Origin of the sequence: Pseudomonas sp. IT-P395 (assembly GCF_949767675.1) — a bacterium.
Classification (GTDB): domain Bacteria; phylum Pseudomonadota; class Gammaproteobacteria; order Pseudomonadales; family Pseudomonadaceae; genus Aquipseudomonas.
This window is the reverse complement of record NZ_CATKPW010000061.1, coordinates 113,920-286,797: the sequence shown is the minus strand read 5'-3', so window position 1 is coordinate 286,797 and position 172,878 is coordinate 113,920. Positions and strand designations below refer to the sequence as shown.

Below are 172,878 nucleotides of genomic sequence, written 5' to 3'. Positions count from 1 at the left end.
ACGTGGACTGGCCGTGCCGGTGACGGTGACGCTGGTATCAAAGGTAATCCCGCCGGGCGCGATTGTGCCTTTGGAGTCGGTGATGTTGCTGATGGCGGGGGTCACGGTTTGCGCGACGGTAAAGCTGCGCACCGCCGACTCCGGTTGTACACCGTAGAGTGCTTTGGCCTTGATAGGGTGAGCGACCGGGCTTAGTCCACTGATCACTCTGCTCCAGCCGCCATTGGCATCGACTGGCACGACTGGCGTTAGCGCCGTGTTGCCGTCATAGAGCTGCACGGTCTGGCCTTGACTGGCCGTGCCGGTGACGGTGACGCTGGTATCAAAGGTAATTCCGCCGGGCGCGATTGTGCCTTTGGAGTCGGTGATGTTGCTGATGGCGGGGGTCACGGTTTGCGCGACGGTAAAGCTGCGCACTGCCGACTCCGGTTGGGCACCGTAGAGTGCTTTGGCCTTGATAGGGTGCGCGACCGGGCTTAGTCCACTGATCACTCTGCTCCAGCCGCCATTGGCATCGACTGGCACGACTGGCGTCAGCGCCGTGTTGCCGTCGTAGAGCTGCACGGTCTGGCCTTGACTGGCCGTGCCGGTGACGGTGACGCTGGTATCAAAAGTAATCCCGCCGGGCGCGATTGTGCCTTTGGAGTCGGTGATGTTGCTGATAGCGGGGGTCACGGTTTGCGCGACGGTAAAGCTGCGCACCGCCGACTCCGGTTGTGCACCGTAGAGTGCTTTGGCCTTGATAGGGTGCGCGACTGGACTCAGTCCGCTGATCAATCTGCTCCAGTTGCCATCGGCGTCGACCGGCACGTCCGGTGTCAGCGCGGTGTTGCCGTCGTAGAGCTGCACGGTCTGGTCTTGACTGGCCGTGCCGGTGACGGTGACGCTGGTATCAAAGGTAATCCCGCCGGGCGCGATTGTGCCTTTGGAGTCGGTGATGTCGGTGAGGGTGGGCGATATCCACCCAGCCACCCGTAAATCTAATGCAGCAGAGTATTCATTCCGCTGCGTGGCGGTCCGCCACAATGTATAGAGCACCCTAACGCTATTTCCGATGTTGGCCGTCACGAATTTTACGTCCACCGGAAAACGCACAGGTTGACCTTCGGTCACGGTGGTAATGGGCAGCCAGTCACTGGTGCTGGCGAATGGGTTGGGACTGCGCCAGTAATAAGTAAGAACATCCCCCTTCAGGGGCTTCGCCTCGCTGATCCACACATGCACTCTCTCGAACACCTTGGACGGATCCAGCACATCCCCCGGCGGATCGGCCTCTTCCACTTCGGGGGCCGGCAGTGTCGCGCGGATCTTCCCGACCTTGGCCAGCAACCGCTCGGACTCTCTGATGGCGAGGAGGCCAGGTGCATCGTTCGCGACCACGTAAGAAAGGTCGAGCGTGCCGTTATCAAGCACACTGATGTGCTCGGCGTTGATGTCGAACGTGACCAGGCCTTCCTTGGCTTCGTTGTCGCTGACTATATGGGAAACCTCATGCAGATAGGCGTCGCCGTTGGACTTGATGCCGTTCCATCTCAGGCAGATCAGGTCGCCATTTTTCATCGCGTAGCGCACGTCGACCGTGGCGTAAGGCTGGTCCGGTTCGAGGGTATCGCCGAGCAGTTCGCGGATGCTCGGCTCGGGGAGCATGTTGACGTCGCCTTCTACCCCGGCAAGAGCGCGCCGGGAAGAGATCGGGTCGCCCCCGTCCTTTTTGTAGAGAATATAAGACGCATCGGCGCGCCCTTGGGCGATAGCCCTGATCAACTCATAGGGCACTTCGATTTCCAGCACTGAAGGGACGTTATCGATGTCGCGGGTTTCGCTGCAGATGAGCGGTTCCGCGTTATACGGCGGCGTGCCGATAAAGGTCATTTTCACGCTGTCGCCCACGCCGAAGTACTGGCTGCTGACATGGATCTGAATCGTCACCGGCTGCTTGTTCAAATCCCTGATAGTAATCACGCCGTTGAGGGCTTCCCTGATGATCGGTGCCTCCAGTCGCCAGCCGCCCGCGTCCACGTCGATGTAGGTGCGTTGAGAGTGGCGGTCGGCCCAATTCCCGACTTCGTCAATGATGTCGTATTTGACTACCAGTCTGAGACCGTCGCCGGCGCCGAGAATGGCGTCCTGATCAATCAGGATTTCGATCGGCTGCTGGCCTTCGGCTTGCTCCGGCGTGATGCGGTGCGCAGGAATCAGGTATTCGCCCAGCTGTAAACGCACCTTGTCGTTGCGTGTGCAATACACATAATGAGGGATGGTGGCCAGTACCCCTTTTTTGGCCCATTCGGCGTCTATCACGCCTTGTTCGACCAGTTCGGGTGGCAGTTGCACGATGTTCAGTTCTGAATGGCCGTCCTCGTCATTCGGATGCCTGTCAAAGTTACCCGGCTTGTATAGCTTGACCCATATCCGCAAGGCCACCGAGGGCGGATCGGCTTCGGTCTCGCCTTTGCGTGTCAGCACATAGTGGCAGTTTTCAAGCCACCCCGACTCGACAGGCGTCGGCAGATAAAAGAACACCCGCTGGTTGACTTCGTCGGCCTCCACGAATCGTTCGCGCACTCTCGTGCCGTTGCAATAAATCTCGAGTTTGTCACCCTCGCTCATGGTAGGCAGATAAGGATTGATGACGCACAGCACGCCGTCGGGGTCATCGGTGGCGATCTGGATGTTGATCCCGCCATCGCCATCTTGCACCGGCTCGACCATCCCCGGAATCAGCAGGGGACGCAGCACCGTCAGTGGGTTGTTGCCTCCCGTCAGGGGAGGGAAGCGGAAACGCTTGTGAGAAGGCATCAGGCAAGTCCTCTTGAAGAGCATTCAGGCGCTTTTTGATGACGACCGGTGCGGACAAACTCAGTGCGAGTCGAGGTGGATTCAGGCTTGGGGTCGTTGACAAACACGGCAATGCACTCCGGTCGGGTGATGGAGTGATTGAACCTGTATTGATGGGTTAGCGCACCTGTCAGATCTGACAGGTGCGCACTGAAAATCGACGAACGGCTTAAGAGGGGTGGCACGAATTTCTGGCGGTGAATTGCGAGAAAATGCACCCGCGCCAGCAGGATGTCAGTCGACCTTCACGCTGAAGGTTCTGGCGCTTTCATCAACAAGCCCATAGGTAGTGCGAGATGTACTCCCTGAACTCGTTGAGTTCAGACAAACACGATTTCATACGGCAAGCGCATCCGCTCCAGGATCACCGGCGGCAGCATCGGCGCAATGCCGATCGCCGGTTCGCCGTTGAGCTGGCTGGCGTAGGCGTGGGTGGCGTGGCTCTTGCGCGCGACGGTCCAGGTGTCGAGGCGCAGTTTGCGCGCGCGCTCCCAAGGGATCAGTTGCTGGTCGCGTTCGGGCCAGTGCCAGGCCCAGACCGGTACATCATGGAAGATCGCACCGGCCTGTTCAGCCGCTTGCGCACTGGCCCGGCCCACCGCTTCGTGGTCGTCGTTGCCATCGCCGCGCCAGGTGCTGAACACCACGTCGCCGGGGCGCAGGTAGCGGCCGATGAACTCGGTCACTTGCGCCTGCTGGTCGCACAGGGCGTTATCGGTGAAGCCGCCACGCACCCATTTCAGGCTGTGCATTGGCAGGCCGAGGCGGCGCAGGGCTTCGACGCTTTCCTGTGGGCGAAATACGCTCAGGCGTTTTTCCGACCACTGCCGCGAGCCGGGGTGGCTGGCACTGCCGTCAGTGATCGAGAGCAGTTGCAGCGGATGACCGAGGCTGGACAGTAATTGCAGCAGTCCGCCGCAGGTGACCACTTCATCGCCGGGATGCGGCGCGATGACCACGGCGCGGGCACCATCGGGCACCAGGCTGCGAGTATTGATGACGGGAATGTTGTCCAGTTGTGCGGCGCTGTTCCATATTTGCGCCGGCAGGCTGCTGTCGCTGAGGGATAACGTTTTCATGGTCTGACGTCCTTGTGTTGTCTCGCCCTCAGTCGTGTGCGTGGCAGTGATTGCCAGACGCCACCGACCCGTGAAGGCTGGTTGAATGCCGTGCGACGCTCCGAACCCTGGATTGCCGCGCAGCAGAGTATTGCTCATGAAGCCAGATCCGTCGCGTCACAGATCAATCTGATCCGCTTTTTTTTGCTCCATCTGTGCCAGATTTCGCAGATAGTCACCAAAGCCACCACGAGCACGGCTGTCGAACCGCGCGCTGGTGAGCACTTGCGGGCGATGACTCCAGGCGATGTTGGCACCGTCCCGTTCCAGCTCCCGTACCAACTGCACATCTTCATCGCAGGCCAACGGTTTAAAGCCTCCGGCCCAGCGATAGGCGTCGGCGCTGATGCCCAGATTCGCGCCGTGAATGTGCCGATGGCCATCACAGGCCCGGTAATGCCGGTGATAGCGGATTTGCGCCGCGGCATCGAACGACTCGTGCCAGCGTTCGACGGTGACGGTACCGCATACCGCGTCGGCCCCCAAGCCCAGCTGGGCGACCAGCCAGTCGTCGGCGACCCGACTGTCGGCGTCCGAGCAGGAGATCCAGCGAGCGCCGCGTTCCAGCAACAGCTGTGCGCCGGCCGCCCGGGCCTGGCCGACATTGCGTGCATCGATGTGCAGGCTCAGCACCGGATAGCGGCTGACAATCTGCGCCGAGCGGTCGGTGCAGCTGTCGAGTACCACCAACACTTCAACCTTTTCGCCCGCCAGCAAACCGTGGCGGCTAGCGCGCATGGCCGCGTTCAGGCATTCGTCGAGCAAGTCTTCCTCGTTGTGCGCCGGGATCAGAATGCCGATCATCGCAATCCCTCCAGTGCCGCCACCGAGCGCGGCTCGCGGCTCCACACCTCAAGGATAAAATCCGCTTCCTGATGCAGCGCCACTCGCGGCAGATGCAATTTTTCGTGGATCAGGTCATGAACCTGCCGCGCGTTCAGCGGGCAGCCATCGATGGGCGGACGCCAGTGACAGGCGAGGAACTGGCCGTCGGCAGTCAGGCAATCACTGGCCCGACGGATCACTTCTGTCAGATCTTCGCCATCGAGGTAGTAGCCGATCTCGCTAAATACGATCAGGTCGAATTTTTCCTCCGGCCAGTCGCCGGGAAGACGGTTTTGCCGCACTTCGGCATGATCGAACAGACTCAAACGCGTGCGCGCCAAGGTCACCGCCGCACTGGCGGTGTCGCAGCACAGCAGGCGATCACAGCGGCTGGCCAGTTCGGCGCTCAACTCGCCGTTGGCGCAGCCCGGTTCGAAGATTGCCCGGTAGTGCGGACGCGGCAGGGCAGCGAGAGTGATCGCGCGTTTGCGCTGCTCGTACCAGCGCTCACGGAACGCCCACGGGTCGTCATTGCCGGCAAACAGGCCATCGAAGTAGCGATCTTCGACACTCATAGAAACACCACTTCGAAGGGCTGTAGGAGGCGATCGAGCACATACGGCGCGAGCACCGGACCGAGTCCGGCGTCAGGATCGCCCTCCAGTTGACTGGCGAAGGCATGTACCGCGTGGCGCTTGCGCGCAACTTGCGCCGGCGTCAGGAGAATCTTGCGTGCGCGTTGCCACGGGACAAAGGCGTCTTCCGGGGTTGCCCAGTGCCAGGTCCACACCGGCAATTCATGGCAACTAGCACCGACGCGGCGGGCAGCTTCGGCACTGGCGCGGCCGACGGCTTCGTGGTCGCAATGACCGTCTTCACTCCACGTGGTGAACAGCACGTCATCGGGGCGCAGATGACGCTCGATGAAATTGACCAACTCTGCTTCCTGAGCGGCCACCTGGGTGTCGCTGAAGCCACCGCGCAGCCACTTCACGCGATGCATCGGCAAACCGAGGCGGCGTAACGCTTCGGCAGACTCCTGCGGGCGCACCACGCTCAGACGTTCGACCGGCCAACGACTGGAACCGGGGTGACTGGCGCTGCCGTCGGTGACTGAAATCAGCTGCAGAGGCCGTCCAGCAGCCGCGAGCAATTGCAGCAAACCGCCACAACCCAGCACTTCGTCGTCCGGGTGCGGCGCGATAATCACCGCCCGTGCGCCGGGTGGCACCAGACTGAGGATGTCGATGCTGTCCAGTTCCGCCAGATGCCGCGAAGCCTGCCATTGATGCAGGCTCGTACCCTGACCGACAATCGGATTGGTTTTCATAGCGCCCATGCCTCCGCGGATTGCCCGGCAACCATTTTCCCGAGCGCAGCCAGATCACGTTCGGCGTGACTCTGACGCAGGAACACCGGCAGGTCGGCGCTGAGCCGGGCAAAGTGCCGATCCTTGCAAAACGGCCCGGCGCCGAGGGCGCGACCGACCTCTCGCTGCACCTGTTCCGCCGACTGCTCGACCACCGCGCGGGCACGACGGGCGAGCAGTTCGGCGTTGTCCTCGGGGTGTGCATCGATGTGCAGGGCGCTGAAACGCAGGACATCGGCGGCCGCCTGCAAGGCACTGTCGACCGCGCCGAGATGGGCGAGGGCGTGCGGCTCCGGGCGTTGCTCACACTGTGCGCGCAACGCTTCGGCAATTTGCCTTGCGGCGCCGTACCAGCACGCCGCAATACCGATCCCGCCTTGCCAGAAACCCGGTCGTTGCAGATAGTCGCCGGGATTGCCGATGGCCTGTGCTTCGGCGCCGTCGAACAGCACCTCCACGCTGCCAGTGGCGGCCATGCCCACGGCTTGCCAGCCTTGCTCGGTGACGGTCACGCCCGGTTGGTCGAGGGCGACGGCCACCAGTTGTTGCTGGTCATCGGCATCCCACGCGGTGAGCAAGGCGTGGCTGAGCACGGCGGCCCCGGAGCACCACGCCTTGCGCCCGTGCAGCGCGACCATGTGCCCGGCCGGGCTGACCTTGACCCGCGCCTGCGGCGGTTCCGCCGCCCACATGCCCCACGTACTGCCCGGTGTCGGCGAACCGCCCAATTGCTCGATGATCGCCAGTGCGTCGGTATGGCCTTCGAACAGTTTGCACAAACCGAGGTCATGCCCAGCGACCTCAGCCAGACACTGAAAACGTTCCAGCGTGCGGCCACTGCCCGGCAACGGCAAACGATCCAGCCCGGCCTCGACCAGCGCCCGCAGACAATTGCCGAGCGCTACGGTGTGCGGATAATCCGCCGGACGCCGGGCGAGATAACGGTGCAGGTCCATATCAGTCTTCTTCATCACGTTGCAGTTCGAACAGCAGCAGCGAGCGCCCGGTGACCGAGTATTCGTGGCCGAAATCGAAGCGTTCCTGACCGCGAATCGACGGCTGATTGGTGTCGATCATGCAAGTCCAGAAGCTGCCTTCCGGCACTTCCGGCAAGGTGAAATTAACGATGTCGTGGTGGGCGTTGACCACCAGCAGCAGCGTCGCATCCGCACCCTTGCGGCGAATCCCGGTTTCCTGCGCGCGGCCGTCGAGCAACATGCCCAGGCAGCGGTTGTGCGCATCGTGCCAATGCTCGGTGGTCATCTCGGTGGCGTCGGGTGCCAGCCAGGTGACGTCCTTGACGCCGATGTCCTCGTTGTACTCACCAACCAGAAAGCGGCCGCGACGCAGGATCGGATAAGCCAGACGCAACTTGATCAGGCGCTTGACGAATTTCAGCAACGCCTTGCCGTCCTCGCTCAGGTCCCAGTTGACCCAACCGATCTCGCTGTCCTGGCAATAAGCGTTGTTGTTGCCGTCCTGGGTACGGGCGAATTCATCACCGGCGACGATCATCGGCGTGCCTTGAGCGAGCAGCAGGGTGGCGAAGAAATTGCGCATCTGCCGATGGCGCAGGGCATTGATTTCGGGATCGTCGGTCGGGCCTTCTACGCCATGGTTCCACGACAGGTTGTTGTTGCTGCCGTCCTGATTGTTTTCGTCGTTGGCTTCGTTGTGCTTGTCGTTGTACGACACCAGGTCGTTGAGGGTGAAGCCGTCGTGGGCGGTGATGAAATTCACCGACGAGTACGGCCGCCGTCCGCGCTGGTTGAACATCTCGCCGGAGGCGGTCATGCGACTGGCGAAGTCGGCAACCTGGCCGTCGTCACCTTTCCAGAACGCGCGCACGGTGTCGCGGAACTTGTCGTTCCATTCGACCCAGCCCGGCGGGAAGTTGCCCACCTGATAGCCGCCGGGGCCGCAGTCCCACGGCTCGGCGATCATTTTCACCTGACGCAGCACCGGGTCCTGACGGCAAGCGACGAGGAAGCTGTGACGCTCGTCGAAACCATCGTGATAGCGGCCGAGAATAGTCGCCAAGTCGAAACGGAAGCCGTCGACGTGCATCTCGCTGGCCCAGTAACGCAGCGAGTCGGTGACCATTTGCAGCACGCACGGATGGCTCAGGTCCAGCGTGTTGCCGGTGCCGGAATCGTTGATATAGAAGCGCTTGTCGTCCGGCATCAAACGGTAGTACGAGGCGTTGTCGATGCCGCGCATCGACAGGGTCGGACCTTGTTCGTTGCCCTCGGCGGTGTGGTTGTAGACCACATCGAGAATCACTTCGAGATTGGCTTCGTGCAGGTGCGCAACCATCTCCTTGAACTCGGCGATCTTGCCGCTGGCCAGATAACGCGGGTCCGGGGCGAAGAAGGCGATGCTGTTGTAGCCCCAGTAGTTGGTCATGCCTTTGTGCAGTAGATGCTGGTCATTGACGAAGGCGTGAATCGGCAGCAACTCGACGGTGGACACGCCGAGCTTGCGAATATGTTCGAGCACATCGTCGACCATCAGCCCGGCGAAGGTGCCGCGTACGTTCTCCGGCACCGAAGGGTGACGCATGCTGATGCCGCGCACGTGGGTTTCGTAAATGATGGTTTTGTCCCACGGCACGCTGACGCGATGGTCGTTGCCCCAGGTGTGCGCCGGGTCGATGACTTTGCACTTGGGCACGAACGGCGCGCTGTCGCGCTCATCGAAACTGAGGTCGGCGTCAGGGTGGCCGATGGTGTAGCCGAACAGCGCTTCCGACCATTTCAGTTCGCCGACCAATTGCTTGGCGTACGGGTCGATGAGCAGTTTGTTGTGGTTGAAACGATGACCGTTGGCCGGGTCGTAAGGGCCGTAAACGCGGTAGCCGTAAATCAGCCCCGGGTGCGCATCGGGCAGGTAGCCGTGGTAGATCTCGTCGGTGTATTCCGGCAGTTCGATGCGTTCGAGTTCGACTTCGCCGGCATCGTCGAAGATGCACAGTTCGACCTTGGTGGCGTTGGCGGAAAACAGAGCAAAGTTCACCCCCAGACCATCCCAGGTCGCACCGAGCGGGAAGGGCAGGCCTTCACGGATTCTCGACGGCTCGGCGTGCGCGGTGGGTTCGGCATTCTTTGGACGGGTCATGATTGCTCCTGCAAAACGGGTAATTTCTGGGCTTACACATCCCCCTGTAGGAGTGAGCCTGCTCGCCATAGCGGTCTATCAGGCGACATCGATGCTGAATGTCAGATCGCTATGGCGAGCAGGCTCACTCCTACAGGGGATTGGTGGGTTTCTTGAGGACGAGCGCGTCCTCGGTGGCGAGCGAACCCGCCACACGGTCATTCAGTTCAATCGTCGTTAAAGCGTCAGATCGCCGAAGGCTTCTTCGGCGCCCGAGGCTTTTTCTCAGCGGGCTTTTCACCCGGGGGAATCACTTTTGCAGCGCTGGCCGGTTTGGCTTTGGCCGCAGGTTTTGGCTTGGCGGCTGGGGCCTTGGTCTCACTAGTCTTGCCCGCGGCTTTGCTGCCAGCGGCTTTTGGCGGTTTCTTCGGCGCCAGCGCTTCGGCTTCAGCGAGTTTGCGCGCCATTTCCCAATGGCGCTCCTCGTGCCCTTCAGGCTTGCCTTCCGATTCCCAGATTTGATAGGCGAATTCGCGAATGCGTTTATCGTCGGTACTCATCGCAATGCTCCTGAACTGAACTCATGCTTGTGTTAAGTGTTGGATAAAGAGATTGACCGGGACATCCCCCAGCGCGTCGCTGATATTCAGCTCCCTGTTTTTTGTGACTGCGCTGCTTGAAAAAAGTCCCTTCAGGTTTGTTTCAGAGGCGGCGAACGGTAGAACCACCCGCGTGTCGCCCCAGCGCAGCGCATCGACTTGAGGTACAGCACCGTTTTCCAGCAGCTTTGCGCAACGGATCGGCACGATCACGATGGCCTGCTTGCCCTCGTACTCACGGGCAAACGCGAGCACGTTGTGCGCCTGACTGCCGAGCACTTCCAGGGCCTGGTAGTTGCCACGGCGGAACAGCTCGGCATGCTCGGCACGCAGGTTCAACACCTGGGCGATCAAGGCTTGCTTGATGCGCCCGTCACGCCAGTTCGCCAACAACTCCACAGGTGGCAATGGCTCCTGCAAGGCGTGTTTACGAGCGGCATAATCCACCGGCCGGCGATTGTCCGGATCGACCAGGCTGAAGTCCCAGAACTCATTACCCTGATACAAATCCGGCACCCCCGGCACGGTCATGCGCAGCAAGGTTTGCGCCAAGCCATTGAGGGCGCCGGCAGCGGCGATGCTGTTGACGGTCTTGCTTAGTGCGGCGCGCAGCAGCTCGCCTTCTTCACCGGTGAGGAGTTTTTCGGTGAATGCCTGCGCGGCGTTTTCATAGGCTTCGTTAGGCGCACTCCAACTGCTTTGCAACTTGGCTTCACGCAGGGCTTTCTGTTGCCATTGCCAGATGCGTTTGGCGTAATCGGCGAACCCGGCCTGATCGTCATCGCGCAGTTGCAGCGGCCAACTGCCCAGTAACGCTTGATAGAGGATCAGCTCATCGCCGCTCGACGGCATCTGATCGTCAACGCGCACCGGGCGGGCGAGGGCGCGCCACAGTTCGATCTGCTCGGCGTACCAGTGGCTGCGCTCACTGAGCACGGCCAGACGCGCGCGGGTGTCTTCGCCGCGTTTGTGATCGTGGGTCGCGGTGGCCAGCAAGTTGTCGGGGAACTCGTCCAGCCGTTGCTGATTGACCGCATGAAAGTCGCTGAGCGGGGCGCTGAACTGCTCGGTGTTGTAGCCGACGTCATTGCGTGACAGCAGCACCGCCGAGCGATACAGCGCGGTGTCCTCAACGGCTTTGGCCGCCGCCGGTGAGGTCAGTTGCTGAAAACGCACACAGGCATGTTTGAGGATCTTGCGTGAACGCCCGCGCGGTTTGCGCCGCCATGGCGTGCCACCTAGCCAAGCGGCAACGCAGTCGAGCACCGGCCAATCGGCTTCGCTCAGCGTTTGCCGGGCCCCGTCCATGGCCTGCTGGAAAAACACCTCGTCCTGCTCGGAGCGACCCATGGCGCTGATGTACGTGCGATACACCGGGAAATGCACGATCAGCGCCTGCAACACCCGGCGGATCGCACCCAGCGTCAAATCGCGTGTCATCAGGTCATCGCGGGCGACCTGCAGCAGAGCCTGGGCGACGCTTTCGCAATCACTGGCCAGCGAACCGTTGAGGATCTGCTGACGCGCCAGTTGCGCTTCTTCGATGAATGCGGCCGGGCGTTCGGTGCGCCGTTGCCAGAGATCACCGAGCACGTATTCGCCATCCGGATCATGTTGCAGCAGCGACAACTGGTTCATGAATTCATAACCGGTGGTGCCGTCCACCGCCCAGTCGCGGTGCAGGGTTTCGCCGGCGCCAAGGATCTTCTCGACGTAGATCGGCAAATGCCTGCCCGGTGCCAGCAGATCAACCCGGCGGCGCAGTTTGCGGCAGTAACCACGCGGATCGGCGAGGCCGTCGATGTGGTCGATGCGCAAACCGTCGACCAAGCCTTCGGCGATCAACTGGAAGATTTTGCCGTGGGTGGCTTCGAATACCGCCGGACGTTCGACGCGCAAACCGCCGAGTTGGTTGATATCGAAAAAGCGCCGCCAGTTGATGTCATCCGCCGCCGTGCGCCAGCTCGCCAGGCGATAGCTTTGGCGTTCCAGCAACTGATGCAGTTTGTCGAAGCCTTCTTCGCTGCTCGAATCGTAATGCTTCAGGTTGTTCTGGATCGCTTCGAGGATCTGCGGATCAATCGCCAACTGGCGCAATTCTTCTTTCAGCGGAATCGCCAGCGAATGGGCATCGGTCTGATAGCTGAGGGAACTGAAGCGATCGGCCAGCGCCTTCAACGTTTCCTCGGACCTGAGCAATTCACCGTAATCGTTCGGGCAGATCGGGAAGTGATGGTCGTAATGCTCGACATGGAAACTGCCTGTCTGCGCATTGAACTGCAGTTTCAGCGTGCCTTCCTGCAAGGCCACACCGTAATCGCTGCCAAGAAACGGTAGCAGCAATTGGCCTTCCATCAACGGGTCCGGCGAGTGCCATTGAATGTCGAAGAACTCGCCGTAAGGGCTCAGTCGCCCCCATTCCAGCAGGTCGAGCCACCACGGGTTGTCGTTGCCACCGACGGCCATGTGGTTGGAGACGATGTCGAGGATCAGGCCCATGTTGTGTTCACGCAGGGCGCCGACCAAGCGCCGTAACGCCGGCTCGCCGCCGAGTTCCGGGTTGACCTGCGTCGGGTCGACCACGTCGTAGCCGTGCATCGAGCCGGCCCGCGCCGCGAGCAGCGGGGAGGCATAAATATGGCTGATGCCGAGCCGGGCGAAGTACGGCACCAGTGGCACGGCTTGTTCAAGGGTAAAACCCTTATGAAATTGCAGGCGCAGTGTTGCGCGCAGGGGCTGGATAAGCGCTTGATTCATTGGTCACGCTCGGCAGCCTGAAGACGCGCGCACGCGAGTAGTTCCAGACGTCGCGCCGCATCCGCGCCATCGAGCAGCGCCTCACTGGTGCCGGGCAAGCGCCGTGACCAGTTTGGATGGGTGTCGATGGTGCCCGGCAGATTCGCTTGTTCGTTGATGCCTAGCGCATCTTCCAGCGGCAACAGCACCAGAGGGGCACGGGTGTGTCCGAGGAAACGCACCGCGGCATCGACCACTTGATCGGCCTCGTGGGATTCCTCGCGAAAATTCTGCGGGTCCTGACTCAAGGCGCTGCGCAAACCTTCGCGTTCACGCTGGCGGTGCTGGCGCCATTCGATTTCACCGTTGGCATCGACAAACCCCAAGCGCGCATTCCAGTCGATATCGCGGCCATGCCACCAGCCGTTGAGCGTCGGCAGGTCGTGGGTGCTGGTGGTGGCCAATGCGTTGTCCGGCCAGTCGAGAATCGGCTTGAAGTAAGTGTTGTCCTGCTCGAACAGCAGCACGCGCATGCCGAGCATCGAGCGGGCGATAAGTTTTTCACGCAAGCCATCGGGCACGGTACCGAGGTCTTCACCCAGGACAATCGCTTGATGGCGATGGGATTCAAGGGTCAGTAATCGCAGCAAGTCGTCGACCGGGTAATACAGATAGGCGCCATCGGCAGGTACTGCGCCGTTGGGGATCACCCACAAGCGTTGCAGGCCCATGACATGGTCAATGCGCAGGCCGCCGGCGTGGGCGAAGTTGGCGCGCAGCATGTCGATGAAGGCGCGAAAACCATTGCGGATCAGGCCCTCGGGGGAGAACGCGGAAATGCCCCAACCCTGGCCCGAGCGATTGAGAATGTCCGGCGGTGCGCCCACGGTCAGCGAGGCGAGCAGTTCATCCTGAAAACTCCAGGCCTGACTGCCAGCACCGTCGGCGCCCACCGCCAGATCGGCGATCAGGCCAATGCCCATGCCGGCGCTGCGGGCGGCGGTTTGCGCACGTTCCAGGCAACGGTGGATCAGCCATTGGCAAAAAGCGAAATAGCCAATGCGTTCGGCGTATTCTTCGGCAAACGCTTCGAGCGCTGCACCGCGTGGGTCGTGCCAGTGTTCTGGCCATTGCCGCCAGTCGAGGTTTTCGCCACGGGCGGCGCGCATTTCCTGAATAGCTTCGAAACGGCAGTGATTTTCCAGTGCTTCGCCACCGGCGTGGCGGAAACTGGCGAAGTCCGGGTGCAGCGGGTGGTCACCAGCGATGAAACCTTCGTACAACGCTTGCAAGAGTTTTTGCTTGGCGTCGGCGGCGCTCGGCCAGTCGATCAGTGTCAGGTCTTCCAGTTGCGCGAACTGCTCGGCCAGGCCGGCCGCGTCGATCGCATCACGCAAGGCGCGCTCACCAAGAATGGTCCCGGGTGCCGCGTACAGAGAATTGAGGAACAACCGACTGGATGGCGAATAAGGGCTGTAGCGTCCGGTATCGGCGCTGAACATGGCGTGCAGCGGGCTGATCGCCAGGGCATCGGCGCCGCGCTCACCGGCCACGCGGACCAGATCTTCCAGTGCTTGGGTATCGCCGAAACCGCCGTCGCCGGCGCGGCGCAAGGCATACAGTTGCGCACTCAGGCCCCAGACGCGGGGAATCGGATTATCCACCGCATCGCCGACGCTGAAGCAGCGCTCCGGGGCCACGGCCAGGGTGAAATACTGATCGCTGATGTGCACCTGTTGATAGCCGACCGGGATCAGTCCCGGCAGTATCGCTTCAGAGTCGAGTTTCAGGTTCAGCCGCGAGCCGTCTTCAAGGTGGATTTCACACGGCGTCTCCGGCGCGAAGTACCGCGCCAGATCCACGCCGACCCCGACATCGGCGGTCAACAGCGGCGGCAGGTGGCGGTCTTGTTGAACGGCTTGCAGTTCCAACAGGCTGGCGTCGATTTCCTGCGCCGTGCTGGCCGGGTGGCCGAGGCCGATCAGGACATTGCGCAGCACCGCCGGGGCGACTTTTTGCGGGCGGCCGTTGGCGTCGATCCAGTCGACGGCAAGGCCGGCTCGGCTGGCAAGAATTTCCAGTTGCGCATCGCTCATAGGCGCTCTCCATCCAGAGGTTGCAAAGGGGTTGCGGCCGTGAGGCTGACAAGCGCGCAATACGCGGGCAGTTCGCCCGATTCCGACAGATCGGCGGTGGATGGCTGCTGAAACAACCACACGGCCTCGGTCTGTGGAGGGTTGACCACTGGCGTGTCGCTGAGGTTCAGGTCAATTCGCAGCTCGCTGCCATTGCCCAGCCGCCAGCGTGCGCTGACCGCGCCGTAACCGAGCATATGGGCGCCGAGGGCCTGAGTGCCGGACAGATGGGGAATGATGTATTGATGGCGAAATTGCAGGAGCTTTTGGTACAGCGCGAGGGTTTCCTGCTGTTTTGCGCTGCCGTTGCCGATCAACCTTGGCTGTGAGGCGTGGAAAGTTTTTTCGCCATTCGGATCGGGAATCTGCTCACGTTTGTGCGGGTCGGCAAAGGCGCTGAATGCGGCAAATTCATTGCGCCGGCCCTCACGCACCAACTCGGCCAGTTCGCCGTGGTGACTGGTGAAAAACAGGAATGGCTGCTCGGCGGCAAACTCATCGCCCATGAACATCAGCGGAATCATCGGCGACAGCAGCAACAACACGGTCGCTGCCTGCAAGGCGCGCGGATCGGCCAGATGATGCAGGCGTTCGCCGAACGCGCGGTTGCCGATCTGGTCGTGGTTTTGCAGGAACAGCACAAACGCCGTGGACGGCAGGTGTTCGCTAGGCTCGCCGCGCGGCTCGCCATGGCGGGTGATGTGTCCCTGAAAGACAAACCCCTGACTCAGGCAGCGCACCAATTGTTCGGTGGGTTGCGCGGCGTAATCGGCGTAATAGGCGTCGGTTTCGCCGGTGAGCAGGACGTGCAAGGCGTTATGACCGTCGTCATTCCACTGCGCGTCGTAGTCGTATTCGAGCAGGCTCGACTGGTTGAGTTCGTTTTCCACAGTTAGCCAGACATGCCGGCTCGGGTCGATCTGCGCGCGGATACGCTGGGCCATCTCGGTGAGGAAGTCCGGGTCTTCGATGGCATGCACCGCGTCCAGGCGCAAACCGTCGAAGCGGTATTCGAGCAACCACATCAAGGCGTTTTCGATGAAAAACTCGCGCACTTCGTCGCGACGAAAATCGATCGCCGCGCCCCACGGAGTGTGTTTGTCTTCGCGGAAAAAGCCTTTGGCGTAACGATGCAGGTAATTGCCGTCGGGGCCGAAGTGGTTGTAAACCACGTCGAGAATCACCGCCAGACCATGACCGTGGGCGCTGTCGATCAGGTGTTTGAGTTGTTCCGGCGTGCCGTAGGAGGCTTGCGGGGCGTAGGGCAAAACACCGTCGTAGCCCCAATTGCGTTCGCCGGGGAATTGCGCCAGCGGCATCAGTTCGATGGCGGTGATGCCCAAGCCTGCAAGCCGCGCCAGATGTTGTTCGACTTCAGCGAAACCCCCGAGCGCACCGACGTGCAACTCGTAGATCACCGCTTCGCTCCATGGCCGACCGTGCCAGGCCGTGTGTCGCCATTGATAGGCCAGCGGATCGACCACCACACTGTGGCGGTCAAGGTCGCCGTCCTGTGCCCTGGAGGCCGGGTCGGGCACCTCCAGTTCGCCGTCGATGTTATAGCGGTAGCGGGTGCCCGCCGGACAGCGGGCCTTGATCACAAACCAGCCGTCTACCTGAGGCAGCATCGGCAGCGACTGGCCGCTTTCAAGTTCGACACTCACGTAAAACGCATCCGGCGCCCATAGCGCAAATTGCGTGTGTTCGGCGTCCAGCATGATCGCGCCGTGGGGCCAGGTTTCAGTAGACCGTAACGGCATCGTGGTGAACCTCCCTGGTTATTTGTGGTGAGCTTTACCCAGCGCCTTGGCGACCAGTTGTTCGTAGAGTTCGGCGTACGGTTCGACCGCTTTGCACCAGTTGAACGGCGCAGCCATCGCCCGGCAACGCATGGCATTGAGCAGTTCGGGGAAGGCGAACACCTTGAACGCGCGGCTCAGGGCTTCCTGATAGCTTTCAGCGGTGGATTCGTCGAAGAGAAAACCGGTGACGCCGTTTTCAATGGTGTCGGCCAACCCGCCGGTATTGCGTGCGACCGGCAGCGAGCCGAAGCGCTGGGCATACATCTGGCTCAAACCGCAAGGCTCGTAACGCGAAGGCATCAGCAGGAAATCGCTGCCGGCAAACATGCGTCGGGCGTCGGTTTCGTTGAAGCCGATGCGCACGCCGATCTGGCCTGGGAAGCGCAGGGCCAGTTCGCGCATGGCTTGTTCTTCTTCAGGTTCGCCCCGACCGATAATGGCGATCTGGCCACCGTTTTTTACGATGTACTCGGATACCGCGATCGTCAGGTCCAGACCTTTTTGATAGACCAGTCGCGACACCACGGCGAACAGCGGGCCTTCTGAGTCATTCAATTCAAATAATTCACGCACATGCGCAGCGTTGACCGCTTTACCTTCCCAGTCACCAATGGCAAACGGCGCGAACAGGTGCGGATCGGTGGCGGCGTCCCAGCTCTCGTCGATGCCGTTGGGGATGCCGCTAAGTAAACCTTGCTGGGTCTTGGCGGCGAGAAAGCCGTCGAGGCCGCAGCCGAAATCCGGGGTGGTGATTTCTTGCGCGTAAGTGGCGCTGACCGTGGTGATATGGCTCGAATACGCCATGCCGGCCTTGAGGAATGACATCTTGCCGTAGAATTCCATGCCTTCCTGTTGCAGGGCATGGGTGGGAATACCCAGCTCGGGGCAGGAGCCGAGGCTGGTCACGCCTTGATAGGCGAGGTTGTGAATGGTGAACAGGGTCGGCGTGCGCTGCCCGCGCCAGTGCATATAGGCCGGGGCGAGACCGGCCGGCCAGTCATGGGCATGCACCAGATCCGGGCACCAGTGAATTTGTGCAAGGTTGGCGGCGATGTCGGCAGCAGCCAGACCCAAACGGGCGAAACGAATGTGGTTGTCTGGCCAGTCGCGGCCGTTGTTGGCGCCGTAGGGCGAGCCTTCGCGCTCGTACAATTCGGGGCAGATCAACACGTAGATCACCAGACCGTCCGGCATGTCCATGCGGCCGATCTTGCACGGTGGTAGCGCGGCATGGCCGCCAAGTTCGCCGATGATGTGGATCGGGTTCTCGCTGTGCATCACTTGCGGGTAGCCGGGGATCAACACCCGCACATCGTGCAGATGAGCCATGGCGCGGGGCAGGGCGGCAGACACGTCACCCAGGCCGCCGGTCTTGACCAGATCGGCAATTTCCGAGGTAACAAACAACACTTTTTTCTTGTTGGGGTTCTGGCTCGCTACTGGAGTCAGCGTTTTGGTGCCGGGGACGTTGATCTGTCGGCTGCCGGGAACACTGACGGTGCTCGATTCACCAACCGCCTGCTGAGCACGCTCTCCCTGAATATCCAATGCCGCACTGATCATATGAATCTCCCGTCTCGTTGATCTGATTCTTGTCTTGAACAAGCGATGTCCATGGCCAAGTCCTGTGGCCGGGCGCAAACGCGCCACGCATCGGTGAGCAAACGCTACCCAACACGCGCAAGCAGAATGGGTGATTGGGCCGTTGCAAGGATTGCACCAGTCGCTTTGGCCCTGTCTTTCTGATGACCCGTCGCCGCGCGCAAAAGTTTCGACTTTTTTTCGGCAATGTGACTGGTCGGTTTTACCCCGCGAAAGTCAGTCTAGGCCAGATCCTAGAGCGGGCCAGAGCAAATGGGTAAATTGTTCGACAATCGGTTGGCTGTCAGCACCAACCTTGCTTTTGAGGAGCAAACGCACCGACGAAGTGCAGGTTTTTCTGCGAGGGAGGGCCAAAACGGTGACTGGACGGTCACGATTTTGTGCTAGCGGGAAGGGCGGTTGCACTGTTGTGGTGCGGGCAGTTTGTTGATCGGCTGACACAGACAACACCTGTAGGAGCTGCCGAAGGCTGCGATCTTTTGATTTTGCGTTTAAAAGCGAAGATCAAAAGATCGCAGCCTTCGGCAGCTCCTACAGTGGGGGTCAATTTAACGCACGAATTGGATTACCAGCCGCCCATCCCTGAATATCCTCGATCATCTGCGAAAAGAACTGTTCATAGTTCTGCCGACTGACATACCCCACATGCGGAGTCGCCAAGACATTGTCGAGTGTGCGAAACGGGTGCATGTCCGGCAACGGCTCGTGTTCGAACACATCCAGCGCTGCCCCGGCGATGTGCTGTTTCTGCAAGGCCTTGATCAGCGCCGCTTCATCGACAATCGGCCCGCGCGCGGTGTTGACCAGCAGCGCCGTCGGCTTCATCCAGCCCAGCGCCTGCGCATCGACCAGCCCGCGACTGCGCTCGCTGAGCACCAGATGCACCGACAACACATCGGCCTGCTCGAACAGTTCCTGCTTGTTCACGTAGGTCACGCCAACCTGCTGCGCCCGTTCGGCTGTGAGGTTTTCGCTCCAGGCGATGACCCGCATGCCGAACACCTGACCGAACTGCGCAACGCGCTGGCCAATACTGCCGAGACCGAGAATGCCGAGGGTCTTGCCATGCAGATCGCCGCCCAGTCCTTGCTGCCAATGACCGGCGCGCAGGGCATTCGCCTCATTCACCAGATTGCGCGTGGCCGCCATGATCAGCGCCCAGGTCAACTCCGGGGCGGCGTGCTTGTAACTGTCGGTGCCGCAGACCTTGATCCCCAGCCTGGCGGCCGCTTGCATATCCAGCGCTGCGTTGCGCATGCCGCCGGTGACCAGCAACTTGAGATTGGGCAAACGCTTGAGCAAGTCTTCGTCGAACCGCGTGCGCTCGCGCATCACGCAAATCACCTGGTAGCGGCCCAGCCGTTCGGCCAGTGTGGCGTTGTCGGCCGGGTAATCGTGTTCAAAGGTCACTTCACCGAGGCTATCGAGCACTGACCAGTCGACCACGTCGCGGGCCACGTCCTGCCAGTCATCGATCACTGCAATCTGTACCGCCATCAGCCTTACCTCATCAACGCACGGGATTGGATGTATTCAGCCAGTCGAGCAGGGCCTTGTGGAACTGCGCCGGTTCTTCCATTTGTGGCGCGTGGCCCATGCCGGGAAACTCCACCAGCGTCGACTGCGGGATCAGCTTGGCAACCTGTTTGCCAAGCACTTCATAGTGGCCGATTTTCGCCTTCACCTCAGGCGGTGCGAGGTCCTTGCCGATGGCTGTGGTGTCTGAGGTGCCGATCAGCAGCAGGGTCGGCATCTTCAAGTCCTTGAACTCGTAGTACACCGGCTGGGTGAAAATCATGTCGTAAATCAGCGCCGAGTTCCACGCCACTTGCGTCTTGCCCGGGCCTTTGCTCAGGCCGGCGAGCATGTCTACCCAGCGGTCGAATTCCGGTTTCCAGCGGCCGTCGTAATAGGTGGTGCGCTCATAGTCGCGAATGCCCTGGGCGCTGACTTTCAGCTCGCGCTGATACCACTGATCCACGGTGCGATAGGGCACGCCGAGGGCCTTCCAGTCTTCCAGACCGATCGGGTTGACCAGTGCCAGTTGCTCGACCTGCTCGGGAAACAGCAAGGCGTAACGGGTGGCGAGCATGCCGCCGGTGGAGTGGCCGAGCAGGGTGGCTTTTTGAATGCCCAGCGCTTTGAGCAACTGCTGAGTGTTGGTCGCCAGTTGCTGGAAGCTGTACTGATAATTGTCGGGTTTGCTCGAGGTGCAGAAGCCGATCTGATCCGGCGCGATCACCCGGTAACCGGACTCGCTCAAGGCCTTGATCGAACTGTCCCAGGTGGCTGCGCAAAAATTCTTGCCATGCATCAGCACCACGGTGCGGCCATTGGCCTTGCCGTGAGCGGCGACGTCCATGTAACCCATCTGCAGGGATTTACCCTGGGACTGAAAGGCAAAGTGTTTAAGCGTGTAAGGGTATTCGAAGCCTTGCAGCTCCGGGCCATAGGCCGGGCCTTCCGGCGCGGCTTCGCTTGGCGTTGCGGCCTGTGCCGACAGGGGCAGGGCGGCGCAAAGAAACAGGCCGGGTAGCCAACGGGAAAACATGACAGACATAAGGTCAAACTCCGTTTGAAATCGGCCGATGCTGGAATGACTGGATTATGCCGACGTTAAACCAGGCAATCACCGCGCCTGATCGTTCAACCCAGCCAGCCCAGCGTCAGCAAGGCCAGCACACCATAGCGTGCAGCTTTGGCCAGGGTAACGATCAATAAAAACCGCCCGAGCGGTTCACGCATGACGCCGGCAATCAGTGTCAGCGGATCGCCAACGATCGGCAACCAGCTCAGCAGCAACGACCAGTGGCCGTAACGCTCATAGTGTTTGCGCGCCCGGGCCATGTGCGCGGGGCTGACCGGAAACCAGCGCCGATCCCGAAAGCGCTCGATGCCACGGCCCAGCCACCAGTTGACCAGCGAACCGAGTACGTTGCCCAGCGTCGCCACGGCGAGCAGACCCCACAGCCAGTAGCGTTCGCTGACGATCAAACCGACCAGCAATGCCTCGGACTGCAGCGGCAACAGGGTCGCTGCACCGAACGCGGCAAAGAACAGCCCGAAGTAGGCGGCGCCGATCAATGGGCCGGGTAGTCCGCCACGACGACGTCAGCGCCATTCTTCTTCAGGCCGATAACCTGATAAGCATCGCTCATGCCGTCCATTTCCATGCCCGGCGAACCCATCGGCATACCCGGTGCGGCGACGCCGAGCAGGTCGTCACGCTTGCTCAGGGCCAGCACTTGTTCTGCCGGCACATGACCCTCGACGAATTTGCCGTTGATGATTGCGGTGTGGCACGACGCCAGGCGCGGCGGTACGCCATGTTGTTGCTTGAAGCTGCTCATGTCGCTTTCGACGTGGTCTTCGACCTTGAAACCGTTGGCTTCGAGGTGGCTGATCCATTTTTTGCAGCAGCCGCAATTGGCGTCACGATGGACTTCGATGGGGATCAGATCGGCGGCTTGCGCCAGGGAGGAAATGAACAGGGCGCTCAGGGCGACCAGACGCAGGTGGGTACGCATAGCGGATTCTCGGCTCGGGTGACGATCAGAAAAGAACGCATTTTGACCGGTTTTTGCCGCCTGGCATCAACGCAATGTTTCCAGTTGTTGCGAGACGGGCTGGCAGGATGATCGTAGATCAAGGCTGACAGGTTGCTGAGCGCGAGATGACAAAGTTGTCAGGTGGCAATTGTGTGAACACCGTCGAACCTTGTGGGAGCGAGCCTGTTCACGAAGGCAGTGTGTCAGGCACTGGATGCAGTGACTGAAAGGACGCTTTCGCGAGCAGGCTCGCTCCCACAGGGGTTATCTGGTTTGCAGAAATTCCTGCATGAATCAGCGGACTTTGAAGCGCCCCATGATCGCGCTCACCCGGCTGTTGGCTTCGAGTAACTGATGGGTATTCAGTTCGCTGGCTTTGCCGCTCTGCACCAGCTCATCGACCATGTGACGGATCTGCACCATGCTGCGGTTGATCTCTTCGGTCACGGCGCTTTGCTGCTCGGCGGCAGTGGCGATCTGGGTGCTGAGGCTGTTGATGTGGCTGACCGAACCGGCCATTTCATCCAGACCGGAATTGACCCTTGCAGTGGCGTCGGCAGCCGACTGGCAACTGGCCTGGGTGTTTTCCATGGCGCTGACCGACGAGCTCACGCCTTGCGTCAGACGCGTCAACATCTCGTTGATTTCCGAAGTGCTCGCCTGCGTGCGTGCGGCGAGGGCGCGGACTTCATCGGCAACCACGGCAAACCCACGGCCCTGTTCACCGGCGCGCGCTGCTTCGATTGCGGCGTTGAGCGCCAACAGGTTGGTCTGCCCGGCAATCGCACCGATCACCCCGAGGATTTCAGTGATGCGCTGAGCGTCCTGCTGCATGTTTTCGACTTTGTGTGTGGCACTGGCCACTTCATCGATCAGCGCCACGACGCTGTTGGTCGCTTCGCCCACGACCACGCGGGAACGGTCGGCGTTTTCGTTGGCGCGCTGGGTGAACGCGGCAGTTTCGGCGGCATTCTGCGCAACGCTTTCTGCTGTCGAACTCATCTCGGTGATGGCGGTAACGGTCTGATCGGTTTCCGAGGCATGACGCAGCAGGATCTGGCTGGTGTGCGCCGAGGTGCGTTGCAGGTTGTCGAGGCTCGATGCCATGGCGCCGGTGGCTTGGGTAACTTCGCCGATCATGTTTTGCAGGTAGGCAATAAAGGTGTTGACCGAGTGACCGATGGCGCCGAGTTCATCTTCAGCGCGAATGGTAATGCGCCGGGTCAGGTCGGCATCGCCGCTGGAGAGCAAATCGATGTTGGCTTTCAACGCTTTCATGCGCTGCACCAATTGGCGAATCGCGTAGACCTGCAGCAGCACCAGCAGAATCACCAGCGGAATCTGCAACAGGCTCAGGGTGCTGAGGACGTCATCACGCTGGGCCGTGAGCATTTTCGTTGGCAGGGCGGTGGCGAGGAACCACGGCGTGCCTTCAATCGGGCGCATGAAGAAGGTGCTGGCTTCGCCGTTGTTATCGAACTCGATGCGCTGCGCTTGATCGCGGTTCTGCAACGCGGCTTTGACCTGGCTGGCGAAGGTCGACGTGCCGGCCAGTTCGCTGATGTTCTTCAGCACGATCGGGCCACTGATGCGCGAGCTGTTACTGATGATCTTGCCGTCGGCCTCAATGATCAGCATTTCGGCGTTGAGGTCTTTTTCCTTGCGCGCCACTAGATCGTTGAAGAAGCCGAGGGTGACGTCAATGGTCGACACGCCCCACGCGCTACCGTTTTTCTGGATGGCCATGGCGCAGTTGGTGCGCGGCTCGGCGCTGGCGTCATCCTTGTAAGCCGCCGCCCAGGCGCATTGGCCACGCGGTGTGGCCATGCCGCCCTTGTACCAGCTCTGGTCGTAATAGTTGGGGGCTGCGTCACTGTTCCAGAATGTATTCACCGCCAGTTTGCCCGAGGCATCGCGGTGCCAGAACGTGCTGAATTTGTTGCGCCCGGCTTCACGTTGCCCCGGCAAAGGCCAGATCCCGCCGCCGAATACTTTCAGCTCTGCGTACTGATCGACCAGACCTGGCAGCACTGTGTCGATGGCGGCGCTGTCGAGCAGCGGGATGGTTTGGGTGATGCTGCGCTGTTGCGCCTGCACTTTGTTCAACTCGCCCTGAATCTGCTCGGCGACTTCGGCAATGCGGTTGAGGACGACTTGTTCTTCTGTATGACGCAGCTTGGGGGCGACGAGTTGGCTGATGCCGACCACGGTCAACACCGACAACAGCAGGATGAACAGAACCAGAAACAGCGTGTAGCGAGCCTGAATAGTGCGGAATGCGGGCATGGAGACCGGTCCTTGAGCAGCGTTTCTTATTAGGGGCAGGGATAAAACAGTGCGGGTATTCACAGCGTATCGTCGTTGCGACGGGAAGCTTTAGGTACTTGCGTCCTAAAAAACCTGGGCGCCGATGACTGGTCGGTATCGGGTTCGATACACAAGCGCTGGTCATCGCCTGCGACTGGTTGAAAAAGCCATTTTCATTTCATTGTGATGACAGCTCTGGGTCAGGGTTTGCGGCGCGTTGCGCTTTTGTATCGAGAATGTACGATAATTGTAAAAAAGTGCAGAAAGAGGTTGGTGCCATCAGTTCGCCCGCCGATACTCGCGCCCATTAATGCCGTTCAACACGGATATTTTTTATGTTCATTTCACAGGGAGTCTTCTCATGACGATCGGTATTGTCGGCGGCTGGGAGAGCAAAGCAGGCGTTATGGTTCGTAACACCGGCGCGAAAAAACAAGTGGCCCAGAGCATCAAAGTGCAGCAGATGCTGACCAAGGTCGGCACCAATCCCACCGCGCTGAATACCGCTGAAATGGACAAGCAGGGCATGCGCAAGGCCATCAAGGGCTTTGATCCTGCGAATGTTTCGGTAAAACAATTGGGAAATCTGAGCGAGATGCTGCGCAGCCGCGGGCTGATCTCAGAGATCACTTCGTTTACCTTGAAGAACGCCGGTGACAAGTTCGACCGTTTTGGCGTGACCAAAGATATCGATGCCAAATTCAACGCCCTGGAGTATTTCGCGACCCAGCTCGACGCCATTCAGAACAATGGCCTCAATGGCAACGCTTACGGCCAGAGTCTGATTCCAGAGTTCAAGAAAGCGATCTATGTTCTGCAGAACCTCAAGACCTACGGTGAAGGCAACGCCGCGAAACCGGTCGATGAAGGTGTCAAAGCCAAAGCTTGAGGCTGACCGTTTAGCCCGCTCAGCGCTTGAACGGGCTGGTTGATGTGCAAGAACCCGGCAACGCCTCGCTTCAGCGTGCTGCGACGTGTTGTTGAGCCTGATTATGCAGTCGTTGCAGGTGTGGGCAGCGCAGCTCCAGCGATCGGGCGCAATAGCCCCGATGAAACAACGCCAACCATCCAGCGCCCCGTTCATTCGGGGCAATCCCGGTAAAGACGAAGCCCATTGCCGAGAGGCTGTCCACGGCGCTGGCGAAACCGGTTGCCAGCCTGAGTCTGATCGAGACCATCCAGTGTTCAGGCAGTCGTCGTAGCTGTTGAAGCAAGCCGGCGTCGAGTTTCTTCAGCACCACGTCATAACGCCCGAAAGCGTGTTCGATCTGCATCGGCGGCCCCACCCAGGGTGCTTCTTTTTCCTGCACCCCGTGTACCTCGCACAAATGCTCCATGAATTCGCGACAGCTTTGTGGCCACGGCAATGCCGGGAGCGGGCGGCGGTAGCCATCGATAGGGGTGTAGCCGATGACAATCGACTCCGGCAGTGCTTCGCCAAACGGCGAGGGCACATAGTCGAGCAATAACCCACTGCTGCAAAAGCCGAGCCGGTCAGCCATGCGTTGGGTATAGGCGTGCTGCGTCACCTGTTTGATGGTTACACCATGGCAACCCAGCGCCTGCGCATGGATCAACAATCGAATGCCCAACTGGGTGGCGATGTTCTGCCCGCGGGTCGACGGATGGACCACGCTCAACGCCAGTTCTGCCGTATGCGATCCCGCGTTTCTGCACAACGTGGCGTGGCCGAGGATTTTTTTTCCGGATTCCGCCACCAGTGAATGCCATCTCCCATCGCCATGGTTCTGGTTGATCATCAACGGCAAATACACGTGTGGCTGTACGTAATGGTCGCCATAGATTTCCCGGAACAAACGGCTGACGGCTCCGGCATCGGAGCGGCGATAGCTGCGCAGCGTCACGTTGTCCATGGGCGTTGCTCCGGACGTGGGGCGGCGTAGTCGCGAAGGTCGACGACGCGTTGGCGTTTGCCGGAGCGCGGATGACGAGCGAGCTCATCGGCTGTGCAATAGGCGACCTGCAGCTCAAGCTGGCCATCAGCGCAGAGTTGTGCGATCAGCGGATAACGCTCGATCAAGGCGTTGTGCAAGGCTGTGCTGGCCTGAGTCGTTTCGGGTTTCAACACCTCGGGCACCCATTTCAGACACACGATATCGACGTTTGCCGATTGGCTGATCACCAGTTGCCAGTCGTCGCTGACCGTGTTGCGCTGAATGATTGTGTCGATGTCGTCGATCAGCAGGGTCAGGCTGCTGACCCGTACGCGCTGACTGCTCATGCTGCGACCCATCAAGGCAAACTTGCGCATGCTCGCCGTGGCCGGTTCTCGCCAGCAGGCGAGATCACCCACGGGGTAACGGATCAATGGCATAAGCCGGCGGGTGAGGTTGGTGATCAGCAGGCGTCCGGTGCGATCGCATTCTTCAATCACTTCACCGGTGTGTTCATCGATAATTTCCAGCACGCTGTGGCTGGCGAGCATGCGGTGTTCGCCCAAGGCACAATCGCGGCTTGTGGCGCCGATGAACCCCGCGTCGACACTGGCGTAGCCGATGGAAGCGATCCGTGCGTTGGGGAACACTCGGTGCAACATCTGCAATTGCCCGGCGAACAGGCTCTCGCCGCCGTAAAGCACGCTTTCGACCTCGGCCAGAGTTTGCCCCTGGCGCTCCAGCACGCTGGCGAACGTCAGCAATTGCGCAGGCACGCCGGCCAGCACATTGATTCGGTGCTGGCGGATAGAGTCAGTCAGCAGTGTAAAGTCGACGTCGCCGGTGAAGGGGTATTCGGTAATACCTGACGTTTCGTGTGCCAACGCGTCGTGGATAAAGATGAAACTGGCATACAGATCGCCGACAAAAAACAGATTTGCAACCCGGTCTCCCGGATTGAGTTGGCTCGCCAGATGGCGACCGAAGTCGCGCACAAGTGTCTGCCACTCCTCACGGGTGAATACCGAAAGTTTACCCGCGCTGGTGGTTCCACCGGTCTTGAACACGAGTGCGCGTTCAACCGTTGAAGTCAGTACTGGCCATTGATCGAGGTTATTGCTGCTGGCCCAGTATTGTTGCGGATCAATCGGCGGAAGTTGATCCAGTGTGCTGATCTGCGGCGCAAGGTCTTGCCAATGTCTGGCGTAATACGTTGAATGTTCGCGGGCGAAGGCGAGCAACTTGCTCAGTTCAAGTGTTGTGTTCATGGGGGGCTCTTTAATTGTTCTGGTCATGGACGAAGTTGGACTTTCAGCGGCGAGCGTCGACCACTGCCGGTATCTTTCCGCTATGCCTGTTTCTGTCGAACTGTTGCGTCTCGCAGGTTTGCGTTTGCACCGTGAGCAGCCCGGCTCGCACAAGGCTCGTCAGCGTCGCGTAGCCTTCCAGTCGGAGGAGGATGTCGGCGGGGGCAGCGGGGCTGCGAACCAGCAGGCGTTCGAGGCCGTCAGGGGCGTGATCGAGGTGCAACTGAAACGGTGCTTGCAGGTGTCTGCCGAGTTCGTTCAGGCAGATGAAATCGCTACCGATACGCAGCAGCCTGCCGTGCCGTTGCAGCAGCTCGAACCGCGGGGAACTCAGCCCGCACGCGCAATCGCCGGGCAACCAGCGCCCTGTGTCGCCGACCTCATAACGCTGTACCTGCTGACCTTCGCGGGCTTTGGAAGTGAACAGTAAACGGCCGATTTCATTGCCAACGACAGGCACGTCCTCCTCCAGCGCGACGATTTCCAGATGCTGGATCGCGTCCATCAGATGAAACACGCCATCACCGGTCGCGGCGCAGGCATGTCCGCAGGGGCCGGCATCGACACTGCCGTACACCGCCGAGCGGATGCTGGCAACGCCACAGCGCTGCAACAGTTCGCGGCACTGCTCACTGATGTGTTCACCGCCGAGAAAGACTTTTTCGATGGCGCCATAACGGCTCAGACGCTGCTGTTCGTTGAGGAACAAGCGATGCAGGGAGCTGGGCATGCCGATCAGTACGGTGACCTGTTGTTCGATGATGACTTGTGCAATATCGCCGTAGTCATCGTCGGCGGGAGCACCCATTGGCAGGTGGCTGGCCCCCAGTGTTTCCAGCACTTTGGCAAAACTGAAGAAGCCGCCGTACAAACCGCCACTGAAGAACAGGTTCATCACCTTGTCGCGGCTCGGATCGAGACCCGCCGCAAACAACCCGTCGGCCGTTGCGCGTATTTGCCGTTGAAAATCGCGGTAGCTATATCCCGCCAGCGCCGGTGTGCCGCTGCTGCCGCCAGAGCGGAAAAACAGTTGCGCCGCTGCTGTCGTCGGCCGCGCGATAAACGCTGCTTTGTCGGTGATCGCCAGGCCCGCCAGCGTCGGCTTGCAAGCTGGACGGTCGAGGGTCATGTGGGTGGGCAACTGCGTCGGTGCGACGCTGACCGACACCCGCCGGCTCAGACGTTGCAGTGCATAGACGCCGTCGTGGGGTTCGCCATCGTAGCCATCATGGATTGCATCAATGGGCGCAATTCGGCTGACGCCGGCGGCAATCAATGTTCGCGACAATGCACCGATCTGCGCTTCGTCGCACATCAGTGCGCAGCTCTGTAAAACGTTGCGCCAAGGCAGCAGGTTTTGCGTCAGTCGCGCACGCGGCAGGGGTTTGAGCAACACCGTGCGAAACAGCGGCGAGGGCGCAAGCAACTGATCATGGCTCCAGATCACTCGCCATCCCGGTGCGCTCCAGACCTGCGCCGTCACTGCGGAAAAACTCTGGCTCAGACGTGTCATCAGGGTGCGGGTGGTGATTTCGCTGGCTTCTTGAACCGTCGGGATCAGTGCCGGCCATTGTCCGGCGCGGCGCTCGAACGCCTTGGCCAATTCGTTGCCGATTACTTGTAGAACAGCGGGGTCGTCGCTATCGACCAACAACCATTGCGGGCTGGAGCAGGCTTGCTGATCCAGTCGACAGACCTCATCGACCAGCGCGTCCAGTGCCTGTGGCGAGGCCGCTTGCGGCGTCAGGTAGGCAAAACTGATGCGGTGCCCCCAGTCGATCCAGCGACATCCGGGCGGCAACTGTTGGCGGATCGCCTGCAGCGCCGCTTCGCCACCCCACGCCGAAACGCCGTTGGCCATTTTGCACAAACGGCCGATCTGCGCGGTCGCCACCGGTAACACCGCGACGTAATGGCGCAACTCACCGCTGGCGTCGCATTGCACCAGCGTGTGCAACAGGCGCGCCGTCAGGCCTTGGTCACTGCTGCTGGGCCGTAGCCAGTTGATGTTGCCGGCCAAGAGACTTTCAATCAGCGCGCAGCACGCCAGCAGCGGCGCGTTGGCTGGCGTGACGTGGACCACCAGTCCCAGCGGACTCCAGCGCTCAAAGCGCGAATGCTGATAATCGACACGTCGCAGCGATTCAGCCTGATCGCCCAGTTCACGTTCAAGCTTGTGTTGCAGGGCGTGCGGCTGACAGAAGTCGATCAGCACCTGGCGTTGTTCATCGTGCAGCGGCAGCTCGGGGCTGTGCAATTGCCCTGCAAAATGTGCGGCGGCAGTCAGTACGGTGGCGCTGTCCAGCGGTGTACTCAGTCGTTGCGGCAATGTCTGCTGCAACAGCGCCAGTGCGTTATCGAGGTCGACATCTGCGTGCAGTTCTCCGTTGATCAGGTACATGTCAGTGTCCCCCCAGCAATTCGGACGCGGCCATCGCACAGCTTCTACCGGCCGTGGTGCCTGCGCGACCCTGCAGTTCGAACCAGTCACTGGCGAGGCCGCAATCACAACTCGACCCGGGATGCAGCGTCGCCAGATCGCTCATCACCACCGCGTGCGCCGGGCTGGACGAGATGTAGGGCGAGACGAATCCCAGCAAGCCCTGCTGACCGTAAGGCTGGATGGAAAAGTCCTGCGGATTGCGCACGTAAGCCTTGGCGTAAACGGGGACATGAAAATGATGCCGGGCACATTCGATGTAGGGCACCGCATGTTCGACCGCGCCGTAACCGTCGCGGCACCGCGACACTTCGATGCCCAGTTGCCGGGCGATGCGCCCATACAGTTGTTGTTTTGGAACTTCCTCGCTGGATCGGGTTTTCCAGCCACCGCCGAAAAACACCAGTGAAGTACTCGGCAGTTTCAGCGCAGGCACGCCGGAGGCCTGCATCTGCTGCAAGGTCTGCCAAAGAAACGCCGGGAAGCCGAAAATGCGCACGGGCAGGCCTTCTTCGGCGAACGCTTGCAGGGCCGCGATGACCCCGAACACATCGAACTGGTGGCCATCGCCGTTGCAGCGCAAGGCGTAGACAACGCGGTTGACGGGCGCAAAGCGGCAGAGGAATTGGTCGGTGTAGGACGTCCCCAGGGTGATCGCGCCCCGCGGTTCGTAGCTCAGCAGCAGGTAATTGCACGGCGTATCCGCTGAATGCCAACCGTAATGACTAAAGATTCGTTCAACCATGAACTGCGCGGCCGACAGACTGCGCGGGTCATAGCGCATGCGGCTTTTTTGGCCGCTGGTGCCGGACGATGTCAGTTCCAGGGCATGCTCCCCGGTGGGGCTGAGTAACAGTTGCTCCTTGAAAAAATTGGCCAGAATCGGCGGTAGCCGGGACCAGTCATCGAGGCTGTCCAGATCCTTCACATCGAGGCCGTTGGCGTTCAGCCAATGTTCGTAGCCGGGCGTGTGCTGGCAATGAAAACGACTGATCTCGGTCATGGCCTGATCAAACAGGCCTGCTGGCACGGAATCCGGGCAATAGGGGTGTGGCAATGCGCAAAGCGCATCGCTGGCGGGGAAGTGATTCATTCAATAGTCCGTTATTGAGCAGTGGAGGAGTCGGGAGGTGTGCGTTGCAACAAACCGTGCACCAGGGGCAGGCACATCAGGCCGCTGAGGGCGGCGCAGAGTGCGAAGAGGTCGAGGCGGGCGCCACCGCCGATGCCGGCAATCAGTGAGCCGCCGAGCCCCATCACAGCAATCGAAATCATGCCGGCCAGCGCCGAAACCAACCCCTTGCTGTCGTCGCTGGCAAACAGCGCCAGCCGATACAGCGCAGCGTTGCTCATTCCCAGCCCGACCGCGTACAGCGCCAGACTGGCAACCACTGCGCCGAGTCCGGCACCTGACAGCGCGCAGGCAATCAACGCCACAAGGCCGAGACAAAAAGGCCAGAGCGCCAACCGGATCAACCGGGATAAAGAATGCGTAACCAGCAAGCGGTCGAGGATCAGATTGCCAGTGATGACGGCGGAAAAAACCGGAATCTGCCACAAGGCATATTCCAGCGGCATCAGCTCGAGCAGCTGCATCAGCAGCAACGGTGCCAGGCCGATCCAGGCGATCAGCGGCAGGCTCATGAGGCCCAGTGCGAGACTGGCAGCGAGGAAGCGACGATTGCTCAAGAGAGCTCGGTAGCGTTGACCGGTCTGGCGCCAGGAAAAAGGCACGGCGGCTTGTACTTGCCCATCGCTGCGAGTGACCCCGACCGTTTCCGGCATGCAGACGAAAAGCCCCAGCCAGACCATTGATGCGGCAAAACCCAGGCCCAGAAACAGCTCGCGCCAGGACAGCCATTGCAGCAAGACAATACCCAGTAGCGGCCCCAGCAGCGGTGAAAGCAGGGCGATATTGCCGAGCAGCGCCATCAAACGCACCGCATCGGCCTCGCAGAATACTTCCTGAAGGGCGGGATAACTGACCGCGACCACGAAACCCAGTCCCATGCCTTGCAACAGTCGCAGCAGATTGAAGGTTTCAATGCGCTGGGTGGCAAATGCACTTGCGCAGGCGATTGCAAACAATGCGCAGCCGATCAACAGTACCCGCCGCCGGCCCCATTGATCGGACAGCGGCCCAATCAGCCATTGCAGGCAGACTCCGCCAATCAGATACAGATTGAACGCATGGGGAACATGTCTGACGTCGGCCTGAAGTTCTGTTGTCACGGCCAACATGGCTGGCATGATCAAGTCACTTGCCATATACGTCAGAAGTTCAAAAGCGCTCAGCGCCAAACAAAACCCTAGTACTTGTCGCGGCCCGATTCTTATAAGTGTTCTCTGCATAAACGTCCCTGTTAGAGAGTAGAAGAAAGTTGCCAGAGACTAGTTGCAGAGGCGGGTGTGACCTATTCTTTTGCTGCGACATTAGATTTCAAATGCTTGCAACTTGTTTAGCCAGTCCGCTTTGCGTATCAGGTGAGTTTCAACTGCGCGGCAGCCGCCGTCGGCAAAAACAGAAAAGCCCGCAACAGGGCGGGCTTTGTTTGAAGTTGATCGGGCTTGTTGAGTTCCTGCCTCAATCTGTTCATGGGCAAGCGGGCAGGGCGAACAATCCTGTTCTAGCGATGTTGGTAATAACCAGGGCCACCCTGGTAATAACGGTGGTGATCGTCATGCCAGCCGCCGTGGGGGAAGATGATGCAGCCACTCAGGGTCAGCAGGGCAAGAACGGGAATCAGCCAGGTGATTCGACGCAGCATTTTGAAAATTCCTCATGGTTACGCCGTCATGAAGCCAAAACTCTTCATCGGCTGTAACATGAGACCCCGATTGCAGCGGCGCATCCCCGTAGAACGGTATGTGCATGGCATGCAAGCGGATACAAACCGGATACATTTCACCGTTTCAGGAAGCCGCAATGACCCACAAGCAACGCTTGATTTATTCGATTCTGATCGCCTTGTCGGTCCTGGCGATCATGCTCGGCCTGTCCTGGCTGCAAAACCAAGGAATGATTTCGGAGAAGACGTTCCAGTTCGTCGCCATCGGTGTGGCGGTGATCGTGGTGGTGATCAACGGTGTCATGCGCCGCAAGGTCAAGCCTTGACGGCGTTTGCCGCACGCATCAATCGTTGTTGAGGACTGCCGCAGCCTGTGGATGCAGGCTGTAGCTCTTGTCTTCATTGAAGGTGATCACCCCTTCGGCGCATAGACGCTTGAGCACTTCGCGCACACTGAGAAAGGACAGCGGGATATCCAGATCCAGCAATTGGCTGTGGACGCCGCGCACACCCAGACGCCGCTCGCTTTGTGCGGCGACCAGCAGGGCATCAATGACTTTCAGACGAATCAGGCTGGTGCGCAGCCCGAAACTTTTCAGCAGCAAACGGATGCGTTCGTTGCCGTGACGCTCGACGCGTTGCCCGAAATCGCTCGCGTGTGGGCTCATGGAAGCTCCTTTGGGGGCCTGGCTACCGTCCGTTGGTAGTTGCGAGTTGTACATGCGATTACTCCTTTTCAGAGCCTGATCGGGAAAGGTTTTTTTGCGCTCTTTAAACAAGACGTATCAGCACGACAAATCATGAAAGAAAAGATGTAGAAAATTTGTTGGGGGTTTGTCTTTTTCTTGTGATTCTGGCTTGAGATCGCTTTGGGCTTGGCGGCCTTTGGGCCGACCAGGCTCTTGGGGTTTTGGGTGAATATCCGTTGTTTTGGGTGTTGCGGCTGGCGGTTTCGCTCTTACAGCGAGTCCCTTTGGCAAACGCCCCAAAGGAACCAAAGGTCTGGGCCCCGGCGTTCGGCCCTCGCCGTGGCTCGGGTGCCTTCGTTGCGGGATCTATCCGGGGGCATCGCCTACGGTTTGCTTCGCTGCACCTCCTCTCGATGTATTCGACTTCGTCGAACGGTCGCTGCGCTCCCACCCCCGGATAAATCCCTCCACTCAGCCTGCCGAAGGGGCCAGCACGGCAAGATCAAGAGCTGCAGCCGAGCTAACGCTCATCCTGTTGAGTGGTGAGAAGCGGGGTGGGTGGGGCTTTTGATTTGCTTGCGAATTTGAGTGCGGCTCGGTATTTCATGTCGGCGTACCTCTACCAATCACCTCGGTCAGTTCCCTCTCCCTCTGGGAGATAGCTAGGGTGAGGGGTTTTTGATCTGCTTCTGGGTTCGAGTCCGGCTCGGTATTTCATGTCGGCGTACTTCTACCAATCATCTCGGTCAGTTCCCTCTCCCTCTGGGCGGTCCGACGTTTCGGGAGGGCTAGGGTGAGGGGCTTTTGATTGTGCTTTCGGGGATTACGCGGCGAGCCTAAATTTTTTTCTTCGGCTTCGTTTCTTCGACAGGCTCATTGCGCGTGGACGCGTGGGTGTTTCCAGGGCGGGTCCGCGTCAGCGTCAGATCCGCTCTTTGGCATGTCGATCAGGAGCGAGCGTGATAATTTCCAGACAGTTAACCGGACTGACTTTGGCCGGCGTGGTTTTTGGCTTGAGTGGTTCGGCCCATGCGTTCAGCCCGGCCACGGACGTCAGCGCCGATATTCGCCGCACTGCTTTTGGCGTGCCGCATATCCGCGCGCAAGACGAGCGCGGGCTGGGTTTTGGCATTGGCTATGCCTATGCCCAGGACAATCTGTGCCTGCTGGCCAACGAGATCGTGACGGTCAATGGCCAGCGTTCCCGTTACTTCGGTCCGGATCAGTTCACCGTCGAGCAACGCGAAAACCGCGTCAGCGACGTGTTTTTTACCTGGCTCAATACGCCTGAAGCAGTCAAGGCTTTCTGGCAGGCGCAACCTGCGCAGGTGCGTGAACTGGTTGAGGGCTACGCCGCCGGCTACAACCGTTATCTGGCCGAGCGCCGTCCGCAAGGCTTGCCGCAACAGTGTCAGGGTGAGTGGGTGCGAGAGATTGCACCGGAAGATCTGGTGAAGCTGACCCGCCGTCTGTTGGTCGAGGGCGGTGTCGGCCAGTTCGCCGAGGCCCTGGCCGGTGCTACACCGCCGCATGCGAGCGCCGCAATCGAACAAAACGTGCAGGCCTATCAGTTGGCTGACGCACGTCAGCAGCGCTTCGCCCTGGACCGTGGCAGTAACGCTGTCGCAGTGGGCAGTGAACGCTCGGTCAATGGCCGCGGGATGTTGCTGGCTAACCCGCACTTTCCTTGGGTCGGCGGCATGCGCTTCTATCAGATGCACCTGACCATTCCCGGCAAACTCGACGTCATGGGCGCAGCATTGCCGGGCTTGCCGATGATCAATATCGGCTTCAATCAGCACCTGGCCTGGACGCACACGGTCGATTCATCGAAACACTTCACCTTGTATCGTTTGCAACTCGATCCGAAGGATTCCACACGCTATCTGCTCGATGGCAAATCCCTGCCGTTGAACAAGCAGACCGTCACCGTGCAGGTGAAACAGGCCGACGGGCAGGTGGTTCCGGTCTCGCGTGATGTCTACAGCTCGCAATTCGGGCCGATTGTGCAATGGCCGGGCAAGCTCGACTGGGACAATCAGTTCGCTTATAGCCTGCGCGACGCCAACCTCGACAATGATCGGGTGTTGAACCAGTGGTACACGATGAATCAGGCGAAGACGCTGCAAGAACTGCAGGATTCGGTGCACAAGATTCAGGGGATTCCGTGGGTCAACACCCTGGCCGTCGATGACAAAGGCCAGACGCTGTACATGAACCTGTCGGTGGTGCCGAACGTCAACGCCGAGAAACTGGCCAAGTGCAGCGACCCGCGTATCGGCACACAAATGATCGTGCTGGACGGCTCCAACAGTGCCTGCGCGTGGGACATCGACCCGCAAGCGGCGCAGAAAGGCATTTATGCCTCCAGCCAACTGCCGCAACTGCTGCGCAAGGACTTTGTCCAGCACTCCAATGACTCGGCATGGCTGGCCAATCCGGCGCAGCCGCTCACCGGTTTCTCGCCGTTGATCAGTCAGGATGGCCAGCCGCTGGGCTTGCGCGCCCGGTTTGCTCTGGATCGTTTGAGCACACTGAGCAAGAAAGGGCCGTTGGCAGTGAAGGATCTGCAGCAAATGGTGATGGACGATCAGGTGTATCTGGCAACGCAGGTGGTGCCGGATCTGTTGAAGTTCTGTGCCGCTGACCTCGGTGCCGACGCTCAGGCCCTCAAACCGGTTTGCGTCAGCCTCAAGGCCTGGGATGGCCGCGCCAATCTTGATTCGGGCGTGGGCCTGGTGCACTTCCAGAACATCATGCAGGCATTGCAGGCTTCGCCGGATGTCTGGCGCGTGGCGTTCGATCCCAAGGATGCGCAACACACTCCGCGTGGCCTGGCAGTCGAGCAGCCAGCGGTGGCCAAGGCGTTGCGTGCGGCCATGTTGGCGTCGGTCGAATCGAGTACAAAAATGGGCCTCACGCCGCAAACCCGCTGGGGTGATATCCAGGTGGTCAGCAGTGGCGGGCAACAGACGCCGATTCACGGCGGGCCGGCTGTTCTCGGGATCTACAACGCCATCCAGAGCGTGCCCCGTGAGGACGGCAAACTCGAAGTGGTCAGTGGCACCAGCTACCTGCAAGTCGTGACCTTTGACGACAAAGGCCCGCACGCCCAAGGGCTACTGGCGTTCTCGCTGTCCAGCGATCCGGCATCTAAGTATTCGCGGGATCAGACCGAGGCGTTCTCGAAGAAGCAGTGGAGTGTGCTGCCGTTCACCGAACAGCAGATTCAGGCTGATCCGCAGTATCAGGTGCAGACTGTTCGCGCGACGTTGGACAAGGCGGGGAAAGTCGCCGCTCAATAAGTACAAGCGTTCATTGCATCGAGCCTGAAGGCCGCATCCTGCAAGGGGTGCGGCCTTCAGCTTTTTGGTGGCTGTTGCGGAATCGAGTTGATCACCGGGTTACCTTCCTTGTTACGGCTCAGGTAGACCGGCAGCACCTTGGGCAGGCTGTTGGCGAGGTTGTTCAGCTCTTTGATGTTGTAGATGCCACCCACGCGAATCGAACCGGTGCTGTTATCAGCCAGTTCGAGTGGATTGCTCAGATAACGGTTGATCAGTGGCAGTGCTTCGCTCAGCGCCAGGTTATCCAGCACCAGTTTGCCATTGCGCCACGCCAGTGACGTGTCGCTGGCGTAGGTCTGGCTGATCTGTGGCATGTAGTCGCCTTGTTTGTAACGTGCTTGCATCGACGGGCCAAGGCGCAAGCCATCGCCCGGTAATGAACGATTGCTGGTGACCAGCACCGAACCTTCGATCAGGTTCACGCGCACTTGATCCTGATACATCCAGACGTTGAACCGTGTTCCCGTGACTCGAATCTTGCCTTCGCCTGCGCGGACGACAAACGGGTGGGCCATGTCGTGACTGACCGTAAAGAACGCTTCACCTTTTTTCAGGGTGACCCGGCGTTCGTCCTTGTAATTGCTGAAGGTCAGGTCGGTGTTCAGGTTCAGTTCGATCTGGCTGCCATCACTCAGCGTGACCTGCCGGACATTATCGGTGGCGGCGAAATGTTCATAGCTGTCGGGCAGCCAGCCGAGGTTCCAGCCAGTGTAAGCGGCCAGTGGCAGGGCGAGTGCACAGACACCGGCGGCAACAGCGAATTGACGCCATGCGCGCGAAGGTCGAGGCGCTGGCACGAATGACGCCGATTCCGGGCGAGGCAAGTGTTCAGCCACGTCCCAGATTTCCAGCATGGCTTCATATTCGAAGGCATGCAGTGGATGTGCGTCGTGCCATTGCTTGAATGCGAGACGCTCTCCGTCTGTGCAGTCGGCGGCGTGCACACGCATGCACCAATGCGCGGCGGCATCGGTGATCGCATCGTATTCGGCTTCCGAGAGGGTGTCTTGGGTCATTGACTCGTCCTGATTTCGCACATTCTAACCTTGTCGGCAAGTTGCCGAGAACATTCGTCATGGCATTTACCCATCAAAGTGGAACTTATTTTTCGCTCCGGCACCCAAAAAGCAGGACGCTAATGAACACTATCCATAAATGGAGTGAAAAAATGATCAAAAAGACAATCGCAGCGTTGATTGCCACCGCCAGTTTGCTCAGCGCTGGCGCAGCGTTGGCCGATCGGCCGGGCGCTGGCTGGATCACCATCGAAAAAGCCATCGAGATCGTCAAGACCAAGGCCGGTTATGTCGAGGTCTATGAGATCGAGGCCGACAACAACGGCTACTGGAAAGGCGAGGGGCGCAAGGCTGATGGCGTTGTCTACGAGTTCCGTATCGACGGGGCGTCGGGCAATGTGTTGCGTGATCAGAAGGATTAACCAACCCGAATGCAACGTGTGAAAATGCGCCGGCTTCTAGCCGGCGTATTTTTTTGTTCCAGTCGTCAAGGCGAAGCAGATGAGGATCCTGTCTGACTTGAAGTTGGCGCCGGTAAAGGTATGGGGACCGGAAGCGGGTCCAGTTCCCGGCCCATTTCGCTGATGAGCAACGCGATCGAGTCGGCGTTGGCCAGCATCACATCAACGCGTGCTTCATCAGAAACCGCACTGCGAAAGGCTTTACGTGCATCTGCGAGGTTTTGGGTTTTTGTCAGACTGAGAATTTTTTTGTACTCATTGGCGCGCTCCGGCAACTGATCCAGACCCACCCACACACCCTTCGTACTCTTCTCTGCGAACAACTGCGAAAATGGGGTGGAACGGGAAAAGGACTTACGCAGCCGATCAATATCAGCTTTGAGAAGTAGCCCGTTTGCGGTTGATGTATCGATAAGTTGGGGAAATGGCCCCATCGCATCTACGGATTCGAAATCGTCGCTGTCGCAGACTAAATGCGAAAGTTCATGGATCAGCGTGATCGCGCGAGCATGAGAGTCAATATTGAACCTGGGCGGCAGAAAAGCGGTGTAGGCATGCAGCCCCGGATTAAAAAAGAGTTCGGTGAAGTGGACGACCTTTCGTTTGTCTTCCTTGAAAACAAATGCAACCGTATCGTCGCCATACCGCGCATTCAGGCCCGCGAAAAAGCGTTCCGTATAGAGCAAGTCATCTTTTGGATCAGTTAACTCACGGCAAAGGGGAATGATCACCTGTTCGATTTTTCTGAGTAGCCTGGGTGTGATTTGCGAAACTTCGAAAAAGTGTTTGAGTAATGTTTCAACTCGAGTGCCACCCAGGTTGTCGCGATTTATGACGAAGTTGTGCAGGCAATTCAGCGCATAGTCTCTCGCCCGAGCGACAGCTTGCTGAATCACGAAGGCTCTGGCGGGATAGCGGCGGTTGATTTGTGCCATCCCTTTGGCCTGGATGTGCATCATTATTGAGCGGCTGCGCTCGATGTCGGTTTGCACGCTGTTGCGTTGTTTTGACCGGCAACGACGAGCCGACTTGTCGGCGCCGGCAATTACAAGTCTCGAGTTCTTCTGTTCAAGCGCCGGCCCTTGCCCGCCGTCCTTTACCTGCAAATACCAGGTTTTTTCAGACTGGATCACCGGATAGACCTTGCCGGCAATCGCCGCATATTTTTGTGCCGTCGACGAATCCCTATAAACAAGTTTATTGTCCTCAAGCTTCAGCTTCTCGAGAGCGGTGGTGGTTTCAAAGCGTTGCAGATTAATGCGAGAGGCCGTAACGGGTGCGACTTTTGCCCAGCGAGCGGCGGCTTTTACCGTTGTCGTCGCGCCGCTTGCGGCAGCCGTCGATCCAGGCGCCTGCGTTTCAGTGGCAAATTCGGCTGTTTCCTCTTCCACCTCTGTTTCCCAGGATAAACGACCCAGACTGAACAGGGAGATCGCTCCTGCAATGAAGCTTTTCAGGGCGTTCGCCCAATGGTGCTCCTGCAGGTCTTCGGCAGACTCTTTGAAGTCCTTGTAACTCTTCCAGAGAAAAAACAAAGAAGCGAGTTTCCCCGGCAACAGATGGGGGACCAGACGGACACCGTGGCTGAATAGAGACTTCGCCGCTTCCCAGTCGGATTGCGCATTGATCTGCGGCTGGCAACTGAGCAACTGCGGCAACAGGCTGAGCGTGTCCTTGTGCAATCGCTCCACTAGATTGCCGTTAATGGCAGTGCTTTGCAGCTTGATTTCAGTCGGTTTGCCGATCGTTGTTTTCAATAGATTCCTGAAGCCTGCCTGTTGCCCTGAGGGCAAACGTCGAATGATCAGATCCTGGAAGTGCCCCGGTGTATTCAACGCATCAATCAACTGCGCTTCATTATCGAATTCGCGAAAAACGTATTTGGAGTAAGGCGCGTAGAGCACCCGTGGACCTGTTTGTCCTGCACCCGGCCCGATCACATAAAGTCCGAGGGCCTCGACAAAAGCGGCGCCCGTGGTTTTGTTCAATAACAGCGGGCAGACAATGGCGTGGGCGTCCTTGACTGTGGCACGCGCCACCCCGTCCGGCATGTCCAGAACCTGGCAAATGTAGTCGTAGCCGCTTTCTGACAGCTGTTGCTGCAACTTCAGCGAGTGCGCGTGCTGCATCAACTGCCAGGGCAATTGACGTAAAAAACGCGCTTTGCTGGTGCGTGCCGAGGCACTGTCAGTTGACAGCGCTTGCGTCACTTTCTGCGTGTAGGTGGTGGTGATATCGAGGGATTGCAGCAGTTGCTGCACGGCAGTCTGATTGAGGTGCTTCGGTAACGCGGTGGCTGTGTTCGAGGCGACCTTGAACCCGGTGCCCTGCACGATGTTGTAGTGATGCAAGGCAAAATCGAGAAGATTGCACGCAGGGCCGGCCAGCGTCAGATTCGGTGTGATCTGGATCTCCTGGGGTTTGAGTCCATTGTTCGGGAATCTGGCGTCGAGCAGGGTCTTCAGCGTCTGCTCGACATAGGTAGCTAACGCAGGGACGCCCTCGAGAAAATCCTTGCCATCGATAAAGCTGCGCCGCAGTTCATCCAGCAGGGCGAGTTGCGTGCGTTGTTCGGTGACCGGGGCCATGCGTAACCAGTCTGGATAGTCGAGCCGACGGACGATGGCCCGCGCGAGTTCAATGGCCCGGCGCAAGTTGCTATCGATGACGGTGTTTTTCATCTGACTCAGGAAATTAGCGAGTGTGTCCTTGTCCTTGATGCAAACGCGTAATAGCTCGCAATGGTCGAGGAAATGTTCAATGGCCGACTGCATGCGATCGTTCAACACATCGCCTTCAATCAGCTGGAAGGTACCCAGAGTGTATGGCTGATCGAGTTGGCGTTGCTTCGGTGGCAGGTTTTCCAGCAGCGTCTGATTCTGGTTGTTGTCGTCGAGCCGTCGTTGCATTTGCTTTTGCGCAATGGCGATGTCGTCGAACGATTCCAGGCCCATGGCGGGGGTCCACAGGATGGCACGCCCGGAATGCTTGACATCCATGCCTCCGCGTTCGGTCAGGAGTACGCAGTGGGCGAGCGACATCACTTCACTTTGGCCCGTGCGGGTGAGGGTGAGCGACCATGCATCCGGCCGGAAGCCATTGAGGGACTGGCGATCCATGCGTGTTGCATGTTTTGCGTCGAACACGGTTTCGACTAGTGTTCGCTCGGCCGGCAGCCAGGACCCGCTGAGGTTTCTCATCTGTGCCTCTCCACGCACGCCGTCCTCGAAAGCCTGCGCCAGTTTCCATCGAATATCTTCGAGAAAGGTGCGTTGTTCAGTGCTGCTCGTGGTCGGCTGATTTTTGAAGTGGCTGGTGAGATTATCCAGGGTGCGTTCCAGCTTTGTCGCCAATTGCCCAGCCTTGTCGGCCTGCACGAGTGAGGAGGGTGGTGCGCTGGAAAACAGCGGGCGGGTGCTCCAGCGTTCGTTGACGTCAAGCTTGAGCAGACGCTCGTGAATCAGTGCGCGGACATCCAGCGCCTTGTCGAAAAGCGCATGGATGTCAGTCGTGTGCTCGCTTTGGCGAAAGAGTTGCAAGACGTATTCAACGTTCTGGCGCTGTTTGGTGAGGATTGCCTCAAACAGCGTCGCAATGATCTCGCCGCCGATGTTTTCACCGGACACCTGGGCGTTGGTGAAACCAAGATAGCGATTGCGCTCCTCCATACTCATGAGGCCGTACAGCTCGTCCTCATGTCCGGCGGCATTGAGTTTGGCGGTCAACGTCTGTTTCAGATCGGCGTAGTCGGTGAGAACCTGAAAGCCTTGCGTGGGGGTGTAGAGATAGGCCTTGTCATGGTTGATCATCAGCGAGCCGGCCAACTCGACATAGGTGCTCTCCTCGCGCAAGCACACGGTTTCGAAGGTGGGTCGCTGGAGAGCGACATTCGGTTCCCGAATCAAGCAGTGCAATGCGTCGAACTCAGCGGCAGAGAGGATTTCCGTTTCGCGCTTGATCATCAAATCCGCACGCACCTGATCCTGCAGTGTCTGGCTGAAGAATGCGCGTCTGGGCGAGCCCTCGAATGAGGCGGCATTCCAGTAGGCCTCGAGTTGCCGAAACAACAGCATGGTCAGTTTTCCCGCCGCGGATTTGATCGCTTCTGCCCACGCGATCTGGTCAGCAGGCCGGGTTGCGCGGGCGGGATGGGAAAATTCAGCTGTCTGACCACGCGGCCAGCCATGACGGCGGAAGTACAGCAGTAGCGCTTCACTCAGCGATAGCGAATCGACCCATTGCCTGACATCCCCGGAGAGTGGGGCGGTGTCAGCGAAAAAACTGACCCGGGTGCGCGACTGCTGCAAACCGGCAAAGTGAGGTTCGAGCAGTTCATCGAGAATCTTTTCCAGCAGGGTGGTCAGCGAAGGCAGGCGTTTGAGTTCATCCAGCTGGTCGCGCCCGCAGGTCTCCTGAGATTGGCTGATCGCGGCTTTTTGATCGTCAAATACATCGCCTTCGATCGTTTCACGGGTCAGGGTAAAGCTGCGTTTCTCCACCAATTCCTTGCGCAGCGACACGGTGAGAAAGGCAAGCAGATCATCCTTTTCGTCAGCGTTGTCGAGGCGCGTTTGCAAGGCTTCGGTCAGCACCTTGTGATCGCTGTATTTTTTCAGGCCATCGTAGGGGGTATAGAGAAACACGCCCTTGTCATCCGGCCCGGCGCTGAGAATAAAACTGCCGGCCAGCGGCACAGCCAATTGCTTGTCGGCGTTTAACAGAATGCGTTCGGCCAGCATCGGCGGGGTTTGTTCGCTGCGCAGCGCATGGGTTGCCAGTTGCACATGAGCGAGCCAAGAGAAATCTTTGCTGTTCAGACCGTGGGCCAGACGGAAGCCCTCATGCAGGCCTGGGGATTTAAGAATGTCGGGGAACAATAAAGGTGCAGTGGGGCTAGACATCATTGAGCTCTGAATGCAGGCGCCTTGGGCGGGGGCTCAAGAATAGGTACGCAGTTCAGCGCGCAGGCGGTACATAGTTACCGCACGCGCCGAGCTGAAATGTGCAGGGAAGGGCGTCAATCACTCCCGAATGATCGAAGGGTTGACAGCCGACAGCTCCGCCGTGGTTAATCGACGAGCAAGTCGTCCGTACGCTGTTGTTCCCTCCAATAATCATTCTGGAGCTTCAGATGTCTGCGCCACACGATCATGTGTCCTCTGCTGTCGCGTCCTCGTTATCTCTCGAAGCGCTGACGCAACTGCTTGAAACGATTTTCCTGCGCCACGGCACCTCCGCCGACGTCGCGCAAGTGCTGGCCGCCAACTGCGCCGGGGCCGAGCGCGACGGCGCTCACAGCCATGGCGTGTTTCGCATTCCCGGTTATGTCTCGACGTTGGCCAGCGGCTGGGTCAACGGGCACGCGGTGCCGCACGTCGAAGATGTCGCCTCGGGATTTGTCCGTGTCGATGCCGGCAACGGTTTCGCCCAACCGGCACTGGCTGCCGCCCGGCCGCTGCTGGTGGAGAAGGCGCGAAACGCCGGGATTGCCGTGTTGGCGATTCGCAACTCTCACCACTTCGCCGCACTGTGGCCGGATGTCGAACCTTTCGCCGATGAAGGTCTGGTGGCGCTCAGTGTGGTCAACAGCATGACCTGCGTGGTGCCCCATGGCGCCGACCGGCCACTGTTCGGCACCAACCCGATTGCGTTCGCCGCGCCACGGGCCGGCGCCGCGCCGATTGTCTTCGACCTGGCCACCAGCGCGATCGCCCATGGCGACGTGCAGATCGCTGCGCGCAAAGGTGAGCGGCTGCCGGCCGGGATGGGCGTGGACAGCCTCGGTCAGCCGACTCAGGATCCCAAGGCGATTCTTGAGGGCGGGGCGTTGTTGCCGTTCGGTGGTCATAAGGGGTCGGCGCTGTCGATGATGGTCGAGTTGCTGGCCGCAGCGCTGACCGGGGGGAATTTTTCCTTCGAGTTCGACTGGTCCAATCATCCCGGGGCGAAAACGCCGTGGACCGGGCAGTTGCTGATTGTCATCGACCCGAGCAAAGCCGCCGGGCAGGGTTTTGCCGAACGCAGTGGCGAACTGGTGCGCCAGATGCACAGTGTCGGGCTCAAGCGTTTGCCGGGGGATCGTCGGCATTGGCAACGCAGTAAGTCGTTGGCTGAGGGCATTGTGCTGGACGCGCAGACGCTGGCGCAGTTGCGCGAACTGGCGGGGGTGTGAGCAAAGAGCAAAGGCCCCTCACCCTAGCCCTCTCCCGGGGGGAGAGGGGACTGAACGAGGTGAATGGGCGAGGTACGCCGACGTGGAATACCGAGCTGAATTCAGGATCTGAACAGAAAAAAACCGGCAGGCAGAAAAAAGGCGAACCCAGTGGGTTCGCCTTTTTCGTGCGCGTTTGACTCAGCGACGGCCGAGCAGCAAGCCGACCACCAGGCCGAAACCGGCGGAGATCGCCACGGTCTGCCACGGGTGGCCGCCGATGTAGCTTTCGGTGGCATCGACCGCTGGTTTGGTGCGATCACGCACGCTCGACACGGAATCCAGCGCCTGTTGCAGTTTCAGGGCGATTTGTCCGCGCAGCGTTTCCGCTTCTTCGCCGACCAGTGAGGCGCTGCTCTTGAGCAGTTTGTCGGACTCTTGAATCAGAGCCTGAAGTTCGCTGAAGGCCTGATCCTTGATTTGGTCTTCGGCGGCTTGCACGGCGGATTTGCGGGCCATTGGGTGACTCCTTGCAGTTGAATGGACAGTGATCAATGGAGTGTGGCGCTTGCTGAAAAGTTGCACTGAATTTAGGTCAGAAATAAAAACCTGCGCGGGAGATTTCCGTCGAGCGTGTAAGATGTCGCCATTTTACGCAGCAGGATAATTCCCCATGAGTTTCAATCTGGCCGACAAATCCCTTGCAGAGCGCGCTGCGCTGGAAGACGAGAAATCCCGTCTGTTCGAACTCTGGCAGAACAATCTGGGCAAAGCCAAAGGCGAAGCCGCGCGTTTGTTCGGCGAGCGCGGCAAGCGCAAAGGCAAATGGGCCGAGTGGGTCCGCGCGGAACTGGACGGCATGTCGCCGCCGGAGTTCGCCAACATGGTACGCAGTGAAGTCAATCGCCTGATGGCCGCCAACAAGTAACGCTTCAACTGAACGTCGTGGCAATCGCTTCACGCACTTTGACCACCACCGGATCGATCTGCGTGCTGGTGCGCCAGCCCAGTTCGATCGGATAACGCGGCAACTTCAGCGGGCAGGGCAGCAGCGCCAGACCGCTGAGTGCGGCGATGCTCTCGGCGGCATGCGTCGGAATCGTCGCCACCGCCCGGCTGCCCTTGAGCAGATACGGCAGCGCGGCGAAATGTGTGGTCGATGCGCACACTCGCCGGCTCAGTCCCAGCGCCGCCAACCCCTCATCGGTAATCCCGATAAACCCGCCGGACGACACCAGAATGTGCTCGCGGGCAACGAACGTCTCAAGATCAATCTGTTGCTGGCCGCGCGCAAGGCTCGCCGGATCGACCAGGCACGCATATCCACCTTCGCCCAATACCTGACGGCTGAGCAAGCGCTCGGCAAAGCCACCGGCAGTAATCGCCAGATCGATGCTGCGTTCCATCAGCGCGCGGGCGACGATCTGACTATGAGTCTGTCGAAAGATCACCCGCAGCTTCGGTGCGATGCGGGCGATTTCTTCGATCAGGCGGCGACCGTAGGCGATCTCGAAGTCATCCGACAGCCCCACCGTGACCGAGCGGCCATCGTATAGATTGGCCGCCGGGTCGACCATCGCCAGACTTTGTCGGCATTTGTTCAGCGCGTCGCTGACCACCGGTTTCAATTGATTGGCTTTGAGCGTCGGGGCCAGCCCACGCCCGGTGCGCACGAACAATTGATCGCCGTAAACCTCACGCAACCGGCGCAACGCCGCGCTGACGGCCGATTGCGTGACGCCCAGACGCAACGCCGCGCGGCTGGCGCTGGATTCTTCATGCAAGGCTTCAAAGACTTTCAGCAGATTGAGGTCGACCGTGGCGATATTCATTTGGCTCATATCATTAAGCAGCAATTGGGGCTTTATTCATGATCGCGTGGCGCCGCAGAATCGGCAACCACTGAACCTGAAGGAGTCCCCGTAATGGCCAAATCGATTGTTGCCGCGCTGCAAATCGGCGCATTGCCCGACGGCAAAGCTGCCACTCTGGAACAGATTTTGAGTTGGGAAGGCGCGATCAGCGAATCCGGCGCGGCGCTGGTAGTGATGCCGGAAGCGCTGCTGGGCGGTTATCCGAAAGGCGAGGGTTTCGGCACACAATTGGGTTATCGCCTGCCTGAGGGGCGTGAAGCCTACTCCCGTTATTTTGCCAATGCGATCGATGTGCCGGGGGCCGAGACGCAAGCGCTGGCCGGTCTGTCGGCGCGCACCGGGGCCAATCTGGTGATCGGCGTGATTGAACGCTCTGGCAGCACGCTGTATTGCACCGCGCTGTATTTCGACCCGCAGGACGGCCTCGTCGGAAAACACCGCAAACTGATGCCAACCGGCACCGAACGGTTGATCTGGGGCAAGGGCGACGGCTCGACGTTGCCGGTGTTCGACACCCAGGTGGGCAAGCTCGGCGCCGTGGTGTGCTGGGAAAACATGATGCCGCTGCTGCGCACGGCGATGTACGCCAAAGGCATTGAAGTGTGGTGTGCACCGACCGTGGACGAGCGTGAAATGTGGCAGGTCAGCATGCGTCACATCGCCCATGAAGGCCGCTGCTTTGTGGTCAGTGCGTGCCAGGTGCAGGCATCGCCTCAGGCGTTGGGTGTCGAGATTGCCAACTGGCCGGCGGATCGACCGTTGATTGCCGGCGGCAGCGTGATTGTCGGACCGATGGGCGACGTGCTGGCGGGGCCATTGCGCGGGGAGGCGGGCTTGCTCACGGCTGAAATCGACACCGATGAACTGGTGCGTGCGCGCTATGACTACGATGTGGTCGGCCACTATTCGCGGCCGGATGTGTTTGAGCTGTCAGTAGATGAACGCGCCAAACCCGGGGTGCGATTCAACACATAACCCACTGGCTGACACAAAACCTGTAGGAGTGAGCCTGCTCGCGATAGCAATCTGTCAGTTAACGATTATGGTATCTGGCAGACCGCTATCGCGAGCAGGCTCACTCCTACAATGGATCGGTGGTGTGTCTGGAAATCAGTGGCGTTGCTGCCATTCTTCGCGGGTGATTTCCCACAGCTCCCGAGGGAAACGCCCACCGACGAAATCGTCTTCATCGGTCCGAATCAAACGCATTCCCGCGCGCTCCGAGATTCTGCGTGAGCCGATGTTCGGCGCCGCTTTCGGCACGCGCATCAGCGGGCGTTGAAGCGCGTTGAACCAGTAATCGGTCACCACCGCACAGGCTTCAGTCATCAAGCCTTGACCTTGCCACGCCGGCGCCAGCCAGAAGCCGCGATGGTTGTCCGCCTGATCCATCAGGCTGATATTGCCGATCAACTGTTCGGGTGCGGCCTTGAGGCGAATCGTCCAATGCCACTCCTTGCCTGCCGCCACCGCTGGCAAGGCAATGTTGCGCAGATAGGCGAGGGCACCGTCCTCCGGATACGGCCATGGCACGGCCGCGTTCAGATAACGCACCACGTCCCAATGCGGAAATTCGCGCTGCACGGCTTCGGCATCGGCCAGTTGCAATGGGCGCAGGATCAGTCGTTCGGTGTACAGCGTCGGTATGTCTTCCATAAACCTGCAGCCTCCATGCGTGTCTTTCAGGAACGCAGCAGGCTAGCGCATTTTTACCAGTTAGCGGCAGTGGCCTTGGGCAGGCTGAGCTTGCCGCTGTCGACAAAGCGCATGGTGCCAAACAGACCGCCGGCAAGCTTGCCGCGCAGCACATAGGGCAGGTTATCGAGGGTTTGCGTCTGGCTCAGGCCAAGAGTCTGGCGCAGCACCGAGAACGCCGAGATGCTGACGGGGACTGTGACGATGGTTTCGGAAAAACGCGGGATCGAACCGCTCTGATCGCTCACGCCGGAGGCCAGCGAATGGCCGTTGACCTCCAGATCCAGCGCAATGCCGTTGTAGTCGATGGCCGTCTCATTGGGGTTCTGTACGCGAATCTTGATGGCGAAACGCACTTCCAGATCCTGGCTCGGCAACGGTTCGAGGCCGACCACGTTGATGTTCACCGGATCACGGTTGGGGAAAAGCGCACAGGCGCTGAGGGACAGCAGAAGCAGTGACAGCATGACGGCTTGGAAACGGCGCATAAACGGTCTCTCAACAAAAAAGGGCTGAACCGTCACCGGCTCAGCCCTCTCTATCAAAGGCCAGACGTTAGCGGTTCAAATGTGCGACAGCCGCCACCGGGGCAGGTTCACCTTTGGCCGGCATGTCCGGGTTTTCCATGACCTGAAGGATAGAAGCTTCCGGGTCGAAATCGTCTTCTTCCAGCTCGATGAATTCTTCTGGCAGAAAGATGTTCAGCACGATAGCGCACAACGCACCGACGGTGATCGGCGATTCGAAGATGTTGCGCAGCGCTTGCGGCAGTTCGCGCAACACTTCCGGCACAGCGGCGATGCCCAGGCCCATGCCCAGCGAAATCGCCACGATCAGCATGTTGCGCCGATGCAGGCCCGCCTCGGCAAGGATCTTGATGCCGGCCACCGCGACGGTGCCGAACATCACCAGTTCGGCGCCACCCAGTACCGGTTTCGGCATCAGTTGCAGCACCGCGCCGATCATCGGGAACAGCCCCAGCAGCACCAGCAAACCGGCGATGAAGAAGGCGACGTAGCGGCTGGCCACACCGGTGAGTTGAATCACGCCGTTGTTTTGCGCGAAGGTCACCATCGGCATGCTGTTGAACACCGCCGCCATGGCCGAGTTGAGGCCGTCGGCGAGCAGGCCGGACTTGATTCGGCGGATGTACAGCGGGCCTTTGACCGGTTGCCGCGAGATCATCGAGTTGGCGGTCAGATCACCGGCAGCTTCCAGCGGCGACACGAGGAAAATCACCGCCACCGGCACGAACGCCACCCAGTCAAAGTTGAAACCGTACTTGAACGGCACCGGTACGCTGACCAGCGGCACCTCGGGCATCGAGGCGAAATCCACCGTGCCCATCAGCCACGCAACCACATAGCCCAGCGTCAGGCCGATAACGATCGCGCCCAGGCGCAGAAACGGCACGTCGACGCGGTTCAGCACGACGATGGTGCCGATCACCAGCGCTGCCAGAAAGATATGGCTGGCCGCCCCCAGATCCGGCGCGCCGAAACCGCCGGCAATGTCGGTCATGGCCACTTTGATCAGCGACAGGCCCATCAGCGTGATGATGGTGCCGGTGACCACCGGGGTGATCAGCATGCGCAGTTTGCCGATGAACTGGCTCAGCACCACTTCGATGAAGGCTGCGAAAAAGCACACGCCGAAGATCGTCGAGAGAATTTCATCGGTGCCACCACCGCGCGCCTTGACCATGAACCCGGCACTGAGAATCACGCTGATAAAGGAAAAACTGGTGCCTTGCAGGCACAACAATCCCGAACCGACCGGGCCGAAGCGCTTGGCCTGGACGAAGGTGCCGAGGCCGGAAACGAACAGCGCCATGCTGATCAGGTAGGGGATTTCACTGTGCAGACCGAGGGCGCCGCCCATGATCAAAGTCGGAGTGATGATGCCGACGAAGCTCGCCAGCACGTGTTGCAGCGCGGCAAACACGGTGGCAGTCAGGTGCGGGCGGTCGTTGAGACCATAGATCAGGTCGTTGTTGCGCGGGGCTTTTTCAGAGGCGGTCATGGTGTTTTGCGCGCCGCGAGGCGGGGCCGGGTCAGAAAATGGAGGCGCAGGATGCCGGAAGAGGGCGGCGAGGGCAACGAGCAATAACTGCCTGAAAGGTCAGGTTTTATTGGCCGCTAGCGGTAGACGGCTGTGTAGGAGCTGTCGAGTGAAACGAGGCTGCGATCTTTTAAGATCAAAAGATCGCAGCCTGCGGCAGCTCCTACAGCGAGATGTATCAGGAGAAGGCTGCGAGCAGATCTTCTTCAAACGCCTTTTGCGCATCCCCCGGCACCTGTGCCCGATGCCGGGCCAGATGAAACGCCACCTCGAAACTCAACTCGCCCTCGCGGATTGGCCGCAGCAGGCCCTTGGCTTGCCAACTGCGCGCATAGTGATCCGGCAGATAGCCGACATGGTTACCCGACAGAATAAAGGTCAGCGTACCTTCAACCTGCTCCGACCGCGCCGAGCAGACCTTGCCCTGAAACGGTTCGTCACTGCGCAAAAACCGATAGGGGTGATCGACTCGGTCACAGGCCTGCAAGGCTGCATCACTCGGCGCTGCATCGGTAAACAACGGATGGCCGGCAGCACAGTACAAATGCTGGGTTTCGCTAAACAACTGGCGATAGTCGAAGGCACTTTGCACTTGCGAAAAATAACCGATCGCCAGATCCAGTCGCTGTTGCAACAGCAGGCGTTCCATTTCGCCGGGCATGGCACTGATCAATTCGATGCGTACAGATTCATCACGCTCGCGAAAGCGGCGGATCGCCACCGCCACCCGCTGCAACACCGACTGATCGACCGACTCGGAGATCCCCAAGCGCACTTCGCCGATCAAACGCCCGGCGACGCCGTTGGATTGATGGCGGAAGGTTTCAATCGATTCAAACAACGTGCGCACAGCAATCAGCAACTGCTCGCCCTTGGGCGTGACGCTGAAACCGCCCTTGCCGCGACTGCAAAGACGATAGCCGAGACGGGTTTCCAGTTTGGCCATTTGCTGACTGATGCTTGACTGACTCAGGCCCAGATCACCTTGAGCCGCGCTGAAACCACCGCACTCGACCACCCGCACAAACAGGCGCAACAGTTGCAAATCGACGTCGTGCAGTTGACCCAACATCACATTACTCCGGAATAAAGTCAGGATAATTATTCGGCTATTTTTCTAATGTATCGGACCGCGCATCCTGCAACCACTTCCTCCGGTCAGGTGTTCGTCATGGCTCCCGTGTTCAAGCTGTGTTTCCCCGCGCTGCTGTTGTCCGTGGCTCTTCAGGCGCAGGCCGAGGACAAAACGCTAAATCTCTACAGCTGGGCCGATTACGTGCCACCGCACACCCTGCAACGGTTCGAGCAGGAAACCGGTATCCATGTGCGTTACGACACCTTCGACACCTCCGAGGTGCTGGAGACCAAGTTGCTCACCGGTGGTAGCGGCTATGACGTGGTGGTGCCGTCGTCCAGCGTTCTGGCGCGAGGACTCGCGGCGGGTGCGCTGAAAGAAATCCCCCACGACGGCCTCAAGGGCTACGCCAATCTTGATCCGGACCTGCTGGAAAAAATGTCCGCCGTCGACCCCGGCAATCGCTACGGCGTGCCGTACACCTGGGGCACCTTGGGTCTGGGGATGAACGTTGAGGCGGTGAAGCAGCGCTTGCCCGATGTGCCGCTCAACAGCCTCGATCTGCTGTTCAAACCCGAGAACGCCAGCAAGCTGAAAGACTGCGGCATCGCGATCCTCGATTCGCCGCAGGAGGTCATTGGTCTGGCCCTGCATTACCTGGGTAAAGATCCCTACAGCACGGACAAGAACGATCTGGCCGCCGCCGAAGCGTTGTTGCACAAACTCCAACCGTCGGTGCTCTACGTCGCCACTGGCCGGCAGATCAATGACCTGGCCAGCGGCAACGTGTGCCTTGCGCTGACCTACAACGGCGACGCAAGCATGGCCGCTGATCAGGCACACAAGGCCAATAAACCCTTCGAAGTGGCGTATCGCATTCCCAAAGAAGGCACGCTGGTGTGGCAAGACAATCTGGCCATCCCCAAAGACGCGCCGCACCCCGAAGCCGCGCGGGCGTTCATCGAATTCATGCTGCGGCCGGACTCGGTGGCCGAGCTGACCAACACGCTGTTTTTTGCCACCGCCAACCAGGCCGCTACGCCGCTGGTGGATGAAGCCGTGCGCAACGATCCCGACATCTACCCACCCAGCGAGGTGCGCGCGCGGCTGTATGCCGATCGCAGCATGAGCCTCAAGGACATGCGTCAGCGCACGCGTCTGTGGACCACTTTCCGTAGCCATCAATAACAACAGGAGCACCACGATGGATGTGCCCATGCAAAACGATCAGGCCCTGACCCGTGACAGCCTTTATGGCACCGCCGCCGAAAGCACCTACGCCGGCATCACCAGTTTCATGCGCCGGCGTTACAGCCGCGACCTGCGCGGCGTCGATGTCGCGGTCAGCGGCGTGCCGTTCGACACGGCCACCAGCAACCGCCCCGGCGCACGTTTCGGGCCACGGGGGATTCGCGCGGCTTCCACCGGGATTGCCTGGGAGCGCCACTGGCCGTGGACGTTTGACCCGTTCGATCATCTGGCGGTGATTGATTACGGCGACTGCAATTTCGATTACGGATCGCCACACACCGTCCCGGAAAGCATCGAAGCCCACGCCGAACAGATTCTCAACGCCGGCAGCGCCATGCTCACATTTGGTGGTGATCACTTCATCAGCTATCCGCTGCTCAAGGCCCATGCGCGCAAGCACGGCACGCTGTCGCTGATTCATTTCGATGCGCACAGCGACACCTGGCCGGATGAAGAGGGTAAACGCGTCGATCACGGCACCATGTTCTGGCACGCGGCGCGCGAAGGTCTGGTCGACCCGGCACGTTCGGTGCAGATCGGTTTGCGCACGACCAATGACGATCACATGGGTTTTCAGGTGCTGGACGCCCGGCAGGTGCATCGCCGTGGCTGCGAAGCGATTGTCGAAGCGATCCGCGCCCGGGTTGGCGATAACCCGGTGTACCTGACGTTCGACATTGATTGCCTGGATCCGGCGTTCGCTCCCGGCACCGGGACGCCAGTCTGCGGCGGTTTGAGCACCGTGCAAGCGCTGGAAATTCTCGGTGGTTTGCGCGGGATCAATCTGGTCGGCATGGACGTGGTGGAAGTTGCCCCGGCTTACGATCACGCCGACGTTACCTCACTGGCCGCCGCGACATTGGCCATGGAAATGCTCTGCCTCTACGCCGCCCGACACAAAGTCGATCTCTAAACCCGCCGGCAATGATCGTTCCCACGCTCTGCGTGGGAATGCAGCCTGGGACGCTCCGCGTCCCCTCCACGGCCGAACGCGGAGCGTCCGTTGAGGCATTCCCACGCGGGAGCGTGGGAACGATTATCCCGTGGAGACGCGAGCCGGTTCAGGCCACCGGGATGATCGGCAGGTCCAACGTTTGCGGGCCGGTAAAGCGCGGTGTGGCACTGGCGATCGTCTCGTGCGGGACACCGGCCGGCACGCTGCTGCTGTCTTGCAGCCGAGCCATGTGCTGTTCGCTCAGTTGCACCTCGAGTGCGCCGAGGGTGGCGTCGAGCTGTTCGCGGGTGCGCGAGCCGAGGATCGGAATCAGCGCGGTAGTCGAGCGTCGGGCTTTTTCGCGAAGCCAGGCGATGGCGACATGGGTTGGGCTGGCGTCGATTTCTTTGGCGACGGCCAGCAACGTATCGAGCAGGGCGGTTTCGCGGGCGCTTTTTTCCGCATGCACCAACATGCCGAGTTTGCTCGCACGGTTGTTGTCATCGCCGCCGCGATACTTGCCCGTGAGGAACCCGCCGGCCAACGGAGACCACAGCGTCGCTGCGAGTCCCAGCGCTTCAGCCATCGGCAACAGTTCGCGCTCGGCAGTGCGCTCGGCGAGGCTGTACTCAACCTGAATCGCTGCAATCGGTGCGAAGCCACGCAGTTCCGCCAGTACATCGGCGCGGGAAACGCGCCATGCCGGGAAGTTCGACAGGCCGGCATAGTGAATCTTGCCGGCGCGCACCAGGTCATCAAAACCACGCAGGATTTCTTCCATGGGCGTCACGCCATCGGTCACGTGGGCCCAGAACAGATCGATGTGATCGGTGTTCAGACGCTTGAGGCTTTCCTCAACCGCGCGAACCATGTTTTTCCGGCTGTTGCCGGTGTGGGAAATGCCGTCGGCCGGAGTCGTGCCCATGCTGTATTTGGTGGCAATCACCAGGCGATCACGCTCCGGGGCGATGAATTCACTGAGCATCGATTCCGACTGTCCGCCCTGATAACCATTGGCGGTATCAATGAAATTGCCGCCGGCATCGAGGAAGCCATCAAAGATACGCTTGGCTTCGTCACGTTCGGCGCCGTGACCCCAGCCGGTGCCAAAATTGCCGGCGCCCAGTGCCAATTCAGAAACACGCAGGCCGGTTTTGCGACCAAAAACCTTGTAATGCATGGCGATGCCCTCGATAGAAAATTGTCTGCTTGAAACATTATGCTCGAAATATTTGGCCAATATGATGTTGATAATATTCAGTGTCAAGACGTTTGCCGCTCAGCGGTCATGCCCGCCATTAGCGTCTTCCGGCTCCTGCCATTTTCTGACACCAGCCTCTGCTAAGCTGCGACCACTTTCCCAGTTGAGCCTGACCATCGTGTCGCGTACCACTCGTCTTTTGACTTTGCTGCAAGTGCTGCGCGGCAAAAAGCGCCCGGTGACGGCGGCAACGCTGGCCGCCGAGCTGGAAGTGTCCGAGCGCACGCTCTATCGCGATATTGCTGAGCTGACCGCCCTCGGCGCGCCGATCCATGGTGAAGCCGGGATCGGTTATGTGCTGCGCAGCGGCCTGTTTTTGCCGCCGCTGATGCTCAACGCCGACGAGACCGAAGCCATCGTCCTCGGCTTGCGTTATGTCGATCAGCGCGGTGATGAAGTTCTCGGCAAAGCAGCGGCGGATGCGCTGGCGAAAATTGCCGCAGTGCTCGATCCGCAAGCGCAGGAAGCGCTGCGTAATCCCACCGTGATGCCGGGCCCGCCGGGTTATGGTTTTCCACAAAACGCCGTGCCGTTGAACGTGTTCCGCCACGCTATCCGCGATCAGGCCAAACTGCACATCGATTACGCCGACGCGCAACAGGTGCCCAGTCAGCGGCTGATCTGGCCCTTGGCGCTGGGCTTCCTCAATGAGGTGCGGATCATCGTCGCGTGGTGCGAATTGCGCAGCGCCTACCGCACTTTTCGCACCGACCGCATCAGCGCCGCTAGCCGCCAGGGCGACAGTTATCCGGGGCGGCGCAGCGACCTGTTACGCACCTGGCGCGAGCAGATGCAGCTGGACGAAAGTGGGCGCTTCACTCCTGACAAAAACTGACGCAGCGCTGATTTAGGATGGTCGCAGAACCAAACAAAAAAGGAGCTGCAACCATGTCACATCCTGTCTCTACACTGGCCCCGGCGATCGCTGCGTATATCGATGCGGCCAACGCACGCGACACCTCGCGGGTCGGCAGTTTTTTTGCCGAGGATGCCAACGTGTTCGACGAGGGCCAGCATCAGGTCGGCCCGCAAGCCATCGCGCAATGGATGCAAGACACCGGGCAACGCTATCAGCCGCGGGTCGAAGTGCTCGACGTCCAGCAGCGCACCGGCAAGGTACTGGTGCACGGGCTGATTTCCGGGACATTCCCCGGCAGCCCGGCCCAGTTGCGCTATACGTTTCGCTTGAACGAACAGGGCAAAATCGCCCGCCTGGATATTTCCCTGTAAGCATCGTGGCATACTGCCGCGCATGACTTTCGACACTCCCCTCAGCGCCTGGCAACACGCCGTTCAACACAAGGGCTTTGTCCAGGACGAAGCCCAGGAACACGCGGTCTGGGCGCTGCAAAAATGCCATGAAGCCCTGCACGCCGGTGCCCGTTCGGTCACCGGCGTTTACTTGTGGGGGCCGGTCGGGCGCGGCAAGACCTGGCTGATGGATCAGTTCTATCAGAGCCTGCGCGTACCGGCGCGACGCCAACACTTTCATCACTTCATGGGCTGGGTGCATCAGCGCTCGTTCCAGTTGACCGGGATTGCCGATCCGTTGCGCGCGCTGGCCAAAGAGCTGGCGGCGGAGGTGCGGGTGCTGTGCTTCGATGAGCTGTTCGTCAACGACATCGGCGACGCGATCATTCTCGGTCGGCTGTTTCAGGTGATGTTCGACGAAGGCGTGGTCATCGTTTGCACCTCCAATCTGCCGCCGGATGATCTGTACGCCGATGGCTTCAACCGCGATCGCTTCGTACCGGCAATTGCCGCGATCAAGGCGCATATGCAGGTGGTGGCGGTGAATGGCGCCGAGGATCACCGCTTGCATCCAGGGGCCGGCCTGCAACGCTACTTTGTGATCACGTCGCCGGTCAGCGCGCTGGACGAAGTCTTTCAGGCGTTGACCGCCGGACAGCCAGCCAGCACCGAACCCGTGTCGGTCGGTCATCGTCAGTTGAACGTCGTGCAGGCCAGCGAATCGGTGTTGTGGTGTCGCTATGCGGATCTTTGCGAGCAGCCGTTCGCCGCCATGGATTTCATCGCGCTGTGCGATCGCTACACGGCTATTCTGTTGAGCGAGGTGCCGAACCTCAGCGCACAGAAACGTGAAGGGCGCATCGCGCGCGGCACCGAAGATGGCGCGCAGCGGGTGGTGGCCGGTGATCGCGAGCTGCCGCAATTGTCGGTTCACGATGACGGTGTGCGGCGTTTCATCGCGCTGGTCGACGAGTGCTATGACCGTAAAGTGCCGCTGTACATCGAGGCGCAAGTACCAATGGACGCGCTGTACACCGAGGGTTATCTGGAATTCCCGTTCCGCCGCACTCTCAGTCGCTTGCAGGAAATGCAACTGCAGCGCTTTGCCGAAACGTGAGTGAAGAGGGCGCCGACATGAGCCAACCGCTTTCCCATCATTTGCTGACCATGGCCTACCAGAATGCTTGGGCCAATCATCGTCTGGCCAAGGCCTGGTGCCAGCTCGGTGCGGCAGATCTGGCCGCCCCCAGGGCGAGTTTCTTCCCGAGCATTCGTCTGACTCTCAATCACATCCTCACCTGCGACTGGTTCTACGTCGATGCACTGGAACGCGAGCTGCGCGGGGCTGAGCCGCATCCCGACTGCTATGTGTTTTTCAATGCGGACGAGCCATTTACCGACGGCCCGCAACTGCGCGATGAGCAGGCGCATGTTGATCGACGGCTGATTGCCTATTGCGAGCAACTGCGCGATGACGATCTGGCCCGGATTGTCACCATTGCCCGCGACACGCCGCAGCACGACAGCCGTTTGCGCATGCTGTCGCACCTGTTTGAACACCAGATTCATCACCGAGGCCAGGTGCATGCGATGCTCAGCGACACAGTGGTCAAGCCGCCGCAACTGGATGAGTTTTTCTGTGCCGGCGAGAGCGGCCTGCGCGCCGAAGACTTCGCCGAACTGGGCTGGACTGAAGAGTTGATCTGGGGCCGCGATCGGACGATCTTTTGATCTTTTGCATTTGCGGGTTGCCCGCTCGATCACCCCCGCGCTAAGGTCAGACAGCCTTTCAGTGCGCACTTTGCGCGCCGGGGCTTTTGTGTGTTCGGGGATGGAAATGGATTCCGCAGAGATTCTTGTGCTTCAAGCCAGCTACAGCAATCCAACGCACGCCGAGGCCATCGGTATCGTGCTCAATCATTACGCAGAAGACCCGATGGGCGGCGGTCATTCGCTCGACCCTGACCTGTTGCGTCGGCTCCCCGAAGAGCTGGCCCGACGCCCGCATGCGTTCAGCGTGCTGGCCTTTGTCGGGGGCGAGCCGGCGGGGCTGGTGAACTGCTTTGAAGGGTTCTCCACGTTTGCCTGCAAACCGTTGGTCAATGTCCATGACGTGGCGGTGGTGGGCAAATTCCGCGGCCTCGGTCTGAGTCAGAAAATGCTGCAGAAAGTCGAGGAGATCTCTCGCCAGCGCGGTTGCTGCAAAATCACCCTTGAAGTGCTGGAGGGCAACGCTGTGGCCCAGGGGTCTTACCGCAAGTTCGGCTTCGCGCCGGGCATGTTCGACCCGGATCATGGGCAGATGCTGTTCTGGATCAAAAACCTCCAAGCCTAGAAGCCCCTAACCCTAACCCTAACCCTAACCCTAACCCTAACCCTCCCGAAACGTCGGACCGCCCAGAGGGCGAGGGGACTGACCGAGGTGTTTGGGCAAGGTACGCCGACCTGAAACATCGAGCCAAACGTAGGTTTTGAAAAGCATGAAAATCGGCTCCCTTTCCCCCTCGCCCCTTTGGGGAGAGGGCTGGGGTGAGGGGGGATCTTGCTGACCCAACCCAATCTGCGAACTCGCGACAGCATAAGGTCGAACACCCCGCTCAATGCCCATAAAAAAAGGCGCCCCAATCAGGGCGCCAAACTGTCTTCTTCCGGGCCAGAGCGGAGCCACGGAAGGTCCATCGGTTGCTCGGTCAATCTCAGTCGCGATAGGACTCGGTCACTTGCGCCGTCTGGTCGGCGGGAACGCGAATTTCTTTCGCGTTGGCGTCGCTCTGCTGCGCGCTCTGGGCGTGGTGAACCGGGAAGTTATCGTAGTAATAACGCATACGCTCAGCGCCGCCCTCGGCAAAGACGCTGGCAGAACCCAGGGCAAACAGCCCGGCAAGGATTACGGTAGTGATTTTCATGGTGCCTCCTACTGAACAAGTGGGAGCCGTTCGTCCATGAAGCAGATCTCGGAAGAGAGTCTGGGTGGCGTGAATTAACACCGGGTTAACGCCCGTTCAGTGTAGGTTTTGCAGCATGTTGCGGGGCGGTATCAGACAGACGCGGCGCACATCAAGCGTAGGTGCGCTGCGCCCGATAGGCGGGGGTCAGAGCTTCCAGTCGAGACTCAGGGTGACGGTGCGCGGGTCACCCCAGTACACACCGTTATAGAAGCCGACGTTGTCGTAATACTTCTTGTCGAACAGGTTGTTGACGTTCAGCGACGCCGACAGGTGTCGATCAAACGCATAGCGCGACATCAGGTTGACCACGGTGTAGGCGCTCTGGTTGATGCGTGCCTCCTGAGTGTCGCCGCCGACCGGTCGGCTCGACGTGCCATACACATCGCTCTGCCAGTTCACCGCACCGCCTACGGTCAGCGCCTGCCATTCGCCCGGTAAACGGTACGCGGTGGAGACGCGCAGCAGATTCATCGGCTCACTGGTGTTGGTGCGCTCGCTGTCGCCGTCGACCGAGTGGGTATAGGTGTAACCGGCGGTCATGTTCCAGCCCTGAAGGATTTCCCCGGACACTTCAGCTTCAAAGCCGTTGACCTTGTTGCCCTTGCCGCCGGATTTGTAGAACTGCTCACGGGTCACCGGATCCGCCGGTACCGAGTTATCGAGTTCGGCGACGTTGTCCTGCTTGCTCCAGAACAGCGCCGTGGACAGGTTCAGGCGTTCCTCGAGCAAACTGCCCTTGACGCCCACTTCATAGTTTTTGCCGACAACGGGGTCGATGTATTTGCGGTTCTTGTCGCGGTTGCCCTGGGGTTTGAAGATGTCGGTGTAACTCACGTATGCCGTGTACTCCGGGGTCAAGTCGTACAGCAGGCCGGCGTAAGGCGTCCAGACGTCGTTCTGTTTCTGGCTGGTGTAATCGACCTTGGTCAGTTGCCGGCTGGCGTCGTAACGGTTGCTGGTGCTGGACGCTTCCCAGCTGCCGTATCGGCTGCCGAGCACGGCGTGCAGATCATCAGCCAGGCTCAGGCGCGTGGCGATGTAGCCGGCTTTCTGCCGGGTATCGTCCTTGGAGCCGGTGAGGTCGGTGACGGTGTCGCTGAATTTGGCGATATCACCCATGTACTTCCAGTCGCGGATTTTTCCGTAATCGCTGGGTTGTGCGCCGGCAATGGTGTACGGCGAGTTCGAGCGGCGTTCGGCCTCGCCATAGCCGAACATCATTTCGTGCTCACGGCCGAGCAGCGAGTAGGGGCCGGAGACATTGAAGTCATACGCCTGCATTTTCTGCGTGCCGATCATGTGCGAGGTGTAAGCGAGCATGCCGCTGCGGTCGGCCTCGGGGAAACCGCCACCGCCGTAATACACCTTGCCGTCGCTCGCGCTGTCGCGGTGGGTGTACGCAGCTTTCAGGCGCCAGCCGCCGGCCAGTTGCTGATCGAGGGTGGCAAACGCGGTTTTGTCCTGCAGCGGCCAGGAACTCCACGACGTCGCCATGTTGGTCGAGCGCCCCAGACCGGCCTTGCTGCCATCGGCATTCCAGTAGGGCACGGTGCCCCAGGACGAGCCTTGCACATGTTTGTTCTGATAGTCGTAACCGACCGCCAGCACGGTAGAGTCGGTCAGGTCGGCTTCGAGCACGCCATAACCGACCTCCCGCTGTAGCGCGTATTTGTCTTTGATCGACTGGTTGTCGCGATAGGCCAACACCGTGCGCCCGCGCAAGCGTCCGTCGAACGCCAGCGGCCCGCCGACATCGACGTAGCTGTAATAATTGTCATAGCTGCCACCACTGACCCCGGCCAGCGCCTGCCACTGCGCGGTCGGACGCTTGCGCACCATGTTGATCGTCGCCGACGGATCACCCGCACCCGTGGTCAGCCCGGTGGCACCGCGCACCACCTCGATACGGTCGTAAATGATGGTGTCGGAGTCGGACTTCATGCGATCGAAGGTGTTGAGCATCCCGTCAATCTGGAAGTTGTTGATCGCATAACCACGCGATGAATAGCTGACCCGATCCGAATCCAGATGCTGCACCACCACACCGGTGGTCTGGCGCATGGCCTCGGACAATGTACCGAGCTTGAAATCATCCATCTGCTGCCGGGTGATCACCGACACCGATTGCGGGGTTTCCTTGATCGACAGGTTCAGGCGCGTCGCCGTGCTCATGGCGCCGGTGGTATAGGACTCGGTGTTCTCGGTGGTGGTGCCCAGGCCTTGCGCACTGACATTCGTCGCGGCCAGTTCAAGCGCTGCGTCAGTGGGCTGCGGCGGTTTTTCGGCATCGGTTTCAGCCAGCAAATCAGCGCTGAACGCAGCGCTGCACAGGCCAAGGGTGAGGGTCATGGAACGGGTAATGGGCGCGAACATCGCAGCCGACTCCTTGTCTTCGAGGGAAAAATTTCGTTTGTTCAGAGACGAAGGGTGGGGCCGGGATTTAGTATCAAACGAGAAATATTGTTATTTGAAAAGTGTTTCAGAGGTTTGACTCGACCTCGCTGAAAAAGCACATGATCGCAGCCTTCGGCAGCTCCTGCACCGATCTCAGTAGGAGCTGCCGAAGGCTGCGATCATTTGATCTTGCCGTTATCAGACGCGCAAACGAATCTGCCGGCCCAACACATCCATCACGTCACAGCCATCACGCAGCAACATCGCCGCCGCATGGGCCAGTTGCTGCACATCAGCACCTTTGGCGGACGAGATATCCAGGCTGGCCAGACTTTCCATCATCTGCGTTACTGCGAGAAAACGACTGGCCGCGCTGCTGTGCAAGACATCCAGCGGGGCTTCAGTCGAGATCAATAAAACCGGGATGCGGTCCTCGTTGTGAGTCATCGAAATGTGCGAACTCATGCTTCACCTCCGGCCTGCGCGGCATGCAAACCGGCGACGGAAGCCAGCACCAGTGCGCGGCCGGTGCTGAGCATTTGCTGACTGGCCCAGTGCAGTGAACCGCTGTGTTCCGGGCGGGTAGCGGTGGGGGCTTGGTGGGCGAGGGCTTCGGCACAGTTTAGGTAAACGGAGGCGTGTTCGAGGGCGTCGAGGAGGGGGATGTCGGGTTGGACGGTGAAGAGGTGGTGGGCGACGTGGTCGCAGGGGGCGAAGGGTGTGGATTTTGTGGTTGGATCGGTCATCGGTGTAGCTCCTTAGTCATCAAGAGCTGCCACCAGATCGCCGTCAAACGAATGGGTGGCAACTGTGTGCAGGTTGACGGACCGGTCTAAGGTACCCGGCGCACCCGAAAGTGCCCCGCACACAGTCACCATTTAGCTTTGTTTCGAGCACGCGAGCGCGCCAGCAAAGTTGGAGAACAATGCACACCTTAAAACCGCCGAGCCGTCAAACCCGATCACGAATGAGTCGTGACAGGGCGCGAGGATAGGGAGTGAGGGCAGGGCAGTCAACAGCTGCATATTCCCGGAGTTTGCCGATATTCCTTGCAGGCGCAAAGCTACACGCGGTGACAATCTGCCAGTTTCTTCCGGCGCTAAAGATCGCAGCCTGCGGGAGCTTCCTAAACTAAATTGTTTAGGAGTTTTCGCAGGCTACGATCGTTGATCAAAGGTTTAGATGCTGTGGTCTAGCCTCGTTTACTTCTCCATTGTTGGGCTAGTTAAACCATTTTAATTCACCAATATAAACAATCGGAATGGGTGATAATTCGTCCTCGGTCCAGATTTCGAAAAAATTGAACCGCCTGCCTGTTGGTGCCTCGTAATTAAATGGCTCATAGGAGACTGTGTACGGAAGACTGAGTTCCTCTATGAGTATTTCTCGATCATAGAAGCGAATTTTGTGGCTGGACGATTTTACAGTATTAAGAGTTATTGTAATATTGGTGACAGAGTCTTCTGCTAACTTGAATCTTGTCCTGCACATTTTATAAATACCCAATCCCATTACAGGCGGGGAGGTAGACCGTATATGAATGAAAGTTCCTTGAATATACTCGATGATAGGGGTGATTTCCAACCCACTTTTAAATTTTGTAACCACGTTTAAGGGAAGCTTTCTTGCAGGTTCATCATCCCAGTTTTCAAATCCTCCCACTTGGGAATTGCGTATTGTCAATTTCGACTCTGGAAAACTGACCGCATTACTTGCATTGGATAACTTGTCATAGTTCAACTTGAACGAAATTTTTAACTCAGTCTCATCCTTAAGTTCCCGTAACCAGGCAACCTGTGCTGCCATCACTAACCCCTCTGCCTGTTGATGCGCCTCACCTGCGCGGAACACCTCTACTACGGGGTTACCGTTCTTGTCAGTTCCGTTGTAACTAAGCCAGATGCACTGGCCCACAGCCTGCAACATCCATTTTTCAATCCGCAGTTGCGCACCTTCCTCCAGCCGTGTCACATCCAGCTCATCGCCCACCGCACCATCAATGCTTGGCGTCGGTAAGTTCTTGTCACCATCAGCAATCGGCAACACAGTCAGGATTAACTCGTCCGAGTCTTGCGGCACACCATTGCGAATGACGGTGTAAATCACCTTGACCGTTTTACCCAAGTTGAATGCAACCAGCGAATTGGGCAGGGGGATCTCCATATCCTGCTGCGCGGTCACATTTACCGGACCCTCCGTTTTGCTGCCCTCTCCCGGCGTACCTGTCCACGTCACGCTCACCTGAGTACCGATCATGTCCGGATAAGCCCGGACAACAGCAGTCAATGTGTCTTTGGCGGCGATGGGTTGCAGAATGTTATTGGGGGCCTCTTTGATCTCGGGATCTTTAAGATCGAGTGCCACCCCGATCCGCAGTTTCAACTCCCGCGAATGCCCCAGCGTTTCTCCCCCTCGCTCAATCTTGTAATCCGCCGTCACCGTGCCGTTACGATTGGCAGTCACGTATGCCTTGCCCACCGTGAACTTCACCGGTTTGCCTACTGTGGCCGGGATCATGTCCAGATAATCGCTGGTGCTGCCGCCGCTGGCCGAGCCGCGCCAGTAGTAGGTCACACGGTCTTTGTCCTGGGTGCCGAGGAAGGGCATGACCAGTGTTGCGCCGGTCGGCGGCACCTTGTCCGGATCCAGCACGTCATTGGCGTCTGCTCCTTCGACTTCCGGGCGATCAAAGGTCGGCATTGGCACGCCTACCTGCATCATGAACGGCAGCGATTCGCGCACGCTGAGCAGCAGGTTGTCTCTGTTGGTGACGACGTAGTAAACCTTGACGCTCAAGCCATCGAAACGCTGAATTTCGGTTTTGCTTACGTTACGCAGAACGGGCTCGCCTTCCGCTACGTTGCCGACCTGGCGCGGATCCTCGTAGTAAACGGTATCGCCGCCAGGCGCCTGCGCTTCCCAGATCACGTTCAGCAGATCACTGCCGTTGCGACCGACGTACCACGGCGCACTCACCGTCGCCCACGTCGTGTCGACTGGCAACGTCCCGTCCGGTGCCTCGACGACGCTAGGCGCGGCCAGTCGGCTGATATCGCCCACGACGCTGACGCCGGTGTTTTTCGAGGGACGGTCGGACTCATTCTCGCGGCGCCGGACAAAACCCACCGACGCACTGCCCTTGGCGATGGCGCGTACGGCTTCGTTGGGGATGATAAAGTCGAGCTGAAAGGGCACGAACTCCACGGTTTTCGATAACGGGCCGACGATGATTTGCGGGCCTTGCGCGGGGGTGCCGGTCCAGGTCAGGACGACTTCATCGTTCACGGCAAAGTCTTTAGCCGTCGTGTACACGCGAACGATGACGTCGTCGTCACCCAGTGTTTCAAGGTCCACGCGATCGGTCGGCTGGCCTTTGACCAGCACCAGTGGCGAGTCCAGTCGATCACCGTTCATGTCCACCAGCACCGACTGCAGGGCTGACCATGGCGCGCGCTCGTCCGGGTAGTTGCCGCAGCGGTCGACGACCTGAAACGCCACCGCCACCGCGGAGCCATCGCCGGCGGCCTTGATCAGGTCGTAATCGAAAGTGATGTAGATGGGGTTTTTCACCGGATCCGCCGCTTGTTCCGGGGTGACCAGATGCATCACTTGCTGGCTGCCCCAGCGGGCGTGGATGCGGTCGTAGCGGGTCAGGTGGCGGTAGAGAACGATGCGCATCGTCACCACGTCGGTTTCCGAAAATTTCTGGTCGACTTCATAGCGGTCGAGGGAAAAATTCAGGTCGGAGTGGCCGTCATCACCGGGGATGTCGTCATATCCGCCGGGGCGGGTCAGTTTGACCAGCAGCTTCAAGCGGGGTCTGGATTCTTCGCCGGGATGGTTCTTGCCGGAAATCTTGTAGTAAACGTTGGTGGCGTCACCGTCGAGCACAGAATCCTTGGTCAGGGTGAAGATCACATCGCGATTGAGTTCGGAAGCATGTTGAATGGTCTTGCTCCACACCTCCTGCGTAGCGTTGTTCCAAAAAACATCGACCCGGTCGCCGATCTCCATGGAGAGCCAGGCAGGCACAGTGCCTTGCAAGCCGTTTTCCACCGCACGAATGGGGATGCCGCCATCGTAGTCTTCCGCTGGGGCGAGCGGGTTCAGGGCGGGGAAGTAGAGGGGCTTCAGGGCATCCGGTGTTGGGTTGGACATGGTGGCGAGCTCCGTTCGGTGAGGTAACGGCGTGATTGAAAGCGCATTGCTGGGGTTGCGCACCTGTCAGATCTGACAGGTGCGGGCTGGAATCCGACGGATGGTAATGTTGGGAGAGGTCGAGTCGAACTGAAAAAACCTTAGAGATTGATCGTTCCCACGCACAGCAAAGGAATGCAGCCCGGGACGCTCCGCGTCCATCCCAAAGCCGAACGCGGAGCGTCCGTTGAGGCATTCCCTCGCGGGAGCGTGGGAACGATCATAGAGGCCCGCTACTGCGGCACATCCAGATTATCCATCACCCGATTCACCGCAAGCTCACCGAGCATGATCAACTGCGCGATCCCCAAAGCACACAAGCCGGCGGATTCTGGCGTAGCTGTAGGCAATGGCGCAGGATGTGTAGCCTCAAAGACGTGTCTGCAGGTGTCTTTTAATCAGCGGAGTTTAAAAGGCATAGGATCGGGCAACCGGCTGGGTGCAAACATGGTTTGTCCCTGTAAACCCAGTGTGTGACCGACACTCACACAATTGAATCATTCCATGAAGGTTGACGTGTTGAGTCAGAAGCCCAGCGGGTACTGGATTACGACATAGATCCGGTCGATATCATCACCTGCCTGCGCCTCGTTGGCCCGGTGCGAGACATGCGATACCTGCACCGACAGATCCTTTGCCGCGCCCGACTGCACGACGTACTTCAAATCGATATCGCGCTCCCAATGCTTGCCGCCATCGCCTTGCTGCGGCTGGTAGTTTCCGCCGTCAGGGTCGAACGGATTGTAGGAGCCGCCCTTTGGCGCGTGGGTGCCGTCGATGTGGCTGCCGCTGACGTAGCGGGTCATGAAGTTCAGGCCGGGGATGCCGAAGGCGCCGAGGTCGAGGTCGTAGCGCGCCTGCCAGGAGCGTTCGTTGGCGCCGTTGAAATCGGCGTATTTGATCGAGTTGGCGAGGTAGATCGAGTCGCCACCGACGAAGTCGAACGGCGTGTCGCCATTGATCCGTTGCCAGCCGAGCATCACCGCGTGGGGGCCGAAGGTGTATTTGCCGGACAGGCTGAACGCGGTGTTGTCGATCGCGCCGGCCAGTGCTCGACCGGTATCGCGGGTGTGGTAGAGGTTGGCGTCGAGAAGTACGCCCGATTGCTTGAAGTGCAGATTGCCGTAGTACTGGTGCCATGTGTCGCTGAGTTCCGAGGCATACAACGCACCGCCTACTGGACTGTCGGTGAACAGATCGGCGCCGAGAAAGCTGATCCCACCGGCCTCGGTATTGGCGCCATAGCCGTAGAAATCGCCTTTGCCGGATGAGCTGTCCTGATTCTTGAACGCGGTGAAATGCCCGGCCACCAGATTAAGGTGATCGAACTCGGCGCTGTTGAGCAGAAAACCGGTGGCGTACTCCGGTTGCAAGCGTTTGTCGGAAGTGTCGAACACCGGGGTTTCGACGGTCATTTCACCGAAGGCGAGGGTGGTGCGCGAGGTTTTCAGCTTGAGTGCGCCGCCCGCGCTGGAGTAGTCATTTTCGCTGCGACCTTCGCTGTCGACCGGCAGCAGACCGGTCCCGGAATGCCCTTTGCCACCGTCCAGTTTCAGCCCGGCGAAGGCGTGGGCATCGATGCCGAAACCGATCGTTCCAGGTGTGAAACCGGATGAGAAAGTGCCGATAACGCCTTGAGCCCATTCTTGTTTGTAGTTTTTGCCGGAGGGTGAGGGCGAGCGATAGTCGTTGCTCAGGTAGAAGTTACGGGTGAGCACTTCGCTTTTGGCATCGTCGAAAAAACCGCTGGCGTGGGCGGTTGAGTTCAGACCGCAGAGCAGCGCGAGGAGGGTGAGGCGTGAAGAGGCGCGGTCGATCATGGTCGGTGGCCAGCGGCAATGAAGATGGCATGAATGATCGAGGGATTGCGGGGAGGGGGATTGAGCGGATGTGCTGAATTGCTGTGGCTGTCAGGTCATGAGGTTGTGAATGCGCTGACGCCATCGCTGGCAAGCCAGCTCCCACAGGGATCTATGGTGTACCCACCGATCTTGGCATCACACAAAAAATGTGGGAGCGAGCTTGCTCCTACAGGGATTTGGGTCGAATGTGGATTTTGTGACTGGAGCTGAAATCTGTGGGAGCTGGCTTGCCAGCGATGGCGGCGTGTCAGTCAAGTTTATCCAGGCTGACACACCGCTATCGCGAGCAGGCTCGCTCCTACAGTTTTAAGCGCGTTACGCAAGCGGCGGCGTACGTGGCGGGATCTGGCGTTTGCTGCCGGTCGATTCAAACGCTGCAGCCAGGCGCAGCAGGTTCGAGTCGTCGTAGGCGCGGCCGGCGAAGGTCAGACCGACCGGCATGCCGATGTCGGCCATCACGCCCATCGGCACGGTCACGGTCGGTACGCCGAGGTGGCGGATTGCAAGGTTGCCGTTGGCCACCCAGATACCGTTGCTCCAGGCAATGTCGGCCGACTCAGGGTTTACATCGGCGTCCGCCGGGCCGACATCAGCAACCGTCGGGAACAGCACGGCGTCGAGGCCCAGTGTGTCCATCCAGTCTTCGAGGTCGATGCGCCGAGTCTGTTCGAGACCGCGCAGGCCGTCGGGTACGGTGGGGATTTCATTCCACGGCGTGATGCCGCGCTCGGCCATGCGCACGTATTCGTCCATGCCGGCAGCCAGATCGCCTTCACGGTTGGGCAGGGTGCCCGGGTCGTGCGGGAAGATTTTCGGCCCGTCGACGTCGACCAGACAATTGAGTTTCGGGTCGCCGTTGGCTTGCAGGAAGTCGTCGAACGCCCAAGCGGTCAGATCCCATAACTCATGGTGAAGGAACTCTTTCGAGACCAGGCCACGGGTGAACACGGTTGGCGCGCCGGGCCGATCGCCTTCGCAGTTGGAGACCAGCGGGAAATCGGTTTCGATGACTTCGGCACCGGCAGCTTCGAGTGCCTGACGCGCCTGCTTCCACAAGTCGATCACCGACTCACGGGTAGTGATGCGCTGGCCGGTCGGGCCACCGATGCCCGGTGCTTCGCTGGTGCCGGCTTCAGGGTCGGCATTGATGAACATGCGCGGTACCGCGAAACGTTTGCCGGCCAGCGCTTTGGCGTCGGCGGCCAGATCGGCGTAAGCGGCGGGGCGCACCTCGCTGACGCTGGGGATCGGCACCCACGGTTGCAGGCGCCAGAGGTCGCCACGGGTGTCTGGGTCTTCGGCGACGACTATGTCGAGGACTTCGAGCAGGTCGGCCATGGTCCGCGCGTAAGGCACGACCACGTCCATGGTCGGCGTCAGCGGCCAGTTGCCGCGCACCGAGATCACCCCGCGCGACGGCGTGTAGGCGCACAAGCCATTGTTCGACGCCGGGCCACGCCCGCTCGACCAGGTTTCTTCCGCCAGACCGAATGCAGCGAAACTCGCAGCAGTGGCGGTGCCGGCACCGTTCGACGAGCCGGAGGCAAACGGCGCGGTCAGGTAATCGGCGTTGTAAGGACTTTCAGCGCGACCGTAGACGCCGCGTTGCATGCCGCCATTGGCCATCGGTGGCATGTTGGTCTTGCCCAGGCAAATTGCCCCGGCCGCGCGCAGGCGTTCGATGGTAAAGGCATCGCGATAGGCGACCAGATCGGCGAAGGCCGGGCTGCCGGACGCGGCGGTCAGGCCCTTGACCAGATAGCTGTCCTTGGCGGTGTAAGGAATGCCGTCCAGCGGGCCGAGGGTTTCGCCTTTGGCGCGACGGGCATCGGAGGCCTGTGCTTCGTTCAACGCTTCAGGGTTGCGCACGACTACGGCATTCAACGCCGTTGCTGTGTCGGCACCGTCGTAGGCGTCGATACGGGCCAGATAGGCCTGGACCAGCTCGACTGCGGTGGTCTGCCCGGACTCAAGGGCGGCACGCAGTTGGGCAATGGAAACCTCGGTGACTTCGATCATGCGCTCACCGCTGTTTGAATTTGGGTGTTTATCCTGGAATGGGTGTTCATATCGGTTCTCGTTGCACAGCTATAAGCGACAAGGTTAAGACTGGCGCCTATTTAACACCAAGCAGCGTGCGGAGTAATCGGCGGGATTGATCTCTTGCCTGTTTTCAACCCGACCGACGCCATCGCGAGCAGGCTCACTCCTACAGGGGGCTGCGGGGTATGCAGAATTCGTGTCTGCTGTAGATCCATGTGGGAGCTGGCTTGCCAGCGATGGGGCCAGCCCATTCGATAATGAAGTGTCTGAACTATCGCCATCGCTGGCAAGCCAGCTCCCACAGGGATTTGTTGCGTTCCCAGAAGACAGGTACGTCCTCAGACGATCACAGCACCCCGTACTCCCGCGCCGTCCGATCCACCGCAATCCGCGTCTTGTCGATCAGCTCATCCAGCTCCGCACGCGTGGCGACCAGCGCCGGCGCCATGATCATCCGCCCCAATGTCGACCGAATGATCACCCCCTCCTCAAAACCAATCGTACGGCAACGCCAGGCGATATCGTTTTCATTGGCAAAACGCTTGCGCGTCGCTTTGTCCTCAGCGAATTGCAACGCCGCCACCAGACCAACCCCCTGAATCTCACCCACCAACGGGTGATTGCCAAACACTTCGCGCAGGCAGTTTTGCAGGTACGGGCCGGTGTCGGTTTTCACCTGAGTCACCACGCCTTCATCACGCAAGGCCTTGAGGTTGGCAATCGCCACGGCGGCCGCGACCGGGTGGCCGGAGTAGGTCAGGCCGTGGGCAAACACGCCGCCTTTCTCGACCAATGCTTCGGCCATGCGCCGCGACAGAATCAGGCCACCCATGGGGATGTAGCCGGAGGTCAGGCCTTTGGCGATCGACAGGGTGTCGGGCTCAAACCCGAATGTCTGATGCGCGAACCATTCACCGGTGCGGCCGAAACCGCCAATCACTTCGTCCGCACACAGCAACACGTCATATTGGCGGCAGATACGCTGGATCTCCGGCCAGTACGTCGCCGGCGGAATGATCATGCCGCCCGCACCCTGAAACGGTTCGGCGACGAACGCCGCCACCTTGTCGGCGCCCAGTTCGAGAATCTTCTCTTCCAGTTGCCGCGCCGCGCGCAAGCCAAATTCTTCCGGGCTGAGGTTGCCTTCATGGGCGAACCAGTAAGGCTCATCGATGTGCGCGACATCGGGAATGCTGCCGCCCATTTCGTGCATGAATTTCATCCCGCCCAGCGCCGTCGCAGCCAGGGTCGAGCCGTGGTAGCCATTCCAGCGGCCGATCATGATTTTCTTCTCGGGTTGGCCCATCACCTGCCAGAACTTGCGCACGGTGCGGATCAGCACTTCGTTGGCTTCGGAGCCGGAGTTGGTGTAGATCGCGTGGCTGTAGTGCTTGGGCAGCAGGCTGAAGAGCAGTTCGGAGAGCTCGATCACCGCCGGGTGAGTGGTGTGGAAGAACATGTTGTAGTAGGGCAGTTGTTCCAGCTGCGCGGTGGCGGCAGCGGCGAGATCCTTGCGCCCGTAACCGAGGTTGGTGCACCACAGGCCGGACATGCCGTCCAGGTAACGCTTGCCGTCGTTGTCCCACAACGCCAGCCGATCACCGCTGACCATCACCCTCGGGCCTTCCTCGTTGAGGGCCTTCTGATCGACGAACGCGTGGATGTGGTGAGCGGCGTCAGCGGCTTGGTAATCGCGGGTACTGCGGGTCGAATCGAATTCGGCGGACATGGCGGATCTCCAGAGCAAAGGGCAAGTGAGTGCGTTCGTCGCAGCGCTGCACGGACAAAGTTTTGTCATCTAAAAATATTTTTGTAAAGAAAATATTTGTCGGTGAAAAAATATCTCCGTAGGCTGAGAGCCATTGGCAAGGATCATCAGAGGCAACATGAGCGGACTCAGAGAGCGGCAGAAGGAACAGCGCCGGCAGGTGATTGCCGAGGCGGCGCTTGAGCTGTTCAAAAGCAATGGCTTTGCGGCGACCACGCTGGAGCAGATCGCGGTCCAGGCGGGCGTTTCCGCACCCACAGTGGTGAATTATTTCGGCGGCAAGCAGGAGATTCTGCTGGCCTTGCTCAAGCAACCCGACGAGCAAGCCATGCGCGAGGCGCGGGCCAATCTGGACGAGGACAGCGATCCCCTGGAGTCGCTGTGCGAGTTCGAAGGGTTGATGACCGATTACCAGCTACAGGCAATGCCGGCTTCGTTGTGGCGGGAACTGGCGCCGTTTCTACTGACCGGTGAGCTGGCCGAGGCGATGAGTCCATGGAACGCGGCCGTGATCGAAGAGACCAAAGCGCTGCTTTTGCATTTCCAGCAAGCGGGAAAAGTGCGCGAATCGATCGATCTTGACGTGGTGGCAACCCTGTTCAACCAATACGCGAACATGGCGTTCATTCGGTTGGCAACGCAGGAAATCCCGGACAGGGCCGCGCATGCCTTGCACATGCGCGGGGTTTTGAACCTGTTGTGTCACGGCATGCTGGAGCGCTGAGCGCCCCGATCAAAATCGCCACGTCACGCCACCGCCAACAATGTGCAGCGCGCTATTGGGATAACTCCCCGACAGCGTCTGCCCATTGCGTTTGGTCTGTTGCACATCCATGTCGCCCAGCCAGACCAGCGTGTAATTGAGGTTGAGGTCGGTGTCTTCGGCCAGTTTGTAGCTCAGCCCGGTCGCCAGCCGCCAGGTCTCGTTCATCGGGTTGTCGACGGTGCGATCCTTGTCCTTCACGGCGGAGCTGTCGTAACCCACGCCCATGTTCCAGCGCAGTTTCGGGCTGATCTGGTTCTGTGCGCCGATCGACAGGTGCCAGGTGTCCTGATACTTGCGGTCGACCGAACGTGAAACGTCGCCTGCCGCCGTATCCACCGACACGCCGATGTCGGCAAAGTCGCTCCAGTCCTGCCAGTTCACCGAACTCAACAGCGTCCACTGTTCGTTCAACTGATGGGCAATACTCAGGGTCGCGGTCTGCGGGATGTTCATGTCGATTTCCAGGTCGTCGACGTCCAGCCGAGACAGCGCCAGATTGAGCAGCGGATTGCGAATGCCATGCACGGAAGGTGAGTCCTTGAACTCAAGTTTGACCTTGCTGGTGTAAGCCAGGCCGACAGTGGTGCGTTCATTTAACTGATAGCGCAGGCCGAGGTTGATCCCGGTGCCGATGTCGGTGTCCTTGTACTGCAACTTGCCATCCTCCTGAAACGGTGTGCCCGGCAGGAAGGCGTTATTGTCGATGGCCATTTTTGTGTAGTAGTAGCCATAGACCAGACGCGGTCCGATGCCCATCGAAAGATCGTCGGTGATCTTGTAGGCGAAGGTCGGCTGCATCGAAATGCCGATCAATGTCGATTCCTGGCTGAAGTAGCGGCCGGCCCAGTCATCGTCGTATTTCACGCTCAGGCCGAAGTTGCCGTACATACCGAAGCCGATACTGGCGCGATCATTGAGCTCATGGCTGATAAAGAAACTGGTGCCCGGCAGGAGCGGCAGCGGATTGCCGCCCTCGTTGCCGGAAAAGTCGTTGTCACTGTCGCGATCAAAACCAAGGCCGCCGAATATGGCCTGGCCGGTCAGGCTGATTTGCGTGCCTTTGAGTGCAGCAATGCCGGCCGGGTTACTCATCAACACGCTCGGGTCAGTGGCCAACGCCGCCGAGCCGGCATTCGCCAGTCCCGCGCCTTCCTGACCCGCTTCATACAGATCAATACCGCCCGCCAGTGCCTGACCGCCAGTGCCTGCCAGCGCAAGAATGATCAGTGAGTGCGTCGACTTCATGGCGAATTCCTTATCAATGCAGATCAGCCTTCAGGTTTAGTCGCGATTTGGCGTGCGCACCAGTCGAGACGATGAGCCGGATGTGAACTAGGCTCACAGCGGTTCATCGATGGCCCACTCAGGAGCGCCGACATGGAAGACAAACCGCTGATCACCTTTCACAGTTCCAGAGCACTGCTGGACGTACTGATACGCGCGGGTCTGATCACCATTCTGGTGTTGTTCTGCTACGACATCTTTCATCCGTTTCTGAATGTCATGCTGTGGGCGCTGATCCTCGCGATCACCCTGTATCCACTCAATCAGAAGCTCGGCGCAAAGCTAGGCAACCGCTACGGTTGGGCGGCGATCTTGCTGGTGCTGCTGGGGTTGCTGATTTTAATGGTGCCGCTGAGCCTGCTCGGGGCTTCCGTTGCCGATTCGGTGAAAGTCGGCATGCACACGATGGAGGCAGGCCAGTTCGAGATCCCGCCACCACCGGCCAGCGTCGAGAACTGGCCGCTGATCGGTGCGCCGGTTTACGGCATCTGGCAACACGCATCGCAAGACTTGAGCTGGGCGTTCAAGGAGCTGGCACCGCACCTGTCCAACTGGGGCAAAGTGTTATTGCATCAAGCCGCTGGCGTCGGTGCCGGGATCGTGGTGTTTGTGATTGCGCTGATCATCGCCGGATTGGTCATGACCCACGGCGAGCGCGGGCATCGCACGGCAGTGGCCATCACCACACGCATTTCCGGTCCGGTGCGTGGCCCGCAAATCGCCGAACTGTGCACGGCAACCATCCGCGCCGTGGCGCAGGGCGTAGTCGGCATCGCGTTTATTCAGATGCTGCTGGTCGGCGTGGCGCTGGTGGTCATGGGTGTACCGGCGGCCGGTATTCTCGCCTTGATGGTGTTGCTGTTGGGCATCACCCAATTGCCGGTGCTGCTGATCACGCTGCCCATCGTGATTTATGTCTTCGCGCAGGACGGGGTCAGCGCCAGCACGATTATCTTTGCGGTGTGGATGGCGATTGCCGGGCTTTCCGACAATGTGCTCAAGCCGATGTTGCTGGGACGCGGCGTTGCGGTGCCGATGCCGGTGGTGCTGATCGGTGCGCTCGGGGGCATGGTCACCAGCGGTATTATTGGTCTGTTCATCGGCCCGGTGATTTTGGCGGTCGGTTATGAGTTGTTCATCGGCTGGGTGTATCAACCGGCCGATGTCACCGAGCTTCTGGAGAGCCAGCGCAAAGAAAATCTGCCATGACATTCTCTGCTCTCGCTGACGCATTGGCGTCCCCCCACACTGAGGTCTAGGCTGGTCAGTCAGTCGCCCATGCGGCGCAACGCCCACGCAGGGACAGGAGCGCAACCGATGAAATCCCCAGCCAGTATTGTCTGCCTGATGTTCACGCTGGTGCTCGCGCCGGGAGCCCGCGCTGAAGACCCGTCGGCTGCGCCCGCTGCCGAGGCCACGGACGATGCGCCGTTGATCAATCCGCAAGTGGTCGACAAGTTGATCGACATGGGCAATTACCTGCGCAGCCTGCCGAAATTTCAGGTCGATGCCCAAGTCTCGCGCGACACGGTTCTGGAGTCCGGGCAGAAGATCAAGACCGAGTCCGCCAACACCCTGAAAGTGGTCGGCCATGATCGCCTGTATGCGAAAAGCGAAGGCGATGTGCGCACTCGCGAGTTCTTCTATAACGGCAAGAAGCTCACCCAGTATTCGCCGTACCTGAAGTACTACACCACCGTTGATGCGCCGGCCACCGTCGCGGAAACCCTGCACAAGGTCGAGAGCTACTACGGTGTGCAGGTGCCGATGGAGGACCTGTTTCTGTTCGGCAGTGATCAGGCGCAGATCGATGCCTTGAAAGCCGCACTGTACGTAGGGCCGTCGGTCATCAAGGGCCAGCTCTGCGACCATTTGGCGTTTCGCCAGGAAGGTATTGACTGGCAGTTGTGGCTGACCCGCTCCGACAAACCCTTGCCGTGCAAACTGGTGATCACCACCACCGACGATAAGAGCTTCCCCGAGTACAGCGCGGTATATCAGTGGAACCTCAAGCCGACCATTCCGGACACGCAATTCACCTTCAAACCGGGCAAAGGCGATGTGGCGATTGCGTTTAAAAAAGCCAGCGATCAGGGAGGGCAGTGACATGAACAAGTCGATGACGTGGAGTCTGTTGTTATCGCTGGCCGCCGCCACGCTGCTGACCGCAGGATATGTCACCGAAGCCGATGCCCGGGGGCAACGCGCTCAGGGCCATGCCCGCGCCAACGTCAACCGCGCGCCGGCGCCGAACGCGCAACGGGCGCAGCGGATCAATGCGCCGCAACGCGCCAATCACGTGAATGCCGGTAATCGGGTCAATTCGGGCAATCGGGTCAACGCCGGCAACAACGTCGGCAATCGCAGGTACGTCAACAACGGCAACCGCAACGTCAACATCGACAACAGTCGCGATGTCGATATTGATGTCGACGGCCATGGCCGTTATGGCTACGACGATCACTACCATCCGGTAGCGACGGCGGCGGCAGTGACAGCTACCGTGGCGGTCACGGCAGCGGTGGTGGGAGCGATCTTTACCCCGGCGCAAATGCCCAGCAGTTGTGTGCAGGTGATTCGCTACAACGTCGCCTACATGCAGTGCGGCTCGACCTGGTACCAGCCGCAGTATCAGGGCAGTGATGTGACGTATGTGGTGGTCAACGCGCCGTGATCAGGCTTTCGGCACCCACGGTTGCATTTGCGCGAGCATGCCACGACCGCCACGGCGCAAGCCGGTGGCCAGGGTCAGCCACGACAGGTCGGTGCTAATGACGTGTGCAGCCGGGCTCCTTGAATGACGAGCGACCAGATTCAAGGCTAGCTGATAAACAAGGGATGAGCGCCGCGGCGCCCGTGCTGCAGATGGCACAAACCCGGCCAGTGCCGGGTTTGCGGTGGTTGCGCGGAATCAGTTAATCCGCGGGTGCTGCTGCACCAGTTCCTTGCGCTTGGCTTCGAGTGCGGCGATCTCGGCGTCGATGTCTTCGATTTTCTGCTCGATGTTGTCGTGGTGTTCTTGCAGCAGTTCCTTCGCTTCTTCAAGGTCGGAGGCGGCCGGCGCAGCGCCACGCAACGGCTTGTTGGCGGTTTCCTTCATCGTCACGCCGGTAGCCAGACCGACCACGGCGATGACCATCAGGTAATACGCCGGCATGTACAGATCGTTGGTGCTCTCGACCAGCCAGGCGACCACGGTCGGCGTCAGACCGGCAATCAGCACTGAAACGTTGAAGGCCGCTGCCAGCGCGCTGTAGCGAATGTGCGTGGGGAACATCGCCGGTAGGGTCGAGGCCATGACGCCGATAAAGAAGTTCAGCAGCACGGCCAGCATCAGCAGGCCGGCGAAGATCAGCCCGATCTTGCCGCTGTTGATCAACATAAACGCCGGGATCGCCAGAATGAACAGGCCGATGCTGCCGACAACGATGAAGGGTTTGCGGCCAATCTTGTCGCTGATAAAGCCAATTGCCGGCTGCACGAAGAGCATGCCGACCATGATCGCGATGATGATCAACACGCCCCGGTTTTCGCTGTAGTGCAGGTTGTGCGACAGGTAACTCGGCATGTAGGTGAGCAGCATGTAGTAAGTAACGTTGGTCACCGCCACCACGCCGATGCAGGTCATCAGGCTGCGCCAGTGCTTGGTCGCGACCTCCTTGAACGAGACTTTCGGGCCGCCGGCGAGGCCTTCGCGATCGCCTTGCTCAAGCTTTTCGACGTGCTGCTGGAATGCCGGGGTTTCTTCCAGGGCGTGACGCAGGTAGAGGCCGATCATGCCCAGCGGCAGGGCTAGGAAGAACGGCAGGCGCCAGCCCCATTCCTCGAACTTGGCTTCGCCCAGCGTCGTCGAGATCAACACCACCACGCCGGCACCGAGGACGAAACCGGCAATCGAGCCGAAATCCAGCCAGCTGCCGAGGAAGCCGCGTTTGCGGTCTGGTGCATATTCAGCGACGAAGATTGAGGCGCCGGTGTATTCGCCACCGACCGAGAAGCCCTGAGCCATTTTCGCCAGCAACAGCAGGATCGGTGCCCAGATGCCGATCGAGGCATAGGACGGAATCAGGCCGATGGCAAAGGTGCTCAGCGACATGATCACGATGGTCGCGGCGAGGACTTTCTGTCGTCCGTACTTGTCGCCCAGAGCGCCAAAGAACAAGCCACCCAGCGGCCGGATCAGGAAGGGCACGGAGAAGGTCGCCAGCGCGGCAATCATTTGCGTGCCGGGGTCGGCGCCGGGGAAGAACACTTTGCCGAGCACATAGGCGACGAAGCCATAGACACCAAAGTCGAACCATTCCATGGCATTGCCCAGTGCGGCGGCGGTGATCGCCTTGCGCATCTTGGCGTCGTCGACAATGGTGATGTCGTTCAGGCCGATCGGCTTGACGGTTTTCTTGCGTGATTTCATCCGGGTCTTCTCTTTGCTGATCCATCGTGCCGCGTAGATGCCATCTTTTTGATGGCGCGTACTCTTTGGCTCAGATACATGAGGACACGAAATAATTCACTGCTCGGCGCTTTTTTTCCTGACGCACCTGTGTAGGAGCTGCCGAAGGCTGCGATTGATCGTTCCCACGCTCTGCGTGGGAATGCAGCCGGGGACGCTCCGCGTCCCAACAAGATCGCAGCCTTCGGCAGCGCCTACAGGGGAAATGTGTTTATCGGCGGATGGCCGTATACGATTGCCGCAGGTCGCTGGCCCAGCCATCCAGCACCACTTTGACGTCGTCGGCAGTCAGCACCTGTTTGTCGTTCTCCAGCGGCACACCAGTGCCTTTGCGTATAACTTCGGCAATCACTTCGCCGGTCGAACCGTCCTCGAACGACACCTCGGTAGCGACCTGACTGTCCTGATCACGGATACCGGTCGCCGTGCTTACGCCCGCAGCAACGAGGGTGACGGGCAGCCACTCATAAAAGCGCAAACCCTGAGTGCTGGTCGCCACTTGGGTGATGGCGGGGCGCACCACCAGCGTATTCGGCCCCGGTTGATTGACCAGATGCATGACCTTGCCCAACTCCAGCCTGAGCGCGGCGTCGTAGTAGTCGGTGACCCCAGACAATGTGCTCAGCGGAATCCGCAGAGTCGGCTCGGCGCTCGGGTAAAATTGACTCGGCGCCAGATAAACCTGCGTGTATCGACCCCGGGCGAGGGCCGGGCTGACCCACGCCAATACAGCCTGACCGGACGGTGACTGGCGCTCGCTCAACACGCTGTAGTCATGCAGAAAACCGCTGTGTTCGACCTTGTTACTGCTGCAGGCCGACAGGCTCAGGGTGGTGGCGAGGGCCAGCGACAGTGAATGCGTGCGGGTCATTAACGGGTTTCCTTGCGAGGTTGCGTGGCGATGCTGTCCGAGCATTCGATGTGCAACTGGCCGTGGCTCATGATCCATTGGATCAAGTCGGCGGCGGCAATGCTGTGGACGTATTCGACCCAGTGCGCATTGGTCGGGCTGAATTGCTCGAAGTAGCGGCGCAAGACGATCCTGCTCTGATCGCTGGACACGCTCAGGCACGACTCCTGAAACACGATCGGCGTATCAGGGCCGAGCGCGGCGGTGCGCTGGCTGAGGATCAAGGGACGATTGCTGTTGTGCCCCCCGGCGCAATGGTTGTCGTTCAATAGCTTCATGCGAACCCCCTGGATTGGAATGGCCGCAGAATGCCCGCGAGGTTTTGCCAGAGAATGTCCGCTTGTTGTCTGGCGGGTAGAAATGTTGCTCGATTGAAATAAATGACCCGGGCGGCGAAATGGCTTTAGATTGGCTTTTTTTGGTGCATGGATTCTGTAACTGTGAGCAGACTGCTGTTCGTCGACGATGACGTGGAAATTCTCGCGCTGCTGAAGAAGTTCTTCGTGCAGCACGCCTATGAAGTCGACGTGGCGCCGCACGGCGAGGCCATGTGGGCGGCGATCGCGCAGAACCGTCCGGACACGATCATTCTTGACCTGATGATGCCCGGCGAAAGCGGCCTGAGCCTGTGCCAAAAGGTGCGCGCGCAGCTGGGCATTCCGATCATCATGCTCACGGCCATGGCCGAGCTGAGCGATCGCATTGTCGGTCTGGAGTTGGGCGCCGACGATTACCTGACCAAACCGTTCGCCCCGCAGGAATTGCTCGCTCGCATACGTGCCTTGCAGCGCCGCGCTGGCGAACAGCGCAGCCCGGTCGAGCCTTCACGCCCGGTGATCGGTTTCGCCGGTTGGCATCTGGACATCACCTGTCGCGAATTGCGCTCGCCGGAAAACGTGATGATTCCGCTGTCCGGCGGCGAGTTCGATTTACTCGTGGTCTTCCTCGATCACCCGCAGCGCATTCTCACCCGCGAACAGTTGATCGACCTGACCCACGGCCACGGCCATGACGCCTTTGATCGCAGCATCGATGTGCAAGTCAGTCGCCTGCGCCGCAAGATCGAACCGGACAGCAAGCGCCCGGACCTGATTCGTACGGTGCGCAACGGCGGTTATCTGTTCACCGCCAAGGTCAGCCGCTGATGATCCGCCGACTGTTGCGCGGCGACACCCTGCGCCGGCACATCGCCCTGACCATCGTGGCGGCGATGGTCGCGTCACTGGCGTTGAATGCGCTGTTCGTGCAAGTCGCCGGCATCTGGGCGCGGCCACCGATTGAACGCACCGGCCTGCTGGAACAGATTGCCGCGACCTCGCGGGTGATCGAAGCGGCCCCGGCCAACCTGCGCCCGCAACTGGCCGCCGCCGCGAGCAGCGCCATGCTGCACGTGTCGTGGCAAGCACAGCGCGCGGACTTCGACCTGCCCAATGACGGCCTTCGCCTGCCAGCGAGCAGGGTGCCGGTGCTGCAGCAACTGCTGGGCAATGATCGAAAAATCGAGGTGTTCAGCCCAGGCGACTGGCCGAACGGCAGTCCCCAGGCGCATTACGCCGCCGTCGTGCAATTGGTCGATGGCAGTTGGTTGTCATTTATCCCGCCGGAGCGCAGTTGGGGTCTGGAGTTTGGCGTGCGTATCGTGATCGTCATCGCGTTGGGACTGATTGCCACATTGCTCGTCGCCTGGGTCGCCACCCGGCAACTGGCCAATCCGTTGCAGCGTTTCACGCGTGCCGCCAGACGCTTCGGCACTGACCTGCGCGCACCGCCGATCAAACTCGAAGGCCCCGACGAAATTCGTCAGGCGATCATCGCCTTCAACACCATGCAGGCACAGATCCAGCACTTCATCGCCGAGCGCACGCACATGCTCGCGTCAATTTCCCACGACCTGCGCGCACCGCTGACACGCATGCGTTTGCGCAGTGAATTCATGGAAGACCTCGATCATCAGGGCAAATTGATTCGCGACGTTGAAGAGATGCAGTCGATGATCAACGCCGCGCTGGCGTTCTTCCGCGAAGACACGCACCGCGAGCAGACCACGGCATTCGATCTGTCGGAGCTGCTGCAAACCATCGTCGACGACTACCGCGATCAGCACATCAATGTCGATTTCGATGGCCCGGCGCATCTGGTGTACGAAGGGCGACCGCTGGGGATCAAACGGGTGATCGTCAATCTGCTGGAGAATGCGCTGAAGTATGCGCAGCGTCCGGGCATTGCATTGAAGTGTGATGAGTATTCGATCTGTATCGAGGTCAGCGACGAAGGCCCCGGTATCCCCGAAGCGGCGTTGGAGCAGGTGTTCGATCCGTTCTTTCGCCTGGAGGCTTCGCGCAACCGCGACACCGGAGGCGTAGGCTTGGGGCTGTCGGCGGCGCGGGCGATTGTGCGCGAGCAGGGCGGAGAACTGACGTTGAGCAACCGTAGCGGCCAAGGATTGCTGGCGCGGGTTGAGTTGCCGCGTAACGGATAGTTGCTGGCGTGAAATTTATTCTGTAGATTTTCATGAAATTATAAAAAGATAATTTCATGAGGTCGCGCATGTTTCAGCAATCCAGCCAGCACGTCGACAGCTATTACGCCCATAGTTGCGCGGATATTCTGAGCAACCGCGCTGTGCTGGAAGGCCAGCATGACGCTGACGTGGTGATCATCGGTGCCGGTTTCAGTGGCTTGCACACGGCGTTGCGTCTGGCGTTGGCCGGCAAACGCGTGGTGGTGCTCGAAGCCAGTCGCGTGGCGTGGGCCGCGTCGGGGCGTAACGGCGGGCAGGCGATTCTTGGTTGGTCGTGTGATATGCCGCCGCTGGAAGCTGCGCTGGGCCATGAACGGGCCAGACGGCTTTGGGATGGCATGCGCTGGGCCGCCGGGGAATTACGCGACTTGCCCGGGCGGCATGGTTTCGATTGCGACTATCGTCCCGGGCATTTGTGGACGTCGGTGATGCCACGGCGGGTCAGTCTGCTCAGCGAATGGCAACACGAGGCCAGCCACAAATGGGGCCACGATGGGTTGCAGTTCATTCCCCGTGAACAACTGCCGGAATGGGTGGCCACCGATCGCTATCAGGCCGGGCTTTACGACCCTGAGGGCGCGCACCTCAATCCACTGAAACTGGCGCTGGGCCTGGCGGACGCTATCGAGCGAGCCGGCGGGCGTATCCATGAACAAAGCAAAGCGTTGAGTTATCAGGAGCAGCGCGACGGTTTCCGCGTCAACACCGAGCGCGGTGCGGTGCGCGCCGATGTGCTGGTGCTGGCGTGCAACGCTTACCTCGATGAACTCGACCCGCAACTGTCCAGTTGCATTCTGCCGGTGGGCACCTACCAAGTGGCCACCGCACCACTGACATCCGAGCAGGCCACCGCGCTGTTGCCGCGCAATGTCTGCGTGACCGACAACCAGTTCGTCCTCGATTACTTCAGGCGCACGCCGGATAACCGTTTGTTGTTCGGTGGCAGCTGCACTTATCTCGGTGGCATGCCCAAGGACATCGCGGCAGCGACCCGACCGTTTCTTGAGCGGGTATTCCCGCAGCTCAAGGGCGTCGGCATCGAGTTTGCCTGGGGTGGGCATATCGACCTGACGATGAACCGCACACCCGATGTCGGCGGCGCGGGCAATCGATATTGGCTGCAAGGCTACTCGGGCCACGGTGTTCTGCCGACATTGGCCGCCGCGCGTGCGGTGTCCGATGCGATTCTCGGTGATGCCGATGAACTGGCGTTGTACCAGGGCCTGAGTAATGGCCGTTTCCCCGGTGGCAAACATTTCGCGGCACCGCTGGAGGCGATTGGCAAAGCCTGGTATCGCCTGCGCGACAGTATTTGATGAGACCTTTTTCGGAATCCATGGCATGAACAAGCAAGAAGAAATCGCCGCGCTGGCGATCCTCATCCACGACCTGCGCAAGCACAAGAAATGGACCCTGAAGGAACTGGCCGACAAGATCGGCCGTTCGGTGGGTTTCCTCTCGCAGGTCGAGCGCGGCTTGTCGCGGCCAACCGTGGCGGATCTCACCGCGATCAGTGAAACCTTCGGCGTGCCGACCACTTACTTCTACAGCCTGCCCAAGCCTAAAGAGTTGCCGTGGGTCACGCGCCCGGACGAGCGCCGCACGTTGTATTACGCCAACGGCATCACCGACATTCTGGTGTCGCCGCAGATCCGCGCCTCGTTCTCCATGCTCGAAAGCCATCTGGAAGCCGGCGCGAGCAGCGGCGACCGCCACTTGACTGACAGCTCGGAGCAGGGCGGTTACGTCCTCGAAGGCGAGCTGACGCTGTGGCTGGGCGACGACGAAGAACCCGTCACATTGAAGGCCGGCGACAGCTTTCAATTCGACAGTCATACCCGTTGCCGTTACGGCAACCTCACCGAGCAGCTGACTCGCGTGCTCTGGGTCTACACCTGATAACCACAAAGGATGAACACGATGGACGCTGTCTGCGCTGACCTGCTCGCCGAAGTACGGGCGTTTCGCCAACGCTACCCAGAGGTGCGTTATGTCGACCTGATTTGCCTGGACATTCCGGGGCACTTTTATGGCAAACGCTATCCGGTCGACATGCTCGAAAAAGTCGCGGCGGGCAGTGTGCTGAAACTGCCGCAGAACTGCGTATTGCTTGGCGTACAGGGTGGCTTGTTCCCGATCGGCGATTACTGCTTCAACGATGGCGACCCGGATGCCGTGCGCCGTCTGGTGCCGGGCACACTGAAACCGGTGACATGGGAAGCGCAGCCGCTGGGGCAGATGCTGATCACGTCGGACGGCACCGAAAAACCGATCGAGTTCGAACCCCGTGAAGTCCTCGCGCAAGTGCTCAAGCGCCTGGCGCGCAAAGGCATTCACCCGGTTGTGGCGTTCGAACTGGAGTTCTACCTGTTCGACAAAAAGCTGCGCGAAGGCTTGCCGCAATTCCCCCGCGACGACCTGACTGACGACGCCGATGATCAACCGAACCTGCACATCGAACGCCTCTCACGCTTCGCGCCGGTGCTGGATGAAATGGTCGAAGCCACACGGGCGCAGGGCATCGACGCCACGGTGATTACCGCTGAGCTTGGTCCCGGTCAATTTGAAATCAACTTCGGCCATCTCGACGACGGCTTGCGTGCGGCGGATTGGGCGGCCTTGTTCTGCCGCAGCACGCGCGGGGTTGCGCTTAAACACGGCTACCGCGCCAGTTTCATGGCCAAGCCGTACTTGCAGCATCCGGGCAGTGGCACGCATGTGCATGTCAGTTTGTACGACGCAGCCGGGAATAATCTGTTGGCGGCCAATGAACAGCAGCCGCTACGCCATGCGATCGCCGGTTGTCTGGAATTGCTGCCGCACAGCATGCCGATCTTCGCCCCGAACCAGAACTCGTTGCGCCGATTGGGCGGCACGGTGAACACCGCGACCAAAGCCAGTTGGGGCTTTGAGGATCGCGATGCGTGCCTGCGCATTCCGGAGTCGGACGCGAAGAACCTGCGGGTTGAATATCGCTTGGCGGGCGCGGATGCCAATCCATATCTGGTGCTGGCGGCAATTCTGGTGGGATTGGAGCATGGGTTGGAGTCCGGCAAAGAACCGATTGCGCCGCTGAATGAAGATCGCAGCAGCGGGATTGATTTTCCCAAGGAAATGTTTGAAGCCGTGCGTGCGATGCAGCATCAGCCGCAGTTGCGTGAGGGCTTGGGCGCTGAGTTTGTGGATGTATATTGCGAGAACAAGCGCCAGGATCATCTGGCGTTCATGCAGGAAATCAGTGCGCGGGAGTATCGCTGGTATTTGTGAAGCGGCAGGGCTCAAGAGCCATAGCTCTTCAGCCCTGAAAAAAGAAGTAGAGCCATCGGGATGCTTTCACGCAGGACGCCGAATCCGGCTGGCGTCTCTGGAGGGCGGGCACCCGAACTGACGGCTGTACTCTCGGCTGAATTGCGATGGGCTTTCGTAGCCCACTCGATAACAGGCACTCGCCACATCCAGGCCTTCACCCAGCATCAGGCGGCGGGCTTCCTGTAGGCGAAGTTGCTTTTGATATTGCAGCGGACTCATCGCGGTTACAGCCTTGAAGCGATGATGCAGCGTCGAGCTGCCCAGATTGGCGACCCGGGCAAGCTCTTCGATGCGCAAGGGTTGGGTGTAATGGTTATTCAACCAGTCGATTGCCCGCGTGACGCGTCGTGTTTGCGAATCACCCAGGGCTAGCTCGTACAGCCGACGTCCGTGCACGCCTCGCAGGAGGCGGTAGTACAACTCTCGAAGAGCGAGCGGCGCCAGCATGCCGATGTCTTTCGGTGTTTCCAGCAGCCGTACCAGCCGCAGCATTGTTTCGAGCAGGGGCACATCGACTTTCTCAAGAAAAAGACCCAGCTCCGGTTCGTCGGGGACGCCCGTCGCAGGCGCATCGGCGATGACCTGGGCGATATCCGTGGCCTCGAAATCAAAACGGATACACAGGTAGGGCGCCGCCGGGCTGGCGACCAGCACGCGCCCGGCAACCGGGAGCGTCACCGAGACCACCAGGTAACTCAGCGGGTCGTACAGGTATTGGTCGTCGCCCAGGCCGATTTCCTTTTGTCCTTGGACGATCAGGCACAGTGCCGGCTTGTGCACGGTATGGATAAGCTCCGAAGGCGAGTCGAAACGGATGACATGCAGGGACGCAATGGCGGTCTCATAGATCCCGGGCGTGGTAAAGCGTTGCGTCAGCAGGCGAACCAGTTCGTCACGGTAGATGGCCGTGTTTTGCAGGATGAAAGCATCGCTCTGTTCCATTTCAAGGCTCTCACAAGTGTTCATGAGCGTCGGCCCGCAATTGTCCAGGCAGACGATATTCACCCGACGTCATAAAAGTACTCATTGCCGATAGAGGATCATGCCGGCGTGATACAGCACGTCGTCATGAAAATGCCCGTCAGCGGTGAAGCCGGTGTCGTCCCAGTACTGGATGTAGTCACCGACGATTTCGTAGCGGCCTTGCCAGGCACTGTTATTTTTACCACGGGCCTCGTCGTAACGCCCAGTGGTCAGAAGCTCGTGACGGATGAAGCCATCAGCGGTGACCCACATGCCTGCGTAACGATGATCAGGTTTGGCTTGTGTGGCATTTTTCATCTGCTTTTCTCCTCAGTCCTCATTGAATCCGAGCGGCCTGCCTTGGCCTGTGCTGCATCCATTGCGTGCTTTCAGATTACGTAGCCGAGCGCAGCGGTGTCAGGACAAAACTGCCGCAGATTTGCCTGATCCTCTCGGGCTTGCCGGCGGTTCCTCCAGGCAGTGGCTCACCCGGCCGTGACAGTCATGCCGCCGTCAGCCATGACCACCGAACCGACCATGAAGCTGGCACGGTCGGAGGCGATGAACGCGACCACTTCGGCGATTTCTTCTGGTTGTGCGGCGCGGCCGATTGGCGCGGCTTCGCCATGTTGGGCAAGAAATGCAGGGCCATCGTCGACCACATGGTTGAGGATGTTGGTCACCACATCCCCGACGCCGACCGCATTAACGCGGATGCCGTGGCCAATGACCTCAAGCGCCAGCGTGCGCGTCAGTTGCGCGAGTGCGCCTTTGGAGGCGGTGTAGGCGGCAATGGTGGGGAAGGCGAAGTAGGAGGCGTAGGACGCGATGTTGACGATCGAGCCGGATTTATTGGGCATCATCGCTTTGACCGCTTCGCGGCTGTGCAGGAATGCCGCCGTAGCATTGACCGCCTGAATGCGTTCCCAGTCCTCGCGAGTCATGTCGATGACCAGCTTGTTGATGATGATGCCGGCGTTATTGACCAGGATGTCCAGCCGACCGAAGTGCTCGACAGCCAACGCGACCGCGCGCTCGGCGGCGCCGTCCTGAGTGATGTCGGCCACCAGTGGTACCAGACCAGGGCGGGCCAGCGCTGCCACCTCGGGGTTTATATCTTCGGCAATCACTTTGGCGCCGCGGTCATGCAGCAGCAGTGCGATGGCTTTGCCAATACCGCTGGCCGCGCCAGTGACCAGGGCGACTTTACCTGCCACTTCGTTCGGGGTGCAGTTGTTGATAGCGGTCATGATGTTCTCCAGCGTTGTGATCCAGTAGGGGGATAAGCCGTGTCTTTCAACGGCGACGGGCCTACTGTCTCGCAGCGCGGCGAAGTCGGCTTTCGCGGGATTGCCCACGCTGTCGGGGTTTTGCGCCGAAGATCAATGAGGACGGTTCGCCGCTCGGTTCAGCTCGCGGAAAAAGCCCGATATCATCAATCCGGCCTCCCTTATGAAAAGGACCTGTTCATGGCAACTAACGGGCGAACGTCCCAGGCGCCACTGTCGACATCCCGCCAGGACTTGCGCATCACTGGGGAGTCGATGCGTGAATATCTGCCAGGCGATGCGCAGACGCTTCCACCGCGCCTGGAAATCAAGGACGTTGTGATTCAGCTGTTCACCCATCGCAGCGTCATCGAGCCCATTCTCGTGCCTGCGGTGGTGGAACCGCTGCTCGTGTTGGTACTGGCGGGGGCGGCGAGGGTGGAGGAACGTATGCCGGGTGGGGAGTGGGAGGCGATAGAGGTCAGTGCCGGCGATTTTTTCCTGACCAGTTCTGAAGAACCCTATGAAATGCGCTGGCAGACGCACGGCGGCGATACTTTCGAAGTCATGCATCTTTATCTGGGGTTGCCGCTGATCGAGCAAGCGTCACGGGAGCTGTTGGGTGAGCATGCCGGGGCTGTTCGATTTCGCGATGTTTCCGGTGCACGGGACGCGCGCGTCGCGTATGTCATGGAGCAGCTGCGCACCGAACTGGTCGTGGAGCGCTCGCCCAGTGCGCTGTTCGTTCGGTCTCTGGCACAGGCGCTGGCCGTACATCTGCTGCGCAGCTATCTCGCTGAAAACCAGGCCGGGCGTCGGTTCAACGCCTTGCAAGCCTATAAGCTGCGCAAAGTCACTGACGCCATGAGTGCGGATCTGAGCGCTGAGTTCAGCCTGGCAAAGCTGGCCAGGCTTGCCGAATTGAGCGAGTACCACTTCAGCCGCCTGTTCAAGCGTGCGACGGGGCTATCGCCGTCGCAGTACTTCATTCGCTTGCGCATGGTTCGTGCACGGCACTTGTTGCTGGAGACCCGGCTTAGCGTTATCGACGTCGGGCTGGAGGTTGGCTACTCCAGCCCCAGTCACTTTTCCCAAGTATTTCGTCGCGAAGTGGGCGTAACGCCCAGCGAGTTCCGTGGTGCTTGAGTGCCGGTTCGCCACAAAATTTGCGGGTGATGCACACAGACACGAATAGGCAAAAGTTGCGCAGGTTTTGGCACGCGCCGGGCTGTCCGGTGCCTTTAATCTTTTCGACGTACCCCGCAGCAACGCCCGTGTCTTCAGCGGTCGATGCTGAACTTCAACACAGACAGCAGGAGCTACGGATATGTCGAACATTCAAAACAAAGTCGTCCTGATCACCGGTGCAAGCAGTGGTATTGGCGAAGCGGCGGCCAGATTGATCGCCGCCAAGGGTGCCCACGTGGTACTCGGCGCCCGCCGTACCGAGCGTCTGGACAAACTGGTCGCCGAGATCCACGCCGAAGGTGGGTCGGCAAGCGCCTGCGCACTGGACGTGACGGATCTGCAATCCATGCACGCCTTCGTGACATTCGCCAAGACGCAACATGGCAAGGTCGATGTGATCATCAACAATGCAGGCGTGATGCCCCTGTCGCCTTTGACTTCGTTGAAGGTCGATGAGTGGAACCAGATGCTCGATGTCAACGTTCGCGGCGTGCTGCACGGTATCGCCGCCGTCTTGCCGGACATGGAGGCGCAAGGTTTCGGCCAGGTCATCAATATCTCGTCGATTGGCGGTCTCGCGGTATCTCCGACGGCCGCGGTGTACTGCGCGACCAAATTTGCGGTCAGGGCGATCTCGGATGGCCTGCGTCAGGAAACGGACAAGATCCGCGTCACCGTGGTGTGCCCGGGGGTCGTCGAGTCCGAACTGGCCGATACGATTTCCGATGAAGTTGCCCGCGAGGAAATGAAAGCCTTTCGGCGAGTAGCGCTCAACGCCGACGCGATTGCGCGAGCGCTCGCCTATGCCATCGACCAGCCCGACGATGTCGATGTGAGTGAAATTGTGGTTCGTCCGACGGCCAGCCCACACTGATTAATCCTGACAGCAAGGTGCGTATAGGTTCGAAGGTGGTCGTTGATTAACGGCCGCTTCCGGACCCGTTGCTGTCGGGGTGATGGGGCGCCAAATCGTAGCGGATACGAAAATGAGTTGCGGTGTCATTTTCATCAGCTTTGCCAGTTGTGTTTTTTTCTGGCCGCTGGCTGTTGATACGCGCTTTTCCACCTTGGGCAATTCCCGCAATTGACAGCGGATGAACTACGCTCCAGAAACAACCCCGCAGATCGAAGAAGCGGTGCGCAAGGTCGAGACGACCAAAGTGATGGAGGGAACCAGCAGGCCGTTCTTCGGGATCCGGCATCCCTGATCGTCACCCTCGGAGTGCGCTCCGTGAAAATCCGACAGCCGCTGTTTACGCTCGTCTTGCTTGTTGCCGGTTGTGCGACCGTCAATGTTTCTCATGAACCCAGTCAGGCAATGCCAGCGCGCGATTCGGCGTTTGGCCGTTCTATCCAGGCCCAGGCCGCTCCTCATCAGGGCCGATCGGGCTTTCGTTTGTTATCCGAGAGCGCCGAGGCTTTTGCGGCCCGCGCCGAGCTGATTCGCAACGCGCAAAGCAGCCTCGACTTGCAGTACTACATCGTCCACGACGGCATCAGCACGCGAATACTGGTGAGCGAACTGCTGAACGCCGCCGACCGTGGCGTGCGCGTGAGGATTTTGCTCGATGACACCACCAGCGATGACCTCGACCGGATTATCGCGACGCTCGCTGCGCACCCGCGGATTCAAGTTCGCGTGTTCAACCCGCTGCACCTGCACCTGGGCCGCAGCACCGTCGTAACGCGGACGATGGGCCGGCTGTTCGACCTGTCGCAGCAACACCGACGCATGCACAACAAACTGTGGGTGGTAGACAACTGCGTAGCCATCGTTGGTGGGCGCAATCTGGGCGATGAGTATTTTGATGCGCAGCCCGACAAGAACTTCCGAGACATCGACCTGCTCAGTGTCGGCCCGGTTGCAGAGCATCTGGGGCATAGTTTTGACCAGTATTGGAACAGTGCTCTGAGCAAGCCCATCGAGCAGTTTCTCTCGATCAGACCGTCGATCACGGATCTGAAAAACAGCCGCACCCGGCTGGATGAATCCCTGGAGGAAACGCGCAAGCAGAATCATGCGCTTTACCAGCAACTGATGACTTACACCACGCATCCACGCCTGCAGGTCTGGCGGCAGGAACTGATCTGGGCCTGGAACACAGCGATGTGGGATGCACCGAGCAAGGTCTTGGCGAAGGGTGAACCCGCTCCGCACTTGCTGTTGGCCACCCAGTTGGCACCCGAGCTGAACGGGGTTACCCAGGAACTGATCATGATCTCGGCCTACATGGTGCCGGGCCAACCGGGAGTGGTGTACTTGACCGACCGTGCCGACGCCGGCGTGTCGATCAGCTTGCTGACCAACTCACTGGAGGCCACCGATGTGCCCGCCGCGCATGGTGCTTACGCGCCTTATCGGCAAACCTTGCTGGAGCATGGTGTGCAGTTGTTCGAGTTGCGACGTCAGGCCGGTGACAATGGCGGCAGCGGCGGCGGACCACGTCTGTTTCACAGCGGATCCTCCAATAGTTCCGACTCCAGCCTGCACAGCAAGGCGATGATTTTCGACCAGCAGAAAGCGTTTATCGGTTCGTTCAATTTCGACTCGCGCTCACTCTTGTGGAACACCGAAGTCGGGGTGCTGGTCGATAATCCGCAACTCGCCGGAAGGGTGCGTGAACTGGCCCTGGAAGGTATGGCGCCGGCGCTCAGTTACCACACCGTGCTGGAAAACAATCAGATGGTCTGGGTCACTGAGGATGACGGCAAACAGCATACGTTGACCAAGGAACCGGGAAGTTGGTGGCGGCATTTCAATGCGTGGCTGAGCAGCACGATCGGGTTGGAGCGGATGTTATAGAGGCTATGCCCACTGTGCTCCGTGGCAGTGGCTGGCGGTTATTCTGATGCGTTTACTGTCAGAAAGAGGGTAGGGGGATGAGCAACATAATGCGGCTTTTCAGTCTGTTGCTAGTGGTTGCGGGCAGCGGCCTTATTGCCATCGTTCCGGAGGCGCTGAGTCAAACCACCCCTCAAGCCGCCCAAGAGATAAAGGCCTTGCTGGACTTTGTCGAACACAGCCCGTGTCAGTTTGTGCGCAACGGACTTGAATACCCAGGACCCCGTGCTCGGGCGCATCTGCAGCAGAAGCTGGATTATCTGGAAGGCAAAAACAGGGTGAGCAGTGCGGAAGATTTCATCGATGTCGCCGCCACCAAAAGCAGTCTGAGTGGCCGTGCCTATGAGGTGCGGTGCCAAGAGAGCGTAGAGCCGGCGGGCACCTGGTTGAAGAGGGAATTGCAGAGGCAGCGGCACCTGCAGTGATCTTGTCTGCCGTCCAATAACAGCCCGAGTGAAGGATTCCGGCATGACTTAACGCATGAACCGGCTATCGACCCTGTAGGCAATGATGGCAATATGGCCACTTCAGGAGAAATAGCATCCGGCGCGAGGTGAAGCCGGATGTCATGCATTCAGGGATGAGGAATATGGTTTCGATTCAGGTGGATGGTGAGGACAAGACTGCAAAGATCAGCGACTGGGCGATTCGCTGGAGCGACAAGGACGAATTTCTGCAACTGACCTGTCACTACCCCTCCAGCAAAAAATACACCCGTCCTCTCAGCAATTGCCTTGTTTCGCCCACCCGCGAGTTGACCAATGCCTTGCTGCACAAGCGCGGCAGCACCAAGCCCATTGCCAACGCTACGATTTACGGCGAGCGCTATGCCGTCGTGCACTACCCGGGCAGCAAAAAGCCCTATGTCTACAAAATGGACGGCATCGGCTTTACCGCTCCGACAGCGATGAAGGACACGGCGGTCTTCCGCTATCTCACTACCGTGGCGAAAGCCCGACAGAATCACGCCAAGTCGCAGGGTGATCGTGACATTGCCGACAATGTGCTGCGCCAGCTCGAAAAACTGCCTGCCCTCGCGGGCACTGCCTTGCAAGCCTACTGTACGGGACGCAACGGCACGCTGGTGCCGGGGCAGGGGCTCATCTATCCGTTCGGGGTGAACGAGAGTCAGCTTAAGGCAGTCGAGCAAGCGTTCAGCGCGCAAATCAGCGTGATCGAAGGCCCGCCAGGGACCGGCAAGACCCAGACGATCCTCAACATCCTCGCCAATATTCTGTTACGCGGGCAGACAGTCGCGGTGTTGTCCAACAACAATGCTGCCGTGGAAAACGTCTACGAAAAGCTGGAGAAATACGGCTTGGGCCACCTGGTCGCCAAGCTTGGCAACCAGGACAAACGCAAGGCCTTTTTCGCCGAGTTGCCTGCATGGCCTTCAAGCCCGCCCGAGCCGGCACCGTCGCTGGATGAGATCCAGACGTTGCTGGCCCGCTTGAAGCGGCACCTGCAAGACCACAACAGGGCGGCGCAACTGCAAATCGAGCTGGACGAGTTGGTCATCGAACGGCGCTACCTGCAGCAGTGGCAGGCAGAAAGCGATGTGCAGGCCACGGGCTCGCTCGACAAATACGGCCTGACACCACGCAAGACTGCGGACCTCATGGCCTACCTGGCTTACCTGGGCGAGCAGCGCATTCATCTCAAAGACCGTGTCGAGCTACTGTTCAAATTCAGGATCTTTCGCACCAGACCATTCGCCGACGGCGAGGCGCGCATGGCCGTTTTCCATGCACTGCAAATGCATTACTACGACAAGTCGCTACGAGACAAGGAGGCGCAGTTGCGTGCGTGCCGTGATTCGTTGGCGCGCGCGAATTTCACGGCCCTGCTCAAAGAACTGATAGCCGCATCGATGCAGCGTCTCAAACGCCATCTGCAACTTCAGGTGCCGCCGTCGGACAGCTTTGATGTCAAAACCTACTGCGAGCGTTTCGATACCTTTATGCAGCGTTTCCCTGTTCTGGGCAGCGGCACGCACTCCATCGTCAATTCGATCGCGCCGGGAGCGGTCCTCGACTACGTGATCATCGACGAAGCCTCGTTGCAGGACATCGTGCCGGGTATCCTGCCACTGGGCTGCGCCAAGAATCTGATCGTCGTGGGTGACAACCGCCAGTTGCCGCATATCCCCGTGAAACTGGGGCTACAAGCGCCCGCCGAGGCCTACGATTGCGAGCGCTACAGCTTGCTGGACTCGTGCATTGCCGTGTTCCAGGACGCGCTGCCCAGAACCCTGCTGAAAGAACATTACCGCTGCCACCCCCGGATCATTCAGTTCTGCAACCAGCAGTTTTACGACAATGCACTGGTGCCGATGACCGAGGACAACGGCGAAGAGCCCCTGCGCCTAGTGGTGACCGCCAAAGGCAACCATGCCAGGAAGAACACCAACCTTCGGGAACTGGACTCTCTGCTGAAGGTGCTTGAAGAGGAGGGGCAACCCGTCGGTGTGGACGGCGAAGGGCGCGGTTACATTGCCCCGTTCCGGGCACAAGTCAACCTGTCCGGCACGCACTTGCCGTCGGATTTCGTCAAGGACACCGTGCACAAGTTTCAGGGGCGTGAGTGCGACGAGATCGTGTTCTCCACCGTGCTCGATAAGAAGCGCTACAACCAGGCGCGAACACGCCTGGATTTTGTTGACGACCCCCGCATGATCAACGTGGCCGTTTCGCGAGCCAAACATCGCTTCACCCTGGTGACCGGCGATGAAGTATTCACGGACAACAATGGCCACATCGCGGCGTTGATCCGCTACATCAGCTATTACGCGCAGGATGAACAGATCGTACGTGCGCCGGTGGTGTCGGCATTCGACTTGCTGTACCGCGAGTACGACCAGTCCCTCGCGCGCCTGGACGCCCGTCTGCGGCCCGAAGATTCACGCTACAAGTCCGAACAGATCGCGGCCCAGTTGCTGCGCGACGCGCTGTCCGCCCCGGCGTGCCAGGCACTGAAGTACCACACACAGATCCAACTGGATAAGCTTGCATCGCCGGCTGGCCTCGACTGGACGGAGGCCCAGCGGGCGTTCATGCGGCGCGCCAGTTGCGATTTCGTGATCTATTTCAAAGTGGGCAAGCAACCGATAGGCGTGATCGAAGTCGACGGCGGGTACCACGACCAACCTGTGCAGGCTGCTCGGGACGCCATGAAAAATGAGATTCTGGCTAGATGTGGCATTCCCATCCTGCGGTTGCGGACAGTTGAGAGTGATATTCAGCGCAGAATTGGCGACTTTATCGGGCAGTGGGGCAGTCCTCTGCATGGCGCATAAGCACTGGGGCAAAGGTCGTCAACTCTGATGGTCTGGCCCAATGTTTTCTTGATGTGGTCTGTTCCTGAAATTTCCTCTGAAACCTCAAAAATCGATAACTCAAAACTGCAGCTCATCACACATTCTTTGCAAGAACTCGTCGCCGGCTGCGCACTCGGAAAGCAGGTGATACCCTGACCAGATGTCCCAACCTGCAGCAAGCGTCAGATCTGCGCGCTCGAAGTCGGGACAAATTGTTTCGTCCAGGCCTACAACGACTTCGCCAACACGTCGAAAGCCCCAGACATTAACCAGTTTGCTTTCCAGCGCCTTCCAGTCAGCATCCGACAACTCACCGAACTCGATGAGTAAATGGCCATTTGCAGCTTGCAGGACAATCATAGGTTCGCGCCGGGGAAGGGGTATAAGGTCGATGGGGGGCTAGCATTCAAGTAACTGCACAACGTTAGCAAGGAACATACATGTTGGTCATAGGCATTGATCGGGATAGCGTGCATGCAGGGGATGATCTGGACAGTCACAGGACAACAATCGGGCTTGATTCGACTCTGACACTGCGCGCATTGTTCGAAGCGATCCAAGGTATGGGTTACTTGCCTGCCATCAGTGGAGGCGAGGCGACGTGGATTATTTGTTCGTCGGGCAAACACATAGGTGTTTTAGCTCAGCAATGGCCTGAACCCCAATTGACGATCCCCGCCGAAAGCATTCTGAGTCAGTATTTTGCAGATTCCGAACCTCGCCTACTGTTCAGATATTGGTGCCAGGCAGACCCTGCCTATGTCTTTTCACAGATACATGCTGGACATGAACCACCGCCCCGATTTTAGGACTGGCAAGATGTTTTCTGCTCATCAAGAAGCTGCGTCGGCGGTATTTCTCGAGCGACTGCTTTCGGCAGTTGATTCAGCCCTTCAACGACATCGGTTTTTCCCCACCCGGAGGCAAGCCAAATAGCCTCCGCACCCCGTTAAGAAACGCTCCATAAGGTCGACCCAGCACCAGCATCATCACCGCCGCACCCAGCGTGCCGCGTACTAGCCCTTCTCCCGATGCACCACTGAAGGCAATGATCGCTGCATAGATCGGCACCTGAAAACTGACCAGAGCAATACTGTCCCATATCAATCTCGACACCCGACCCTGACCTGCGCGCGTCATCACCCAATCGCGCCAGACACCGTAAGGTCGTGCGACCGGAATCATCAGCGCCGCGCCCAGAAGGCGCGCGTGCAGGACCTGATCCCACGTCATGCCGGCAATCAAACGTTCATTGATGATCCCGGTGGTGGTGAAAAACAGGATCAGCGCTGTGGTGTCTGCGATAAATGCAGTCCGACGCGTTGGCTGTTGCAGGCGTTGCGGCACCTCAATTCTCCTTTCATGGCTTCAGCTTTCTTCAGTTAAACGCCGGCGCTTCATCGTGATGTGACAGCGGCTGCACCGCGAGGTGCGGAGATTCGCCGAAGTACTCGATCAGCAGTTCGGTGAGCACGCGGATCTTGCGCGCGGGATGCGGGCCTGGCGCGCGGAGGAGGTAGGCTCCGGCAGGGGGCGGTGGATGGTTGGTCATGATCGGCACGAGTGCACCCGTGGCGATGTGCTCGTGGGTGAGGCAATCGGGCAAGTAGGCGACGCCGAGACCGGCAACTGCGGCCGCAGCGAGCGCAGTGCCATTGTCAGCCTTGTAGCGTCCTTGCGGGCGAACCGTGATGACCTTGTCAGCCGCCATGAATTGCCAGGCTTCGGTGCCTTGCATGAGAGCCTGATGGGCTTGCAGTTCGTCCGGGGTTTCGGGGGCGCCGTGGGCTTTGATGTAGTCCGGGCTTGCGACGAGCTTGGTGTAGACCGGGCCGATACGCCTTGCGATCAAGTTGGAGTCCTGCAGATATCCCACGCGAATGGCGCAATCGTAGCCCTCGGTAATCAGGTCAACGAAGCGATCGCTGTAGCAGGTTTGCATGTGCAATTGCGGGTGACGGCGTGCCATTTCCGCCAGCACCGGGGCAAAGTGCGTCGGCCCGAACGACAATGGCACTGCTACTCGCAGGCGGCCACGCAGGGCGCCAGCGGGCAGGATGGTTTCCCTGGCGATATCGATTTCGCTGCAGACTCGGGCGGCGTAATCGCGGAACGTCGCGCCGGCCTCGGTGAGCGATGCGCCGCGCGTCGAGCGTGCCAGCAGTTGCACGCCCAGTTCTGCTTCAAGCCGGGCCAGCCGGCGGCTGACGATTGATTTCGAGACCCCGAGCCGCAGCGCAGCCTGTGAAATACCTCCGGCATCCGCTACTTCGACGAAGGTTTGCAGTTCTTCGATATCCATTTTCGCGTTCCCCTTGGCGCGACACAGTTCGCCTCGGGATGCTACTACTGCCGCGAATAGGGGAACAGCACAATGGGTTTTCCAGGCACGGCGTCACTCGCGTGCGTTCTGGAATCACAAACCGCACGGGCTCCGGCCGATTCACCCACGTGCGTTACCCAGACAAAAGGACCTGCAAATGGCAAGCGAAGCAATCCGCAACCCCCACACCGATCAACTGCTGACGCCCGAGAATTCAGCGTTGATCATCATCGACTATCAACCGGTTCAGGTGTCTTCGATCCGCTCGATGCCTCGCGATGAACTGGTCTTCAACATCACCAGCGTTGCGAAGGCGGCGGTCAACTACAACCTGCCGATCATCCACTCGACCGTGAATGTCGCGACCGGGCGCAACAAACCGCCGATTCAAGAGTTGCAGGCGGTGCTCGGCCATCTGCCCACCTATGACCGCACGTCGATCAACAGTTGGGAGGACACCGAGTTCAAGCAGGCAGTCAAAGCGCTCGGGCGCAAGAAACTGATCATGACCGCGCTGTGGACTGAAGCCTGTCTGACCTTCCCGGTGCTCGACGCGATCCAGGAAGGCTATGAGGTTTATGTGCCGATCGATGCGGTGGGCGGCACGTCGCTGGCCGCGCACGAGGCGGCGTTGCGCAGAATGGAACAGGCAGGTGCGAAGCTGATCAGCCGGGTGCAGATGTACTGCGAACTGCAGCGCGACTGGGCGCGAGAGGTGACTGTGCCGGGCTTTATGGGCGTGTTCGAAAACTTCGACGGATTCAATGCTGAAAAGGCGCTGCAAGAGGCTGGCAACAAGGCCTGAGTAACGGGCCGTTGTTAAAGGTGGCGCTGGCAATCGCCGGCGCTGCCTTCATTTGGCCTGTTTCGAACGCCTGAAAATAATCTGAACCGCTGTAGGACCTGCTCGCCTAATGATTAGCTTGTGGTCAATCGCACAGGCGATGTGCCAATTCCGGCACACTCCGAGAGGTGGTCAACGTGGCTAAAGACGAAAAGAAAAGCAAAGACAAAGCTGACGCTTCGAAAGCCAGCAAGGATTTGAAGGACAAAAAGTCGTCACCTGCGAAGAAATCAGCAGCGGCTTCGGCGCTTTCGAAGTCCTCCGACAAGGACAAGAAAGACAAGAAGAAAGACGCCGAGCCGAAGAAATCTGCCAAGAAAGCCGATAGCAAGCCTGAGAAGGCCAAAGATTCGAAGAAGGCTGACAAGCCGGCTAAAAAGAAAAAGTGATCTTGAATACAATAAAAAACCCGGCATTCGAACCGGGTTTTTTATTGCCTGCTATTCGGGGTATCAGAGCGCCGCTTTCACCTGCAAACCAAACACCAGTGCATTGTCGATGTCCTGCCCGGAGAACGCGCCCGGCTCGATGATGTACTGCACATTCGGTCGCAGGGTCAGCCAAGGCGTGGCCTGATAACCGTAGCCGAGTTCGATCAATTGCTCGGCGCTGTCCAGGTTCGGGAACGCCGTGCCGTTGTTCAATGCGGCGTCCTGCAGCACGTCGCGGCTGCGCGGGTTAGGCACGGCGCGTCCGTAACCCAGCGCGACGGTGTCACGCGGGCGACCTTCGAACGGTTTGTACAAAACCACGCCGGTGCCGTACCACTTGCTGAACGGCGAAGCCGCTTCGCTGGCCGCCGAGTATTGGCCGAATGCATGCAGGCTGCGGCCTTCGGAAGTTGGCGAGTTCCAGACCGCCTGATCGATCAGCAGGTAATGACCGCCACGGCCGGAGACTTCGTCGTCGCTGCCGATGCGCTTTACGTCGGAGCTGTCGTAGTAGTAGCCGAGCTTGTATTCGCCGGGCAGGGTGCCTGCGTGTTTGTACACCAACTCGATCGGCACCACGGTGCCGGTGGTGTGTTTTGGCCCAAGGTGCCAGGCGCGACTGGAGTTGCCGTTACTTTCCGGATCGACGTTGAACGCGGCCACGCGCAGTTGCCACGAGGACGACAGGTCGTATTTCACCCGCACACCGAGGTGGGCGTTGGGGTAGTTGGTCCAGCCGCTACCGCCGGACATGTTCAGCGGATGGCCGCAGAAACCGGCGTTCATGAAGTTGCACAGAATGCCGCTGTCGAGGCCACCGAGGTCGTTGCCCATGGCCATGTAACCGAGCTTCACGTTGAGCGCCGGGGTAAACAGGCTGCGCTCGTAGCTCAATTCGGTGAGGCGCGTGTACAGGCCGCCGTAGTTTTCCTGAATCGGCAGACGGTTGCCGACGAGATCTTCCGAAGCGCTGTTGCCGCGACGGTCGTTGATAGTCAACTGGACCTTGCCGGCATTGTCGACGCCGTACAGTTTGCTCAGATCGAACTGCACGCCGAGCTTGATGTTCTGCGAGTAACGCGCCGAGCGGTGCAGGCCGCCGTCGGCGTTGTAAGCCATTTCACCGCTGTAATCGCCGGTGAACTTGATGCCTTGTTCATCCATCTGGTGACGCAAGCCACCCCAGTCACCGGTGAGAGTGCTGCGGGTCAACAGATCGGAATCGTTGTCGGCCAGCGCGGGGAGGGTAGTGGTGCACGCGACGCCCAGCAACAGGCCTTTGAACAGGTCGGAACGCGAAAAACGAACAGCCGATAGCATGTAAATCTTCCTGCAGAAAACTTGAGCAATAGGGGGGAAAGCAGCGCGGCACCCGAAGGTGCCGCGCTTAAAGCAAGCGTCCGCGTTTAACGTGGACGCAGTGGTTTACGGCAGGGCGTAAGCCATCACGTAGTCGCCGCGATCGGTCGACTGACGCGCACCACCGGCGGTGATGACGATGTATTGCTTGCCGGTTTTCGGCGAAACATAGGTCATCGGGCCGCCCTGACTGCCGACCGGCAGACGTGCTTTCCAGACTTCTTCACCGTTGCCGCTGTTGAACGCACGCAGGTAGAAGTCCTGAGTGCCGGCGATGAAGATCAAACCACCTTGGGTCGACAGGGTGCCGCCGAGGGTTGGCAGACCGATCTTGATCGGCAGGTGCATGCGGATGCCCAGTGGACCGGTGTCTTCAACAGTGCCGACCGGAACCTGCCAAGCAACTTTCTGGGTCTTCATGTCAATGGCAGTCAGCGTGCCGAACGGCGGCGCCTGGCAAGGAATGCCGGCTACCGACAGGAAGCGGTTTTTGTTCACGGCGTAAGGCGTGCCTTTCAGCGGTACGGCGCCCATGCCGGTGTTCAGTGCTTCGCCACCGCCAGCGGCCTGGCCTTTGTTTTGCGACGGGATCATCTGAATCCACAGGCCCAGACGCATGTCGTTGACGAAGATGAAACCGTGCACCGGGTCAGTGGAAATGCTGCCCCAGTTCATGCCACCCAGCGAACCCGGGAAGCTCAGCGATTTATCGGTACCCGGTGCGGTGTACAGACCGTCGTAACGCATGCCTTTGAAGTCGATGCGGCAGAGCAACTGATCGTACGGAGTGGCGCCCCACATGTCCGATTCGGTCAGGTGCTGAGCACCGATTTCTGGCATGCCTACCGATTTCGGCTGAGTAGGCGAGTACGGTTCGTTCGGGATGTTCGCCGCTTTGACCGGCACTTCTTTCACGTCGGTCAGCGGTTTGCCGGTTGCACGGTCGAGCACGTAAATCTGCCCGGCCTTGGTGCCAATGACCAGCGCCGGAATGCTTTTGCCGTCTTTGGTGAAGTCGATCAGGCTCGGCTGCATCGGCAGGTCGAAGTCCCAGAGGTCGTTGTGCACGGTCTGGAATACCCAGCGTTCAGCGCCAGTCGTGGCGTCCAGCGCGAGGATCGAAGCGCCGTAGGTGTGATCGAGTTTGCTGCGCTCGACACCATAGATGTCGGTCGACGAGCTGCCCATCGGCAGGAAAACGGTGTTGGTTGCCGGATCATAGGACATCGGCGCCCAGCTGTTCGGCGTGCTGCGCACATAAGTGCTGCCGTCGGCCGGTGCGTTTTTATCCTGCGGATTGCCCGGGTCGAACGCCCAACGCATGGCGCCGGTCATCACGTCGAAACCACGGATCACGCCGCCGGGCATGTCGGTTTGCACGTTGTCAGCTACGCGACCGCCAACTACCACAGTGGTACCGGCCATCAGCGGCGCGGACGACAGCTGATAGTAGCTGTCCGGGACATCACCCAGGCCAGCCTTCAGATCTACCTGACCGTTGTTGCCGAAACCCTGGCAGAACTCGCCAGTGTCAGCATCGACCGCGATCAAACGGGCATCGATGGTGTTGGTCAGCAGACGACGCTGGCAGTTGGCGGCCGGCGCAGGCTTGGCTTCGATGATCGACGAGTTGCTCGGCTGAGCAATCGCTTTGGTGGCGTCGAAATAGGCCATGCCACGGCAACGCTGCCAGACTTTCGACTGAGCGTTGATCGCGTTCTTCCACAGCTCTTTACCGGTGTCGGCATCGAGGGCAATCAGGTTGTTGTGCGGGGTGCAGATGAACACCTTGTTGCCGACCTGGAGCGGGGTGAGCTGGTCTTCGGCGCCGTTGCCATCGCTCTCGGCGACGTCACCGGTGTGGTAGGTCCACGCGACTTTCAGCTTGTCGACGTTGCTGCGGTTGATCTGGTCCAGCGCAGCGAAGCGGCTACCGCCTTCGGTATTACCGTAGTGCGCCCAGTCCTTTTGCGCCTTGTCCGGCTCGACCGGAGTCAGGCCCGGGCCAGTGCCGGTTGCCGCCACGGTTGGATGGGCGACAAACATATTGCCGGCCGCTACAACCACGCCGACCGCCAGCACCGCAGCCACAGCGTAAGCGCCGCGACCGGCAACACCACCGTTGGCACGCTTGAGCAGCGGATAAACCAGCGCCACGACCAGGCCGATCACACTGAACATGAACAGGCGCGAGAACACCGGCCAGAACACCAGCCCGGCATCGCTCACCGCCCAGATCGCAGTTCCGACCAGGAACGCGGCAAACAGCCACGCGCCGGCAGGCTTGAAGCGCGCGATCAGCAGACCGGAAACGGCCATGACCAAGCCACCCACCAGGAAGTACCACGAGCCTCCCAGGCTGACCAACTTCACGCCGCCCGCAGCCAGCGCCAAGCCGAGCAGGGCGATGACGACGCCCAGCCCGATCAGAATGAATTTTGATATGCCCGAGAGGCGTTGACTCTGCTTCACGTTGAGTGTCCCGTTGAAATGAGGCGCGCATTATATAGTTAGGTAACTACCTAGTTAAATCACAAATTTCAACGTGAAGCGTAGTTCGAGGTTTCGGCTCGCGCCTGCAGAGGACTCAGATGTGGAAATGTCTGTCGAAATGCGCACAAGAATCGCTGTTCTGTCAGATTGATTGTGATTTGTGACAGATATCGGATGCCGCGCCCTCAGGCGTAATTCATTTGCGCGGGGTTGTAAATGCGACGAATAACCGCCAGGTAGCCCGACCCAGAGCGGTCAATGGATGCGCTGAGCTATATGGATATGCTTTTTTAATCTTGGAATTCGCCACGGTTTACCGCTCAACTTGCGCCTTTTTGATAGGTGGCTATTTATGTCCGAGCGATGTGAGGTGGTGGTTCTGGGCTTGGGAGCGATGGGCGCAGCAACGGTTTATCAGCTGGCGAAAGCGGGGGTGAACGTTGTCGGTATTGATCGTCATCACCCGCCGCACAACCTCGGTTCCAGCCATGGCGATACTCGAATCACCCGGCTTTCGGTCGGCGAGGGCGCGCAATATGTGCCGATCGTGCGCAATTCTCATCGCATCTGGCGTGAGCTGGAGGCCCTGACCGGGGAATCGCTGTTCGAGCAATCGGGGTTGCTGGTGCTGACGTCGAGCGCCGAATTCGATCCTGAAGATCAGACCGACTTCACCCTGCGCACCATCGGCCTGGCGCAAACCTACGGCATCGAGCACGAAGTCCTGTCCGCCGAACAGATTCGCCAGCGCTTCCCACAATTCGCCAACGTGCACGACTCGGCCATCGGCTATTTCGAACCGGGTGGCGGCTTCGTGCGCCCGGAGCGCTGCATCGATGTGCAGCTCAAACTGGCCGAGCAACACGGTGCGACGCTTTATAAAGGCGAGACCGTTACGGCGATCAGCTCAAACGAAGCAGAGGTCACGGTCTCGACCAACCAGCGCACGCTACGCGCCGACAAACTGGTGATCAGCGCAGGCAACTGGAACGACGAATGGCTCGGTGAGCCGTATGAGAATTTGCTCAGCGTTTACCGACAAAAGCTGTTCTGGTTCGAGCTGGAAGAGAACGCCGGACTGGTCGGCCACTCACCGACGTTCATCTTCACCCACGGTCGCGGTGACGACAAAATCAACTACGGCTTTCCCGCGCTAACCGGCGAAAGCAGCATGAAAATCGCCACCGCGCAGTACCACACCTCAACGTCAGCGCAGGCCATCGATCGCACGGTTTCAGCGGCCGAAGCGCAGGACATGTACGAGCACCAGGTACACGATCGCATCGCCGGCGTGACCTCGACAGTGCTCAAGTCGGCGGTCTGCGCCTACACCGTGACGCCAGACCGGCATTTCATCATCGACGAGCATCCGTCGCTGCAACACACCCTGTTCGTCTCTGCGTGCTCCGGGCACGGCTTCAAACATTCCGCCGCGCTCGGCGAAGCATTTGCCCAGTGGTGCATGCGCGGCTCGAGCGACCTGGATCTGTCCTCTTTCTCCCTAAAACGCTTCGAAGGAAAACTATCGTGAAACGCTTCGCGCTCTCCGTAGCACTGCTGGTCGCCGCCATGGGCAATGCCTCTGCCGAAACCCTGAAAATCGCCGTGGTGCCTGTGCCCCACGCCGAGATTCTCGAGTTCTTGAAGCCGGAGCTGGCCAAGGAAGGGGTGACGCTGGATGTCAAAGTCTTCTCTGACTACATCCAGCCCGACCGGCAGACGGATGAAGGCTTGCTCGACGCCAATTACTTCCAGAGCAAACCGTATTACGAAGCCTACAAAAAAGACCGCCCGAGCAGCGATCAAGTGCCGATCGTCGCCGTGCACATCGAACCGTTCGGTGCCTACTCGAAGAAGATCAAAAACATCAGCGAACTCAAGGACGGCGCGACCATTGCCATTCCCAACGACCCGACCAACTCCGGTCGGGCGCTGCTGCTGATCGCCAAACAAGGCCTGATCACCCTGAAGGATCCTGACAACATCATGGCCACGCGCCTGGATATCGTCAGCAATCCCAAGCATCTGAAGTTCCAGGAGCTCGAAGCGGCTATGCTGCCGCGGGTGTTGAATCAGGTCGACATGGCGTTGATCAACGCCAACTACGCGCTGGAAGCCAAACTGGTGCCGCACAAAGACGCGCTGTTTATCGAAAGTTCGGAATCGCCGTACGCCAATTACCTGTACGTGCGTCGCGACAAGGCCAACGCGCCGGCGGTGCAGAAACTCGGCGCATTGCTTAACTCACCGCAAGTGAAGCAGTTCATTCTTGAGCGTTATCACGGTGATGTGGTGCCGGCGTTCTGACGCCGTCGGGAGCCGCCAGACATGCTGACGGCTCCCGACATCCTCAAGCGATCTCTTCAAACCTGCGCACATCGCCCAAGGAATCACGCTGCATCGACTGCAGGTTTTTTTCGATGGTTTCACACAGCGCTTCCATCTGAATCTGGTGCTCGCTGTGGCGAAACGGACTTTGCAGGTCGGTGCCGATGCGTTCGATGGCCAGCAGCATAAAACCGACCACGGTCGAGGCCAACGGCGTGAACCAGCCCAAAGACTCCACCAGCCCGACGGGCACGATCAGGCAGAACAGCGAAATAAACAGCCGTGGAAAATACACATAAGGGTAGGGCAGCGGCGTATTGGCAATCCGCTCCATGCCACCCTGGCTGTTGGACAGGTCCACCAGCGTCGATTCCAGCCGCGCCAGGCGAATGCTGTCCAGACGTCCGGCCTTGTATTCCCGAGCGAGCAAAGTCGCGGAACCGGTGAGGATGTCATTGGCAAAGTTGTTGGTGGTGCCGCTGCGGGCAAACTCATCGGCGGGAATAAACGCGCGGACTTCCTCAGGGCAAGGCTGGCCTTGCAGATGCGCGGCGAGGCAATTCACATAAGCGACGTGGCGGCGCAACAGGGTCGACTTGACCGGATTGACCTCGCCATCGGGATCATCCAGCAGCGTCAGCACCTGGCGGGCGAAGCTGCGTGAATTGTTGATCATCGACCCCCACAACGTGCGTGCTTCCCACCAACGGTTGTAAGCGCTGCTGTTGCGGAAACTGATCAGCACGATCAATGCCGAACCCAATAAGGTCAGGGGCATCAATGGCAGGTTCAGCTTGGCGTTGAGGAACAGCATGAAGTCGACGGTGACGGCGATGTCCCAGAGCAGCAGCCAGAACAACGCCCAGCCGACATAACCCAGAGTCTTGATGATCAAACGGTATTTTCTGACGATGGCTGCTTTCAAACGGAAACCTCGTGGTGAGCGGTAAGCGTTAACGCCTTAGCTCGGACGCTGTTTTCGGGGGAAAGGTTCGGTCAATAGTCTGGCAATCGGCGTCTCGACTAGTCCGGGGTGATCATCGCTAAAGGCGTTACACCTTACGTTCTCGCTACGCCCGGCACATCCATATTGATCTTGCGCCAGAAAGCTTCCGACAAACTGTAGACCGAGAAGGCAATCAGCCCCAACGCCATCACCATCAAGATCAGCCAGCCAGCGGGCATATTCTGCAGCGCATCGAGCGCTTCCTTCATTCCAGGTGGATCCATGGCTTGATAGGTGGAACCGCTGACCGCCAGCAGCAATGCAATCTCGATAAACACCACTCCGCGCGCGATCAGACCAAACCGGGAGACCGGGCGGACGTAGCGCATGACATCCTCGTCGGCCTCGAAATACTTCTCGAACGACGCTTTCCATCCCTTGAAGATGTGAGCAATGCCGACCCCAAGCGGAACGAGGGCGATCAGGTACACCAGCCAGTTCGAGTGTTCCCAGGACAGCAGATGCGCCAGCCAGTCTTTGGTTTGTCCTGCGGAATTGCCCGAGCTTTTAATCCCGCTGATGAGCAGGCCCAATGCGAAGAACGCCAGAGCACCGTTGACCAAGCCTCCGACAAACAGCCCTGTGCGAATCACCAGACCTTTGAGTTTTTTGCCGTGATGATCGACATCGCGCGTGGCCTGCAGGACACGCCAGGCGGCGAATGACAGCAGTCCCGCCACAACAAGTCCCACCAGAAAATAGCCGAATGGCTGGCTTAGCAACGCCTTCAGACTCTTGTGGCTGTCCTTTGGTTTGGTCGAGTCATGAGCTGCGAGCAACGCGAAGATACCGATGATCAAATACAGCATTCCCCGGGCGGCGTAGCCTCCCCGAGCGAGGATGACAAGGTTGTGTTGCGCGGACATGGGACGTATTCCTGAGAGGTCATAGGAGAGCAGACCCTTCTTGCCGGGAGGGGTTCTATGAGCCGTCAAAACACTGCAGGGGCTTAGAGATCGAGAACGTCCTGCGAGCCCTGCTCAAGTCATACTCGCTGCCCCCAGAATCGGGCCTGCACAGTGACTTCCGTCTGTCGCAGGACTTGAACCATAAGGGGCGGATTGCGTCTTAACTTTCGCGAAATCAACCCTATGGAAGCAATCATGCTTTTGAAGAATAAGAGTCTCCTTGCTGTCATGTCCTGCGCCATGATGCTTGCAGCCGCCCCATTACTCCCTGCTGACATCTCTGTCATGAACTCTGCCTACGCGAAGGACGGTGGTGGTGGTGGTGGTGGTGGTGGTGGTGGTGGTGGTGGCAATGGCGGCGGTGGTGGCAACGGCGGCGGCAATGGTGGTGGTAACGGCGGTGGCCACGGCGGCGGTACGGGCGGCGGTCATGGCGGCTCAGATCACGGCAGTGCCAATAGCAATGGGCGTGGCGATGGGCTCAGTAGTGATCATGCCGGCAAAGCCGTACGCGACCATGGCGAAAGCGGGAACCACTATGGCAGTGATCGCAATGGTGACAGCGGTCACGGCTCAACGACTTCAGGCGTCGCCCATTCCAAAGATACGCGCGGCGTGACCAAAGCGACTGCCATCTCCGACACGACACCAGGGGATCACAATTCGAAAGGGTTGAGCAAAGCTGGAGCGTCGACAGCAAAGAAATCACACTGATCCGCTATTTCTCTGCAACACCCACTGTAAATAAAGAGGGCGTCTGAAAAGGCGCCCTTTTTTATGCATTCGCACAAAGGTCGCTTGTGGAATCAATTCCTCCACGCCGGATAATGAACACTGGGACAACCCTGGCTCCCGTGCGAATTGCCCGGTCGTTGGCCCAGAAATGGAATCAGTTGGTCGCCAGGGCTGAGTACCTTGAGTGACTTCTCCAGGACATCGACGCCTTGAGTGAGCAATATCTCAACCGAATTTCATGGACTCATGATCGCAGCCAGTTTCGGATGGTTTTTCGCGTAATACAGCTCTGACTCAGCGTCATCATCCAGGAAGTGCCATATCTTTTTTGATCGCATGGAATATATGACGATAACCAGAAATACCCCGAGATAAAGCCACATCAAACTGGTCGCGCCGGATCTGGACATGATGGCGCCCGTCATCATGAATGAAACCGAACTTCCTAGCTGACTGATCACTAATGTGGATGCCATCAGTCGTACGCGTACGCCGGAGGGGATCGACATGAGCCTCTTGTCCATTCCGACCATCGTAATGCATGCACTCGCTGCCCCGGCGAAAAACAGGCAAGTACTCAACTGCCAGATTTCGTCGGCTTGCGTCGCGGCACAGAGTGCAAACGTTAATAGGGCCCAACATCCAAGATACTTGTCGCGCTGATTTTCCTTTTTGGTAATCAGCGGGCTTAAAAAGAACAAGCCTGCAACAGCTCCACCCGCGAATACCGCATTGAACAGGCCAACGCTACCTTCAGCTAGACCCCGGGTGTGTATGAGCGCTGGCACCAGCATCGGTACGGTCGCGGTAACGGCCAGACCAAGCAGTAATCCGGAAAACGTCAAAAATTGTTCTGGCGGTAGAACGCATTTGAGTTTAAGCCCCAAGAGCATGTCATTAACAAGATCGGCTGATGATTTTCCGGGTTGCAGGGAAGGGGCTGCACTCACCGGTAACGCCATGGCTAAAACCACAATGAGTAATCCCACTATCGACACGAATAGCAGCGAGATTTCCAGTGAATAAACCGTAATTACGATACCCGCCAACAAAGGTCCAGCAATCCGGCCGACAGTAACAACGATGCGCCGGACGCGAAATGCAGCGTCCGTACGATGTTTATCAACGGTTTCCGCAGGATAGATACCCAAGAGAGGCTGGATCATTCCAAATGCTGATGCAGCGATCACATCGATCACTATCAGCGCATGAAGGGAGTACCAGTTTGCGGCAAAAAAGTAGCGCAATACGCTGGCCATCAAGATCGCAAAACAGCCTACCTTGAGCGCCGTACTGCGGCGCATCGACTCAACACGCGGCGCCAGGCACAACATTGAAATGATAGCCGCGAGTGCGAGCGCGGTTTCGTAGGCGGCCAGCTCCAGCAGGCTTCCTCGCTGCACGATGATCAGCGGTAGCGTGGTATTCCAGCAACCGAGGTAGATCCAAAGTAACAAGTCCAGGCAAAGATACTTTCGAAATGTACTCAATGGGTGACTTCCTTGCTCCGCACCTTGTGTTCGGGATGTCATTCGCCCGCGCCGAATTATCCGCAACCGCTGCGCACATATCAGCTTATACCTGCGCTGACATCCGATGATTCTCCAGCAAGAAGTCGACGAACAAGCGCACCCGCGCCGGCATCGCCGCGCCGCCGACGAACACCGCATGAATCGGTTCCTGGTCGCCGGGGTTCCAGGTTTGCAACAGCGCAATCAGGTCGCCACGCTGCAGGTCCTCGCTCACGCTGAACTCTCCGATACGGGCAATGCCGGCGCCCACTCGCGCGAATTGTGCCAGCGCTTCACCACTGCTGCATTCGATGTTGCCGCTGACCTTCAGGGAAAACGCTTTGCCATCGCGGATGAATGGCCAGTTGGGTTCGGCACGCTTGAAATTGAAGCGCAGGCAGTTGTGCTGGAGCAGGTCTTCCGGTTCCTGCGGGACGCCGTGACGCTGCAGATACTCGGGCGATGCCACCACGACCTGGCCGGTGGTGCCGATTCTGCGTGCGGTCAGCGGGCTGTCGGGCAGATGGCCAAAGCGGATCGCGACGTCGGCTTGGCCGCCGAGAATGTCGACCACTTCGTCGCCGAGGCTGAGGTCGACGACGATGTTCGGGTAGCGGGCGCTGAAGGCTGCGACCAACGGAACGATGGCCAGACGGCCATGGCCAAGGGCGGCACTGACCCGCAATCGCCCCTTGGGCACGCCTTGATCGGCGATGGCGTCTTCGACCTCGTCCATGTCGGCGAGGATACGCCGGGCGCCGCGCAGGAACGCTTCGCCCTCGGCCGTGAAGGTGATCGCCCGGGTGGTGCGCAGCAGCAGGCGAGTGCCAAGCCGTTGCTCGGTGCGCGCAATGATCCTGCTGACTGCCGAAGGTGTCAGGCCCAGTGCACGCGCGGCGGCCGACAGGCTGCCTTCCTGCGCGACGGTGGTGAACACGCTCATTTCACCTGACCTGCCGTTGAAATCCACTTGTGCCTCCTAAGCAAAGGTGATTGCCAAAAATGCTATCTACCGCCTGAAAAGACGGGATCGTAGCATTGGCGGCATAGATAAGGAGCTCTCCATGCGTATCAATCCACCACTTGTTGCACTCGCCATCGGTGCTTTCGGCATCGGCGTTACAGAATTCGCCCCCATGGGCATGTTGCCGGGTATCGCTGCGGATCTGGGTGTTTCCATTCCCGCTGCCGGTTTGCTGGTCAGTGCATATGCGTTGGGCGTATTGCTCGGTGCACCGCTGATGACCCTGACCACCGGCAAGATTCCCCGGCGCTATCTGCTGATCGGGCTCATGGCGATTTTCACCTTGGGTAATCTGATGTCAGCCCTGGCCACCGACTACTACAGCCTCATGGTCGCCAGGGTCGTGACCTCACTGAACCACGGTGCCTTCTTTGGCGTTGGCTCCGTCGTCGCTGCCACCCTGGTCGCCCCGGAAAAACGTGCCGGGGCGGTTGCTGCTATGTTCATGGGCCTGACCTTGGCGACCATCGGCGGTGTGCCGCTGGCCGCCTGGTTTGGCGAAATGTTTGGTTGGCGCACCGCGTTCTGGGGCATTACCGGCCTCGGCGTGGTGACGATGGTCGCGTTGTGGTTCGCCTTGCCCAACGTGCGCGCGCCGCAAAGTGTCGGTGTCATGGCGGAAATCCGCGTCTTGGGGCGCGGCCCCGTGCTGGCCGCGCTGTCCCTGACCGTCGTCGGCTCGAGCGCGATGTTCACCGTCTTCACCTACATCGCGCCGATCCTCAGCAGCGAGACCCATGCGTCCACCGCCTTCATCACCGCCATGCTGATGCTTTACGGTGTCGGTTTGACACTGGGCAACATGTGGGGCGGCAAGGCCGCTGACCGCTCAATCGATCGCACCCTGATCGTCTCGTTGAGCGTGCTGATTCTGGTCTTGTTGGCGTTCACCGTACTGATGCGCTGGCCGCTGCCGGCCGCCGTGGCCATCCTGATCTGGGGTATCGCCAGCTTCGCCCTGGTGCCGCCGCTACAGATGCGTGTGATGGAAGCGGCGAAGGACGCGCCCAATCTGGCCTCGGCGGTGAACATCGGCGCCTTCAACTTCGGCAATGCGATTGGTGCGGCGCTGGGCGGCGCGGTGATCAGCAGCGGGCTGGGTTATCCGGCGATCTCCCTGGCCGGCGCGGCAATGGCGGGCCTGGGACTGCTGATGGTGTTGGCGTTTGCGTGGCGCTCCAGAACGGTTGAAGCCGCCGTGGTGTAACACGTTCAACAATGCTCGGCGAGTTGTCAGTATTCGAGAGGATGAGTAAGCTGCCCCCATGAATCAGCCATCCCTATCTACCTCCTCGCCGAGCACTCGCGGCCCCGCCGAACACGACATTCGTGACCAGATTGTCGCCGCGGCCAATGAGCACTTCAGCCAATACGGCTACGGTAAAACCACGGTTTCCGACCTGGCCAAGGCCATCGGTTTTTCCAAGGCCTACATCTATAAGTTCTTTGATTCCAAGCAGGCGATTGGCGAGGCCATTTGCGCCAACTGCTTGGGCCAGATCGCTGCAGCAGTCGAACAAGCGGTTAATACCGAAGAGGTTTCAGCGACCGAGCGTTTGCGCAGATTGGTCAAAACCGTGATTGCCACCGGCGTGGACCTGTTCTTCAACGACCGCAAGCTATACGACATCGCGGCGTTTTCCGCTTCGGAGCGCTGGAACAGTGCCCAGGTGTATGAGGCGCAGATCAAGGGTTTTATCCTCGATATCGTGCGCCATGGTCGAGAAGCGGGGGAGTTCGAGCGCAAGACGCCGCTGGACGAGACGGTCGAGGCGATCAATCTGGCGTTGCGACCTTTCGTCAACCCGCTGCTGTTGCAACACAATCTGGATTTGATCGAACAAGCGCCCACGCTGACCACCAATCTCATCCTGCGCAGCCTCATGCCTTGACCCTTCCCTGAGCAGAATTTTCAGGCGAGTCAATTCAAGGCGACATCCTCTTATCATGGTTCCTGTTCCCTGCACATGAGCGGCGGGAGAGCTATACATCCAACTGGAAGTGACCATTAGCGGAGTTGGTCATATGAGTGATATGGCTACATACAAGTCTAGATGCCAGGTTACCTAGCAATAGCGAGTCAGGCCTGTCAGTCGATCCGTAGTCCGATGTTGCTGATGGCCAGGATGCAGTTATTTCTCAGGTTGTGACCATTGACGATATTGGTCACAAGGCTGAGAATATGATGATCATCCTATTCCTCAGTAAGGGAATCTATGCGCCGGCTCCGACCTTTCCCCATTGCCGCATGCTTGCTGCCTCTCGCCCTGAGCGCCTGTGGCGAATCTTCCAGCGTTGCAGATCCCCGTACACAGGCGCCGCTGGTCAGATCCGCTGCGGTTCAAGCGTCACCCGATGTCGCTCGTTCTTTCACCGGAGTGGTCGCGGCGCGCGTTCAGGGCGACTTGGGTTTTCGCGTGTCGGGCAAAGTGCTCGAACGTCTGGTTGATACGGGGGAGGTCGTCAAGCGAGGGCAGCCGCTGATGCGTCTTGACCCGATCGACCTTGGACTGCAAGCGCGGGCGCAGCAGGCGGCGGTCATAGCGGCTCGCGCCAGCGCCAAACAGACAGCCGACGACGAGGCTCGCTATCGCAAACTGGTCGGCGTTGGCGCCATTTCGGCATCAGCCTACGACCAGTACAGAGCCGCTGCGGAGACTGCAAAGGCGCAGCTCAACGCCGCGCAGGCGCAAGCGGACGTAGCGAGTAACGCTTCAGGTTATGCGTTGCTGGTTGCTGATGCGGACGGCGTGGTAGTGGAAACACTCGCTGAACCTGGACAAGTCGTAAGCCCGGGACAACCGGTGGTTCGACTGGCGCGCGCAGGTCAGCGCGAAGCCATCGTGCATCTGCCCGAAACGTTGCGTCCGGCAGCCGGTTCCACCGCACAAGCCAGCCTCTACGGGGTCAATTCAGCGGCGGTGACGGCAAAACTGCGGCTGCTTTCGGACTCCGCAGACCGCACGACGCGCACATTCGAAGCGCGCTATGTGCTTGAGGGGCCGCTGGCCAATGCGCCGATCGGTGCGACTGTCACCCTCAGCATTGCCGAGGGCGCCTCCCAGACACAGGCGTTACAAGTCCCCATCGCCGCGATTTACGACCCGGGCAAAGGACCCGGTGTGTGGGTGATCACCGGAACACCGGCAAAGGTGGCTTGGCGAGCGGTTAAGGTGCTGGGGTTGAGCGATGATTCGGCCCGTATCGCCGGCGACCTCACTGCCGGTGAGCAGGTTGTAGCGTTGGGCGCCCATCTGCTGCGCGATGGCGAAGAGGTGCGATTGCCACAGCAGAGCGAAGCCAGCGTTGCCGGGAGTCGCCCATGAGCCAGGGGCGCTTCAACCTTTCGGCCATCGCGGTTCGTGAGCGGGCGATCACCGTGTTCCTGATCTTTCTGATTGCCGTTGCGGGGACGTTGTCGTTCTTTCAACTGGGACGTGCGGAGGATCCACCGTTTACGGTCAAACAGATGACGGTCATTACCGCGTGGCCCGGTGCGACTGCGCAAGAGATGCAGGATCAGGTCGCCGAACCCCTTGAAAAGCGCCTGCAAGAACTCAAGTGGTACGACCGCTCGGAAACCTACACTCGCCCTGGACTGGCGTTCACGATGGTGTCGTTGCTCGACAGCACGCCGCCGTCGCAAGTGCAGGAAGAGTTCTATCAAGCACGCAAGAAGCTCGACGATGAAGCCATCAGGCTGCCGGCCGGTGTTATCGGGCCGATGGTCAACGATGAGTTTTCCGACGTGACCTTCGCGCTGTTCGCCTTGAAAGCCAAGGGCGAGCCGCAGCGCTTACTGGTGCGTGATGCCGAAGCCATGCGCCAGCGTCTGCTGCATGTGCCGGGTGTGAAGAAGGTCAACATCATCGGTGAGCAAGCCGAGCGCATCTACGTTTCATTTTCCCATGACCGCTTGGCGACCCTCGGCCTGTCACCGCAGGACATCTTCGCCGCGCTGAACAGTCAGAACGTGCTGACGCCCGCCGGCTCCATCGAAACCAACGGGCCACAGGTGTTTCTGCGTCTCGACGGTGCTTTCGACAAGGTGCAGAAAATTCGCGACACACCGGTCTCCGTGCAGGGCCGCACACTCAAGCTCTCTGATGTGGCGACGGTTGAACGCGGTTATGAAGACCCGGCCACTTTTGTTGTGCGCAATAACGGTGAAGACGCTTTGCTGCTGGGCGTGGTGATGCGCGAGGGCTGGAACGGTCTGGATCTGGGCAAGGCGCTGGATGCGGAGACCGCGCGGATCAATGCGCAAATGCCATTGGGCATGACCCTCGCCAAAGTCACCGACCAGGCGGTCAATATCGACTCCGCTGTCGGCGAGTTCATGGTCAAGTTTTTTGTCGCGCTGCTGGTGGTCATGCTCGTGTGCTTTCTCAGCATGGGCTGGCGGGTCGGGGTGGTGGTCGCCGCGGCTGTGCCGTTGACCCTAGCGATCGTGTTCGTGGTGATGGCCGCCACCGGCAAGAACTTTGATCGCATCACCCTCGGCTCATTGATCCTCGCGCTCGGGCTGTTGGTCGATGACGCGATCATCGCCATTGAAATGATGGTGGTGAAAATGGAGGAGGGCTACGACCGCATCAAAGCGTCCGCCTACGCCTGGAGCCATACGGCGGCGCCGATGCTGTCCGGCACGCTGGTGACGGCAATCGGTTTCTTGCCGAACGGTTTTGCCCAGTCCACTGCCGGTGAGTACACCAGCAACATGTTCTGGATTGTCGGCATTGCGCTGATCGCTTCCTGGGTCGTCGCGGTGGCGTTCACCCCGTATCTGGGCGTGAAGTTGTTGCCGGACATCAAGAAGGTCGAAGGTGGCCACGCGGCTATCTACAACACGCCGAATTACAACCGTTTCCGCCGGCTGCTGACCGCGGTGATTGCTCGCAAATGGCTGGTGGCAGGTACGGTGGTCACGCTGTTTTTCGTTGCGGTTCCAGGCATGGGGCTGGTGAAGAAGCAGTTTTTTCCGACCTCCGACCGTCCCGAGGTGATGATCGAGGTGCAGATGCCTTACGGGACCTCGATCGAGCAGACCAGCGCCACGGCCGCCAAGGTCGAAGCCTGGTTGCAAAAGCAGGATGAGGCCAAAATCGTCACGGCCTATATCGGCCAGGGTGCACCACGTTTCTTCCTGGCGATGGCGCCAGAATTACCCGATCCTTCTTTTGCCAAAATCGTGGTGCTCACGGACAGTCAGGAAGCACGCGAAACCCTCAAGTTCCGGCTGCGCGAAGCAGTTGCCGAAGGACTCGCGCCGGAGGCCCGAGTCAGGGCCACGCAAATTGTCTTTGGTCCTTATTCGCCGTTTCCGGTTGCCTACCGGGTGATGGGGCCTGATCCGGCGAAGTTGCGCGACATCGCCGAGCAGGTCCGCGGCGTGATGCAAGACAGCCCGATGATGAGAACCGTGAACACTGACTGGGGATCGCTGACCCCGACCTTGCATTTCAGTCTCGATCAGGACCGTCTGCAAGCAGTGGGGTTGACCTCCAATGCGGTTGCCCAGCAACTGCAGTTCCTGCTGAGCGGAGTTCCGATCACAGCGGTTCGCGAGGATATTCGTTCTGTGCAGGTCGTTGGGCGTGCCGCTGGCAATATCAGGCTCAACCCGGCGCAAATCAAAGGCTTCACTCTGGTCGGCGCGACGGGGCAACGCATCCCGTTGTCGCAGATCGGCGAGGTCGATGTGCGCATGGAGGATCCGATTCTGCGCCGCCGTGATCGCACACCGACGATCACTGTGCGTGGCGACATTTCCGAAGGCTTGCAGCCACCGGATGTTTCGAGTGCGATCCTCAAGCAGTTGCAGCCGATCATCGAAACACTGCCTTCCGGTTACCGGATCGAGCAGGCGGGTGCCATCGAGGAGTCCGGCAAAGCGGGTAAGGCAATCTTGCCCCTGCTGCCAATCATGATCGCCATGACGTTGCTGATCATCATGGTGCAGGTGCGTTCGATCGCGGCGATGATCATGGTCTTCCTCACCTCGCCATTAGGCTTGATTGGTGTGGTGCCGACGCTGCTGATCTTCAATCAGCCATTTGGTATCAATGCGCTGGTCGGGCTGATTGCGCTGTCGGGGATCCTGATGCGCAACACGCTGATTCTGATCGGGCAGATCCATCACAACACGCTGGAAGGACTGGACCCGTTCCACGCTGTGGTCGAAGCCACGGTGCAACGTGCGCGGCCGGTACTGCTGACGGCAATGGCGGCCATCCTGGCGTTTATTCCCCTGACACACTCGGTGTTCTGGGGGACGCTGGCTTACACCCTGATTGGCGGCACGTTCGTCGGTACCATCATTACGCTGGTGTTCCTGCCGGCGATGTATTCGATCTGGTTCAAGATTCGCCCTGAGCACAACGCTCAGACTGAAACAGTCAAACTGGCGTAGTGACAACGCCTGCAATCGAGGCCCGCTTTGGCGGGCCTTGTTGTCCCCACGTCAAAGCGTGGTGATCTGCCCATTGCGATCCAGTTCATACACCTTGTTGCCCTGCAATTTCTCCTTCAGCCACCGCTCGGCCTTGCCCAGCGGCCGCTGCCGCGCCCACAGCAAATCGACACCAATCTGCCAGTCGGTATGCGGATACGCCGAGAGCTGCAGTTCCACCAGTTCACCCTTGGCCAGTTCGCGCTGAACGAGCTGCCGGGGCAGGGTGGCCCAACCGAGCCCGGCGCGGACCATTTCCAATAACGCCAGATAGCTTTCCGCTTGCCACAACTGGGTCGAGCGCAGGTATTCGCTGCTCGGCAGTTTGCTCGCGTGGGCGCTGAAGGCCAGTCGGCGATGGACGTGCAGGTCGTCGAACGTGACGTTGTCGAGTTGCGCCAATGGGTGCTCGGGGTGGCAGACGTGCAGCATGATCAGTTTGCCCAGTTGCTGAAACGCCAGCTCCTTGGGATAGCCGGGCTGTGAGAACGCCACACCGAGTACCGCTTCGCCGCTGCTGACCAGTTCGCTAACGTCGCCGTAAACCGGATGGCGGATGATCAGGTCGACAAAGGGGAACGCGGCTTCGAAGGCTTTGAGCACCGGCATGATCGGCCCGTACGGCGTTTCAATGGCGAGCGTCAGGCTGGTTTCGACGTTGTCCGAAAGGCAATCGGCGTGGGCTTCGAAGGTCATGCAGCGTTCAAGCACGGCTTCGGCCTGCACCAGCAGCTTGTGGCCGCTGGCAGTCAGAGCGGGGCTGCGGTTAGTGCGGTCGAACAGGTCGACCCCAAGGTCGGTTTCGAGGTTGGCAATCGCCGCGCTGATGGTCGATTGAGTCTTGCCCAGTTTGCGCCCGGCGGCGGAAAACGATCCGCTTTTGACCACTTGGACGAACATCAGCAGTTGATCGAGTGAGAAGCGCAAGCGGTGGACTCCTGGGTCGAGGATGGGGGTTTAAAGCAGATAACCAATGCCAGATTCGTGCCATCGAAAAAAGCGATGGTTGCTAATTTTGTTCATCGCAATAAACGTTCAACTATGGCCCCGCGTCAAACGATCTCCGGGGCGATCTGACTTTCAAACGCCCCTGAGCATGCCCGCGATCTCAACAGATGCCGCACCTTCAGGAGCGTGTGAAATGACCCCACAACGCATTCATCCGGTGGACGAGGTTTTGCCACTGCGACAGTTGTTCACGTTTGGCTTGCAGCATGTTCTGGTGATGTACGCGGGAGCGGTGGCGGTGCCGCTGATTCTTGGTAGCGCGATGGGGCTGACCTCGGCGCAGGTGGTGTTGCTGATCAACGCCAACCTGTTGACCTCTGGCGTGGCGACGCTGATTCAAACTCTCGGTTTCTGGAAATTCGGCGCACGGCTGCCGTTGATTCAGGGCTGCTCGTTTATTGCCCTGGCGCCGATGATCATGATCGGCAAGGAATTCGGCCTCAGTCAGATTTTCGGCGCGGTGATCGCAGCGGGCTTTATCACCATTGCCCTGGCACCGGTGTTCAGCCGCTTGCTGCGGTTTTTTCCGCCGGTGGTGATTGGCAGTCTGATCACCATTATCGGCATCTCGCTAATGCCGGCGGCGGCGATCTGGCTGGGCGGCGGCAATCCCGACGCGGCGGATTTTGGTAATCCCGCGAACCTGTTGCTCGGTTTGGCGACGGTCAGCGTGACGCTAGTGATCTACGCCAAATGCAAGGGCTTTCTCGGCAACCTCAGCGTGCTGATTGGTCTGTTCGTCGGCAGCCTGATCGCAGCAGCCTGCGGTATGACTCACTTCAATCGTGTCAGCGAAGCGGCGTGGTTTGAGCTGAGTGCGCCGATCGCCTTCGGCGCGCCGGAATTCGCACCGGTGCCGATTCTGATCATGACCCTGGCGATGCTGGTGATCATGGCCGAGACCACCGGCAACTGCTTGGCGATCGGCAAACTGACCGGCAAACCGACCACGCAACAGACTCTCGGCAACGCGTTCCGCGCCGACGGCTTGTCGACCATGCTCGGCGGTTTGTTCAACAGCTTTCCCTACAACGCCTTCACTCAGAACACCGGTTTGATCGCGCTTTCCAACGTGAAAAGCCGCTTCGTCGTGGCCGCCGCCGGGGCAATCATGGTGCTGATGGGCCTGTTCCCCAAACTCGGCGCGTTGATCGCCGCCGTGCCGACGCCAGTGCTCGGTGGCTGCGCGATCGTGATGTTCGGCATGACCACGGTGGCGGGCATTCAAGAACTGTCACGGGTGCAATTCGAGGGGACGCGCAACGGCATCATCGTTGCGGTTTCGGTGAGTGTCGGGGTGCTGCCGATGTCCTTTCCGGCGCTGTTCGAACACGTCGGTCCGACGTTGAAACTGGTGCTCGACAGCGGGATTTTCCTCGGTGCGATCACCGCCATCGTTCTCAACATCCTGCTCAACAACGACAAAAAATCGACCGAAACCATCGGCGCTGAACTGGCCGACTGACTGTTTGTTTTCCACTGCCCAGGAGTTACCCATGAATCAATTCACTCAGCTCATCCCGGCCGGCGTCAGCGAGCTTGATCTGACCTTGCTGCGCCAGACCATCGCCTTGTCCGAGGCATCGAAACAACGCGGTCGCCATCCGTTCGGGGCATTGGTGGCCGACCGCAACGGCAAGGTGATTGTCGAAGCGGGGAATAACTCGATGCCGCCGGAAGGCGATCCGACGCAGCACGCCGAGTTGGTGGCGGCCGCCGCAGCGGCAAAACTGCTGTCGCCGCAGGAGCTGGAACTGTGCACGCTGTACACCAGCGCCGAACCTTGCTGCATGTGCGCTGGCGCGGTGTATTGGACGGGTATCGGGCGGGTGGTTTATGCCTTGTCGGAGCATGCGTTGCTGGGGTTGACGGGGGACCACCCGGAGAACCCGACGTTCTCGCTGCCATGCCGCGAGGTGTTCGCCAGGGGGCAGCGCAAGGTCAGTGTGTTCGGGCCGATGCTGGAGGGCGAGGCGGCTGAACCGCATAAAGGCTTCTGGTCGTAGACTGCTGTCCGCTTCACAAGGTCCAGCGAGGCGGGGACATTAAACGAGCTTGAATGCCGCGCATCTTCGGATGCGCGGCAATTCTCACGAATCCATCGCGAGACGAACCGCGCTTTTACAACGCAAACGTAGTCCCCCGAGTATTCACAAACAGCGAATAGATCGAGTGACTACTGGCCATGAACAACCGATTGCCTTCGCGCCCCCCAAAGCACAAATTCGGGCAGCGCTCTGGCAGGGAAATGTGCCCGATGGCCTTGCCTTGCGAATTGAACACGCGCACGCCGTCGAGTTTTTCCAGGTCGGCCTTGGGGTCACCATTGCCGCCCCAGCCGCACCACAGATTGCCCGCTTCGTCGCACTTGATGCCGTCGATCGCGGCATAGTCCAGCCCTTCGATATGCTTGCGGCGTTCGCCGAGTGTGCCATCGTCCTTCACCGCGATCGCCCAGATCAGGCGATTGGGCTTGGCGCGACCTTCAACGACGTACAGTGTTTTCTCATCGGGAGAAAAGCACAGACCGTTGGGGCCGTTCAGATCGTCGATGACCCGCGTGACCTTTTTGCTCTCGCCGTCGATGCGGTACACGGCGTGGGGTTGGCTCGGAGTGATCTTGTGGCCTTCGTAGTTGTTGCTGGTCTGGAAGGGCGGGTCGGTGAACCAGATCGATCCGTCGCTTTTGCAGACGATGTCGTTGGGCGAGTTGAAGGGCTTGCCGTCGAAGCTGTCGGCCAGCACGGTGATCGTGCCATTGGCTTCGGTGCGCGTGATGCGCCGGCCTTCGCTGGTGGTGGTAGAGCCTTCACAGACGATCAGACGCCCTTGGCGATCCCGGCACATGCCGTTGGAAAAATTCGAATGTTCGCGGTACACGGTGAAGGTGTCGGTGATTTCGTCCCAGCGCATGATGCGATTATTGGGGATGTCGCTGACCAGCAAATAGCGGCCATCACCGACCCACACCGGCCCTTCGGCCCAGCGCATACCGGTGGCAAGTTTTTCAACACTGGCGTTGAAAACACGTAGTTCAAGGAAGCTGTCGTCGAGAATGTGAATGAGTGGATCAGGGTAGCGCTGACTCAAGGGTTCGGCAGCCTCGGCGATCCGCGTCAGTGCGGTGCTGCCGACGGTGGCGAGCGTGGCGGAAACGGCGAGGGATTTTTTCAGGAAGCTGCGGCGGGTGTTGCCTTGCGCTCGGTCGAGGTTTTCAGGCCGAGCGGACTGGGACGAGTCCATGTAGCGATCTCCGTGGTTTTATTTTTTTTCGGGGAGACGTAGTAATACCTTGTGATAGGACATCGTACAAGTTGTTCGTTGCGCGACGCCAATGGGCGTAGGTAGCAGTGGAAGCCAGTAAGCATCATGGCCTCCACCTTAGAATTGGCATGCGATAACTTCGTGTCCTGCGGGCAAGGACAGCTTTTAGTCAACCATCACCTCATCCAGTGCCTGCTCCAGCAGGCTGACCGTGCGCTCGACATTCTGTAGCTTCTCCAGCCCGAACAGCCCGAGGCGGAAGGTCTGGAAGTCGGCCGGCTCATCGCATTGCAGCGGCACGCCGGCGGCGATCTGCAGGCCGTGCTGGGCAAATTTCTTGCCGCTCTTGATGTCGGCATCATCGGTGTAGCTCACCACGACGCCGGGGGCTTGAAAGCCCGCAGCGGCGACGCTTTTGAAACCTCTGCCGGTCAACAACGCACGCACCCGATCGCCCAGCGCCTGTTGTTCATCGCGAACCTTGTCGAACCCGTAGGCTTGCGTCTCTTTCATCACGTCGTTAAAGCGCGCGAGGGAATCGCTGGGCATCGTCGCGTGATAGGCATGTCCGCCTTGTTCGTAGGCCTGCATGATTTGCAGCCACTTTTTCAGGTCGCAGGCGAAGCTGCTGCTTTGCGTCTGTTCGATTCGCTCAAGCGCCGCAGCACTGAACATCACCAGGGCGCAGCAAGGGGAGGCGCTCCAGCCTTTCTGTGGGGCGCTGATCAGCAGGTCGACGGCGCATTGGTGCATATCCACCCAAATTGCGCCGGAGGCGATGCAGTCCAGCACAAACAGACCGCCCACCGCATGCACGGCGTCGCCAACGGCTCGCAGGTACTCGTCGGGCAGGAGGATCCCGGATGAAGTTTCAACGTGGGGCGCGAAGACCACCTGCGGTTTCTGCGCCGCGATGGCGGCCAGCACTTCGTCCAGAGGTGGCGGGGCGTAGGCTGCCTGGCGACCCGTCTCGACCGGCCGGGCTTTTAACACCGTGGTGGCCGCCGGGATGTTGCCCATCTCCAGAATCTGGGTCCAGCGATAACTGAACCAGCCGTTGCGTATCACCAGGCATTGCTGGTCGGTGGCGAACTGTCGCGCCACCGCTTCCATGCCGAAAGTGCCGCTGCCTGGAACCACCGCCACCGCTTCGGCGTTGTAGACCTGTTTCAGGGTCGTGGAAATGTTCTTCATCACGCCTTGAAAGGACTGCGACATGTGGTTCAGCGAGCGGTCGGTGTAGACCACTGAGTACTCGACCAATCCCTCGGGATCGATGCTCGGATAGAGCTTGGACATGGTGACTCCTTTGGCAGAGGGGTAAACATCATTGGCAAGCAAGTGTAGGCAAAGGGCAGCGATCAGCTCATTGAATTGCGCAAATGAGGTTAGAGTGCTCGGCAATGTCTCAATCATTGCGTGAACCATGAAGCTGCCGCTGTTTATTTCTCTGGATGGGCCCAAGGGCACCGGCAAAACCACACTGCTGGAGGCTGTTACCGCTGCACTGCGGGCAGACAAGCACAAAGTCATTCGGCTCTGCGAGAGAAAAAGCGATCCGTACCGCGGCGAAACCATGGCCTTGGTCAACCAACTCGCCAGACATCCGTCGCGGGAACTGGAGTGGGCGGTGTGTCAACGCCTTGCGGATAGCCGTCGCTGGATTTCCCAGCAGGTGCTGCCCAAACAGCCACTGGACAGCATCATCCTGATCGACCGCTGGTATCCGTCGGACGCCGCATTTCGCCATAGCATGCCGTTTGCCGAGATTCTGCAGTTGAACATCGAGCGAGGCGTGCGCGTGCCGGATCTGCATGTCGGCGTTGTCACTGCGCCGGATATTTCATGGGCGCGGGCAACGGCAAGATCGCGTGGACTAGGCGGCACAGTAATCCAGAAACACGCAGAGCACGTCACCTGTAGCGAGATGTTCGAACAGGCGGTTACCGATCATGGCTGGGTGCTGTGCCGCAATGAAGGAACCATCGAAGCCGCAACGACTCAGGTAGTTGCAGAAATCTATAAAGTGCTTGGCTGATTGTCGAATCAGCGCCGCCTGATCTAGTTTGAATGCCAGATTTCTCTGACCTGAACTCACCGTACTGACGGATCACACGCCCCCGATGCTCACAAACCTCTGGTATGTCGTTCTCCCATCGTCACAGCTGACTGATGGACTAATGCCGGTTCAATTGCTCGGACAACCTTTCGTGGCGTTCCGCGATGACGCGGGTGTCGCTCACGTGCTGTCGGATATTTGCGTGCATCGCGGCGGCTCGCTGTCAGCGGGCAGCAAGGTTGGCAACAGCGTGCAGTGTCCCTATCACGGCTGGCGGTTTGGCGCTGATGGCGTCTGCACGCAGATACCGGCGCAGCCCGACCTGCGGATTCCTGCAAAGGCCCGCGTCGATGCGTACCCGACGCTGGAGCGATACGGTTGGATCTGGGTGTTTTTAGGTGATTTGCCTGAGTCTGAGCGTCCACCATTGCCCACGCTCGACTGGATCGACGATCCCTCCATCCGCGTGGTCTCGGGCCACTTTGACTGGCAGGCCAGTTGGGACCGGATTATCGAAAACGGTCTGGATTTCGCGCATGCACCGTTTGTCCATGGTTCAACCTTCGGCGATCCGGATCATCCCGAGATTGAATCATTTGAGGTCGACAGCGATGCGTGGAGCGGTAGCGCCCAAATGCTCATGCGCAGACCGGCACGCAAAGGGCTGCTGCGGCGTAAATCCTCCACCGAGTTTGTCAGTGTGGTTACTGTTCCGGGGTTTCACCTGTCCGGTCCGTGCACAACGCTTGAGCTTGAGTTGCCCAACGGCTGGCGGATCTACATCGTCTCGGCGCATGTCCCGATTGACGCCAATCGCACGCGTACCTGGTGGATGATGGGCAGAACGTTCCTGCGCTCACGGCTGCTGGATCGCAGGTTCATTGCGAGCAATATCCGTATCTTCGAACAAGATCATGCCGTGCTGAAAAACGTCAGGCCCGAACGTGTGCCGGACTCTTTTCAGCAGGAGGTTTCGTTGAAATCCGACGCGCTGCAGATTGCCTTTCGCCGAGACGTACAGGCACTGGAACAGCGCGGCTGGCGCATCGATGAAGAGCGTCTTGCGCGAACCTTCACCGGACGCAAGGCCTGCGCAATACCCAGCCCCGAACGTCGTCAAATTCGCGCTTGGGCGATCGAGCCGATTCCGCTCGTGGATATCACCCACGAACCTGACTAGTGCTGCGAGCCAGCCTGCGCTTGGCGCAGACTGGCGCAACCCCTAGCGCGTCTCACATTGCGGCGAAGGCTCGCCGCTCAATGCATCCACCATCGGCGGATGCTCCTGCACCGCCTGACGCAAATCTTCGGTCACCCGCAGCTCCGCACCTGTCGGCGAGAACGTGGCTGCCGCTGCAAACGGCGCGGGATTGGCCGGAACCGGGCGCTTGCCACGGCGCCACAGGAAGAAGGTGACCATGCACAGATTGACCAGCGCAAATACCCAGAACAGACCATTGGCGCCGAACGAATTCATCACCGGCGAGATCATCATCGGACTGATCGCCGAGCCCAGTGAGTTGATCAGCAGCAGGCCCTGAATCATCGGCACCAACGCTTCGGCAGGCGCACGGTCAGCAGCATGGCTGACGGCAACCGGGTACAGCGCGAATACGCCGCCACCGAGCAGAAACAACATCACCGCGAGCATCGTCGAGGACAACGGCACCAGGACGATCAACAGCGACAACACCGTGCACGCCACTGTCAGAATCGTCAGCACCTGCAAGCGATCCTTGCGATCAGACCAGCGTCCGACCGGGTATTGCAGGAGCATCGCGCCGAGAATCGTCCAGGCCATCATGCTGCCGACTTCACCGACATTCAGACCGCTGCGTTGCAGATACAACGGCAGCAAGGTGTAGATCGCCGCGATGGTCACACCCGAGCCGAAACAGCCGACCAGCCCGGTCGGCGTCACGCCCAGCAGTTGCCGTGGCTTGAGCGGCTCGACCTGATCAAGCAGTGGAGACACGCGAGGCAGAATCACGATTGGCAACACCGACAACGAGGCGAGCATGCCGGCGACCATGAACGGTGCGCTGTCGCTGAGCCCGGTGATCTTGCCCAACGTTGCCTGGCCCAGCACACCGGCGCCGTACAAGACGATCATGTACAACGCGAGCAAGCGCCCGCGAATCTTCGCGTCGCCCGCCAGCAGCAGCCAGCTTTCGATCACCAGAAACACGCCGACCGTGGCCCAGCCGTTGATCAGGCGCAGGGCGAACCAGCCCCAGGTGTCGTAAAACAATCCCTGCAGCAGGATGGTCACGGCGATCAGCGAAGCAAAGCTGCCATAGGCGCGGATATGGCCGATGCGCAGAATCAAGCGGTCATTGAACACGGCACCCAAAGTCAGGCCGATGAAGTAGGCCGATGAAACGATGCCGATCATCGTGGTCGAGGCACCGGCAGCGTCCAGTCGAAGGGTGGTCAGCGACGACATGAAACCGTTGCCCAGCGCAACAATGAACAGCCCGAGCAGGGGCGCCAGCGCCATGGCCAGCAAACGCGGAGACATAAAAACCTCTGGAGTACGAACAGCGCAACGTGCGCCGCTGCGCATGCGATTGCCAAGCCGAAGTATGTTGGGGTGCAAGTGCCCGCCAGACGGGCAGGGCGGTTGGATACGTTTCGGTCGCCAGATCCGGCGACTGCAAGAGCGCGCGGATTCTAAGGCTTGTGCGGAATTTTCCAATGGCTGTTTGCTGCGACAGTTGGACGCAGGTCAATCAAGGCTGAGTCATAACGACAGCTCATCCTTTGCAGGGCAAAAATGTTCCTTTATTGATCCTCTTGCGCTGGTTAGCCTGTGCGGTCGGTTTGCCATTTTGTGCCAGGAGTCATGATGCTGATCAAAGGTGAGCGGGCCGCCACGGTGTGTGGTTTGGTGGCGATCGTTTTGTGGAGTACCGCTGCCGGATTGATCAGAGGCGTCAGCGAGCACTTCGGCCCGCTGGGGGGCGCTGCGCTGATCTATTCGCTGGGCGCCATGCTGTTGCTGGTGTTCCTCGGCCGCCCGCGGATTCGCTCGACTTCCAGGCTCTATCTGCTGCTCGGCAGCGCATTGTTCGTCGCTTATGAGGTGTGCCTGTCGTTGGCATTGGGTTTCGCCAGTGATCGCCATCAAGCCATCGAACTGGGTGTGGTCAATTATCTGTGGCCATGCCTGACCGTGGTGCTGGCGATCGTCATGAACGGGCAGAAAACCCGGTGGTTCATCATTCCGGGCTCCGCGCTGGCGATTTTCGGCATCTTGTGGGTGGTCAGTGGCGAGGGTTTATCGCTGCCGGGAATTGTGCGCAATGTTCAGTCCAACCCATTGAGCTACAGCCTGGCATTGACCTGTGCGATCACCTTTGCGCTGTATTGCAATGTCACGCGTCGCTATGCCGGCGGGCAGAATCTGGTGGTGCTGTTTTTTGTGCTGACGTCCGTCGTACTGTGGGGGAAGTGGTACGTGAGCCAGGAACAGATTCCGCCATTCACTTGGGAAAACTCCCTGGAGCTGCTGGCAGCCGGAATCGCCATGGCTGGCGGTTACGCGCTGTGGAACATCGGCATTCTGCGCGGAAACCTGACCTTGCTGGCGACCGCGTCCTACTCCGCGCCCGTGCTGTCGTCGGCGTTCGCCGCGCTGTGGCTGGGCGTCAGTTTGCAGATGCAGTTCTGGCAGGGCGCCGTGCTGGTGACGGTGGGCTCGCTACTGTGTTGGCAGGCGACCCGGCAGCACAAGGTTTCCCAAGCAACTCCGATCAAGGTCAGCGTGGGCGAAAACCCTCACTGAAACAGGCCTTAGCGGCCTGCCTTAACGGATGCTAAATTAGCGTCGCAACGCAAGTCTCCCGCAATCACGCGGGTTTATGGAGAGCAACAGCATGGAAGCCACCCCGGTAGACCGTTCAGCCCCGATCCGTTACTGGGCAGTACTGGGCTTGTCACTGCTGTTCAACCCCTCAACCCCGGCCATGGCCTTTACCCCCGAGCTGCATTCGGCCTACGCGCTAAAAGCAGCGCAGGCGTTTCAGCGCTGCCCCGGAGTAAAGCTACCTGTGCAGTTGGGCGAGGCGTTGGCTAAAGGAACGGATGCAGAAGACTCAAGCCCGCTGACGATCCTTCAGCGCGCCACCCACTGGCATTTCTACAACCGCAACGAAAAGCTTGAGCCACTCTGGTTGGTCCAGCGCAATCTGGACGCGATTTTCAACAAACGCATCAAGAAGCTGAACGAGCTGCTGGTGAAACCTGATGCCGACCCGGTTGCGGTCTACGAGCAAGCAGGAAGGGTTTTGCATTACATACAGGACATGAGCGTCCCCGGCCATGTGGTGCCGGCTTACCACGCAAAGTTACCGGGCAATCATTCCGATCCATTTGATGAGTTCGAGAGCATTGAAGCGCTGCCAGTGTTCGACTTGTCTGACGTGCAGTGTCAGGCGCTTCGTGATGAGGCGGATAAAGCCGATGCCAACCCTCGACGTTTTCTGGACGCCGCTGCCACAGCAACCTTGCAAGCGATAGAGCAGATAGACGCGGCCGGTAAACCTGTCGTCGACGGTGCATGGAACGCATATTGGGTTTACCCCGCGCGAAACACCGATGAAGCCCGCAAAGGTTGGGGCCAATACGGTACCTGCGAATTTGCAAAGGGCAATGTCAATGCTGGGTGCAAGCGTGAAGAAGAGCTTGTGGCGTTGTTCGAACAACAGTCTCGGCAGGCTCAGAGAAACTCGGTGCTGATGCTTTTTTATGTGCAAAAGAAGCTGGCCGAAGCAGGCCAGAAAAACGCCAGTGCAATGGCTGATCAATAGTGGGGACTGAAATTTAGAATGCGCCGCTTAATAACTCATGGATGTGTTGTCGTCAGTGTTGCGATGCTGTGTTCAGGATGTACCTCCTATGCGACCGTGCCGACAATCAACGAACACGCTGGAACCGCAACCCAGGAAATCATCTCCAGCTTCAGCTACGAAATAGACTCTCCCTGGAAAAACAGTCGCCTTGGCAAAGACGCCTACGCGCAGACAAAAAGCATGTTTCCACATGCACAGGATCACAGCTCCAGCCCTGTAGCCTCGAGCCTCCCTGCACTGGAAATCAAAGTCTCGGAATTTTCATTGGGTGGCGCTTGCACACAAGAGTATTTGACGGGGTTGAGTTTTGGTTTGATTCCGAGTTGGTGTACAAGGCCAGACCTGTACAAGTTTGATTTCACCCTGAATAAAGATAACGGCTTTTGCAGGCAAAGAACTTACTCAGTCAGCGCCACAACGGTTTCCCATCTCGTGATGATTCCGTTTGCGCTGTTTGAGCCCGAGAAACGACCACTGGCCATTTATCAGGCTTCGCTAAAAGATTTCCTTCAAGCCGATCAATGTTCCAAAGGCTTGTGACCGGCGCATCAGGCCTTCAAAAATCTCGCGGCGTAACTGACAAACAACAACAGGAAAACCAAGCCACCCAATGCGACCACCAGCGTACTGAGATGCGCAACCATGCCGATGAACGCTGGGCCCATGAGAATGCCGGCGTAGCCCATCGAGATGATCGCCGGAATCGCGGTGCGCTGGGGCATGCGCTGTTGTCGACCCGCCGCCGTAAACAGCACCGGGACTATGTTCGAGCATCCGATACCGACCAAGGCATAGCCCAGCAATGCCGCCTGCCAACTATCGAATACTAGCGAAACCAGCATGCCCGCCGCCGCGCAGACCCCGCCCAGCGCTACCACGCGAACGCCACCCAGTCGGCTGACGATGGCGTCTCCGGTCAGGCGCCCGAGCGTCATCGCCGCCGCGAAGCTGGCATAACCCAAGCCTGCGTAGCTGGGTTCCATTGCGCGTTGCGAGGCAAGGAAAACCGCGCTCCAGTCGAGCATGGCGCCTTCCGTAAGGAAAACAATGAAACACAGGACGCCCAATAGCAGCACGATCCCCCGTGGCATCGCCAACAACGGACCGTCTCTCTCGGTGCCATAGGGCAACAAACTTGGCGCAGCCTTGTACAGCGCGGCGAGGATAATCGCCACCAGGCAAAGCACGGACAGCAGTGGATTCAGTCCCAGGCTGAGCATCGCCGTCATGGCCCCGGCCCCGGCGATACCGCCGACGCTGTAAAGCCCGTGGAACCCGGATTGCAGGGTTTCGCCGCTGTGCTTTTCAACAATGATCGACTGGATATTGATCGCGCAATCGAGCATGCCCATGCTGGCGCCGAACCCCAGTACGGCAAGCGCCAGCCCCGGCAGCCACGTCAGATGGCTCAGCATCGGCAGCACCGAACACAACGCGACAGTCGAGCAGATGATCACCGGTTTGCAGCCAAAACGTGCAGTCAGATAACCGGCAAACGGCATGGCGACGATCGAACCGATACCGAATCCCAGCAACAACAGGCCCAGTCCGCCGTCGTCCAGTCCGGTACGGGCTTTCACCAACGGAACGAGTGGCGCCCAAGCCGACATGACAATGCCGGTGATCAAAAATACGATGCGCGTCGACACGCGCTCGCCGTAGTTTGCATAAGCTGCCAGGGATGATGTCGAGGCGTTCATTGATGCGGATATCCTTATCGGTGTCTCCCGGCTTTTTTGGCGACGAACCGGAACAACAGCTTTTCGAGACACAAGAGTCCCTTCCAGCATCCGTCGGGATGCTGAAGGGAAGAGGGATGGAACTGGTGAGGAGAACGGATCAGCCAACAGACTTCAAAGGGATGGGGCCTTTGAGCCGATCCATCATGGTCGCGCAATACCAGTCATCGAACTGACAAACGCCAGTCTCGGCGGTTTCCGAATAAGGCCCCGGCTCGTACGACGGCGAGGTCACACCGCGCTGGGTGCCTTCGACCAGCGTGCGGTCCTGATCGTTGGTGGCAATCCAGACTTTGGTCAGCCGTTCGAGATCGTAATCCACGCCTTCCACTGCGCTGTCGGGTACCAGCCATTTGGTGGTGACCAGGGTTTCAGTGGCGCTGATCGGCAGCACCCGGAAGCTCAACGCGTGGTCACCGAGGAAGTGATTCCAGGTGGAGGGGTAGTGGAAGTACAGCAGCGCGCCGATGTCCGCTTCAGTTGTCTTGTCCAGACGCCCGGCAACGGCAGGTTTGCCATCCATGGTGTAGCTGACGGCGCCGGATGACAGCGGAATACGGGTCATGCGGAACTGACCATTGATATCCATCACCAAACGGCTTGGCAGTCCGGCGCTCTCGCACTTGGACCAGTAAGCCGACAGCTCTGGATCATCTTCGCCACTGACGCCGCCCACCGACAGGTTATCGACGAACGAATGCAGCAACTCCGGGTGCGACCCGTCGCAGTGATAGCACTCGCGATTGTTTTCGAAGACCAGTTTCCAGTTGCCTTTCTCGATGATGTTCGACTCGAACGCTACTTTGCAGTTTTCAAGATAGTGCGGCGCGATGAAAGGGCTGACGGCTTTGCGGAAACCTTCGAAATCAGGAGCCTTGGCGGCCACGCAGACATAAATGTAGGTATCGACGATCTCGCAGTGAACGCTTTTCAGACTGTATTGGGATTTGTCGAAATCCTGGCCCATGTTGCCGGCGAACAACAGGTTGCCATCCAGCTCGTACGTCCACTTGTGATACGGGCAAACCATCTTCGCCACTTTGCCGTGATCGGCCTCGCAGATTTTTGCGCCACGGTGACGGCAGGCGTTATGGAACGCCCGAACCTCGCCGTCTTTGCCACGGACGACGGCAACGGGGTAGTCACCGATCTGCAGGGTGAAATATTGCCCTGGCTTGGTGATTTCAAAGGTGTGGCCGGCGAAGATCCAGTCCTTGTGCCAGATCTGCTCAAGGTCCTGACGGTAAACGCTTTCACTGCTGTAAAGAGCGCCTGGCAGCGAGTGCCAGGCTTTACGCTGTGCAATCAGGTCAAAAACGCTTTCTTTATTGTTCATTGTTATCCTCCCATAGGCGACATGGGTCTCAGCCTATATGGCCCAGGACTGACGTCACAAACGACATTTGCTGTGGGCAATTCATGCGTTGGCGTTATCGATGCAGGCCTGACTGGAGTGGTGGGACTGCGTGAAAAATCAGTTCCAAAGCAGTAATGGCGCAACTGGATTGAGCGATGTGTTTGATCGCTGTTTTCACCTCGGCACTGCGCTCTACACCGAGACCGCTGGCGAACAGATCAAATTTCTGGCTCAGCTCTTCAGCACTCAAAGCCGTTTCGGGATCGCCCCGCGCGGCGGTGACCGGACTCACCAGCACGCCGCCGTTCTTCAGGGTAATGGTCAATCGGGAGAGGATTTCGGCGGGGAATCTGGCCGAGATATCGGCGGCTTCGACGATTTCGATACGGCGGCTCAACGCCAGAATATCTTCAGCAAAAATAGCCGCCCCGGTGACTTCCTCCGGGCCGACCTTGCCCCGGACAATCAGTGCTGCCAGCGGGAAGGCCAAGGCGTACTGCGCCTGGTCGGCATCACTCGGCGTATGGCCCTGTAAACACATCGACTCGTAGAACGTTTCCACGCGAACGGTTTCAATCGAATCCGTATCAAGCTCAGGGTTTTCCCGCAGCAAATCGAGCATGGCGGTCAGCGCCGGTTGTGCCCAGCGGCAAACTGGCCAGGGTTTGAAGTACTGACTGTCGATCTCCCAGCGTGCACCGATGTCGTTCCAGTATTCGGCGACGGTGACGTCTTCAACTGTTTCTGCCGGCGCACCGGTGATGCCTTCCCGGGCCATGAGCAGCGCATTCAATCCCGCAAATGCCCCTGCACCGTGGGCATCGCGCAGCATGGTCGGCGCTTGCACCACGCGCATCATCGGGCAGCGTGCGCTGAAGTACTCGGCGATGCCCAAGGCGTGGCGAAATGTCGGCTCATCGAAGCCCAGCAAACGCGCGCCGGCGCAGACAACGCCCAGCGCGGAAAAACCACCCGATGCGTGATAAGTCGGCGAAGTCGCCATCAAGGCGGAGCCGGCCCGCAGCGCCGCTTCATAACCGATGCACAAGGCGGTCAGCAGTTCATTGCCACTGATCGACTGGCCTTGATGATGCAGCGCATCGGCGAGGGCAAGCACCGCAGGAACAACCGTGGCACCGGCATGCCCCTTGGATTTGAAGTGGCCCTCATGGGCGTCGAGGCTGTCAGCGCTGAACCCGCCGGCCCAGGCTGCGCCGAGCACGTTGACACGCTGCCCGGCAAAGATCAGGCGACTGCTATAGGCGCCCGCCGGGTAATGCTGTTCGGCAAAACGCCGCATGGCGCTGCTGGTGTCATTGCTGGCCGCGCCGGCCATGACGCCGACGATATCCAGCAGACTGTCCTGCACGATTGCACGAGTCTTGAGCGGAGCATCGAGGAAATCAAAGTCGCGACAGAATTCGAAGAGTGACATTCAACAATCCCTTCCTGTGAGTTGAGCCGAACCGATCATGGCCGGCGCAGCTCAACAATGAGCCACGGAGAGGGTGCCGCTCTAGCAACATTTTCGTCGGGCTATTGATAACCAAATCATCCGACGACGGTGCGGTGCGGATTACCGGCGGGGAAACTTCGCCAGAATCCATTCGCGGAAACGCCGCAGTTCATCTTCGTTTTCGGAGCTTTCGCGACAACTCAAGTAGTGCCAGCTATTGCGCAATTGCACCTGTTGCTCGATCGGTCGTACCAGCAAACCTTGCTGTACCAATCCCGTGACCAGGTGATTCCAGCCCAGCGCAATGCCCTGATGCGTCAGGACCATGCTGATGAGCAGGTTGTAGTCGTTGGCATTGAAGATTTGCGGGCTGTTCGGCGGACGATCATCGATATCGATGGCCTGAAATGCTAGCCACACGCCCCAGTCGACATGTTCGGCGACTTGCGAGCGGCCATAGGGACTCAGGTTGAGCAGGGCCGAATCGCGCACGCCTTCGATCGTCGCAATCTCCGGGTGTTTCTCCAGATACTGCGGGGTGCACACCGGGTAAATCACGTCGTGGCACAACGGGTAGCTTCTATAACCGTCGCGGATGCGCGAAATCTTGGTGATGAAGATGTCCGGCTGCACACCGGGTTCCATGGTCAGAAAGTTCTGCGTAGTGATCAGGTTGAGTTCGATATCCGGGCACTGGGCGAAGAACTCCTGCAGATGATTCGACAGCCACAGCGCGGAAAAGGCCGGCGAGCAACAGACGGTGAGGACCTTCTTGGTCGACTGGCTGCTGCGGATGCGTTCGGCAGCCTGGGCGATGTTGACGAAGGACAGCTGCGCGGCATCGAAGAACACCGCACCGGCGGCCGTCAGTTCCACCGCCCGGCCGACCCGGGTAAACAGTTGCGCGCCCAGATAGCTTTCCAGCTCACGGATCTGCCGGCTGATCGCGGCTTGCGAAACGCACAACGCCTCCGCCGCACGGGTGAAGCTTTCATATTTGGCCGCGGCGACAAATGCCTTCACAGCCCTCAAGGACGGCATTTTCAGCAGGATGGTGTCAGGGTCGACATGCTTGCTCATTCGTACACTCTCCTAACGATACAGCTCCCCAACGAAGCGCGAGGAGGGTAACGGAACCGTGCGGGGAGGGCTACGCGAGCGTCGCTGCGGGGATAGACCCGGTCGCTCATGGTGCTGACGCGGCACTCGGCAATGGCTGTCGTCGCAACCGATAACCCGACGTTATCGAATTGCCCCTGTAAATGTAGTTGGATTAAGCGGGGTGATGCTAATAGATTTGAAACATCCCTTTTTCCTGGGACCTCAAAAATAATAAAAGGAAGCCCGTCGTGAAGACATCTATTCATTACCGCTGCCGCTTACAATTATTTTTGCTCGTTTGCCTGTCGCTTAATGCGAAAGATGCACGATGCGAAGGAGGCAAGGTATGACAAGTTCCGACGAGATCATTTGCGTAAAGAATGTTTTCAAAGTCTTCGGTACGCAGCCAGCACTTGCCATGAAAATGGTTAAAGAAGGCGCATCAAAAGCTGAAGTGTTCAAAAAGACCGGTCAGGCGATTGGTGTTTTTGATGCCAACTTCTCTGTTCGCCGCGGTGAGATTTTCGTGATCATGGGTTTGTCCGGTTCGGGCAAATCGACCATGGTCCGATTGTTCAACCGGCTGATCGAGCCGACGTCCGGGCAGATCTTTCTCAATGGCAAGGAAATCACCGGCCTGGGCGACAAGGACTTATTACAGGTTCGTCGCAAAGACATGGGCATGGTCTTCCAGTCGTTTGCATTGATGCCGCACATGAGCGTCATCGACAACGTTAGCTTCGGTCTGGAAATCAGCGGTGTCAGCGAGAAAGAACGCTATTGCCGCGCGATGGGCGCGCTGGAGCAGGTTGGCCTGGCAGGGCAGGAGTTCAGCTTTCCTCACCAACTCTCCGGCGGCATGCAGCAACGTGTCGGCCTGGCCCGCGCGCTGGCCAATGATCCCGCCATTCTGCTGATGGACGAAGCGTTCTCGGCACTTGATCCGATGATTCGCAGCGAGATGCAGGGCGAACTGATCAAGCTGCAGGCCGAGCAGGATCGCACCATCATTTTTATCTCCCACGATATTGAAGAAGCGGTTCGCATCGGTCACCGCATTGCGATCATGGAAGGCGGGCGCGTGGTGCAAATCGGCACGCCGCGTGAACTTCTGTGCAACCCAGTGAATAAATATGTGCGTGATTTCTTTAATGGTTTCGACACCAGTCGCATTCTGAAAGCGGGTGATATCGCGCAACAGGATTGCAATGTCGCTTATATACCGGGCGGGCAAACGCCGATTAAAGCGGAAGCGTCTCTTCGCGACATCTTTCATCTGGTTGCGGCCTCGGCAACTCCCATGCCGGTGGTGGATGAAGTTGGACTTTATAAAGGTTCGATTTCGCAAGGCCATCTTCTGAGCTGTCTGTGTAATAGCTGAACTGCGAATAATCAGAATTGATTTACCGCTTCTGAGGGCGAGGTAGCACCATGTCAGACTTCAACTTTCTAGATCCTTTCCAAAGTTTAAATATTCCCTTGGGATCCTGGGTGGAAACCGCCCTTAAATATCTGGTGCATAACTTCAGGGAAGTGTTTCGCTCGATCCGTTGGCCGGTCGATCAAGTGCTCGACGGTGTGCAGTGGGGACTGCTATCGGTTCCGCCCACGGTGTTCATCATCATCGCCGGACTGATCAGTTGGCAGATCGGCGGCAAGCGCATCGCGATCTTCAGCGTCGCAACCCTCACCGGGCTTGGACTGATCGGTGTGTGGAGCGATGCGATGGTCACGCTGGCCCTGGTGCTGACGTCGCTGTTGTTCTGCGCAGTGATCGGCATACCGCTGGGCATCTTGTGTGCACGCAGTGATCGCACGGAAATGATCATCCGCCCGGTGCTGGATGCGATGCAGACACTGCCGGCGTTCGTCTATCTGGTGCCGGTGGTGATGCTCTTTGGCATCGGCAACGTACCCGGTGTGATCGTCACCATCATCTTTTCCGTCGCGCCACTGGTGCGGCTGACCAACCTTGGTATTCGCCAAGTCCCAGCGGACAAGGTGGAAGCCGCCCGCGCATTCGGCTGCACGGCCACGCAAATGCTGATGAAGGTGCAGTTGCCGTTGGCGGCGCCAACGATGATGGCCGGCCTCAATCAGACCTTGATGCTGTCGCTATCGATGGTTGTGGTCGCCTCGATGATTTCGGTGGGCGGTCTCGGCTTGATGGTGTTGAGCGGCATCGGCCGCCTCGACATGGGCCTGGCCAGCGTCGGCGGTGCCGGGCTGGTGCTGCTCGCGGTATTCCTTGATCGACTGACCCAGGCAATGGGTGAGCGCAGCAGCGATCTGGCCTCCGGTCAGCGCTGGTATGAAAGCGGCCCTGTGGGGCTGGTCATGAAACTGAAGAAAAAGAAGAACGTTGCACGTCCAGTGACGAATTGAGTTGGCCTGCTCACCCCATTAAAAATTCCAAGCGTGGTGAAACATGAAACTGACAAATCTCAAGAAAAGCGTGGTTGCGAGCCTCGTGGCTTCAGTGTTTGGCACCTTGTTGTGCTCGGCGGCCTACGCGGCCGACGCCAACAAACCCAGTGCCGGCGTTTCGATTACGCCGATCTTCCCGACCATCGCCGAAGAGCGCTTCCGTGGTGAAGTGGTGATCGCCGGCCTCAAGGAACTGGGCTACGACGTCAAACAGCCAAAAGAAGTCGACTACCCGGCGATGTTTCTCGCGCTGTCTTACGGCGATGCGGACTTCACCGTGCATGAATGGGAACACCTGCACCAAGCGTTTTATGAAAAGGCCGGCGGCGATGACGTGATGGTCAAGGTCGGGCAAATCATGAAGGGCGTGCTGCAGGGCTACATGATCGACAAGAAGACTGCCGAGGCTTATCAGATCAAGGATCTGTCGGACCTGAAGAAACCCGAAATCGCCAAGCTCTTTGACAGCAACGGTGACGGTAAGGCTGACCTGACCGGCTGCAACCCGGGCTGGGGCTGCGAGATCATGGTTGAACACCACATGAAAGCCTACGGTCTGGGGCCCACCGTGGTCGACAACCGCGGCTCGTACTTCGCGTTGATGGCGGACACCATTGCACGCTTTCAGCAAGGCAAGCCAGTGCTGTTCTTTACCTGGGTTCCGCAGTGGATCGCCAGCGTATTGGTGGAAGGGCGTGACGTGGTCTGGTTGCCGGTGCCGTTCACCTCGCTGCCGGATGGCCAGGAAAGCAAGGACACCTTCCATGATGGCAAGAACCTCGGCTTCCCGGTGGACACGGTCAACGCCGTGATGAACAAAGAGTTCGCCGAGAAGAACCCGGTGGCGCGCAAATTCCTCTCTGAAGTCAGCATCCCGACCGCCGCTGAAAGTGCGCAAAATCTGCGCATGCAGAACGGTGAAAAGTCGCTGGCCGACATCAAACGTCATGCCGCGGAATGGATCAAGGCCAACCAGCAAGCCTATGACGGCTGGTTGAGTGACGCACGGGCGGCAGCGAAGTAATCGGTTCGAACACGGGTTGGCGGCGGGCCGTGCCAGTCGCCAAACCAACGGGTTGTCGTTTCAAGTGAAGGTGAGCGGGTGAGGCAAGATGGAAACGTTCCAGAGTCCGTTGAAACAACAGAACATCGGCTTTCGCCATTCCACCTTGATGTCGGGCCATGAACGGGTGGTGCGGGTGGCTTTTATTCTGCTCGATCATTTTTCGTTGACGACCCTTTCAACGGCGATGGATGCCTTTGCCACTGGAAACCTGATCAACGCTGAGACGATTTACACGGTATCGACCTACTCACTGCAGGGCGGGCTGGTTGAAAGTGATATCGGCGTGTCACTGGTCTCGCAAAGGCTGGTGGCGGAAGGCTTCAGTCATGATGCAGTGATTGTCGTCGGAGGTCAGCGTGTGAGGCTTGCCACGCAGCCAGTGCTGCGCCGAGTACTGAAGAAGTCCGCGAGCAAAGGGATCGTTGCCGGTTGCTGGAATGCCGCGTTTTATCTGGCCGATGCCGGTTTGCTCGAGACTGGGGAGTTTGCTTGTCACAGCGACAGCTGCGGTCTGATCAATGAATATTTCCCGCAGTTGAACGTTTCGACTCGCGAGTTTATTTGCGCACAGCGCCGAGCCACTTGCGCCAACGCTCATTCGGCGCTGGATATGACCCTGGCGATCATGCAGGAACTGGGCGCGCGCAACGATGCGCCACTGGTTGATGAAATAAAAAGGGTTCACCAGTCTGGACATCTTCAACCGAAGACTGCCGACAGTCTGCGCTGTTCAGCGATTCCCAAGCCTTTGAACATCGCGCTCGACTTGATGGAAAAAAACATTGAGGAACCGTTGGAAATTGACGCAATCGCCAGCCAGGTTGGCGTGTCTCGCCGGCAATTGGAAAGAAGGTTTGCCCGCTATCTCAATGCCGCACCCAATCGATACTACCTGGAACTGCGTTTGACTCGGGCTCGGCAACTGATTGTGCAAAGTGATCGTTCGTTGACGGATGTGGCACTGGCCACCGGGTTTGTCAGCTATCCGCACTTCTATAAACGCTTCAAGGATCTGTTTGGCTTACCGCCCATGACCTTCAGGGATTACTACTACGCCAACGACTATGCCAGTAGCGGACGTTATGCCGTGGCGGCCGGTTTTTAAAACAAACAGTCAATCGTCACTGTTTGCGCAAGTGCCAGTTTTGCAAGTTTCCGGATCAACGCCACTGCGTGCGTTTGCTTTGTGCGCGTGCGTTTTGCAACTTCAACGATTAACGGTTTAACACTATGAAAGTCAGTTCATTACCCGCCGATGATGATAGTTGTGGCTGGTTTCATTTGAGCAAGCCACGCAGTCCCGAGCCGGCTCACCGTGGGCACCGTTCAGCCCGCTGGGTGATCATCGGTGCCGGCTTCACGGGACTGGCGTGCGCGCGGCAACTGGCGTTGAATTTTCCCGACGATGAAGTGGTGCTTATCGAAGCGCAGGAAGTCGGACTGGGCCCGTCGGGGCGTAATGCCGGTTTTGCCATTGATCTTCCCCATGATATTGGCGCTGAGGATTACATCGGTGACATCGCACTGGCACGCACCAGTTTGAAACTCAATCTGGCCGGCCAATCGATACTTCGCGAGCTGGTCAATCAATACCGCATCGAATGCCAGATGAAAGCCTGCGGCAAATATCAGGCAGCGGTAGAGAACCGCGGTATCGCTGTACTCGATGCCTATCGCCGGGGCCTGGAAAAACTCGATCAGCCTTTTCAGATGATTGATGCCGATGAGTTGCCCGAACATTTGGGCACGCGGTTTTACCGCAAGGCGTTGTTCACGCCGGGCGCAGTGTTATTGCAACCGTCCGGACTGGTAAAAGGCCTCGCCGACAACTTGCCATCGAACGTCACGCTGTATGAGCGCACGCCGATTCTGGAAGTGGAGTACGGCACCAAGACGCTGCTCAAACATGCCCACGGCAGCATCAATGCCGACAAACTGATTCTGGCGAACAACTCGTTCGGCATGCGCTTCGGTTTCCTGCAAGGGCGCATGTTGCCGATCTACACCTACGCGAGCATCACCCGGCCGCTGACCGAAGAAGAACAGGCACGGCTGGGCGGCAAACCGTTCTGGGGCGCCATTCCGGCGGATCCGTTCGGCACCACGGTGCGCCGAACCCCGGACAACCGTTTGCTGATCCGCAACAGTTTCACCTTCAACCCGGATGGTCGCAGCAACAGTAAATACAACGAGCGTTTCGTGCGCCGGCACAAGGCTTCATTCGATCAGCGTTTCCCGATGTTGCCGGACGTGACGTTCGACTACACCTGGGGCGGCGCCTTGGCCATGTCACGCAACCACAACGGTTTCTTCGGTGAACTGGCGCCTAACGTTTATGCCGCACTGGGATGCAACGGTCTGGGTGTCACGCGCGGAACCGTCACCGGCAAGTTGCTCGCTGACTGGCTGGCGGGGCAGCGTGACCCACTGATTGATTTCCTGTTGCAGGCGCCAGGACCCAACAGCAACCCGCCAGAACCGTTCCTTTCGCTTGGGGTGAACATGAACCTCAAGTGGGGGCAGTACCGCGCCGGGAGAGAAAGCTGAGTCTGCGTTGACCGGTCGCTGAAGCCTCGTCGCTCTGCTGCCGTCCTGAAGGCTTGCGCCGCCAATAATCACGGTCTGCCCGGCATGCCGTCGGGCGCACGGATTGAACATTGAACCACTGGAGAAAACGCTATGAACTTTGACGGAATTTTTACCCCTGCGATTACCCCGTTGTCCGCTGATGGCCAGATCGACTATTCGGCGTTCTCCGACGTGCTCGAATATCTGATCGAGTCCAAGGTTCACGGCATCGTTATTGGCGGCTCCACCGGCGAGTATTACGCGCACACCGCCGAGGAGCGCGTGGCCGTCGCCGAGCGAGCCAAAGAGGTTATTCGCGGACGTTTGCCTCTGGTCATCGGCACCGGCGGCATTCGTACCGAAGACTCGGTGTACTTCGCCGAAAAGGCCAAGTCCCTGAAAGCGGACGCCATCCTGGTCGGTTCACCACCGTATGCCTTGCCGACGCAAAAGGAAATTGCCGCCCATGTGCTGGCCGTGGACAAGGCGGCCGGGCTACCGATCATGCTGTACAACTATCCGTCGCGGATGGGCGTGGCAATGGGCGACGAGTTTTTCGAGGCGATTGCCGGCTGCAAGAACATCGCCGCGATCAAGGAAAGTTCGGGTGAGATGAGTCGCCTGCACCGTCTGGCTCACGCTCATCCGTCGATCCAGTTGTCCTGTGGCTGGGATGATCAGGCGCTGGAGTTTTTCGCCTGGGGCGCGCGCAGCTGGGTATGCGCCGGCTCGAACTTCATCCCGCGTGAACACATTGCGCTCTACGAAGCCTGTGTCCTCGAGAAAAATTTCGATAAGGGCCGGCGGATCATGTCGGCGATGTTGCCATTGATGGATTTCCTCGAGAGCGGCAAGTTCGTGCAGTCGATCAAACACGGTAGCGAACTCAGTGGCCTGCGTGCTGGCGGTGTGCGGGCGCCACTGCAACCGCTGGAGCCTGCCGAGAAGCAAGCGCTGGAAAGCGTGATCAAAACCCTGCAGAAGAACGTCGCGCGTATCGTCGAGGTGGCTTGAAATGGCAGACCTGCTGAGTAAAGAGCAATACCTCGAACTGGCTGCGAAGCTCGAATTTCGCAACCAAGCGTTTATCAGCGGCCAGTTTTGCGCCTCCAGATCGGGCAAGACATTTACCACGACCAACCCGGCCACCGAACAGGTATTGACCGAGATTGCCGCGTGCAATGCCGAGGACGTCGATGTCGCCGTTGCAGCGGCCAAGGAAGCCTTCGATGACGCACGCTGGCATTCACTGGCGCCGTCCGCACGCAAATCGGTATTGCAGCGCTTTGCCCAATTGCTGGAGGACAACGCCCATGAGCTGGCAGTGCTGGAAAGCCTGGACAGTGGCAAGCCGATTCGTGAATGCCAGAACATCGATGTGCCAGAGACGATTCATACGTTGCGTTGGCATGCCGAGCTGATCGACAAGATCTACGACGCTACGGCCCCCGTCGGCTCGGGTGCGGTGACCATGGTGGTGCGTGAACCGATTGGCGTTGTCGGCCTGGTGTTGCCGTGGAACTTCCCGCTGCTGATGCTCGCCTGGAAAATCGGCCCGTCGCTGGCCGCAGGCTGTTCGATCGTGGTCAAACCGGCCAAGGAAACCACCTTGAGCACGTTGCGCGTCGCCGAACTGGCGCATCAGGCGGGGATTCCCGCCGGTGTCTTCAACGTCGTGCCTGGGGGCGGGAAAGAAGCCGGTGAACCGCTGGGTCGTCATCCGGATGTGGCCATGGTCAGCTTCACTGGTTCAACCGATACCGGGCGGCTGTTTCTCAAATATTCCAGCGAATCGAACCTGAAACGCATCGTGCTGGAATGTGGCGGCAAGAACCCTGCCGTGGTGATGAATGATGTCGAAGATATCGACCTCGTCGCCCAGCATGTGGTCAACGGCGCGTTCTGGAATATGGGTGAAAACTGCTCGGCCTCTTCGCGCCTGATCGTCCACGCCGACGTCAAGGATGAACTGTTGCAGCGTGTGCAGGTGCATCTGGGCGACTGGAAAATGGGCGACCCACTGGACCCGGAAAACCGCCTGGGCTCGATGATCAGCAAAGCGCATTTCGACAAGGTGCGCTCCTACCTTGACGTGGCCCGCGACGAAAACCTGCATGTGCTGGTGGGCGGCAAAACCCGCCAGGATATTTTCGTCGAACCGACTATCGTTGACGGCGTGAGTCGCGATAGCCGTTTGTTCCAGGAAGAGATTTTTGGCCCGGTACTGAGCGTCACCACGTTCCAGACCGTTGACGAAGCGATTGAGCTGGCCAACGACACGGCCTACGGCCTGGCAGCATCGGCTTACACCGGCAACCTGCGCCATGCACTGAAACTCTCGCGCGGCATCCGTGCCGGGATTGTCACGGTGAATTGCTTCGGTGAAGGCGATGCCTCTACGCCATTCGGCGGCTACAAGGAGTCGGGGTTCGGCGGGCGCGACAAGTCGATCTGGGCGCACGATCAATACACTGAAATCAAAACCATCTGGATTGATGCTTCCTGATAACGCCTTGACGCAACAAATCGCATCGCCCCGACCACTGAATTGAGTGGCGGGGCGATTGCCACATACCGTAACCCCCATCCATGAGCTGGACTGGTTAGTGGCCACGTCAGCAGAAAGCTTTCAGTCATCCGCTTTTCGTCAGACATTTTGAACCTAACCCGAAATCAGTCGCTCAACCGGGAAATATTCGGGGTGGGCGAAATGAACGCGTTCAAGAACCAACTGACATTCGCACAAGAAACCAGATTACTCGCGTTGGCGGCCTGGCAACGTGCACTGGAAAACCTTGAATTGCGAATGGACTGCCCAGACGCCTATCACGACGAACTGCTGCGCCAGTCGGATGAAATGGACCGCTTGGGCATACTCAGTTGGGACGAGTGGCGCGACCTGCGCAGAGAAGCAGATGTCGCCTACCTGCGCGCAGTCGCTGGAGACGATTACCATTGAGGTCATGTACGGTCGCTATCCGGGTCCGCTGAAAAAATCGAATCAACAAAACAGGAGATTTCCATGCCCGAGCCGTTGACCTCATCAGCCGCACCCGCTCGCTCCTGGTTCGCCCGATTCTCAGGCTCCGGGTGGGGCGGGCGCGTCTTCTGGTCAATTCTGATCGGGGTGACAATCTTCCTGCTGATCAGCGGGTATGGCGCCTTCGTCGGGGCCAACAAACAGAATCTGTACTTCGCCTTTATCGGTGGCATGACCGGTTTCGCTGCGACGGCAATCGGTGCTGTGGTAGCGATCGCGTTACGAGACATCGCCGCCCGAACCCAAGACATCATGCTCGGCTTTGCCGCCGGGATGATGCTGGCCGCCAGTTCGTTTTCGCTGATTCTGCCCGGTATAGAAGCGGCTCAGGCGCTTTGCGGTAACCCGTTGCTCGCAGCCTGCGTCGTCGTTGCAGGATTGGGATTGGGCGTCGCGCTGATGGTCGGTCTTGATCGTTTCGTGCCTCACGAACACGAGAAAAGCGGACGCCGAGGGCCGGACGCGCAGCGCATCAATCGTGTCTGGTTGTTCGTCCTGGCAATCACACTGCATAACCTGCCGGAAGGCATGGCCATTGGCGTTAGCTTCGCCAACGGCGATATGAAGGTCGGACTGCCGCTGACCGCGGCGATCGCCATCCAAGATATTCCCGAAGGCTTGGCTGTCGCTCTGGCATTACGCGTGACAGGCATCTCGGCACTTCGCGCAGCGCTTATTGCAGTGGGTTCGGGGTTGATGGAACCCATTGGCGCCATTGTCGGATTGGGTATTTCCAGCAGCTTTGCGTTGGGTTATCCAATTGCACTCGGTCTGGCAGCCGGTGCGATGATTTTTGTGGTCTCCCATGAGGTCATTCCCGAGACCCATCGCAACGGGCATGAGACCCCGGCCACGTTGGGGCTGATGCTCGGTTTTGGGGTGATGATGTTTCTCGATACGGCTTTGGGTTAATCACGAACCTGACCACTGGAGAGAAACCGTCACGCACTGGTTTTAACCTCAGCCTTGACCACTGATTTACGGTACGTCAGCAAAACGATGCCCATGACCACAATCACCCCGCCGAGAATCTGTCCTTTACTGAGCATTTGGTCCAGCACAATCCAGCCCATCAGCAGCGTTGCCAATGGCTCGATGTTCATGACCGGCGCATTGCGCGGCATGTCGAGGCGAGGCACGGAAATGAACAGGACGATAAAACCTGTGCCGTACAGCACCACCAGAGTGGCGAGAGCCAGCCATCCGGTCGAGGTGGCGGGCAGGTTCAATCCGCCGGGAAGGGCGCCCGTCAGCCCTGCCAGGTTGACGCTGCTGAACACGATGAAAATGGTCAGCAGACTGCGCACCGAGCCACGTACCTGAGACAGTTTGTGGTCGGTGATCCACAGCGCGCAGGCGAACACGCTGGCGGCGCAGAATGCGAGCGCGACGCCGGTCAGCCATTGCGCACTGACGTCCGTCGTGGTCGAGAGACGCCCGGGGACATCCAGCACAAACACCAGGCCCAGTAGAATCAAACCCATCAACGTCGCGGTACGTGCGCTCGGTCGCGGGCCACCCAGTGCCCAGGTGAACAATGCCAGCAGAATAGGGAATACGTTCGCCACCAGCAGGGCCAGCGCCACCGGCACCCGTGCGACAGCAGAGTAGAGGCACAGACTCTGCGCAGTGATCAGCAGCCCCAGCAACAGTTGCCAGCGCCAGGCACCCGCCGGCAAGCGCAGGCTTTGTCTCTGCCACAGCACCAGGATGGCGAGCACCAGCAAGGTCCCGCCGGAACGCATCAAAATCGCCAGCAACACACCCGCACCATCATCAAAGGCGACTCGCGCCGCCACATGGTTGCCGGCAAACGCACAGCCCATGCACAACAGAATGATCACCGCCAGATAACGGGGGTAGGGCGGCGGTACGGTTTGCGTAGCGGCAGGGCGAGGCATGGCAGATCTCAGGATTGTTAGCCGTTCGAACGACTTGGTTTTTGTTTGGTTGTCGTACAACCTAGTCGTTTTATCGCATTCGGCGACGTCGGGCAATAGTCCTGGAAGCGCACAGCTACGCATAAGTTCAGCGTTATGGTGGATTTTTACCTATTTGATTAAATGTAGAGATCGTATGACTTGATAGGGCAGGGGCGCATCGGCCCCTGCTTCCAGGGATTTACACATTCATGAGATGCGGGTCTGCATTTGTTCAGGCATGAAATGGATAATCGATGTACCCACGCTGATCCCCACCGAAAAAGCTGCTCGGATCCGGCGCGTTGAGCGCCAGGCCATCGTGCAGCCGACGCGGCAAGTCAGGGTTGGCCAGGAACGGGCGGCCAAACGCAATGATGTCGGCACGATCGGCAATCAGTGCCTGTTCGGCAGATTGCGCATCGTAGCCGCCCGCGAGGATCAGCACGCCGTTCCACGTTTTGCGCAACTGGGCAATGATCGCGTCCCAGCGCGGATCGAAGTTCTCATCTTTGACTGTGCCGACCATCGCTGGCTCGACCAGATGCAGGTAGGCCAGATTCCATTGGTTGAGCGCCTCGACGAGGTGGCCGAAGGTCGCCTCCGGAGTGTCATCACCCATGCCCATGAAGCGCCCCATCGGCGTCAGGCGTACGCCGACCCGTTCGGCGCCGACTTCTTCGGCGACGGCCGCAACCACTTCCAGCAGAAACCGCGCGCGATTTTCCACGCTGCCGCCATAGGCATCGTCACGCTGATTGCTGTTGCTGTTAAGAAACTGGTCGAGCAGGTAACCGTTGCCGGCATGGATTTCCACACCGTCCATGCCCGCCTGCAAGGCGTTGCGCGCGGCCACGCGGTAGTCCTCGACGATGCCGGCGATTTCCGCGGTTTCCAATGCGCGCGGCACTGGCACATCACCCCATACGCCGTTCCCGTTTTCGTCGACGATAAACGTCTTGCCCGGCACCGGCAGCGCGCTCGGCGCAACGGGCAGGCCGGCATCGGGTTGAAAGCTCGGATGGGAAACCCGACCGACGTGCCACAGTTGCATGAAGATCAACCCGCCGGCCTCATGCACCGCGGCGCTGACGTCACGCCACGCCCGGACCTGCTCAGGGCTGTAGATGCCCGGCGTCCAGGCGTAACCCTGAGCTTGCCGGGAGATTTGTGTAGCCTCGGTGATGATCAGCGCGGCACTGGCCCGTTGGCGGTAGTACTCGGCGTTCATCGGCGTCGGCACATCGCCCGGTTGGCCGGCGCGTGAGCGCGTCAACGGCGCCATTGCCACGCGGTGGGCGAGCGTATAAGGACCGAGTGCGAGGGGTTGGAACAGACGACGGGTCATGGGTAGCTCCAGATTTCAATTGAAGGAATTCAAGCGCGGCAGCGGCGCCGCGAACCAGTGCCGCTAACTTAACCGCGCTCAGCGGGGCTGATAATCGGCGACCGGCGCTACGCTGTTTTGCGCGCAACGCAATGGCGCCCGTGCTCATCAGCGATGAACACGGGCGTGGCTCAGGCAGGTTGGTTGGATCGGGTCAGCGGCAGGTTCAGCCAGCGCCGGCCGGTGGCGTTGGCGACGCCGTTGCCAAGGGCCGCGGCCATCGGCCCCTGGACGATTTCAGCGGCACCGAGGAAAGGTTGTCCCGGCCGGTCGAGCAAATGCACATCGACTTTTTTCGGCAGTTGCGTGAAGCGCAGAATCGGATAACCGCTCCAGTCGTAGCTGCGAATGCCCCCCGCGTCGTAAGCGACTTTTTCGTACAGGGTCCAGCTCGCGGACTGCACGATGCCGCCCTCGACCTGATTGCGCAGGCCGTCGGGGCTGACGATCTGGCCGACGTCCACCGCCGTCACCACGTGATCGATGCGAATCTCGCCGGTCTGCGGATGCACCCGCAGCTTCACCGCGATGGCGCAGTAACCCATGATGTTTTTGTAGCGGGCAAAGGCGAAACCGATACCGGCGCCGGGCTCGCTGCTTTTTTGCGGCCAACCGATCTCATCACGCACACGCTCTACGACCGCGCGAGCACGCGGGTCGCTGAGATGAGCCAGACGCAACGCGACCGCGTCGATGCCGGCCCGGATCGCCAGCTCGTCGATACTCGCCTCGATGGCGAAGATGTTGATGTGCGCACCCAGCGAACGCATGGCCGAGGTACGAAAGGGCATTTCGGTGACGAAGGTCATGTTGATGCGCGTTGAGTTCAACTCGTACAGCGGCACCGCGTTGCGATCACCATCGCCTTCGGGCTGGGCGATCGGCACGGAGGGCGCCGAGGCGAAGGGCCGCGCGAGCAAGCGTGCCGGCAACAGACGCCCGGCGTTGACGATGCGTTCGTTGTGCGGCGTGGTCCAGAGGTCGTAGGCCCAGTCCTGCAAGCGGCCGTGGCTGAGGCCGGCGTCGACTTCGCTGACCATCGCCGAGCTGTATGGCTCCCATAGATTTTCCTGTTCGCGCATCCATTGCACGCGCACCGGCGTACCGGGCACGCGCAGCGCGATCAATGCCGCATCGGCGGCGGCATCATCAGCGCCGTTGTGGCCGTAACACCCTGAGCCTTCGGTATGAATACAGCGCACCCGCTCAGGTGGCAGACCGAGCATTTCGGCAATGCCGGCGCGCAGCGGGTAAACGCCTTGGGTGTGGGTCCAGACGGTGAGCGTGCCGTCCTTGAACCAGGCCACCGCACAGGACGGGCCGATCGAGCCATGCATCAAATACTGCTTGGTGACCCGCGCCTGAAAACGCGTATCGGCCGCGCCGCTCGGCGTGCCACTGTTGCTGATCGGATAGCGCCGTGAGGGCAGGCGTTTGAGCAGGTCATGAATCTGCGCCGAATCAGGAATCGCCTCGCCGCTGCTCCACTGCGCGACTTCGCTGGCACGGCGCATGGCTTTGATCGCTTGCCACTCGTCACGGGCGAGCACCGCCAGATAGTTGCCGTCGCGGATCACCTTGACCACGCCATCCAACGCCTCGATTGACGCCGCATCGAATGCCTGCAACGTGCAGCCCGGACGGGGCGGGCGGATCACCCGCGCATGCAGCATGCCCGGCAGGCGCATGTCCTGGACGAATGCCGCGCCAGCGCTGACCTTCGCCGGGATGTCGAGGCGCGGCAACGAATGGCCGATCAGTTTGAAATCAGCGGCGGCCATCGCCGGTGATTGAGCCTTGGCATATTGATGCACATCGACATGTTTGACCGCGTCGGCGTAACTCATCCGCTGACCAGCCGGGCCTTCGATCACACCGTCGCGGGTGCTCAGCAGCGCCTCATCAACCTGCCAACTACGCGCGGCGGCATTGACGAGCATTTCGCGCACCTGCGCGGCGGCGTTATACAACGCGGTACCGCTGTCGAAAATGCTGTGGCTGCCGGCGGTGTAGCCTTCGTTGGGCGTCAGCGCGGTGTCGGCGGTGAGCAGGTTGATCGCGGATGCCGGTACCTGCAAACGCTCGGCGGCGATTTGCAGCAGCGCGGTTTTCACCCCGGTACCCAATTCGACCTTGCCGGTGTAGACGGTGATGCCGTCGGCGCCGATGCGGATCCAGGCGTCGAGAAACGGGTTGGTGCGCAGGCTGCCGGGCAGGTCGGGTGCGAGGACCACGGTGCCGAGCGTATCGACTTCCGTATCTGCCAACACACGCCGCGCCACCGGCAGCAGGGTGAATGCCACCAGCAACGCGCCACCGCGCAAGAACGCGCGTCGGCTCGGGTTCAATTCATTCGACTCACTCATGTCAGGCTCCCGTTGTGCCCGGCCACCTGTTTGATCGCCTCGATGATCCGCAAATGCGTACCGCAGCGGCACAGGTTGCCGGCCATGTGCTCGCGAATGGTCGCCTCATCCGGGTGGCGATTACGCTCAAGCAACGCCTGCGCGCGCATCAGCATGCCGGCAATGCAGTAACCGCATTGCGCGGCCTGTTTCTCGATGAACGCCGCTTGCAGAGGGCCAGGTTTTTCCGCGCTGCCGAGGCTTTCCACGGTGCGGATTTTTTTGTCTTCGAGGCCGGCGCAAGGTGTCAGGCAGGCGAACACCGGTTGATCGTCGACGATCACCGTGCAGGCGCCGCACTGACCGAGACCGCAGCCGTATTTGGCGCCGTTGAGGTTCAAGTGATTGCGCAGCGCATACAGCAGCGGCATGTCCGGCTCCAGCTCAAGCGGTTGTGCGGCTCCGTTGACGTTGAGAGTGATCTGGCTCATTTCGTCTCCTGACGTAACGCTTCAATAGTGGAAGAGAGGTCGGCCCACGGCTGATCGGGGCGGGTTTGCTGACGCAGATACGCGGCCAGTGCGCCGAGTTGTGCGTTATCGAGGCTGGCGGCGAACGCAGGCATCAGCGGGCCGGGCGATCCGGCTGTGGCGGGCAACCCTTCAAGCACGGTTTTGAGGAAGTTGCGCGAACTGGTCGCTTGCAGCGCCGAGGTGTTTTGCAGGCCCGGGCGACCATCAATGGTGCGCATCGGTGCCGCCGGGCCATGGCAGCCGGCGCAGGCGCTGCTGAAGAGCAGGGCGCCGGTCGAGTGGTCTTCCGCTTCACTGGCAGGCGTCTTCGCCGTCGTCTCTGTCACCGAAGGCGGGTTTTCCAGACTGAGCAGATACTCGGCAATCGCCTCGGCTTCACTGGCGGGCAAGCGGGCCAGACTCAAGCTGACCGGACGCATCGGCCCGGCTGGTGTGCCGTGGCCATCGACGATCTCGGCGCGCAGATAGCCCACCAGTTGCTCACGACGCCACGGGTTGCCGCGCTGGCCCATGCCGACCAGCGCGGGCGCTTGCCAGCCATCGACGATGCCGCCCTGCAAATACTCCGAGGGTTTTTCCGCGCCGATCAGGTTCAGCGGCGAATGGCAGCCGGCGCAGTGCCCCGGGCCGTCGACCAGATAACGCCCGCGATTCCATGCCTCGGTACGTCCCGCCAGCGGCGTCAGTGGCTCACCGTGCAGGAACAGCAGGTTCCAGAACGACACCAGCGGGCGAATGTTCATCGGAAAATTCATCTGGTTCTGCTCGGCCGGCGCGTGCACGGCGGGGCCGCTCATCAAGTAGGCATAAGCGTCGGCGATATCTGCTGCGCTCATGCGCCGGTAGTGCACGTAGGGGAACGCCGGATAGAGCAAGTGACCATCGCGAGCAATGCCCTGACGCATCGCCCGCTCGAAGGCCGGCAGTGACCATTGGCCGATACCGGTCTCTACATCCGGGGTGATGTTGGTGCTGTACAGCGTGCCGAACGGCGTTACCAGCGGCAGTCCGCCGGCCAGATATTCACCACCGGGGCGGGTATGGCACACCGCACAGTCGCCGGCCTCGACCACCCGCGCCCCGCGTTGCAACTGCGCAACATCGAACAGTGTCGGGCGCTCGATTGGCGCAATCGCCGGGCGCCACATCAGCCAAACGGCGCCGATCAGGCCGAGCACGGCGGCGACTGCCACGCTGATCCATAGCGTTCTGGACTTCAGAAATGAGCTGTTCATGGGACTGAGAAAAACGCGGCAGGCAATGGCAGAACGGATCGGATACGGGTCATGACAACGCTCCTTGTAACAGCCGGGGAAGGGCGCCGATGGGGACGACGGCGCCAGGGGCCAAAGCGTAGAGAAACCGTCTGCGCGGGAGAATCAGCGGCGCACGCAACAGCGCGTTGCGCGAGAAGCAACGCCTGCGCCGTTGCGCCGGACGCATCACTGCGTTGCCCGCCGCGTGGATTCTGCGCGTCGCAACAGGGCCGTAGCCTTGGCAGCACTTTCCTGAACTCAATGAGGTGTCATCATGCTCACGGGCAATCCGGTCATTGCGACCAACGCCGAACAGCCGGCTGGACTTTCCGGCCTGATGGTTGCGTTCCTGGCATTTTGCTGTGGCGCGGTCGTGGCCAATCTTTATTACGCACAGCCAATCGTCGAACTGATTGCGCCGCAGATCGGTCTGTCCAGCGCCAATGCCAGCCTGATCGTTTCGCTGACGCAGTTTGGCTACGCGCTGGGCCTGTTACTGCTGGTGCCACTGGCCGACCTGATGGAAAACCGCCGGCTGGTGGTCGGTTTCACCCTGGCGGCGAGCGTCACATTGCTGTGCGCCGGGCTGACTCATTCGCCGTCGATGTTCCTGGTGTTGTCTTTGCTCATCGGTCTGACGTCGGTGGCTGTGCAGATCCTTGTGCCGCTGGCGGCGCACCTGGCGCCCGAGGCCAGCCGTGGCCGCGTCGTCGGCAATATCATGAGCGGCCTGTTGCTGGGCATTCTGTTGTCGCGGCCTCTGTCGAGCCTGTTGGTTGAAGTGTTCGGCTGGCGCGGGGTGTTTTACAGCGCATCAGCCCTGATGGCCGTCATCGCTCTGATTACCGCTGTGGCGCTGCCGCGTCGGCTGCCGACGCATAAAGCTTCGTATGCTGCGCTGATCGGTTCGGTGTTTGCCTTGGCCCGGCGCTATCCGCTGTTGCGTCAGCGCTCGCTGTATCAGGGTTTACTGTTTGCCAGTTTCAGTCTGTTCTGGACCCTCGCACCGATTGAACTGATGCGTCACCACGGCTTCACTCAGGCACAAGTTGCGATCTTCGCGCTGGTCGGTGCGGTGGGTGCCATTGCCGCGCCGATTGCCGGACGTCTGGCCGATGCCGGGCATGGTCGGCGCGGTACGCTGGTCGCATTGTTGTTGGCGCCGGTTTCGCTGCTGATCGCCGCACTTCCGGGCAGCGGCTATGTCTGGCTGGTGGTGTGCGCGGTGCTGCTGGATTTCGCTGTGCAATTGAACATGGTGCTCGGCCAGCGTGAGGTGTACGCCCTCGATCCCCACAGCCGTGCGCGCCTGAACGCCGTGTACATGACCAGCATTTTCGTCGGCGGCGCGCTGGGCTCACTGGTCGCCAGTCCGCTGTACGAGCACTTCGGCTGGAACCTGTCCGCCGTCGCGGTGGCGCTGCTGCCAGCGCTGGCGCTCGGGTTGTTCCTGAGCCGCAAGGCCGATGTCTGAACATCCGGCAAGTGCGGGCAAGCACGGCGGTACAAGACGTCGGGGGAACAGTGATGCACAATCGTCAGCGTTCCCTTTCGACCGGACCCCGCTTATGGACAAGTTGCTGGCACTGAAGATGTTTGTGGAAACCGTGCGCTGCGGGGGCTATTCCTCGGCAGCGCGCAAACTCGGGATATCCACGTCGTCAGTGACACGGCAAGTGGCCGGGCTGGAGCACGAGTTGGGCGCGAGCCTGCTCAATCGCACCACGCGCAACACCAGCGTGACCGTTGCCGGCCAGACCTATTTCGAAAAAGCCGTGGCGATTCTCGACGCGATAGACGAAGCCGATGCCGTCGTCGCCGATCGTGGCGCCGAAGCGCAGGGCCGTCTGCGCATCAGCGTGCCGGTGGAGTTCGGGCGACGCCTGATTGCGCCGCACCTGAGCCGTTTGCTTGAACGGCATCCGGGTCTGGAGATCAGTCTGTCGCTGAGCGATCAGGTCAGCGACCTGCTCAGCGAGCAGATCGATGTTTCGGTGCGGTTGGGATCGTCGGTGGTCAGTGAAGACATCGTCAGCAAACGCGTGGGGCATTTCGAGCGCTGGGTGGTGGCCAGTCCGGCGTATCTGGCGCGTAGCGCGGCGCTCAGTCATCCACGGGATTTGCTGGAGCACCAATGCCTGCGTTTCGATTACGGCGGCACCCACCAGCACTGGACCTTTCAGAATGAAGACGCGCCCATTCAGCTCAATGTCCACGGGCGCCTGCAAAGCAACAACGCCGACATCCTGCGCGAAGCCGCCATCGGTGGCGGCGGGGTGACGCTGCTGGCTGACTGGCTGGTGCGCGACGACGTCGCAGCCGGCCGGCTGACCCGCTTGCTTGAGCAGTACGAGGTCAATCCCGGCAGTGCCAGCACCTGCATCAACGCGTTGTATTTACCCAATCACCGTGGCTCCAGCCGGATCAATGTGTTTATCGATTTCCTGATGGAAATTCTCAGCCCGGCGGCCGCAACCACGCCCGCAGCGTGATCCCGGCGGCTCAACGGCGTCCGGTCCGCGTACTCACGTCCACCCAAACCGCCAACACCAGAATGCTGCCCTTGACGACCATCTGCCAGTAACTGTCGACATCGAGCATGGACATGCCGTTGTCCAGACTGGTGATAACCAGCGCACCGAGGAGGGCGCCGTACACCGTGCCGGAACCGCCGCGCATGGAAGTACCGCCGATAAAGCACGCGGCGATGGCGTCGAGTTCGCCCATGCTGCCGGCCGAAGGTGAACCGGCGGCCAGGCGCGCGGTATTGACCACGCCGGCGAGGGCGCACATCACGCCCATGATCCCGAAGATCCACAGCTTCACGGCTTGCACATTTATCCCGGACAGGCGCGTCGCTTCCATATTGCTGCCCACCGCATACACGCGGCGGCCGAACACGGTCTGACTGGTCACGTAGCTGAACACGCCCAGCAGAATCAGCAGCAACAAGACCGGCACGGGAATGCCGTCATAGCTGTTGAGCGTCTGCACGAAACCGGCGAGCACGGCGCCGATCACCAACACGCGGACGACGTCACGCACCAAAGAATGCGCCGCGAGGCCGTGAAGGGCGCGATTGCGTCGTTGTTTCCAGGTCAGGAACACCGTCAGCGCGAACAACAGAATGCCCAGGCCAGTGCCGATCGCGTGGGGCAGATAACCCTGGCCAATGTAAACCAGCTCCGGCGATACCGGCGCGATGGTCGTGCCGCCGGTAATCCCCAGCAGAATCCCGCGAAAAGCCAGCATTCCGCCCAGACCGACGATGAACGAGGGGATGCGCAGGTAAGCCGTCATGTAGCCGTTGGCGAGGCCGATCATCAGCCCGCAGAGGGCGACCAGACTCAGGTTGGCCAACAGCGGAATGTGATAGACCACATCAAGAATCGCCGCGAGACCACCGAGCAGGCCGAGCAATGAACCGACCGACAAATCGATCTCGCCGCTGATGATCACCAGCACCATGCCGCAGGCGAGAATCCCGGTAATGGACATTTGCCGCAGCAGATTGGACAGGTTGCGCGGGGTGAGGAATCCGCCCTCGGTCTGCCAGCTGAAGAACAGCCAGATCAGCACCACGGCAAACACCAGCGCGAGCATTTTGTAGCGGGTGAACAGTTGTTTGACCTGATTCATTTACGCGGATTTCCGATCATTATTGTTATGACTGCCAGGCTGACTGAGGGCGGCGGCGAGCACCTGCTCCTGCGTCAGTTCATGGTTGACGAAGTCGCCACGCAACTGGCCTTCGCCGATCACCAGCACACGGTCGGACACGCCGAGCACTTCGGCCAGTTCCGACGAGACCATGATGATCGACACGCCGGCGGCGGCCAGCGCGCCCATCAACTTGTAGATTTCGTATTTGGCGCCGACGTCCACGCCTCGGGTCGGCTCATCGAGAATCAGCACCCGGGGTTTGGCCAGCAGCATCTTCGCCAGCACGGCTTTTTGTTGATTGCCACCCGACAGGCTGGTGATCGGCAGGAACGGGCTGGCGGTCTTGAGGTGCAGGCGCGAGATTTCCCGATCGATGCTGCCCAGTTCGGCTTCGGCATCGATGCGCGTCAGCTTCGAATAGTTGTCTAGCACGGCGAGGGTGATGTTCTGACCGACGCCCAGATCCGGAATGATGCCTTGGCGCTTGCGGTCCTCGGGCACCAGGCACAGTCCGGCGCGGATGGACTTGAGTGGCGTGCGCGTGTCGATGGGTTGGCCATCGAGCCAGACTTCGCCCTCGTGGCGACCGGGGTAAGCGCCGAACAGCGCGGTCACCAGTTCGGTACGCCCGGCACCGACCAGCCCGGCAATGCCGAGGATTTCGCCGCGCTTGAGCACGAAGGAAATATCGTCGACCCGTTTGCGCTTGGGGTTGTCGACGTCGTAGCAGGTGATGTGCCGGGCTTCGAAAATCACTTCGCCGATATCGTGTGGCTCGCTGGGGTAGAGGTTGCTCATTTCCCGTCCGACCATCTGGGTGATGATCTGCGCAATGTCCATGTCGGCCATGGCGGTGGTAGCGATGTGTTTGCCGTCGCGGATCACCGAAATGGTGTCGCACACGGCGGCCACTTCATCGAGCTTGTGCGAGATGTAGACGCAGGCCACGCCTTTGGCTTTGAGGTCGCGGATGATGTCCAGCAGCACCTCGATTTCCGAACGGCTCAAGGCTGATGAAGGCTCGTCGAGGATCAGCAGTCGGGCCTTTTTATTGAGGGCCTTGGCGATTTCCACCAGTTGCTGATAGCCGCCGCCGTACTGCGACACCGGCAGCGCTACGTTCATGTCGGGGACTTTCAATTCGCGCATCAGCGCTTCGGCGCGGTGGATCATCGCCGGGTAATTCATCCGTCCGCCGGGCAGCGTCAGTTCGTGGCCCATGAAGATGTTTTCGGCCACCGACAGGTCGGGCACCAGCGTCAGTTCCTGGTGAATGATGACGATACCGGCGGCTTCCGTTTCACTGATCGATTGCGCCCTGAGCGGTTGCCCGTCCCAGAGGATTTCACCGTCCCAGGTGCCGTGGGGGTAGACCGCCGAAAGGATTTTCATCAGCGTGGATTTGCCGGCGCCATTCTCGCCGCACAGGCCAACGCACTCGCCGGGCCTGACCTTGATGTCGATGCCGTTGAGGGCTTTGACACCGCCGAAGGTTTTGACGATGCCGTTCATTTGCAGCAGATAGTCGGACATGGACAGGGCTCGTATATCAAAGACTCACACACCACGAAACCTGTAGGAGTGAGCTTGCTCGCGAAAGCGTCGGTTCAGACAATGCTTCGTTGACTGACACAACGCCTTCGCGAGCAGGCTCGCTCCCACAAGGGTTTTCGCATTACCGGAGATCACTTCCCGGCGATTTGCGCCTTGGTGTAGAAGCCGTCCTGTTCGAGCAGGTCGATGTTGTCCTTGGTCAGCGGGGTTGGCGTGAGCAGGATGGTGTCGACCTTTTTGCTGCCGTTGTCGTACTGCGAACTGAAGGCGGGTTTTTCGTTGCGTGCCAGTTGTACCGAGAGCTTCGCCGCTTCGGTGGCGATGAGTTTCAGTGGCTTGTACACGGTCATGGTTTGCGTGCCGGCGATCACACGTTTGACTGCGGCAAGGTCAGCATCCTGTCCGGAAATCGGCACCTTGCCGGCCAGTTGCTGCGCCGCCAGTGCCTGAATGGCTCCGCCGGCCGTGGCGTCGTTGGAAGCGACGATGCCGTCGATTTTGTTGTCGTTGCGGGTCAGGGCGTTTTCAACAATGCTCAGCGCTTCGGTCGGGTTCCATTCCTTGACCCACTGTTGGCCGACGATCTTGATATCGCCCTTGTCGATGGCCGGTTGCAGCACTTTCATCTGGCCTTCGCGGAGGATCTTGGCGTTGTTGTCGGTGGGCGCACCACCGAGCAGGAAGTAATTACCCTTGGGCGCCGCTTTCAGCACGCCGCTGGCCTGCATCTCGCCGACTTTTTCGTTATCAAAGGAAATGTAGGCGTCGACATCGGCGTTGAGAATGAGCCGATCATAGGACACGACTTTGATTCCGGCTTTCTTCGCTTCGGCCACCGCGTTGGTCAGCACCGTGGCGTTGAACGGCACGATGACGATGACATCGACGCCCCGGGAAATCAGGTTTTCGATCTGGGAAATCTGCTTCTGCTCATTGGCATCGGCCGACTGCACGAAGACCTTGGCGTCCATTTTTTCTGCTGCCGCAACGAAGTAGTCACGGTCACGCGACCAGCGTTCCAGGCGCAGGTCATCAATGGAGAAACCGATTTTCGGGTGGGCAGCGTCAGCCATTACCGGCAGTGACAGCAGCGCCAGGGCAGTGGCCAATAGCGTGCGTTTTACGTTCTTCATAGTGGGGCGTCCTTTTATTGTTGTTGGAAAGACACGGCCTGACGATGAGTATCGGGCTGGTAAAACTGTAGAGAATCCGCAGGCGCCGCAGGCACAGAATTGTCGTAGAAATGTCACCGCGTCGATGCGCCTGCAGATTCCCCGTGTGATCAGCGATAGATAAACCGGTTGACGATGTTCTCGAGCCTTTCCTGACGGCCGCTGACGGCTTGCGGGTTCAACTCGTTGGTGAACGCGTGCTCAGCCAACGACTCAAGGTTGAAGTCACCCGCCATCACCGCCTGCCCGAACGGCTGCTGCCAACCGGCGTAGCGTTGATCCTTGAGCCGTTGCAGCTCGTCGTTGTGCACCATGGCCGCTGCGCGCTCTAGCGACAGGGCGAGAACGTCCATGGCGCCGACGTGGCCATGGAACAGATCGATCTGATCGAGGCTTTGCCGGCGAACCTTGGAATCGAAGTTGAAACCGCCATTCTTGAAGCCACCGGCCTTGAGGATTTCATAGGTGGCCAGGGTCATTTCTTCGACGCTGTTGGGGAACTGATCGGTGTCCCAACCGTTTTGCGGATCACCGCGGTTGGCGTCGATGCTGCCGAAAATTCCCAGTGAGACGGCCGTCGCGATCTCGTGATGGAAACTATGCCCGGCCAAGGTCGCGTGGTTGGCCTCGATGTTGACCTTGATTTCGTGCTCCAGCCCGAACTGCTGGAGAAAGCCGAACACGGTGGCGCTGTCGTAATCGTATTGGTGTTTGGTCGGCTCTTGCGGCTTGGGTTCGATCAGCAGATCACCGGTGAAGCCGATCTTGTGTTTGTGCTCGACCACCATGCGCATAAAGCGTCCCAGTTGTTCGCGTTCACGCTTCAAGTCGGTGTTGAGCAGGGTTTCATAGCCTTCGCGACCGCCCCACAACACGTAGTTGGCGCCTTTCAGACGCTTGGTCGCGTTCATGGCGCTGAACACCTGAGCAGCGGCGCAGGCGAACACTTCCGGGTCCGGGTTGCTCGCAGCACCCGCAGCGAAACGCGGATTGCTGAAGCAGTTAGCGGTGCCCCACAGCAGCTTTATTCCGCTGGCTTCCTGGTGTTGCTCCAGGTGATCAACCATTTGCGCGAAGTGGTTGCGGTACTCCTTCAGAGAGCTGCCTTCCGGGGCGACATCGGTGTCATGGAAGCAGTAATAGTCGATACCCAGTTTGGAGAAAAACTCGAAGGCGGCGGCTGCTTTGCCGATCGCCAGTTCCATGGGATCGCCAGCGTGTTGCCATGGCCGTTTGAACGTCCCCGCACCGAACACATCGGAGCCTGGCCAGACAAACGTGTGCCAGTAACAGGCGGCCATGCGCAGGTGTTCGCGCATGGGTTTGCCGAGGATAAGTTTGTCGGCGTCGTAGTGACGAAAGGAGAGGGGAGAATCGCTATCCGGGCCTTCGTAGCGAATCGCATCGACATCGGGAAAATACTGCATGGACCTTGTCCTTGTTGTTCTTGGCGGTGTCTCGATACTAGCAACGGCCCTGTGCCCGCTGATTATGAAAACCATCAACACGGGGTACGATTTTGCGTATTGAGCTTCTTCTGCCAGGCGCCTAGTCTGTGCCAATCGCCTCTGTGACCGGAGGCCCGGAACAAGCATAAAAACAATGAAAACCGTACCGCCTGTTCACCGCATCGCCCTGTTGTTCAACGGCAGCAAGATCTACGACCGAGGCATCATCAGCGGCATCGGCAACTACCTGAGCAGCACCCGTGCTTCCTGGGACCTGTTTCTCGAGGAGGACTTTCTCTGTCGTTTGAAAGGGATCGAACGCTGGCAGGGGGACGGGATCATTGCCGACTTCGACGATCCGCTGATTGGCGAGGCGCTGGCCGATATCCAGATGCCAGTGGTAGCGGTAGGGGGCTCGTACGAGGATAAGCGCGCTTATCCGAAAGCGATTCCCTACGTCGCCACCGATAACAACGCGCTGATGACGCTGGCCTACAAGCATTTGATCGAGGCGGGACTGCAGCGCTTTGCCTGCTTCAGCCTGCCGGAAGCGCAGGCCAATCGCTGGGCGCAGGAGCGCGAAAAAGCCTTTCGCAAACTGATGAAACGCGACGGCCTGCACGGCGAAATCTATCGCGGCATGGGCACCAGCGCACCGCTGTGGGACAGCGCCGTCGAACAGTTGATCGCCTGGCTGCAAAGCCTGCCCAAACCCATCGGCATCATCGCCGTCAGCGACGCCCGCGCCCGCCAGTTGCTGCAAGCCTGTCTGACCGCAGGCATTGCCGTGCCGGAGCAGGTGGCATTGATCGGCATCGACAATGATCCGTTGACCCGCAGCCTGACCCGGGTGCCGCTGAGTTCGGTTATTCAGGGCACGGAAACCATGGGCCGTACCGCCGCGCAATTACTCCATCAGATGCTCCATGGAATGCCGTCCACCGGTACACAAATCCTGATTCCTCCCGATGCGGTCAACGTGCAGGTGTCGAGTTTGCACCAGCCATTGGGCAATCCGTACGTCATGCAGGCGCTGTTGTTCATTCGCCAATATGCCTGCCAAGGAATTAAAACAGCGCAGGTGGCGGCTTATGTTGGTGTTTCGCGTTCGTCACTTGAAGCGCATTTTCGCAGCGAGCGTGGTTGTAGCGTGCATGACGAGATTTTGCGTTTTAAATTGGCGGCGGCGACTAGTGGCTTGAAAAATACTGACTCGGTGATTGCCGACGTGGCGCGTAGTTGCGGGTTTAAATCTGCGCAGTATCTGCACACGGTGTTTCGCCGGGAGTTTGGGTGTACGCCGCGGGAGTATCAGCAAGGGGCAGGGATGCGCTGATGGAATACCGGAAATGAGGTTAGAGTGGGCATCAATGTCTTGATTGTTGCGTGAACAATGAATCGTCCGCTGTTCGTTTCTCTGGATGGGCCCAAAGGCACCGGCAAAACCACACTATTGGAGGCCGTTACGCAAGTACTGAGGGCGGGCAACCAGAAAGTCATCCGGCTTTGCGAGAGAAAAAGCGATCCGTTCAGGGGTGAAACCATGGCCTTGGTTAACACTCTGGCGAGAAATCCTTGCCGGGATCTGGAGTGGGCTGTGTGTCAGCGCCTTGCGGATAGCCGTCGCTGGATCTCCCAGAACGTTCTGACGAAGCAGCCGCTGGACAGCATCATCCTGATCGATCGCTGGTATCCCTCGGATGCGGCGTTTCGCCAAACCATCCCGTTTGCCGAGATTCTTCAATTGAATATGGAGCGAGATGTGCGGGTGCCAGATCTGCATGTCGGCGTCGTCACCGATCCGGATATTTCATGGGCCAGAGCTGCTAACCGATCACGAGGACTGGGCGGCACTGTGATCCAGAAGCACGCAGAGCATGTGGCGTGTACGGAAATGTTCGAGCAAGCGGTCAAGGATCACGGTTGGATGTTGTGCCGTAATGAAGGAACGGTTGAGGAGGCGACGATGCTGGTGGTTTCTCGGGTCTGTGAGGTGCTTGGGTTGAACGTCGAAGTGGATGCCAGTCTTGGCGCTCAGGGTATCGCGTAGACCTTGAAGTTCAGTGGACACGGCCTGCCACTTCGGTGCTCTCGGCGGTAGAAGGTCACCTTTCGGTAAAGGCCCGAAAAGGGCCTTTTTGCTAGATGAGGAATTGGAATTGAGAGCAGGCTTTCCAGCTCTAAAGGCCATTTGGCTGACTTGGCTTTGCTGTATTTTCTTGGGCTAGCTCGATGCACTTCAATGCCAAAATGGTTGTCGGGTCGACCAATGCAACCTCATGATTTTTGATCATGTAGGATTCGCTATGCTGGAGCACCAATGGAAGTTCTGTGCACCCCAGGATGAGTACATCTGCACCCAGTTCACATAGATGCTCTGCGGCGGTGAGTAACTGATCCCTACAAATGCCCTCCGTAAAACCCGCCTTGATTCCGTGATCTCCGTAGATCGAATCCATCACCAGCGTTTGGTAGTTCGCGCCAGGGATGATGATTTGAAGTCCAGCCCGTCGCGCTGCCTCGTGATACACCTGACTTTTTATCGTGCCGGAAGTAGCAAGCAGGCCAACGGTTTTGCCTGCGCCATATCTGTGCACGATTGCCTCTACTGTCTCAGTCAACATATTCACGATAGGCACACGAAGATGTGCCTGGATGCGCTCAACAAATGCATGAGCGGTATTACAAGGAATGGCTATGGCATTGGCGCCAGCGCTTTCCAGCCGCTTGCATGTTGCGTACATCGCCATCGTTGGATCAGTTTCGTCATTCAGCAGGTTGGCCGTGCGATCAGGGATCTGGGGGTTTTGTTCTACCACCATTTTGATGTGCTCCTGGTCGCGGCCTGCGGGTGTGTGCGCCACGACCTTACCCATGAAGTCGACCGTTGCCGCCGGCCCAACTCCGCCTACTATCCCAAGCTTAAATGGCGGGCGGGTTGACTGGCCTTTTTCCAAGGTGGCAAAAGTCGCATAAATCTCGTTGATATCCAGGACAGCCAGGCCACGTCTTTGAAGATCACCGCAGACCAATGAGAGCTCAGTCATGCCGGGCAGAATTATCGTGGCACCCTGATCCTGAAGTGAGAGGCATGCCTGATACACGCACTCCACTGGCACCCCATCAAGGTGTCCATCTTTGATGCCGTTGACCCCATACATGGCGTCCATTAACCCAGACTGCTCGGTGTCACGGGGATAGACCAGCTTGAAGTCGGTGCCAAAATAGCGCTCGAACATCCCGGAGTGCCTGACATAGTCCGAAGCGACGATGCCCAACGTGGTACCAGGCTCCGCGACATGATCGATGTGCTTGCGCAATGCCGTCATCATGTCCAAGACAGGTATTCCTATCTCCTCCTGGATCTCCTCACGAAACGTGTGGCTGGCGAAACAAGGCAGTAATACTGCGTTTACTTCGCTGGCCTCGAATGTCTGGCAAACCTGGAACACGTAGAACTTTCTGGAGCTCATGTTGGCGCCCTGATCAAGGGGCATCAGGACGTCCTTGAAGGGGTGTTGCTCAAACAGGAAGTGGTAGCGGCCTTGATCTTCCAAAACCGCTCTGGACTTCACCAACTTGTAGAAAAGATCGCCGCCGGCCAGTGATCCAAGTCCGCCGACGATACCTAATTTGCGAGCAAACGATGACTTGCTGGACGGCTTCGATTTACCTTTCATCTCTATGCTCTCAAGCGCTGGCTACAGTTTGGGTAGGGATTGCAGATGCGTTTTCGGGCTCGTCTTCAGCCTCTTCATGTGGCTCTGATTTGGCAACCACTGCAGTTGCAATGCTATTGCCAACCACATTGGTGGCAGTTCTGGCCATGTCGAGGAATTGATCAATGCCGAGGATCAGCAAAATGCCTGCTTCGGGAAGGTTGAACATGGGCAACGTCGCCGCCACCACAACCACCGATGCTCGCGCTACACCTGCCATCCCCTTGCTGGTGATCATCAGCGTCAGAAGGATTAGCAGTTGCTGTGTGAAGCTCAGGTCGACGTTGTAGGCTTGGGCAATGAACATGATGGCGAACGCTTGATACATCATTGAACCATCAAGGTTGAACGAGTAGCCCAGCGGTAGAACGAAGCTGGAAACGCGTTTTGGCGCACCAAATTTCTCTAGTGCCTCCATGGTTTTGGGATATGCAGACTCGCTACTGGCAGTAGAAAACGCTAACAGAACAGGTTCGCGAATCAGCTTACCCAACGTAAATACCGAGCGGCCCAAGAACAGGTAGCCAGCACCGAACAACACACACCACAGAATCACAATGCCCAGGTAGAACTCGGCAATTAGCTTGCCGTAATCAACAATCAATCCGAGGCCTTGAGTGGTGATAGCTGATGCGATGGCTGCAAATACACCGATGGGCGCGAAGGCCATGACGAAGTCCGTGACCTTGAACATCACCTTGGCCAGCTCTTCGATGCCATCGACTATCGTTGTGTAACCTGCTCGCTTCACACCCGCCAAGGCAAAACCGAAGAACAACGAGAAGACCACGATTTGCAGGATTTCGTTGTTGGCCATTGCTTCAGCGATGCTGCGTGGAAACACATGGCTGATGAAAACCTTGAGGCTGAAATCCCCGGTGTTTACAACGGGACTCGCCGCGTGCTGGACGACCTCCATGTTCAGTCCTGCGCCAGGCTGAAACAGGTTCACCAGGCCCATGCCGATTGCCAGCGAGACCACCGAAGCGGTGACGAACCAGACCATGGCTCTTAGGCCAATGCGGCCAACGGAGCGAGAGTTTCCCATGCTGGCAATTCCGCCGACCAAGGTGGCGAACACCAGAGGAGCGATGATCATCTTGATCATGCGTAAAAAGATGTCAGTGACCATCGAGAAGTAAGACGCTATCTCTTTGGCGTTTTGTTCGCTCCCTGCGAAGTGATGGCACGCCCAACCGACAAGCACGCCTAAGGCGATGCCAATTGCGATCCGACGCGGAAGTTTATTTTTCTTCACGGAGCTATCCTCAAGTGGTTTTTTTGCTTTTTTTACTTGGCAGGAGACAAGTGTCATTCGGTCGAAGCTCTTCGGCCTCGCTTCTACGATTTCGATTCTATGGTCGGGTTTGCAGGGGCATGATGAGTAATCCCGATAGGCTCATGCGTTTTTGGAATAGTTTTCGAAACCGCTGCTTTGCGCTGACTCCGGGGCCGTAAACTGCTCACTCGGGACATGAGGTGTGGTTATGCAAATCAAATGGCTGGATGATCTTTTAGCGGTCGCGGAGTGGAAGAATTTCTCTCGGGCTGCCGAGGTTCGCTGTGTGACCCAGTCGGCGTTGTCGAGGCGCATAAAGTCGCTTGAAGAGTGGGTGGGCGCAGAGTTGGTGGATCGTGGTACCTATCCTGTCCAACTGACTCCGGCTGGTCGCACATTTTGTGAGGAAAGCCGCGAAGCATTGGCGGGACTAATGAGGTTGCGTTCGAGTCTGCGGGAGGTAGAGCGGATGCCAGGGCGCTCCATTCAGGTGACCGCCGGCCACAGCTTGTCGATGACATTTTTACCGAAGTGGCTAACTCAGTTTCAGCAGCATAATGAACAGTTTAATGCGCGAGTCGTCGCCGCGAACATTCATGACGCGGTCATCGCCTTGGAGGAAGGGGGGTGCGATCTGATGATCGTCTATCACCACCCTTTGGCGCCCATACTTTTAGATCCAGCAAAGTTCGGCAGCCTGACGTTGGGACATGACGCCTTCATTCCATTGTGTGCACCTGACAAGAAAGGGCATCCGCTGTATCGCTTGCCTGGCACGTCAACCAAACCTGTTCCACACCTGGCCTACACGGCCACCACTTTCTTAGGACGCGTTGCAGACATCGTCATCAAAAATGGGCCATCTGTGAGCGTGTTGGAACGCTGCTATGAAGCAGACATGGCGATGCTTTTGATGCGAATGGCGATAGAGGGATACGGCGTTGCATGGTTGCCACAGAGCGCTGTAATTGACGAGCTTCAGCGAGGTCAGTTGGTGAAAGCGGGTGGTGATGAATGGAGTACACGACTGGAGATACGTTCCTACTGCTCCATAACTAATGAGAATCCTACGATGCGCAGCTTATGGAAAACACTCGAAAGCGCCTCCCGCGATCTTCATGGCAAAGCAGCCAGTTGATCGAAGCACCAAGGTTCGAATCACGTGAAATCGTACCCTCAAACAAGGGTAATGACATCTGCGCATCGAACCATTCTGAAACGTCATCACCCTCAATTTTCTGCGTGATAGTCTCGCCGCACTTTTGAATTGGCACTGATCGTTCCCACGATGAAGGCCATAGTGAGGAGCGATCATGCCCAGAGTTTCCCATCAAGCATTACGCCGTTCGTTTCGCGTGCTGCTGGCGTCCGGTAACTGTTTTCAGACGGCTTCTGTCACGCCAGCTCACTCGCAGCACATCAAACTTCAGCGCAACCGAGCTGGCCTATACCTACACATTGCCGGAAACATATTTGAATTGGGCCAGGGACTTCATGGATGTTCAGGAGTGATGAAAATCTCCTGATCAGCTCCTGTTGCTCTGCCGACAAGTTTCCTCCTGCTTGAATCCGCAGGCATGATTTGCGTGCAGAGAAGAGCACTTGCACTCATGCGGTTTGGTCACCCTCAGTTGCGTATTCAGCAGTTTGCTTCCGGAGCGATCCGGGAGCTTTTTTCTTTTCAAATAAGTGCTTGAAGCCCTGAGTGTTTCTGCCTGCTCGATGATGATTACGGCAGATGACTTTAACTGCTAGCGAGCTTTGTCATGCTCCAGAGACCTGGCAATGTTCGGCTCACAAGCAGGAGCTGTTTCTATGCAAATTCTGATGCTTGAGCACAATGGCTGTATTCCCAACAATCCGAACCTACCTGTACTCGTATTTCTGGTGGTCTCTGCTTGCCCGGCGGCACAGCACGCGGACATCTGTCGCGCGGCACCAAGCAAGTCGCAACTGGTGAAGATTGACGAACTGCCGTTTCCAGATCTAGACCCGGTGCAAGGCGCACATGGCCCCTTACGTAAATATTGGAAGTGCTTACCGTGTAGAGGGACGAGGTAGATTGACCAGGGCAGGAAACGCAGTATTGGTCGCGACTTGCGCATACCTGCTTCAGAGCAATTCGAAGGTCAATCGGGCGAAACACTCAGGCTCAACCGCTTTTAGGTTTACGACCCCGTGAGCTTGGTTTCACCGGTACGCTTTGACCATACTCACTCCACCATAGCGCGAGTGCCTCCATCGTTGGCCCTAGCGCACGGGCTTTTGCCGTCATCTCATATTCGACGCGTGGGGGGACTTCTGCGAAGACTGTTCGCGATACCAGGCCATCGTTTTCAAGCTCACGAAGCTGTGCTGTCAGCATGTGCTGAGTGATACCGCTGATCGCTTTACGCAGTTCTCCGAAGCGATAGATTCGCTGGTTCAACAACCACATGATTTCCAGCTTCCACTTGCCTGAGAGGAGCGCGAATGCACGGCGCATTTCCTCATGCATGTTGATCTGATCGTCATCAATAGTCTGGTTTTCCATACTAAGCACCACTTTTTCATCCTACTTGTAGCTTTTCATATTAGGCGACATCGTAGACCTAAGTCGACGCATCAATGCCTGCTTAGGAAAAGTCTCATGATTGAAATCTACATTTACTGGATCAGCACAACACTTCTGTCGATGTTGTATTTGGCTTCGGCGACGATGTACCTGGTCAAAAGGGAATGGGTTCGTCAAGCACTTGCCGACCTTGGATATCCCGCCACCCTGATGCCGCTGCTCATTGCGGTGAAGATCCTGGCCGTGGTTGCCATCCTTCTACGCATTAACGTCTCGCTTAGTGATCTCGCCTACGCCGGCATGCTTTATCACCTACTGCTCTCAGCGTTCGCGCATTTAAATGTCCGCAAGCCTAGCGGAGCCTTACCGGCGGCTATCTGTCTCGCGCTGCTGATCACTTCTTTTGTCACCCAAAATGCCGCTCGTGACGTGCCGTCACCATACGTGCAAGTCGCTGCGGCTCATTCATTAACCTCTAAATAACTGGAGATCGTAATGTCCCGACTAAACGGAAAAGTAGCCATTGTCATCGGAGCCGGTCGTGGTATCGGTCGCGCTACCGCAAAGCTCTTTGCAAAAGAAGGTGCAAATGTCGCCGTTGTTTCAAGGACGGCTGAGAATGTGGCTGGTGTTGTCGCTGAGATCCAGGCTGCTGGCGGTACCGCCCTCGGAGTAGTCTGCGATGTGTCCGACCCGAGTCAGATCAGTGTCGCCGTGGAAAAGGTCGTGGTTGAATATGGGCGCATCGATATTCTTGTGAATAATGCCTTTGACCCTTCAGTGGTCTCATCCTCCGTTCTCGACTTGTCGACCGAGCAGCTGCAACGCAATTTGGAGATGGGGCCGATTGCCTATCTACGGACGATGCAAGCCTGCTACCCACATCTCAAAGCCAGTGGGGAAGGGCGTGTCATTAACTTTGCATCGCTGGCAGGTGTGATTGGCTTGCAAGGTTATGCACCGTACAACATGGCGAAGGAGGCAGTCCGTGCTCTTACTCGCTCGGCAGCAAGGGAGTGGGGCGCTGACAACATTACTGTTAACAACGTCATGCCGGTCGCTGACACTTGGGGGGTTGATGCCAGTACGCCCGCGCCAACCAACGCACTTAACCGTTATGGATCACCTGAGGAGGATATTGCGCCGGTCGTACTGTTCCTCGCCAGCAGGGATGCACAATTCCTGACCGGTTACAGCCTTACCCCGGACGGAGGTCAAATCATCGATAGCGCTCGATAACAGTTACCTCAAATACGATTGCCATTGCTCGAGTGACTCGTCCCCAGCAAGATCCACAGTTGACTCTGATGACCTTGTATTGGCCCGGGCCAGAATACTTGAGATGCGATTGGGATCGAACATAGCTCGTGATACGAAATGGCGTCCGCAAGCGCAGCGGTTGCACCATAGTTTCCCTTCGACAAATAATCGACCTGGCGACCTACATGGAGTCGGCTGACCGATTCATTCAGACGCCAATTATCGCTTGAGTGGTTCTGTTTGGATCAGGAATGTTTGTCTCGTGTGTCTGCTTCTGTAGATGCGATAAAAGGGCGTCTCTCAGATCGAACAGTGCCTCGCGCAGTCGCCGATCTTCACGAGCATCGCTAGTATCCGGTTCGAATGTTTGCGCACTGTGAGCCAGTTGCAATCGCGAGCAATCACCGGTTTCAACTGTCGGCTGGCTCAGCCAATGATCGGCTTTTTCTTTTCAGGCCAAGAGTCTTGGTCATTTTTAAAGGCATTGAGAGGGGATGCGTATGCGGTAAGCGCATTTAGTTACCGGTGACAACTGTCGTTGTATGGATCAATTGACATGATTTAACATAATATACATTACACGTAACAAGATGTTTCGAGATTGGCCTCGTTGCCCACGAGATTTCATTCTCCTGAAAGCCTCAAAACGTCTTTCCCTTCAATCTGATAATCCTTTGAATCTGCGTCGCTCAATCCTCATCCCTCGTCAGCTTTTCAATCAACGCTCGATGCTGTGGAAACGCTGTCGTGAGCTTCTGGCGATTCCCCATCTCCATGTCGGCAAAATCAAACCCTGGCGAGACCGCTTCACTGATCAATCCAAATCCGTTTGCGCCATCCAGCAATCGTGATGCTTTCCAGATGCCACCCGGTACGTGCAATTGCAGATGCTGTCCTGCCAGAACATCGTTACCCATGACCACTGTCTGCAATGAACCGTCCGCGTGGATCAGGCTGTATTCGAGCGCGTCGCCCAAGTGGAAATAATGCAGGATGTCGGATTGGTTGAAATGAAACTGGCCCACCGGTGATTGCTCGGTCAGCAGATAGTAGATCGACGTCATCAGGTAACGCGGTCCTGCAGCGGTTTCAAGCCAGTCACGATGGTCCGCCTGATAGGTTCTGCGAAAATAGCCGCCTTCGAGATGAGGTTCGAGATTCAACGCATTGATCACGTCTTGTGCGCTTGCTTTACGTTGAATCATCGCCTGCTCCGTTGATTTGATCTTTTTTGATAGCTCAACTAAACGACCATTTAGTGTAGTTAAGCGCATATCAAAGACGAACGACGAATTTACCAGCTATATCTCGGTCGCGTGCTGACTCACTCCTCACTCGGGTCGTAACTGTTCACATTGGGCACTTGCAGATGCAGGCGCCCAAGCAAATCAATCAACGTGTCGACCTCAGCCGGGGTCAGTCCGCTGAGCAGGCGCGACTCTCGCTCCAATGCAACTTTGAGTACACGGTCATGCAGTTCTTTGCCGCTGGCCGTCAATCGCACGGTGTAACGCCGTGCATCCTTGGGATCCAGCTGACTGGTGATCCGCCCCGCTGCTTCCAGCGTTTGCAATGAACGACTGACAGCGCTTTTGTCGAGACCGATCGCCTGACAGATTCGATTGGCGGTGATGTCGGATTCAACGGCGAGCATTGAAAGCATCCGCCATTCAACCACGCCAATCCCGAAGTGTTTGCGATAGCACTGGGAAGCCCCGGTGGCGAGTTTGTTCGCCAGGAACGTCACCAGGCCAGGTACATAACGCGACAGGTTCAGTTGTGTATCGGTAGCCATCGAGAAAACACCGTAGATCGAAGATCTTGCAATTTGGTTGACACCGCAACCAATTTATCTGAGGATTTACTCAGCCAAACATTGCGGACAATGCGCCGCATGATACGCCGTAGCACAACCTCAAAAAAATAATTAACAGGTCTTGCTTATGAACTCTCGCCAGCCGTGCCCTTTCGTGGCGCCCATGATTTCCCACCGCTTCTACTTCTTCGCGCCCGGCTGATTCGTCACCCGCTCGCCCCTTTTTTTGCCGTTCGTTTTTCAGCAGCCACTTCAATGTGGAGGGAGAAGTCATGCTTCAAGTCAACGTCACCCGCAAGGTCGTCGAGGCCGAGGGTATTTGCAGTTTCGAGCTGTGCGCAGCGGACGGTCGCCCGTTACCACCATTCAACGCCGGCGCTCACATCGACATCCACATTGCCGGCGGCCTCACTCGGCAATACTCGCTGTGCAATGACTCCAAAGAACGTCACCGCTACGTCATCAGTGTGCTGAAGGATCCCGCCTCCCGCGGCGGTTCCACTGCTATGCACAACACGATCAGCCAGGGACAGATTCTCAGCATCAGCGAACCCCGCAACCTATTCCCACTCGCCGATGCAGCGAAGCGTCACCTGCTGTTTGGCGGCGGTATCGGCATTACGCCGATGTTGGCAATGGCTCATGAACTGCATCATCAAGGTGCGGATTTCGAGCTGCATTACTGCTTTCGATCCAGCGAACGTGCCGCGTTTATCCGATGGCTCGGAGAGGCGCCCTTCGCCAGCCACGTGCACTTGCATGACGACAGCGGATCGCCCGAACAGAAACTCGATGCAACCGCCCTCCTCGCCGCGCCAGATACCACGACTCACCTTTACGTGTGCGGCCCCGCCGGTTTCATGAATTTCATCCTCGACACCGCGCAGGCCGCTGGCTGGCCGGAAGATCGCGTGCACAAAGAGTTCTTCGCCGCCGCACCGGTCGATGCAAGCGCTGATTCGCCCTTCGAAGTTCAGTTGGCGAGCACAGGGCAGATTTTTTACATCCCCGCCGATCGCACCGTTTTCGAAGTGCTCGATGAGGCCGGAATTGCCATCGAATCATCGTGCGAGCAAGGCGTCTGCGGCACCTGTGTCACGGGCTTGCTTGAAGGCATTGCCGATCATCGTGACCAGTTCATGACGGCTGCAGAACACGCTGCCAATGACCGTTTCACCCCGTGCTGCTCACGTGCCAAATCGCCCCGCCTGGTATTGGATCTTTGACCTGAACCGAGCCTCGACCGCTCGCCGGAGAACATCATGACTACCGCTGCCCACCCCCTCGCCCATGAAATTGCCCCGGCCACTGTGCCGAGCTTCCCGCTCGATCAATGGTACGTCGCGGCCCTGAGCCGGGAACTGAAAGACCAACCCCTTGGCCGTACGTTACTGAATAAACCGGTGGTGCTTTTCCGCACGGCAGATAACCAGGTCGCCGCGCTGGAAGACCGCTGCTGCCATCGCGCACTGCCGCTGTCCGGTGGCACAGTGGAAGCACGTGGCTTGCGCTGCGGCTATCACGGCTTGTTGTTTGACGACGGCGGTAAATGCATCGAAATTCCGGGACAGGACAAGATCCCGAGCAAAGCCAAAGTCCCTGCCTACCCTGTCCGGGAGCAGGATCAGATCATCTGGATCTGGTTCGGCAGCGCCGAGCATCCTGAGCCGACATTCGCGCCACCGGTCTATGACGTGCACAGCAGCGGTAAGTATCTGTTCGACGGTGATGTCTATCACTACGATGCGCCCTATCAACTCATCCACGACAACCTGATGGACCTCAGTCACCTGGGCTATGTCCATCTGCATACCATTGGTGGCAACGCCAGTATTCACATGAACGCGCAGATGAGTGTGGACGGCGACGACTCAATGGTTCGCGTGGTTCGTCACATGCCCGATTCCGTTCCGCCGCCGACCTACACCGCGGCCTACCCGTTCAAAGGCAACATCGACCGCTGGCAGGAAATCGAATTCCACTTCAATCACCTGCGCATCTGGACCGGCGCGATAGACGCGGGCACGGACGATCTGAACAACCCGGATCGAGGCGGTTTTCATATGCGCGGTTTTCACGGCGTAACGCCGGAAACAGACACCTCAAGCCACTATTTCTGGACCATGGCCACCAACCCTGAACATGATCCCGAGGCCGTCACAGCCAAAGTTCTGCATCAGACGCGATTGACGTTCGACGAAGACAAAGTGGTGATCGAAGCGCAGTACCAGAACATGTGCCGGTTCGGTACACGTCCGATGATTGATATTCATGTCGACGTCGGAGCCAATCGTGCCCGCAGAATCATCGAGCGACTGCGCAATCCGACAAGTTGATGGCCGCAACACAGTGGCGGCGGCAAATGCCGTCCACTGTGTTCAAAGCCTCTGCCGTACTAACGCGGCGGAAAAGCTACGCCGACCCGCTCGGCATACTTGAGCCATGCGGCTTTGAGCCGTTCGACCGTCTGCGGTTGAGCCGCCGCCAGGTCACGGGTTTCACCACGATCCTGGGCAACATCAAACAACTGCCATTGCGGCGGCTGCGTGTTATCGCCGAACCCTGCTTGCGGGCGCATGCCCAACAATTTGAGGTTGCCCTCGCGATAATAAGCATTGCCGAACAACTCTCCGGCCAGACTCTCAGCGTCGTGAGGGCTGCCCTTGCCTTCGAGCATTGGCAGGATGGATCGGCCGGTGATCGGGTGTTTGTCCGCTTCGCTCGGCAAAGTAATGCCCGCCAAATCAAGGAACGTCGGCGCCAGATCATCCACTCGCGCCACGCCCCTTTCTACGCCCTGACGACGCAGTGTCTTGGGCAGTTGAATGATCGCCGGCACACTGATTCCGCCTTCGGCCGTGGTGCCCTTGAACAAGTGAAAAGGCGCGGCGCTGACTTCCGCCCAGCGCAATCCATAGTCGATCTGCGAGCCGCGCTGGCCCAGATTGGCCAGGCTGTTATCGGTGTTCACCCCGGGTGGATAAAACTGCGCGTGGTTTTCCGCCGCTGCGCCGTTGTCGGACATGAACACAATCACCGTGTTGTCGTACTGGCCGCTTTGGCGCAGGTAATCGATAACCCGGCCAATGTTGTGGTCGAGGTTGTCGACCATCGCCGCGTAGATCTCCATTTTCCGCGCTTCGATTTTCTGCTGTTCAGCCGTGAGCTGCTGCCAACCGGGCAGTCTCGGGTTCACGGGCAACGGTTGCGCCGGCTGAAAGTCCTTGTCCAGCAGGCCGAGCTTTTTCAGGCGATCAATGCGCGACGAGCGCACGGTGTCGTAGCCCTGATCGAAGCGGCCGCGGTATTTGTCCAGGTATTCCTTGGGCGCTTGCAACGGCCAGTGCGGTGACGTGTAGGCGGCATAGGCAAAAAACGGTTTGCCTTCACGTTGGGTGTTTTGCAGATAGCCAATCAGCTTGTCGGTGTAAAAGTCTGTGGAGTAGAACGTCTCGGGAACCTCTACCGACTGGCCGTTTTCACGGTAATGCACTTGCTCCAATGGCGTCGGTGCAACGCTGGCGGGTTTGAAGTGCGTCGCCCCGCCTTCCAGCAGCGCGAACGACTGCTCGAAACCGCGCCGATCCGGGCCTTGATCGGCTGCCAGACCCAAGTGCCATTTGCCGACCATCAGCGTGTTGTAGCCGCCCACTTGGAGCAGTTCGGCAACCGAGTAGGCGCGCCCGTTCAGGAACCCTTCATACCCCGGTTTACCCTGTTGAAACGGTTGCAGTGCTTCGGCCATGGTGCCCAGCCCGACAAGGTGATTGTCAGTGCCGGACAGCAACATCGAGCGGGTGATGGAACAGGTAGGCGCCGCGTACATACTGGTGAATTGCACGCCCTGTTGCGCCAGTTCATCCAGCCTGGGGGTGTGAATCTCGCCGCCATAGCTGCCCAGATCCGAGTACCCGAGATCGTCCGCCACGATCAGTAGAATATTCGGTTGGCTGGCCGCCAGGGCCACGCCGCTGGCCATAGTCAGGGTGCAAAAAAGTGCCGTCAGCGGTAATCGCGATAGAGCCATCGGTTTTCTCTTATTGTCGTTAAAGGAATGCCTCAAATAGCCCGATCACTCTTCGAAAATAGCCACCGCGCGCACAAAACCTGCCGACGCATGGCGGATCTTGTAGGGGAAGCACGACACCGTGAAACCACTTGCTGGCAGGGATTCGAGGTTGGCCAGTTTTTCCATTTGTCCGTAGCCGATATCGCGCCCGGCCTTATGCCCTTCCCAGATGATCGAGGCATCGCCGCTGGCAGCAAAACGCTCACGGGTGTATTTGAACGGTGCGTCCCAGCTCCAGGCGTCAGTGCCGACCACGCGCACGCCGCGCTCCAGCAGATACATCGTCGCTTCGCGCCCCATGCCAATGCCGGCGTCGAGATATCCGGGCTGACCGAACAGCGCACCGGCGCTTGTGTTGACCAGCACGATATCCAGCGGTTGCAACGCGTGTTCGATACGCGCCAACTCCGCTTCGACCTCTTCTGCCGTGACCACGTGACCGTCGGGCAAATGGCGAAAGTCCAGTTTGACCCCCGGCTGCAAGCACCAGTCCAGCGGCAACTCATCAATGCCAAACGCCGGCTCGCCGCCATCGGTGGTCGAGGCGTAATGCCACGGCGCATCCATGTGGGTGCCGCTGTGGGTGGTGATCTGTAAACGCTCGGCGGCCCACGATTCATTGCCGGGCATCTGCTCAAGCTGCAAGCCCGGGAACATCGCCGCCATCTCCGGCCAGCCTTGCTGGTGATCCATGTAATCGATTTTCGGCAACAGCGGTGGCGGGTCTGTGTAAGGGTTGTTATCGAGGGTCACCGAAAGATCGACCAGACGACGTTTACGCTGGATGGGCTGTGACATGAGGCGTATCTCCGTTCAACGGCAGAGGCCGATAAGGGGCTGGGTTGAGGGCGTTGCGAATAAGCGTGGCGACGTTGCCGTCATGGCAGAAACCGGCAGCGCGGGCCTGCGGCGTTTTCAAGGGCGGCATGCGTCCGAACAGGGTTTCGAGCTCAAGGTCAGCGGCGAAACTGATCAGCGCACGGCGTTGCTCGCCGTAAGTTGCCACCAGTGCATCAATGACTTGGGCGATGGACAAATGCAGCACAGGCAGTTGCCAGACCCGCTGTTGCGCGGCGGCGTCATCCAGTTCAGCGGCGTGGATCAGGTTGTTCACGCAACAGCGCACCGACATCCACCACGCCGTCGCTTGCGGCGACACCGGGCAGCAATAGTCGGCGCCCTCGGCAAAAGCACGCATCAAGTCGCTCATGAAGGCCGAGCGCAAACCGTTGGGTTCACGCGGGCGCGCGACAATCCCCGGCAGGCGCACCGCGCGTCCATCGACTTCACCGCGTCGCCCCAGATCGATCAGCGCACGCTCGACCATCATCTTGTGTGTGCCGTACGACAATTGCGGGTGCAGTTCAGCCTGCTCGTTCATCTTCGCCGGCAGATCAGCGCCATACACCGCAACGCTGCTGGCATACACCAGCACCGGAGGTCGCGCCTTGTTGCGCAGTTGATCGAGCAGTTCGAGGCTGGCCAGCAGGTTGACCTGATAACCCGATTCGTAATGCGCCTCCGCCGCTCCGCCGGGGACGCTGACCAAGTGAAACACCACATCGATGCCATCGGCGAGGACACGGCGCATCAACGCCGCATCCGTCACGCTGCCGCTGTGCCGACGCAGGCGGGGATCGTCTGGCAGGCCTTGGACGTCGGTGTCCAGTACCAGCAACGAACGAATGACTTGCCCGCGCAAACTGCCGCGCGCGAGCAGACAACGCAGCAGTTCGCGACCGACAAAGCCATTGGCTCCGGTAATCAGTACACGCATGGGCGTTCCTTAGCCGTGGGCCTTGACGACGCGTTGATCAATCGCGCCAAACAGTGACTGACCATCGCTGCCAGTGACGTCCATGCGCACGCGATCACCGAAACGCATAAAGCCTGTCACCGGCGCGCCCTGCTCGATCATCTCAATGGCCCGACGTTCGGCGATGCACGCCGAGCCGACGTCGCGCTCGGCATTCGACACCGTGCCGGAACCGATCAGGGTGCCGGCGCGCAAGCGACGGGTTAAGGCCGCGTGGGCGATCAGTTGGCCAA

The 172,878-nt window shown here is 59.2% G+C and carries 146 protein-coding genes and 3 pseudogenes (1 of these 149 only partly in view); 63 read left to right on the top strand and 86 right to left on the bottom strand.

Annotation, left to right across the window (positions count from 1 at the left end):
• The 18 genes and pseudogenes from ACM6IN_RS29220 to ACM6IN_RS29135 all read right to left on the bottom strand — a co-directional run.
• On the bottom strand, positions 1 to 2,799 hold a 2,799-nt coding region (locus ACM6IN_RS29220; protein ID WP_414917218.1), incomplete at its 3' end, for a hypothetical protein.
• 359 nt (positions 2,800 to 3,158) lie between these two features.
• Positions 3,159 to 3,917 carry a PIG-L deacetylase family protein gene (locus tag ACM6IN_RS29215; protein WP_007918172.1) on the bottom strand — a complete coding sequence of 253 codons (759 nt, stop codon included), beginning with the start codon at positions 3,915 to 3,917 and terminating at the stop codon, positions 3,159 to 3,161.
• Positions 3,918 to 4,073: 156 nt separating this feature from the next.
• Positions 4,074 to 4,760, bottom strand: coding sequence for a glycosyltransferase (locus ACM6IN_RS29210; RefSeq protein ID WP_414917217.1), 687 nt, complete (start codon positions 4,758 to 4,760; stop codon positions 4,074 to 4,076).
• Positions 4,757 to 5,356, bottom strand: a complete 600-nt coding sequence (locus ACM6IN_RS29205; RefSeq protein ID WP_095112075.1) for an SAM-dependent methyltransferase — start codon at positions 5,354 to 5,356, stop codon at positions 4,757 to 4,759. The genes ACM6IN_RS29210 and ACM6IN_RS29205 overlap by 4 nt, the downstream gene beginning before the upstream one ends.
• Positions 5,353 to 6,111, bottom strand: a complete 759-nt coding sequence (locus ACM6IN_RS29200; protein ID WP_007918166.1) for a PIG-L deacetylase family protein — start codon at positions 6,109 to 6,111, stop codon at positions 5,353 to 5,355. The genes ACM6IN_RS29205 and ACM6IN_RS29200 overlap by 4 nt, the downstream gene beginning before the upstream one ends.
• Complete coding sequence (locus tag ACM6IN_RS29195) at positions 6,108 to 7,106, bottom strand: acyl-CoA dehydrogenase family protein (protein WP_007918164.1); 999 nt, start codon at positions 7,104 to 7,106, stop codon at positions 6,108 to 6,110. Before ACM6IN_RS29195 ends, ACM6IN_RS29200 begins: the two co-directional genes overlap by 4 nt.
• 1 nt (position 7,107) lies before the next feature.
• Entirely contained in the window at positions 7,108 to 9,267 is a 2,160-nt protein-coding gene (gene glgX, locus ACM6IN_RS29190) for a glycogen debranching protein GlgX (RefSeq protein ID WP_007918157.1), read from the bottom strand.
• A 224-nt stretch (positions 9,268 to 9,491) separates the two neighbouring features.
• Positions 9,492 to 9,806 carry a DUF2934 domain-containing protein gene (locus ACM6IN_RS29185; protein ID WP_095112077.1) on the bottom strand — a complete coding sequence of 105 codons (315 nt, stop codon included), beginning with the start codon at positions 9,804 to 9,806 and terminating at the stop codon, positions 9,492 to 9,494.
• A 21-nt stretch (positions 9,807 to 9,827) separates the two neighbouring features.
• Positions 9,828 to 12,602 (bottom strand): malto-oligosyltrehalose synthase, encoded by a 2,775-nt coding sequence (locus tag ACM6IN_RS29180; RefSeq protein WP_414917216.1) that lies wholly within the window; start codon positions 12,600 to 12,602, stop codon positions 9,828 to 9,830.
• Entirely contained in the window at positions 12,599 to 14,677 is a 2,079-nt protein-coding gene (gene malQ / locus ACM6IN_RS29175) for a 4-alpha-glucanotransferase (protein WP_414917215.1), read from the bottom strand. Before malQ ends, ACM6IN_RS29180 begins: the two co-directional genes overlap by 4 nt.
• A complete protein-coding gene (gene treZ / locus ACM6IN_RS29170; RefSeq protein ID WP_414917214.1) occupies positions 14,674 to 16,476 on the bottom strand; it encodes a malto-oligosyltrehalose trehalohydrolase in 1,803 nt (600 codons plus the stop codon). The genes malQ and treZ overlap by 4 nt, the downstream gene beginning before the upstream one ends.
• Before the next feature lie 18 nt (positions 16,477 to 16,494).
• Positions 16,495 to 18,081: a glycogen synthase GlgA gene (glgA, locus tag ACM6IN_RS29165; RefSeq protein ID WP_007918141.1), complete on the bottom strand. Its 1,587-nt coding sequence runs from the start codon at positions 18,079 to 18,081 to the stop codon at positions 16,495 to 16,497.
• 582 nt (positions 18,082 to 18,663) lie between these two features.
• Entirely contained in the window at positions 18,664 to 19,617 is a 954-nt protein-coding gene (locus tag ACM6IN_RS29160; protein ID WP_007918139.1) for a D-2-hydroxyacid dehydrogenase family protein, read from the bottom strand.
• 13 nt (positions 19,618 to 19,630) lie between these two features.
• Positions 19,631 to 20,680, bottom strand: a complete 1,050-nt coding sequence (locus tag ACM6IN_RS29155; RefSeq protein ID WP_007918137.1) for an alpha/beta fold hydrolase — start codon at positions 20,678 to 20,680, stop codon at positions 19,631 to 19,633.
• 86 nt (positions 20,681 to 20,766) lie between these two features.
• Positions 20,767 to 21,201, bottom strand: a complete 435-nt coding sequence (locus tag ACM6IN_RS29150; protein ID WP_414917222.1) for a YqaA family protein — start codon at positions 21,199 to 21,201, stop codon at positions 20,767 to 20,769.
• On the bottom strand, positions 21,201 to 21,647 hold the full coding sequence (locus ACM6IN_RS29145; protein WP_007918132.1) for a DUF411 domain-containing protein: 447 nt from the start codon (positions 21,645 to 21,647) through the stop codon (positions 21,201 to 21,203). Before ACM6IN_RS29145 ends, ACM6IN_RS29150 begins: the two co-directional genes overlap by 1 nt.
• Positions 21,648 to 21,962: 315 nt before the next feature.
• Positions 21,963 to 22,490, bottom strand: a pseudogene (locus tag ACM6IN_RS29140) (methyl-accepting chemotaxis protein); the annotation flags it as partial.
• A 333-nt stretch (positions 22,491 to 22,823) separates the two neighbouring features.
• Positions 22,824 to 23,954 (bottom strand): annotated as a pseudogene (locus tag ACM6IN_RS29135) (cache domain-containing protein); the annotation flags it as partial.
• A gap of 382 nt (positions 23,955 to 24,336) precedes the next feature.
• Here ACM6IN_RS29135 and ACM6IN_RS29130 point away from each other — a divergent pair.
• Positions 24,337 to 24,864 (top strand): hypothetical protein, encoded by a 528-nt coding sequence (locus ACM6IN_RS29130; protein ID WP_007918129.1) that lies wholly within the window; start codon positions 24,337 to 24,339, stop codon positions 24,862 to 24,864.
• Positions 24,865 to 24,934: 70 nt separating this feature from the next.
• Here ACM6IN_RS29130 and ACM6IN_RS29125 read toward each other — a convergent pair whose 3' ends face one another.
• From ACM6IN_RS29125 to ACM6IN_RS29100, 6 genes are all read right to left on the bottom strand, one after another.
• Complete coding sequence (locus ACM6IN_RS29125; protein WP_007918120.1) at positions 24,935 to 25,849, bottom strand: GNAT family N-acetyltransferase; 915 nt, start codon at positions 25,847 to 25,849, stop codon at positions 24,935 to 24,937.
• Entirely contained in the window at positions 25,837 to 27,138 is a 1,302-nt protein-coding gene (locus ACM6IN_RS29120) for a phenylacetate--CoA ligase family protein (protein ID WP_414917213.1), read from the bottom strand. The genes ACM6IN_RS29125 and ACM6IN_RS29120 overlap by 13 nt, the downstream gene beginning before the upstream one ends.
• A 43-nt stretch (positions 27,139 to 27,181) precedes the next feature.
• On the bottom strand, positions 27,182 to 29,578 hold the full coding sequence (locus tag ACM6IN_RS29115; protein ID WP_414917212.1) for an acyl-CoA reductase: 2,397 nt from the start codon (positions 29,576 to 29,578) through the stop codon (positions 27,182 to 27,184).
• A 1-nt stretch (position 29,579) separates the two neighbouring features.
• Positions 29,580 to 30,710, bottom strand: coding sequence for an acyl-protein synthase (locus ACM6IN_RS29110; protein WP_414917211.1), 1,131 nt, complete (start codon positions 30,708 to 30,710; stop codon positions 29,580 to 29,582).
• 11 nt (positions 30,711 to 30,721) lie between these two features.
• The gene (locus ACM6IN_RS29105; RefSeq protein ID WP_414917210.1) at positions 30,722 to 31,969 is read right to left on the bottom strand and encodes an MFS transporter; all 1,248 of its coding nucleotides are present in this window, start codon (positions 31,967 to 31,969) and stop codon (positions 30,722 to 30,724) included.
• A 275-nt stretch (positions 31,970 to 32,244) separates the two neighbouring features.
• Positions 32,245 to 32,385 carry a hypothetical protein gene (locus ACM6IN_RS29100; protein ID WP_007918111.1) on the bottom strand — a complete coding sequence of 47 codons (141 nt, stop codon included), beginning with the start codon at positions 32,383 to 32,385 and terminating at the stop codon, positions 32,245 to 32,247.
• A gap of 158 nt (positions 32,386 to 32,543) precedes the next feature.
• Between ACM6IN_RS29100 and ACM6IN_RS29095 the strand changes: the two genes are divergently transcribed.
• Positions 32,544 to 32,732 (top strand): hypothetical protein, encoded by a 189-nt coding sequence (locus tag ACM6IN_RS29095; RefSeq protein WP_414917209.1) that lies wholly within the window; start codon positions 32,544 to 32,546, stop codon positions 32,730 to 32,732.
• Positions 32,733 to 32,750: 18 nt separating this feature from the next.
• On the opposite strand, the gene ACM6IN_RS29090 is transcribed toward ACM6IN_RS29095, so the two are convergent.
• Entirely contained in the window at positions 32,751 to 33,128 is a 378-nt protein-coding gene (locus ACM6IN_RS29090) for a hypothetical protein (RefSeq protein WP_007918105.1), read from the bottom strand.
• 926 nt (positions 33,129 to 34,054) lie between these two features.
• On the opposite strand from ACM6IN_RS29090, the gene ACM6IN_RS29085 reads away from it, so the two are divergent.
• On the top strand, positions 34,055 to 36,400 hold the full coding sequence (locus ACM6IN_RS29085; RefSeq protein WP_414917208.1) for an acylase: 2,346 nt from the start codon (positions 34,055 to 34,057) through the stop codon (positions 36,398 to 36,400).
• Positions 36,401 to 36,456: 56 nt separating this feature from the next.
• Here ACM6IN_RS29085 and ACM6IN_RS29080 read toward each other — a convergent pair whose 3' ends face one another.
• Positions 36,457 to 37,458, bottom strand: a complete 1,002-nt coding sequence (locus ACM6IN_RS29080; RefSeq protein ID WP_095112090.1) for a FecR family protein — start codon at positions 37,456 to 37,458, stop codon at positions 36,457 to 36,459.
• A 152-nt stretch (positions 37,459 to 37,610) separates the two neighbouring features.
• Here ACM6IN_RS29080 and ACM6IN_RS29075 point away from each other — a divergent pair, with 152 nt between their 5' ends.
• The gene (locus tag ACM6IN_RS29075; RefSeq protein WP_042705002.1) at positions 37,611 to 37,880 is read left to right on the top strand and encodes a PepSY domain-containing protein; all 270 of its coding nucleotides are present in this window, start codon (positions 37,611 to 37,613) and stop codon (positions 37,878 to 37,880) included.
• A gap of 65 nt (positions 37,881 to 37,945) precedes the next feature.
• Here ACM6IN_RS29075 and ACM6IN_RS29070 read toward each other — a convergent pair whose 3' ends face one another.
• Entirely contained in the window at positions 37,946 to 42,820 is a 4,875-nt protein-coding gene (locus ACM6IN_RS29070) for a dermonecrotic toxin domain-containing protein (RefSeq protein WP_414917207.1), read from the bottom strand.
• 230 nt (positions 42,821 to 43,050) lie between these two features.
• Between ACM6IN_RS29070 and ACM6IN_RS29065 the strand changes: the two genes are divergently transcribed.
• On the top strand, positions 43,051 to 44,091 hold the full coding sequence (locus tag ACM6IN_RS29065; protein ID WP_123375364.1) for an Ldh family oxidoreductase: 1,041 nt from the start codon (positions 43,051 to 43,053) through the stop codon (positions 44,089 to 44,091).
• A gap of 180 nt (positions 44,092 to 44,271) precedes the next feature.
• On the opposite strand, the gene ACM6IN_RS29060 is transcribed toward ACM6IN_RS29065, so the two are convergent.
• On the bottom strand, positions 44,272 to 44,589 hold the full coding sequence (locus ACM6IN_RS29060) for a DUF883 family protein (protein ID WP_007917413.1): 318 nt from the start codon (positions 44,587 to 44,589) through the stop codon (positions 44,272 to 44,274).
• A gap of 154 nt (positions 44,590 to 44,743) precedes the next feature.
• On the opposite strand from ACM6IN_RS29060, the gene ACM6IN_RS29055 reads away from it, so the two are divergent.
• On the top strand, positions 44,744 to 44,998 hold the full coding sequence (locus ACM6IN_RS29055) for a hypothetical protein (protein ID WP_007917411.1): 255 nt from the start codon (positions 44,744 to 44,746) through the stop codon (positions 44,996 to 44,998).
• A 4-nt stretch (positions 44,999 to 45,002) separates the two neighbouring features.
• Here ACM6IN_RS29055 and ACM6IN_RS29050 read toward each other — a convergent pair whose 3' ends face one another.
• The gene (locus tag ACM6IN_RS29050; protein ID WP_414917206.1) at positions 45,003 to 45,911 is read right to left on the bottom strand and encodes a LysR family transcriptional regulator; all 909 of its coding nucleotides are present in this window, start codon (positions 45,909 to 45,911) and stop codon (positions 45,003 to 45,005) included.
• Positions 45,912 to 45,995: 84 nt separating this feature from the next.
• Here ACM6IN_RS29050 and ACM6IN_RS29045 point away from each other — a divergent pair, with 84 nt between their 5' ends.
• Positions 45,996 to 46,919 carry a carbon-nitrogen hydrolase family protein gene (locus tag ACM6IN_RS29045; protein ID WP_414917205.1) on the top strand — a complete coding sequence of 308 codons (924 nt, stop codon included), beginning with the start codon at positions 45,996 to 45,998 and terminating at the stop codon, positions 46,917 to 46,919.
• A gap of 135 nt (positions 46,920 to 47,054) precedes the next feature.
• On the opposite strand, the gene ACM6IN_RS29040 is transcribed toward ACM6IN_RS29045, so the two are convergent.
• The 4 genes from ACM6IN_RS29040 to ACM6IN_RS29025 all read right to left on the bottom strand — a co-directional run bounded on the left by ACM6IN_RS29040 (position 47,055) and on the right by ACM6IN_RS29025 (position 50,772).
• A complete protein-coding gene (locus tag ACM6IN_RS29040) occupies positions 47,055 to 47,600 on the bottom strand; it encodes a GNAT family N-acetyltransferase (RefSeq protein ID WP_414917204.1) in 546 nt (181 codons plus the stop codon).
• A 53-nt stretch (positions 47,601 to 47,653) separates the two neighbouring features.
• Complete coding sequence (locus tag ACM6IN_RS29035; RefSeq protein WP_414917203.1) at positions 47,654 to 48,127, bottom strand: LEA type 2 family protein; 474 nt, start codon at positions 48,125 to 48,127, stop codon at positions 47,654 to 47,656.
• 67 nt (positions 48,128 to 48,194) lie between these two features.
• A complete protein-coding gene (locus ACM6IN_RS29030) occupies positions 48,195 to 49,661 on the bottom strand; it encodes a nucleobase:cation symporter-2 family protein (protein WP_414917202.1) in 1,467 nt (488 codons plus the stop codon).
• Between the two features lie 217 nt (positions 49,662 to 49,878).
• Complete coding sequence (locus tag ACM6IN_RS29025; protein WP_414917201.1) at positions 49,879 to 50,772, bottom strand: LysR family transcriptional regulator; 894 nt, start codon at positions 50,770 to 50,772, stop codon at positions 49,879 to 49,881.
• 99 nt (positions 50,773 to 50,871) lie between these two features.
• Here ACM6IN_RS29025 and ACM6IN_RS29020 point away from each other — a divergent pair, with 99 nt between their 5' ends.
• Together ACM6IN_RS29020 and speB are read left to right on the top strand one after the other, a co-directional pair.
• Complete coding sequence (locus ACM6IN_RS29020; RefSeq protein WP_414917200.1) at positions 50,872 to 51,963, top strand: polyamine ABC transporter substrate-binding protein; 1,092 nt, start codon at positions 50,872 to 50,874, stop codon at positions 51,961 to 51,963.
• Between the two features lie 16 nt (positions 51,964 to 51,979).
• Positions 51,980 to 52,939 carry an agmatinase gene (speB, locus tag ACM6IN_RS29015; RefSeq protein ID WP_414917199.1) on the top strand — a complete coding sequence of 320 codons (960 nt, stop codon included), beginning with the start codon at positions 51,980 to 51,982 and terminating at the stop codon, positions 52,937 to 52,939.
• 148 nt (positions 52,940 to 53,087) lie between these two features.
• On the opposite strand, the gene ACM6IN_RS29010 is transcribed toward speB, so the two are convergent.
• A complete protein-coding gene (locus ACM6IN_RS29010; RefSeq protein ID WP_414917198.1) occupies positions 53,088 to 54,140 on the bottom strand; it encodes an aldo/keto reductase in 1,053 nt (350 codons plus the stop codon).
• Positions 54,141 to 54,339: 199 nt separating this feature from the next.
• Here ACM6IN_RS29010 and ACM6IN_RS29005 point away from each other — a divergent pair, with 199 nt between their 5' ends.
• The 5 genes from ACM6IN_RS29005 to ACM6IN_RS28985 all read left to right on the top strand — a co-directional run bounded on the left by ACM6IN_RS29005 (position 54,340) and on the right by ACM6IN_RS28985 (position 57,807).
• Positions 54,340 to 55,056 carry a helix-turn-helix transcriptional regulator gene (locus ACM6IN_RS29005; RefSeq protein WP_007917394.1) on the top strand — a complete coding sequence of 239 codons (717 nt, stop codon included), beginning with the start codon at positions 54,340 to 54,342 and terminating at the stop codon, positions 55,054 to 55,056.
• Positions 55,057 to 55,109: 53 nt separating this feature from the next.
• Complete coding sequence (locus ACM6IN_RS29000; protein WP_007917392.1) at positions 55,110 to 55,451, top strand: nuclear transport factor 2 family protein; 342 nt, start codon at positions 55,110 to 55,112, stop codon at positions 55,449 to 55,451.
• A gap of 22 nt (positions 55,452 to 55,473) precedes the next feature.
• Entirely contained in the window at positions 55,474 to 56,589 is a 1,116-nt protein-coding gene (gene zapE, locus ACM6IN_RS28995) for a cell division protein ZapE (RefSeq protein WP_007917390.1), read from the top strand.
• A gap of 17 nt (positions 56,590 to 56,606) precedes the next feature.
• Positions 56,607 to 57,203 (top strand): DinB family protein, encoded by a 597-nt coding sequence (locus ACM6IN_RS28990; RefSeq protein ID WP_414917197.1) that lies wholly within the window; start codon positions 56,607 to 56,609, stop codon positions 57,201 to 57,203.
• Between the two features lie 106 nt (positions 57,204 to 57,309).
• On the top strand, positions 57,310 to 57,807 hold the full coding sequence (locus ACM6IN_RS28985) for a GNAT family N-acetyltransferase (protein WP_007913340.1): 498 nt from the start codon (positions 57,310 to 57,312) through the stop codon (positions 57,805 to 57,807).
• Between the two features lie 361 nt (positions 57,808 to 58,168).
• On the opposite strand, the gene ACM6IN_RS28980 is transcribed toward ACM6IN_RS28985, so the two are convergent.
• The 8 genes from ACM6IN_RS28980 to ACM6IN_RS28945 form a co-directional block, all read right to left on the bottom strand.
• Entirely contained in the window at positions 58,169 to 58,378 is a 210-nt protein-coding gene (locus ACM6IN_RS28980; RefSeq protein ID WP_123375311.1) for a hypothetical protein, read from the bottom strand.
• A 186-nt stretch (positions 58,379 to 58,564) separates the two neighbouring features.
• Positions 58,565 to 60,793, bottom strand: a complete 2,229-nt coding sequence (locus tag ACM6IN_RS28975; protein WP_414917196.1) for a TonB-dependent siderophore receptor — start codon at positions 60,791 to 60,793, stop codon at positions 58,565 to 58,567.
• Positions 60,794 to 61,012: 219 nt separating this feature from the next.
• The gene (locus ACM6IN_RS28970; protein ID WP_116030408.1) at positions 61,013 to 61,279 is read right to left on the bottom strand and encodes a short-chain dehydrogenase; all 267 of its coding nucleotides are present in this window, start codon (positions 61,277 to 61,279) and stop codon (positions 61,013 to 61,015) included.
• Entirely contained in the window at positions 61,276 to 61,560 is a 285-nt protein-coding gene (locus tag ACM6IN_RS28965; RefSeq protein ID WP_414917195.1) for a DUF3077 domain-containing protein, read from the bottom strand. Before ACM6IN_RS28965 ends, ACM6IN_RS28970 begins: the two co-directional genes overlap by 4 nt.
• 475 nt (positions 61,561 to 62,035) lie before the next feature.
• Positions 62,036 to 64,972, bottom strand: a complete 2,937-nt coding sequence (locus ACM6IN_RS28960) for a hypothetical protein (protein ID WP_414917194.1) — start codon at positions 64,970 to 64,972, stop codon at positions 62,036 to 62,038.
• Positions 64,973 to 65,535: 563 nt separating this feature from the next.
• On the bottom strand, positions 65,536 to 66,831 hold the full coding sequence (locus ACM6IN_RS28955) for an OprD family porin (protein WP_414917193.1): 1,296 nt from the start codon (positions 66,829 to 66,831) through the stop codon (positions 65,536 to 65,538).
• A 357-nt stretch (positions 66,832 to 67,188) separates the two neighbouring features.
• Positions 67,189 to 68,892, bottom strand: a complete 1,704-nt coding sequence (locus tag ACM6IN_RS28950; protein ID WP_414917192.1) for an amidase — start codon at positions 68,890 to 68,892, stop codon at positions 67,189 to 67,191.
• Positions 68,893 to 69,262: 370 nt separating this feature from the next.
• Complete coding sequence (locus tag ACM6IN_RS28945; protein ID WP_414917191.1) at positions 69,263 to 70,645, bottom strand: aspartate aminotransferase family protein; 1,383 nt, start codon at positions 70,643 to 70,645, stop codon at positions 69,263 to 69,265.
• Between the two features lie 157 nt (positions 70,646 to 70,802).
• Here ACM6IN_RS28945 and ACM6IN_RS28940 point away from each other — a divergent pair, with 157 nt between their 5' ends.
• Positions 70,803 to 71,408, top strand: a complete 606-nt coding sequence (locus ACM6IN_RS28940) for a TetR/AcrR family transcriptional regulator (protein ID WP_414917190.1) — start codon at positions 70,803 to 70,805, stop codon at positions 71,406 to 71,408.
• A 9-nt stretch (positions 71,409 to 71,417) separates the two neighbouring features.
• On the opposite strand, the gene ACM6IN_RS28935 is transcribed toward ACM6IN_RS28940, so the two are convergent.
• Positions 71,418 to 72,695 (bottom strand): OmpP1/FadL family transporter, encoded by a 1,278-nt coding sequence (locus ACM6IN_RS28935; RefSeq protein ID WP_414894295.1) that lies wholly within the window; start codon positions 72,693 to 72,695, stop codon positions 71,418 to 71,420.
• A gap of 132 nt (positions 72,696 to 72,827) precedes the next feature.
• On the opposite strand from ACM6IN_RS28935, the gene ACM6IN_RS28930 reads away from it, so the two are divergent.
• The 3 genes from ACM6IN_RS28930 (at position 72,828) to ACM6IN_RS28920 (ending at position 75,408) form a co-directional block, all read left to right on the top strand.
• On the top strand, positions 72,828 to 73,943 hold the full coding sequence (locus ACM6IN_RS28930; RefSeq protein ID WP_007913325.1) for an AI-2E family transporter: 1,116 nt from the start codon (positions 72,828 to 72,830) through the stop codon (positions 73,941 to 73,943).
• Positions 73,944 to 74,051: 108 nt separating this feature from the next.
• A complete protein-coding gene (locus ACM6IN_RS28925) occupies positions 74,052 to 74,840 on the top strand; it encodes a DUF2092 domain-containing protein (protein WP_414917189.1) in 789 nt (262 codons plus the stop codon).
• Position 74,841: 1 nt separating this feature from the next.
• Positions 74,842 to 75,408: a hypothetical protein gene (locus ACM6IN_RS28920; RefSeq protein WP_123375301.1), complete on the top strand. Its 567-nt coding sequence runs from the start codon at positions 74,842 to 74,844 to the stop codon at positions 75,406 to 75,408.
• On the opposite strand, the gene ACM6IN_RS28915 is transcribed toward ACM6IN_RS28920, so the two are convergent.
• The 4 genes from ACM6IN_RS28915 to ACM6IN_RS28900 form a co-directional block, all read right to left on the bottom strand.
• Positions 75,409 to 75,552, bottom strand: a complete 144-nt coding sequence (locus ACM6IN_RS28915; RefSeq protein ID WP_414917188.1) for a hypothetical protein — start codon at positions 75,550 to 75,552, stop codon at positions 75,409 to 75,411. It lies immediately after the preceding gene.
• Positions 75,553 to 75,645: 93 nt separating this feature from the next.
• Positions 75,646 to 77,148: a glycine betaine/L-proline transporter ProP gene (proP, locus tag ACM6IN_RS28910; protein ID WP_038361543.1), complete on the bottom strand. Its 1,503-nt coding sequence runs from the start codon at positions 77,146 to 77,148 to the stop codon at positions 75,646 to 75,648.
• Positions 77,149 to 77,398: 250 nt separating this feature from the next.
• Positions 77,399 to 78,058 carry a DUF3313 domain-containing protein gene (locus tag ACM6IN_RS28905; protein ID WP_414917187.1) on the bottom strand — a complete coding sequence of 220 codons (660 nt, stop codon included), beginning with the start codon at positions 78,056 to 78,058 and terminating at the stop codon, positions 77,399 to 77,401.
• On the bottom strand, positions 78,058 to 78,375 hold the full coding sequence (locus ACM6IN_RS28900) for a hypothetical protein (protein WP_414917186.1): 318 nt from the start codon (positions 78,373 to 78,375) through the stop codon (positions 78,058 to 78,060). The genes ACM6IN_RS28905 and ACM6IN_RS28900 overlap by 1 nt, the downstream gene beginning before the upstream one ends.
• Positions 78,376 to 78,522: 147 nt before the next feature.
• On the opposite strand from ACM6IN_RS28900, the gene ACM6IN_RS28895 reads away from it, so the two are divergent.
• The 5 genes from ACM6IN_RS28895 (at position 78,523) to ACM6IN_RS28875 (ending at position 83,885) form a co-directional block, all read left to right on the top strand.
• The gene (locus tag ACM6IN_RS28895; protein WP_007913296.1) at positions 78,523 to 79,242 is read left to right on the top strand and encodes a response regulator; all 720 of its coding nucleotides are present in this window, start codon (positions 78,523 to 78,525) and stop codon (positions 79,240 to 79,242) included.
• On the top strand, positions 79,242 to 80,576 hold the full coding sequence (locus tag ACM6IN_RS28890; RefSeq protein ID WP_007913295.1) for an ATP-binding protein: 1,335 nt from the start codon (positions 79,242 to 79,244) through the stop codon (positions 80,574 to 80,576). The genes ACM6IN_RS28895 and ACM6IN_RS28890 overlap by 1 nt, the downstream gene beginning before the upstream one ends.
• Positions 80,577 to 80,644: 68 nt before the next feature.
• Complete coding sequence (locus ACM6IN_RS28885) at positions 80,645 to 81,934, top strand: NAD(P)/FAD-dependent oxidoreductase (protein ID WP_414917185.1); 1,290 nt, start codon at positions 80,645 to 80,647, stop codon at positions 81,932 to 81,934.
• A 25-nt stretch (positions 81,935 to 81,959) separates the two neighbouring features.
• Positions 81,960 to 82,517, top strand: a complete 558-nt coding sequence (locus ACM6IN_RS28880; RefSeq protein WP_095112118.1) for a helix-turn-helix domain-containing protein — start codon at positions 81,960 to 81,962, stop codon at positions 82,515 to 82,517.
• A 21-nt stretch (positions 82,518 to 82,538) separates the two neighbouring features.
• On the top strand, positions 82,539 to 83,885 hold the full coding sequence (locus ACM6IN_RS28875; RefSeq protein WP_414917184.1) for a glutamine synthetase family protein: 1,347 nt from the start codon (positions 82,539 to 82,541) through the stop codon (positions 83,883 to 83,885).
• 66 nt (positions 83,886 to 83,951) lie between these two features.
• Here ACM6IN_RS28875 and ACM6IN_RS28870 read toward each other — a convergent pair whose 3' ends face one another.
• The 3 genes from ACM6IN_RS28870 to ACM6IN_RS28860 form a co-directional block, all read right to left on the bottom strand.
• A complete protein-coding gene (locus ACM6IN_RS28870) occupies positions 83,952 to 84,869 on the bottom strand; it encodes an AraC family transcriptional regulator N-terminal domain-containing protein (RefSeq protein WP_414917183.1) in 918 nt (305 codons plus the stop codon).
• Between the two features lie 81 nt (positions 84,870 to 84,950).
• The gene (locus ACM6IN_RS28865) at positions 84,951 to 85,208 is read right to left on the bottom strand and encodes an Atu4866 domain-containing protein (protein WP_414917182.1); all 258 of its coding nucleotides are present in this window, start codon (positions 85,206 to 85,208) and stop codon (positions 84,951 to 84,953) included.
• Positions 85,209 to 85,375: 167 nt separating this feature from the next.
• Positions 85,376 to 86,140, bottom strand: a complete 765-nt coding sequence (locus tag ACM6IN_RS28860; protein ID WP_414917181.1) for an SDR family NAD(P)-dependent oxidoreductase — start codon at positions 86,138 to 86,140, stop codon at positions 85,376 to 85,378.
• A gap of 219 nt (positions 86,141 to 86,359) precedes the next feature.
• Here ACM6IN_RS28860 and ACM6IN_RS28855 point away from each other — a divergent pair, with 219 nt between their 5' ends.
• Complete coding sequence (locus ACM6IN_RS28855) at positions 86,360 to 87,304, top strand: helix-turn-helix domain-containing protein (RefSeq protein WP_414917180.1); 945 nt, start codon at positions 86,360 to 86,362, stop codon at positions 87,302 to 87,304.
• Between the two features lie 181 nt (positions 87,305 to 87,485).
• Positions 87,486 to 88,220 (top strand): SDR family oxidoreductase, encoded by a 735-nt coding sequence (locus ACM6IN_RS28850; RefSeq protein ID WP_414917179.1) that lies wholly within the window; start codon positions 87,486 to 87,488, stop codon positions 88,218 to 88,220.
• Positions 88,221 to 88,266: 46 nt separating this feature from the next.
• Here the strand turns inward: ACM6IN_RS28850 and ACM6IN_RS28845 are convergent, their stop codons facing one another.
• The gene (locus tag ACM6IN_RS28845; protein ID WP_414917178.1) at positions 88,267 to 88,548 is read right to left on the bottom strand and encodes a hypothetical protein; all 282 of its coding nucleotides are present in this window, start codon (positions 88,546 to 88,548) and stop codon (positions 88,267 to 88,269) included.
• 29 nt (positions 88,549 to 88,577) lie between these two features.
• Here ACM6IN_RS28845 and ACM6IN_RS28840 point away from each other — a divergent pair, with 29 nt between their 5' ends.
• From ACM6IN_RS28840 to ACM6IN_RS28830, 3 genes are all read left to right on the top strand, one after another.
• Positions 88,578 to 90,149, top strand: coding sequence for a phospholipase D family protein (locus ACM6IN_RS28840; protein WP_414917177.1), 1,572 nt, complete (start codon positions 88,578 to 88,580; stop codon positions 90,147 to 90,149).
• 77 nt (positions 90,150 to 90,226) lie between these two features.
• A complete protein-coding gene (locus ACM6IN_RS28835; protein WP_414917176.1) occupies positions 90,227 to 90,613 on the top strand; it encodes a DUF5329 domain-containing protein in 387 nt (128 codons plus the stop codon).
• A gap of 164 nt (positions 90,614 to 90,777) precedes the next feature.
• Entirely contained in the window at positions 90,778 to 93,483 is a 2,706-nt protein-coding gene (locus ACM6IN_RS28830) for an AAA domain-containing protein (RefSeq protein WP_414917175.1), read from the top strand.
• A 99-nt stretch (positions 93,484 to 93,582) separates the two neighbouring features.
• Here the strand turns inward: ACM6IN_RS28830 and ACM6IN_RS28825 are convergent, their stop codons facing one another.
• From ACM6IN_RS28825 to ACM6IN_RS28815, 3 genes are all read right to left on the bottom strand, one after another.
• Positions 93,583 to 93,864, bottom strand: coding sequence for a hypothetical protein (locus ACM6IN_RS28825; RefSeq protein WP_150649290.1), 282 nt, complete (start codon positions 93,862 to 93,864; stop codon positions 93,583 to 93,585).
• A gap of 525 nt (positions 93,865 to 94,389) precedes the next feature.
• On the bottom strand, positions 94,390 to 94,851 hold the full coding sequence (gene alaE, locus ACM6IN_RS28820; protein WP_414917174.1) for an L-alanine exporter AlaE: 462 nt from the start codon (positions 94,849 to 94,851) through the stop codon (positions 94,390 to 94,392).
• A gap of 31 nt (positions 94,852 to 94,882) precedes the next feature.
• Positions 94,883 to 95,806 carry a LysR family transcriptional regulator gene (locus tag ACM6IN_RS28815; protein WP_414917173.1) on the bottom strand — a complete coding sequence of 308 codons (924 nt, stop codon included), beginning with the start codon at positions 95,804 to 95,806 and terminating at the stop codon, positions 94,883 to 94,885.
• A gap of 178 nt (positions 95,807 to 95,984) precedes the next feature.
• Here ACM6IN_RS28815 and ACM6IN_RS28810 point away from each other — a divergent pair, with 178 nt between their 5' ends.
• Together ACM6IN_RS28810 and ACM6IN_RS28805 are read left to right on the top strand one after the other, a co-directional pair.
• Positions 95,985 to 96,632 carry a hydrolase gene (locus tag ACM6IN_RS28810; protein WP_123375288.1) on the top strand — a complete coding sequence of 216 codons (648 nt, stop codon included), beginning with the start codon at positions 95,985 to 95,987 and terminating at the stop codon, positions 96,630 to 96,632.
• 176 nt (positions 96,633 to 96,808) lie between these two features.
• Entirely contained in the window at positions 96,809 to 97,060 is a 252-nt protein-coding gene (locus tag ACM6IN_RS28805; protein WP_007913274.1) for a hypothetical protein, read from the top strand.
• Positions 97,061 to 97,123: 63 nt separating this feature from the next.
• Here the strand turns inward: ACM6IN_RS28805 and ACM6IN_RS28800 are convergent, their stop codons facing one another.
• The gene (locus tag ACM6IN_RS28800; protein WP_414917172.1) at positions 97,124 to 98,422 is read right to left on the bottom strand and encodes a carbohydrate porin; all 1,299 of its coding nucleotides are present in this window, start codon (positions 98,420 to 98,422) and stop codon (positions 97,124 to 97,126) included.
• A gap of 105 nt (positions 98,423 to 98,527) precedes the next feature.
• Positions 98,528 to 100,933: a glucose/quinate/shikimate family membrane-bound PQQ-dependent dehydrogenase gene (locus ACM6IN_RS28795; RefSeq protein ID WP_123375286.1), complete on the bottom strand. Its 2,406-nt coding sequence runs from the start codon at positions 100,931 to 100,933 to the stop codon at positions 98,528 to 98,530.
• Between the two features lie 373 nt (positions 100,934 to 101,306).
• Between ACM6IN_RS28795 and solA the strand changes: the two genes are divergently transcribed.
• On the top strand, positions 101,307 to 102,485 hold the full coding sequence (solA, locus tag ACM6IN_RS28790) for an N-methyl-L-tryptophan oxidase (RefSeq protein WP_414917171.1): 1,179 nt from the start codon (positions 101,307 to 101,309) through the stop codon (positions 102,483 to 102,485).
• 38 nt (positions 102,486 to 102,523) lie between these two features.
• A complete protein-coding gene (locus ACM6IN_RS28785) occupies positions 102,524 to 103,261 on the top strand; it encodes a MetQ/NlpA family ABC transporter substrate-binding protein (RefSeq protein ID WP_259740574.1) in 738 nt (245 codons plus the stop codon).
• A 43-nt stretch (positions 103,262 to 103,304) separates the two neighbouring features.
• Here the strand turns inward: ACM6IN_RS28785 and ACM6IN_RS28780 are convergent, their stop codons facing one another.
• Entirely contained in the window at positions 103,305 to 104,207 is a 903-nt protein-coding gene (locus ACM6IN_RS28780; RefSeq protein WP_007913263.1) for a bestrophin family protein, read from the bottom strand.
• A gap of 134 nt (positions 104,208 to 104,341) precedes the next feature.
• Positions 104,342 to 105,154: a DUF1206 domain-containing protein gene (locus tag ACM6IN_RS28775; protein WP_414917170.1), complete on the bottom strand. Its 813-nt coding sequence runs from the start codon at positions 105,152 to 105,154 to the stop codon at positions 104,342 to 104,344.
• A gap of 237 nt (positions 105,155 to 105,391) precedes the next feature.
• Here ACM6IN_RS28775 and ACM6IN_RS28770 point away from each other — a divergent pair, with 237 nt between their 5' ends.
• Positions 105,392 to 105,910: a hypothetical protein gene (locus ACM6IN_RS28770; protein WP_414917221.1), complete on the top strand. Its 519-nt coding sequence runs from the start codon at positions 105,392 to 105,394 to the stop codon at positions 105,908 to 105,910.
• Between the two features lie 257 nt (positions 105,911 to 106,167).
• On the opposite strand, the gene ACM6IN_RS28765 is transcribed toward ACM6IN_RS28770, so the two are convergent.
• The gene (locus tag ACM6IN_RS28765) at positions 106,168 to 107,421 is read right to left on the bottom strand and encodes an MFS transporter (protein WP_414917169.1); all 1,254 of its coding nucleotides are present in this window, start codon (positions 107,419 to 107,421) and stop codon (positions 106,168 to 106,170) included.
• 85 nt (positions 107,422 to 107,506) lie between these two features.
• Entirely contained in the window at positions 107,507 to 108,412 is a 906-nt protein-coding gene (locus tag ACM6IN_RS28760) for a LysR family transcriptional regulator (RefSeq protein WP_414917168.1), read from the bottom strand.
• A 94-nt stretch (positions 108,413 to 108,506) separates the two neighbouring features.
• Between ACM6IN_RS28760 and ACM6IN_RS28755 the strand changes: the two genes are divergently transcribed.
• The 4 genes from ACM6IN_RS28755 to ACM6IN_RS28740 all read left to right on the top strand — a co-directional run bounded on the left by ACM6IN_RS28755 (position 108,507) and on the right by ACM6IN_RS28740 (position 114,878).
• Positions 108,507 to 109,673 carry an MFS transporter gene (locus ACM6IN_RS28755; protein ID WP_414917167.1) on the top strand — a complete coding sequence of 389 codons (1,167 nt, stop codon included), beginning with the start codon at positions 108,507 to 108,509 and terminating at the stop codon, positions 109,671 to 109,673.
• A gap of 58 nt (positions 109,674 to 109,731) precedes the next feature.
• Positions 109,732 to 110,358, top strand: a complete 627-nt coding sequence (locus ACM6IN_RS28750) for a TetR/AcrR family transcriptional regulator (RefSeq protein WP_095112133.1) — start codon at positions 109,732 to 109,734, stop codon at positions 110,356 to 110,358.
• Positions 110,359 to 110,682: 324 nt separating this feature from the next.
• Positions 110,683 to 111,792, top strand: a complete 1,110-nt coding sequence (locus tag ACM6IN_RS28745; protein ID WP_414894277.1) for an efflux RND transporter periplasmic adaptor subunit — start codon at positions 110,683 to 110,685, stop codon at positions 111,790 to 111,792.
• Positions 111,789 to 114,878, top strand: a complete 3,090-nt coding sequence (locus ACM6IN_RS28740; RefSeq protein WP_414917166.1) for an efflux RND transporter permease subunit — start codon at positions 111,789 to 111,791, stop codon at positions 114,876 to 114,878. The genes ACM6IN_RS28745 and ACM6IN_RS28740 overlap by 4 nt, the downstream gene beginning before the upstream one ends.
• Before the next feature lie 51 nt (positions 114,879 to 114,929).
• Here ACM6IN_RS28740 and ACM6IN_RS28735 read toward each other — a convergent pair whose 3' ends face one another.
• Complete coding sequence (locus ACM6IN_RS28735) at positions 114,930 to 115,844, bottom strand: LysR family transcriptional regulator (protein ID WP_007913252.1); 915 nt, start codon at positions 115,842 to 115,844, stop codon at positions 114,930 to 114,932.
• Positions 115,845 to 116,058: 214 nt separating this feature from the next.
• On the opposite strand from ACM6IN_RS28735, the gene ACM6IN_RS28730 reads away from it, so the two are divergent.
• Both ACM6IN_RS28730 and ACM6IN_RS28725 read left to right on the top strand, forming a co-directional pair.
• On the top strand, positions 116,059 to 117,390 hold the full coding sequence (locus ACM6IN_RS28730; protein WP_414917165.1) for a nucleobase:cation symporter-2 family protein: 1,332 nt from the start codon (positions 116,059 to 116,061) through the stop codon (positions 117,388 to 117,390).
• 31 nt (positions 117,391 to 117,421) lie between these two features.
• On the top strand, positions 117,422 to 117,931 hold the full coding sequence (locus tag ACM6IN_RS28725; RefSeq protein ID WP_414917164.1) for a nucleoside deaminase: 510 nt from the start codon (positions 117,422 to 117,424) through the stop codon (positions 117,929 to 117,931).
• A gap of 115 nt (positions 117,932 to 118,046) precedes the next feature.
• On the opposite strand, the gene ACM6IN_RS28720 is transcribed toward ACM6IN_RS28725, so the two are convergent.
• Positions 118,047 to 119,168 carry an SMP-30/gluconolactonase/LRE family protein gene (locus ACM6IN_RS28720; RefSeq protein WP_414917163.1) on the bottom strand — a complete coding sequence of 374 codons (1,122 nt, stop codon included), beginning with the start codon at positions 119,166 to 119,168 and terminating at the stop codon, positions 118,047 to 118,049.
• Positions 119,169 to 119,354: 186 nt separating this feature from the next.
• On the bottom strand, positions 119,355 to 120,488 hold the full coding sequence (locus ACM6IN_RS28715) for an alanine--glyoxylate aminotransferase family protein (protein ID WP_414917162.1): 1,134 nt from the start codon (positions 120,486 to 120,488) through the stop codon (positions 119,355 to 119,357).
• A gap of 127 nt (positions 120,489 to 120,615) precedes the next feature.
• On the opposite strand from ACM6IN_RS28715, the gene ACM6IN_RS28710 reads away from it, so the two are divergent.
• Entirely contained in the window at positions 120,616 to 121,227 is a 612-nt protein-coding gene (locus ACM6IN_RS28710) for a dTMP kinase (protein ID WP_414917161.1), read from the top strand.
• An 85-nt stretch (positions 121,228 to 121,312) separates the two neighbouring features.
• On the top strand, positions 121,313 to 122,428 hold the full coding sequence (locus ACM6IN_RS28705) for a Rieske 2Fe-2S domain-containing protein (RefSeq protein ID WP_414917160.1): 1,116 nt from the start codon (positions 121,313 to 121,315) through the stop codon (positions 122,426 to 122,428).
• A 42-nt stretch (positions 122,429 to 122,470) separates the two neighbouring features.
• Here ACM6IN_RS28705 and ACM6IN_RS28700 read toward each other — a convergent pair whose 3' ends face one another.
• Positions 122,471 to 123,814: an MFS transporter gene (locus tag ACM6IN_RS28700; protein ID WP_414917159.1), complete on the bottom strand. Its 1,344-nt coding sequence runs from the start codon at positions 123,812 to 123,814 to the stop codon at positions 122,471 to 122,473.
• 282 nt (positions 123,815 to 124,096) lie between these two features.
• Here ACM6IN_RS28700 and yddG point away from each other — a divergent pair, with 282 nt between their 5' ends.
• From yddG to ACM6IN_RS28685, 3 genes are all read left to right on the top strand, one after another.
• Positions 124,097 to 125,035 carry an aromatic amino acid DMT transporter YddG gene (gene yddG, locus ACM6IN_RS28695; RefSeq protein ID WP_414917158.1) on the top strand — a complete coding sequence of 313 codons (939 nt, stop codon included), beginning with the start codon at positions 124,097 to 124,099 and terminating at the stop codon, positions 125,033 to 125,035.
• Between the two features lie 91 nt (positions 125,036 to 125,126).
• Positions 125,127 to 126,059, top strand: a complete 933-nt coding sequence (locus tag ACM6IN_RS28690) for a hypothetical protein (RefSeq protein WP_414917157.1) — start codon at positions 125,127 to 125,129, stop codon at positions 126,057 to 126,059.
• An 18-nt stretch (positions 126,060 to 126,077) separates the two neighbouring features.
• Positions 126,078 to 126,641, top strand: a complete 564-nt coding sequence (locus tag ACM6IN_RS28685) for a hypothetical protein (RefSeq protein ID WP_095112144.1) — start codon at positions 126,078 to 126,080, stop codon at positions 126,639 to 126,641.
• A gap of 8 nt (positions 126,642 to 126,649) precedes the next feature.
• Here the strand turns inward: ACM6IN_RS28685 and ACM6IN_RS28680 are convergent, their stop codons facing one another.
• The 4 genes from ACM6IN_RS28680 to ACM6IN_RS28665 all read right to left on the bottom strand — a co-directional run bounded on the left by ACM6IN_RS28680 (position 126,650) and on the right by ACM6IN_RS28665 (position 131,733).
• The gene (locus tag ACM6IN_RS28680) at positions 126,650 to 127,801 is read right to left on the bottom strand and encodes an MFS transporter (RefSeq protein WP_095112145.1); all 1,152 of its coding nucleotides are present in this window, start codon (positions 127,799 to 127,801) and stop codon (positions 126,650 to 126,652) included.
• Positions 127,802 to 127,940: 139 nt separating this feature from the next.
• On the bottom strand, positions 127,941 to 129,176 hold the full coding sequence (locus ACM6IN_RS28675; protein WP_110718344.1) for an aromatic ring-hydroxylating oxygenase subunit alpha: 1,236 nt from the start codon (positions 129,174 to 129,176) through the stop codon (positions 127,941 to 127,943).
• 94 nt (positions 129,177 to 129,270) lie between these two features.
• Positions 129,271 to 130,632 carry an MmgE/PrpD family protein gene (locus ACM6IN_RS28670; RefSeq protein ID WP_414917156.1) on the bottom strand — a complete coding sequence of 454 codons (1,362 nt, stop codon included), beginning with the start codon at positions 130,630 to 130,632 and terminating at the stop codon, positions 129,271 to 129,273.
• Positions 130,633 to 130,773: 141 nt separating this feature from the next.
• Positions 130,774 to 131,733, bottom strand: a complete 960-nt coding sequence (locus tag ACM6IN_RS28665; RefSeq protein WP_034154055.1) for a LysR family transcriptional regulator — start codon at positions 131,731 to 131,733, stop codon at positions 130,774 to 130,776.
• A 367-nt stretch (positions 131,734 to 132,100) separates the two neighbouring features.
• Here ACM6IN_RS28665 and ACM6IN_RS28660 point away from each other — a divergent pair, with 367 nt between their 5' ends.
• The 9 genes from ACM6IN_RS28660 (at position 132,101) to ACM6IN_RS28620 (ending at position 141,767) form a co-directional block, all read left to right on the top strand.
• Entirely contained in the window at positions 132,101 to 133,135 is a 1,035-nt protein-coding gene (locus tag ACM6IN_RS28660; protein WP_414917155.1) for a quaternary amine ABC transporter ATP-binding protein, read from the top strand.
• A 50-nt stretch (positions 133,136 to 133,185) separates the two neighbouring features.
• Entirely contained in the window at positions 133,186 to 134,139 is a 954-nt protein-coding gene (proW, locus tag ACM6IN_RS28655) for a glycine betaine/L-proline ABC transporter permease ProW (RefSeq protein WP_102899766.1), read from the top strand.
• 43 nt (positions 134,140 to 134,182) lie between these two features.
• Positions 134,183 to 135,205: a glycine betaine/L-proline ABC transporter substrate-binding protein ProX gene (gene proX / locus ACM6IN_RS28650; RefSeq protein ID WP_414917154.1), complete on the top strand. Its 1,023-nt coding sequence runs from the start codon at positions 134,183 to 134,185 to the stop codon at positions 135,203 to 135,205.
• Between the two features lie 88 nt (positions 135,206 to 135,293).
• Positions 135,294 to 136,352, top strand: a complete 1,059-nt coding sequence (locus tag ACM6IN_RS28645; RefSeq protein ID WP_414917153.1) for a GlxA family transcriptional regulator — start codon at positions 135,294 to 135,296, stop codon at positions 136,350 to 136,352.
• Between the two features lie 125 nt (positions 136,353 to 136,477).
• Positions 136,478 to 137,794: an NAD(P)/FAD-dependent oxidoreductase gene (locus ACM6IN_RS28640; RefSeq protein ID WP_414917152.1), complete on the top strand. Its 1,317-nt coding sequence runs from the start codon at positions 136,478 to 136,480 to the stop codon at positions 137,792 to 137,794.
• Between the two features lie 132 nt (positions 137,795 to 137,926).
• Positions 137,927 to 138,829 carry a dihydrodipicolinate synthase family protein gene (locus tag ACM6IN_RS28635; RefSeq protein ID WP_414917151.1) on the top strand — a complete coding sequence of 301 codons (903 nt, stop codon included), beginning with the start codon at positions 137,927 to 137,929 and terminating at the stop codon, positions 138,827 to 138,829.
• Between the two features lies 1 nt (position 138,830).
• A complete protein-coding gene (locus tag ACM6IN_RS28630; protein ID WP_414917150.1) occupies positions 138,831 to 140,321 on the top strand; it encodes an aldehyde dehydrogenase in 1,491 nt (496 codons plus the stop codon).
• 204 nt (positions 140,322 to 140,525) lie between these two features.
• Complete coding sequence (locus tag ACM6IN_RS28625) at positions 140,526 to 140,774, top strand: hypothetical protein (protein ID WP_191630852.1); 249 nt, start codon at positions 140,526 to 140,528, stop codon at positions 140,772 to 140,774.
• A gap of 63 nt (positions 140,775 to 140,837) precedes the next feature.
• Positions 140,838 to 141,767, top strand: coding sequence for a ZIP family metal transporter (locus tag ACM6IN_RS28620; protein WP_414917149.1), 930 nt, complete (start codon positions 140,838 to 140,840; stop codon positions 141,765 to 141,767).
• A 29-nt stretch (positions 141,768 to 141,796) separates the two neighbouring features.
• On the opposite strand, the gene ACM6IN_RS28615 is transcribed toward ACM6IN_RS28620, so the two are convergent.
• The 5 genes from ACM6IN_RS28615 to ACM6IN_RS28595 all read right to left on the bottom strand — a co-directional run bounded on the left by ACM6IN_RS28615 (position 141,797) and on the right by ACM6IN_RS28595 (position 148,274).
• Positions 141,797 to 142,756: an EamA family transporter gene (locus ACM6IN_RS28615; RefSeq protein WP_414917148.1), complete on the bottom strand. Its 960-nt coding sequence runs from the start codon at positions 142,754 to 142,756 to the stop codon at positions 141,797 to 141,799.
• Between the two features lie 253 nt (positions 142,757 to 143,009).
• Positions 143,010 to 144,122 carry an alkene reductase gene (locus ACM6IN_RS28610; protein WP_150774241.1) on the bottom strand — a complete coding sequence of 371 codons (1,113 nt, stop codon included), beginning with the start codon at positions 144,120 to 144,122 and terminating at the stop codon, positions 143,010 to 143,012.
• Positions 144,123 to 144,292: 170 nt separating this feature from the next.
• Positions 144,293 to 146,527 (bottom strand): molybdopterin cofactor-binding domain-containing protein, encoded by a 2,235-nt coding sequence (locus tag ACM6IN_RS28605; protein WP_414917147.1) that lies wholly within the window; start codon positions 146,525 to 146,527, stop codon positions 144,293 to 144,295.
• Positions 146,524 to 146,997: a (2Fe-2S)-binding protein gene (locus ACM6IN_RS28600; protein WP_007913200.1), complete on the bottom strand. Its 474-nt coding sequence runs from the start codon at positions 146,995 to 146,997 to the stop codon at positions 146,524 to 146,526. The genes ACM6IN_RS28605 and ACM6IN_RS28600 overlap by 4 nt, the downstream gene beginning before the upstream one ends.
• Positions 146,994 to 148,274 (bottom strand): c-type cytochrome, encoded by a 1,281-nt coding sequence (locus tag ACM6IN_RS28595; protein WP_414917146.1) that lies wholly within the window; start codon positions 148,272 to 148,274, stop codon positions 146,994 to 146,996. Before ACM6IN_RS28595 ends, ACM6IN_RS28600 begins: the two co-directional genes overlap by 4 nt.
• A 295-nt stretch (positions 148,275 to 148,569) precedes the next feature.
• Here ACM6IN_RS28595 and ACM6IN_RS28590 point away from each other — a divergent pair, with 295 nt between their 5' ends.
• Together ACM6IN_RS28590 and ACM6IN_RS28585 are read left to right on the top strand one after the other, a co-directional pair.
• Entirely contained in the window at positions 148,570 to 149,769 is a 1,200-nt protein-coding gene (locus ACM6IN_RS28590) for an MFS transporter (RefSeq protein ID WP_414917145.1), read from the top strand.
• Positions 149,770 to 149,863: 94 nt separating this feature from the next.
• A complete protein-coding gene (locus ACM6IN_RS28585) occupies positions 149,864 to 150,787 on the top strand; it encodes a LysR family transcriptional regulator (RefSeq protein WP_414917144.1) in 924 nt (307 codons plus the stop codon).
• Between the two features lie 10 nt (positions 150,788 to 150,797).
• On the opposite strand, the gene ACM6IN_RS28580 is transcribed toward ACM6IN_RS28585, so the two are convergent.
• From ACM6IN_RS28580 to xylA, 4 genes are all read right to left on the bottom strand, one after another.
• Positions 150,798 to 151,934, bottom strand: a complete 1,137-nt coding sequence (locus tag ACM6IN_RS28580) for a sugar ABC transporter permease (protein WP_414917143.1) — start codon at positions 151,932 to 151,934, stop codon at positions 150,798 to 150,800.
• Complete coding sequence (gene xylG, locus ACM6IN_RS28575) at positions 151,935 to 153,491, bottom strand: D-xylose ABC transporter ATP-binding protein (RefSeq protein ID WP_414917142.1); 1,557 nt, start codon at positions 153,489 to 153,491, stop codon at positions 151,935 to 151,937.
• Between the two features lie 152 nt (positions 153,492 to 153,643).
• The gene (gene xylF / locus ACM6IN_RS28570; RefSeq protein WP_038361368.1) at positions 153,644 to 154,645 is read right to left on the bottom strand and encodes a D-xylose ABC transporter substrate-binding protein; all 1,002 of its coding nucleotides are present in this window, start codon (positions 154,643 to 154,645) and stop codon (positions 153,644 to 153,646) included.
• 149 nt (positions 154,646 to 154,794) lie between these two features.
• A complete protein-coding gene (xylA, locus tag ACM6IN_RS28565) occupies positions 154,795 to 156,111 on the bottom strand; it encodes a xylose isomerase (RefSeq protein WP_414917141.1) in 1,317 nt (438 codons plus the stop codon).
• Positions 156,112 to 156,286: 175 nt separating this feature from the next.
• On the opposite strand from xylA, the gene ACM6IN_RS28560 reads away from it, so the two are divergent.
• Positions 156,287 to 157,468, top strand: coding sequence for a XylR family transcriptional regulator (locus tag ACM6IN_RS28560; RefSeq protein ID WP_414917140.1), 1,182 nt, complete (start codon positions 156,287 to 156,289; stop codon positions 157,466 to 157,468).
• 57 nt (positions 157,469 to 157,525) lie between these two features.
• Entirely contained in the window at positions 157,526 to 158,182 is a 657-nt protein-coding gene (locus ACM6IN_RS28555) for a dTMP kinase (RefSeq protein ID WP_414917139.1), read from the top strand.
• Positions 158,183 to 158,312: 130 nt separating this feature from the next.
• Here the strand turns inward: ACM6IN_RS28555 and ACM6IN_RS28550 are convergent, their stop codons facing one another.
• Together ACM6IN_RS28550 and ACM6IN_RS28545 are read right to left on the bottom strand one after the other, a co-directional pair.
• The gene (locus tag ACM6IN_RS28550; RefSeq protein ID WP_414917138.1) at positions 158,313 to 159,812 is read right to left on the bottom strand and encodes an amino acid racemase; all 1,500 of its coding nucleotides are present in this window, start codon (positions 159,810 to 159,812) and stop codon (positions 158,313 to 158,315) included.
• A 10-nt stretch (positions 159,813 to 159,822) separates the two neighbouring features.
• A complete protein-coding gene (locus tag ACM6IN_RS28545) occupies positions 159,823 to 161,109 on the bottom strand; it encodes a dicarboxylate/amino acid:cation symporter (protein ID WP_077573066.1) in 1,287 nt (428 codons plus the stop codon).
• Positions 161,110 to 161,338: 229 nt separating this feature from the next.
• Here ACM6IN_RS28545 and ACM6IN_RS28540 point away from each other — a divergent pair, with 229 nt between their 5' ends.
• Together ACM6IN_RS28540 and ACM6IN_RS28535 are read left to right on the top strand one after the other, a co-directional pair.
• Positions 161,339 to 162,268, top strand: coding sequence for a LysR substrate-binding domain-containing protein (locus tag ACM6IN_RS28540; protein ID WP_414917137.1), 930 nt, complete (start codon positions 161,339 to 161,341; stop codon positions 162,266 to 162,268).
• A gap of 260 nt (positions 162,269 to 162,528) precedes the next feature.
• Positions 162,529 to 162,642, top strand: a pseudogene (locus ACM6IN_RS28535) (oxaloacetate decarboxylase); the annotation flags it as partial.
• Between the two features lie 640 nt (positions 162,643 to 163,282).
• On the opposite strand, the gene ACM6IN_RS28530 reads toward ACM6IN_RS28535, so the two are convergent.
• Positions 163,283 to 163,663, bottom strand: a complete 381-nt coding sequence (locus tag ACM6IN_RS28530) for a winged helix-turn-helix transcriptional regulator (RefSeq protein WP_034154307.1) — start codon at positions 163,661 to 163,663, stop codon at positions 163,283 to 163,285.
• Positions 163,664 to 163,759: 96 nt separating this feature from the next.
• Between ACM6IN_RS28530 and ACM6IN_RS28525 the strand changes: the two genes are divergently transcribed.
• Positions 163,760 to 164,167 (top strand): DoxX family protein, encoded by a 408-nt coding sequence (locus tag ACM6IN_RS28525; protein ID WP_077572855.1) that lies wholly within the window; start codon positions 163,760 to 163,762, stop codon positions 164,165 to 164,167.
• Positions 164,168 to 164,179: 12 nt separating this feature from the next.
• Entirely contained in the window at positions 164,180 to 164,923 is a 744-nt protein-coding gene (locus ACM6IN_RS28520; RefSeq protein ID WP_414917136.1) for an SDR family NAD(P)-dependent oxidoreductase, read from the top strand.
• 710 nt (positions 164,924 to 165,633) lie between these two features.
• On the opposite strand, the gene ACM6IN_RS28515 is transcribed toward ACM6IN_RS28520, so the two are convergent.
• Together ACM6IN_RS28515 and ACM6IN_RS28510 are read right to left on the bottom strand one after the other, a co-directional pair.
• On the bottom strand, positions 165,634 to 166,149 hold the full coding sequence (locus ACM6IN_RS28515) for a cupin domain-containing protein (protein WP_414917135.1): 516 nt from the start codon (positions 166,147 to 166,149) through the stop codon (positions 165,634 to 165,636).
• A gap of 119 nt (positions 166,150 to 166,268) precedes the next feature.
• Entirely contained in the window at positions 166,269 to 166,739 is a 471-nt protein-coding gene (locus ACM6IN_RS28510) for a MarR family winged helix-turn-helix transcriptional regulator (protein WP_122692564.1), read from the bottom strand.
• Positions 166,740 to 167,032: 293 nt separating this feature from the next.
• On the opposite strand from ACM6IN_RS28510, the gene ACM6IN_RS28505 reads away from it, so the two are divergent.
• Both ACM6IN_RS28505 and ACM6IN_RS28500 read left to right on the top strand, forming a co-directional pair.
• The gene (locus tag ACM6IN_RS28505) at positions 167,033 to 167,986 is read left to right on the top strand and encodes a PDR/VanB family oxidoreductase (protein WP_414917134.1); all 954 of its coding nucleotides are present in this window, start codon (positions 167,033 to 167,035) and stop codon (positions 167,984 to 167,986) included.
• Between the two features lie 36 nt (positions 167,987 to 168,022).
• Positions 168,023 to 169,096 (top strand): Rieske 2Fe-2S domain-containing protein, encoded by a 1,074-nt coding sequence (locus tag ACM6IN_RS28500; protein ID WP_414917133.1) that lies wholly within the window; start codon positions 168,023 to 168,025, stop codon positions 169,094 to 169,096.
• Between the two features lie 59 nt (positions 169,097 to 169,155).
• Here the strand turns inward: ACM6IN_RS28500 and ACM6IN_RS28495 are convergent, their stop codons facing one another.
• The 4 genes in view from ACM6IN_RS28495 to ACM6IN_RS28480 are tightly spaced (at most 45 nt apart) and all read right to left on the bottom strand, a layout consistent with a single transcriptional unit that may run on beyond the window.
• Positions 169,156 to 170,787 (bottom strand): arylsulfatase, encoded by a 1,632-nt coding sequence (locus ACM6IN_RS28495; protein WP_414917132.1) that lies wholly within the window; start codon positions 170,785 to 170,787, stop codon positions 169,156 to 169,158.
• Positions 170,788 to 170,832: 45 nt separating this feature from the next.
• Positions 170,833 to 171,627 carry a cyclase family protein gene (locus tag ACM6IN_RS28490; RefSeq protein WP_414917131.1) on the bottom strand — a complete coding sequence of 265 codons (795 nt, stop codon included), beginning with the start codon at positions 171,625 to 171,627 and terminating at the stop codon, positions 170,833 to 170,835.
• On the bottom strand, positions 171,605 to 172,606 hold the full coding sequence (locus ACM6IN_RS28485; RefSeq protein ID WP_414917130.1) for an NAD-dependent epimerase/dehydratase family protein: 1,002 nt from the start codon (positions 172,604 to 172,606) through the stop codon (positions 171,605 to 171,607). Before ACM6IN_RS28485 ends, ACM6IN_RS28490 begins: the two co-directional genes overlap by 23 nt.
• A gap of 9 nt (positions 172,607 to 172,615) precedes the next feature.
• On the bottom strand, positions 172,616 to 172,878 hold the final stretch of the coding sequence (locus ACM6IN_RS28480; RefSeq protein WP_414917129.1) for a fumarylacetoacetate hydrolase family protein. It continues 721 nt past the right edge of the window; 263 of the gene's 984 nt are visible here — the last part of the coding sequence; the start codon falls outside the window, past its right edge; it ends in the stop codon at positions 172,616 to 172,618.

Excerpts from the sequence above, each read along its gene's own strand:
- ACM6IN_RS29125 (WP_007918120.1), bottom strand. The coding sequence starts at position 25,849 with ATGGACAACGTGACGCTGCGCAGCTATCGCCGCTCCGATGCCGGAGCC.
- ACM6IN_RS28785 (WP_259740574.1), top strand. The coding sequence starts at position 102,524 with ATGGGCAATGCCTCTGCCGAAACCCTGAAAATCGCCGTGGTGCCTGTG.
- ACM6IN_RS29105 (WP_414917210.1), bottom strand. The coding sequence starts at position 31,969 with ATGCAGAGAACACTTATAAGAATCGGGCCGCGACAAGTACTAGGGTTT.
- ACM6IN_RS29210 (WP_414917217.1), bottom strand. The coding sequence starts at position 4,760 with ATGATCGGCATTCTGATCCCGGCGCACAACGAGGAAGACTTGCTCGAC.
- ACM6IN_RS29030 (WP_414917202.1), bottom strand. The coding sequence starts at position 49,661 with ATGACCGCCTCTGAAAAAGCCCCGCGCAACAACGACCTGATCTATGGT.
- ACM6IN_RS28710 (WP_414917161.1), top strand. The coding sequence starts at position 120,616 with ATGAAGCTGCCGCTGTTTATTTCTCTGGATGGGCCCAAGGGCACCGGC.
- ACM6IN_RS28895 (WP_007913296.1), top strand. The coding sequence starts at position 78,523 with ATGGATTCTGTAACTGTGAGCAGACTGCTGTTCGTCGACGATGACGTG.
- ACM6IN_RS29095 (WP_414917209.1), top strand. The coding sequence starts at position 32,544 with ATGACCCACAAGCAACGCTTGATTTATTCGATTCTGATCGCCTTGTCG.
- ACM6IN_RS28665 (WP_034154055.1), bottom strand. The coding sequence starts at position 131,733 with ATGAGCAAGCATGTCGACCCTGACACCATCCTGCTGAAAATGCCGTCC.
- ACM6IN_RS28530 (WP_034154307.1), bottom strand. The coding sequence starts at position 163,663 with ATGGAAAACCAGACTATTGATGACGATCAGATCAACATGCATGAGGAA.
- ACM6IN_RS28935 (WP_414894295.1), bottom strand. The coding sequence starts at position 72,695 with ATGAAGTCGACGCACTCACTGATCATTCTTGCGCTGGCAGGCACTGGC.
- glgX (WP_007918157.1), bottom strand. The coding sequence starts at position 9,267 with ATGACCCGTCCAAAGAATGCCGAACCCACCGCGCACGCCGAGCCGTCG.
- ACM6IN_RS28920 (WP_123375301.1), top strand. The coding sequence starts at position 74,842 with ATGAACAAGTCGATGACGTGGAGTCTGTTGTTATCGCTGGCCGCCGCC.
- ACM6IN_RS28750 (WP_095112133.1), top strand. The coding sequence starts at position 109,732 with ATGAATCAGCCATCCCTATCTACCTCCTCGCCGAGCACTCGCGGCCCC.
- treZ (WP_414917214.1), bottom strand. The coding sequence starts at position 16,476 with ATGCCGTTACGGTCTACTGAAACCTGGCCCCACGGCGCGATCATGCTG.
- ACM6IN_RS28860 (WP_414917181.1), bottom strand. The coding sequence starts at position 86,140 with ATGACCGCTATCAACAACTGCACCCCGAACGAAGTGGCAGGTAAAGTC.
- ACM6IN_RS28830 (WP_414917175.1), top strand. The coding sequence starts at position 90,778 with ATGGTTTCGATTCAGGTGGATGGTGAGGACAAGACTGCAAAGATCAGC.
- ACM6IN_RS28550 (WP_414917138.1), bottom strand. The coding sequence starts at position 159,812 with ATGAAAGGTAAATCGAAGCCGTCCAGCAAGTCATCGTTTGCTCGCAAA.
- ACM6IN_RS29110 (WP_414917211.1), bottom strand. The coding sequence starts at position 30,710 with ATGAATCACTTCCCCGCCAGCGATGCGCTTTGCGCATTGCCACACCCC.
- xylA (WP_414917141.1), bottom strand. The coding sequence starts at position 156,111 with ATGCAGTATTTTCCCGATGTCGATGCGATTCGCTACGAAGGCCCGGAT.
- ACM6IN_RS28625 (WP_191630852.1), top strand. The coding sequence starts at position 140,526 with ATGAACGCGTTCAAGAACCAACTGACATTCGCACAAGAAACCAGATTA.
- glgA (WP_007918141.1), bottom strand. The coding sequence starts at position 18,081 with ATGATCAGTGCGGCATTGGATATTCAGGGAGAGCGTGCTCAGCAGGCG.
- ACM6IN_RS28890 (WP_007913295.1), top strand. The coding sequence starts at position 79,242 with ATGATCCGCCGACTGTTGCGCGGCGACACCCTGCGCCGGCACATCGCC.
- ACM6IN_RS29160 (WP_007918139.1), bottom strand. The coding sequence starts at position 19,617 with ATGGCGGTACAGATTGCAGTGATCGATGACTGGCAGGACGTGGCCCGC.
- ACM6IN_RS28770 (WP_414917221.1), top strand. The coding sequence starts at position 105,392 with ATGCTTTTGAAGAATAAGAGTCTCCTTGCTGTCATGTCCTGCGCCATG.
- ACM6IN_RS28835 (WP_414917176.1), top strand. The coding sequence starts at position 90,227 with ATGAGCAACATAATGCGGCTTTTCAGTCTGTTGCTAGTGGTTGCGGGC.
- ACM6IN_RS29130 (WP_007918129.1), top strand. The coding sequence starts at position 24,337 with ATGACGATCGGTATTGTCGGCGGCTGGGAGAGCAAAGCAGGCGTTATG.
- ACM6IN_RS28975 (WP_414917196.1), bottom strand. The coding sequence starts at position 60,793 with ATGTTCGCGCCCATTACCCGTTCCATGACCCTCACCCTTGGCCTGTGC.
- ACM6IN_RS28955 (WP_414917193.1), bottom strand. The coding sequence starts at position 66,831 with ATGATCGACCGCGCCTCTTCACGCCTCACCCTCCTCGCGCTGCTCTGC.
- ACM6IN_RS28525 (WP_077572855.1), top strand. The coding sequence starts at position 163,760 with ATGATTGAAATCTACATTTACTGGATCAGCACAACACTTCTGTCGATG.
- ACM6IN_RS28620 (WP_414917149.1), top strand. The coding sequence starts at position 140,838 with ATGCCCGAGCCGTTGACCTCATCAGCCGCACCCGCTCGCTCCTGGTTC.
- ACM6IN_RS28520 (WP_414917136.1), top strand. The coding sequence starts at position 164,180 with ATGTCCCGACTAAACGGAAAAGTAGCCATTGTCATCGGAGCCGGTCGT.
- ACM6IN_RS28630 (WP_414917150.1), top strand. The coding sequence starts at position 138,831 with ATGGCAGACCTGCTGAGTAAAGAGCAATACCTCGAACTGGCTGCGAAG.
- ACM6IN_RS29075 (WP_042705002.1), top strand. The coding sequence starts at position 37,611 with ATGATCAAAAAGACAATCGCAGCGTTGATTGCCACCGCCAGTTTGCTC.
- ACM6IN_RS29000 (WP_007917392.1), top strand. The coding sequence starts at position 55,110 with ATGTCACATCCTGTCTCTACACTGGCCCCGGCGATCGCTGCGTATATC.
- ACM6IN_RS29020 (WP_414917200.1), top strand. The coding sequence starts at position 50,872 with ATGGCTCCCGTGTTCAAGCTGTGTTTCCCCGCGCTGCTGTTGTCCGTG.
- ACM6IN_RS28885 (WP_414917185.1), top strand. The coding sequence starts at position 80,645 with ATGTTTCAGCAATCCAGCCAGCACGTCGACAGCTATTACGCCCATAGT.
- ACM6IN_RS29050 (WP_414917206.1), bottom strand. The coding sequence starts at position 45,911 with ATGAGCCAAATGAATATCGCCACGGTCGACCTCAATCTGCTGAAAGTC.
- ACM6IN_RS29055 (WP_007917411.1), top strand. The coding sequence starts at position 44,744 with ATGAGTTTCAATCTGGCCGACAAATCCCTTGCAGAGCGCGCTGCGCTG.
- ACM6IN_RS28675 (WP_110718344.1), bottom strand. The coding sequence starts at position 129,176 with ATGAACAATAAAGAAAGCGTTTTTGACCTGATTGCACAGCGTAAAGCC.
- solA (WP_414917171.1), top strand. The coding sequence starts at position 101,307 with ATGTCCGAGCGATGTGAGGTGGTGGTTCTGGGCTTGGGAGCGATGGGC.
- ACM6IN_RS29040 (WP_414917204.1), bottom strand. The coding sequence starts at position 47,600 with ATGGAAGACATACCGACGCTGTACACCGAACGACTGATCCTGCGCCCA.
- ACM6IN_RS28870 (WP_414917183.1), bottom strand. The coding sequence starts at position 84,869 with ATGGAACAGAGCGATGCTTTCATCCTGCAAAACACGGCCATCTACCGT.
- ACM6IN_RS29120 (WP_414917213.1), bottom strand. The coding sequence starts at position 27,138 with ATGAACACAACACTTGAACTGAGCAAGTTGCTCGCCTTCGCCCGCGAA.
- ACM6IN_RS29195 (WP_007918164.1), bottom strand. The coding sequence starts at position 7,106 with ATGGACCTGCACCGTTATCTCGCCCGGCGTCCGGCGGATTATCCGCAC.
- ACM6IN_RS28980 (WP_123375311.1), bottom strand. The coding sequence starts at position 58,378 with ATGAAAATCACTACCGTAATCCTTGCCGGGCTGTTTGCCCTGGGTTCT.
- ACM6IN_RS29215 (WP_007918172.1), bottom strand. The coding sequence starts at position 3,917 with ATGAAAACGTTATCCCTCAGCGACAGCAGCCTGCCGGCGCAAATATGG.
- speB (WP_414917199.1), top strand. The coding sequence starts at position 51,980 with ATGGATGTGCCCATGCAAAACGATCAGGCCCTGACCCGTGACAGCCTT.
- ACM6IN_RS28495 (WP_414917132.1), bottom strand. The coding sequence starts at position 170,787 with ATGGCTCTATCGCGATTACCGCTGACGGCACTTTTTTGCACCCTGACT.
- ACM6IN_RS28560 (WP_414917140.1), top strand. The coding sequence starts at position 156,287 with ATGAAAACCGTACCGCCTGTTCACCGCATCGCCCTGTTGTTCAACGGC.
- proP (WP_038361543.1), bottom strand. The coding sequence starts at position 77,148 with ATGAAATCACGCAAGAAAACCGTCAAGCCGATCGGCCTGAACGACATC.
- ACM6IN_RS28720 (WP_414917163.1), bottom strand. The coding sequence starts at position 119,168 with ATGGACTCGTCCCAGTCCGCTCGGCCTGAAAACCTCGACCGAGCGCAA.
- ACM6IN_RS28905 (WP_414917187.1), bottom strand. The coding sequence starts at position 78,058 with ATGACCCGCACGCATTCACTGTCGCTGGCCCTCGCCACCACCCTGAGC.
- ACM6IN_RS28615 (WP_414917148.1), bottom strand. The coding sequence starts at position 142,756 with ATGCCTCGCCCTGCCGCTACGCAAACCGTACCGCCGCCCTACCCCCGT.
- ACM6IN_RS28985 (WP_007913340.1), top strand. The coding sequence starts at position 57,310 with ATGGATTCCGCAGAGATTCTTGTGCTTCAAGCCAGCTACAGCAATCCA.
- ACM6IN_RS28940 (WP_414917190.1), top strand. The coding sequence starts at position 70,803 with ATGAGCGGACTCAGAGAGCGGCAGAAGGAACAGCGCCGGCAGGTGATT.
- ACM6IN_RS28635 (WP_414917151.1), top strand. The coding sequence starts at position 137,927 with ATGAACTTTGACGGAATTTTTACCCCTGCGATTACCCCGTTGTCCGCT.
- ACM6IN_RS28990 (WP_414917197.1), top strand. The coding sequence starts at position 56,607 with ATGAGCCAACCGCTTTCCCATCATTTGCTGACCATGGCCTACCAGAAT.
- ACM6IN_RS28725 (WP_414917164.1), top strand. The coding sequence starts at position 117,422 with ATGAATCAATTCACTCAGCTCATCCCGGCCGGCGTCAGCGAGCTTGAT.
- ACM6IN_RS28605 (WP_414917147.1), bottom strand. The coding sequence starts at position 146,527 with ATGAGTGAGTCGAATGAATTGAACCCGAGCCGACGCGCGTTCTTGCGC.
- ACM6IN_RS28540 (WP_414917137.1), top strand. The coding sequence starts at position 161,339 with ATGCAAATCAAATGGCTGGATGATCTTTTAGCGGTCGCGGAGTGGAAG.
- ACM6IN_RS28880 (WP_095112118.1), top strand. The coding sequence starts at position 81,960 with ATGAACAAGCAAGAAGAAATCGCCGCGCTGGCGATCCTCATCCACGAC.
- ACM6IN_RS28865 (WP_414917182.1), bottom strand. The coding sequence starts at position 85,208 with ATGAAAAATGCCACACAAGCCAAACCTGATCATCGTTACGCAGGCATG.
- ACM6IN_RS29070 (WP_414917207.1), bottom strand. The coding sequence starts at position 42,820 with ATGTCTAGCCCCACTGCACCTTTATTGTTCCCCGACATTCTTAAATCC.
- proX (WP_414917154.1), top strand. The coding sequence starts at position 134,183 with ATGAAACTGACAAATCTCAAGAAAAGCGTGGTTGCGAGCCTCGTGGCT.
- ACM6IN_RS28825 (WP_150649290.1), bottom strand. The coding sequence starts at position 93,864 with ATGATTGTCCTGCAAGCTGCAAATGGCCATTTACTCATCGAGTTCGGT.
- ACM6IN_RS28505 (WP_414917134.1), top strand. The coding sequence starts at position 167,033 with ATGCTTCAAGTCAACGTCACCCGCAAGGTCGTCGAGGCCGAGGGTATT.
- ACM6IN_RS29060 (WP_007917413.1), bottom strand. The coding sequence starts at position 44,589 with ATGGCCCGCAAATCCGCCGTGCAAGCCGCCGAAGACCAAATCAAGGAT.
- ACM6IN_RS28670 (WP_414917156.1), bottom strand. The coding sequence starts at position 130,632 with ATGTCACTCTTCGAATTCTGTCGCGACTTTGATTTCCTCGATGCTCCG.
- ACM6IN_RS28600 (WP_007913200.1), bottom strand. The coding sequence starts at position 146,997 with ATGAGCCAGATCACTCTCAACGTCAACGGAGCCGCACAACCGCTTGAG.
- ACM6IN_RS29180 (WP_414917216.1), bottom strand. The coding sequence starts at position 12,602 with ATGAATCAAGCGCTTATCCAGCCCCTGCGCGCAACACTGCGCCTGCAA.
- ACM6IN_RS28965 (WP_414917195.1), bottom strand. The coding sequence starts at position 61,560 with ATGACCGATCCAACCACAAAATCCACACCCTTCGCCCCCTGCGACCAC.
- ACM6IN_RS28485 (WP_414917130.1), bottom strand. The coding sequence starts at position 172,606 with ATGCGTGTACTGATTACCGGAGCCAATGGCTTTGTCGGTCGCGAACTG.
- ACM6IN_RS28950 (WP_414917192.1), bottom strand. The coding sequence starts at position 68,892 with ATGATCGAAGTCACCGAGGTTTCCATTGCCCAACTGCGTGCCGCCCTT.
- ACM6IN_RS29065 (WP_123375364.1), top strand. The coding sequence starts at position 43,051 with ATGTCTGCGCCACACGATCATGTGTCCTCTGCTGTCGCGTCCTCGTTA.
- ACM6IN_RS28740 (WP_414917166.1), top strand. The coding sequence starts at position 111,789 with ATGAGCCAGGGGCGCTTCAACCTTTCGGCCATCGCGGTTCGTGAGCGG.
- ACM6IN_RS28705 (WP_414917160.1), top strand. The coding sequence starts at position 121,313 with ATGCTCACAAACCTCTGGTATGTCGTTCTCCCATCGTCACAGCTGACT.
- ACM6IN_RS28700 (WP_414917159.1), bottom strand. The coding sequence starts at position 123,814 with ATGCGCAGCGGCGCACGTTGCGCTGTTCGTACTCCAGAGGTTTTTATG.
- ACM6IN_RS28685 (WP_095112144.1), top strand. The coding sequence starts at position 126,078 with ATGCGCCGCTTAATAACTCATGGATGTGTTGTCGTCAGTGTTGCGATG.
- ACM6IN_RS28590 (WP_414917145.1), top strand. The coding sequence starts at position 148,570 with ATGCTCACGGGCAATCCGGTCATTGCGACCAACGCCGAACAGCCGGCT.
- ACM6IN_RS28640 (WP_414917152.1), top strand. The coding sequence starts at position 136,478 with ATGAAAGTCAGTTCATTACCCGCCGATGATGATAGTTGTGGCTGGTTT.
- ACM6IN_RS29010 (WP_414917198.1), bottom strand. The coding sequence starts at position 54,140 with ATGCATTACAAGGTTTTTGGTCGCAAAACCGGCCTGCGTGTTTCTGAA.
- ACM6IN_RS28810 (WP_123375288.1), top strand. The coding sequence starts at position 95,985 with ATGGCAAGCGAAGCAATCCGCAACCCCCACACCGATCAACTGCTGACG.
- ACM6IN_RS28515 (WP_414917135.1), bottom strand. The coding sequence starts at position 166,149 with ATGATTCAACGTAAAGCAAGCGCACAAGACGTGATCAATGCGTTGAAT.
- ACM6IN_RS29205 (WP_095112075.1), bottom strand. The coding sequence starts at position 5,356 with ATGAGTGTCGAAGATCGCTACTTCGATGGCCTGTTTGCCGGCAATGAC.
- malQ (WP_414917215.1), bottom strand. The coding sequence starts at position 14,677 with ATGAGCGATGCGCAACTGGAAATTCTTGCCAGCCGAGCCGGCCTTGCC.
- ACM6IN_RS28930 (WP_007913325.1), top strand. The coding sequence starts at position 72,828 with ATGGAAGACAAACCGCTGATCACCTTTCACAGTTCCAGAGCACTGCTG.
- ACM6IN_RS28490 (WP_414917131.1), bottom strand. The coding sequence starts at position 171,627 with ATGTCACAGCCCATCCAGCGTAAACGTCGTCTGGTCGATCTTTCGGTG.
- ACM6IN_RS28680 (WP_095112145.1), bottom strand. The coding sequence starts at position 127,801 with ATGAACGCCTCGACATCATCCCTGGCAGCTTATGCAAACTACGGCGAG.
- ACM6IN_RS28585 (WP_414917144.1), top strand. The coding sequence starts at position 149,864 with ATGGACAAGTTGCTGGCACTGAAGATGTTTGTGGAAACCGTGCGCTGC.
- ACM6IN_RS29145 (WP_007918132.1), bottom strand. The coding sequence starts at position 21,647 with ATGCGTACCCACCTGCGTCTGGTCGCCCTGAGCGCCCTGTTCATTTCC.
- xylG (WP_414917142.1), bottom strand. The coding sequence starts at position 153,491 with ATGTCCGACTATCTGCTGCAAATGAACGGCATCGTCAAAACCTTCGGC.
- xylF (WP_038361368.1), bottom strand. The coding sequence starts at position 154,645 with ATGAAGAACGTAAAACGCACGCTATTGGCCACTGCCCTGGCGCTGCTG.
- ACM6IN_RS29200 (WP_007918166.1), bottom strand. The coding sequence starts at position 6,111 with ATGAAAACCAATCCGATTGTCGGTCAGGGTACGAGCCTGCATCAATGG.
- ACM6IN_RS29025 (WP_414917201.1), bottom strand. The coding sequence starts at position 50,772 with ATGTTGGGTCAACTGCACGACGTCGATTTGCAACTGTTGCGCCTGTTT.
- ACM6IN_RS29155 (WP_007918137.1), bottom strand. The coding sequence starts at position 20,680 with ATGTCTGTCATGTTTTCCCGTTGGCTACCCGGCCTGTTTCTTTGCGCC.
- ACM6IN_RS28645 (WP_414917153.1), top strand. The coding sequence starts at position 135,294 with ATGGAAACGTTCCAGAGTCCGTTGAAACAACAGAACATCGGCTTTCGC.
- ACM6IN_RS28900 (WP_414917186.1), bottom strand. The coding sequence starts at position 78,375 with ATGAAGCTATTGAACGACAACCATTGCGCCGGGGGGCACAACAGCAAT.
- ACM6IN_RS28755 (WP_414917167.1), top strand. The coding sequence starts at position 108,507 with ATGCGTATCAATCCACCACTTGTTGCACTCGCCATCGGTGCTTTCGGC.
- ACM6IN_RS28690 (WP_414917157.1), top strand. The coding sequence starts at position 125,127 with ATGGAAGCCACCCCGGTAGACCGTTCAGCCCCGATCCGTTACTGGGCA.
- ACM6IN_RS28960 (WP_414917194.1), bottom strand. The coding sequence starts at position 64,972 with ATGTCCAACCCAACACCGGATGCCCTGAAGCCCCTCTACTTCCCCGCC.
- ACM6IN_RS29100 (WP_007918111.1), bottom strand. The coding sequence starts at position 32,385 with ATGCTGCGTCGAATCACCTGGCTGATTCCCGTTCTTGCCCTGCTGACC.
- ACM6IN_RS28745 (WP_414894277.1), top strand. The coding sequence starts at position 110,683 with ATGCGCCGGCTCCGACCTTTCCCCATTGCCGCATGCTTGCTGCCTCTC.
- ACM6IN_RS29090 (WP_007918105.1), bottom strand. The coding sequence starts at position 33,128 with ATGTACAACTCGCAACTACCAACGGACGGTAGCCAGGCCCCCAAAGGA.
- ACM6IN_RS29185 (WP_095112077.1), bottom strand. The coding sequence starts at position 9,806 with ATGAGTACCGACGATAAACGCATTCGCGAATTCGCCTATCAAATCTGG.
- ACM6IN_RS28850 (WP_414917179.1), top strand. The coding sequence starts at position 87,486 with ATGTCGAACATTCAAAACAAAGTCGTCCTGATCACCGGTGCAAGCAGT.
- ACM6IN_RS28500 (WP_414917133.1), top strand. The coding sequence starts at position 168,023 with ATGACTACCGCTGCCCACCCCCTCGCCCATGAAATTGCCCCGGCCACT.
- ACM6IN_RS28555 (WP_414917139.1), top strand. The coding sequence starts at position 157,526 with ATGAATCGTCCGCTGTTCGTTTCTCTGGATGGGCCCAAAGGCACCGGC.
- ACM6IN_RS29115 (WP_414917212.1), bottom strand. The coding sequence starts at position 29,578 with ATGTACCTGATCAACGGAGAACTGCACGCAGATGTCGACCTCGATAAC.
- ACM6IN_RS28610 (WP_150774241.1), bottom strand. The coding sequence starts at position 144,122 with ATGACCCGTCGTCTGTTCCAACCCCTCGCACTCGGTCCTTATACGCTC.
- ACM6IN_RS28715 (WP_414917162.1), bottom strand. The coding sequence starts at position 120,488 with ATGTCCAAGCTCTATCCGAGCATCGATCCCGAGGGATTGGTCGAGTAC.
- ACM6IN_RS28945 (WP_414917191.1), bottom strand. The coding sequence starts at position 70,645 with ATGTCCGCCGAATTCGATTCGACCCGCAGTACCCGCGATTACCAAGCC.
- yddG (WP_414917158.1), top strand. The coding sequence starts at position 124,097 with ATGCTGATCAAAGGTGAGCGGGCCGCCACGGTGTGTGGTTTGGTGGCG.
- ACM6IN_RS28925 (WP_414917189.1), top strand. The coding sequence starts at position 74,052 with ATGAAATCCCCAGCCAGTATTGTCTGCCTGATGTTCACGCTGGTGCTC.
- ACM6IN_RS28510 (WP_122692564.1), bottom strand. The coding sequence starts at position 166,739 with ATGGCTACCGATACACAACTGAACCTGTCGCGTTATGTACCTGGCCTG.
- ACM6IN_RS28845 (WP_414917178.1), bottom strand. The coding sequence starts at position 88,548 with ATGCCGGATCCCGAAGAACGGCCTGCTGGTTCCCTCCATCACTTTGGT.
- proW (WP_102899766.1), top strand. The coding sequence starts at position 133,186 with ATGTCAGACTTCAACTTTCTAGATCCTTTCCAAAGTTTAAATATTCCC.
- ACM6IN_RS29035 (WP_414917203.1), bottom strand. The coding sequence starts at position 48,127 with ATGCGCCGTTTCCAAGCCGTCATGCTGTCACTGCTTCTGCTGTCCCTC.
- ACM6IN_RS28595 (WP_414917146.1), bottom strand. The coding sequence starts at position 148,274 with ATGAACAGCTCATTTCTGAAGTCCAGAACGCTATGGATCAGCGTGGCA.
- ACM6IN_RS28660 (WP_414917155.1), top strand. The coding sequence starts at position 132,101 with ATGACAAGTTCCGACGAGATCATTTGCGTAAAGAATGTTTTCAAAGTC.
- ACM6IN_RS28815 (WP_414917173.1), bottom strand. The coding sequence starts at position 95,806 with ATGGATATCGAAGAACTGCAAACCTTCGTCGAAGTAGCGGATGCCGGA.
- ACM6IN_RS28580 (WP_414917143.1), bottom strand. The coding sequence starts at position 151,934 with ATGAATCAGGTCAAACAACTGTTCACCCGCTACAAAATGCTCGCGCTG.
- ACM6IN_RS28775 (WP_414917170.1), bottom strand. The coding sequence starts at position 105,154 with ATGTCCGCGCAACACAACCTTGTCATCCTCGCTCGGGGAGGCTACGCC.
- ACM6IN_RS29045 (WP_414917205.1), top strand. The coding sequence starts at position 45,996 with ATGGCCAAATCGATTGTTGCCGCGCTGCAAATCGGCGCATTGCCCGAC.
- ACM6IN_RS28800 (WP_414917172.1), bottom strand. The coding sequence starts at position 98,422 with ATGCTATCGGCTGTTCGTTTTTCGCGTTCCGACCTGTTCAAAGGCCTG.
- ACM6IN_RS28970 (WP_116030408.1), bottom strand. The coding sequence starts at position 61,279 with ATGAGTTCGCACATTTCGATGACTCACAACGAGGACCGCATCCCGGTT.
- ACM6IN_RS29080 (WP_095112090.1), bottom strand. The coding sequence starts at position 37,458 with ATGACCCAAGACACCCTCTCGGAAGCCGAATACGATGCGATCACCGAT.
- ACM6IN_RS28855 (WP_414917180.1), top strand. The coding sequence starts at position 86,360 with ATGGCAACTAACGGGCGAACGTCCCAGGCGCCACTGTCGACATCCCGC.
- ACM6IN_RS28875 (WP_414917184.1), top strand. The coding sequence starts at position 82,539 with ATGGACGCTGTCTGCGCTGACCTGCTCGCCGAAGTACGGGCGTTTCGC.
- ACM6IN_RS28730 (WP_414917165.1), top strand. The coding sequence starts at position 116,059 with ATGACCCCACAACGCATTCATCCGGTGGACGAGGTTTTGCCACTGCGA.
- zapE (WP_007917390.1), top strand. The coding sequence starts at position 55,474 with ATGACTTTCGACACTCCCCTCAGCGCCTGGCAACACGCCGTTCAACAC.